The organism is Pandoraea aquatica, assembly GCF_902459565.1.
Classification (GTDB): Bacteria; Pseudomonadota; Gammaproteobacteria; order Burkholderiales; family Burkholderiaceae; genus Pandoraea; species Pandoraea aquatica.
Genome location: NZ_CABPSN010000004.1, coordinates 1 through 226550, shown reverse-complemented (window position 1 = coordinate 226550; position 226550 = coordinate 1). Strand labels below are relative to the sequence as shown.

The following is a 226550-nucleotide window of genomic DNA, read 5'->3' as shown; positions in this document are numbered from 1 at the left end:
ATCTCCCGGATCCGCGCCTTGATCAGATAGTCGAAATCCCCCGAAATCAGGTGACACTCCATGACCTCCGGAATACGCAGCACTTCCCTGCGGAACTGGTCGAACATGTTGCCGGATTTGTGGTCGAGCGTGATTTCGACAAACACCAGCAGTGCCGCCCCCAGCGCCGCCGGATTGACGCGCGCGAAGTAGCCCATGATCACGCCGTCCCGCTCCATGCGTTTCACGCGCTCGATGCACGGCGTGATGGACAAACCGACCTGCTCCGACAGGTCCTTCATCGACATCCGGCCGTCTTGTTGGAGCAACGTCAGGATGCGCCGATCAAGCCGGTCCAGTGTCCGGACCGATTGCTGCTGAACCCTCATGATTTTTTCCTGAATTCAGGCCATATACATTAACTAAACCTACCATTCCGAGAATAGCATGCGAATTATTACTGCATAACTATGGTTTTACAGGAGTCAACGCAATGAAGGTCATCGTTCTCGGCAGCGGCGTCATCGGCGTAACCAGCGCCTACTACCTGGCAAAGGCCGGGCATGACGTCACGGTGCTCGACCGTCAGGCAGGACCGGCGCTCGAAACCAGCTTCGGCAACGCTGGTCAGATTTCGCCTGGATACGCGTCCCCGTGGGCCGCTCCGGGGATTCCGGCAAAGGCCGTCAAGTGGCTGTTCCAGAAACACGCTCCGCTCGCCATTCGTCCCGACGGCACCCTCACGCAACTGAAGTGGCTCTATCAGATGCTGCGCAATTGCACACCCGAGCGCTATGCCGTCAATAAGGAACGCATGGTGCGGATCGCCGAATACAGCCGCGATTGCTTCCGCGAGCTGCGTGCGGAAACGGGCATTGCCTACGAAGGCCGTCAGGCAGGCACGCTCCAATTGTTCCGAACCGAAGATCAACTCGAGAACGCGGCGCGCGATATCGCCGTGCTCGAAGAGGCCAGCGTGCCGTTCGAACTCCTGGACAGCAAGGCGCTCGCGACGGCAGAACCGGCATTGGCGGCCGTGTCACACAAGCTGACCGGCGGCCTGCGACTGCCGAACGACGAGACGGGTGACTGCCAGATGTTCACAACGCGTCTGGCTGCCATGGCTGAAGCGCTGGGCGTGAAATTCCGCTACGACATGCCGATCGACGGCCTGAGCGTGGTCGGCGACAAGATCGAGGGTGTGGTTTGCGCCGGTTCACTGCAACGTGCGGACGCCTATGTCGTCGCCCTCGGTTCGTACTCCACGCCGTTCCTGCGCGGGATCGTCGATATTCCGGTGTATCCGCTCAAGGGCTACTCGATTACCGTACCGATCGTCGATGCATCGCGTGCACCGGTTTCCACCATCCTGGATGAAACCTACAAGATCGCCGTGACGCGGTTCGACGACCGTATCCGCGTCGGCGGCATGGCAGAAGTCGTGGGGTACAACAAGCGCCTTAACCCGGCGCGCCGCGCCACGTTGGAGATGGTCGTGAACGATCTGTACCCGGGTGCTGGCAACACGGCGGAAGCGTCCTTCTGGACGGGCCTGCGTCCGATGACGCCGGACGGCACGCCGATCGTCGGCGCTACGGCGCTGCGCAACCTGTTCCTGAACACTGGACACGGCACGCTCGGCTGGACGATGTCCTGCGGTTCGGGCCAACTGCTGGCCGACCTGATGTCGGGCCGCCGCCCGGCTATTCTGGCCGACGATCTATCGGTGGGGCGCTACAGTGGCGCATCCCATGCGCAGGCCGAACCGGCCTTCGCCTGATCTTCCAGACGGCACCTTCGGGTGCCGTTTTTGTTTGGGCATCACGTGTTGTCGAATTCGCTGTTCGTAGTCACATCACAACAAAGGAGACGCATCATGAAAATCGGTGTACCCAAGGAGATCAAGAACCACGAGTATCGCGTAGGCATGACGCCCGCAGCTGTACGCGAAGTGGTGGCACGCGGGCATGAGGTGTGGATCGAAACGCAAGCCGGTGAAGGCATCGGCATGGACGATACGGCCTATGCCGCCGCGGGTGCCCGCATCGCCGCCAACGCCGTAGACGTGTTCGATCGCGCCGAACTCATCGTCAAGGTCAAAGAGCCGCAGGCTGTCGAGCGCGCCAGACTGCGGCCCCATCACACGCTCTTCACGTATCTCCACCTCGCGCCCGATCCCGAACAGACCAACGATTTGATCAAGAGCGGTGCCACGTGTATCGCGTACGAAACCGTGACATCCGCGAATGGCGGCCTCCCGCTGCTCGCGCCCATGTCCGAAGTCGCGGGGCGTATGTCCATCCAGGCCGGCGCAACGGCGCTCGAAAAAACGCACGGCGGGCTCGGCCTGTTGCTTTCGGGTGTGCCCGGCGTCGAGGCGGGCAAGGTCGTCATTCTCGGCGGCGGTGTCGTGGGGACGAATGCGGCCACCGTAGCCGTCGGTATCGGGGCGCAGGTCACGGTCATCGACAAATCGGTCGACGCGTTGCGACGCCTGAGCGCCCAGTTCGGGGGACGTGTGCAGACGGTCTATTCGACGCAGCATGCGATTGAGGCGCACTTGCGCGATGCCGACCTGGTCATCGGCGGTGTTCTGATTCCGGGTGCCGCCGCACCCAAGCTCATCACGCGGGCGATGCTTGGCCTGATGCGCAAGGGTGCCGTGATCGTGGACGTTGCCATCGATCAGGGGGGATGCTGCGAGACGTCGCACGCGACCACACACGCTGACCCGGTCTACGTCGTCGAAGGCGTGGTGCACTACTGCGTCGCCAACATGCCGGGCGGTGTGCCGCGCACGTCGACCTTTGCACTGAACAACGTGACACTTCCGTTCATTTTGCAACTGGCCGATCACGGGGCCGTGGCCGCCATGCGCGCCGATCCGCATTTGCTGGCCGGACTGAACGTAGCGCGCGGCATGGTGACGAACCGTGGGGTGGCCGAGGCGCTCGGACTCGTCTACCACGATCCGCACGCCGTATTGGCGAACCTGCCGGCCGCCGCCTGAGCTTAAGCCTGCGCTTAAGCCTGCGCCTAGGCCCGCCCTTAGGCCTGCGTTTGGGCCTGATCGTGAGCTCCATCGGGGTGGCACGCGATGCTCGCCATCGGGCGTCACCCCGGCACGGCGCAGAACCACCGCTGCACCGCTGACCGACCGGCCCCGCCACGCCTTGCGCTTTGGACATGGGCGCACTCACTTCGTTATACTTCCTCCATCTCGACGGCGCCCGCCGACCAACCGGCATGGAGGGCACGCTCAGCCACTCGGCATTCCGCCTGCCCGAGCCGTCAACGTCTATGAGCAAGTGATGAACGCCGACCCGCAAGAACTCAATAAATTCAGTGAATTGGCCCACCGCTGGTGGGATCCGCACAGCGAATTCAAGCCGCTGCACGAGATCAACCCGCTGCGCCTCGACTGGATCGAACAGCACGTCCAGTTGCAAGGCAAGCGCGTGCTCGACATCGGCTGCGGTGGCGGCATTTTGTCGGAATCGATGGCGCGTCAGGGTGCACGCGTCAAAGGCATCGATCTGTCGAAAAAGGCGCTCGGCGTTGCCGATTTGCATAGCCTCGAAGCTGGTCTTTCCATCGAGTACGAAGAAATCGCTGCCGAAGCACTCGCTGCGCGTGATGCGGGTACGTATGACGTAGTGACCTGCATGGAAATGCTCGAACACGTGCCGTCGCCGGCGTCGATCGTCGCTGCGTGTGCAACGCTCGTGAAACCGGGCGGTCACGTGTTCTTTTCCACGCTCAACCGCAATCCGAAGGCATGGCTGCTGGCCGTGGTCGGCGCAGAGTACGTACTGCGGATGCTGCCGCGCGGCACGCACGATTACGCCAAGTTCATCCGCCCGTCGGAGCTGGCATCGTTCACCCGTGCGAGCGGCCTGACAATCCGCGACATGCGTGGCCTGACCTACAATCCGATCAGCAAACGCTACGCAATCAATCGCGATACCGACGTCAACTACATGGTCGCTTGTACCCGCGACGCCTGATATGTTCGAGCCCCCCGTCCGCGCCCCCTCCTCTCTCGACGCCACGTCAACGCTGTTGCACGGCGAGATTCGCGCTGTCCTGTTCGATCTGGACGGCACACTCGCCGACACGGCTCCGGATCTCGTCGCTGCGGTCAACAAGGTGCGTACCGATCGTGGTCTTCCGCCGGGCCCGTATGAGACGCTTCGACTGCAAGCCTCGCATGGTGCGCGTGGATTAATTGGCAGCGCGTTCGGCGTGACTCCCGACGATGCCGCATTCCCGGCACTCAGAGACGCATTCCTTGCTAACTACGAAGCCGCGTTGTGCGTGCAAAGCCGCTTGTTCGAAGGCGTTCCGGGCTTGCTCGCGGCCTTGAGCGAACGTGGCATGCCGTGGGGCATTGTGACGAACAAGGCCGCGCGCCTGACCAATCCGCTAGTCAAGCTGATCGGACTCGCGGACGGCGCAGCCTGCGTTGTCTCCGGCGACACGACGCCCCATAGCAAACCGCATCCTGCGCCCCTGCTCTACGCAGCCGAGTGCATTGGCATTGCGCCTGCTCACATCGTGTACGTTGGCGACGACCTTCGCGATGTACAGGCCGGCAAGGCTGCCGGTATGGCGACGATTGCCGCTGCCTACGGTTATTGCGGCGACTCGCTCGCGCCTGCTCAGTGGCAGGCGGATGCCGTCGTCGAAAGCGCGGGCGCGATCGCCCCGCTGGTGATGTCGCTGGCGTAAGCCACCGAATCATCGCCTGCCAGGACGTCGTCGCAACACTCGCGGCGCGTTTTGGGAATGTCCCGCCGCGCCCCGGTGGCGCGGCGTATGCTTCATAGGCTACTTACGGGAGACCGCATGGCCGAGCAAGCGAACGATCGCGAATCCTCAAAAACCTCCCCCGCAGGCGGCACCCGCCTGCAACAAGGCGTCGCCCGTGCGCAAGCGCTTGGACGTGACCCGGACGTGCGCCGCCGCGCGCGCAAAACCGGTCTGTGGGCCGCCGGGATCATCGCCGTGTTTGGCGTGGTCGGTTACTTCACGGTGCCGGCCGTGCTCAAGCATTACGCCGTCGACAAGCTCTCCGCTTATCTCGAGCGGCCCGTGAGCGTTGGCGACGTCAGTTTCAATCCGTACACGCTGCGGCTCGATCTGCATCAGGTGCATATTGGCGACAAAACGCCCGGCCAGCCGTTCGTCGACATCGGCGAGTTGCGGGTGAACGCCTCGTGGAGCTCGCTGTTCCGCTTTGCCCCGGTGATCGGCGAGTTGTACGTCGACACGCCCGTCGTGAACATCGTGCGCACCGCACCGCAGCGGTTCAATTTCTCGGACATCATCGATCGCGCGACGTCCGGCCCGCCCTCGTCCGAGCCATCGAAGCCTGCGCGCTTTGCACTGAACAATGTGCAGATCAAGAACGGCACGATTCGCGTCGACGATGCCTATCAGAACGAGAAGCACGTTGTCGACAATCTGCAGGTCGGCGTACCGTTCATTGCGAACCTGCCGGCCGACACCGATATCTTCGTACAGCCGCTGTTGCAGGCGTCCATCGACGGCTCGCCTCTGCATATCTCCGGACAGACCAAACCGTTTGCCGACTCACTGGAGTCGACTGTCGACATCAAACTCGACCGGCTCGACGTACCGAAGTACCTCGGTTACGCGCCCATGACCGTTCCCGCGCAAATCAAGAGCGGCGCGGTCAGTACCGATCTGAAACTGCGCTTTACGCGAGACAAGGACGGAAACCACGTAGTCCTTACGGGCACTGCGGGGTTGGCCGACGCCGTAATCAACGAGGCTGACGGCTCACCGCTCGTTGCGGTCAAGCAAATCGACGTCAAGCTGGGCAAGATCGAGCCGCTGAGCAACATCTATCACGTCGACAGCGTGCGGATCGACGGACTCGACCAGCATGTCACGATGGAAAAGGACGGGTCGATCAACGTCGTCAAAGCCCTGCTGCCGCAACGTCCGGTGCTCAAGGCTGTCGGCAAAGCGGTCGACGAAGCGGCAGCATCGCCTAAAGCCAGCGAAGCGGCCAAGTCTGCGCCGAAGGTCGCTGCCGAACAAACGGCGCGCCCCGCCACGCCCGCATCGGCTGCTGAAGCGGCGCAGGCGAAAGCGGCTGCCGCAGCGCAACCCTTGCCGCTCGACCTGCTCGTCGGCGAGGTATCGCTGGTGAACAGCAAGGTGCGCTTCAGCGACGAGCGCGGCGCAAAGCCTGCAAGCATTGCGCTGGAGAACGTCCAGCTCGGCGTGAAACAGTTCTCTACGCTGGGCAAAGACCCCGCAACGTACGATGCCTCACTGGGCATTCAAAGCGGTGGCTCCATCAAAGCCCACGGCCAGTTCAGCCTGCCTGCGTACAACGCCAGCGGCGAACTCGACGCGCAGTCGATCGCGCTCGCTCCGTTGCTGCCGTTTGCGCAAGGCGCGCTCGCAGGCGACCTGAAGAGCGGCACGGTTGGGGCGCAAGCAACGTTCAATGCCGCGTTTGCGCCCGACAAGCAACCAAACGTGCAAATCGCGCCGGCCACGGCAACACTGGAGAAGATCGAGTGGTTGACCGGCCAAAAGGGGGATGCCCCTCTGAAACTCGCGAAGGCGCAGGCGAAGCTCTCGCACTTCGATCTCGGTGCCCGTCAGGCAATCGTGGACGAAGTGACGGTCAGCGGCCTGGACGTGGCGGCGCGCCGCGACAAAGACGGCAAGATCAACCTGCTGGCACTGACCGGCGACGGCCAGCCGAAAGCGTCCGCAAACAGCGGCAACGGGATCAACACCCGTGTCGGCACGGAACGCGGTCGACGTACGTCCTCCAAAGCCCCCGCATCGAGCACGCAAGCCGCGGGCGGATGGCAGTGGAAGGTCGGCAAGGTGTCGGTCGAGAACGCAAGCATCGGGTTTGAGGATCGCGCAGTCAAAGGCCGTCCGATCAATGCAAAGTTCGCGCCGCTCAATATCAAGGTCCAGGGCGCATCACAAGACATGACTAAGCCGTTGCAGCTTGAGGTGAACGGCACGCTTAACAAGAAGGGCTCGCTCAACGCGACGGGTAACGTCACGCCGCAGCCGTTGTCCGGCGATCTTCAGGTCAAAACCCAGCAGCTCGATCTGGCAGCGTTCGATTCGTATATGAGCGACGAACTGAACGCGAGCATTGCGAGCGCCCTGCTCTCCAGCAACGGACGCGCCACATTCTCGATAAAGGGCGACACCCCGCAAGCGACGTATCGCGGTGACGCCACGCTCGGCAACGTACGCCTGCTCGACAAGGTGACGACAGACGACTTCGTGCGCTGGAACGCGCTGGCGGTGCAACAGATCAATCTGGCGGTGGGCAGCGGCAAACCCAACGTCCAACTGGGCAGCATTGCGCTGTCGCGCTTTTATGCGCGTCTGATCATCAATGCGAACGGCCGCCTGAATCTGGCTGACGTGGTGGGCAATAACCAGGCACCCCGCTCGCTCACGCGTGCCAATGAAGGCATTCCGCTGGATGCGGCGTCCGCAGCCAAGCCCCCGCTCGATGCGGCGGCTTCAGCCGTGGAGGCAGGACAGCCGACGGAGGTGGAGAAGAAGGAGCAATCGCCCGGCAAGACGACGGCCGAACGTGGTCCCGGCTACGGAACGGGTAAGGCGCTGCCTGCGGACGTCCACATCGGGCGTATCACGCTGCAAGGCGGCAACGTCAACTTCACGGACAACTTCGTCAAGCCGAACTACACGGCCAATCTGACGGATATCGGCGGCCGAATCGGCGCTTTTGGCACCGCGACCACCGAGCCGGCCGAAGTGGCGTTGCAGGGCAAGGTGAACCGCAACGCGCCGATCAACATCAACGGCAAGATCAACCCGCTGGCACCGATGGCGTTCGTGGATCTCGGCGCGAAAGCGGACGGGATCGAGCTGACCAATCTCACGCCGTATTCCACGAAGTACGCGGGTTATCCCATCGAAAAGGGCAAGCTCACGGTCGACGTGCACTATCTGCTCGATCAGGCGAAGCTCACGGCGAACAACCACATCTTCATCGACCAGTTGACGTTTGGCGACCGTGTGGAAAGCCCCACGGCGACTAACTTGCCGGTGCGTCTGGCAGTGTCGTTGCTGAAGAACTCGCGTGGCGAAATCGACGTCGACATCCCGATTTCCGGCTCGCTGGACGACCCGCAGTTCAGCCTTGGCGGCGTGATTTTCCGGGCGTTCGTGAACCTGATCGTCAAGGCAGCCACGGCACCGTTCAGCTTATTGGCGTCCGCATTCGGCGGTGGCGAGCAGGAACTGGGGTACGTTGAATTCGCCCCCGGGAGTGCGCGTCTGTCGCCTGCCGACGAAAAGCGTCTCGAAACGCTGGTCAAGGCGCTGAACGATCGCGAAGCGCTGAAGCTGGACATCGTAGGTCGCGTAGACCCCGCCAAGGACACCGACGGCCTGCGTAGCGTGGCGGTCGAGCGCGCCATCAAGGCGCAGAAGGTCAAGGCGATGGTCGGCAAGGGAGAAAGCATCGACGTCGACAGCGTGACGGTGACGCCGGAGGAACGTAGCAAGTACCTCACTGCGGCCTACAAGGCGGCCGACTTCGCGAAGCCGCGCAACATGATCGGACTCACCAAGTCGCTGCCGGATGACGAGATGGAGAAGCTCATGGAGACGAACGTCAAGGTGGGCGACGACGATCTGCGGGCGTTGGCCGAACGGCGCGCCCAGCGGGTGCGGTCGTGGCTGGATGGCAAGATCGCGTCCGACCGGCTGTTCGTGGTGGCACCGAAGCTGAACGCGGACGGCATCAAGGACAAGGGAGCGACAACGCGGGTGGACTTCGCACTGAAGTGAGGCATTTGTGTCATAATCGACCATTCCACTGGGGCCGACATGGTTTCGACGTGGGTATAAAGCGATGCAGGGCATACCGAGGACCCGTCACCTCGTTAATCAATGGGAAAAACGTAACTGCAAACGACGAAACGTTCGCACTGGCAGCCTAAGGGCCGCCGTCCTCTGCCTAGTTCACTGACGGACTAGTGTCGCAAGACCGGTAGCAATACCGCCAGAGGTCATATACGTCAGTTAAGCCTTGGTGGCGTCACGACGCCAAGGTCGAAAACTTAGTGAATCGCTGTTGCGTAGCGTGTTCGTCCGCGACAAAACAGTTAAATCAAATGACAGAACTAAGTATGTAGAACTGGTCGTAGAGTGCTTGCGGACGCGGGTTCGATCCCCGCCGGCTCCACCAATATTCTGACTGTCGACGACAACGAAAGACGGTCAATCCCAAATGAAAAACGGGCCTTCGGGCCCGTTTTTCATTTCTGCCATCGCCTAAGCGCATCTAAGCGGATCTCACCCCGCCTTCCCCGACTTCAACCCAAGGAACGGGAACGGCGGTGCGACCTTGAAGCTGGCGGAGACTTCGCCGCTGAACGTGTTGCGCTGGTCTTTCCCGAGATCGAGACGCTTGACTGGCGCACCGACCGACAAGTCGACCTTGTTGAGATCCACCCAGAACGTATTAGGCGTGAGCGCCGACTCGAAGAAATAGAGCATGCGCTTGTGATCGACGACCGTTCGCCAGCGCGTCGACGAGATATTCGGCTGCCCCGGCGTCGTAATGCCGAACGGCACCGACGCATTGCGAATCACGCCGAACATGCTCGCCAATGCCTCCACCGGATCTTCACTCTTCGGAATCGCGTTGACGTAAAACGACGCCCGCGCAAACCGGTCCGACGCGCGATTGGTCCCCGGCAGGAACGTCGTGCCACCGATCTGCGTCCAGTACGCATTGAGCGCAAGCTGCTCGTCGAACGTCGGCGAGTTCGTCATCACCTGATACTGCTTGCCGTGATGAATCACCTGCCGGCCATTGATGTACTCAACGATGGCGCTATCGCCCGTCTTGTCCGACATCGACAGATGCAACGTCGTGAGCCGGTCCTCGCCCGGCACGTTATCCGACACGACTGTGAAAGGCTCCTTCTCCAACGCCGCGACCGCCTCGGCGACCGTCGCGAAATTGTCCAGGACGTACTGCGCCCACGCAGCAATCGTCAAACCCGGTCTGGAATCCTTGTCGAACTTCGGATACTGCGACTCCACGAGCCACAGCAATTGCGCGGACAAGCCCTTCTCGTTGACGCCATCGGTCGTCGACACGTCATAACCGGTCGCCACCACACTGCCGTACTTCGCCGTCCACCGGATGGAATTCGGCCCGGCCTCGCCCGTGCGGGCGATGCCCCGGGGCAACACGTACAGATTGGTCGCGACGTCCTGCTTCCAGTCCATCGAACGGGCAGTAATGACGTCGTCGTTCGCACCGAGATACACCACACGCGTGCAGGCCAGCGACGACAAGGGAGACAATGCAAGCGTTGCCGCAGCGAAGATACACGGCAACGTCCTGACGAATTTACGGGGCATGGCGATACCTCACATTGGGGGAAGGGTACGCAAGAACCGTCAGTATAACGATGGAATTCCCCCGCCCTACGCCTTCTGGCCGGCTTTCTCAGTCCGCCGAGCTAGGCATCACTCCACCAGAATCGGATACAACGAGGCGACGAGCAGCGCCGCCGCCACGCCATTGAAGATGCGCACCGAACGCGCGTCGGTCAGCACGCGACGCATCGCCACGCCGAATCCCGCCCACAGCCCGATGCACGGCGCACCGAGCATGCCGTAAATTACGGCGAGCAAGGCGACGTCGGGCAAGTGCGACGCGTTGGGCAGGTACGTGCTGATCGCGCCCACGGCCATGACCCATGCCTTCGGATTCACCCATTGGAACGCCGCCGCGCCGATGAAGCCCATCGGACGCTCACGCCCGCGCCGCTCGTCATCCATCGGTCCCGAGCGTGCCAGATGCCACGCCAGCCACAGCAGATACGCCGCGCCAACGTACTTCAGCACCGTATGAATGACGGGGAATCGCACGAAGACCGTATGGAGACCGGTCCCGGTCAGGAACACCATCAGCGCGAAGCCGAAGGCGATACCTGCGAGATGCGGCAGCGTGCGCACAAAGCCGTAATTCAGCCCCGAAGCGAGCACCATCATGTTGTTGGGGCCGGGTGTCACCAGCGTGATGACAGCGAAGGCGCAGAAGGCCAGAAGTTGTTCGGTCGTCATAGTCGTCAATCTGAAACGCCGCGCCGGTGCCGTATTCTGCGAACACGCGAAAAAGACGCGGTGTGTCAGCATAGACATGCGTACCACCGCACACCCGGTACACTTCACCGAATCCGCACGGGCCTGTACCGGTCGCCCACCATGACAGTTGAGCCACGCTGCTCATTGCGGCACATCGCCAGACGTCACGCACCCAGCGTGAAATACCGGCGCACCACGCGCGCCAGCGTCGTGCGAAAATCGACGCCATCCGAACGACATCTCGAAGCCGTCGCCCTGCGTCCTACGCCACAAGCGCACCGGGGCGCCCATCGAACGCTCGACACTCATTCCATGCCGCCACGTCTGCCACCGTTGTCCGCCCTGCGCCTGTTCGAAGCGGCGGGACGCCATCAGAGCTTCAAACGTGCTGCCGCCGAACTGCATCTCACCCCGAGTGCCGTCAGCCACGGCATTGTCGGACTGGAGCAGACACTGGGCGTGGCGCTCTTCACGCGCTCGCCTCAAGGGCTGACGCTCACACCGGAAGGCGTGGACTACCTCGCGTACGTGACCGAGGCGTTCTCGCTGCTGCTCACTGGCACTCGACGCCTACCGACCCCGGACGCCTCCCGCGCCATCGCCATCACCTGCGCTCCCACCCTCGCCTCACGTTGGCTGCTGCCGCGTCTGGACATGTTCATGCGTCGCATGCCGGGCGTCGACATCACCGTCGACACCTCGCGCCGTCAGGTCGGCTTTCCCACCGATGGCTTCGACTTCGCTATCCGCCTCTCGCGCGCGCCCGTCGCCAGCGACACGTGGCACCGTCTGTTCGGTGAGCGGTTCGTCCCTGTGTGCAGTCCGGCCTATCTCGCGATGCACGCACGTGAGGATGGCACTATCGATCTGCGCGAGGCGATCCGCATTCATGTGAGCAGCGCCAGCGAAGACTGGCAAGTCTGGGCCGAAGGCGCAGGCATCGATGACTTCGATACCCGTGGCGGGCTGAGTTTCGACAGCATTCAACTGGCTTTCGAAGCCGCCATGGCGGGCCTCGGCATCGTGATCGGACGCCGTCCGCTGGTCGATGAATATCTCGCGAACGGCATCCTCGTTCCCGCGCACAACATCACCACACAATCGCAAGGCGCATACTGGCTGATCAGCGCCCCCGACATCGAGCCGCACCCCGAATGCGTGGCGTTCCGCGACTGGGTGATCGAACAGGCAGGCACCCATCAAGGTGAATAAAATTCACCCGCAAGCTCACACAACTCCTTTGCCAGACGGAGACTTCATTGCGACACTTCGGTGAGGAGGATTCACCATCATGTCGCAAACCACCCCACCCGCATCGGCGTCGCTACAAGGACGCGTCACCCTCATCATTCTCGCCGGCGCGCTCGTACTCAGTGCCGCGATGGGCACGCGCCAGACGTTCGGCCTCTTCATCAATCCGTTTTCCTACGACCGCGGCGTACCCGTCACACTGGTCGCATTCGCCATCGCCCTGCACAACCTCGTGTGGGGCTTCGCGCAGCCGTTTGCGGGCGCGATGGCAGACCGTCATGGCCCGGCCCCCGTCGTCGCGTTCGGCGCGTTTGCCTTCGCCGCCGGACTGGCGATGGCCGCGCTTGCGCCGTCCGGCGTCTGGCTCGTGATCGGACTGGGCGTGCTCGTCGGCCTCGGCATCAGTTGCACGACATTCGGTGTGGTGCTGCCTGCGGTGAGCCGTGCCGTCACCCCGGAGCGGCGCACGATGGCCATGGGGCTCGTCAGCGCGGGCGGCTCGCTCGGACAGGTCGCCCTCGTGCCCGTCGCACAGGGGCTGCGCGAAACGTACGGCGTCTCCACCTCGCTCTTCGTACTCGCGCTGGTGTTGTGCTGCGCCGCGCCGCTCGGCCTGTTCATGACGATGTCCCGTCGCAGCAAGCCCGCGCCCGGGAGCGCCGCCCCGACCTCACCGGCCAAGCCGGATGACAGCGAGCACGTGTCCCTTCGCGAAGTCTTGAAGCAAGCCCGTTCGCATCGCGGCTACCAACTGCTGACGCTCGGATTCTTCACCTGTGGCTTCCAGCTCGCGTTCATCGCAACGCACTTGCCCGGCTATCTGCTGATGTGCCACATGCCCGTCGGGCTGGGTGCGACGGCGCTCGCGCTGATCGGTCTGTTCAATATGCTGGGGAGTTGGGCGTGTGGGTGGCTCGGCGGACGTTACCGTCAACACCACGTGCTCGGCTGGCTCTACCTCGTACGCGGCGCGGCCATCGCCCTCTTTTTCGTTCTGCCGAAAACCGACACGAGCGTCGTGATCTTCGCGGCCGTCATGGGCCTGACGTGGCTGGGCACCGTGCCGCTCACCAGCGGTCTGGTGGCGAAGGTCTTCGGCACGCGCCATCTGGGCACGCTCTTCGGCGTGTGCTTCATGAGCCATCAGGTCGGCTCGTTCCTCGGCGCATGGCTGGGCGGGTTCGTGCTTGACGTCACCGGGTCGTACAACCTGATCTGGGCCGCCACGGCGATTCTCGGCGCGGTCGCTGCGGCGCTCCACTTCCCGATCAACGACGAAAGTGTCGTGCCGCCGCTGCGCCCGCCGATGCCCGCGAACGCATAAGCGTCCGGGCGCGAACTTACAACCGGTGCGCGTTCGCGAGACGGAAGATCTTCGTCCAGCGTTGCGCGAGCGCGCGGCCCGGCATCGGTACACGCCAGCTCGGCTGCGCGTTGTGCGCAAGTTCGAGCGTTAGCGACCAACGTCCGCCCTCGTTCACCGGATGGGCGGACGTGACATCCGAAAACACGAAGCGCGTCTCTTGACCATCCACACGTAGCGTCCCCATCTTGCGGTCTGCATCGAGCGTGAGTTCACCCCACTCGCCGGACACACCCACCAGACGCTTGCCGTCACGCCGCACGCCATGCACCGCGCGATAACGCCGCACCGCGTCGACCATCAGCCACACCACGATCAGTACGCAGACGACGATCGTCGCCACCGCCGCGAGCGTACCGAAGCGCACCGCGACGGCCGCATACAAGCGCACTGCACCGTAAACAATGCCCGCCAATACGACGAGCGCCAGAAGAATAAATGGCACCCCGGCCTCCTGCATCGAAAAAGAAAAGCCCCGCCGGCAGACCTGCCCGGCGGGGCTTCATTTCATCACAGGCGCGGTGTCTTTGCCGACGTGAATCGGCATGTCACCGCGCCCTTCACCACCTGAACCATCAACGCTGCGGTTGCGGCGCAGCGGCGACGTCCTTACGCACCTTGGCCACTTGCGCGGCCGTCACCGCCGGGGCCTTGTTGCCCCAGCTCGAACGCACGAACGTGAGCACATCGGCCACATCCTGATCGGTCAGACGGTCGTCGAAACCCGGCATCGCGTAGTGCGTCGGTGCCGACTTCGTCGAGGGCATCTCTGCCCCGCGCAGCACGATATGGATGAGCGAGGTCGGATCGACCGAGTTCACCGTCGAGCTGAGCGCCAGCGTCGGGAAGGTCTGCGTGTAGCCCTTGCCCGTGCTGCGGTGGCATGCCGCGCAGTTGTCGAGGAACGTGAGCGCACCGTTGCTCTTGTCCGACCCCACACGCAGCGCCTTGGCGGCGGTGTCGTCGTACGCGAGCGCCTTGGCGTTCGGATCGACCGGCTTGAGCGTCTTCAGATACTTCGCAATCGCTGCGAGATCGTCGTCGCTCATGTGCTGGGTGCTGTGTTGCACCACGTCCGTCATGCCGCCGAATACGGCGGAATGGTCGTTACGTCCCGACTTGAGGAACGCCGTGATGTCGCCTTCGCTCCAGTTGCCCAGACCGTCCGTCACATCGCCACGCAGATTCTTCGCGAGGAAGTTGTCGACCACACCACCCGACAGGAACGCCGTGCTGTCGTCGGTCAGCGCCTTCTCCTGCAACGCGAAGCCGCGCGGCGTGTGGCAGGCGCTGCAATGCGCGAGACCTTCGACGAGATAGCGCCCGCGCGAGATCGGATCGTTATCGGTCGATGCCGCGTCGGCCACGACAGCGGGAGCGAACATCTTGCGCCAGAGCGACAACGGCCAGCGCATCGACATCGGCCACGGGATATCCGTCGCCTTGTTCGCCTGCGCGACCGGCTGCACGCCATTCATGAAGTACGCATACAGCGCCTTCACGTCTGCCGGACGCACCTTCGCATACGACGTGTACGGCATGGCGGGATACAGCGTCGAACCATTCTTCGCGATCCCGTGACGCACCGCTTTGTCGAAGTCTTCGAGGCTGTAGTTGCCGATACCGGTGTCTTTGTCCGGCGTGATGTTCGTCGAATAGATCGTGCCGATCGGCGACGCAATCGGCAGACCGCCCGCGAACGGTTTGCCCTTGGGTGCCGTGTGACAGGCGGCGCAATCGGCAGCGCGCGCGAGGTACTCGCCCTGCTTGAGCAATTGCGCCCGCGGGTCGTTAGCAGCCGGTGTCTGCGGCGCGGAACCGCCTTCCACGGTCACAGCGGGCACAGCAGGCGTGGGCACCGGCGAGACGGCAGCGCCCGAGGGCGCGGCCGCGTTCTGCGCCCAGACGGCAACGGCAGCCAGCGCGAGCGCACCGACAGCGACTACGCCAGCGGAGCGTTTCATCATCGTTTTGCGGATCATGGTTGCGCTCCTCAGGCCTGGACCAGCGGGCCGGCGTTCTTGAGGTACTGCTCGCGAATTGCCTTCGCGGACCAGTACGCCAGCGCCGCCACCACGCCCGTGGGGTTGTAACCCATGTTCTGCGGGAACGCCGACGCCCCCATCACGAACACGTTGGAGACGTCCCAGCTCTGCAGATACTTATTGACCACACTGTTCGACGGATTCGTGCCCATGATGGCGCCGCCCGTCGTGTGCGTGCTCTGATAGATCCGCGTGTCGTAATGCGTGCCCTTCTTGCGAATGGCGCGGAACACCTTCTCGGGATTCATCGCGCGACCGACTTCTTCCATCCGGTCGCCCATGTAGCCGAGCATGTTGTATTCGTTGTCGTGCCAGTCGAACGTCATGCGCAACAGCGGCACGCCATAGGCATCCTTGTAGGTCGGGTCGAGGTCGAGGCATGCATCGCGATACGACATGACGGAACCGGAAATCCCGATCGTCATGTAACGCTGATACGCGTCGGCAATCCCCGCCTTCCACTTGCTGCCCCACGCGGGCGTGCCCGGCACGGTCGGCGTCATCTTGATCGGACGGCCGCCGTAGCGAATGTGACGAATGCTCGCCCCGCCGACGAAACCGAGCGGCCCGTGATCGAACTGGTCGCCGTTCAGGTCGTCCATCGACACGCCGCCGGCACCCGTGCCGACGAACGGGTTGAGCTGCGTGCCCTTGGGCAGCAGCACATTCACCGCGCCATTCATCTGGTACGCGTAGTTCTTGCCGACCACGCCCTCGCCCGTCTTCGGGTCGTACGGCTTGCCGATACCCGAGAGCAGCAGCAAACGCACGTTGTGCATCTGATAGGCCGCCATGATCACGAGATCGGCGGGCTGCTCGACTTCACGGCCCTGCGCGTCGATGTACGTCACACCCGTCGCCTTCTTGCCGTCGCTGTCGAGATTGACCTTGATGACATACGAATGCGTACGCAATTCGAAATTCGGCTTCTTGAGCAGCACCGGCAGAATGGTCGTCTGCGGCGACGCCTTCGAATACATATAGCAACCGTAGTTCTCGCAGAAGCCGCAGAAGTTACACGGTCCGAGGCGCACGCCGTACGGATTCGTATAGGGCTCAGACGTGTTCGCTGCCGGCGCGGGGTACGGATTGAAACCCACGTCGCGTGCAGCCTTCTCGAAGAGCTGCGCACCGTAGGTGTTTTGCAGCGGCGGCGTCGGGAACTCGCTGGAGCGCGCCCCTTCGCGCGGGTTGCCGCCCGGCACGATCTTGCCGTTCAGGTTGCCCGCCTTGCCCGACGTGCCGAACACTTTTTCGGCGAAGTCGAAGTGCGGCTCCAGTTCTTCGTAGCTCACGCCGAAGTCCTGAATGGTCATGCCTTCGGGGATGAACTTCTTGCCGTAGCGCTCTTCGTAATGACTGCGGAGCTTCAACTCTTCCGGCAGGATCCGGTAATGCATGCCGTTCCAGTGAAAGCCTGCACCGCCCACCCCGTTGCCCAGCAGGAACGAGCCGTTCTGACGATACGGCACGGCGAGGTCGTCCGGCGTGTGACGAATCGTGACGGTCTCGCGCGCAAGCTCCTGAAAGAGCTTGCCGCGCACGGAGTATTCGAGTTCGTCGATGACTTTGGGGTACTGCGCGTCGGTGGGCGTGTCGCGCATCGCGCCACGCTCGAGTGCAACGACATTGAGTCCGGCGTCGGTCAGTTCCTGGCCGAGAATCGCCCCGGTCCAGCCGAAGCCCACGATGACGGCGTCGACCTTATCTTTCTTGATTGCCATGAGTTAGCCCCGCTTTCCGGAAATCGACACGGGCCCGTACGGGTATTTGACGTTGGGCTGATCCGCCCAGTCCATGAAGTCGGCGCGTGCGCCCGGGAAACCCACGAGCTTCCAACCGACCATGTCCTTGTTGCCGCCGTGGATCGGGTCCGAGAGGAATCCTTCCTTCGTGTTGGCCAGCAAGTAGGAGAAGAACGTGCGCGCGGGCACGGCGTCGAATTCGATCTTCGCGTGCTCCAGATCGCCGAGTACGGCTTCCTGCGTTGCGTGGTCGAGATCGGCAAACGCCTTGTTGTACTGCTTCTTGCAGTGCGCGTCGCAGGCGGCAATGCCGTGGCGATAGATGTCGCGCGGCACGAGGCTCAGTTGGTAGCCCATCTCGGGCGGCTGATCGGTGTGGAACGGCCCCTGCATGTACCAGAGCTTGCCGTGACCGAACGGCGTTTCCATCTGGCCGTCGATGAACTTCGGCACGTCGGCCTGCAACGCGCCGGGGCCGAGATCGTCAGCAGGAATCAGACGGTCGACGGCGGCGTTGACGAAACGCCATTCGTCGGCAGTGAAGTATTTGGGTTCGTAAGCGTTGCCTGAGGCGGCGGGCGCAGCGGACTGACTGCTGCAGGCGGACTGCGTAAGCGTCGCACCGGTGGCGAGGGTCGTGGCAGGCACGATCGCCAGCACCTGGCGCAAAAAGCGCCGGCGCGGTTCCTTGTCCTGTGACATGGAGTTCTCCGTTTTGTGGGGGACGAATCACGCATGACAGTCAAGCGGGGGCGAGCCATGCGTGAAGAAAACCTGACAGGCTATTCACCTCGCGTAGCGCTATTAACAACGCGGCCATTCTACTGACAAGTTCCCTACATGGCAAAGAAAGAGATTGTTGCGTCAATCGCGCAACTTATTGATTGAAAAGGCTTGCAGATAATTAAAATATTTACTATTACGCGTGCGCGCAGGGTTTCGCCAAGCAAAATATGCGGCGAAATTCGCATGCGACCCGAGGGGATTTGCGAGGCCCGAAATTCGGTGAATGCGATGCGTGCGCGTAAAAAAAAGCCACCGGAATCCGGTGGCGGCAGGTTGTCCTTCGACGACCGGGAGGTGACTTATTCCTGATCGGGCGGCGGCGTCATGGGTAGCGGAGGCGGTCGCGTGTCCGACGGGTTCGCGATGGGTGGCAGCACACGCGATGTCTTCGGGCGCGCGCCCGTTCGCAATGCCATTTGCTCAGGTGTTTCGTTGACCCAGTCCACCGTCGGACCGGCTGGGTGATGGACCGACCGCGACATCGACGGCCCCCTCTCCCCCGATAGACGTCGCACCGGCGGATGTGCGCGCTGGACCTCACGATCCCGGACGTCCTGCAACTCGGCCAGCCGCTCGACCGACTGGGTTCGTTCGAAGATGACGCTCAGACGCCCCGCACGCCCCGGATGGGTGCCGATGAAATGCTCGGCAAACTGTTCGCGGCGTGAGGTTGGCTGGGCCTTCGGTCGGACGGATTTCGCGACGGAATCTGCCGGGGCCGTCTGCGTGTTCACTTCGTCTGGTGCGCCGTCTATGGCATCCGCCATCGAGCCAGCCAGCGCAGGCGAAGGTTCGTCAATCGATGCGCCGATCGGTGACGGGCGCGTATCGAGACGCTTCGGTGTCGTCGCAGCTACGGGTCCGTCGATGGGCGCTAGCCCCGACACGCCTCGAGTTCCATCGACCTCATCGAACTGCGCATCGTCATGCGCCGACTCGGACGGTGCGCCGATCATCCGGCCACCGTCCGTATGCTGGAGGTCGTCCCGAAGCTCGCGCGCGGCGCGCTTCCAGTGATCGATCTCCAGCGCACGCGCGCCAAGCCACGACGCCGTCGTCCCCTGTGGCGAGCCTTTCGCATCCGCGAGCACCGCCGAATACTCGTACAAGCCGAGGCCTTTCGCGCGGATGTCGTTCAACGTCACCGGCCGGTCGGCCGGATAGCCGAGCAGCAAGGCGAGCCGCGCCGCATCATTGCGGGCGCGAATGTGATTCTTCTGGAAGCGCGATTTCGACGTTGCAGGCTTGAGCACGACTTTGCCGCCACGAATCTTCAATCGAAGCGGAACGTCAGCGCCGCCCCTGGACATTTCACGTTGTGCTTCACGCGCCATGTCGTTGAGCGCGATCAGCAGATTGCGCTCAGCCGTCAGTTCGTTGAATTTCCGATCATGGATGTTGACAGTGAGCGCGAGCATGGTGTCGCGCATCCTCGCCATGTCAGCGAGGTGTTGCAATCCCATCGCCTTTGCCGGGCCCTTCGGCTGGCAAGCCGCGTCACGGCTCATCCGGTCAAGCTCATCGTTCACATGCGCGATCTCGACCAGTTGATCGACCACCGGCGTCGAATCGAAGGTACGCACGAATGCCCTGTTTTCCGGTGGAACGCCATAGCGAACCTGTTGCATGGCTTCGGTTCGTTTGTCTTCGAATAAGATATCGCGCTCGATGCAGCGCTGGAACATCGTGTGCCATTTCTCGATGCGCATTTTCATGGCTTCGGGAACGAGTGGCTGAACCATCAGATCGTCGGCCCTCACTCTCTCGATCTCGCGATACGCTTGCCAGCGGCCGATCGATACACCGCCGCTGTCTTCAACCGTTCTGTTGCGCTGCGGATAGGTTTGCCATGCGTTGCCGAGCGGCCCCGCCGCTGCCGGTGGCGCAGCGCCGAGCCGCGCGAAGTCCGAGCCGAAGCCGTGACCGCATTCACATGAAAGCGATCGGCCTGACAACAGCACAGGCGCAGACGATACCGACGCGCCTCGCTGCGAATAATCCCCGAAAGGTGTTCCCATCATTCATCTCCCGTTCCTAAGGTGATTAGGGTAAGCAAGGCCGGATGACCTTCGGGCACGGAGACTAGACGGGATGACGGCGAACGGATTTCGATTCTGTGGGATAACTTCGCTTTGTGGCACCCATTGAGAGTGCGCCGGTACGCGACTACCGTCGTTGACACTTCAGTTGCGTAGCTTGTGTGACCGGTGACCTAGCCGTCAGAATCGCGCGAGCAACTGGCCGAGCAATGCGGCCCCTTCCTTGCCCTTCGCGGAGTCGGCCCACAGACGGTCGATCATGGCGCGATACATGCCCACGCCATCGGGCGAAGTCGTGATGGTCGCAATGCCCGTTCGCAGATTCGGCAACTCGCCGAGACGGAACGGCGACACCGCAACGTACGCCTCGCCCTGCGCTTCGAAGATCTGGAAAGTCTCGTTGGGCATGTTGTCGCTGACGATGCCGATCTGCACGCCCGCCGTATCGGCTTCAAGGAATTCGACGATACGCAACACTTCGCGCCGCGCGGCCATCTTGCGCTCCAGCTGCACGCCCGGCGGCAGCCCCAGTCGCCCGACCAGCCCGTGATGCAGAAATTGCTCGATCTGGCGCAGGCCGATCAGACTCGTCACGGCCAGACGCTGACGCGAGAAGCTCGACTTGCGCTCCTGCAAAATGCCCAGCACGCGATCGATCGTGTTTTCCCAATGGCGGTCGACGAGCGTCGGCGGAATGCTCTCGTCGAGCATGTGACGCAGCCAGACGTCGTAGTCGTCGGACGTCAACAGAAAAGAAATCGGATCGAAGTGCGCCACGATGCGCTCGGAACGGCTTTCCAGCTGACGCATGCGCTCGAAGTAGCTCACGGCCGAGTCGTGATACTCGACTTCTACCCCAAGCAGGTTGGCGAGCGATACGCCCAGCAATGCGGCGAGCCGTTCCAGCGTGTCGATCTTGACGATCTCGCCGCGCTCCAGCTTATAGATGGCGGCGCGCGAGATATCGAGTTGCTCGGCGACATCCTCACTGCGTAATTCCGCTGCCAGCCGATAGGCGCGCAAACGTTCGCCAATGGCGCGGAAATTGAAGCGCGCGCCTCGCGGCGCCCGGGATGTCGTTGCAGCTCGAGTCAAATCGCCCCCTGTTGGATACCTCGTGGAACCGCCCTCGTGCGAGACATTGCGGCACATTGCGAAACACCGAAATGCCGCAGATCGCGTCGTGCCGCGTGGCAGTGCCGGGATTATACCGGTCGCCTCACCCGCCTGACGGACTGCGCATCGGCCGTCGATACGAAATCCTTCTTCGGGCAAATCCCCCTTCCCGTGCCGCCCACGCCACACATCGATCGGCAGAATATTTTTCCGATTGTCTAATTTTTTAGATTTACGCACGATTCGGGACACGGCACCCCCATGCCGTGAGAATGCCGTCACTCGCAGACGGCCTGACAGCTTTCCGGGGATGACCCAACGCGCTGGCGGTGATAGCCTGCGCGCCGTCCAGAAATTTATACAAACAAAGAGGGAATGATGAAGACCTGGCAAAAGGTGTTTGGGACGACTCGCGCGGCGCGCATGGCCCGCGCCGTGGCGTTGGGATCGGTCGCGTTGGGTGCCACAACACTCGCGAGCACGGCCCATGCGCAATCGAGCGTGAGCTTCTACGGCCTGGCCGATGCCTACGTCGGCTCGGTGAAGAACCCCGGCGGCAACGCGGCTGCCGTGCAGCAAGGCGGCGGCATGACCACGTCGTACTGGGGCTTGTCGGGCACGGAAGACCTGGGCGGTGGCAATAGCGCGCTGTTCGTGCTGGAGAGCTATTTCCAGCCGAACAACGGCACCTACGGCCGTTTCGCGGGCGACAGCTTCTTCTCGCGCAACGCGTACGTCGGGCTGTCCAACACGCGACTGGGCACTTTCCGTCTCGGGCGCATCACCACGCCGATGTACCTGGCAACGATCCAGTTCAACCCGTTCAACAACTCGTACACCTTCTCGCCGATGATCTTCCACACCTACAAGGGTCTGGGAACGCAGGGCGTGGTGGGTGACTCGGCCTGGAACAACGCGGTGGCGTACACCACGCCGTCCTACGCAGGACTGGCGGGCACGTTGCTCTACGCCACCGGCAACAGCGCCACGGACCACAGCGCGAAGAAGTGGGCCGCTGCGCTCACGTACGCCAACGGCCCGTTCGCCGCCGCCGTGAACTATCAGTACGTGAATTTCAGCGCCACGCCGGGTGACTTCGGCGCGCAACTGCCGGGCGTGACCGGGCTGACGAATCAGAACACGGTGCAGGTCGGCCTCTCGTACGACCTGGCTGTGGTGAAGTTCTTCGCGCAGTACATGCTCGTCGCGAGTCAGGCCGCCAGCGGCAACTTCCATGCGAACACGGGTCAGCTCGGCGCATCGGTGCCGCTCGGTCTGGGCAGCGTGCTGGCGTCGGTGGCCTACACCGGCTCCAACGGGTCGGGCGACAACCAGCGTCGCACCACGTGGGCGCTCGGCTACGACTACCCGCTGTCCAAGCGGACCGACGTCTACGTCGCATACAAGTACGACCACATGAGCGATATGTCGACGGGCCAAACGTACGGCGCAGGCATGCGCGTGCGCTTCTAAGGCGACGCGGCGAAACTGTCGGCACTGACGAGCCCCCGCTCGTCAGTGCCGCCCCTCCCCAGCGGGCGCACAACCGCCTCGCCCGCCGTCGCTGAACATCCCCGCACATCAGGGTTAGCCCCGATTATTTTCGTCTTGCCTGCCCTGTGATGTTCGATTAGTCTAAATATTTAGACAGATGGAGAGCACGATGGATCTGCAACTCGCATGCGCCTGGTTACAGCGCGACACGGTCGGTCTGTCCGACATCGAAGATTTCGCGGCACGCTGCCTGAATGCATCGCGCACCGCCACGCGCGAATCTGCCGCGTTGCTGTTGCTTGCACAGGCCGCCCAGGCTTTCGCAGAAAGACAGTCTGGAATTGCCACCAACGGTGAAACGTTCCACGCTTTTCTGACCCGCAGTAAAACGTACGCGACGATGTTGCGCGACGCTGCCGCCACTTCCGACGCCAGCTTTCTCGCTACGCTCAACCAGTTCGCGGCCCAGTTGACGACTGAGGTCTACGCGTGATCTCACGCGTTTTTTTCACCTGATCGTCTAAAAATATAGACAAATTGGCGAGTGCGACAACCCAATCAATCGCCACAGCATTTGCCTCCCACGGGAACCGATCATGGAAGCCAACCTGAATTCATCGCGTAGACAACACGCGAGCGCCTCACCCAACGCCGGTGACGACACCGTCACCCCCTACGCATGGAAGGCGCTTGCGGGCTCTGCCATCGGCTATGCAATGGACGGCTTCGATCTGCTGATTCTCGGCTTCATGCTGCCGGCGATCACGATCGGACTGCACCTCACGGCGGGGCAAGCCGGCGCACTCGTCACGTGGACACTGATCGGCGCGGTGGCCGGCGGCATTCTGTTCGGCGCGCTCTCGGACCGTTACGGCCGTGTGCGCATGCTGACGTGGACGATTCTGTTGTTCGCGGTCTTCACCGGCCTGTGTGCGCTGGCGCAGGGGTTCTGGGACTTGCTGGTCTATCGCACGATTGCAGGCATCGGCCTCGGTGGCGAGTTCGGTATCGGCATGGCACTCGCGGCAGAGGCGTGGCCCGCGTCCAAGCGTGCGCGCGTGTCGTCTTACGTCGCACTCGGCTGGCAGACGGGCGTGCTGGCAGCGGCGCTGCTCACGCCGCTGTTGCTGATGTACATCGGCTGGCGCGGCATGTTCCTCGTGGGCGTGCTGCCCGCGCTCGTCGCATGGGTGTTGCGCAACAAGCTGCATGAGCCGGAAGTGTTCGTGCGCCGCACGGACAAGACGCCAAAGCACGGCAGCTCGAATGCGTTTCGTCTGCTCGTGAAGGATGCCCGCACCACGCGCGTGAGCCTCGGCATCGTCATTCTGTGTTCGGTTCAGAACTTCGGCTACTACGGCATCATGATCTGGCTGCCGACGTTCCTCTCGCAAAAGCTCGGCTTCTCGCTGACGAAGTCGGGCCTTTGGACCGCGGCGACGGTGATCGGCATGATGTTCGGCGTGTGGGCCTTCGGGCAACTGGCCGACCGTATCGGACGCCGTCCCACGTTCCTGCTGTATCAGGCAGGTGCGGTGGTCATGGTGATCGTCTACTCGCAACTGACCGATCCGGGCGTGATGCTCTTCGCCGGCGCGTTCATGGGGATGTTCGTCAACGGGATGGTCGGTGGCTACGGCACGCTGATGTCCGAGGCGTATCCCACGGCAGCGCGCGCGACCGCACAGAACGTGCTGTGGAACATCGGACGCGCCATCGGCGGCCTCGGCCCGCTCGTGGTCGGTGCGCTTGCCGCACGCTACTCCTTCCAGATCGCTATCGCGCTGCTCGCGAGCCTGTACGTGCTCGACATGATCGCCACGCGCTTCCTGATTCCCGAACTCAAAGGCACCGAACTCGAATAACGCACGCCTCGTACTCGGCAAGCCTTCGTCCCCACTATCCGGAGCCCCCATCCATGTCCGTCGTCTCTCTGACGCCCAACAACGTCACCCGCCCATTGGCGCGGGTGCACTCGCCGACGTGCCCTTCGCACGATGCGCATGAAGCACACGAAGCGCAGCCAGACGCTGCGACGTGCGCATCATCCGCCGGACACATTGTCGCCACGCATCGTTGTCAGGTGCTCACGCATCACGCCGTCAACGCGCGCTATCGTTATCTGCGCTTGCAGGCGGATGCCCCCGTCGCGCTCACCACGCGCCCCGGGCAGTTCTATCAGTTGAAGTGTCCGGTGACGGAGAACGAAGCGCCGTTCCTGCTGCGTCCGATGAGCGTCTACGGCACCGGCCCCGAGCCGGACACCATCGAGTTTCTGTACAACGTGACCGGCGTCGGCACCCGCGCGCTCGCCACGCTCACCGGGGGCGCATCGCTCGACATCGTCGGCCCGCTCGGCAACACCTTTACGCTCGACACGAGTTGGCAACGCGTGATGGTCGTCGCGCGTGGCGTCGGTCTGGCGACGATGGCCCCGCTGGTGCAACGTGCCGCAGCTGCAGGTCTGCGACTGACGGTCGTCATGTCGGCGCGCAGTGAAGCCGATCTGATGCGCGACGAATTCCTGCGCTCGCCCGAAGCGCGCGCACTGGCCGACGTGCATTGCGTCTTCGACAGCGACGGCTCGTCGGCCGTCGAAGCGCTTGAGCCACGCATCCGCACCCTGCTCGCCGCAGCGCCGCACGACGCGGTGTACACCTGCGGCTCGCATCGTCTGCTGATGCTGCTTCAGCGGGTTTTGGCTGGGCATCCGGAGATCACGGGCGAAGTCGCGATGGAGCAACGCATGGCCTGCGGCATGGGCGTGTGCCTGTCGTGCGTGCGCCTGTTCGATTGCGACGGCGACAAGCAATTCCTGCGCGTGTGCCGCGAAGGCCCCGTGTTTGCCATTCGCGACGTGGTCGGGGAGGTGGATTTTGGCTGATCTTTCCGTTCGTATCGGTTCGCTCACGCTGCGCAATCCGGTGATGCCCGCGTCGGGCTGCTTCGCCATCGAGTATGCCGAAGCGCTCGATCTGAATCGTCTTGGTGCGCTGGTCGTCAAGAGCGTGTCGCCCGATGCGCGGGCAGGCAATCCGACGCCGCGCGTGGCCGAGACCGCCAGCGGCATGCTCAATTCCATCGGCATTCCGAGCAAGGGACTCGAAGCGTACCGACGCGACGTGTTGCCCGCCTACACCACCGATGCGCGCTTCGATACGCCGGTCGTGGTCTCGGTGTCGGCAGACACGGCCGAGTCGTTCGGCGAAGCCTGCGAGACGCTGTCACTGCCGGAAGTCGCGGCCATCGAAGCCAACATTTCCTGCCCGAATCTCGAAGCAGACGGCATGGCCTTCGCGATGCAGGCCGAGAGCACGTACAAAGCCGTGAGCGCGATCCGGCGTCGCACGTCGCACCCGCTGTGGGTGAAGCTCACACCGAACGCCGGTCAGATCGCGCTGATTGCGCGCGCCGCCGAAGACGCCGGCGCCGATGCCATCGTCATGGGCAACACAGTCCTTGGCATGGCTATCGACGTGCGCACACGCAAGCCGAAGCTCGGCAACGTGATGGGCGGCCTCTCCGGCCCGGCGATCAAACCGCTCGCTGTGCGACTCGTGCATCAGTGCCACCGCGCGGTACGCATCCCGATCATTGGCTGTGGCGGCATCGAGACGGCGGACGACGCCGTGGAATTCATGCTTGCCGGGGCCACGGCGGTGCAGGTCGGCACGGCGTCGTTCCGCGATCCGGCGGTCATGGTGCGCATCGTCGACGGGCTCGCCGCGTATTGCGACGCGAACGACGTCGAGCGCATCGCAACGCTCACCGGTGCTGTCGCGCTCGACGCACAACTATCCGACCGCTGGCTGCGCTTTGCACAGCAGTCCGGCTGATTCATCCCGCAACGCTTAGCCCCCTAGCCCCCTCGCATTGCATCAAGCGAAAAGAAGCACACTCATGGAACTGAACGCGCTGGCCCCGCTGGCCGAGCAACTTTTCACCGACCTGCGCCGTCTCGGTAACGACGGCGTCGGCATCACCCGCGACAGCTATGGCGACGGCGAGAACGCCGCTGCTTCGTATCTGACGGAATGGGCCGGCCATCAGGGCCTGACCGTCACACGCGACCGCGCCGCCAATCTCGTCTTCGCATTGCCGGAGGACGACGGCAACACCCCGGCCACGTGGATCGGCTCGCACCTCGACTCCGTCCCGCAAGGCGGCAACTACGACGGTCTGGCCGGTATCGTCGCCGGGCTGCTGTGCCTCGTCGAGCAACGGCGCAGCCAGCGTCACACCGCCACCCCGGTGCGCGTACTCGCCCTGCGCGGCGAAGAAAGCGCCTGGTTCGGCCGCGCCTACATGGGATCGAGCGCGTTGTTCGGCAAACTGACCGACGCCGATCTCGCCATGCCGCATCGCAGCCACGGCCGGTCGCTTGGCGAGTGCATGGCGCAGGCCGGTGCGGACGTCGATGCCATTCGCGAAGGCGAGATGCTCTTCGACGCGTCACGCGCGAAGGCATGGCTTGAGCTTCACATCGAACAAGGTCCGGTGATGATTGCGCGCAACATGCCGGTGGCGATCGTGCCGGGCATTCGCGGCAACGTGCGTCACAACCGCGTGACGTGTATCGGCGAAGCCGGACACTCAGGCGCGGTGCCGCGCTGGCTGCGTCACGACGCGATGTTTGCTGTGGCCGACCTCATCACGCGGCTCGACGAGCACTGGCGTGCGCTGCTCGAGCGCGGTATCGACATGGTGGTCACGACCGGGATCGTCGGCACCGATCCCGCCGAGCACGCGATCTCGCGCATCCCGGGCAAGGTCGATTTCAGTCTGGAAGTGCGCAGCCAGAGCCTCGATACGCTCGACGTCTTCTATGAGCTGATGCGCACCGAATGCCGCGCCATCGAACGCGACCGGGGCGTGAAGTTTGTCTTCGACCGGCGGCTGGCGTCGGCACCGGCCGTCATGGACAAGCACGTGTCCTCGCTGCTCGAAGACGCCTGCCGAACGTTCGATCTGCCGCAAGAGCGCGTGCCGAGCGGTGCCGGTCACGACGCCGCTATCTTCGCCAACGCGGGCATTCCGAGCGGCATGGTGTTCGTGCGCAACGCCAACGGTTCGCACAATCCGGCCGAGAGTATGGAACTCGATGACTTCATGCGCGGCGTGCAGGTGATGGAGGCAGCAACACACCGGATCTGACAACGCGTCACATCCATAAAAAACGGGTCGCTCGATGCGACCCGTTTTGCTTTGCAAGCGAACTACGTAGACGGCTTACGGCGCCAGCGCAATCACCTCGGCCACGGCAGCCGTCAGCTTCTTCGCGTACGGCACGTGCAGGAACTCGTTCGGCCCGTGCGCGTTGGACTTCGGCCCAAGTACGCCGCACACCATGAACTGCGCCGTCGGGAAACCCGCTTGCAGCGTGTTCATCAGCGGGATCGTGCCGCCCTGACCGATGTAGGCGACGTCCGCGCCGTAGTGGCGTTGCGACGCCGTGTTCAGCGCCGACGTGAGCCACGGTGCGACGTCGGGCGCGTTCCAGCCGGAGGCCGCACCCGCATCGGACTTGAACGTCACCTTCGCGTTGTACGGCGGGTCGACTTCGAGCAGCGCCTTGAGCTCTTGCACCGCCTGCGCGGCATCGATGAGGGGGGGCAGGCGCAGCGACAGCTTGAAGGCCGTGCGCGGACGCAGCACGTTACCGGCGTCGGCCAGCGCAGGCAGCCCGGCCGCGCCCGTCACCGACAACGACGGACGCCACGTCGAATTGAGCAGCGCTTCCTTGGGATCGGTCGTGGTCGGCAGCACGGAGAGGCCGTCCTGACCGCAGGCCCACGGCATCTTCTTCCAGACGTCATCGCCGAGAATGTGTGCGGTGGCCTCGGCTTCTTTCAGTCGTTGCAGCGGAATCGGGCTGTGAAAGCCCTTCGGCAGCACGTTGCCGCTACCCGCATCTTCAAGCCGTTCGAACAGCTGACGCATGATGCGGAAGCTCGACGGCGCAATGCCGCCGTAGCCGCCTGAGTGGATGCCCTCGTCGAGCACCTGCACTTCGAGACTGCCGGAGATCAGGCCGCGCAGCGACGTCGTGAGCCACAGCTGATCGTAATTGCCTGCGCCGGAATCCAGACAGACGACGAGACTCACGCGGCCGAGACGGTCGCGCAGCGCGTCGACATACGGCAGCAAATCGTAGCTGCCCGACTCTTCGCAGGTCTCGATGAGACCGACGCAGCGCGGACGCTCCACGCCCTGTGCGTCGAGCGCTGCGAGTGCCGTCACGCTGGAATAGATGGCATAGCCGTCGTCCGCACCGCCACGGCCGTAGAGCTTGCCGTCTTCGAACTTGGGTGTCCACGGCCCGAGGTCTTTGCGCCAGCCGTCGAACTCAGGCTGCTTATCAAGGTGGCCGTAAAGCACGATGGTGTCGGTACTGCCCGAACGCGTGGCGGGCACTTCGAAGAAGATCACCGGCGTGCGGCCTTCCAGACGAATCACTTCGAGCTTGAGGCCCTTGACCGGCTGACGTTCGGCCCACTGCGCGGCATCGCGCACCACGCGGTCGATGTAGCCGTTGCGCGCCCAGTCGGCGTCGAAGCCCGGGCTCTTGGCCGGGACTGCAATGTAGTCGGTGAGCGCATGCAGGATTTCGTCGTTCCACTTGCGCTCGACGAATTCACGCAATGCGGCCGTGTCGAGCGACGGCTGAGTCGGGGTGCCGATGTCGTTCATGGGGGAGTCCTTGGGGGATGTCGTGTGTCAGTGACGCGCCTCGCCAGGCGGGTGGCCCGTCAGTGCAGCCAGATCCTGCGCCGTGGATTCGAGACAATCGGAAATCAGTCGGGCGCGCGCTGGCCGTATGGCGTCATGATAGCCATTCCGCGCCGCTTCGGTGGCCGAAGTTCACGCCAATCAGTTACCCGCGCCCGGCGGCCCGAAGCGGAACACGATCTCGCCCGCCGCCCCGCTCGCTTTCACGCACGTGACCGTTTGCAGGCCTCGGCCCGGCACGTCGACCGAATGCTCGGTATCGGCCGCGCTGCAACGCCAGTAATAGGTCACCTGACGCTCGCAGCGATTCGTGACTTCATAGCGATAGTCGGTGACGTTGGCAGGCAGTGCGCGAATTGTGCCGCACGGCTGACCGCTGTTGTCGAGCGGCTCCGTGGGCATTGCAGGTGTTTGCGCGTGCAACGTGCCGCTCGCCGTAAAGGCGAGAAGCACCAGCAAGCCTGAAATCCCCGAGTGCCGCTTTCCGTGGGCCGACATCAGATCCAGCGCCATGCAATGGCGATGGCGCCGATGGCGACACCAATGGAGATGACCACGCCGAACCATGCCAGCTGCGCACGCCGCGCACGGCGACGGCTGGATTCCGACGTGTCGTAGAAACGACCCAATCCGCCCGAGTACAGCTTTTCCCAGCGAATTTCCATGGCGCACCTCACAAATCGATCAAACCGGCCCGCACTGCTTGTTCTTTTCTTCTTTATCGAAAGTTTTGAGGCGCAAGACAATTCGGATAAATCCGGGCACATTCCATAGCATGAAATACCGTGGAATCTTCCTGAAATTCCGACACCGCGCCGTCGCCTCAAGATCGCACTATTCTTTAGGAATTGCAATAGCGTGAACTCGCAGAATGCGACGCCAAAGCCATGAGAGACCACGTTATCGACGATGGTTATCAACGTCCAAAGCGATCTTGGGCGTGCTTTATCGTATCTCACCCAACCGTTTTAACGGTGAATTGCGAAGACTTTGGAGAATTGTGCCGGAACGGCTTTTACGCAGACACCGCACGCTTGTAACAAAACGTTTCAATGACGGGGCAAGCGGCCGTTCGAATCGGGCGATTGAAGGTGCGAGTCAAAACGTAGCGGCAAGCGCTAAAGCGCCGCGGCAATGGTGGAGAAACCCGGAAGCCCGTCAGTCAGGACGGTTAAAGGCAACGTAGCGCGGCGATCCGCCGGAGGCGGCGCCGCGCACGAAAAGGAAGGGGTATGTGACTTTAGCGTCCCAGGAAGGCCGCCCCTACTGACAACAGCACGAATCCGCCGACACTACAGGCGATCGCGATTGCCAACAGGCGTTGAAAGAGTTGCTCGCGCTCACTGGCGCTGCGATGGGAACGGGGTGCATCGTGATGAATCGTTCCCCACCCACTCGAATACACTTTTTTCCAACGGATGTGCATAAGTTACCTCGCGTTGTTTAGTGCTCGTAGCCTTGCCGGTCATCGATTCTCGCTATCGGAATCGACGAGACGCAGGGCTAGTATGCGCTTTGTCTGCGAACGGTAAACCCCTCATCCGTGCTGCGTCGCCGCAAGCCAAACGATTGATTCGTATGGTTTTCGAGACGGGAAAGTGCGACACCCAATACCGTCACCATGACGTGATTCGAGATTTTTGGCGGAACGTGTCAATGCGACAGAATGTCGCAGGTGCGACAAGTTGTCGCGCAACCCGCATGAACCGTGGAATGCACCGATTTTGTGGCTGCGACACACGTGAGCGTGTCGCAGGCTGCACTCGGGCAATCAGGGCCTTAGCGACACATGGCCCATTGGGGAAAAGGCGTCGCGTACCGCGTTTCGTGCGGCGCAACATCGATTTTTTAAATAAACGACAAATCTGGGGTAAATCCGGGGGAAGCGATCTGCGCTGCGTGCGACTTCCCCCTGCTTCCGTCACTATCACCGTCAAGATCGCCGTCAAGATTCAAACGGGTTTTTGACTTGTTTCGCGGTCGTCCCGGCCGGCGTTTCGGCCGCCGTTTCCACATGATCGGGCAAGTCCGCGTCGGAAAGCTCGTTCACCACAGCGTCCAGCACCGCTTTAAGCACCTTTGCGTGACGCAATCCTTCGGCGTCGCGGCGCAACTCCAGATTGCCGAAGATCACCACGTGATCCGTATGGTTTTCAACGTTCAGCTCGCCGAGCGAGAGGGCATCGGCATCGTTGGCGAACGGCGAGAAACGGTCATTGGCGGAAGACGATGACGTCATGAGGACTCCTGAATCGGGGGAAATCAGTCGCAAAACCGGTCAGCGGTCGACGATCAGCGTGCGGCAACATCCGGGGATATCCCAGATGTTGCCAGTGAGCTTAACGGATGATCGTACGCAAGAAGTCGAGCACCGTCTGCACTTCGCGGTACGTCGGCACGTCCTGCTCACGTTTTCGCTTGCTGCCGCCACCCGCCGCCTTGGGCTTGGGCAACGACATCGCCGTGCTTTTGATGCTTGCGGGCATGTCGGGGAAGAAGTCGATACCGGCGAGCTTTTCGAGTTCGGCCACGCTCACGACCGAATAGTCGCCCGTCGCCTCGTTCGCCACCAGATACGCGCCCGCCTGCTTGCGCTTCGGGTCGTAGACGACCTTGAAGAGCTGCGTGGGCACCATCACCCGGTCGCCCACCTGCGTGATCGTCTTGCCCTTGAAGAGCGGTCCGGTAATGACGAACAGCTCGCCCCGGTCCTGCGCGAGTTTGCGCACGCTCGACTCGATGCCCGCCCACAGGTAGCGATTGTTCTCGCTGTTCTGCGGCACCATGTTCGACAGCGAAAAACTTTCGGACTGGGCCTGCGGATCGGGCATGTCGGCCGAAGGTGCCATGTGCCCACGGTCGTAGCCGGAGCGCACGTAATCGCGCAACTCCGCACGTTCACCCGGTGGCAATTGCGACTCGGCGTGGAAGTTGTTCACGCGCGAGATCTGGCGCGCGTCGCTCAGCCCGGCGCGCGTGAGATGTTCGGCGGACCAGAGCGGCGTGCGCGTCACACCCGAGTGCATCACGCCGAACGCGCTGAAGCACACCTCGCGTGCGGCACGCGTCATGGCGCTATTGGTGATGTCGGGGGCTGTACCTGACCAGTAGTGATCGCCACAAGCCGAGGCCGCAGCATCAGCCGCGTTCGGAAACGCTACGACCGCCGCGACGGCGAGTACCGACGAAAGGGACGAAAGGGAAAGAGAGATTGCCAACTGCCCGGCCATCGCGCGCAAGCGGCTTGCGCGCACTGCGGTGACCGTCCATCGAGACTGCTTCATCGCACTGCTTTGGGGAAGACGTAAGGGGGTGCGATTGTAGCGGATGAACGGCTATTCGGGGACGACGCTCCCCGCGCCGTAAGCGGCGCATTGCAATGTCTGGGCGGGGCCGAGGTTGTCACACTCGTCCGCCTGCGCGCTCGGCATCCACGCCTGCTCGAGGAAAAGCAGGCAGAGCATCAACGCGAGCATGAGAAGCAGCGTCTTCATTGCGGCATCCGGGTTGGGTTGCCGCATTGTATGCGGGGATGTCTGCAGAAAACCTATCCCCGACGTGCTGAATTGTTTCGTTTCGTTACCGACGCGTTTTGGACGTAGGCAGCGCGGGCGCGCCGCCGGGTACACTCGATCAGGCGTCAGGCACGTCGCCGCGCTGTGCGACGAGCGCCGCCAACGCCTCGCTGTCCGGCCCCAGTTCACGCAGACCGTTCACCACGCCGACGCGATCGGGCATCGCGCGGTTTTGCGACATCTTGAATTTGCCTTCGATGCGACGAATCGGAATCTCCACACCGACGATGGCGCGCAGCATGCCGTCGATGAAGTCTTCCGGAGCATCCTCGACCGCCCACGGTGCGCGAAGCCGCAGCTCCTGCGAGTTCGTCAGGTCACCGACAAGACGCCGCAGCCACGCAGCGTCGTCGATCACGCGCGGCTTGCCCCACACGTGTACGGCCGCGTAGTTCCACGTGGGCACGACCTTGCCGTGCTCGGCCTTGGCGGCGTACCACGAGGGGGTGATGTAGCCCTGCGGCCCCGTGAACGCGACCAGGCAATCGTCCACGTCGCGCAATGCCGGTCCGTGCGGATTGGCGCGCGCAAGATGCCCGCGCAGTGTCCCGAACTCGCCCTCGTCGGCGTACATCAGAAACGGAATCGAATCGGCGATCAGCCCCTGCGCGCCAGCGCTCACGAGCAGCCCGAGCGGATGCGTGCGGATGAGATCGTGCAGGACGTCGGGGCGATCTTCGGTGAAGGCGGCGGGCTGATACATCGATGACTCCGGACTTGGCGGTGGGGTTGGAATAACGCTTAGCGTACGTCCGCGCGTGGCTCTGGGCCAAGACCCAATATCGATGATTTTTTTGATGCCACGAGACGGCCTGACGGGCGCACTCGCCGCCCGTCAGGCATTAATTCCGCGCGCTCAGCGGAACGGTCAAAGGAACGACTTGGCCTGATCGAGTACCTTGTCGCAGACCTTGCGGGTGAGTTGTTCCTTGAGGCCGCCGCCGTTCAGATCGACGGTCTTGCCGTCGGGTGACGACAGCAGCCCCTTCGCGCCGTCGAGATAGCCTGGGCTGGCGGCCGGCGAGCCGGACTGCGTGCCGATCTTGCCGAGCAGCTTGTCCTTCACGTCCGTCGCCGAATTGAGATTCGCGCCGCCGAGATAATTGTTCTTGATGCAGAACTGGAGGACACCGGTCGCGTTGCCGATGCTGCTCGATGTGAGCGACCCGGCCCCGCCCGACGCCAGGCCGCCGAGGCTGCCCGCCAGACCGCCGGTGTTGCCACCGCCCGAGTTCCCGCCGCCAACGGCGTCCATGAGATTGCCGATTTGCGCATGCGCCGCGAACGGCATGCCGGCTGCCATCACCAGTGCGGCGCTCGCGGCGGCGGCACCGGCCCATCGTTTCAGGCCCGCTGTCGTTACGGGGCTTGCCTTGCATTCCATGCGTCGGGACATACGATCCTCCGGGATGTGAATGACGTGGGGTCAGGTCGAGCCACCGAGCCACTATAGCAGGCCATCTCCCACGGTCTTTCGCACGCCCCGCACGCGCCTCAGAACAGCGCCGCAGTCGTATCCACGGTTTCCGGCACGACGACACTGGCGTCGACACCGGCATTTTCCTTGAGCAGGAAGACGAGATGATGTCCGGAGAGCAGTTCGATGCGGCGGTCGCGCGCGAACTCCTCGACGCCGTCGTCGAACTCGCCGGTCGTGATCAGCATGCCGCGAGCAGCACCGATCTGTTGCATCTCGGAGAGCATCGCGCGCGCCGCCGTCAGCTCCAGCCGCGCGGTGCGATCCATCTCGCGGAAGATGTGCACGACGACGTCGCCACCGAAGATCGGATGCGGATCCCATGCGCGGCACGTCAGCATGCCCTCCTGCTCGCCAGGCACCAGCGGCGGCCCCTCGAAACCATGCGAGCGCAGCAGATGGAACATCACCTGCGTGAAGTCCTTGTCGCTGAGCGTCATCAGATTGAAGCGGCGATCGACGGCCACGTCGGCATCGGTGACGACTTGGGTCATGTCGACACCGGCGACCGGCGCGACCGGTTCCAGTGCGTCGGGTCGCGCCGACACGCGCGCGCCCAGCGCCGCCAGATGCGTGGCGGCATCGCCTTCGGTCAGCACAAGCGCCGCGAAATCGGCACGCGCAACATGCACGCTCGCGAGACAGATGCGCGCGTCGCCGTCGTTGGCATACAGGTTGAAGACAACGGCCGCCACGTGTCGCAACGGGTCGGCGGCAAACAACTCATGCAGCGAGCGCAGCACGATCTGTCGCAGCGCACCGGCATACACCTGAGCGCGCATCGCATCACCGGCAGGTGTGCCTTGCACGGTGTCTTCCGCCGCGTTGTAGTGATAGTCGATTGCCGTCGGCACGGCAGCGTCGAGTGTCGGCACGTCGTAGCCGATGGCCAGCAGCTTGAGGTTCTCGACGTAGTGTGCGGCGAGTGTTTGCTGGAACGCTTCCGGATACGGGCTGCGGCTGAGCACGATGCGCGCGTACCCCGTCACGGCAGCGGCTTCGCCGCGCAGCAGCGCGCCTTCGAAATCGGCTACGGCCGCGTTGTGACGGGTGCTCTCGGCGCGCGCGGCTTCCGTCGCCTTTTGCTGCGCGATCTGAAGGATCATCGATCCTTGGGTCCGGCGAATCTTCGACGCTTCGTATTCACGCTCCGCGTGGACAAACTCGCTGCGCGCCTTGGCGACAGCCTGCTCATAGCGCCCGGACGCGCCGGGCATCGCCAGCGCCAGTCGACCCGGCTTTTCAGGCGCGAACGTCTCCCACTCGGGCTTCGCCAGAATCTTCGGCAAATGTCGCGTATCGAGCACGGGCGGCGTATTGCGCGCACGCAGGTCGGCCGGGGGAATGCGCAGGTCACGAGTGAGACCGTCTGCGAGCAGGCGCTCCAGTCGCGCCACGTCGAACTTTGCGCGTGCGCCCTGCGCGGCGGCTTCTGCCTGCCGCCATGCCAGACGCAAGCGTTCGCTCGCGACCGGGTCGGCCGCCGGTGCCTCTTCCCACGCGCGCTGCGCCTGATCCAGCGCACGGACTTCCGCCAGCGAGCGGGCCTGCGATTGTGCGTGCTGCTGCTCGCGTGTGTGTGCTGCGCGCCAGAACTCGCGCGCCAGCCGATCGATGATGCTCTCGAATCCCCGATTCACTACTGCCCCCGCATGCAATTTTGATTTTGTTTTGACGAGCGAATTGACTGCCATACCTCGACCGTGCTCAGACCGTGGCCGAACTGCGCCAGGACGGTCTGTCTTTCTCCCGCTATCGTCATGCGGCCAAGCCATCCGCCGCCGACAATATCCGACAATTACGTAGGGGACGATTGTAGGACGTTGCCCCGGTTCGCCGCAAAAAAATCTTTGATTCTCAAGAGATCGGAGCATGTCACGGCTGCAACGCGAGCGTACTGACCGTCATCAAACCGCCATCGCTTATGGGCAAGCTTCAGGGTCAGGCACTGCCATCGCGCCGCATACTTGTCGGTCGGCTAACGCCGTCGGTCTTCGTGGCCTTCGTGGCATTCAATGAGGCACGTTTGCGGGTTTGCTTGCCAAACCGCGCTCAACGCCGCATGAATACCCCTCTTTTGGGACGCGCCCGTCTCCGGGACACCAATGGCGACTACCATGGCGCGGTCTCGCCGAACGTCGCCAAGTGTCAATTGCTGCCGACGTGCGGCTGTTGCCCCCTCTCTCCGAAATCGCGTCATGAACGAACTCGCTCCGAACGCCGGCCCCGCCACCACACCGGCCCCTGCCCCCGCCGCCCCCTCGATTCCCTGTCTGCGCACTGCGTGGTTCAGCGCGCTGGCCTGCCTGCTGCTCGCCCTCGTCGCCATTGTCTGGATCGACCGCCCGGTCGTCGACTTCGCCCATGCGCACACGCAAGGCACCCGCTGGATTCAGCACATTGCCGAGTTGCCTTCGCCGCTGTTCGTGTTGGCATGGCCGACGTTTCTGATCGTCGGCGCAGTGTTGTTTTTCCGGCGCAAGCTCCCGGCGTGGGCGGTCACGTTGTGGCTCGCTGCGGGGGCTGTCGGCGTTGGCAGTCTGGCCAAGCAAGCGTTGAAATTCGTCTTCGGACGCACCTGGCCCGCGACGTGGATTCATGAGAATCCGTCGTACTTGCGCGACGGTGTTTTCGAATTCCGGTTCTTCGGCGGCGGCAGCGCGGCGTTTGCGTCGTTCCCCTCCGGCCACCTCACCGTGATTCTCGCTTTCACAACCGTGCTCGCTCTGCGTCACCGCGTGCTTCGCGTGCCGTGCGCCATTGCCATTGCGCTGACGGCCTTCGGGCAACTCGCTGCCGCCTACCACTGGACGAGCGACGCGCTTGCCGGGGCCGCGCTCGGTATCGCCGTCGGCTCGCTCTTCGTGATGGCCTGGCAGCATTGGCAGGCCGGCCATCGCGCCTGAACGACGCCGACGACACGCCGGACAGTCCAGACAGCACCGCCTCCCCCGACACCACGATCCCGTGCATCTGCGCACGGGATCCCCGCATAATGGCGGCGGAAAACTAAAAATATGACCGCCGATCCACTGCTTCCTCTTCTCCCGCTCATCGCCGGTGCCTGCATCGGCGGCTTTGTCCAGGGCTTGTCCGGCTTTGCGTTCAGTCTGGTAGCGCTGTCGTTCTGGGCGTGGTCGCTGCCGCCCACGCTGGCAGGTCCGCTTGCCGCCTTCTGCTCGCTCGTCGGCCAGATCCTCGCGTTGCGCACGGTGCGTCGAGCCGTGCCGCTCGCGCGTCTTGCACCGTTCGTGCTGTGCGGGCTGGTGGGCGTGCCGGTTGGCGTGTGGATTCTGCGCTACCTCGATCCGGTTTGGTTTCGGGCGGGCATCGGCGCGATCCTCGTCGTCTACTGTTCGATCCTGTTGCTTGCGGCGCACCTGCCGCGCATTGCGCACGGCGGGCGCGCAGCCGACGGCGTCGTCGGGTTCATCGGCGGTGTCATGGGCGGCATCGGCGGGCTCGTTGGCGTAGTGCCCACGCTGTGGTGCACGCTGCGCGGATGGGACAAGGACATGCAGCGCGCCGTCATGCAGATTTTCTTCATCGTCATGCACACGCTCACCATCACGCTGTACGCCGTGCATGGCGTGATCACCACGCAGACGTTGCACGTGTTCGCGATTGCCGTGCCGTCGATGATCCTGCCGACGCTCGCAGGCGCGTGGGCTTACAAGTTCCTCTCCGATCACATGTTCCGGCGCATGGTGCTGGCGCTGCTGGCATGCTCCGGCGTGACGTTGCTCGTCGGCACGGTGCCCGAACTGTTGGCGCGATAAGACATCAACGCGACATAAACGCGACATCATCGCGGCGTCGCCGCAAGGACAAGCGAATACGCGCGCGTCGGGAACGCGTCCGATCCAAACGAGCATCAGGCCCCGGCGTTACGATGGGATTGTTCCCGTCGCTTGCCGGGCTCGCGCCCGCGCCCTTGCCATGTCTGCCGTAGCCTCGTTTCTCGATCGTGCCGCCGCAGGCAATGCGCTGGCCGAAGTACTCGCCACGCACGAGTTGCTCTGTCGATGTGCCCCGCCGCTCGTGCTGGCCATCCCGCGCGGTGGCGTGCCAGTGGCTATGCCGATCGCGCGCCAGTTGAACGGCACGCTCGACGTGCTGCTCGCGCACAAGCTGCGCGCGCCCCATCAGGCTGAACTTGCGGTCGGCGCAGTCGACGAGTTCGGCGGTATCTTTCTCGCCGACCATGCGCTCTCGCTCGGCGCGACCGGCACGTATCTCTCGCACGAGAGCGCCCGTCAGCGTGCGCTGATTCAACAGCGGCGTCAGGCCTACACGCCGGGACGCGGTGCACCGCACGTGACGGGACGCCCAGTTGTCATCGTCGACGACGGCATTGCGACGGGTGCCACGATGACCGCCGCGCTGCGGGCGATGCGACGACTGGGCGCGACGCCGCTCGTGGCCTGCGCACCGGTCGGCGCACGCGACGCCGTCACCCGTCTGAGCGCACTGGCCGATGCGGTCGTCTGCCTGGAAACGCCGCAGCCGTTCTATGCGGTCAGCGTGGCGTACAGCGATTTCGCGCAGACGGACGACGCCACCGTCGTGGCGTTGCTGGCGATGGCGGCGGATCGTCCTTGAGTCGTCATCCGTATCCGTCAGCGCGTGTCTGCCAGCTTCCACAAGCCACCGTCACGCCAACCTCTGCAACGATGCCCTGGCATCCGGCATTGCCCGCCGTAGCGGCGCACCCCGCGATTGCACTACACTTGAGCCTGCTGCGCGTCGCGTATCGGTCGGCTCACCTTGAGTCACCACGACCGGTACGTCCCGAATCACGAGCGCGCGGCATGCGCCGCCTCTTGCCCCTCAGTGTCGATGGAGCCTGTGATGACGACGTCCCTGATTCTTAACGTGATCGGTCCGGATCGCCCGGGTCTGGTCAATGCGATCGCCGATCGCGCCACCGCTGCCGGTGCCAACTGGCTGGAAAGCCGTCTCGCCAATCTTGCCGGCCAGTTCGCGGGCATCATCCACCTTCAGGTTCCCGACGAGCACACCGAAGCGCTCACCCAAGCACTGCACGCGCTTCAGACGCACGGCCTGCAAATTTCCGTCACCCACGCGCAAAGCGCCGCCGCCGATCCGGGCGCGCGGGCCCTTCAGCTCGATCTGGTCGGACAGGACCATCCGGGCATCGTCAAGGAAATCTCGCACGTGCTGTTCACGCGCGGCATCTCCATCGACGAACTCGCTACCGAGTGCGTCGAGGGTTCGATGTCGGGCGGCACACTGTTTCGCGCGACGGCGCGCCTGCACGTGCCTGCGAGCGTGAGCACCGATGCACTGCGTGAGGTTCTGGAAAGCCTGGCCGACGACCTGATGGTCGATGTCGAACTCGATTCGCCGCCTGGTGCGTGAGCGCGCGCCGATGAAGCGAGTCTTCCTGTTCCTGCTCGGGGCGGTGGCCATCGTCGCCCTGTTGTCTTTGCTGCCCCTGCCGTTCGAGCGCCAGACGCATGTCGTCACCGTGGTCACGCTGCGCGCCCCGCCGCAAGCCGTCTACGACTATGTGACGACGCCCGCGAACTGGCCGAAATGGCATCCGGCATCGCTTGCGGTGCAAGGCATGACCGATCATCCGCTGACGGTCGGGGAGGAAGTGGCCGAAGAGTTTCGGCTCGCGGGGCGTCACGGCATCCTTCACTGGAAGGTCGTGGAGGCTAAGCCGCCGTTGGAGTGGCGCATCGAAGGCGAGGTCAACCGGCGTCCGTCGGGCGCGGTGCGCTACACCCTGACGCCGGACGGCACGGGCACGCGTTTCAAGCGCGACTTCATGTATCGCACCCCGAATCTGCTGTTCCTGATCCTCGATCCGGTCTTTATTGGCCCGCGCATGCGTGCCGAATCGGCGCAGGGGGCCAAGCAGCTTGAGCAGATGTTCGAGGCACTCGCGCCGGGCGTGCCGTCACCGGCCTCCGTGCCCGAAGCCGCCAGCAGCGCCGGGCAGTGAGCGCCGCCCTGCCCTTTTCTTCCTTCCCGGACGATTACTCGTTGAAGGTTGCCGCCATCGTCTCGGCGGCACTCTGAAGTTCGGGCAGGAACGTCATGAGCTTTTCGAGCGTGCAGTGCTGCGCGCTTGCCTGCACGGCGATGGCTGCACACGCGCGGTTGCGATCGAGCATTACCGGCACCGCGACGGCAATCATGCCCGGCACGTGCTCTTCGTTGTTGGTGCCGACCCGGCGCTTGCGCGTCTCGACGAGTTCCTCACGCAAATCTTCCAGATCGGTGATCGTGTTCTCCGCACGGGGACGCAGCGGCAGGTGCGCGATCAGCTTCTCGCGCCGCGCTCTCGGCAGGAACGCCAGCAACAGCTTGCCGCTGGCCGTGCAGTGCAGGGGCACGCGCGAGCCGGGCGAGAGCTTGAGCTGACGCGACCAGTCGGTCTCCACACGATCCAGATAGACGAGGTCGTCGCCCGACAGCATCGACAGATTGCAGGTCTCGCCCAGCTTGTCGACCAGTTGCTGAAGCACGGCATGGCGCGCCGCCGCCGGCCCCACGTGCATCAACGCATTGACGGCCATGGCGCGCACGCGCGAAGACGGCTCGTAGTGACGGCTGCCTGCCTCACGGGTCACGAGCCACGCGGCTTCGAGTTGTTTGAGGATGCGATGCACTGTCTGCTTGGGCAGACCGATTGCGGCGACGATCTCCGCAAGTGTCATCGGCGCGCCTGAGGCGCTGAGGATTTCGAGAATACGAAATGCGCGGACGGCCGCGGCGTTCGACTGATTGCTCATGCCGGTTGGGTCTCGGGTTCGAGTTGTGTTCTAGATCGTTATCGCTCGCGGCGGCTCCCTCCAGTCTCACATCGACACGCCACCGCATCAGCCCGCTCCCAAGCTTCTACGCCGCCGTGCCGTCGCGCCGCGACGTCCCGTTTTCCGCATTCTAGTGCCAATCGTCTATTCAGACGATTGGAGATAAACCCGGAGATTTGCCTGATATTTCATACCAGCAGGCAATGACGGCCGATCCACGGTGTTCGAGGACTGTCTGCGGTCGATGCCACAGCCCCGCCCCGAACCTCCGAACCCTGACGCCTGGGCGATTACGACTGCCCCGACAACACGCGCAGACGGTGGATCAGGCTGGACGTGTCCCAGCGCGATCCGCCCAGCGCCTGAACGTCGCCATAGAACTGATCGACGAGCGCCGTGACCGGCAACGACACGCCATTGCGCTGCGCTTCGGCCAGACACAAACCGAGGTCCTTGCGCATCCAGTCCACCGCGAAGCCGTAATCGAATTTGCCGTCGATCATCGTCTGGCCGCGATTGTCCATCTGCCAACTGGCGGCTGCGCCCTTATTAATGACGTCGAGCACGAGCGGCATGTCCAGCCCGGCGCGCTGGCCGAAGTTAATGGCTTCCGACAGCCCCTGCACCAGTCCGGCGATACAGATCTGGTTCACCATCTTGGCCAGTTGGCCCGCGCCCGCTTCACCGATGCGGGTGACGGCACGGCCATAGGCACCGAGCGTGGCGGACACGCGGTCGAACGCCGGAGCGTCGCCGCCGCACATGATCGTGAGCACACCGTTCTTGGCACCCGCTTCGCCGCCGGAGACCGGGGCGTCGACGAAATGCAGGCCCTTCTCACGCGCGACGGCGTACAGCTCGCGCGCCACATCTGCCGAGGCCGTGGTGTGGTCGACGAAGACGGCGTCCGCCTTCATGCCCGCGAATGCACCATGCTCGCCGAGCACGATGCTGCGCAGGTCATCGTCGTTGCCCACGCAGGCGGCCACGATGTCGGCGTCGCGCACGGCCTCGGCAGGCGTGGCCGCTGCATGGCCGCCGTACTCCTTGGCCCATTGCTGCGCCTTGGCCGCCGTACGGTTATAGACCGTTACCGAGTGACCGGCACGTTGCAGATGGCCAGCCATCGGGTATCCCATCACGCCCAGACCGAGGAAAGCGACGCGAAGGGAGGCAGAGGTGGAGGCGGCGGGAGATTGCGTTGTGGGGGAAGTCAATTCAAGGGCCTCGCAGGTTGGATCACTATGAGCGACCGGAGGGCACGCAGTGCAGGCGTGCGCACACGGCGGTCTTGTCTGAAATACAGGGGGCTTGCGAGCCGTCATTATAGAGACGGCCGCCACTCGTACGCCAGCGCCATCCCCCGTCGCACGGGGCATCGCGACGATTTCGCCCCAGTTTGGTGCCCGCAAGGACGGTCCGGACGGGTTGCAATAATCGCTCGTAACAATCGGGGGTTCCGGCCTGTTTGAAAAATTGTGTTTCCGTGACTGGCGTTACCGCTCCGTTCCGATACAATGCGCGGCATGGCTGATTTTGATACCCGTTGGTCAATTCGCGTTTACTACGAGGACACGGACGCCGGAGGCGTCGTCTTCTACGCCAACTATCTGAAATTCTTCGAACGGGCCCGAACCGAGTGGCTCCGTTCGCTCGGCATCGAGCAACTTGAACTGGCCCGCAATACCGGAATGATCTTTATTGTGCGCGCCACGGCACTCGATTACCTGAGCCCCGCCCGGCTCGACGATCTCGTCGTCATCAAGAGCCGTATCGAACGAATTGGCGGTGCTTCCGTCGACTTCCTTCAGGAAGCCTGGCGCGACGCGCCTGACGGCAGCAGCGAACTGTTGGCGCGCGGCAGCATCAAAATCGGCTGCGTGGCCGCAGACACGTTGCGCCCCGGCAAGATGCCCGCGCACGTGCGCGACGCCATGCAATCGGCAGCCAGGACGGCTCAAGCCTTAGCGGATGCGACTGCCCGATCGGCAGCCGCCTGAAGCCAGGAAAATAATTCCGGTCAGTCAATAACCACACCATGCCCGATCAAGACCTTTCCATCATTTCGCTGGTCATGCATGCCAGCGTGCTCGCCCAGGCAGTCATGGGCCTGCTGCTGCTGCTCTCGCTGCTCTCGTGGACGCACATCTTCCGCAAGATCTTCGCGATCCGTCGCGCGCGCGCCCAGACCGAGCGCTTCGAGCGCGACTTCTGGTCCGGCGGCGATCTTCAGGCGCTGTATCAAAGCGCGCTGAACAACCGTCATCAGACCGGTGCGCTGGAACGCATCTTCGAATCGGGCATGCGCGAATACATCAAGGCAAGCGAGAAAGGTCTGAACGATCCGCACGCCATTCTGGACGGTGCGCGCCGTGCGATGCGGGCTTGCTATCAACGTGAAATGGACTCGCTCGAAGCGAATCTGCCGTTCCTCGCGTCGGTCGGCTCGGTCAGCCCGTACATTGGTCTGTTCGGTACGGTGTGGGGTATCATGAACGCTTTCCGCGGCCTCTCGAACGTGCAACAGGCAACGCTCGCCAACGTGGCGCCGGGTATCGCGGAAGCGCTGGTGGCGACTGCCATCGGTCTGTTCGCCGCTATCCCTGCCGTGGTTGCCTACAACCGCTTCGCCACCGACATCGACCGGCTGTCGATCCGCTTCGAGAGTTTCGTCGAAGAGTTCTCCAACATCCTGCAACGGCAGATTCACTAAGCATTCCGGGAGCGCCGAGACATGGCAGGTTCTATGCGCAACGCTCGCCGCGGCCGTCGCGCCATGGCGGACATCAACGTCGTACCGTACATCGACGTGATGCTGGTGCTGCTCGTCATCTTCATGGTGGCTGCCCCGCTGGTCGCGCCGTCGATCGTCAATCTGCCGAGCGTCGCCAACGCGAGCCCGCAGCAGCAGACGCCGCCGGTGGTCGTCAATATCGAAGCGGACAATCGCATGCTGGTGCGTTACAAGGATGGTGAAAACACCATCGAGCAACGCATGAGCGCGGGCGATCTGACCGGTTTCCTGCAAGGCCGTCAGGCGGCGAATCCGGATCAGCCGGTCGTCATCGCCGCCGACAAGTCGGTGCGGTATGAAATCGTCATGAACGTGATGTCCGATCTCAAGGCTCAGGGCGTGAAACGCGTGGGCCTGCTCGTCAAGCAGAAATGAGTCGCACTGTAGCTCGCTCCGACCTTCCCATCGGTCCGCGCAAGGATGAGCGCGGCACGGGACGGGCATTCCTTCTCGCGCTGTTCATGCATGCGCTGCTGTTCGCGCTGCTCTTCTACGGCATGCGCTGGCAGAACAGCTCGCCCGCCGGTTCCGAAGCGGAACTGTGGACGCCGACCGAAGTGGCCGAACCCACGCCGCCCGTCGTGACGCCGCCGCCCACGCCGGCCCCGCCGGCCGTGGCCGCACCGACGCCGCCGGCCGAAGACGCCGACATCGCCCTCCAGCAGAAAAAGCGCAAGCAGGAACAGCAGGCCGCCGAACAGGCGCGTCTGCTCGAAGCGCAGCAGGAGAAGGCGCGTCAGGAAGCGCTCAAGCAGAAGCAACTTGCCGAACAGCAGGCGGCCGCCGAACTCGCCCGCAAAAAGGCGGCAGCAGACGAAGCGGCGCGTCAGCAGAAGCTGGCCGACCAGAAGAAGGCTGACGAACAGAAACGTCAGAAGGAAGAAGACGCCAAGAAGGCCGAACAATTGAAGCAGCAACAATTGGCAGACGCACAGAAGAAAGCGGATGCCGAGAAGAAGGCTGCGGAAGACAAGGCTGCCAAGGCCAAGGCCGCGAAGGAAGCGGCGGCGCAGAAGGCGGCAGACGCGGCACGTTCCGAGCGTCTGGCCTCGTTGCGCGGCATGGCGGGTGGCACTCCGGGCGCGACCGGCAACGGTCTGGGCTCGCAGGCAGGCGGTACCGGCTCGGGCGCCGGCGGCACGGCATCGGCGGGCTACGCCGACCGGGTGCGCGCCAAGGTCAAGCCGAATATCGCTTATGGTGGCGACACCGAGGGCAATCCCACGGCGGTCGTGACGGTACGTCTGGCGCCGGATGGCAGCGTACTGTCGATGCAGCTGGCCAAGTCGAGCGGCAACCCTGCGTGGGACGCCGCCGTACAGGCCGCCATCACCAAATCCGATCCGTTGCCGCGCGACACGAACGGCAAAGCCCCCCCGACCGTCAACCTGCGCTTCAGTCCAAAAAACTGAGTGTGTTGTCAAACGGGAACGAAAACCGAGCGATGCAAGTCCATTTTCATTCGAATGTGGTAAAAATGGCCCTTGCAACGCGTAACTGACCAATCGAACGCATGCGAATCTCCAGTCAATATGCATGGCGTGCGCTGGTGGCCACCTGGCTCACCGCGGCTTGCACGATCGCCCATGCGCAGACACCGCTGACCGTCGACATTACGGGCGTCGGCTCCAACCGATACCCGATCGCCGTGTCGACCTTCAAGGGCACGGCGCCGACGGATATCGTCGCCGTCGTCAAGGCCGACCTGAGCAATAGCGGTCGCTTCAATCAGATCGATACCGGTGGTGCCACCGTTGGCGTGGACGATTCGGTCGATCTCGGCACCTGGCGCGCCAAGGGCGCAAACGCTTTCGTCTCCGGCACCATCACGCCGGCAGGTAACGGCAACTTCCAGGTCAGCTTCCGTCTTTACGATGCCGTGAACGGCCAGCCGCTCGGCGGCCTGGCGCTCACCTCGTCGCAAGCCAACCTGCGTCTGACCGCGCACAAGATCGCCGACTATATCTACCAGAAGTTGCTGGGCGATCGCGGCGTGTTCGCCACGCGTCTGTCGTACGTGCTGCACAACGGCCCGAACTACCAGCTTCAGATTTCCGACTCCGACGGTCAGGACGCACGCGTCGCCCTGAACAGCCGCGAGCCGATCATCTCGCCGGCCTGGTCGCCGGACGGCACGAAGGTCGCTTACGTCTCCTTCGAGAAGCGCAAGCCGGTCGTGTACATCCACGATCTGCCGAGCGGCCGCCGTGCCGTGCTCGCCAACGAGCGTGGCAACAACTCGGCACCGTCGTGGTCGCCGGACGGCAGCAAGCTGGCCGTGGCCCTCTCGCGCGACGGCAACACGCAGATCTATCAGGTCAACGCCAATGGCGGTGGTCTCAAGCGTCTGTCGCGCAGCGGCGCAATCGACACCGAACCGCAGTATTCCCCGGACGGCAAATGGATTTACTTCACGAGCGATCGTGGAGGTGGTCCGCAAATCTACAAGATGCCGGCCGGTGGCGAGAGTGAAGGCGGCGCGCAGCGCGTGACCTTCAAGGGGAGTTACAACGTCAGCCCGCGAATCAGTCCCGACGGCAAGTTGCTCGCGTTCATCGCGCGTCAGGGTGGCGGATTCAAGCTGAGCGTGCAGGATATGAGCACTGGCGATGTTACGGCTCTGACCGACACCAGCCACGACGAGTCACCGAGTTTTGCCGCGAACGGCAAGTACATTCTTTATGCAACGCAGTCCGGGGGCCGGAAGGTTCTCGCGGCAGTCTCGGTGGACGGGCAAACCCGGCAGATTCTTCAGGTTCGAGGAGGGGAAGTTCGCGAACCCTCCTGGGGCCCTTTCATGCAATAACATCAACAGCAACATCAAACGGAGGCTCATATGAGTTCCCTGCTTCGTAATATCCTCGCCATCTCTTCGCTGGCCGCTCTGGCCGCTTGCTCGTCGGGCGTGAAGCTCGACGACCAGGCTAACGCCAACAAGGGTCAGACCACGACCGACGCACGTGCCGTCGCCCCCGTCGACGCATCGGCTGACGAATTGAACAACCCGAACGGCCCGCTCGCCAAGCGCAGCGTGTACTTCGGTTTCGATTCGTACAGCGTCGATTCGCAATACACCCCGCTGCTCCAGGCTCACTCGGCCTTCCTGTCGAAGTACTCGCAACGTCACGTGCTGCTGCAAGGCAACACCGACCCGCGCGGTACGAGCGAGTACAACCTGGCACTGGGCCAGAAGCGTGCTGAAGCCGTCCTGAAGACCATGACGGCACTGGGCGCCAACGCCAGCCAGATGGAAGCCGTGTCGCTGGGCAAGGAAAAGGCTACGGGTACCGACGAAGCCACCTGGGCCCAAGATCGTCGCGTCGACCTGGCTTATTGATTGAATCGTCATGACGTCTCGTTTGCTTAAAAACATGATCTGCGCGGTGACGCTCGGCACTTCGGTGCTGAGCCCGCTCGCGCATGCCGGATTGTTCGACGACGACGAGGCGCGCAAAGCGATCCTCGATATCCGCAGCCGTCTGGATTCGGACAAGCAGCGGATCGAGGGGCTCACGCGCAACGTGCTGGATTTGAACAACCAGATCCAGCAGTTGCAACGTGATCTGGCCGATCAACGCGGCCAGAATGAAGATCTGAAGAACCAGCTTGCGAACCTGCAACAGAGTCAAAAGGATTTCTACAACGACCTCGATGGCCGTCTGAAGAAATTCGAACCGCAGCAGATGACCGTCGGCGGCGTGACCGGCACCGTCCAACCGGGCGAGAAGGAAGTTTTCGACGCCGCGCTGACGAAATTCCGCAACGGTGACTACAAGGGTGCGCAAACGGATTTCCGGACCTTCACGGCGAAGTATCCTGCCAGCCCGTATCAACCCGAAGCCCAGTTCTGGCTTGGCAATGCGCAGTACGCCAACAAGGATCTGAAGGGTTCGACTGCGACGCTGCAAGGGATCGTGACGAAGTACCCGACGAGCCCGAAGGCTGCCGAGGCCATGCTGGCGATTGCCAGCAACCAGGCAGAATCCGGGCAGACTGCGGCAGCAAAGAAAACGTTGCAGGATCTGGTGGCCAAGTACCCGGACACCGAATCGGCAGCGGAGGCCAAGAAGCGCGCGGCCAAGCTGAAGTAAGACGCCCCCTGAGAGGTTGTGCGAACCAACCTTCCGTGTGAGGTCACTCGTCAAACGAACGACGCCGCCCCTGGGCGGCGTTGTCGTTTCCGGCGTGCACTTTCCGAGCTGGGCATGACCTCAAGTAGAATACGGACTTTCCAAACGTTCGAGGCTCGGCGTCTCAGGGGATGCGTGTGGACCGACAGTGTCCTGCACGTCATGGCGACCGTACCCGCGATGTGATCGTGCACGCGTTGCGCATCACGTCTGATAACAACACTGCCGGCCGCGCCCCGTGGCTCGCGTCAACGTATCGAACGGCCAGCCCGGCCGCTATCGTCTTCTCGCCTCATGACCGACGTCGATCTGAACGCCCTCTCCCACACTGTGGTGTGGCTCACCTTTGGCCTGGCCTTCGTGTTTGGCGCTGTGCTCCAACGCACGCATTTCTGCACGATGGGCGCACTCTCCGACATCGTGAACATCGGCGACTGGAACCGCATGCGCATGTGGTGGCTTGCCATCGGCGTTGCGACCATCGGCACGGGGGTGCTCGCCTCGCAGGGCATCGTCGATCCGGTCAAGGCGATTTACACGACGCCGCGCTTCACCTGGCTCTCGTATCTCGTCGGCGGCTGGTTCTTCGGTTTCGGCATGGTGCTCGCGTCGGGCTGCGGCAGCAAGACGCTCGTGCGCATCGGCGGCGGCAATCTGAAATCGTTGCTCGTCTTCGTGATGATCGGCGTGTCGGCGTACATGACGCTCAAGGGCTTGTTCGCCGTCTTCCGCGTAGCAGCACTCGATAGCGTGCAGACGACGTTTGCGACGTCACAGGATCTGCCCACGCTTCTTGGCGGCCTGTTCGGCGGCGACGTGCACCGTGCGCAGCTGGTGCTCGGCCTGATCGGCGGCGGCGTATTCGTGATCGCGGCCGTTGCCCGGCGCGAGTTCTGGACGTTCGACAATCTGCTCGGCGGGCTGGTGGTGGGTGCAATCATCGTGGCGCTCTGGTATGTCTCGGGCAAGATCGGTTACGTCGCCGAGAATCCGAACACGCTCGAAGAGAGTTTCGTCGCAACAAACTCCGGCAAGATGGAAGCACTGTCGTTCGTCTCGCCGCTGGCTTATACGCTGTATTGGCTGATGATGTGGAGCGACACGAGCAACGTGATCACGCTGGGGATTTCGAGCGTGCTGGGCGTGATTGCCGGTTCGTTCGTGTACGCCCTCGTGTCGCGCACCTTCCGTTGGGAAGGTTTCCACGGGACGGAAGACACGGCCAATCACATGGTCGGCGGCGCGTTGATGGGATTCGGTGGCGTGACGGCACTGGGATGCACGGTCGGACAAGGGCTCTCGGGCGTGTCGACGCTGGCGGTCGGCTCGTTTGTCGCCATCGCGGCGATTCTGGTGGGCGGCGTCTGCGCGTTCAAGTATCAGATGTGGCGCATTGAGCGCAGTGTTTGAACGTAATTCGCGCGCAACTGCGAGAAACGGCCCCGAAATGGACACATCCACGTCACAGAAGTCTTGACACTATAACGACCGCGACGCTATAATCTTTTTCTTCGTTGGGTCGTTAGCTCAGCTGGTAGAGCAGCGGACTTTTAATCCGTTGGTCGCAGGTTCGAATCCCGCACGGCCTACCAAACGAATACAAGGGGTTGCGAGAAATCGCAACCCCTTTTCTTTTTTGCTCGCGTGGACTTTTCTGATCTCGCCGCACTTTCCATCGCTTCGATGCAGGTGATGCCTCTATGCAATACCAGAGACATCACAATCGCGACGCCATCGATTATCGATGCTTGATCATCCCGAGTATTGCATTCGATAGCTCGTTCCCTTCGATGCCCACGCGATCCACTGCATCGAAGTGGTGGCCGTCACGCTGACGCACAATCTGAACATCCAGCCCATGATCGTCCAGAAGCGTCTGAAACTGCGCTTGTAGCCGATGAAACTCGTCTGACTCGTCTCCGCCCACGCTGAGAATGTAAGGCAACGGCACACGCGGAAGATGTCGGATCGGGCTGAAGTCGGCGACCTCGCGTTCATTGAGCTGCACCGCCTTGTTCAGATAGCACCGGCGAATCGGCTCGAGATCGTAGAGTCCGCTAATCGCACACGCCCCCTTGATCAAATCCACCGGCGCGTCGTAAGACGTCCAGTCGGTGCCGGCCAATGCCGCCGTCAGATGACCACCGGCCGAGCTACCGCATACAAAGATCGCGTCACCATCGACCCCAAGGTCCGCCGCATTTCTATACAGGTGCAATACAGCCTGTCGATTGTCCTCGACGATATCCCCCATACGAACGGCAGGCGCCAGACGGTAGTTCACAACCACGAAGTTGATGTCGTTGGCCTGATAGAGACCGGCGAGCGCGCTGAAATCCGACTTATCCAGCGATTGCCAGTAGCCGCCATGAATGAACACCAGGGTCGGTCTACCAGTACGTTGAGCAGGGAACAGGTCGTAGGTCTGCTTATCGTCGGGGCCATATGCCACATCCTCGCGGACCGTATTTGCTCTGCGAAATGCTTCACTTGTAACAGCCCATCGAGAGAAGATCTCGAGATGATCGGGAATGCCTGCGCGAACGTTGTATTGACGATCCAGCGCCTCTTGATCAAATGAACGGTAAACCGTCATGCTAGCCTCACTATTCGAAATTGAAGTTGATCTTCCGCCGCGTTACTCCGGCGCGAAAAGCGAATCTAAGACGGATGCGCTACAGCTGCGCGCGAGTAAGTGTCAATCTATGCCGAGGTCACGCCATGTTCGGGAAGAGTGAAAATCGAGAGGACTACCAGCTCATCAAACGCCCTGTGGGAGGCATGGCGCGCGACTTACCCGATCGGTACTTCATCGACCATCACGAGCACGTCCGAGGTCAATTGATCTATGCATGTTCGGGCTCCATCATCGTGACCACCGCAAAAGGCAACTGGGTTGTCCCCCCACTGCGCGCGGTTTGGGTTCCGCCGAAAGTGAGGCACTGCATGCAAGCTGTGGGCCCTATCGAGATGCGTACGCTGTATTTCGACGCCGATCACGTACCGCTTCGCGCCAGCGATTGTTGCGTGATATCGGTTTCGCCTCTGCTACGCGAGCTCATCGAAGCCGTCACAAGAATGCCAGTCGACTACGATATCGAGGGAAGAGACGCAGCCGTTGTGAACCTGCTGTATCACGAGATCAGACCGCTCCGCATTGAGCCTCTGTACCTTCCGATGCCATCGGACGAACGTATTGCCCGTATCTGCAGATGGATTCTGTCGAACCCTGCCGAAGAAACGTCCGTCGCCGCATGGAGTCAAGTCGTAGGCGCGAGCGAGCGCACGATCATCCGCTTGTTTCCGGAGCAAACCGGCATGACGTTCACAAGATGGCGGCAGCAAGCCCGACTGCTCGCGGCGGTTCAGATGCTCAGTGCGCAACGCTCTGTGACGGACATTGCATCGTCGCTCGGCTATGACAGTACGAGCGCGTTCAGCGCCATGTTCCGCAAAGCGCTCGGATGCACACCAACCGAGTTTTTCAAAACCGCCGGCTCCTGATGCGAATTGGCGTAATCGCGACACACGTCTGCACCACCGCCACATTTTCTCCTTTTTGAATCCTCCAGAATGAATGGGCAGCCGCACTTGCGGCGCCTTTCTGGAGATCAAATGAGCATCTACAAACGCATCGCCGAAGCAGAACTCGCCCTGCCGCAACTTTCGGTGACATCTGCGCCCTTCAAACCTTTCAAACTGCACGAGAACACACTGATCGTATCGGGGCAATTACCGGTGCGCGACGGCGCACCTGCCTGGACCGGTAAGGTGCCGGCTGACGTGTCCACCGACGACGCGCGCAACGCCGCGAGACTTTGCGTCATGAACATACTCGGATGGGTCCACGTTGCCACGGACGGGCAATTGGATCGCGTGAAGCATGTGCTGCGCGTTGGCGGCTTTGTTGCGACGTCGGAAGGATTTGCAGACGCGCCGTCAATCGTGAACGCAGCATCGGAGCTGCTGACACAACTCTTCGGCGAGGCAGGTGAACATGCACGAATCGCCATCGGCGTCGCAAGCCTTCCGTTCAACGCGCCCGTGGAAATCGAGGCCACGTTCGTGCTCGCCCCATGAACGCCGCCACTGGTTACGCCGACGTACTTGTCGGACTGCAATATGGTGACGAGGGAAAAGCAAAAATCGTCGACAGACTTGCTGGCGATTACGACATCCTCGCGCGTTTTAACGGCGGCGCAAACGCTGGTCATACAGTGGATTCACCCCAAGGCCGTGCCCGACTTGCCCAAGTGCCTTCCGGCGTGTTTCATCCGAAGACGTTGCTTTACATCGGATCGGGATGCGTGGTCAATCTGACGAAGCTGTCGGATGAGATCGATACGCTAGCCAACATCGGCATCGGGCTCCATGACCGTCTGTTTGTCAGCGAGGAATGCGCGTTGATTCAACCCGCTCATCTGGAATTCGATGCTGGGAACGGGGCGGACATCGGTACGACCGGCAATGGCGTCGGGCCGTGTTACGCAGGCCTGGCCCTCCGTTCGCATCGTGGTGTACGAACTGCGCTTCAGGTTCGCGATCTGATTGTGGATGAAGCCTGGACGTTCGCGCAAATGGCGCAGTATGCGTCCCTGAGCGGAAACGCCCCGGAAGACGAGACGTCCAGAGCGTTGACCATCGCCACCATGCGCGAAGCCTGGGAGCGCTTGCGAGACACGATCACTGTGGTGGATTCCCAGTGGATCACTCGCAAAGTCATGGACGGCGCGAGAGTACTTTTCGAAGGCGCGCAGTCTGTCATGCTCGATGTCACAGCAGGAGCGCAACCGTACGTCACGTCCAGTCACACGTCGCCGTCGTTCGCTTTTGTCGGGGGCGACCTTCCCTGCAAGTATCACCGTAAGACGATCGGCGTCGCGAAAGCGATCGTTTCTCGCGTCGGCTCGGGGCCGTTTCGCTCAGAGTTCGGGGGCGCACGGTCAGCGCGATACTGCGCCGACGCCGCGCTTCAGGGCATCGGCTGGCGAGAGGAAACGAATCGGTTCGACCCCGACGCCCTGCTCAGTTCAGACGACGATTTTTCCGTCGGCATTGCGCTTCGTATTTTGACGCGCGAGTACGGCACCGGTAGCGGACGCCCGCGTCGCCTCGGACGGCTGGATCTTGCCCAGTTGGCTGAGGTGGTGAAGCGACATGGCGTGGACGAGCTCTATCTGAACAAGTGTGACTGCCTATCCCTTTTCTCGAAGACGCGCGACGGCCAGATCCCCGTGCTCGTGAACGCTCCCGGTGCCGGCACATTGGCGCCCGAGCTCCGGCACTTTCCCGCTTTCGACGCATTGCCCACGACGCTGAACGCCTTCACGGAGCTTCCGCGCACGCTGCAGAAGCTGCTCCAGACGATTCAAAAGTTCAGCGAAAGCCGCCTCGTCGGAATCGGCTTTGGACCCGGCCGTGAGCAGCTACTTACCATCACCGAAGGAGACATCAGCCATGACACCTGACTACCTCGACAACGAGATGCGACGGACCGATCTCGCGTGGAGTGACTGGCCCGCCATCGAAGCATTCTTGCAAGACGAACTGATTTGTCGTGCGGCAGTCAACGACGACCCGTTTCCTTACGTGGTGCCACAAAGTTTCACCTTTACGGGTGACGCGTTTCTGATCCACTGCTCTCGATTCGGGACATTCTCCCGACTCATTCAACAAGATCCGCACGTTGTGATCGCCATCGATCGTCCTGTCGCTCTCTTGAAAGCGCCCAAAGGCCAAAACACGAGCCTTGAGTACTACAGCGTTATCGCACGGTGTCGGGCCATGACCAGTCTCGACACGCATCATGTGATTGCACACCAAAATGAAGCGCTGGCAAAGTTCCGCCCAGAAAACGACTACACCGCCATAGAGCCCGCCGCCGCGAATCAGATAATGGCCATCCGTTGCCGCATCGAGAGCCTCAGCGCAAAAAAGCGCATTCTGGCCGACGGCCAGTACTCGCCGCCCGGTCAACCTAGAGCCCCGTATCTTCGCTATGCGTTCGAGCGGGGTGCGTGCGCCTCCGGCTTACCCGAGGAAGCATTCGATCCTCATCGTTTCGGTCGCAGTCAATAGTCTTTCCACTCATGCTGAACGAGCGCCAGCCATGCCTGGCTGAAATTTGAAAGGAGTATCACGACTCACATTGGCGTAACTTCGATTGCTTACGACATTTTCCAGCGCGCCGCCCGAGTTTTGGCGCACGACATTGATACGGCCAGCACCGAAATTGGGTGCTGACGAATTCAACGAGACGCGCAAATGGAGAGAGTCGTATGCAAATGCAATCGATTGAAGTGAGCAGAGTTTCGGCAGCACAACGTTTGGAACGATTGCCGGTGTGTGGATATCACCGATGGCTATTTCTGGTGATATCGCTGGCATTTTTCTTCGACAACATTGATCTCGCAACCATGGCGTTCCTGCTGGGCTCGATCAAAGCCGACTTCGCGCTCACGAACGTGCAAGCGGGCATGATTGGTAGCGCGAGCTTTGTTGGCATGGCTATCGGCGCCATCTGCTCGGGTGTTGCCGCCGACCGATTCGGACGAAAGCCGGTGTTTCAGATCAGCATGCTGGTTTGGGGTGCCGGCAGTGCGTTGTGCGCGCTGGCACCGGGACCGGTAGCGCTCGGCGCTTGCCGGGTTCTGCTTGGCATTGGCATGGGGATGGAGTTGCCGCTTGCACAGACTCTGTTGTCCGAGTTCATTCCGACCCAAAAGCGCGGCAAATACCTCGCGCTGATGGATGGAAATTGGCCTCTCGCATTCATCTGCGCCGGCCTCCTTTCCTACGCCATACTGGCCCAACACAGCTGGCGTGTTCTGTTCGCCCTGGAAGCCGCACCGGCCCTATTTCTCTTCGCGGTTCGTCGATATGTGCCCGAGTCGGCCCGCTGGCTCGAATCTCAAGGGCGATACGCCGAAGCCGACGAAGTCGTAGCCAACATTGAGCGGTCTGTGATGCGCAGGCTCGGCTTGGACACTTTGCCGTCGATTTCACCTACGCCGGTAGAACCCATCGCAGGCGGGCGCGGCCTACGCGTCATCTGGTCGGCAAACTATCGGGTGCGCACCCTTGTCGTCGGGGGCTTATGGTTCTTCGCGCTACTGGGATTTTACGGGTTGAACACTTGGCTGGGCGCGCTGCAACAAGCCGCTGGAATCGCGGTAACGAAGTCCGTGTTGTTTACGGTTTACATATCACTGGGTGGCATTCCTGGGTTCCTCGCCGCGGCCTGGGCGGTAGAGCGGATCGGACGAAAGTTGACGTGCGTCACCACCCTCGCGGGTGGCGCAATCGCGACATACGTCTTCGGGCAACTGTTGCAGGTTGCCGCTGCCGAATGGGCAATTTATGCGGCTGGGGCATGCATGCAGTTTTTTGCTTTTGGCATGTGGGCCGTTTTGTATGCTTACACGCCGGAGCTGTTTCCCTCCAGAGCGCGCGCCACAGGTTGTGGATATGCATCGCTCTGCGGTCGAATCGGTGCTTTGCTTGGACCGACCCTCGTGGGCGCCATCGTTACCTGGTCGACGAGCGATGCAGTGTTTCTCTTTTCGGCGACCTGCTTCGGCATCGCTGCGGCGTGCGTTTGGTGCTTCGGCATAGAGACTAGGGGATCTCAACTCGAGACAGTGTCAACGTGATGTGAGCTTCGGTTGGGGGGCACTCATATCTCCCCAACCAAATAGCATTCAATTCATCGAGCATTCGGCGCAGTGCCCGCGATCGCCGGGCACGACGCTGGCAACGCGCGGTCGAACAATACGGCGAGACCGCAGGCAGATGTGAACATGCCGAGTCCGTCGTGTCCGACGCCGGGCACTTCTACGACCTTCTGCTTGAGGCCATCCGGATGTCGCTTCTTCAGATAGTCGAAATAAGCTAACCCTCGTGCGAGCCGGTACGGGCCCTGCGCCATTCCTGCGCATGAACGATCGATGAAGTGCGTGTACGGATTCGTGTCGGCCTGCCCGAGCAGGTACACGACATCGCGTGCAACGTAACGCGTTTCGAGGTCGCGCACGTCCTGCGACGCCACGTAGGGAGGTGCCGACTTCAAGCCGTACTTCCATTGCGTCGCACGCGGGCAGGCACCGTTCGCCATTACCTGACTATTCGGCCGCTCATCGTCGAAATACAGATAGCTCGACGGATTCGCCACCACATAGCGCAACGCAATGCCGACACGGGCGAGTGAATCCCCCTCGCGCCCTGTCACGGCATAGCGCTGCAACAACTGCGCGCCGGCAGAATGCCCCATCACGACGACGGTCGACAGCGACGGATACAAGCTGCGGTTGGCGAAATGCGCGAGCAGCGCATCGAGCGCCTCGAACGAGCTGATGGGTACCGGCTTACGCGCCGGCTCGCCCCCTTTCCATCCTTCCTGCGACCATGCGAGTGTCGATGCCGGCAATGAAAACGCCCGCGTGTCGGCGGGCGTCAGAAACTGGGGTGCGACGACCATCGTGCTGTTACGGGGCACGTCGGCCTTCCCGATTACCTGGAGTCCCGAGGCGTAATACGTGTCGGCATTGCGCAGCGTGCCGTGAATGACGATAAACACGCGCGTGACGTCGGGTGCTGCCTGATCGATCGGATGGTCCGCGTAGACGGGCAACAGGCCACTACCGTGCGACGTATCGACAGCGATGCGCTGATCGGCGACGGCCTTAACAGGTGCGTTGAGACGCGCTCGTTCGGCAGACGTCGCCGCGTGGGCTGGATGTGCGCCGCTGAGCACGCCTATGAGAACGCTGGCGCTCACAAACGGAACACCCCACTTCAGGACGTTGTCGACAAACCTCGTCAGCGACGGCCGCAAGGGTGCAAACGCAACAGAAACGAGTGGCATAGTGATGGCCCGGTTGAATTGGACGGAACACGAAAGATACGGTGCAAGCACCAGCGTAGCTTACCTCGCCGGCTGCCCCGTCACTCGCCCGCCCCGCCCTCAATCACTGCACCATCCGGCTATACCCCGCCAGCTTCGGCAACATCTGCGCATACACCGCCGGGTTTCCGGCGACGATCTCGCCGAGACGCAGGAAATCGCCTCCACCCGCGTAATCGCCCACTCGGCCACCCGCTTCCGTGATCAGAAGACTCCCGGCGGCCATGTCCCACGCGTTCACGCCCTGCTCGAAAAAGCCGTCGAGCCGACCGGCGGCGACGTTCGCGAGATCCAGTGCACATGCCCCCGGGCGTCGCAGCCCCGCACAGGCACCGCTCATCTCAATAAACAGGCGCGTGTACGTCTCGACATCGTCCGTCTCCCGGAACGGGAAGCCGGTGCCGATCAGTCCGTCGGCCAGTTCCGCCCGCTCGCCCACACGGATCGGACGCTCATTCAGAAACGCCCCGCCGCCGCGCGTCGCCGTGAACAGCTCGTTCGCGTTCGGGTCGTAGACCACCGCCTGAACCACCTCGCCCCGATACGCCAGCGCAATCGACACGCAGTAGTACGGAAAGCCGTGGATAAAGTTCGTCGTGCCGTCCAGCGGGTCGATGATCCACTCGAAGTCGGAACTGCTCGCCTCACGCCCCGACTCTTCCGCCAGAATCGCATGATCCGGATAGGCTCGCCGAAGCATGTCGATGATCGCCGCCTCGGACGCTTTGTCCACTTCCGTCACGAAATCGTTGTGCTGCTTCTTGCTGACGGTGAGCCGGTTGAGATCGCCCGAGGCGCGATGGATGATCTGTGCCGCGCCGAGCGCAGCATGGATCGCGACATTAAGCATGGGATGCATGGAACGAATTCCTGATGAAAAACGGCGGCGACAGCCGCCCGGGGGATAAAGCGAAACCCAAACGTGCGTAATGGGGCATCAATGCGGGGGCATCAATGCGGGAGCATCAAGACGGCGCATCACGCCTCCAGAGAACGCGGAGATTCGCCATCGTCGCCGTCGTCGACATCGCGGTCGTCGGCCAGACCGCCGCACCACCGCGCGTTTCGCGCCACCAGCTCGCGCACCAGCGCCCAATCCGCGTGTTCGCAGAAATCGAGCATCATCGTGCCGCACGGCCCATCAAACGTGGTCAGCCGCGCGCTCAGCATGTCGTTGATGCCGCGTTGATCGGGCCCGCCACCGCCCCATGCGACGCGGTACGGATTCGCGCCCATCCCGGTGCCGCTGCAAAAGTTGACTACCCAGCGCTGCGCCGCAAGCGCCCCTGTGCGAGCCAGCAGTGCATCGATCCTCTGCCATTTGAAATCGATGGACGCCTCCACCGGCACACGGTATTCATCCTGAATCGTGAACCCCGCACCGGCGCGCTCGATGTCAAACGTCGCGTTGTCCGGCCACGCCGTGAGATCGATGCCCATTGGCGCAATCGCCGTCGACGCATGGGCAAAGCGCCGCCACAACACAATCGCCCCACGCACGTCGCCCAGACGTGGAATCGTGTCGCCCAGATACCAACGGACATGCGCCGCGTACTGCTCGACGTACGACGCAAAGGTCTGCGCGAAACTGCGCGTACAGTGCCGATCGCCGCATTCGTCCTTCACCGACATCACGATGCATTCGCCCGGATGACGCACGAAAAACGCCGCACAGGTCGCGATGACGTCGTCGAACATCAGCCCCAACGCAATGCGTTGATGATTGATGTGAAACACATCGTCTTCGTGACGGCAGCGAATATCGAGCACCCGCACGCCGCGCGCCAGTTGGACCGCCAGACTCGCGCGCTGCGTCCGGGCGAGCGCGTCGTCCACGGTGTAGGCGCACGTGTCATGACTGCCGGGCAACGTGAGGCCGTTAAGCGGGATGTCGTCACGCAGATCCGTCATCCAGGCGGCCGGCGTGGCACGTGTTACCGTTGCATCTTGTTCGTTCGTCATCTTCTTGCCCTTTTCGTCGTGCACGCTGCGCGAAGCAAGCTTTGCGTCCCCCTACTCGTCACGCCATGCCGAAGAAACAAACGTCCTGGGTCACCGCCGCCGACGTCGCCCGCCGCGCGGGTGTGTCGCGCTCCGCCGTCTCGCGCGCGTTCTCGCCGACCGCCAGCATCGCCCCGGAGACCCGGGAGCGCGTTATGGAAGCCGCACGCTCGCTCGGCTATCAGGTCAACCTGATCGCCCGCGAGATGATCATGCAGCGCAGCAGCATGGTCGGCGTTGTCACCGCCGGCTTCGAAAACCCGTTCCGCGCGAAACTCCTCTCGCAGATCATTGCCGCTCTCGGTCGTCACAAACTCACCCCCATCGTGGTGAACGCGGAAGATCCCGTGCAAATCCAGCAGTCGCTCGACATGCTGCTGAGCTACCGGATCGGCGGCATCATCATGACGTCGGCCTCTCCACCGCTCGGACTCGCCCGCCAGTACCTCGAAGGCGAGATTCCCGTGGTGATGATCAACCGCGCGTCGAACCTGCCCGGTGCAGACGTGGCAGTGAGCGACAACGCCGCAGGCGCCACACTCGCCGCCCGGCTCCTGATCGACGCCGGTGCGACACGCCTCGCCTTCGTCGGCCCGACCAAACCCAGCTACAACGGCAAAGCTCGCTGCGCCGGCTTCCTTCGCGCGATACAACACATCGTCAAGGAAGGTGCGACGCTCACACACCCGGTCGAAACCCACAGCACCCCCGGTGACACTTACGAATGCGGCGTCGCTGCCGCGCACGCCCTGCTCGCCACGCACGACCGGCAAGCGCCGCGCCCCGATGGCGTGTTCTGCTCGTCCGATCTGCTCGCGCTCGGCTTCATCGACACGGCCCGCCAGCATTTCGGCATGCGCGTGCCAGAGGACCTCCGCGTCGTCGGCTTCGACGATATTCCCGCCGCGAATTACGATAACTACCAACTCACGACCATCGTGCAGGACACGCATGCGCTGGCAGATACCGCCATCGAACTGCTCATCGACCGCATGAACGCGTTCTCGGGTGTCTCGCGAACGCGCATCGTCCCGGTCACGAGCGTCGTGCGTAAAACCTGCGCCTGACGCCCCCAACCTCGCCGGTCACTTCAGCCCGCCGGAAAACCCGTGCAGCAAATACCGCTGCACGTATCCCGCGACGGCCAACGTCGGCAGCGACGCGATCATGCCCACGCTCATCAGATCGCCCCAATCGATGCCGTTCTCCGTGACGTAGCCCGCCACCGCGAGCGGCAACGTGAACTTGCTCGGCGACGAGACGAACAGCAGCGCAAGCAGAAACTCGTTCCACGCGGCAATCAGCACGAAGATCGCCGTCGCCACCAATCCCGGCGCACACAGCGGCAACATGATGTCGACCAGCCGACGAAACAGCCCTGCGCCATCGATGCACGCCGCTTCGTCGTAATCGACGGGAATCTCGCGCACGAACGACAGCAGCATCCAGATCGACAGCGGCAGCGTGTACACCTGATAGGCCAGCATCAGCCCAACTTCCGAGTCGAGCAGATGCAACGTCTTCGCCAGCGAAAACAACGGCACGGCGACGGTGATCGGCGGCATCAGCTTGACCGCCAGCACCAGCATCAGGAAAACCACATCCAATCGCGCCGGGAAACGCAGACGCACGAGCGCGTAAGCCGCCGGAAACGCCAACGTCAGCGACAGCAGCGTCGTGCCGCAACTCACCAGCAGGGAATTGAGCACCTGACGCCCGATACCGCTCTCCCATACGGTCTGGAAGTGCTGCAAGGTCGGCGTCTGCGGCCACAGCGCCAGCGGATGATCGAGACGCTCCAGTGTCGGCGTGAAGGCTACACCTAGCATCCACACGCACGGCAGCAGCAATAGCGCCAGCGCAGTGATACGCAACGTCCAGAGCAACGTTAGCTGCCCCGACCGATGGAACGCGAGAGACGATGTCGCGCTACTCATCGCGCCCCCGGCTTGCGAATCGACATCCAGACGTTGACCGAGACGAGCACGGACGCGACGAGCAACATCAGCACCGACGCCGCACTCGCGGGCCCCACACTGAAAAAGCGAAAGCCGGTGTCGTAGACGTACGTCGACAATGTCTGCGTCGCATTGCCCGGTCCGCCACCGGTGAGCGCGTAGACCTTGTCGAACAGCTTGAACGTGTCGATCGAGCGCAGCAGCATGGCCAGCACGAACTGCGGCACGAGCAGCGGCAGCGTGATGTCGCGCAGGCATTGCCACTCGCTGGCACCGTCCGTGCGTGCCGCCTCGAACAACTCCGGATCGATGGACTGGATGCCCGCGAGCACGATCAGGAACGCCATGGGCGTCCATTGCCAGACGTCCACCAAGATCAGCGACCAGATCGCCAGCCCCGGATCGGACAACCACTGCACGCCCGGCAGGCCGAACTTCGCGAGCAACGCATTCAGGAACCCGCTGAAATTCAACCAGTTGCGCCAGATCGCCGAGCACACCAGCGTGGAGAGCATCATCGGCAGAATCAACAGCGGCATGACGAAGCGCCGCCCGCGAAACGCACGGGAGAACAACAACGCCAGCGCAGCGCCAAGCACCACCTCACACACCGACGCCACGATCGTGAAGTGCACCGTGTTGAAGAAGCTAGCCGTGAAGTTGTCGTCGGCAAGCACCGTCCGATAGTTCTTCAGCCCGGCGAACGCCCGGTGCCCCGTCGCGTAGTCGACGTGGAAGAAGGAATCGAACAGCACCTGCAATACCGGATACAGCGCCAGCACCGCGATAACGAGGAATGCCGGCCCCACCAGCCAGATCAGGGGCCACCAGCGACGTGCAGCACGCATGGAATCGTCGGGACGTTAGTTGGCTGCGGTCGTCAGCACCGGCGCGATCTTCTGCGATGCCTGACGCAGCGCAGCTTCCGGCGTCAGTTGGCCCGTAATCACGAGTTGCAGGGCGTCGCCCAGCAAGCTCTCGATCTGCTCCCAGTTCTTTACACGCGGACGCGCACGCCCGGCCTCAAGCGCCTTCAACTGATCCGGATACCAGCGGAATTGCTTCACGAGCGCGGGATCTTCGAAGACGCTCTTGCGCGTGGGCGGAATGCCCATGACGGCCAGACGCGTCTGCGTATCGCGCGACGTTAGATACGCCAGGAATTCCTGTGCGAGCGCGGCGTGCTGCGCGTCCTTCGGAATGGCCATCTGCCAGATGCCGAGCATCGGTGCCGGCCCCTTGACCTGTCCCGGCGGTGCCTGCAACGCGACCTCGCCAACCACACGCGACTGCTTCGGATCGTCCAGCGCAGGCACCCACGCCGGCCACACTTCGATGGCTTGCGCCGCTGCGCCCTTCTGCAAGGCATCGCGCACTTCGGCCGCGCCGTAGACCGCGACGTCCTTCGGCGCATGCGCCTTGAGCGCGACGAACATCTTCAGTGCGGCGAGCGCTTGCGGCGAATCGATGGCGGCCTTTCCGTTCGCGTCGATCACGTCGCCGCCGTACGCCCACAGAATCGGCAGGAACCCCGTCACGACGGGATTGCCCTTCGTGCCGCGAAACACCACGCCGGACACGCTAGCGTCGGTGCCGGTCGTCTGAGCGATCTTCAGTACGTCGTCCCAGGTGCGCGGCGCTTGCAACTTGTGCTTGGCAAGCAGATCGCGACGGTACGCAAACATCTCGACGTTACCGACGACCGGCAGCGCGTACAGATTGCCGTTCGGCGCACGGCCTAGCGCCACGGTCGATGCGACCATGTCGGCGTCGACCAGCGTCGCAGGCAGCGGCTTGAGCCAGCCGTTGCCCATGAATTCGGGCGACCACGTGTCGTCCATCATCACCAGATCGTAGGCACCTGTGCCCTCGCGCATCGACAGCTTGAGCTTCTGATACAGGTTCGCGTTCGGCAGCTTCAGCAGTTCGATATCAGCGGACGGATGCGTCTTCTTGAAGCCCGCAACGGCCTCGGCGAGGCCCTTGCCGTAGATATCGTCACGCCCGGCGATCACGAGATCGGCCGCGCTCACGCTCGTCGCCACGACGAACAGGCCAACGGCGGCGGCAACAGCGGCCGACAAGGCACGCAGACGGATAGACAGTTTCATGCGATCTCTCACTGGGTTGACGATGGCATCGAGCTTCGCTTGCACACGTGTGCAAACTCATCACTGAAAAATGCCACTTGCATGGCATGACCGTCATTCTGGCGAGGGATCGTTAAAGAATTGTGGCAAGCCGAACGCCCTGACTCGCTAAAGTTTCCGACGCAGGTGCCGATGAAAGATTTCATGCCCCGAAAAATTGAGCATTGACGTCGCGCCTTCAACGATCGAAGACCAGATGCACGATCTCAGGGCACACACGGGGATAGGCAGCGGTACGCCTTGGAAGTCAGAAGTCGAGGAGAAAAATTATATGTTGGTGAAAGTAGTGCTGGGCATGCTTGCCGGCGTGGTGATGTTGCAGGCGGCACATGCTGAAGATGTGGGTGACTGGATCACGGTGGCGGAAACGTCGAAGTCCCTCTGGCAGGGAAAGCGCGGTAGCGGTTCGATGACCAATGTCGACGGCAAGAAAAACAACGGCTACAAGTACCTGTATCAGAAGAAGAATAAGACCAACAATACGTACGACTACGGTCAGGCCGTGGTGTTGCTCGAAGCGTGCCGCAAAGGCTATGGATTCGTGTACTACAACGGCATGGAAGGCCAGTACGTGAGCAAGGACCAGTTCGTGCGATTCGGCCCGACGGTGGCCGACAATATCGGCACGATGGCCTGCCTGAGCTGGGACAACGAGACGGGGCAGATCTCGCTGGCCGAGAAGAAGGACGCGTGGGAATTTATCGCGTCGGTCAAGGATTCCGGCAACAAGGTCTATCTGAAGAACGATACGGCACGCAAACGCGCGTTCAAGGGCAAGCCGTCGGTGTCGATGCTCTCGCGCTTCGACAATCTTCGCGATAACAATTTCGATTACAACGAAGTCGTCATTGCGTCGGCGGATTGCGAGCGAGGTTACGGCACGCTTTATCAACTGAATTTCGACGGCGGCGTGGCCGACAAATGGGATGTCGCGCTGAATGGCAAATCGGTCGCTTCAGCGGTCAGCGATGCGGTTTGCAGCAAACGGTGATTCGCCGTTTCATCCGCGGCAAATAAAAATGGGCGCATCACAGCGCCCATTTTTTTGAGTTACGACGGATTACGCATCCGGACGCGTGCCCTTCACCACCACATCCGCGTGTCCGGCAGCATCACCATGACGACGCCCTGCCATCTCGCTGCTGCCGGGATCGCCCGCAGGCAGACGGTGATTTTCGATGTCCTGCACGACCTGAATCGCTGTGGCATCGATGCCATCGGTCAGCGGCTTCGGATCGAGGCCGATGCCCAGTACCATCACGGCCATCGCGCCGAGCAGCGCGAATTCGCGACGGCTCACGTCCTTGAGCGATGCCACGCGGGCGTTGCCCACACGACCGAAGATCACGCGCTTGTACATCCATAGCGTGTAAGCCGCGCTCAGCACCAGCGTGAGCGATGCGAGCGCGCCGATCCAGAAGTTCGCCTTGATCGCGCCCATCAGCACGAGAAACTCGCCGACGAAGCCCGACGTGCCCGGCATACCCACGTTCGCCATCGAGAACAGCATTGCGAAGGTCGCAAAGCGCGGCATCGTGGCGGCCACACCACCATAGGCGTCGATGGACGAGCTACCGGTTCGGTCGTACAACATGCCCGTGCACAGCAGCATCGCACCCGAGACGATGCCGTACGAAATCATCTGCATGACCGCGCCGTCGGTACCCATCTCGGAGAAGAGGAACAGACCGAGCGTTACCAGCCCCATGTGGGCGACCGCCGAATACGCCAGCAGCTTGCGCAGATCGGTCTGCACCAGCGCCACCAGACTTGCGTAAATCACCGCGATCAGCGAGAGCACCACCATCAGCGGCGCGAGGAAATGGCTCGCGTCCGGCAGCAACGGCAGGTTAAATCGCAGCAGCCCGTAACCGCCGAGCTTCAGCATGCCGAGCATGACCGCCGCGCCGGTCGGGCCATCAAGGTGCACTTCGGGCAACCACGTGTGGACCGGCCACATCGGCACCTTGACGGAGAACGCCCCGAGAAAGCCGATGAACAACATGACCTGCACCGCGAGCGGCAGATGCAGCGTCTGCCAGCGTGAGATGTCGAAGCTCTGCGTCTGCATGTACAGATAGAGCATCGAGACCAGCATCATCAGCGAGCCGGTCAGCGAAAAGAAGAAGAACTTCACTGCCGCGCGTGTGCTGTTGGCTCTGCCATAGACGCCGATCAGCAAGTACAGCGGCAGCAGCGTGGCTTCGAAGAAGACGAAGAACAACATGCCGTCCTGCGCCGTGAACACGCCCTGCATCAGGCCGGAGAGCACGAGGAAGCTACCGAAATACGAACTCATGCGCGTGGTCACGGCGCGCCACGACGCCAGCACGACGATGATCGTCGTCACGCCGGTCAGCGCCACGAGCCACAAAGAGATGCCGTCGATGCCCACGTGCCACGAAGCGTCGAAGGACTCGATCCAGCGGAAGCGCTCGACGAATTGCAAACTGGAAACACTGGTCCGGAAACCACGCACGAGCGGCACGAGCGGCGCGGCCGAAATCACGGCGGCGACGAGCGACGCCCAGCGAACGGTATTGGGGAATCGATCCTGGCCGAGCAGCATGACGAGCGCGCCAGCCACGATGGGAAGCCAGATCAGAAGGGACAGGATGGGAAACATTGGGGGTCCTGGTGTGCCGCAACAAAAAACGAGCGCAAATGCGCTCCGTTGACGGCGCCAGGGACGAACCTACCCCGCGCGTATCGCGAGAGCGAAACGCACAAATCAAGGCTTTTCAATGCCTGCGGGAGGGGACGCCGGGCGCGGGGGCGTCAACGAAGGTGGCAAGCATACGCGTCCGAAATAAATTTTGCACCGCAGCAAATTTTACAAATGATTGCGAACACCTCGTCCGACCGTCCGGTCGGCGATTGTCGCGTCGACGAGAACACCGCGCGACAATGGGCCGCAGCCCGGATGCGCACGCGCATGACAAAGTCAATCGATGCGCGCGCCGATTTCGTCAATAACGCATTGTGGAATTTGAAGACAGTGCGGCGCGTGGCGATGGGGTTCGCCGTGTCGGCGCGTATTGCGAGATGCAACGCGAGATGGAGGATGAAGCGCACGCGCGGGGAGATATCGCGCGTGCGTTACTGCGGAGAAACGTCGCTCAGGCCTTCGGACGACGCAGGTCGAACATCGGACCGATCTCAGCGTAATCGCCGAGATAGCCCGCGCGCATCACCGGATGCGCTTTTGCCGTGTCGAAGAGGCCATCCTCACGCAAGAACTCGCGACGAATGTGCACGCCGACCACCTGCCCTAGCGCAAGCCAGTTGTTCATCGGCTTGCCGTCCAGATCATGCATGCGCACGATTTGCAGCAGCTTGCATTCGAGCGATGCGGGCGACTCCGCCACGTGTGGCACGTCCACATTCACGCCGGGCGCTTTGGTCAGGCCAGCCAGTTCGAATTCGTCGACTTCATGCGGTACGGGGGCCGACGTCCGGTTCATTTGCTCGACCAGCGACTTGCTCGTCAGATTCCAGACGAACTCGCGCGTGGCTTCGATGTTCGCGATGGAGTCTTTGTAGCCCTCGCTGCAAAACCCGATGATGGCCGGGAACGAAGCGAAGGCACCGAAGAAGCTGTACGGCGCGAGATTGACGCCACCTTGCGCATCGCGGCTCGAAATCCAGCCGATCACGCGCGGCGCGACAATCGCCTTGAACGGGTCGTGGGACAGGCCGTGGCCTTTGGCCGGGTCGTAGAAATGAACGTCGTCGGGATGGGACATGGTGGTGAAAGGGGGTAAGTCGTCAACAATGTTGCGGGATTGCGTCGATGCTATCGCACTCTGCGCACTTGCGTCGGGCGGCCGCCTCTACTCGCTTCCACCCTCCTCTCGCCCCCTTTATCCGCTTCTCTCCGGAGATCACTCGGACACACCGCGTCCCAGACGCGCAATCAGTTCGCCATGCGCAGGCCACTGCGCGGCGAGCGCCGCCGGGTCGGCCATCTCGAAATCCTCGAAGGCGAAGCCCGGCGCGACGGTGCATCCGACCAGAGAATAACTTGTCGACGGTGCGGGTTGCGCGGCGAACCAGTGGCCAGCGGGCACGACGTGCTGCAACTGTTCGCCGTTTGCGACATCGTGTCCGAGGCACGTCGTCGTGAGCTTGCCGGACGGATCGATTTCGTGAATCCACAGCGTGCCGCCCAGATGGAAGTGCCAGACCTCGTCGCTGCGAATGCGATGGAACGCGGAGAAGTCGTTCGCTTCGAGCAAATAGAGAATCGCGGTGGAAATGCTGCGTGGACCGGAGAAGCCACCGGGCAGTGCGTCGGCAGCCACCGTCCCGGCGGCGCGATACGTCTCGCGGTAATGCCCGCCCTCGGGATGCGGCAAGAGGCTCAGCGAGGCGACGAGATCGGCAGCAGACGGCATATCGGACTCCATTTAAGTCAGTCGGGGGGGTGAGTCAGCGCAGGCAAGCACGAGGGCGATTCATCAGGCGAAACAATTATTCCGCCCGTCAAAACACTCATCGGGACACGCGATTGCGTCACCTTAGCCCAAAACTCGCGTCGATAAAGGGTTCCGGACATGGCAGCGTGGGAATCGGCGAGATTTACCGATTTGTGCGACGATTGCCATGTTGCGTCGCGCAAGGCGACGCGTTTTTCATTGCACGCGCCGCTTTGGCGCCGTCAGATCATGCCTGCCACTCTCAAGATTGACTTTGTCTCCGACGTCGCCTGCCCGTGGTGCGCCATCGGCCTTGCCTCGTTGAAGACAGCACTCGCCCGTCTGGGCGACGAGGTCGACGCCGACCTGCACTTCAGCCCCTTCGAACTGAACCCCGACATGCCGGTCGAGGGCGTGCCGCTCGCCGACTATATGTCGCGCAAGTACGGGTTGTCGCCGGAGCAGATGGCACAGAATCGCGCGAACATCAGCGCACGGGCTGCCGCCGAAGGCTTCCCGATGCGCATGGATCTGCGCACGCACGCTTACAACACGTTCGACGCGCATCGTCTGCTGCACTGGGCGCAGACCGTGGGCAACGACAAGCAGCTCGCCCTCAAGGAAGCGCTGTTCCGCGCGTACTTCGTCGACGGCAAGCGCACGAGCGATCCCGAAGTGCTCGTCGACGCCGTGCAACAGGCCGGTCTCGATGCGGCACGCGCGCGTGAGATTTTGTCGACGGACGAGTACGCCGATCAGGTGCGCGCGCTGGAGCGTCACTATCAGAATCTCGGCATCAGCTCGGTGCCTGCGATCATCTTCAATAACCGACATCTCGTGAGTGGCGGTCAGCCGCCGGAAGTGTTCGAGCAAGCCATCCGTCAGATTCTGGCCGAGGGCTGATCCGTCATGTCGTCGCTGCCTCCGACCGCCGACACGTCGACGGTAAGCGCGCCGCCCGCCCCTGCCGCGGCGCAATTGCACGAGCCGCCCGCCACCGGACGCGGGCTCGCCATGACGGCGATTCTGCTCGCCGTCTCGCTCGCCAGTCTCGATACCGCCATCGCCAACACGGCCCTGCCGCAGATGGCGCTCGATCTGAACACGACGCCCTCCGCCTCGGTCTGGATCGTCAATGCCTACCAATTGGCGATGGTCGCCACGCTGTTGCCCTTCGCATCGCTGGGTGAGCGTGTCGGCCACAAGCGCGTGTTCATGTGGGGCGTCGCGGTGTTTCTCGCGGCGTCGCTGCTGTGCGCGCTTTCGCCGTCGCTCGGCTTTCTGGCGGGCGCACGCGTGCTACAAGGCGTGGGTGCAGCGGCGGTCATGAGCGTGAACATCGCGCTGATTCGCTTCCTGTACCCGGCGGCGCAGTTAGGGCGCGGCGTTGGGCTGAATGCATTGATCGTCGGCATCTCGTTTGCGATCGGGCCGACGGTGGCGTCACTGGTGCTGGCATTCGCAAGCTGGCCGTGGCTGTTCCTGATCAACGTGCCGACGGCGTTGCTGGCGCTGGCTTTCTCGCGTCGCAACCTGCCTGACACGCCGCGCAGCGAGCACAAGCCGGACATGATCGCGGCGCTGCTCAATGTGCTGACGTTCTCGCTGTTGATCTTTGCGCTGAGCCAGAGTGCGCAGCAGGCTGACTGGCATCTGACGCTGGCCTGCTTCGTTGGCGCGCTGGTCTTCGGATGGGCGTTGATCCGACGCGAGCGCGGCCATCGCGCGCCGATGTTGCCTGTGGATCTGATGCGTCTGCCTGCGTTTGCGTTGTCGACGCTCACTGCTATCTGTGCGTTCGCGACGCAAGGGTTGGGATTGGTATCGCTGCCCTTCTACTTCGAGAACGTGCTGCATCGCAGTCCCATCGAGACCGGTTTCCTGATGACACCGTGGCCGTTCTTCGTCGCGGCGATTGCGCCGGTGGCTGGGCGTCTGTCGGACAAGTATCCGCCGGGCGCACTGGGCGCGATCGGCCTGGCGATGCTGAGCGCCGGCATGGCGTTGCTGGCGATCATGCCGGAGCACGCGCAGTTGTGGGATATCGGCTGGCGCATGGCGTTGTGCGGGTTGGGCTTCGGCTTCTTCCAATCGCCGAACCTGAAGGCATTTATGCACAGCGCGCCGCCGGAGCGCAGTGGCGGTGCGAGCGGCATGGTCGGGACGTCGCGTCTGCTCGGTCAGGCGACGGGCGCTGCCCTTGTCGCGTTGGCGCTGGGCCTGTTCGGCACGCACGGTTCAACGTGGGCGCTGGCGTGGGGTGCGGCGTTCTCTGCGGCCGGATGTCTGGCGAGCGGCTTACGACTGGTAGGAAAGCGCGCGCACTGATTTCGTTTGCCCGCGTCGCAAAGCAAAGCCCCGCCAAGTGCGGGGCTTTGTCGTTTCTGGCGACCTGTCAGGGTTGACAGGTGTATTCGGTAAGTTCTCGTCCTAGAGTGAAAACGACATGCGAGAGCAACGGATGGTCGAGTAATGCGCACACGGCCCCTAAACCATCCTTCGCTCGCCAACTAGAACTTCAGCAAGGTGAAGTTATGCCCAACATGACCAATGTCGACGCAAGTCAGCTAAGTCGCGCAGGCGGCATGCCATTCACGATCACCGGCACCGGATTCTCAAAGACGGTGGAAGTCTTTTTTCTCGACGAAGCCGATCTGAAAATTCCAGCGAGTAGCTTCAAGGTCGAGAGTGATTCCAGGATTACGGGCATCTGTCCGGCGTTTCCCCGTGAAGGCCCCGTCACGATCAACGTCGCGGTCGGCGACGACGCCACGCCGGCGAAAGTGGCAAGCGGCACGGCTGCTGGTATTAACCAGCTTTCCCCGTACAAACTCGAATACGTCAATGAATTCTTCGTTGTAGCGGTGTCACCCAGCGGTTTGGTTTGAACTGACGGCGGCCTGTCCTTAAGCGAGGTACCTCATGGCAACTATTGCTAGTGTCACCGTCGGCCTGGTCGACCAGAATGGTGGTGGAGAATTCACGATCACCGGCGTGGGTCTCGCGAAAGCGGTGCGTGTCTACTTCGTCGACGCAGCGTCAAAAGCAATTCCGGCAACCCGTTACACCGTTGTGAGCGACACAAAGATCACCGGGATTTGCCCGGCATTTTCCGCCGTCGGACCCGCAAGGGTGAACGTCACGGTCGGCGAGTTCGCCACTGCTGCGCAAAGGGTGATGTCCGGTTTGGGCATGCAAAGTCAAAGCGGGGACGTGAATGAGCTTTACGTGGGCGATCAGAACTTCTCGATGAAGAAGTTCTAGCTTCTACCGCGACAAACGACCGAGAAAATCTGCTTGAACCGCCCGCGGCATATCACCCCGTCAAGCAAAGCCTCGCCAAACGCGGGACTCTCTCGTTACCTTGCCACCTGTCAACGTTTACAGGGGCGTCGATCCGCGCCACTGCCTAAATTGAAGACACCGGTCATGGCAGATGCGAATTTCCCTGCGGCATTTCAAAAATTTGCGAGGTGTGAGACGGCAACCATTTCAGATATGGGTTACTGCGGTCTGATCCGTGTCGGCGATGGCGGCGGAATTCCGTGCACGCGTCTTCGTAACATTCAGTGAAGATCCGGCACCAGGAAAAGGAACGGCAAAGGTTGAAACCAATGCGGTTCCAGCAAAGCGCGTTCCAAAGTTGTATGCACCGATCATTACCAACCGACTTATTGAAGGGGGTTACTCAAACGACGCGGACACCTTTGAATTCGTCCATGAGTTCGAGGTCGGCTCGTCCAAATTTGCGTATACAGACTCTCTACGTGAGGCGAATCATGGCAAGCGTTCTTCGTACCGACATCACGAAAGCGGTCACTCGCACATCCGAAGGTGAGCTTGAAATTTTTGGATCGGGTTTCAAGAACGCGACCAAGGTTCACTTTATCGATCCGGCAGGAAAGACATTCAGTGCCGTTAGCTTCAACGTCGTCAGCGACCAGATCGTCACCTGTGTTTGCCCTGTCTTCAGCGAAAGCGGACTGGCAAAGGTTTTCGTCACGGTGAACGGCGCCGACTCGACGTTCACCGCTGCCCCGCCTCCGTCGGCGTCAGCGACCGGGCGATCGGTAGATTCCAGCGATTCGTTTAGTGGATCCCGCTTCGTGAACAGCTTTCTGGAGAAAAATTACACCAACGAGTTTGAGGTGCTACCGCCCGGCTTTTTGCCCGGCGGCGGAAGCGTGTGCGTATCAAGCTGAACCGCATATGTTCTGTCGCCATTTGGCTTCCCACGCCACTTCAAGCGCAATTGGTAACGTCACAGGACGAGGTACATCATGGCAAGCATCAAATGGATTGGCGTTATCAAGGCCACCTGCAAAGACGGTGGGGAATTCGCGATTCTGGGGTCGGGATTTACTGGAGCATCGCAGGTGTACTTCGTCGATGCCGCATCGAAGAAAATTCCAGCGAGCCAGTTCACTGTCGTCAGCGACGAGACGATTGAATGTTCGTGCCCGCCCTTCTCTAAAGTTGGGCCTGCAAGAGGTTATGTTGTCGTCGGCAACCAAGAAGCCACCCCCGTCAAGAATTCGCCGCAAGCACAAAGCAGAGCAATACCACAGCAACAGTTGATCGGCGAAGCCGGATGCGTAAACGTCGGCCTGCAAACCGAGTATGGCAATGAGTTTAATGTCAGCGATGGGTACTGATCACGCAGTTCACGATGACGGAAGCGTTATTTCTGGTTGATGCGCATCCGGATTGGATGCGGTGCTTGGCGCACAGGCTCCTTCATATTCCGTTCAATCATTCATGGAGACACATCATGGCAAGCATTAGTCGGATCAGTGTTATCAAAGCCTCCTGCTACAAAGACGGAGAAATCAACATTTTTGGTTCGGGATTTACGGGAGCATCTCAGGTGTACTTCGTCGATGCCGCGTCAAAGAAAATCCCGGCGAGCAAGTTCACCGTTGTTAACGACGGACAGATCAATTGTTTGTGTCCGCCGTTCTCTCAAGAGGGGATAGCACGAGGTCACGTCGTCATCGGAAGCGAAGAAGCCGTACCTGTTATCACTCCACCGCCGGAATCAGTTCGTGCTACGGAAGAACTTGCGATGTCCCCCGAGATGACCTCTGGACTCACAAACTTTGGTCAATTTACCAAGTACGGTAATGAGTTTGAGGTCATGTGAAAGCGCCGATCAGTTCGGCGCAGCACACCGAGCGTCCAATACGGCGCCCCGAGTTGGGGTGCACCGATTTCAAGTACGAAGAATTGCCCCCTGAAGCGAAAAGCCCCGCCGAGCGCGGGGCTTTCACATTTCTGGTGACCTGTAGACGTTTACAGGTGCGCGCGAATCGTCGGCCGTATAGATTGAAGTGTCGCTAAGTCTTCCTTACATGCAGTTCGATCACTCATGGAGAAACATCATGGCATCCATTAAATGGATCGGCGTTATCAAGGCCAACTGCAAAGAAGGTGGGGAATTCGAGATTCAGGGATCGGGATTTACGGGGGCATCTGAGGTCTACTTTATCGATGCCGCTTCAAAGAAAATCCCTGCAAGCAACTTTACCGTAGTCAGCGACGAGCAAATCGATTGTTCGTGCCCTCCCTTCTCCCAAAGTGGGCCAGCACGAGGTTATGTAATTGTTGACAACGAAGAGGCTTCGCCTGTCAAGAATCCTCCGCGAGCAACAAGTAGTCCTGCAGGAGATAGGACGGCAAGACGCGTTTTGGATGTTCGATTCTTGAACGTCACCCAATACACCGAATACGGCAATGAGTTTTCTGTCGCTCAAGGGTACTAGGCATGCCCCAACACACGGCAGGTCGGCAGGCACCTTCTGTCGGCCATTCGTCCGGACAAAGCGCACGTCGCAATCGAATGGTGCTTCCCCCAATGAATCGACCGTAACTTCAGCGCCCGGCACGGCAATCCAAGCGAATCGATCCACGGAGAAAAGACATGGCAAAAATCTATCAAGCAGCATCCACCGATGCCAATGATCAGGGTAAATGCACGATCAGAATTGTGGGAGACGGATTAACAAACGTCTCGCAGGCCTACGTCATCGACGCTGCATCCAAGAAGATTCCGGCGAGCATCGTCACCTTGCACAGCGACAGTTGCCTCGATTGCCAATATCCGATGGCAGGTGCTACCCCCGGAACGGCTCAGATCCATTTGATCGCAGACGGGAAAGAGGCCACGTTTACCGCTACGCCTCAAGCCTCTGACCTGACTCAAAAGGCATCCCAATTCGGATCGACACGCTCCGCCGCCGGTGCGTCATTTTTCGTGAGCAGCACCGACAACACGAACGAGTTCCTTCTTCCCAATCCCGGCACTCCGGACTTCAAGATCGACTAAGACCTGACGGAAACTCTCTATTGAGGCGGCGTAGCTACCTGTCGGCACCTACGCCAGCGTCTGAGTGAGGGTCGTGATGCCGCTTTAACATCCAACCATACCCATAGACAGGTCAGCAGAAATTAGGCGCGGGGCGTGGGGTCGTCCGCCGCCAGAAGTGCCGCGGCCCGTGCCGCGCTGGACGTGACTTGCTTTTGAAGAAAGGCGAGGAGCGCTTCGACAGAGCCGTTGTTGGTCATATCGGCAGGCATAAGCACGCCCGTCGACAACATCTCGTCGCGGGTAACGCCACCGTCGCCGTTGTGATCCATCCGCGCGAAATAATCCTGCTCGCTGATCGTCGGATTACCGCCTTTGTCGACGGCAATGCCCGGCTTCAGGATTTCGTAGAAGGAGGAAAACTCGGAGGCATCCAGCTTCCCGTCCTTGTTCAGGTCGAATTTGGTAAAGGCGGTGCTGAGCAGCGTGGACAGAGGATTAGCGGCAGTCACGGATATTCCCTCGGATTTCGCATCTTCTAGATGCCAAGCTGGTTAGAGAGCACTGCGAAAAATATAGCACGCCGTCTGTGAGAAATTCCCGTGATTCTCTCAACGCACCATCTCAGGAAAGCGAACGACCGCTCTCGCACAACTAATTGCACCGCCCTGCTTTCGTACCTGTCAGGGTTAACAGGTGCGGACATCTTTCCAATTGCCTAGATTGAAGTAACTGTCTTTCACCGCAAAGCCCAGCGCCACTTCACATCACTCCAAACGGAGATACATATGGCAACCATTACGAAAGTCGCTGTTGTCAAGGCCACCTGCAGGGAAGGTGGGGAATTTGAGATCTGGGGGTCGGGATTTTCGGGAGCCTCCGAGGTGTACTTCGTTGATGCAGCATCTACGAAGATTCCTGTGACCAGTTTTACCGTTGTCGACGACGGAACGATTAGTTGTGCATGCTCGAAATTCACTCAAGCGGGGTTGGCACGGGCTTACGTCGTCATTGGCGACGAAGAGGCCTCGCCCGTCAAGAATCCGCCTCAGTCAACGAGCCGTTCCGCGGAGGACCAACCCGTGGATTACGGCCGCTCCGCTACATTGCGATTCGGAAACCTTAACGAATATACCGAGTATGGCAATGAGTTTTCGGTGCGTTCGAATTCGGCGCAAAGCAGTCGAGGATGAAGCGATCAGGCAACAGTTGACTAGACCAAGGCTACGCCTGCGTACTGCCCCTACTCCACCGTCACCGACTTCGCCAGATTTCTCGGCTTATCCACATCCGTCCCACGTGCGACAGCGGCGTGATATGCGAGCAATTGCATCGGCCTTCCACGAAACCTCGCAGAAGATTTGAAATACGAAGAACTGATTCACCTGAAGCGAAAAGCCCCGCCGAGCGCGGGGCTTTCACATTTCTGGTGACCTGTAAACGTTGACAGGTGCGCGCGAATCGTCGGCCGTATAGATTGAAGTGACGCTAAGCCTTCCTTACATGCCGTTCGATCATTCATGGAGACACATCATGGCAGAAATCTATCGAGCAGCATCCACCGACCCCGACGATCAGGGCAAATGCACGATCAGAATTATGGGAGACGGATTAGCAAGCGTCTCAGAGGTCTACGTCATCGACGCTGCATCCAAGAGGATTCCGGCGAGCATCGTCACCTTGCTCAGTGACAGTTGCCTCGATTGCCAATATTCGATAGCGGGCACCACGCCCGGTGTGGCACACGTCCATTTGATCGCCGACGGAAAAGAGGTCACTGCTAAGCCTACAGCCTTAGGTACGAGTCCAACGAGCTTCCATTCCGGATCGTCACGCTCCCTAGCCGGTGATACGTTTCTCGTGAGCGACACCGACAACTCGAACGAGTTCCTCCTTCCCAGAACTGGCCAATAAATGCTTCATGGGCGCTAAGAGTCAGGACATGGTGGAAACTCTCTCCATAGGTGTCGGCAAGCTGCCTGTCGGCGCCCTACTCCACCGTCACCGACTTCGCCAGATTTCTCGGTTTATCCACATCCGTCCCGCGTGCGACAGCGGCGTGATACGCCAGCAGTTGCATAGGGATGGTGTGGAGAATCGGGGACAGCAGACCGTAGTGTTCGGTCAGTCGAATCACTTCGATATCCGGTCCTGGCACTAACCCGCAATCGCTATCGGCAAAGACGTAGAGCTTGCCGTTGCGCGCGCTCACTTCGTGCATGTTCGACTTCAGCTTTTCCAGCAGACGATCGTTCGGTGCGACCGCTACCACCGGCATCTCGTCGCTCACCAGGGCCAGCGGTCCGTGCTTCAACTCCCCCGCCGGATACGCTTCCGCGTGGATGTACGAAATCTCCTTCATCTTCAGCGCCCCTTCCATCGCTACCGGGAAGTGCAAGCCGCGTCCGAGGAAAAGGATGTCCTGACGTCTCGTCAGTTGCTCCGCCCACGCGATGATTTGCGGCTCCAATGCAAGCACCTTGGCAATCGCATCGGGCAGGTGACGTAGCGCCTTCAAGTGCTGCTGTTCGTCCTCGTCCGATAACCGGTTGCGACTTTGCGCCAGCGTCAGCGCCAGAATGAACAGCGACACCAGTTGCGTCGTGAACGCCTTCGTCGATGCCACGCCGATCTCCACGCCGGCGCGCGTGAAGAACGTCAGCGCACACTCGCGTGCCAGCGCACTCGTCGCCACATTGCAAATCGCCAGCGTGTGCAACATTCCGCGCTGCTTGGCGACGTGGACCGCGCCCAGCACGTCCGCCGTCTCGCCGCTCTGCGACACCGCAACGACGAGCGTCTTCGGATTCGCCACGCTGTCGCGATAGCGGTACTCGCTCGCGATCTCCACATTCACCGGCACCTGCGCGAGACTCTCGATCCAGTACTTCGCCGTGAGCGCCGCGTGATAGCTGCCGCCGCAAGCGAGCAACAACACCGAGTCCACCGCGTTGAACACACGCCACGCGTTATCGCCGAACAACTCCGGCATGATCGACGTGACGTCCAGCAACGTATCGGCCACCGCACGCGGCTGCTCGAAGATCTCCTTCTGCATGTAATAGCGATACGGCCCAAGATCCGCCGCACCGCTGTGCGCCGCCACGCGGTTCACCGCACGCTCGACGCGCTGTCCTTGCGCATCCACCACCCAGTAACGATGCAGTTGCACGTCCGCCACATCGCCGTTTTCCAGATACACGATCTGATCGGTGACGTTGGCAAGCGCAATCGCATCCGAAGCAATGAAGTTCTCCCCCTCGCCCACCCCGAGAATCAGCGGCATGCCGTCGCGTGCACCGACGAGACGATGCGGCTCGTCGCGACAGATCACCGCAATCGCGTAGCTGCCACGCAACCGGCCAGCGGCTGCCTTCACCGCTTCGAACAGGTCGCCGTCGTACAGATGATCGATCAGATGCGCGATGACTTCGCTGTCGGTCTGGCTTGCGAAAACATAGCCTTGCGCCTCAAGCTCCGAGTGCAGTTCCTCGTGGTTCTCGATGATGCCGTTGTGCGAGAGCGCGATGCGCGGCGTCTCGGCATTCGGCGAGAAGTGCGGATGCGCGTTGTCCGTGACCGGCTTGCCATGCGTCGCCCAACGGGTGTGAGCAATACCCGTGTATCCCGCCAATCCGAGACGACTCACTTCCTCCTGAAGATTCGCCACGCGCTCGACACTGCGCGCACGGACCAGCGTCCGCTCGTGGTACAGCGCGACGCCGCACGAGTCATACCCGCGATACTCCAGCCGCTTCAGGCCGTCGACCAGATTGGGAACGATGTCCCGCTGCGCCACCGCGCCGATGATTCCACACATAACGCTTCTCCGAAATGATTCGTTGCCAGCCAGTGAAGCGATGGTAGAGTTGGCGCATTGAAATTAATTGTCAATTTTATTTATTTCGTGAAATTAAAATTCATAATCATGTATTAATGAAATTTAATTTCATACCACCCAAATCCCACAAGAATCCCATGACAAGCCTCACGCTCGACGATCTGGACTTGCGAATCCTCGGCGCACTGCAATTGGACGCCTCGATCTCGAACCTGGAACTGTCGCGACGGGTGCACGCTTCCGCCCCGACCTGCCTGCGACGCGTTCGCGCGCTGCGGGAGGCGGGTGTCATCGCGCGCCAGATCGCCGTCGTCGACGCCTCGAAGCTCGGCCCGACGCTGACCGCTGTCGTCGAAGTGAGCCTCGACCGGCAAGCCGCCGAGGATTACGACACCTTCGAGACCTACATCTGCAACGAGCCGTCAGTGACGCAGTGTTACCGCGTCTCGCCGGGGCCGGACTTCGTCGTCATCGCAGAAGTACAGGACATGGCCGCTTACGACGAACTCGCCCGACGGCTCTTCAAAAGCTCGGCAAACATTCGCAACGTACGCACCTTCTTTTCGACGCGCCGAGCGAAGTTCGAAGCGAATGCGCCCGTCGTCGTCGCTCATCCGAACACTTCCCGGTAGATGAAAATGTTCATTTGAACATTCAACACCGTCATTTGAATGTCACTGTCGGCTGTCAAAGTGGCGCCCATTCCAGAACGAATGTGCGCATCACGACCGCCTGATGGACCTTTCAGAACGCCAGACCCGCATCGTCGCCCTCTTCCGCCAGCATGGCGAAATGAGTGTCGATGCCCTCGCCGAGCATTTCAGCGTGGCGACGCAGACGATTCGTCGCGACGTGAACGCGCTGTGCGACGCGAATGTGCTGCGCCGCTATCACGGCGGCGCGCGTCTGATGACGCCCGGTGCCAACCAGCCGTACGAAGTGCGCCGCGTGCGCAATCTCGAAGGCAAGCTGCGCATCGGTCACGCGGCGGCTGAACGCATTCCCGACGGCGCGACCGTGCTGCTCGGCATCGGCACCACACCGGAACAAGTGGCCGTCGCGCTCGTGCATCGCAAGCGTCTGTGCGTCATCACGAACAACCTGCGCGCCGCGCTGGTGCTGGCGAGCAATCCGGAACATCGCGTGATCGTCCCCGGCGGCGAACTGCGCTCGCCCAATCCCGAGATCCTCGGCGACGAAGCCGACCGGCTGTTTCGCGCCTATCGCGCAGACGTCGGCGTGTATAGCGTGGGCGGCATCGACGACGACGGCACGCTGCTCGATTACGACCGACAAGAAGCGGCCTCGCGTGAAGCTCTGCGCGACGCCAGCCGGTATCGAATTCTCGTCGCGGACGCGTACAAATTCACCCGCAAGCCCAGCGTGCGCGGTGGGCAACTCGTCGAGCAGGACCTCGTCATTACCGACGCCCCGCTGCCCGACCCGCTGAGTCAACGCACCTCGGGAGATTCGCCCGAGATTCTCGTCGTCTGATCCGAACGCCTCGCCCCTATCCGACACCATCGCCTTAGCCTGAGACCGCACACCATGTCATCCGCCTCGCTTCGTGCCTCAACCGTCCGCCTCGCTGCCGTTAGCGTGGCTGCCTTCGCCTGCGTCTTCGGTACGCTCGCGTCGTCCGCCGCCAGCGCCGCCCCGTTGATCGTCGCGCATCGCGGCGGCACGGGCGATACGCCTGAGAACACCGTGCAAGCCTTTACCAACGCGCTGCAAAACGGTGCCGATGCACTCTGGATGACGGTGCAGGTCACGCGCGACGGCGTCCCCGTGATGTACCGTCCGGCCGATGTCTCGGCACTCACGGACGGTCGCGGCAAGCTTGCCGATCTCGATTACGCCGACGTGAAGAAGCTCAACGCTGGCTACGCCTTCTCGCGTAAGAACGCCAACGGCCAGACCGCCTACCCCTTCCGCGACCACCCGCTGCCGATCCCCACACTGCGCGAAGCGCTGGCCGCCGTGCCCGCCAACGTGCCGGTGCTGCTCGACATGAAGCAGACGCCCGCCGCGCCGCTGGTCGAAGCCGTCATCAAGGTGCTTGACGACACGAACGCCTGGTCGCGCGTGCGTCTGTACTCGACGGAAGCGGAGGCGACGGACCGCATGCGTGCGCGTCGTCCGCAAGCGCAGCTCTTTGAATCGCGCGACGCTACGCGTAACCGTCTGGTTGCCGCGGCACTTGCAGGCCAGTGCGCTACGCCGCCCGCCCCGGGCACGTGGGCCGGCATCGAATTCCATCGTCAGGTGGAAGTGGTAGAGCGTTTCACGCTCGGCGAAGGCGTGTCGAAGATCGTCGCCAACTGGTGGACGCCGGCCGCCGTGCAGTGCTTCAAGTCGCGCGGCGACGTGCATCTCGTCGCCTTCGGGGTTGAGACGCCGCAAGACTTCGAAGCCGCGTCGCAACTGGGTTTCGATGCCGTGATGACCGATTCCCCGGCGCGCTTGCGTTCGGCGCTGGCCAATCAGGGGAAAGACGCGGCCAAGTAGTACGCGCACCAACACCAAAGCAACGTATCACCCGGGACGCGCGTCGATGTAGGACGTGCGTCCCGACTTCCCGCTAAACCTAAGCTTCAAGTTTTCGGGGAGTTGTTTTTCATATCTTTAGGACTCCAAATTTCTCACGTGACGCGAAATCCCGGGAATTTACACCGGGACGCGCATCACCCATTAGCCACACCTCGCTCAGGAAACACGCCATGAAGGTTTTCGTCCACTCGCCCCTCGCCCGTGCGGTCGCACTGGTTATCGGCTGCGGTGCCGCGACACTCGCGCACGCGCAGTCCAACATCACGCTTTACGGTATTGTCGACGGCGGCGTCGGCTACGCCAGCAATGTCGCCAGCGTCACCCGCGCAGGTGCGGCGGGCCGCCCGGCCACCATGACCGGCGCGTCGAACTACGCGTTCCAGAGCGGCACGTGGCAAGGCAGCCGCTGGGGCATGCAAGGCTCGGAAGACCTCGGCGGTGGCCTGAAGGCGCTGTTCCGTCTCGAGAACGGCTTCAACCTCGGTAACGGCACCGCCAGTCAGGGCGGCGCAGAGTTCGGCCGTCATGCGTATGTCGGCTTGCAGGACAAGGCTTACGGCACCGTCACACTCGGCCGTCAGTACGATCCGCTGATCGATCTGGTTGGCTCCGTCGGCGGCACCGCGCTGCTCTCTGGCGTGGCCGCACACCCGGGCGACGTCGACAACCTCGACCACAGCTCGCGCGTGAACAACAGCGTGAAGTACCGCTCGCCGACGTGGGGTGGCTTCACGTTCGGCGCGATGTACGGCTTCGGCGGCCAACCCGGCACGATGGGACGTCAGAACACGTGGGGCCTCGCCGGACAGTACGCCAACGGGCCGCTCACGTGGGGCGTCGGCTTCTCGCACGCCAACAACGACAAAGCCAGCGCGATGGACACGACCATCGGCAGTTGGGCAGGCTCGTCCGAGTCGGCTTTTGCATCGTCGATCAATGCGGGCTATGCCAGCGCCAAGGCGCGCGACGTGATCGCCACGTCGATGACCTACCAGATCGGCGACGCCACGCTAGGCGCGAACTACAGCCACACGGAATACTCGGCAGGCACGTATTCGCGCTTCACGCGCACGGCGAAGTTCGACACGGTTGGCGTGCTGGGGATGTATCGCTTCACGAACGCGTTCCGCGCCGGTGGCGGCTACAGCTTCACGAAGGTGAACGCACCGGCGGCCAACGTTTCAGGCGCGAAATACCACCAGTTCAACCTGGCGGCCTTCTACAACCTGTCCAAACGTACGGAGTTGTATGCGCTCGCGGGCTACCAGAAGGCTTCGGGCAGCACGCTCGACGTCTTCGGCAACGTGATCGACGCGACGGCCTCGGTCGGCGATGCCGCGAACGGCATGTCGTCGGCGACCAACTCGCAGACGGTGGTGCGACTGGGTGTTAGCCACGTGTTCTAACGCGGGGAATGTTGGGAGTAACGGCCGGCGAGGATGTCGGCCGTTGTTACGAGATGGTTATACCTTCACCCTCTAGCATTTCCCGAACGCGCGAATGTTGTGACGGTGGAAAAAGATCCAACCCGATGAGGTCCCATTCCTGCTTGATAATGGTGGCTCCGGAAGTGGAGGTTCCTGTTCCGCCGACATCTTCGATGGTTTCGACGTTAAGCATCATCTCGAGCGCGTTCGCCCGCAAAATTTCCGGCATCTGATCAAAACGCCTAACCGCCTTGGATAGCGCATCCTCAGGAGATGCGCAAAGCGCTGTGCCCAACTCGACAAGCGCGAACTGCATCCATTGCGCAAAATCGTCACTATTGAGGACGGCGGTGCTTCCCCATTCCTCGACGAATGTTCGAATCGCCTGCTCGCAATCCGTCGACGTACTCGGGATATCGTTGGGTGCCGCGTCAGCACCAGGAGGCGGCTGTTCGGTCACAACAAGTACCCCAGCGATACGCCCCAAAAGCATGGACATCCGATGTTCATGTATACGATCGGCTTCAATACGGAGCGCCTCACGTTCGCGCGCGAGCTCGCTTCTGATCTCGGCGATCTGATCGGTCAAATACAGTGATGCGTCGGGCCCGGCCTGCGCGACGCCGACAAGTTCGTCTCGCAACTCCTGGTCCGCGCGCCCCGTCGCCCTCGCCACCGACTCCATCTGCGTCAGTCGGGTTAGAAGGAGTTCGCATCGCTGCGCAATTTCCGTAATCACCGCACACCTCAGGACAGGACATCAAGAAAATCGCATTCTGCGCTTCTTGATGTGCCCCGCCTTGTGCAAATGGCTCATCGCTCAGACACCATCGCGACGCCTTTTACTGCTGAGAGAGCGCCGGTACTACGCCGCCTGCGCCGGCAGTGCCGGCACGATCTCCACTCTCGGACGCGGCAACGTCGTGACCGCATGCATTTGCGCACGCAGCCAGTCGCGGGGACTGCTGCCCGTCTTGCGACGGAAGGCACGAGCGAGCGCCGACGCGCTGTCGTACCCGACCTCCTCCGCCACGCGCGCAATCGGCTGACCGTCACGCAGACGCTTTTGCGCCAGACCGATGCGCCAGTCCAGCAGATAGTCCGCAGGCGACTGACCGACGACTTCGCGGAACTGCGCTGCGAAATTCGCGCGCGACATGTTGGCGGTGCTCGCTAGCGATTCGACCGTCCACGGCTCGCCCGGCTGGTTGTGAATGACGTTCAAGGCTCGCGCGAGACGCGGATCGCCCAGCCCGGCCAGCATGCCGAAGCTCACAAGCCGGTGTTCCAGCACGTGACGCAGCAGTTGAATCACCAGCAGTTCGAACAACCGGTCCATCACGGCCAGACGTCCGCAATGTTGGCCGAACGCTTCGGCGAACAGCCAGTTCAGCGTGAGTTCCAGTGTCGAGAGGGATTTCGTCGGCAGGATGAGGAAGTCGGGCAGCGCCGAGACGAGCGGATTGTTGTGACCACCGTCGAACGACAGCGAGCCGCACACCAGTTCCGTGCGATCTGCCTCGCCCGAGAGCAACTGATGGTGATTGCGTCGGGGGAAAAAGATCAGGGACGGCTCGGCAATCTGCTGCCGCACACCGTCTTCCGTGACCAGCGCAACTTCGCCCGAACGCAGCAAGTGCAAATGACCGCCATCGTGGGCGTCGACACCATAGCTGGCGATACCGCACATGCCGCCGCTATGAAACACACCGGCGCGAACGCCGAAATTCGAAATCAGGGTGGAGAGCCGATCCATGGCGCACTCGTCTAGATAACCCGGTGCGCCGATTATGGAGGATTTGCGTAACCCTTGCTTGGAACGTCCCTCACCCTTGTCCTGCCGTGGCAGAAGCTCAACTATGGCGGGTGTTACACACGCCATCCTCTGCCCTCACGTGCGATCACGTGCAATTACGCGCGGTTATCGGCGGAGGCAACCGGTGCAGCTGTCCCGATTTCCGAGCGCACTTGCGCACGCGAGCGTCCGGCGGACACCCCTTGTTGCAGCAGCGACGGATAGGTTTGCAGCGATTGGTCGAGTTGGCCTGATGCACGCGCTACACGCAATTCTTCAAGCACTTGCGCACGGCTCACGCCTTGTGAAGCCACGGCTTGGCCAGCATCGGCCGTTTGGGTGTCCGCGAAAGCCGAAGCGGAAGCGAGCGATGCGGTGGCGATAACAGCGGCGGCGAAAATACGAGCATTCATGATGAAACTCCTTTCGGTCGGCAGCGTGTGCCGTAAGTCGTTTTCCCTTGGGCGTCCGTCCGAATCACCGGACGAACGCTAGCGGGCATGACTAGAGATTACGAAAGGACAGCGCGTCTTGCACGGCAGGACGTCTTCAAGATGCGACCATTCGTCCAGTTCTGACGAACGTGATTGGCGCGCGCTATGACGTTGATAGCCAACGCTGATCGGATGGCCGAAAAAGGGGAATTTGTGGCTGTCGCAGTGCGTCTCAGACGCTGGTGGTGCGCCGTTTGACTTTGATGTCTGCGACCGGGATAACAGCGGCTGCCGCATCCCCGAGAAGACGACGCAACACATTGGGCTGGTTGACGAGATCGGCGAGCGTGTAGCGGTCGAGCACCGCGAAATACGAACGCAGCGCCTCGCCGAGCACACCGCGCAGATGGCATGCCGATGTGATGACGCAAGCGTTATCGCCCTGATGGAAGCACTCCACCATCGCGAAATCGGGCTCCATCGCACGCACCACTTCGCCAAGTCCGATGCGCTCCGGCGCGCGGCCGAGACGAATGCCGCCCGAGCGTCCGCGCACGGTATGCAGAAAGCCCAATTGGCCGAGCTTCTGCACGATCTTGACGAGGTGATTCTTGGGAATGTCGAAGGCGTCCGCCACGGACTGCACGTGCACGAGCTCGTCGGGATGAACCGCGACGTAGATCAGGGTGCGCAGACTGTAATCGGTATGGTCGGTAAGTCGCATCGACGGCGGACGTAGGCGTAAATACGCAAAAAAAGCGGAACGGAAGCGGGAACGAATCAGGCGGCGCACAGTGCGCCGCCTCTGATGATTATGCGAGCCAGTTTAACATGGCCTGGATATGCATCTTATGTCCCGCACAAGCCGTACGTCACCCGGATTTTTACAGAATGTTCGGGTGTGTACGGCGCGCAAATTCCCCTGTCGCAAGAAGGACTTACCGCCAAGCGCTTACCAACGCACCGTCAGCCCGCCCATCCACGAATAGTCGTAGGTTTGCGGGTTCAGACCGCGTCGATAGCCGACATCGAGATCCATCCATGACGTCGGGCTGTAGATGGCCCCCAGAATCATGAAGGCCGGGTTCGTCTTCTGCGCAAAATCGGGGTTTTGCGACGTGCCGACGTCCAGAATCAGTTGCGTCGACGGCAATACGCGATACAACACCGCCGCAGACGCCTTCCATACCCCCTGCCGCTGCCCCTGACGGTTCGCCTGATAAGCGCCGCCAGCGTTGGCGAGGAAGGTCCAGTCGTCGATCTGATACTGGGCCAGCAGCGTGGCGCCGGCGTTCACGCGGCCGGTGCCCAGTCCGCGCTGATCGTTGCCTGACGGAAATGTCAGATACGGTTTGAGGCCGACGCTGAACGCCCCGTCGTCGTACATGCGCCACTTGGCACCGGTCTCCACGTCGCCAACGCCACTGCCGGCGCTCTCGGAGCGGTTCTGGATGTTGGTGTACGGCACGTTGACGTACAGATCGAGCGCTTCGCCGAAACCGCGTGTGAGCGTGCTGTTCCAGAGCGTCTGACGGCCAATGTCCTGCTGCTTCGACGTGACTTCGCCATTCGTCTCGAACTGCCAGTTGCCGTCGCCCTGCGTGCCGGTGTCGTCGGAGGTCAGCGGGTGCGCAGCGAACGCGCTGATCGGGCAGAACAGCGCGAGATACATCAGTTGCTTCTTCATGAGTCGTTCTCTTTTTACGTGTGCCGTCCCGAGCGGCATGCCAACGCATGCGCCAGAACGAAAGTGTGTGGGGGGCAACGCCCCCGCCCCATCGGGCGGGTGGCATTGCATCTGCAATGTGTGCGTTAGGCTTGCAGGCTTCGCTTAGGGCTCAGAACCAGCGACCGAAGCGACGGATGTAGATCGTCTTCACCGTTTGCGCCAGTGCGATGTACCCAAGCATCGTTGCCACGAGCCAGTAGAAGTACGAGAACGGCAGGCTAACGAAGCCGAATGCCTCGGCGAACGGCGAGTACGGCAGCCAGCAAGCGATCGCAATGGCAACGGACGTCGAGAGCATGATCGGCAGCGCCGGCGTGCTTTGCAGGAACGGAATCTTCTGCGTGCGCAGCAGGTGCACGACCAGCGTCTGAGAAACGAGCCCTTCGATGAACCAGCCCGAATTCATGATGACCTGACCGGCGTCGCCACCATGCGCGTGATACAGCGCACCTGCACCGAAGACCGTCCACATCAGCGCATAGGTCGTAATGTCGAATACCGAGGAAGTCGGCCCGATCCACAGCATGAAGCGGCGGATGTTGCTGGCGTCCCACTTGCGGGGCTTCTTCAGGAACTCCGGATCCATGCGGTCCCACGGCAGGAACATCTGCGAGATGTCATAGATCAGGTTCTGGATGAGCAACTGCATCGCCAGCATCGGTTCCCACGGCAGGAACGCGCTCGCCACCAGCACAGAGAACACGTTGCCGAAGTTCGAGCTGGCCGTCATGTTCAGGTACTTGAGGATGTTGCCGAACGTCTCGCGGCCCTTGATCACGCCCGCTTCGAGCACCATCAGGCTCTTTTCCAGCAAGATGATGTCGGCGGTTTCCTTGGCGATATCCGCACCGGTGTCCACCGAGATGCCCACGTCGGCATCGCGCAGCGCCGGGGCGTCGTTGATGCCGTCGCCGAGGAAGCCCACGGTGTGGCCGTTAGCTTGCAAGGCCTTGACCACGCGCGCCTTGTGCAACGGGGCGAGCTTGGCGAACACGGTCGTGCGTCCCACGACTTCGCGCAGCGTGGCGTCGTCCATCGGCTCGATGTCGGCACCGAGCAGCGGCGTGCCCGGCTCCAGTCCGACCTGACGGCACACCTTGATCGTGACGATCGGGTTGTCGCCCGTGAGCACCTTGACCGTCACGCCGTGCTCGCGCAGCGCGGCGATCGCCGGGGCGGCGGAATCCTTGGGTGGATCGAGGAAGGTGAGGAAACCGCACACCGTCAGCTCACGTTCGTCGGACGTCTTGTACTGCGTCTTCGTCTCACCCACCGGAATGTCGCGAGTGGCCACGACCAGCACGCGGAAACCGTCTTCGTTGTATGCCTCGGCGCGCGCAATCAGCATGGCGCGTGCCGTGTCGTCGAGCGCACGCACACCCTGCGGGGTTTTCACATGCGTGGCGACAGACAACATTTCTTCGACGGCACCCTTCGTGATCATCTGATGCTCGCCGCGATCGTTCGCGACGACAACAGACAGACGGCGGCGTACGAAGTCGAACGGCAGTTCGTCGATCTTGGCAAACGCGCGCGGCTGCACCGATTCGCCGATCTCGTTGGCGCGACGGATGATCGCCACGTCGATCAGATTGCGCTGACCGCTCTGGTGATAGCTGTTGAGCCAGCCCAGACGCAGCACGTCTTCCTGCTCGTCGCCCGCCACATCCAGATGCTGTTCGAGAATGATGCGGTCCTGCGTGAGCGTGCCGGTCTTGTCCGTGCACAGCACGTCCATCGCGCCGAAGTTCTGCACCGAGTTCAGACGCTTGACCACCACCTTGCGGCGCGACATCGCCAGCGCGCCGCGTGCAAGGTTGGCGCTCACGATCATGGGCAGCATCTCGGGCGTCAGGCCCACGGCCACTGCCAGCGCAAACGTCAAGGCGCTGACCCAGTCGCCTTTGGTGAGGCCGTTGATCATGAAGACGATCGGCACCATCACCAGCATGAAGCGAATCAGCAGCCAGCTCACGCTGTTCACGCCACGGTCGAAGCTCGTCTCCACACGCTTGTGGCTCACGACGTTCTTCGCCAGCGCACCGAAATACGTGTCACCGCCGGTGGCGACGACCACGCCCACGGCCGTGCCGCTCACAACGTTCGTCCCCATGAAGCAGACGTTGGACAGATCGAGCAGGTTGGCATTGCCCTCGCCTGCTGCGATGGACGCGGACTTCTGAGCCACAGCGCCCAGCGTGTCGTACTTCTCGACGGGCAACGCCTCGCCGGTGAGCACCGCCTGGCTGATGAACAGGTCGCGCGATTCGATCAGACGCAGATCGGCCGGGATCATGTCCCCTGCCTGAAGCGTCACGATGTCGCCCACGACCAACTCGCGCATGGCGACCTCGTGACGCTCAGACTTGCCCGACGCCGACAGACGGCGGCGCACGCTGGCCGTGGTGCGCACCATCGCCTTGAGCTTCTCGGCCGCCTGCAGCGACCGGAACTCGGAGAAGAAGCGCAGCAGGCCGCTGATCGTCACCATCGTCGACAGGATGATGATGCCCTTGTAATCCTGATCGCCCGGATCGGCGAAATAGACGTCGGTAAAGAAGCTGATCGTAACGAGCGCGAGTAGCACGAAGACAAACGGGTTGTTGAAGGCGCTGACAAGCTGGCGTGTCCAGTGCGGCGGCTTGTCGTGGGCAATTTCGTTGGGGCCGTAGCGCGTCTGGCGCTGACCGACGTCGGCGAGCGGCAAGCCGCTGACATCGGTGCCGAGCGTGTGCAGGACCTGGTGCAGCGGTTCGGTCGCAAGACGTGCGACGACTTCGGGGCCCGAGAGCGGCAGGTCGGACGCTGTTGCGTTGTCGACGAAGCCGCGCTGCTTATGGCGGGAGCGGTGGTTATTTGTCATGACGATTTCCTGGCGCGACTTACGCTTGCCCTGATGGGCGGGCGGCGGGCCGGTCTCGTCAGTCGCTACCGAAGATCACTCTCCGGAAAAAACGCGCGAACGCACCCAGCCGCGCCGCGCAGCACGCGGTCGGTGAAAGCAAAAATACTGAGGTCTGGCATCGGATCGCCCGCCGGGAAGCCATACGTCAAAGGTACGGTCCCGACGGGCCACATTCGGCTACTTCCGTCTTCCATTTCGGACTCCTTATGTTCGTTGATTCGGTACGCCGGCAAACGATCGTTGCGTTGTCCGGCAGTGATGGGGCGGCTCGATCAGCCGCGCGGCACTAAGCGTGCGCGGGCATGCCCGTGGTCGCGGCGCGACGCGAGGCGTCGTCGGACCAGAACACGCGGCGCACGCTGCGCTCGCCCGACAGTCGCATGACGAGCGACGTGAGCGAAGCGCGCGAACCCTGCGGGCAATCGAGCGTAACGGTGGCGGACGCCTCGTCGCGGTCGCTCCAGCGGGTGATGCTGACGTGCGTGGCGCGCAGACCGAGCGCGGTGAGATCGATGAACATCTGCTTGCGCAAGGCCCCGAGGGCCTCGGCCAGACAAACGATGGTCAGGTGCGACACCGGCGTGGTGCGTGTCGGTTGGCTCTGGAAAGCCTGGAAGGTTTGAAAAGCTCGCATGATTTCCTCGCATGGCTGCGAAGTGTCCGTACCGCATGTGAGCGCGCGGCATGGACGGCCGGCTCGCGAAAACGCATCGTCGCAACGCACGATGCAAAACACATGCGCAAGACGACAACGCCCATCACAGGCACGACAGTGGAAACTTTTGCGGGAATGACGCCGAAAACATACGCTCAGGGCGAGCGTTCAAGTGGCGCAAGACACCGCATCCTGCATGAGGACGCGGCACAGGGAAGGCTGTGGATCCTCAGGCAATCAATCGATCAAAGATCGAGGACTACTGGCATCGGAATTCACGGACTAACCCCTTAGATTGAAGACAGGGCGGATGGTAACTGAGGCCAAATTGGAGCGTCAAGCGATAAATGCTGCATCGCAAACATCTTCAGAATTCTCCTTAATACAACACCGCCCCCGACCGCTCAAGCCGATCCCACGGCCCTGAGCGACGACGTCCCGAATTCGGCACTCCGATGAATTGTCTATACGGAAAGCACTTCCGATTGACAGGGATATTTCCCATGAGTTATTAATAATGATTATCATTAACAAATTATTGGCATTTGTCTCACCTGCTGCATGACCGTTGCCAGCGTTCGCGCTGGTCCTGAGCGTCGTGAGTAGACCGAGCGTCAGGCTGGATCATGCAAACCCCGGGCACCCTCCCCTCTACCGTCGAGATGTTGTACAGCCATCACCATTCGTGGTTGAGGGGCTGGTTGCATCGACGTCTGGGCAGTGCGGAACAAGCGGCCGACATTGCGCACGACACTTTCGTGCGATTGCTCGGCAGCGAGCGGGTCCCCGCCTCGTTCGACGAACCGCGTGCGTATCTCACGACGGTTGCGCAGAATCTCGTCTCGAATCACTGGCGACGTCAGAAGCTCGAACGCGCGTATCTCGAAGCCCTCGCACAGGTGCCGCGCGACGTCGAATGGTCGCCCGAAACGCGCGCCATCATGCTTGAGACCCTGCTGGAACTGGATCGACTTCTGGACGGCCTGCCGACCATCGTGCGGCAGGCGTTTCTGCATTCGCAGCTGGACGGACAAACGCACGCCCAGATTGCGGCCACGCTCGGCATCTCGATTCCGACGGTCAAGCGCTACCTCGCGAAAGCCTTGCAGCGCTGCTATTTCGCCGACCTGTCGTTTCTCGACTGATGCCATCCCGTCAGCCCCGGCAGCCCAATAACGCCACCGCCATGCCCGCCATTCGCTCAAGCTGGTACGACGCCACCACCGACGCCGCCAATCTGCCGGCGGACGTGGCCGAGCGCGCGGTCGAGTGGCTCATCGAGTTGCAGGGTGACGACGTCTCGCCGCAAACCGTCGCCGACTGGCACGCGTGGCGCACCGCACATCCCGATCACGAACGTGCCTGGCAACGCATCGAGTCCGTCAAAGGCAAGCTCGCGCCGCTCGCTGCGCCCGTGGAAGCCGGTGTCGCGCAAGCCGCACTGGCTCCCCCCGCATCACCGCAGCGCCGCCGCGCAGTGAAGTCGCTGGCCGTGCTGCTCTTCGCCGGTGGCGGCACATGGGGCGTGCTGCATTCGTCGCCGTGGCGGCACTGGTCGGCCGACGTGCAAACCGCTGTGGGCGAGCGTCGTAAGTTGCAGTTGGATGACGGCACACAACTCGTGCTCAACACGGACAGTGCCATCGACATCGTCTTTCGCGACGACGAACGCCGCGTCAGGCTGATCGGCGGCGAAGTACTGATCACGACCGCGCCGGACAACCTTGTGCCGCCCCGCCCGTTCCTCATCGAAACCTCGCAGGGCACGGCACGCGCGCTCGGTACGCGTTACACCGTGCGCCAGTTCGACGACGGCACGCATGTGAGCGTGTTCAAGGGCGCTGTGGAGATTCGTCCGCGGGCCACGTCCGACAAGTCGCTGATCGTGCAGGCCGGACACCACGCGAGCTACACGACGAACAGCATCTCCGAAGTCACCAAGACGCCCACGGACGACGCGACATGGGCCGAAGGCTTCATCGTCGCGCGCAGCATGCGGCTTGGCGATTTCGTGGACGAGTTGGCGCGCTACAGCAACGCATCGCTCTCCTGCGATGCGAGCGTCGCCAATCTGCGCGTGTCGGGCACGTTTCCGCTCGACGACGTCGGCAAAGTCCTCGACACACTCGGCACCACGCTTGCGGTGCGTACGGAAGCGGTCACCCGCTTCTGGGGCACGAGAGAAATCCGGCTCGTTCCGGCCTGACGCAAAGGCACCGAACGACCGAATCCAGCCGCCCTCCAGCCGCATTCCGGCGGCTCAACGAATTTTTTTGAAAAAGGTGATCCGTTTCTGTTTTTCGCGGGTCATGGAAGTCGAGCACCACCGCTCTACTTCCACACGAAAGGTCAGATCATGGGTCACGTCCGTGGGCAGCAACAGCGCCCCAGCCAACCACATTGGGTCCATCGCCGCACGCGGATGGCCTGCGCATTGGGCCGCATCGCCCTTGGCGCAGCCGTTGCCGCACCCACGGGCGCGGTCCTCGCAGTCGCTCTCACGCCGCTCTCAGCGCAGGCCCAGAATGCGGGTGCACCTGGCGCGCGCGCCTTCGACATCCCCGCGGGTTCGCTCGAAGACGCGCTGAGCCGCTTCGGTCGCGACGCCGGCATCATGCTGTCGTTCAAGCCTGAAGTCACAGCGGGACGTCACAGCAACGGCCTGAAAGGCACCTACACGCCGCGTAACGGCCTCGACGCGCTCGTGGCAGGCACCGGCGTGGAAGTCGTCCCGCAATCGAACGGCAGCTTTCTGATTCAACCGGCAAGCAGCGCCGCGTCCCTGGACGGCGCCGTCGCCCTGCCGACGACCCACGTCACCGCCACGTACGACAACGGTCTGCAACCGGCCTACGCGGGCGGCCAGATCGCACGCGGCGGCAGCCTCGGCATGCTCGGCTCGGCCGACGCCATGGACGTGCCGTTCAGCACGATGAACTACACCGAGCAGATGGTGCGCGATCAGCAAGCGCGCACGCTCGCGGATGTCGTCATCAACGAATCGTCGGTGCGCATGCTGACCTCCAGCGGCGGCTTCGGCGAAGACTTCCAGATTCGCGGTTACACCGTCTCCAGTAGCGACGTGGGCCTGAACGGCCTGTACGGCATGGCGTCCGCCAGCCGGGTGCCAGCGGCCATTGTCGAGCGCATTGAAGTCCTCAAGGGACCGGGCACGCTGATGAACGGCATCGGCCCGAGCGGCAGCATCGGTGGCGCGATCAACGTGGTGACCAAGCGCGCCACGAGCGAGCCGATCACGCGGCTGACGACCACGTTCCAAAGCAAATCGCAACTCGGCGTCGAAGCCGACGTGGGCCGTCGCTTCGGCGAAAACCAGGAATGGGGCGTGCGTCTGAACGGTGTGTTCCGTGACGGCAACACCACGCTCGACAATGGAAAGCAGAACATCGGCTTCGGCTCGGTCGGCCTCGACTACACCACGCAACGTCTGCGCTGGACGCTCGACGCCTACACGCAACACGAAGGCGACGACAACTTCCGTCCGCAGATCGGCTTCCAGTCGTCTGTGAAGAAGATTCCGGACGCCCCCTCGGGCTATCGCAACTTCTACCCCGGCAGCGAACTGCATCTGCACGACTCGGCCGTGACCACGCGCCTCGAATACGACGTGCTGCGCAACGTGACGGTGTGGGGTGCCGTGGGCTATCACTACGCCACGGCCTATCAGACGTTCCCGAGCGGCCCCGCCGACGCGCTCGGCAACTTCACCGTCATGAATTCGTATTACGACTCGTACACGCGCTCGCGCACGGGCGAAGTGGGCGCGCGCGTGAACTTCAGGACGTTCGACGTCGGTCACACGGTGACGGTGCAGGCATCGCGTCTGGAGCAGGACTCGGGCAACGCCTATGTGCCGGGCTCGACGTCGGTGGCCTCGAACATCTACAACCCCTCGCCGCTGCCCGGCATCGGCGCGGCGCGCACCGAGGCCAAGAAGGCGTCTGAATCCGCGCTGACCAGTATCGCTGTGACCGACACACTGTCGTTCCTGAACGACCGCGTGTTGCTCACCGGCGGCCTGCGTCACCAGCGTGTTGCGCTCGACAACTTCAGCACCGCCACCGGCGCACTGACCGGAACGTACGACCAGAGCGCCGTTTCGCCGCTCGCAGGCATCGTCGTCAAGCCGCTCCAGAATGTGTCGGTGTACGCGAACTTCACCTCGGGTCTGTCGCGTGGCGGCACTGCGCCCGTCGGCACCGTCAACGCCGGGCAAGTGTTCCCGCCGTACAAGTCGAAGCAGTACGAAGCCGGTGTGAAGGCCGACTGGGGTCCTGTGACGACGACGGTGTCGGTGTTCCAGGTACAGCGCCCTAACGCCGTGACCGATCCGTCGACCAATCTCTACAGCTTCGACGGCGAGCAGCGCAATCGCGGCATCGAACTGTCGGCATACGGCGAAGTCGTGAAGGGTCTGCGCCTGATGGCCAGCGCCACGTTCTACGACGCGAAGCTCACCAAGACCGCCGGCGGCACCAACGACGGCAACGATGCGAACGGCGTGCCCAAGCGCGCGTTCAACCTCGGCGTCGACTGGGATACGCCGTGGGTGCCGGGCCTCTCGCTCAACGGCCGCATCATCAACACGTCGCGCATGTACTTCAACGCCGCCAACACGCTCGAACTGCCCGCATGGACACGCTACGACATCGGCGCGCGTTATCGCACGCGTGTCGCGGGCAAGTCGGTCGTGTTCCGCGCCAACATCGAGAACCTTTTCAATTCGAACTACTGGCTCATGAGCGGCACCTACGCCACCGTGGCCGCACCGCGCACGTTCCTGCTCTCGGCGCAAATCGACTTCTGAAGACGAACGACATGCCGATGAGCCTCCACCGATTCACCGATTCCTTCCGTTTCGCCACCTCTCCAAGGAGACCGCAATGAAGACGACTGCCACCCACCGAATGACGCGACTGCCCCAGTTGGTCAAGCTCACCGCCGGTGCCCTCATCGCCTTCGCCGGTGCTGCGCAGGCACACCAGATCTGGATCGAGCAGCCTGCCGGTCAGAACGCCGTGATCCGCTTCGGCGAATTCGGCGAAAACCTGCGTGAAGCGTCGCCGGGCCTGCTCGACAAGTTCGTCGCGCCCACCGGCACGCTCAGCTCGGCACAGGGCGAGAAGACGGCCGCCGCCACCAAGACGGCCAACGGCTTTGCGCTCCCGTTCAAGGCGAGCGCCGGTGAATCGCTGATCGCCGAAGAAGCGAAATACCCGCTCTTCACGTCCAAGCGCGACGGCCAGGAAGTCACGAACTGGTACCGCCCTGCGGCGCGTCTGGCGACCGACTTCTCGAAGCAGAAGCCGCAACTGACGCTCGATCTCGTGCCCGCCGGCAAGCAGGGCGAGTTCCAGCTGTTCTTCCAGGGCAAGCCGCTGCCCAAGGCGAAGGTCTCGCTCGTCACGCAATCGGGCTGGGCCAAGGAAGCGCATACGAACGAACAGGGGCTCGTGACGTTCGACATGCCGTGGAAGGGTGTGTATGTTGCCGAAGTCAGTCACAAGGACATGACGCCGGGTGAGCGCCCGGGTGCCAAGGGTGCCGAGCGCTATCAAGGCGTGAGCTACGTGACGACCACGACCGTTATGCAAGCCGACGGCATCGAACCTCTGCCGGCTGGCCCCGCTGCCACGCCCAACAAGTAAGCGACACGCATCATGGCTCAGGCTCGCCGCGCCCCGTCCGGCAAGGTCGGCAACGCTGGACTTTCCGAACGCATCGTCAACATCGGGGCGCTTATCTCACGCATCGTGGCGGCCATTGGCGGCGGTTACGCCGTGGCCGCCCTCGCGAGCGTTGCCGTACTCGCACTGCCGATGAACAAGGCGCAGGCGGTCATCACCGGCGAGTTGGCGAGCTTCGCCCTCTATGCCGGTGCGGTCGTCTGGGTGTTCGCCGTGCGCAGTGCATGGCGTGCCTGGGCCGGTCTGCTTATTGTGGCTGCACCGCTTGCGCTGGCTGCGTGGGCGGTGGCTTCCGGCCACCTGACGGGAGGTGCGGCATGACGTCTACGCCTACGCCGAAAGCGAAGCCACAGGCACGTGGCATCCGTCAGACGATGTCGGACCTGCATACGTGGTCCGGCCTACTCGTCGGCTGGCTGCTGTACGCCATGTTCCTCACGGGCACGGTGAGCTACTTCAAGGACGAACTGTCTCAATGGATGCGCCCTGAAGTGCCGCATCAGCAATCGTTGCCCGATCCGGCGGTGGTCGCACAGAACGTCGGCAATCAACTCGTGACGCTCGCTGCGGGCAGCCCGCAGTGGAGCATCTACCTGCCCACCGAGCGCAATCCGGTCGCGGGCGTCTTCTGGCGCAATCCGCCTGCGCCGAAAGGCACAATCAAAGGCGAAGGAAAAAGTGCTGACAGCGCCCCGCGCCGCACCTTCGAAGAAGCGACGTTCGATCCCTCGACCGGTCAGACGCTCAAGGCACGCGAAACCCTTGGCGGCGACTTCTTCTATCGGTTCCACTTCCAGTTTCACCCGCTGCCGGTCCTGTGGGGACGCTGGCTCGCGGGCTTCTGCGCGATGTTCATGCTGGTGGCGATCGTCAGCGGTGTGATCACGCACAAGAAAATCTTCATCGACTTCTTCACCTTCCGATGGGGCAAGGGACAACGCTCATGGCTCGATGCGCACAACGCGCTGTCGGTCTTCGGCCTGCCCTTCCATCTGATGATCACCTACACCGGCCTCGTGACCCTCATGGCGATGTACATGCCGTGGGGCGCGCAAACGGCGATCAAGACACCGATGGACCGCGCGCAACTCAGCGCCCAGCTCAGCGCCTTCCCACCGCCGGGTAAGCCGACGGGTGAAAAAGCGCCGTTGGCACCGATTGCGCCGATGGTGCGTGAAGCGCAGGCCCGTTGGGGTGCGAACGATGTCGGACGCGTGACCGTCACCAATGCCGGTGACGCGGCGGCGCGCGTGGCCGTCACACGCGGCGAAAGCACCCGCGTCTCGATGAGCCCGCAGTACCTGCTGTTCGAGGGGACGACCGGCAAGCTGCTCGATGTTCACGACGGTGTCGGCCCGGCGGCCGAAACGCGTGGCGTGATGTACGCCCTGCACCTCGGACGCTTCAGCGATCTGCATCTGCGCTGGCTGTACTTCCTCGTCAGTCTCGGCGGCACGGCGATGGTCGGCTCGGGGCTGGTGATGTGGACAGTCAAGCGTCGCAGCAAGCTACCTGACCCGACGCGTCCCCATTTCGGCTTTCACGTGGTCGAGCGTCTGAACATCGCAGCGATTGCGGGCCTCTCGATTGCGATGACGGCGTTCCTCTGGGGCAACCGCTTGATTCCGGCGGATGCACTCAAGCGCAGCGTCACCGAAGTCGACGTGTTCTATTGGGTATGGGCAGCAACGTTGCTATACGCGCTGGTGCGCCCCGCCAAACGTGCGTGGGTGGAATTGCTGTGGTTCGGCGCTGCCGTGCTCGCGCTGCTACCGGTACTGAACGCTGTCACGACGTCGCGCGGCCTCTGGCATAGCCTGACGACCGGCGACTGGGTCTACGCAGGCGTGGATCTGATGCTCTTGGCCTTCGCGGCGCTGCATGCGTGGCTCGCGATTCGCACCGCGCGTCACAAGCCCAAGACGAAGCCCGCGCGCGCCACGGCACCGTCCCGCACGACGGCCAGTGCGTCGATCAATGCCCCGTTGAACGAGGACCGCGCATGAGTCATTTCGTTACTTTTGCGCTCTGCCTCGCGGGCTTTGCGGCGCTGGCGATGTCGACGGAGCGTCAGCAGGAGGCGTTCTTCGGACGCGTTTCACCGGCGCGCACGCGCAATGGCCGGATCGCCGGATGGACGGCATTGGCTGCGGCGCTCGGCGCAACGGTCATGGATCAGGGATGGGGATTCGGGCTGGTGAGCTACAGCGGACAGACCAGCATGGCCGCCGGTCTGGTGTATCTGACGCTCATTCTGGCGGAGCGCCGCCGCCAGTCTCGCTGAGAGACTGGCCGACGATCACTCGTTCTCTTCGAAGTAGTGGCCGAACTTGGCCTGCTTGGTGCGGATATAGCGCTCGTTCTCTTCGCGCATCGGAATGTCGAGCGTGACACGCTCGCTCACTGGGATGCCGTGCTTGATGAGCGTGTCGAACTTCTTCGGGTTGTTGCTCATGAGGCGCACCGAACCCACCCCGAGAATGCGCAGGATGGCAGCCGCAGAGTCGTATTCGCGCGCGTCGTCGGGCAGGCCGAGATCGAGGTTGGCTTCGACCGTGTCGCGCCCCTGCTCTTGCAGCAGATAAGCACGAATCTTATTGCTCAGACCGATGCCGCGCCCTTCATGACCGCGCAGATACAGCATCACACCGCGCCCCTCTTCGGCGATCTTGCGCATGCTCACGTCCAGTTGCTCGCCGCAATCGCAGCGATAGGAACCGAAGACATCCCCCGTCAGACATTCCGAGTGCAGGCGTACCAACGGCGGCAGTTCGCCACCCGCGCCCGACACGTCGCCCATCACCAGCGCGAGATGCTCGTTGGCGCTGTCTTTGACGCGAAATGCGTGGGAAGTAAAGGTGCCGTAGCGAGTGGGCAGCGTTGCCGTAGCGACAAGCTCGACGCATTCGCCAGCGTCGCAATTGAGCGTGGCAGGGGCAGTACCAGGGGACTTCATGTTGACGTTCAAACGGGCTGGAATTGGAAGTCGCTCACCACCAGACGGTGGTAGCGCGTGTTCGGAGTGTACCGCCATTTCCGAATTTCAGCCGACAGCGCCATGCAACAGACTGTTGCACGACGCTGTCCAATCGGCCGAACGCCGCGCCGACGGGGGCTGACGATACCCCCCCGTCAGCCCTGACCGGCCGCTTCCTGCCGCGATCAGTAGTCGGCACGCAGCGTGAGCATCACATTGCGACGCTCGCCATAAATGCCATAGAAGGTCGACGGCACCCGTGCGTAATAGTCACGATTGAACACGTTGTTCACGTTCAACTGTGCTTCCAGATGGCGGTTCACGCGGTACGCAAGCATTGCGTCCCACACCGCGTACCCCCCTTGTGCCGCGCCCACGGTCCGGTACGTCGAGCTTTGGATACGAACGCCCCCGCCGATCCGCAGACCATCAAGCACACCGCCGAACGGACCGTCCGAGAAGCGATAGGTTGTGTACAGCTTGAACAGATGTTGCGGCTCCTCGCCGTCGAGCGCCTGACCGATCTGGCTCGGATCGCTGTTGTATCGCGTGTTGAGCAGCGTGTAACCGGCATAGACGTTCCAGTTGCGCGTGACCTGCCCGGTCACTTCGGCCTCCCAGCCCTGACTTTGCGCCGAGCCTGCCGCCACCGAACCGATCGCGTGGAACGGGTCTGCGACTGCGCGGTTGGTGTCCGTCATCCGGAATGCCGCCACCGTCGCGCTCAGGCGACCGTCGAGGAACGAACCTTTCACGCCGACTTCGTACTGCTGCCCCTCACGCGGTGGCAATCCCTGCCCGTCGAACGTCGTTGCTGTCTGCGGCGCGAATATCTTCGAATAGTTGAAGTACGCGTTGATCTGCGGCGTAAGCGCCAGTACGACGCCGCCATACGGAATGAACTTGTGATTCGCCCGCGCAGTGGTGTTCCACGGCCCCTCGGTCGGCAACAGGCTTTGGCTTTGCTGCTGGAACCACGCCTCGCGTCCTCCCAACACGACGGTCAGCGGATCGAGCACGCGCACACGCGCCTGCCCGTAGACGCCGAATTGCTGCGCCTGCAGGTTGTTACCCGACGTGAACGGAATCGTCGGCTCGTTCGACGGCGGCGAAAAGATGCTGAACGTGCCGAGATTCTGACCACCGGACAGGCTGCGCTGCTGCGTCATTTGGTAGTTCATGCCGACAAGCCACTCGTGCTTGCGGCCAAACGCCTGCACCGGTCCGGACAGATGCGAGTCGATCCCCAACAGATTGTTCTCGCCTCGCTGCGACTGGCCGAAATACCGGGCAGTAAGCGTCGTCGGATTGATCCCCGGGCCGAGATAGGCGTACTTGCTGTTGGAAAGCACATGACGATAATTGACGGTCGTCGTCGACACGATGTCGTTATCGAAGCGATGCTCCAGTTTGCCGTTAACTTCCTGCATCGACGCCCAACTGTAGTTCCAGTCCGGCGAGAAGTTCGAGTTATTTGGTGCGTCGAGGAACGAACGGTTGGTCAGCAGTGACTGACCGTAGTCGAACCCATGCAGCGGATTGACCTGGTAAGAGCCCGACAGCGACAGCAGTGTGCGCGGTGTGAGGTCGAATTCGAGCGCGCCGTAAGCCAGGAAATTGCTCTCGCTGGTACGCGTGATCGATTTGTTACCGGTGTCGCCCGTCAATACCGCTCGCCCGCGAATCGTGCCCGACTGATTGAGGGGGCCGGTCACGTCGATCATCTGACGATAGTTCGCCCACGAACCGATCGTCGTTTCGCTACGCACGGCGAATGTGTCGCCCGGACGCTTGCGCACAAGATTAACTGTGCCTCCCGGCTCGCCTGTGCCGTCAAGCAGGCCCGCCGGGCCGCGGAAAACTTCCACCCGATCGTACATCGACAGATCGAACTGCGGCTGGTATTGAATACCGCTCAGGATCGAAACACCGTCGAACTCCACGCCCACGTTGTAGCCGCGCGAGTTGAAGTAGTACGTGCCGTCGCCATAGTTGATCGCGGTGATGCCGGTGGTGAACTGCAATGCATCGGCGACCGAGGTCATGGCCTGATCGTCCATGCGCGCACGCGTGACGACCGATACCGAGTTAGGAATGTCCTTCAGCGCCTGCGGCGTTTTCCCGATTGTCGTAGTCTGCGTGCCGTAGGAGGTCGAGCCTTCGGTTTGCGCGTCGCGCTGTGCCGTCACGTTGGCCGCCGGTAGTGCGGCGGACGCGGCACCGCCGCCCGAAGACGAAGCCGCAGGCGACGGCGTCTGCGCATGCGCCGTCGCAGCGCACAGCACCAGCATGGCGACGGCGACAGGCGTGAGCGCATGGCGCGCATTCGACGACTGCCCTGCGCGTATTGCATCGAACATATGACCCCGTGCGGCCTGCGTCCGGCGAGAATTCTGATTCGTTTGCATCGTTGACAACACTTCCCCTTGTTGCCGGGTTCTACCGGCGATCCAAAATTAACGTTCGTGTGCTTTGTGTGGCCACCGTCCAATTCCCGCTACACTGGCGGAAATATCGCAAATGAGACTCATTACTAAATTTGCGTGTGATCCGGCTCAACACATTGATAGCTATGGAGAATATCGGGTTCGAAAAAGGTAAGGACGACAATAAGTGTCGATTTTTTGACAATCGTTATCCAATTGGCGACATCCTGACGCGAGACCCGCAATCCCCCCATGAGTGACTTCCTGCGCAAACGATTTCCCAATGCCGTGCGGCCGTTACCGCGCGATGTCTTTGCACAGGTCACGCCCTTCCGTCACGGCGAACGGCTGATCTGGCATCGCCATCGTCACGGCCAGTTGGTGTTCCCGGTGCGCGGGATTGTGCGCGTACTGACACCGTCCGCCATCTGGACGCTGCCGCCCTCGCGAGCGCTCTGGCTGCCGTCGGACATCGAACATGAACTGCACGCGGTGGGCGACGGACAGATGGGCAACATCTACATGGAGCCGCGCGCGTTCCCGTGGGACTGGACCATTCCGACGGTGATTCTCGTCACCCCGCTGATTCGCGAACTGGCCGTGACCGTCAGCCGTGATGGCGACAGCTACGGTCCCACGAGCCGTGCAGCGCTCTCGGTACCGCCGTTGATGGGTGTGTTGCACGACGCAGCACCAGTGCCCGAACGCGGCGTGCCGGTGCCGAAGGACGAGCGGTTACAAGCGATCTGTGAGCACCTGATGAACGAGCCGGCCAGCAAACTGACGCTCGACTTCTGGGGGGAACAGTTCGGGGTGAGCGGACGCACGCTCGCGCGTCAGTTCCAGACGGAGACGGGCATGACGTTCGTGACGTGGCGTCAACACTTGCGCGTGTCCGAAGCGATTTCGACGCTGGCACAGGGGGTGTCGGTCGCGGCGACGGCAGACGCGTTCGGCTATGCCAGCCCCAGCGCCTTCATCGCCATGTTCAAACAGGTCACGGGACGCTCCCCGCAACGCTATCTCGCAGACGCCTGAGCCTGACTCGGGCATCTGCCAACACAACACTCAGCGCGTGACGTCAGCGCGCATAGCTCACAGGCATTCCACCATCGGGATTCGGCAGGACGCCCATCGGCACGCCGTAGATAGTCTGCAATGTGTCGGGCGACATCAGTTCTGCCGGGGTGCCGCGCGCAATCGGTTTGCCGTGTTTGAGCGCGAGCAGCGTGTCGCAAAAGCGCGCAGCCATGTTGACGTCGTGCAGCACGATCACCACGCCGAGACCATGCGCGTCGGCCAGTTCGCGCACGAGTTTGAGCACGTCCAGTTGATGGGCTACATCGAGCGCCGAGGTCGGTTCATCCAGCAATAGACACTGCGCCTGCTGCGCAACGAGCATCGCCAGCCATACGCGCTGACGCTCCCCGCCCGAAAGCGACTCCACGAGACGGTCGGCAAAGCCGAGTACGTCCGTCTGCACCATCGCGTTCTGCACGGCCTCATGGTCATGGGCGTCGAAGCGTCCGAGCGCGCCGTGCCACGGGTAACGACCGAGCGCGACGAGTTCCGACACCGTCATCCCGGCCGCGGCGGGCGGCTGCTGCGGCAAATACGCCACACGCCGCGCAAACTCGCGTGCGCCCCACGACGCCAGCGCCCGTCCCTCGAACTGGATGTTGCCGCTCACGGGCGAGAGCTGGCGCGCGAGCAACTTGATCAGGCTCGACTTGCCCGAGCCGTTGTGGCCGATCAGTCCGTGCACCTGTCCGGCCGCGAGTTCCAGCGTCAGTGGCGCGAGCAGCGTGCGCCCCTCTACCGCGAACGAAACGTCTTGCAAAGCGAACATCGGGATATCAGTCATGAGTATTCGGTGAAGCAGGTTCGTTGGGTGTGCCGACGTCGGCTTGCGGCTCGTGTGATTGACGCAACTGACCGTAGTCGAGACGAATCAGACGATCCGCCAGATCGAAGTAGCGGTCGTCGTGGGTAATGACCAGCACGCTCTTGCCGCGCGCTTTGAGCGCGGGCAGCATCTGGCGGTAAAAAACATCCTTGAACAGCGGGTCCTGATCCGCCGCCCATTCGTCGAAGACGTAGAACGGCCGGTCTTCCAGATAGGCCACTAGCAATGCGAGGCGCTTGCGCTGTCCCTGCGACAGATCGAGCGTGGAAAAGCGGCCGTCCGAGATCGTGACCTTGTGATCGAGTTGCAGCGACTTGAGCAGCGCCTGTGCCTGCGCGTCGAGCCCTTCCGGGGGCAAGCCGAGCAGATGTTCGAACAGAAAGAAGTCGCTGAACACCACGGAGAACAGTTGACGGTAGTGGTCACGCTCGGCGTCGCCCACGGGCACGCCATCGACCACGATACGACCCTGCTCGGGGGCATACAGGCCGACGATCAGCTTGGCCAGTGTGGTCTTGCCGCTCCCGTTACCGCCGACCAGATAGACGAGTTCTCCCGGACGGAACGTGAGCGTCACCGGCCCCAACGTGAACACTTCGTTTTCCTGCTCACGGAAGTAGCGATGCGTGACGCCCTCAAGCACGATCTCGTGGAACGCCGGTGTTTCGCGCTTACCCGGGGCGGGCAGCAGTTCGCGCGGCAGTTCGTTCTCCACCTGTGCGATGCGCTCCAGCGCGACGCGCGCACTGCCCAGCGACGGCATCGCCGAGAGCACGCCTTCGATCGGCATGATCATGTACAGGAACACGAGCGCGTAGCCGGACACCACCTGCGGCGGTAAGTCGACGTGACGCAGCACCACGAACAGCGTCAGGCCGATGAAGGCGAACAGAATGAAGCTGCCCCAACTCGCTGCCGCCGCATACAGCACGTAACCGCGCGTGCGCTGCACGCGCACCGCTTCGACATTGCTGGCGAGACGGTCTTCGATGAAGGCGTCGCGACGGGCGCGATGCAGCTTCAGCTCCTTCGCCCCGTCGAACAACGCGCGGAAGTCCTTCACCAGCGATTCCTCCCGCTTGCGCGAGCTGCGCAGATGCAGCAGCGCGCGCTGGTTGGCGAAGCGAAATCCCGCCGCGCCGATGAAGATCGTCACCACGGCGAACAGCAGAATCTCCCACGACAGATAGCCGAGATACACGAGGCATCCCGCGATCACCGCGCCCTGCATCGCGAGCACCGGCAGGTTCACGAACAGCACGACGATGGTGTCGAGATCCTGCGTGAGGACGGCAATCGCTCGAGCAATGCCGTGCCTCTCAAGGCTCGCGTACGGTGCGGCACCGATACGGCGCACAACCTGCATGCGCAACGTCGCCTTCGCGCGCTGACCGAGCGACATGAAGAGCGTCTGCGACAGCGCCCGCGTGACCAGCACGATCACGCCGAGGCCGAGGAATTGCATGCCGAGCATGCCCAGATGCTCGCGTGGGGCCGTCAACGCACGGTTGATCAGCGCGACGAGACCTGCATTGCCGAAACCGCTGATGAGACTGCCGGCGAACGCGATGGCCAAGGGCCATCGAGACGCACGTACCAATTGCCAGAACAAGGACATAAGAGATCTCTGTTTTTATGGGGATGTCGGGAACTTCATGCCACCTGCCGACGCAGGTGCCACAGCAGATACGGCGCGGCGATCAGCATGGCGAGCACGCCTGCCGGGAGTTGTTGTGGGAAGAGCAGATTGCGTCCGAGCCAGTCGGCGGCGATCATCAGCAACGCACCGGACACGGCCGATGCGACGGCCTGCGCGCGTCCCTTGCCGAACCCGGCCATGCGCGCCAGATGCGGTGCGAGCAGACCGACGAACGACAGCGGGCCGACGACGAGCGTCGCCACGGCGCTGAGTGTCGCGGCCAGACACCACATCCACAGGCGTGCACGCCGCACGTTCACGCCAACGGCGGTCGCCGTTGCGTCGCCCATCGGCAACAGATCGAGCCAGCGCGATGCGAGGCACGTCAGCACCAGCCCCACCAACGAGGCGACGACGGTGCCCACGGCGATCCCGGGACCAACGATGTACGTGAGGCCAAGCATGAGCGAACGCAGCAGGAACGCATTGGCCGTGCCGCTCGCGCTCCCGATCGCCACCAACGACTGCGCCATGCCGGAGATCGCCACGCCCGCGAGCAGCATCCGCGTGGGTGAGAAACCGCCCTTGCGCGAGAGCGTGAGCATGACCGCGAGACTGAGCGCAGCGCCTGCGAAGGCCGCGACAAACAGGGTCGACGCCGACGGGCCGACCATCGCAAACGTCACGATCAGCACACCCAGCATTGCGCCGCCGCTCACGCCCAACAGTTCAGGGCTGGCCATCGGGTTGCCGCTGATCCGTTGCAGCAGCGTGCCCGCCAGTGCCAGCGCAACACCCGCCGCAGCCGACGCCAGCATGCGCGGCAGCCGCCATGGCGAAAGCACTGCCCATGACGCGTCCGTCGCCCATTCCCAGCCGTCGAACGAACGCCCGAGATGCTGCGTCACCCACACGAGCGCGACGCCAAACACGAGCGCCAGCGCGAGCCATCGGAACGGATGACGCGCGCGTGCGGGCGGCGCAGCATCGGCAGTCGCCACCTCGCCGGCCCGCGTGCGCCGCAGGAGCCACAGCAACAGCGGTCCGCCGAACAGCGCAGCGGCGGCACCCGTCGGCAACGACGCGCCGTCGAACAGCGGCAGCCACTGCACCAACTGATCGGTCAGCATCAGCATGAGTGCACCGATGAACGGTGCCCAGATCAGTTGATCGCGCAGACGTCGCGCACCGGCGAGACGCACCAGTTGCGGACCGGCCAGCCCTACGAAACCGATGATGCCGACAATGCTGACGATGCATGCCGAGAGCGCCACCGCGACCACCAGTCCGGCGGTGCGAATCCACGCGACGCGCGCGCCGAGTTGGGTGATGCTGCGGTCGTCGAGCGTGAACAGCGTCAGCGGTCTGAGCAGCAACGCTGCGGCAACGACGGCCACGATCACGCGGGGCAACAGCCATCCGAAGTCGTGCCAGCCGTTTTGCACCAGCGACCCGGCCCCCCATGCGAAGACACCGACGAGCGCGCGTTCGTGCGTCATCGACACCATGATCGAGAGACCGCTGCAATACAGGTTGACGATCATGCCCGCGAGAATCACCGGGATGGGGGCGAAGCGGCTACGCCACGTCAGCCCCATCACCACGGCAATGGCCGCCACCGAGCCGAACAGCGCGACGCCTGAGCGCCACGCGAAGGCCACCGCCGGCAACCAGATCGTCGCCGCCGACAGCGCGAGCGACGCCCCCGACGCCACGCCCAGCGTCAGCGGTTCGGCCAGCGGATTGCGCAGCACCTGCTGAAACATCACACCCGCGAGCGCAAGCCCGGCACCGGCCAGCACCGACATCGCCAGTCGCGGCAGCCACGCGTAGTTCACGAGCAGACCCGACATCGCGGCGGCCGAAGCCGGCGCACCAGGGTCCAGCGCCGGACGGGTGACGGCGTGCCAGACGGCAGCCAGAAACGTGCCGCTGTCGACACCCGCCGGGCGTAGCGACAGCAACGTGACGACGGTCAGCACCAGTGCAGGCACGCCGACAATCGTTGCGAGACGCCAGAGATGACGCCCCTCGACGGACGTCGCGGCCCCGTGCGGCTTGCCTGCCATCATCGGTTGAAGCGGATTTCCCGTGCTCATGCCGCCGCTCCCGTCAGCGCGACGCTCAACGCGTCGGCCAGCTTCATCGCCGTGGGCGTTCCGCCCGTGGGCAACATGATCGGCAACTGGCCGACGCGTGCCCCGCGCACGAATGGCAGCGCCTGCCACAACGGGCTCTGACCGAGCATGCCCAACAACCCGGGACGCGCACCGATCAGCATCGCGCGTGCCGAGGCATCTGCCCCGAGCTGCGTGTAGTCGATCTGCGCCATGCCTTCCGTATCGCTCGGACGCCGCCACGCGTTCGTCAGCCCCACAGCGGCCAGCGTTCCGCCAAACACGCTCTCTCGGCCGAAGACGTTCGTCAGACGCGTGTCGATGGGGCTCATCAGATACACCGGGCGTTGCGTGACGTCGTGCTTCGTCAAGCGCTCGCGTACCTCGCTCAGGTGAGCGTCCGTCGCCGCGAGCAACTGCGATGTCTGCGCCGGACGCCCCAGCGCGTCGCCCAATGCCCGCGCGCGACGCAATGCCAGTTGATAGCCGTCTTCATGCGGATGGGGGGGCGGCGCGACGAACAGTGGCGCGATGCGCGCGAGCGAATCGGCGAGCGCGCCGTGCGCTGGCGTGATGACGATCAGATCCGGGCGCAGCGCCTGCACCACTTCGAAATTCGGTTGGAAAAGGAGGCCGACGTCGACGACGTCATCGGGCATGGCAGGCGTGCCCGAGAGCAGCCGATACCAGAACGGACGCGCCGCGCCCACGGGCGTCACGCCCAGCGCCAGCACCTGCGCGGCAAGCCCCCAGTCGAGTACCACCACGCGCGGCATACGACCCGAGGGCGCGGATGAAGGCATGGACGAAGCCACAACGGGGGACGCGAGCACGCCCCCTGCCCCTATGAACGGTGCCAGCGCACCAACGCCAAACGCCGCCAGAAGGCGGCGTCGTGCGGCAAACGATTGTCGTTGCATCACCATTGATATCGGGCTGTCCCCAGAACGGTTCGCGTCGCGCCCCAGTAGCACAGCGACGACGATGTGCAGTACGAGAGGTATTCGCGGTTAAAGAGGTTGCTGACGTTCACGGCGAAGCGCCATTGCTGCCAGTCGTAGTGCACGGCGGCGTCGACCAGCGTGCGGCTCGGTACTTCGAACGTGTTGGCGGCGTCGCCGGCCGACGAACTCATATAGCGCACGCCGGCACCGAACCCGAGATTGCGCAACGCGCCCTCGTGCATCGTGTAATCGGCCCAGAGCGCGACGCTGTTACGCGGCGTGATCTGCGGACGCTTGCCCTGCGCCGTCGTGCTTTGCAGGTTGACCTGGTTGACGTACGTGTACGACGCGATCACCTTCAGGTCGCGGGTGAGGTTGGCGCGCGCCTCGGCTTCGACGCCGCGCGAACGGATTTCGCCCGTCTGCGTCGGGAAGGTCGGGTGCGCCGGATCGACCACGCTCACATTTTCCTGACGCAGATCGAAGGCCGACAGGCGCAGCGACGCGTCGTAGTTTTTCGGCTGATAGCGCACGCCGACTTCGTACTGCTTGCCTTGCGTGGGCGTTAGCGCATCCCCCGCGAAGTTCGTGCCCAGCACCGGGGCGAACGACTTCGCATAGCTCACGTAGGGGGCGACGCCGTTGTCGAACGCATACGACAGCCCGGTCCGCCACGTGAACGCGCTGTTGTCCGCCGTGCGTTGCACGCCGTTGGTGGCTGAGCGCGTCGTCGCCCAATCCTCGCGCAGGCCGAGCGTGAGCACCCAACGGTTGAATCGCAGTTCGTCCTGTGCGTACAGCCCGGCCTGACTCAGCGAGTAGTCCAGCCGCGTGTTCGGACTCACGCTCGCCAGCGCGCTGTAGTTCGGATTGAACAGGTCCAACTGACCGACAACCGCACCGCCGTAGTTATCGCCCTCAAGCACGCGGCGATAGTCGAAGCCGAAAAGCATCGTGTGTTCGACCGGTCCGGTCGCGAACTTTGCCTGTGCGTTCGTATCGATCTGCCACTGGCTCACGTGCTCGAAGTCGGTGTTGCCCCACATCGCCACCGTGCGCTGATCCGCCGCGAACGGGCTGGTGACGGACGTCTGGTAGTAGTTCTGGTCGACGTGCAGATAACGCGCGTTCTGCGAAATGCGCCACGTGTCGTTCAACTGCTTCGCGAACTGATAGCCGAACCAGTATTGCGTGCGCTGCATGCCGTCGCGATTCGGGTCACCGAAATACTGATCCGGGCCGAGACGGCCATTCGGATTCACAAACAGCGTGCCGCTGGCGGGCACCGGATTGAACAGTCCGCCCGCCGGGTCGCGTTGATAGCCCGCGAGCAAGGTCAGCGACGTGTCGCGATCCGGCTTGAACGTGATCGAAGGCGCAATCGCCAGCCGCTGATCCTTGATGGCGCTGACCTGCGTCTTGGCGTCGCGCGCCAGCCCCACGACGCGATAGAGGATCGTGCCGTCGGGTGTCAGCGATCCACCGAGATCGAAACCGGTCTGATACGTGTCGTGATTGCCGATCTGGAGCATCACTTCGCGCACGGGCTGGTCCGACGGCAACTTGCTGCTGTAGTTGACGATGCCACCGGGGTTGCCCTGCCCGTACAGCACGGAGGACGGGCCGAACATCACGTCGATGCGCTCCAGCAGATACGGGTCGACACGGGCGGTCGCGAAGCGCGGCGACGGGAAGATGCCGAGACCGTCGAGGTAGGCGTCGATGTCGAAGCCACGGGCGCGAAGCTGGTCGAAGCGCACGTCGGTGCCGTCCTGCGTATTGACGCCGGTCGTGTAGCGCAATGCCTGGTCGATCGTGATCGCGCCCTGATCGTCCATTTGTGCACGTGTGACTGTCGAAGTCGCTTGCGGCGCGGTCAGTGTCGACGCGTCGGTCTTGGTGACGGTCGTCATGCGCTTGGCGACGTAGCCCCGGCCCGGACCGTTCGGGTTCTCGGTCAGCGCGCTATCGCGCACTTGCGTTGCGGGCAGCGTCACTGCGCCCGCCGCACCGGCAGCACCTGTGGCACCCGCGACACCCGATGCATTCGCTGCCCCCGCCGACGACGTCTCGTTCGCGTCTGCCGCCATCGCGGCGTGCTGCCCGAACACCGCTACGGTGAGCACTGCCGCCATGACCGTCATTCGTCGCCCACTGTTCGAGTGGGTCGCCTTCCCCGTGTGATTTCGTTTCACTTTACGTCCGCTTCCCGCGCCAGAGCCATTCCAATGGAATGAATTAAAATAAATGAGACGCATTACTATTATCACTTGTATCTGCCACCTGAACCCCGATGGCAGTTGGTAGAATACCGGGGATGCTTTTGCTGTGAATCGCAAAAAATGTTGAGAAAAGGACAATTTTTGTCCTTTTCTCTATGCTTTGGCGTGTCGGGTCCGCCTCATGAGGGGTTACAGGACAAACGGCACGTCATCTGACCGAATAAATCGGTCCGGTTGGGAAGTCGTCATGAAGGAATTGCTGCTGCGCCGCTATCCGGAAACGCGCCGTCATTTGCCGCGCGACGTCACGCTTGGGGGCATGGAATGTGAGGATGGTGAGCGCCAACCGTGGCATCAGCATCAGCACGGTCACGTGGTGATGGCGCTGCGCGGCGTGGTGCGCGTGCTCACGCCGGCGCACACGTGGACCCTGCCCGCGTCGCGCGCGCTCTGGTTGCCGCCGAATACGCCGCACGAACTGCACGCCGTCGGACGCATGCAGTTCTGCACGATCAGCGTCGAGCCGGGCACGGTGTCGTGGTTGTGGCCGAACGCACTCGTGCTGACCGTCGGCCCGCTGCTGCGCGAGCTGGCCGTCGACATGTTGTCCGACGGCTTCCACTACGCGCCCGACAGCCGCACCGCCCTCTCCATCCCTTTGCTCCTGCGCTTGCTGCGTGAGGCGGCCGCTCCCGGCGAGCACGGCTTGCCGTTGCCCAGTTCCGCGAAGCTGCTGGCGATTTGCGAACACATGATGATGGCGCCTGCGACCGATTACTCGCTGGAGCGTTGGGGAGAAGAGCTGGGGGCCAGTGGCAAGACACTGGCGCGCCGCTTCAAGGATGAGACGGGGATGACGTTCGGACGCTGGTGCCAGCATATGCGGGCGTCCGAGGCGATCACGCGGCTGGCGCTCGGGGCGTCGGTCGGCGACGTCGCGCTCGCGCTCGGCTATCAAAGCCCGAGCGCTTTCATCGTAATGTTCAAGCGGCTGTTCGGCCGCGCACCGCAACAGTATCTGGCCGTGGCCGAGCGCTGAGCCGCTTTAAGCCGCTCTAACCCGATTCAACGCCCTCGCAACGCCCGATCAGGCTACGCCGAGCGGCGTCGCGCGCGACGCAAACGTATCGCGAATCGACGCGATGGCCGCGATGGTTTCGTCGATATCCTCGTCGCCGATATGGCGATGCGTCACGAGCCGCAGCATCGACGTACCGCTCGCGCGCGCCAAGATGCCGTACTCCGCCAGCGCCGCCTCCCATGCACGCGGGTTCGCCTCGCGTTGTTCGCCGACACGCAGACGCACGATGTTGCTCGTGGACGGCACCGCGTCGACCAGTTGCGGATCGATCTGCGCGAGGCCGTCCCACAGACGTTGCGCACGCACGTTGTCGTCGGCCAGTCGCGCGACCATCGTCTCCATCGCCACCTTCCCCGCTGCGGCCATGATGCCCGCCTGACGCAACCCGCCCCCCGTCATGCGACGGAACGTGCGCGCCTGTTCGATCATGACGTGCGAACCGACAAGCATTGCGCCCATCGGTGCCGACAGCCCCTTCGAGAGGCAGAACGTCAGGCTGTCGCAATGCGCGGTGATCTGGCCGACGTCGACACCCAGCGCCGCCGCCGCGTTGAACACGCGCGCACCGTCCATGTGGACCGGCACGCCCGCACGTGACGCGAGCGCGCGCACATCCGCCAGATACGACAGCGACGGCACGTAGCCGCCGGAGTGGTTATGGGTAGACTCGACCGCCACCATCGCCGTCGGCTGTCCATAACGCGAAAAGCCGGGACGCAACGCCCCGGCCAATTGATCGAGATCCATCTCGCCGCGCACCGATGGAATGAGCACCGGGTACAGATGCGCGAGGCGCGACATGCCGCCCGCCTCCGACTTCGCCATGTGCGCCTGCGCGTCGAGCACCGCTTCGCCGCCACGCGTGGCGTGGCACAGCGAAGCGATCAGATTGCCCATCGTGCCGGAGACGACGAACATCGCCTCCTCTTTGCCGGTGACGACCGCCGCGAGATGTTCCAGCGCGCGCACGGTCGGATCGCCTTCGAGGGTGTCGTCACCCAGCGATGCGGTTTGCATCGCCTCCCACATCAGGGCCGTGGGCCGGGTGACGGTATCGCTTCGCAGATCGACGAAGCGTTCGGTATTACCTGAGGTCATGCGAACTCCTGGCCGTGGGCATGGCTGCCATCGCTCGCGGATCGCGCGGATTGCACGGACTCCGACTCGGCGGCGAGCGCCGCTTGCACGGCTTCGGGCGATTCGTACGGAATACCGGCGAGCTTCATGACGAGCTTGATGGCCACGGTGTTGCTGAAAACGTTGATGGCGGTGCGGCCCATGTCGAGGAAGGCATCGACACCGGCGATGATGGCGAGCGCCTCGATGGGCACGCCGATGGTCGTGAGCACCATCGCAATCGCCACGAGACCGCCCGAAGGCACGTTCGCGCTGCCCTTGCTGGCGAGCGTGGTGACGAGCACGATCGAGAGCAGCGTCGGCATGTCGAGCGGCACGTGGTAGGCATCGGCCAGGAAGCCGACGGCCAGCGCGAAGTACATGATCGAGCCGTCGCGATTGAACGCGTAGCCCAGCGGCAGCACGACCGATGCGATGGCCTTCGGCACGCCCATCGCGATGAGCTTTTCCATGTGCAGCGGCAGCGTGGCCTCCGACGAGCGCGTGGCGAACGCGAGAATCACCGGCTCACCGATGGCGCGCGTCGTCGCCCACGGCTTTTCGCCGATGGCCTTGAGCAGAATCCAGAACAGCACCAGCAGCACACCAAGGCCGAGGTACATCGTGCCGACGAGCTTCACGAGCGCCAGAATCGTGCCGATGCCCTGCGTGGCGAACAGCCACGAGATGATCGCGAAGATCGCCAGCGGCGAGAGCGAAATGATCCAGTCGGTCAGCTTGAACACGGCCCCCATGAGCGCGTCGAGCACGCCGACGAGCGGCTTCGCGCGCGCACCGATGGACGACAGCGCCAGTCCGAGCAGCACGGCAAAGACCAGCACCGGCAGCAGATTGCTGCCGCTCATCGCTGCGAAGATGTTCGACGGAATCATTTCCAGGAAGAACTTGGTCCAGTCCACCGACGCCGCAATCGGCTTGGCCGACGCGTGTGCCGCCGCGAGATTCGCGCCGAGGCCCGGATGGAAGATCGCGTTCAGGCCGAGTCCGATCACGATCGAGACGAGCGTCGCGATGAAGAAGTAGATCAGGCTGATGGCGGAGACGCGGCCGAGCGCGCGCGCGTTGTGTCCCATCTGGTAGATGCCGAGCGTGATCGCCGTGAAGACGAGGGGCACGACGATCATCTTCACGGCCTGCACGAAGGCGGTGCCTACAGGCATGAGCTTCGTGGCGAGCGCCGGGGCGACCATACCGCAGCCGATACCCAGCGCCAGGCCGATCAACATCTGAATGGGTAACGGAAGGAGGCGCTTCTTCTTGCTGGCAGTGCTTGACGACATGACGACTATCTCCGGAAATTACGTGGCATTGCGGCTCACCTGACTGGCACGGTCTCGCGTGCTGCCGGGCGATCAGCGCTTGCGGCTTTTGCTTGCGGGTGTCGCGGTGGGTGCCCCCGCTGACAGCCCGACGGCCACCGCCGACGGCGCCGCAGGAGGAACGAGCGCCTGCAGGCGAGCCTGCATGGCGTGCGTGAGGTGGTCCCAGACATGACGCTGAGCCTCCTCGGGACGCCCGGCGGCGATGGCATCGAAGATCGCGAGGTGTTCGCGAACGGCGGTGCGGGTGCGCTCGGCGTCGTAATGCGGAATGCGTTGCAGCGCCAGACCGTTCTGGGTGCGCAACGCGTGATAGGTCTCGGTGAGTCGCACGTTGTCGGCCGCCGCGAACATCGCTTCGTGGAACTGCCAGCCCACGCGCTGGGTGATGTCGACGTCGAGTTCGATGCCGTCGATCCCCTGTGCGTCGAGCGCGCGCAGGCGCACGGCGACCTCTTCCAGCGCCGGCGTCACGCCTTTTTGCGCCGCCAGCCATGCCGCCATGCCTTCGAGGGCCAGCCGCACTTCGTGAATTTCGCTCAGATCCCGCACCGACAACTGACGCACGAAGGTGCCGCGCATGGGCACGATCTCCAGCAGGCCGTCGTTGGCGAGCGCGCGAATCGCTTCGCGCACGGGCGTACGGCTGATGCCGAAACGCTCCGAGAGCGCGCGCTCGGACAGCGCCTCGCCCGCGCGGATTTCGCCGGAAACGATCAGATTGCGAATGGCGCTGTAAGCCGATTCGCTCAGGGCCGGGGTGCGTTGGGTCTGGTTCATAACTGGTATACCAGCAAAAAACAATTTGCCGGTCAACGACAAAAGCTGTGGGATGGGGGAGTTTGCGGGTAAACGATGAGGCGGAGCCGAGCGCTCCGCCTCCTGCTAGACCATTGCCTCAGTGATCGAGGAAATGCGTGATCGCGAAGTTGAACATCTTCGGATCCTGGATGAAGGCGAAGTGGCTCACGCCCGGCAGGATCATCAGTTGCGCGCCCGGGATCGTGTGCGCCATGTAGATGTTGTGTTCGAGCTTGATACCTTCGTCATGCTCGCCGTCGAGGATCAGCACCTTCGATTTGATCGTCTTCAACTGGGTGTCGGTCCAGTTGGGCTGCCCTTCCCACATCTTGCCGATCTGGTTCAGGAACGCGTCGTACTCCTTCGGCGTGGACGAGAGCTTTGCGTAGTCATTGGCCGCGCGCTTGATGAACTCGGCGAACACCGGGTTCTTGTCGAAGTCGGGCTTGAGACCGTCGGTGTTGGTGTTCACACCGAACGCCACGATCTTGCCCACACGGTCCGGATAGCGGATCGCGAGGTCGATGCCCTGAATAGCGCCATCGCTCCAGCCCACGACATCGGCCTTCTTGATGTGCAGTTGATCGAGCAGCGCGATGACGTCGTCGGCCATCAGGTCATAACCGTACGGACGGTCGTCGCGCGTGCTGCGCCCGTGCCCGCGCGTATCGACGGCGATCACGAGGTGATGCGCCTTGAGCGCTTCGACCTGTTTGGCGAGATAGTCCGAGTTCGCCAGACCGCCGTGCAGCAGCAGCACCGGGCTACCCTTGCCGACCTCGGCGTTATACAGACGAATGCCGTTCACGTTGGCGAAGCCTGTGCGATCGAACTTGGCCGGAGCCGGGGTCGGCGGCAACGTCTGCCATAGCTCGGCGGCCATGGATGGCGCAGCTTGCAGGGCGGCCGCGGCGGCGACTACGCCCACCATGGCCAGTAACGGTTTGAGCGACGATTCGATGATTTTCATGGCGATGAAGTTGGGGGGTGAGATGCCCGGCCACTGTATCCCGATTCCTGCCGCCGGAGGTGCGAGGAACGGGCGTACACGGCCCCCTGACATTCAACGTTGCGTTGCGATGGCACTTGAGAGTTGAGCATTCGTCCGAAAACGCTCACGCATGTCTGATCCGACGCCGTGCCCGGTGTTACGATGCCCTCCTATCCGTCTTGTGTGTTCCGGCATGATCGACCTTCACGTACTGCCCTTCTTTCTCGCCACCGTGCTCATCATGGTGGCGATTCCCGGTCCGACGACCATTTACATTTCGACGACGAGCGCCAGTCAGGGCTTTCGCTTCGGTCTCGCGTCCTGCTTCGGTGTGATGCTCGCCACGCTCGTGCACGTGAGCTTCGCCGCCGCCGGTCTCACGGCACTGCTGATGGCGTCGCCGTGGCTGTTCAATGCCATCAAGTTGCTGGGTGCCGGCTACCTCGTGTATCTGGGCATCAAGGTCATTCGCAGCAAGCCGTCGGCCTCGGGGACGACTGCCGCGCCGCAATCGCAATCCCGCGCACTCGGCGAGACGATCAAAAAGGGCTTCCTGGTCAATCTGCTCAACCCCAAGACAGGCCTCTTCATCGCGGCGTTTCTGCCGCAGTTCGTCACGCCGTCGCTCGGTCATGTGCCGCTGCAAATCGTCACGCTGGGCCTGTTGCTGGTCCTCGTGGGCGGGATGAGCGACACGACCTACGCCGCCCTCGCGCGTACCATCGGCCGCGCGCTCGCCAACCGCAGCAAGAAGCCGGGGATCGGCAAGTACATCGCGGGCCTGCTGTACATGGGGCTGGGCATCGCGGCGCTGGCAACGTCCAACGGCACGTCGAAGTAACCGCCCCCTCCTCGCTCGCCCCCCCCCAAACCCGCTTCGGCGGGTTTTTTCATATTCGTCGCCGCTTGCCCCATGTCTTCGTCAGCTGAGACGGGGCACTCGGAACGTCAGGGTTTTCACGCATCAAAAAATAAACACATGTGCTATACGCTTTCAAAAATTGAACAATTGTTCAATTCAATGTTCAGTTTTCCGTTCAGCTGTTTTTCCGCCCTACCGTCTTACCGCCCCCGAGCCCCCCGACATCATGAGTCAAGCTTCTTCCAGTCACGTCTTCCATCGTCACCTGCGCAACCAGCCCCCCATCGCGGTCGGCGGTCAGGGCGTCTATCTCAAGGACGCCGAAGGTCGCGAGTACATCGACGCCTCCGGTGGTGCCGCCGTCTCCTGCCTCGGCCATGGCCATCCCGACGTCATCGCCGCCATGCACGCGCAAATCGACAAGCTCGCCTACGCGCACACCGGCTTCTTCAGCTCGGAAGTCGCCGAGGCGCTTGCCGATAACCTGATCCGCAATACCCCCGTCGACTCAGGCCTGAGCCACGTGTATTACGTGAGCGGTGGCTCGGAGGCCGTGGAAGCCGCGCTCAAGATGGCGCGTCAGTACTTCGTCGAAATCGGTCAGCCGCAGCGCCGCCGCTTCATTGCGCGCCGTCAGAGCTATCACGGCAACACGCTCGGCGCACTGGCCATCGGCGGCAACCGCTGGCGACGCGCGCAGTTCGAGCCGCTGCTGATCGACGTCACGCACGTCTCGCCGTGCTACGCCTACCGCGACCAACGCGATCAGGAAACCGAGGTGGAATACGGTCAGCGTCTGGCCCGCGAACTGGAAGCCACGATTCTCGAACAGGGTGCCGATTCGATCATCGCCTTCGTCGCCGAGACGATTGGCGGGGCCACCGCCGGCGTGATCACACCGGTGGCCGGGTATTTCAAGGCGATACGTGAAGTGTGCGACCGCTACGGCATTCTGCTGATTCTCGACGAAGTGATGTGCGGCATGGGCCGCAGCGGCACGCTGCACGCCTGGGAACAGGAAGGCGTTGCGCCGGACATCCAGACCATCGCGAAGGGCCTCGGTGGCGGCTATCAGCCGATCGGTGCGGTACTCGCGAGCAAGCGCATCGTCGAGACGATGAGCGCCGGCAGTGGCTTCTTCCACCATGGCCACACCTACCTCGCTCACCCGACCGCGTGTGCTGCCGCACTGGCCGTGCAACAGGTCATCGAGCGCGACGGTCTGCTCGCACAGGTACGGGCACGCGGTCAGTACCTCATGGATCAGTTGAACGATCGCTTCGCTCAGAACCCGTACATCGGCGACGTGCGGGGCCGTGGCCTGTTCGCCGGTATCGAGCTGGTGGCCGATCGTGCCTCGAAGACGCCGTTCGACCCGCGCTTCTCGGTCCACACGGCGGTGAAGCGTGAAGCGATGGCACGCGGGCTCGCCTGCTATCCGGCGGGCGGCACCATCGACGGCAAGCAAGGCGATCACATCATGCTCGCGCCGCCTTTCGTCATCAGTGAGGCGGAGATCGATCAGGTCGTCGACCGTCTCGACGGTGCCATCCAGGCGGCCATCGCCCCCGCGCTGCGCTGACATCCCCCCGCGCGACATAAGTGACACGAGGCACCTACGGAGACATCGGTGCCCCGGTCATGTCGTTGCCAGCGCTGTCATCCCATAAACCTTACACAACAGGGAATTCGACCATGCAGCAGAACTCGCTGAGTCAAAGCCTCAAACAGCGACACATCACCATGATTGCCTTGGGTGGTGTGATCGGTGCCGGCCTGTTCGTCGGCTCGGGCGCCATCATCGCCACCGCCGGCCCGGCGGCCATCCTCTCCTATCTTGTCGGCGGCCTGATCGTCACGTTCGTGATGTTCATGCTCGGCGAGATGGCCTCGCGTAACCCTGATGCAGGCTCGTTCTCGACTTACGCCAGCACGTATCTTGGCGAGTGGGCGGGCTTCGCCGTCGGCTGGCTGTACTGGTTCAAGTCGCTCATGACGATCACCATCGAGGCGATCCTGCTCGGCGCGATTCTCAACGAGTTTCTGCCCTGGCTGCCGGTCTGGGGCGGCGCGGTCATCATGCTCATGACGCTGATCGTGAGCAACGCCTACTCGGTGCGCTCGTTCGGCGAAGCAGAGTACTGGCTTTCGTTCGCCAAGGTCGCCACCATCGTGATCTTCATGCTGTTCGGCCTGTCGATCCTGTTCGGTTTCCAGGCGAAGATTCCCGCGCCGGGCTTCGTCAACCTCACGGGCAACGGCGGCTTCATGCCGAACGGCATCTCGCCAGTTATCGCGGGCATCATGGTCGTGATCTTCTCGCTGGGTGGCAGCGAGATCGCTGCTGTGGCGGCCGGAGAGTCGGAGAATCCGCGCCAAAACGTGGTGCGCGCGATTCGCAGTGTGATCTTCCGCGTGCTGGTGTTCTATATCGGCTCGGTGTCGATCATCATCCTGTGCCTGCCGTGGACGGACAAGGCCAACCTCGCGTCACCGTACGTCTCGCTCTTCAGCATGGCCGGGTTCCCGAACGCTGCGCTGGCGATGAAGGCCGTGCTGTTCGTCTCCTTCATGTCGGTGATGAACTCCTTCCTGTTCTCCAACTCGCGCATGCTGTACTCGCTGAGCCAGCGCGGTTATGCGCCGCCGATGTTCGCCCGCACCAACGCGCGCGGCGTGCCGATCAACGCGCTGGCTTTCAGCTTCGCGATCTGTCTGGGCATTCTGGCGGTGCACTTCGTGAGCGGCGGTGATCTGTTCCTCATGCTCGCGAAGAGCAGCGGCGCGTTCGTCATGACCGTGTGGATCTTCATCATCGTGGCCCACTTCGTCATGCGTCGCAAAATGGCACGTCAGCCGACACAGCAGCAGGAAGCATCGAGCTTCAAGGCGTGGTTCTACCCGTACTCGAACGCGATTGCCTTCCTCACGCTGGTGGCCGTGTTGCTCTCTCAGGCGTTCAATCCGGATTCGCGCTTCCAGTTCTGGTTTATGGTCGCGACGGCGGTGATGATCGTGGGGCTGTACTTCGTGCTGCGCCGACGCCCGAACTTCGGGCTGATCAAGAACGCTCAGAGCGCTCAGTCGTCGGCCGTGTAGATGTTGAATTCGTGCAGTTGCGCGGCGCTGTTTGCCACTTCGGCCAGCGTCTCTTCGCCGCCGTGGGCGATGAGCAACTGCGCGAGGGTCTGCGCCACGGCGAGCGCAGGCAGAATCGACGGGAACAGCGACAGGCTCGTATTCGGTGCCACGATGCACGTTTGCGCCTGTGTTGCGACGGGCGACAGCGCACTGTCGCTCACCGCGATAACCGTCGCCCCGCGTTGGCGTGCGAACCGGGTGGTCTCCACGCTTGCCACGGTGTACGGACGCGCTGTGAAGCACAGCAGAACATCGGTCTTGCCGATGCGTCGCATGTCGTCGATCAGCGCCCCGCCCTCGCCTGAGATCAGCGTGACGTTGTCCTGAAAGGTTGACAGCACGTAGTGCAGGTAGAACGCGGGCGGGTAAAGACTGCGCAGACCCAGCACGTAGATGCGGCTGGCACCCCGCAGCAGATTGACCGCCTCGTGGAAGGCCTTCTCGTTGCGCTTTGACAGCGTCGCTTCGAGATTCCCGTATTCATTGGCCAGCGACTCGGCCAGCATCCGGTCGTCGCCCGAAGCACGCGAATGCTCGCGCACCTGTTCCGCACGCTCCAGCAGCCCCGACGGGCTGGACGGGCCGGCCGAGAGCCAGTCGATATAGACGGAACGAAAATCCTCGTAATTCGAAAACCCCAGCTCCCGCGCGAGACGCAGCATCGACGCCGGTTGCAGTTGCGCGCGCGCCGCGACGGTACGCATGGACTGCAACGCGACTTCCTTCGGGGAATCGAGCACATACCGGGCCGCCTGACGAAGCTTCGGCGGCATCTCCTGGAAACGCATCGAGATGGCCTTTTCCAGTTCGTCTTTGGTCATCGTTGTGACTCGGCGTGGGAAACAAAAAAGAGTACGCGAGGAACGCCGTGTCGCTCCACGGCGCGCTGCCGTCTGGCCGAAGCGCAGAAGGAATGTCCGATTTTATCGCTATCTACAGCATTCCTGCGTACTCTTTCCAGCCCTCAGAACTGGAACGTCTTCCCGAACACCGAAATCGTGATCGGCTGCGTCAGATCGACGTTACCGGAGTGGTACAGCGTGATCATGGCGTCCGCGCGACCGACCGATTTCTGCCATTCGGCGGCCGAAGCGGTATTGGCGGGATTGAGCAGATCGGCGCGACGCATCTGCAAGAAGGTGAGCAACCAGGTTCGCTCGTCCACGCCCGCGGCCGGTGCGCCGCCCGCCTGCGCCGATGCGCGCTCGGCAATCTTCTTCACCGAGTCCGGGTCGTTGCCGTAGCCGTGCTGAATACCCGCTTCGTACAAGGCCGCGCGCGAGAGCGGCAGCACGAGCCCCAGCTTGTTTGCGAGTTTGTGTGCAGGCGCGCGATAGAGTTGATCGTTGACGGCGTCCTGCGCGGCGATCATCTGCGGATCGGTGGCACTGGCGCGCCACGCTTCGGGAAAGCCGCCGAGTCCGGCCGTCGAGTCGCTGCCGTTTACTGCGCGAAGTGCGGGCAGGTACGGCGCCAGGGCATTGTCCGGCTTGCGCACCGTGTACTCCTGAACCACCTGAAGCAGGTCGTCCGTGCCGGACGTGAAGCCTGCACGGCCCGCCGTGAATCCCCGGCTATCGTTCAGATTCTCGATGTAGTCGTAACGGATTCGCAGCGTCAGATTCTCGAAGATGCTGACCAGCGCGTCTTCGACCTGGGTCTGGCGGTCCACAGCGACTGCGGGGATACTTTCCGCCGCGTTGGCAGCCTGCGCCAGGCCGACGCTGGCATATCCACCGAACAATGCCGCAGCCATCAGACACGATATTGTGAGTTTTTTCATCAAGGTCCTTCCTTACGAGCGATTCGAGTGAGGTTCGCCGGAAAGTATTGGTAAGCATTCCTTATCAAATGCCTGTCGAATACCCAGCAAAAAAATTCTGATCGAACCGCATGGTTTCTCGCAATCGCGCGAGTTGAGTAAGTTGAGGATCCTGCGTGAAACTTATCGTGTCCCGAACGTCTTCCCTATCGGGGGACGCCGCGCCAGGAAAGGCACGCAGCGATGTTGGCGCACTCGCGTTTCATCAATCGAAATCATCAGATCGTTGAAAACGGCGTCGACTCGCTGTGGCCGTCATGCGGTCTCTTTCAGCAATCCCAGACGAACGAGACTCTCAGCCGCCGCAACGATGGCCTCTTCACGCGGTCGTGGCGTCCAGCCAAGCAAGCGTCGCGCCTTTTCCCCGGTGGCATTCATATCCAGCCCCAACAACGGCACGACGCCGCGCATGGTCGGATCTTTCAACGCGCCGAGACGAATCAGCCAGTTCGGCAGCACGCGCGTCGGCACCTTGCTAGCGGCCGCCCCCATGCGCTCGCGTAACACCCGGGCGACGTCGGCCATCCACAGGCTATCGCCCGAAATCGCGAGAAAGCGCTCGCCCTTCGCGGCGGGATGCGTCATGGCCAGCACGTGGAGATCGGCGACATCGCGCACGTCGACGAACCCGCAATTGACCTTCGGACTCCCCGGTTGACCATCCATCAAATTCTTGATCAAACGAATGGAATGCGAGTAATCCTTGCCAAGCGCCGGGCCGACCACCGCGACCGGGTTGATCGCCGACAACTCCAGATCGCCACCTTCTCGATCGATAAAATTCCAGGCCGCGCGCTCGGAGAGCGTTTTCGACTTCTGATAAAGCCACACGTCGCCCGTCAGGTCGCTCCAGTCCGTCTCGTCGAACGGACGATGTTCCGGCTTTCTGTGCCCGGCGCAGATCGCGCCGAAAGCGGACGTCAGCACCACACGCCGGACACCTGCGGCGCGCGCAGCGCGCAGCACACGCAAGTTTCCCTCGACGGCCGGCCTGACCCAATCGTCCTCCCCTGCCTTGTCGCCAGTAGGGGTAGGCGACGCGCCATGCAACACGTAAGTGCAACCGGCGGCGGCTTCATGCCAGCCATCGTCCGCCGCCAGATCGGCGACGACGAACGAAAGGCGCTCTCCGGCCTCGACGCCCCCTGTCTTCAGTTGCTGTCGCACTTCGGCCTCACGGCTCAGTGAGCGGACCGTTGTCCGCACCTGATAGCCGTCTCGCAACAACGCGATGATGCAGTGTTGTGCAATAAATCCGGTGCCGCCGGTGACCAATACCCGTTCGTCTCTCATCGTTAATCTCGGTTGTCCTGGCCTCGCAGATACTTCGCGGTGCAAGGAAGGGGTGCCCCAATGTCTGAACATGACGGCAGATTAAAGGCCGACACCCGGACTGTGAATGCTCTATAGTTCGATTTACTTGCGCAAGAGTCCGAACATGAGTACCGACCCCTTCTCCGACATCCTGAAGTTCACCAACGCCGAATCGCTGGTCACCGGCGGATTCAACGCGGGCGGCGCATGGGCGCTGCGTTTTCCCGCGCCGGAGAAGATCAAGTTCTTCGCCGTACTCAAGGGCGAGTGCTGGGTGATCATCGACGGCGAAGCCGAGCCGACGCACTTCCGTACCGGCGACGTCGGTCTGATGACCGCAAAGCGCGCCTTCGTGCTGGCCAGCGACCTGGACACGAAGCCGATGGACGCGATGTCCGTATTCACCGGCGCACGCAGCGGTATCACGACGCTGGGCGACGGCAGCGACTTCTCTCAGTTGGGCGGCCACGTGCTGCTCGATCCGACAAGCGGACGGCTGCTGGCGGATGTTCTGCCACCCTGGATCCATGTGCCGGCGGCGTCGCCGCAGGCGACCAGCTTCCGGTGGCTGCTGGAGCAGTTGGTGGCTGAACGTGCGAACGATCTGCCCGGCGCATCGCTCGTGGCCGGGCAGCTTGCACAAATGCTTTTCATCCAGATTCTGAGGGCGCACTTACAGACATCCAGCCCGATGCCTGCGGGATGGTTGCGGGCATTGGCCAACCCTCGTCTCGCACCGGCTTTACGCCTGATGCATGGCGAGCCGGCACGGGATTGGCATCTCGAAGATCTGGCGCAGGCGTGTGCCATGTCGCGCACGACGTTCGCATTCCATTTCAAGAAGACTGCGGGTGTCGCGCCGCTCACTTATCTGACCGAATGGCGAATGCGTCTGGCGGAAAAGACGCTTCGCGAGGAAAGGACTTCGGTCGCAACGCTCGCGCAATCGCTCGGTTACGCTTCGGAGAGCGCGTTCAGCAACGCGTTCAAGCGCGTCACGGGGCGCTCGCCGAAAGCCTTTCGCAACGCAGGCGAAATCCTTGGGGAAGTCGTCTGACGCAACCACGCCGACGTCGCGCTACGCTTTGAGTGCGATGCGCGCGAGCGCCTCGAAGACGTCTCGTCCGGCACCGTAGGCCGGGTCGAATTGCAGCGCATCGCGCGCGCACTTCGTCGTGATCTCGGGCGCGATGGCCAGCGACGGTCCCATCATGCTCGTCGCCAGTTGAATCTCGCAAGCGCGGTTCAGCGTCCAGAGATAGGTGAATGCTTCCGGAATGCTGCCGCCCCACGAGAGCAGTCCGTGGTTTCTCAGAATCACCGCTTTCCTGTCGCCGATGCTGCGAAGTAATCGCGGCCCTTCGTCGGCATGCACCGTCACGCCTTCGAAATCGTGATAGGCCACGCGTTCCTGCAATTGCGCGCTGTAGAAGTTGTCGCTGCGCAGACCCGCAGCGGAACAGGCGACGGCAACGCCCGCCGTGGTGTGCGTGTGCATCACGCAGTGCGCGCCCGGCAAGCCCTGATGCAACGCCGCGTGCACGGTGAATCCGGCCGGATTGATGGGGTAATCGCTGCCGCCGAGAATGTTGCCTTGCCCGTCCACTTTGACGAGATTCAGGGGCGTTACTTCCGAGTAATGCAGACCGAACGGGTTGATCAGGAAGGCGGGAGGACTGGCGTCCGCAAGACGAAGCGTTATGTGGTTGTAGATCAACTCGGTCCAGCCGAGATAGTCGAAAACGCGGTAGCAGGCGGCCAGTTCGCATCGTGCCGCCCATTCGACGTCGCTCATGCTGTCCGGTCGCGTCAGCGATGCAAAAGCGGAATGTGGGGAATGTTCGTTTTTCATGGTTTTGCGTGTCTCCTTATTACCCGGAGGAGTCTACGCGGACCCACTACCCGCTTCGCGATTTCTGCTTAGGGATTCGTTAAAAGCGCTTACGAATGCGCACCCCTTGGCGCATCACCGTGTCAGCGCCCGATACCAGTCGTCGACCCAGCGAATGAGGAAGGCGTGGAACCCCGCCGCCGCTGGCGATAGCGCGCGCTCCCTGGCGTGATAGAGACAGATCTGCCGGATCGTTTCCGGTTTGCCGGTGCGCCGCATGACCAGTTCCTGACTGCGGGCAAAGCCCTGCACATAGTCCGGCGCCAGCGTTACCGACAGTCCGGCACGCGCCATGCCGAATGCCGTGGTGACGTTCTCGACGATCTCGACGGGAAACACGCGGTTGTCCTCAGGCTGATCGCTGAGCATGCGCGTGACGCTGTACTCGTGATCGCGTCCGGTGGCGACGATCGCCGTTTCACGCAACACCTCCCACGGCACGACGTCGTATCGCGCGAGCGCGTGTCGAGGCGAACACCAGACGACCCACGGGCTATCGAACAACGGCGTGGCGCTCACATGATCGCCCAGCGGCTGATTGGGCCCGAGCGCGATATCGATCGTCCCGTCGGCAACCGAAGACACGAGGTGCTCGACTTCGACATCCGTCGGTCGAATCGTCACCTTCGGATGAAGTTCGCGATAAGCCGCGATGGCGTCGGGCAAAACGGCAGCACAAAGCACGAGCGGCGCGCCGACACGGATAACGCCGGACGCACGGTCTCGGATGTTTTTCGCAGACCGCTCTGCCGCGTAAAGCTGTGCCATGGCGGTAGTGGCAGCAGGCAAAAAGTCAGCACCCGCGACAGTCAGCGTGACACGTCGCGTCGTCCGGTCGAAGAGTCGAAAACCGACTTCGCGCTCCAGCTCGCCGAGCAACTGACTCACCGCAGACGGTGTCAGACACACCCGATCCGCTGCGCGCGCGATGCTCCCGCAATCCACAATCGCGAGAAACGTTTCCAATTGACGCGCATTGAGTCGGCTTAGTGGCATACGAGAAATAGACACCCAAGAATCCATACTGCGAGGCATAGATTGTCAGACGCCGGCAGCCAGACGGCAAGGCACAAAGAAAAATGGCGGAAAGCAGCCGGAGTCGAACCGACCTGGGAGCGTCTGACGCCCCCAACCGGGTTTGAAGCCCGGCCGCATCACCGGATACGGATGCCTTCCTTCAGACGAGGCAATTTCACTTGCTCGATGATGAGGTGAATGTCCACGCACCGCGCGAAACCCTCACCTTTGATGCCGCGACCGGCCAACTTCGCGAATCGCTTATCGTTACGCCGCGCCCCACTCCACCCCGGGACGCCGCACATGCCGGTCACCAACGCGGCGAGTATATCCCGCACGATCGAAGAACTCCAGAATCTGAATCGCGCGCTTGCGCCCCAGACCCGTCGCATCCCGAAACGCCCCGGCCTCGACCCGCCCGTCGCCCTCCGCAACGATGCCCGCAAGCGTCTGCACGCACGCATCGTCGTAGAACAGGTCCTTCACGATCTGATGCACACGCCCCTGCCGCGCAAGCTTGCGCAACACGGCGCGCACACGCTCCTCAGGCACGTTCAGATCGCGTCCCATGTCTCGCACCCACGGCGGATCGAAACGACCCTGCGCCACCTTCGGCAACAACGCCTCGGCTAACGCCGTCTCCTCGGCCGTCATTTCGACGCGATGGGTCGGCAGATGCCACCACGCGCCCGTGCGAGCCACTGCGCCATCGTTCAGCAGTGCCTGCACGACGATGCGCCAGCGTGCGGCGTCCAGCGACGGCCACGTCATGCGCCCAAGCCGCGCCGCGTCGAGCCCCGGCTCATCGGGCACGCGCGCGTGATAGTCGCCAAGCGACGCCACCACACGGGCACGCATCGCCTCCCACGCGTGCGGTGAGAAGGCCAGCGATTCCCCCTCTCCGCCGGGCAGCACCACCGCGTCCGACGGCCACGTCCACTGCGACACAGGCAAACCGGTGATCGCTACAACCTGCTGACTCGTCAGACCGAACGGTGCCTGCGCCAGCAGTGCACCGAAACCGTCGCCATCGAGATACTGCGCGACGGCATCCAGCCACGCCAGACGTGCCGCAGAACGACGCTTACGCTCCGGTGCCGCCGGATCGAGCACGCGCCCACCGCCGACGGTAGCCGTCGCTTGCGGATTGCGCACGATGAAGCGATCGCCCGGCATCGTGCACACCGGCGTGTCGAAGACCAGTTGCACACGCATCGATGCGCCGGGGGCAAGCGTGTCGCCACCTAGCAGCACGGTGCGTGCCTGCACGTGTGTCGTGCCTAGATGCACATGCAGCGGAAACCATTGCGTGAGCGGCGCGCTACCGTCCAGCCAATGCAAGTCGACGTCCACGTGCGTGGATGGCGAAGACAGGCCCGGCGCGACGATCCAGTCGCCTCGACTGAGCTGATCGCGCTCGATACCCGCCAGATTCAGCGCACATCGCTCGCCCGCGCGGCCCGCCTCTACCGGCCGGTTCTGTGCATGGATGCTGCGCACGCGCACCGGCAAGCCCTGCGGCATGACCGTGAGGGTGTCGCCCACGCGCACCGTGCCGGCGAACGCCGTGCCCGTCACCACCGTGCCATGCCCTGCCAGCGTAAAGACGCGGTCGACAGCCAGACGGAACAACGCATCGTCGCGACGCGTCGCATTGCCCGACTCGCGCAATGCATGGGCCGCCTGCGTCAGACGCTCACGCAACGTCGCCACGCCAGCGTCGCCGGGCGTGGTCGCAGATACGGGCACCACGTCGGCCTGCGCGAGCGGCGTGTTCGCGAGCCATTGCGAGATTTCTTGCGTCACGGCGTCCAGACGCGCCGCGTCCACACGATCGGCCTTCGACAAAGCCACCACACCGCGCTTCACACCGAGCATCGTCAGAATGGCCAGATGCTCGCGCGTTTGCGGCATGATGCCGTCGTCGGCGGCAATCACCAGCAGCGCGAAGTCGATGCCGACCGCGCCCGCCGCCATCGTATGAATCAGTTTCTCGTGCCCGGGAACGTCGATGAAGCCCAGCACCTCGCCATCCGGCAACGGTGTATAGGCATAGCCCAGTTCGATGGAAATGCCGCGCGCTTTCTCTTCCTTGAGACGATCGGTATCGACACCGGTCAGTGCGCGAACGAGGCTCGTCTTGCCGTGGTCGATGTGACCCGCGGTGCCGACGATCATGCGCGCAACTCCGCGAACTGACGCGAAAGACGCATTTCGTCATGCGCTTCGAGACATCGCAGGTCGAGCCAAAGGGTCTGATCGGCGATGCGTCCGATCACGGGGTACGGCAGACCTCGCAGTGCCGCTTCGAGCTTTGCGAGTGCACGGCCGCTGCCGCGCTTACCGCCACCGGCCGGGGCAATCGCCAGCCCATAACTCGGCAACTGTTCGACCGGCAACGCGCCGCTGCCGATCTGGCTGACCATCGGTGCGGCGGTGACGGTGTAGGCGTCGCCCAGCGATTTCGCCAGCACCGGTACCAGCCGTTCTGCCTGCTCGGCCATCTCGGCGCGCGTGCGCGTCAGCAGTCGTAACGTGGTCAATCGTTCCGGCAGATGGTCCGGATCGCGATACAGACGCAGCACCGGCTCCAGCGCCGCAAGCGTCAACTTGCCGACGCGAAGCGCGCGTTTCAACGGGTGCTTCTTGATCTTCGCGATGAGATCGCGGCGACCGACGATCATGCCCGCCTGCGGCCCGCCGAGCAGCTTGTCGCCGGAAAACGTGACGAGATCGGCACCGGCCGCAATCGTCTCCTGCACGGTCGTCTCGTGCGGCAGTCCCCAGCGCTCCATGGGCGTGAGCGTGCCGCTGCCGAGATCGACGGCCACCGGCACGCCATGCGGCTTCGCGATTTCCACGACTTCCGACACGTCGACGCTCTTGGTAAAGCCCGTCACCTCGTAATTACTGCAATGCACCTTCATCAGCAGCGCCGTCTTCTCGCTGATGGCGTTGCGATAGTCAGCGGCGTGTGTGCGGTTCGTTGTGCCGATCTCGACGAGCTTCGCCCCCGCGTGCGTCATGATGTCGGGGATGCGAAACGCCCCGCCGATTTCCACCAGTTCGCCGCGCGAGACCACTACTTCACGACGCTTTGCCAGCGTCGCCAGCATCAGCAGTACGGCCGCCGCGTTGTTGTTCACGACCGTGGCCGCTTCGCCGCCGGTCAGCTCGCAGAGCAACGGGGAGATGAGGTCATCGCGGTCGCCGCGCCCGCCCGTCGCCAGATCGAATTCGAGATTGGCCGGTGTCGTGAGCGCCTGTACGACCGATTCGATAGCCGCCTCGGGCAGCAACGCGCGCCCGAGATTGGTGTGCAATACCGTGCCCGTGAGATTGAAGACGGGGCGCAGCGTCGCGCGATTGCGCTCGGTCAGCCCCGTTTTGATGCGCTCACCGAATGCCGCCGGGCTCAGTGCGTCGTACGAAAGCGTGCCCGCAAGCGCGGCCGCGCGGCATTCATCGAGATCGCGACGCAACGCCGCCGTCACCTGAGTGCGTCCGAAGTCGGCCACGGCCGCGTGCAACTCGGGCATCCCCAACAGGCGGTCGAGCGACGGCAGATCCGCCGCGCCCGCGCGCGGGCTACCCTGGTCGATCACCGGCATGACCCCGCTTGCGTCGTTCATCAGGCTTCCTCGGCGTTTTGCCAGAGCAACGGATTGCCGTTGGCGCGCGCGTATCCGGCTTCGCCCATCAGCACGTCGAGCGCAAGGCTCGCGAGATCGTCGGCGACCGGCTCCACGAACGGGTCTTTGTCCTGATAGAAGATCTTGCGGTAGCTATGGCAGTCGTCGCACGACTCGGCGCGGATGGGCGATGCGGCAACACGCTTGCCCGCCTCGTCGAGCTTCGGCCGGCCGTCCTTCCCCTTGAGAAGCCCGCCGTCCGCCGCCGCCACGTCTTCGCCCGAGGCCGCAGCATCGCCCGCCGTGTCGACGACGTGATACGCCACATGCTCGCTCGCCTCGCAGTGCGTGCACTTCACCCGCACCATGTGCCACTCTGTCGAACACAGCCCGCAGGCCAGATAGCGATAGCCTTCGTGAGCGCCGCCAATGCGAACCACGCTCGCCACCGGCAGCGTGCCGCACACCGGGCACACGTTGGGCACATCGAGCATCGGCACTTCGCCCGCGTCGAACGTGCTGGCCACGCCCGTCCAGAGGACTTGCAGCGCCGCCATCAGGAACGGCGCGCTCGCTGCATCCACACCCTTGCCGTGCCCCGCGAGCAGCGCTTGCGCGCCCGCTTCGAGCGACGCCGGGTCGGTCGCGCGCACGCGATCGATCACCGCTTTCACCGCCGGGGACACCCCCGGTTGCGACGCCACCGCATCGAGCAGCGGCGTGAGCAGCGGCTGCCAGCGACCGGCATCGTAGCCACCGCTTGCGGGCACGAGCGGCATGCAATGCTGCTGCGCCTGTTCAATCGATTCGGGGGACGGACGCTCGGCCTGAAAGTTGTCGAGCACGCGTTGCTGCGCGTCGACCAGTGCGGCCATCAGTCGCAGGTAATCGCCCAGCGGATGGCCGTCGGCCAGTTGACGCAGACGTGCCGCACGAGCCGAAAAGACTTCGGCGCGTTGCGGCATGCGCAGACGGGGGATGGAGGTGCGATCGAGGGACTCGATCTGTCCGGGTTCGAGAATGCGTTGCAAGGTGGCCGGCCTCGTAAGAGCGTCCGGCCACCAGCAGGGCCGGACTTATTTGTTGAGCTGCTTGTACCAGGCGCGATGGTGTTTCCACGCCCAGCCGCGGGTGACGGTACCGCGCGTCATGGCTTGCACGGAACCCTTGATCCAGATCGCCGCGTAGATGTGCGTAATGATGCCGCAAATCAACACGAATGCACACACCGCGTGCACGTCGGAGGCGAGACGGATCACCCAGATCGGGAAGTAGAACGCAAAGTACGCGCGCCAGATCACGATCCCCGAGAGCAACAACCCGATCATGCACAACACCATCACGTAGAACAGCAGCTTCTGCCCGGCGTTGTAACGCCCGACTTCCGGCAGATTTTCTTCGCGATTGTTGAGCACGTCGCCGATGTTCTTCATCCACTCGGTATCGCGCTGTTCGAACTTGTTGTAGCGTGCCAGCCGCATGGCGAGCCAAACAAAAGCCACGAACATCACCAGGCCGACGAACGGATGCAGAATCCGCGTCCACGGCCCGCCGCCGAACAGATTGGTGAGCCAGAACATCGACGGGTGGAACAGCGCCAGCCCGGACAGCGCGAGCAGAATGAACGTGCCCGCAACGATCCAGTGGTTGATGCGCTCCGCCGCGTTGTAACGCTCGATCAGTTCGTCCTTACCGTGCTTGTGATCGATCGAATCGTTCGCCATGGTCAGACCTCCTCGTGCGTGACAACGCCCTTCGAGCCGTCGGGACCGTCTCCCTTGCGGGATGCATCGTACCGGCGCGCTTCCTCTTCATCTTCCTCGGTCGTCTCGTTCGGACCGGTCTTGATGTAGTGGAAGAAGCCGGCAATCGCCGTGAGCGCCATCGCCGCCACGCCCAGCGGTTTGGCGATGCCCTTCCAGAACGTCACCATCGGACTGATGCGCGGATTGTCCGGCAGGCCGTGATACAGCGACGGCTTGTCGGCATGATGCAGCACATACATCACGTGCGTGCCGCCCACACCCGCCGGATCGTACAGCCCGGCGTTATCGAAGCCCCGCGACTTCAGGTCTTCGATACGCTCGGCCGCCTGATCCTTCATGGCGTCCTTGGTGCCGAACATGATCGCGCCCGTCGGGCACGTCTTCACGCAGGCCGGCTCCAGCCCCACCGACACGCGGTCGGAACAAAGCGTGCACTTGTACGCCTTGTGATCCTTCTGCGAGATCCGCGGGATGTTGAACGGGCACCCGGTAATGCAGTACCCGCAGCCGATACAGGCCTCTTCGTGGAAGTCGACGATGCCGTTCGCGTACTGCACGATGGCACCCGGCGACGGGCACGCTTTCAGGCAGCCCGGGTCCTCGCAATGCATACAGCCGTCCTTGCGGATCAGCCATTCGAGGTCGCCCTTCGGGTTCTCGTACTCGGTGAAACGCATGAGCGTCCACGAGTCCGCCGTCAGGTCGGCCGGGTTGTCGTACACGCCGACGTTGGTCCCGACTTCGTCGCGCAGGTCGTTCCACTCCATGCACGCCGTCTGGCAGGCCTTGCAGCCGATGCACTTCGAGACGTCGATGAGTTTGGCGACGTCGCCCGTGTGCGCTTCACGCACCGAGGGCGACGGCAAGGTCGTTGCCGAGCGCCGTTTGATATCCAGTGATTGCAATGCCATGGCGCCTCCTTATGCCTTCTCGACCTTCACGAGGAACGACTTCACCTCGGGTGTCTGCGAATTCGCGTCGCCCACAATCGGCGTGAGCGTATTCGCGAGGAACCCGGGCTTGGTCAACCCCTTGAAGCCCCAGTGAATCGGAATCCCCACATGGTGAACCGTCTTGCCGTCGATCTTCAGTGCGCGCAGACGCTTCGTCACGACCGCCTTGGCCTTGATGTAGCCCCGGTTGGACGACACCTTGACCATGTCGCCCGCAACGACCCCGACTTCCTTCGCAAGCGCTTCGCCGATTTCGACGAACTGCTCGGGCTGGATGATCGAGTTCAGCAACGCGTGCTTGGTCCAGTAGTGGAAATGCTCGGTCAGGCGATAAGTCGTTGCCACATGCGGGAAGTGCTCGGCCGTGCCCATCGTCGCCAGATCGTCCGGGAACACGCGTGCACCCGGGTTTCTCGTGGCCTTGGGTTGCTTCGGATGGAACGGGTTGTAGCCCAGCGGCGTCTCGAACGGCTCGTAATGCTCTGGGAACGGCCCTTCCGCCATGGCCCCCTTGGCGAAGAAACGCGCCACGCCTTCAGGGTTCATGATGAACGGACTCATGCCACCGGCCGGATCCTCGTCGACCTTGAAGTCGGGCACGTCGGCACCGGTCCACGCCTTACCGTTCCAATAGACCAGTTTGCGCTTCGGGTTGAACGGCTTGCCCGCGAGGTCGGACGACGCACGGTTGTACAAAATGCGACGGTTCGCCGGCCACGCCCACGCCCAGTTCAGCGTCTGACCGATGCCGGTCGGGTCGCTGTTGTCGCGGCGCGCCATCTGATTGCCTGCCTGCGTCCACGCACCAGCGAAGATCCAGCAGCCGGACGACGTACTGCCATCGTCCTTGAGTTCCGCAAACCCGGACAACTGCTCGCCTGCCTTACGCGTGACCTTGGTCGGATCCTTCGGATCGACGATGTCCTTGAGCGCACGGCCGTTGTACTCCTTGGCGAGTTCTTCGGGCGACGGACTCTCGGCTTGCGCATACGGCCACGAGAGATTGACGATCGGGTCGGGATACTTGCCGCCCTCCGTCTTGTACATCTCGCGAAGGCGCAGGAACAGCCCCGACATAATTTCGATGTCGGTGCGCGCCTCACCCGGCGGCTCGCCGCCCTTCCAGTGCCATTGCAGCCAGCGTCCCGAGTTGACGAGCGCGCCGTCTTCTTCGGCGAAACAAGTCGTCGGCAGACGGAACACTTCCGTCTGAATCTTGCTGGAGTCGACGTTGTTGTGCTCGCCGAAATTGCGCCAGAACTCCGACGTCTCCGTCGCGAGCGGGTCCATGATGACGAGGAACTTGAGCTGAGCGAGCGCCTTGTCCCACTTGACCTTGGCCGGCGTCGCCGCGATGGGATTGAACCCCTGCGCGATGTAGCCGGTCATCTTGCCCTTGCTCATCAGTTCCTGCACCTGGAGCATGTCGTACGGCTTGTCGAGCTTGGGCAGATAGTCGTAGCCCCAGTTGTTCTCAGCCGTGGCCGCGTCGCCCCACCAGGCCTTCATCAGGCTCACGTAGAACTTCGGATAGTTCTGCCAGTAGCTCAACTGGTTCAGACGCAGCGGCTTTTGCGTGCGCGCCGTCAGATATTGCTCGACGGTCTGCTCCGCCTGCTTGGGCAACGACATATAGCCCGGCAGCAGATCGGTCATCAGCCCCAGATCGGTCAGCCCCTGAATGTTGGAGTGACCGCGCAGCGCGTTCATGCCACCACCCACCGCACCGATATTGCCCAGCAGCAACTGCACCATGGCGCCGGTACGAATGATCTGCGAGCCGATCGAGTGCTGCGTCCAGCCGAGCGCATACAGGATCGTCATGGTGCGCGTCGGAGTGGAGCACTCGGCGATCTGCTTGTAGATGTACTCGACCTTGTCCGCAGGTGTGCCGCACGTGCGCTCCACCATATCGATGGTGTAACGCGAGTAGTGCTGCTTCATCAGCTGGAACACCGTACGCGGGTGCTGAAGCGTCGGGTCGGTGAGGACGTAACCGTCCGCGCCCTTCTGGTAATCCCAGGAGGACTTGTCGTAGGTATGTTTCTCTTCGTTGTAGCCCGAATAGATACCGTCTTCGAACGAGAACTCGTCTTTCACCAGGAAGGTGAAGTCGGTGTAGTTCTTGACGTACTCGTGCTGGATCTTGTCGTTCGTGAGCAGGTAGTTGATCAACCCGCCGAGGAACGCAATGTCCGTGCCGGTGCGGATCGGGGCGTAATAGTCCGCGACCGATGCCGAACGGTTAAAGCGCGGGTCGACGACGATCAGGCGCGCCTTGTTGTGCGCCTTCGCCTCGGTCACCCATTTGAAACCGCACGGGTGTGCCTCGGCTGCGTTGCCGCCCATGATGAGTACCAGATCCGCGTTCTTGATGTCGACCCAATGGTTCGTCATCGCGCCACGGCCAAACGTCGGGGCAAGACCTGCCACCGTCGGGCCGTGTCAGACACGTGCCTGGTTATCGAATCCCAGCATCCCGGTACTGCGGATGACTTTGTGCGTGATGTACCCGACTTCGTTGCTCGACGCCGACGCCGCCAGCATGCCGGTGGTGAGCCAACGGTTGACCGTGAGGCCGTCGTCCGTCTTTTCGACGAAGTTGGCGTCGCGGTCGGCCTTCATCAGCTTGGCGATGCGATCGAGCGCGTCGTCCCACGAAATGCGTTCCCACTTGTCGGACCCCGGCTTGCGGTACTCCGGATGCGTGAGACGGTTCGGGCTGTGGATGAAGTCGATGAGGCTGGCACCCTTCGGGCACAACGTGCCGCGGTTGACCGGGTGGTCGGGGTCGCCTTCGATGTGAAAGATGCTCTTCTTCGCATTCTTCGCACCGTCGCCGTAGCTGTACATGAGCAGCCCGCAGGCCACAGAACAGTACGGACAGGTATTACGGGTCTCGGTCGCTCGCGCGAGCTTGAACTGACGGACTTCCGCCAGCGCCGCGTCGGGCGCGAACCCGAGCATTGCCAGGCTGGACCCTGCCAGCGTTGCGCCACTCACTTTGAGGAACTGGCGCCTGGACATATTAAGCATGGGGGAATTCTCCTCAAATTTTGGGTAACTTTGCGGGAGTGTGTTGAGTATAGAGCAAACAAGTAATGATTTCCGTGACTTAGCACAAACCATGCCGCATATTGCGTTGAGCGCCATTGCGGCTGATTCCATGGGAACTTCCTTGACATTTTGGTATTCTGAGCGTCACTCTGGTCACCGTCCCCGGTAATGGACACATTGCCCCCTGAAGATGACGTGACGAACCTGATCGCATGTCCGAACTGCGACACGCTCCACCGTCGCATGGACCTGCCGCCGCACGAGACCGCTCGCTGCGTGCGTTGCCACTCGGTTCTTTACCGCTCCCCCGACCTGCGCCTGTCGCGCGTGCTCGCGCTCACCTTGACGTGCCTGATCGTGTTCGCCATCGCCAACGCGTTCCCCATCGTCGAGATCGAGGTGCAGGGCATCTATACCGAGACGACGCTCGTGGGTGCCGCGTGGGCGCTGTATCGCGAGGGCATGTGGCTCGTCGCGCTCCTCGTGTTCGCCACGACCGTGCTGTTTCCCCTGTCGCAACTGCTTGCGCTGATCCATTTGGTAACGCCACTCTCGCTCGGCCGGCGGCCCTATGCGGTCTTTCAAGTGATGCGCGCCATCGAGTTCTGCCGCCCCTGGGGCATGATCGAAGTGTTCATGCTCGGAGTACTGGTTTCGCTGGTCAAACTCTCGGCCATGGCAAGCGTGCTGCCCGGCATTGCGCTGTGGGCTTTCGGCGCGTTGACGATGTTGCTCGCACTGGTGCTGTCGTACGATCTGCGCAATCTGTGGATCGTGATCGACCGCACGCCGGACCCGGCGGTAGAGGCGCTGAAGGCGCAGAAGGCCACCGAATCCCGGACGGTGACGCGATGAAATATCTCTCGGCCAAAGCGGCGGGACTGGTCGCGTGCCACGTTTGCGGACGTCTGTCTCGCGAAGTGAAGACCGTCGAAAAGGAGCGTTGTCCCCGATGCGGTGCAGTGCTGCATCAGCGCAAGGTCGACAGCCTCACGCGCACCTGGGCCTTGCTGATCGCGGCGGCGATCCTGTACATTCCCGCCAATGTCCTGCCCATGATGCAGACGCGCTCGCTGTTAGGTAACTCCAGCGACACGATCATGAGCGGCGTGATCTATTTCTGGACGAGCGGCGAGTACGATCTGGCCATCGTCGTCTTCACAGCGAGCATTCTCGTCCCGATGCTCAAGCTCATTGCCTTATCGCTGCTGTGCTTTACCGCGCAGCGCGGCACCCGCTGGAAACCGCACCAACGCACCAAGCTGTATCACATGGTCGAGTTCATTGGACGCTGGTCCATGCTCGACGTCTTCGTCGTCGCGCTGATGGTGGCGCTCGTGAACATTCAGTCGCTGGCCGTGATTCAGGCCGGTCCGGGCATCGTGGCTTTCGGCTCCGTGGTCGTGCTCACGATGGTGGCCTCCATGCAGTTCGACCCTCGCCTGATCTGGGATCAGATCCGCGACGACGATACCGAACAGGACGATCATGACTGACCCGAAAGACGCGCAAGACCCGAAAGCCGTGCCACCGCCCGGGGCCGGCGATCTGCCGACACCGGCCATCGAACCGCGCAAGCGCTGGGCGCCCTCGCTCGTCTGGCTGATTCCGCTGGTCGCCGCCGTGATCGGGCTGTCGCTGGTGGCCAAGGTGCTCATCGAGCGCGGGCCGAGCGTGACTATCGACTTCAAGACCGCCGAAGGACTCGAAGCGGGCAAGACCAAGGTCAAGTACAAGGAAGTCGATATCGGCACGGTCAAAAGCATCGAACTGTCCGAAGACCTCTCGCATGTGCGTGTCACCGTCGATCTCACCAAGAACGCGAAGAACTTCGCCGTCAAGGATTCTCGTTGGTGGGTCGTGCGCCCGCGCGTGGCCGGCGGCAGCGTCTCCGGGTTGTCGACGCTCCTCTCCGGGGCCTACATCGGCGCGGACGCCGGCAAGGCGAAGGACTCCGCGAGCCACTTTGTCGGTCTGGAAGTGCCGCCGGTCGTCTCGAGCGGCCAGCCGGGCAAGCAGTTCGTGCTGCACGCGAGCGATATCGGCTCGCTCGACATCGGCTCGCCTATCTACTACCGCCGCATTCAGGTCGGTCAGGTCGAAGCGTACTCGCTCGACTCGGACGGCAAGGGCGTGACGCTGCGCGTGTTCGTGCAGGCACCGTATGACCAGTACGTCGGCTCCAATACGCGCTTCTGGCACGCCAGCGGCATCGACCTGCGACTCGATTCGAGCGGCTTCCAGGTCAATACGCAGTCGCTCGCGTCGGTGGTCATCGGCGGCATCGCCTTCCAGGCGCCGAGCGACTCGGGGGCCGGCGTGATGGCCAAGGCCGGGCAGGAGTTCCGTCTGGCCCCCGACGAATCTACGGCCATGAAGGCCCCCGACACGCACCCGGTACGGGTCGTGTTCCGCTTCCAACAGTCGCTGCGCGGGCTGGTCGTCGGTGCACCGATCGACTTCCGGGGTATCACCTTGGGTGAAGTGACGTCCATCGGCGTGGAGTTCGATCAGGCCACCAAGCAGATCAACATGCCGGTGACGGTCGACGTCTATCCGGATCGTCTGCGCCGTCGCGATCCGAAGAACAGTGTGCCGCCGACGGAACTGAACAGTCATAAGATTCTCGACGCACTCGTTCAGCGTGGCCTACGCGGTCAGTTGCGCACTGGCAACCTGCTGACCGGTCAGTTGTACGTGGCGCTCGACTTCTTCCCGAACGCCAAGCCCGCCAAGGCCGAGATGGTCGACGACGTGCTGGTTATGCCGACCGTGCCCAACACGCTCGACCAGTTGCAGCTTCAGATCGCCGACATTGCGAGCAAGCTCGACAAGATTCCGTTCGACAGCATCGGACAGAATCTGGACTCGACGCTGCGCAAGCTCGACAAGACGATGGATAGCGCACAAGGGCTGTTCCGTCAGCTCGACGGCGAGATCGCGCCGGAAGCGAAGGCCACGCTGGGCGAAGCGAAGAAGAGCTTCGGTGCGGCCGAGCGCACGCTGTCCGAAGATGCGCCTGTGCAGCAGGACGTCCGTCAGGCCATGCAGGAACTGACGAAGACGCTGCGCTCCCTCAACACCCTCGCCGACTATTTGCAGCAGCATCCCGAAGCGCTGCTGCGCGGCAAACCGAAGGACCCGCAACCATGACGAGGCCGACCGACATGACCCGTAGCCCGCGCCTGCGTGCAACGCCGGTGGACGGCGACATCGCTGCCCTGCCCGCGATAGCCCGGAAAGCAGGACTCGCCACTGCGGCGACCCTCGTACTGGCGCTTGCCGGCTGTGCCTCGCCGTCGTCCACGTTCTATACGCTGACGGATGCGGGTGCCGGCGCGGGCAGCGCCGCCGCCAACGCCACCACCGGCGCAGCGGCTCCGGCAACGCCGTATGCCCTGGAAGTGTCGCCCGTGGCTGTGCCCGAGCAGGTCGACCGACCACAGATCGTCGTCACCCGTGGCGGCGGACGCGTCGATATTCTCGAGGAATCCCGTTGGGCCGCCCCGCTCAAGACCGAGCTGACGTCGACGATCTCTCGCGACCTGACGCAACGTCTCGGGGCGATGGACGTCTATGGCTTGCCGCGCGCCGACGGTCTTGCCGTGTATCGCGTGTCGACGTCCGTCCAGCGATTCGAATCGACGCCGGGCGAACATGCGGCGCTCACGGCCGTCTGGAGTGTGCGAAAGGTGCCGGGCGATATCGTGCTGACGTGCCGCTTCTCAGGGACGGAGCCCGCCGCGTCGGGCATCGCAGACGTTGTCGCGGCGCAACGCAAGCTCGTCGACCGTCTGGCGGATGGCATCGGCAACGCCATCGCCACCAGCGCACAGGGTGCTACGCCCCGCTGTCAGAACTAAGAAGCCGCCCCACGGTCGCGGCTCATCCGAAACCTTGTTCAATCCCCGCCTTCCGGCCCTCAGAAGCCGATCGTGCGCCTGAAGTTGCGCGTCGCGGCGCTCGCCTCCACGCCCGCGCCCGGTACATCGGGGAGCGCCGCGCAGTAGGCTTCGATGGCCTCATCGGCCATAGGTACCCATTTGTCCAACCACCCGGCAATGACGGCGCGGTTTGTCTCCTGCTCCAACGCCATTGCCACTAGCTTCACCGCCCAGCGATGCTGACGCTGGGCATCGGCCAGTTGAGCGTCGGTCAACAGACCCAACAGGGTATCCCCGTTGTTTCTACCGGCTTGCCCAAGGCCGCGCAACACCGCTTCTTCTACCGCAGGCCGAACGACCAGGTTCAGCGCCACGAAGCTTTCGCCCCAATCCCAGGCGACGAGCGCCTGCTCGATAAGCCGACGCCAGCCCTGCCACGCGGGATCCTGCTCCCAATGCTGGCGCTCGTCGCGACCGAAACCGAGATCCTTGAACGTGTACGACAACTCCTTAGTCCGATAGGCGGTGTGCGTCACCCAACGAAAAGAGTCGGCCATCTGGAAAACCGCACAGTTCACGATGGTCGACGCGGGGGAGATATGGGCCAAGTAGCCTGCCCCCATCTGCAGCGCGTGAAATAGGAAGCGCGCCGGAGTATAGAGTCGCGCCAGCGACTCGGTCCACGGATGCGCCAGCAAGGCATCGTGACCTCGGGCTGAGAACTGATCCATCAGCCCATATACGTAGGTCTCCTGCCCATCCTGCAACAGGTTGTAGGTGCGATAGATGGTCTCGTCCGGATCTCGAAATGCGCCCCAGTCCGGATGCGTCAATGCACTCGCGTTGCGATACCGCTTGAACCACTGCGCCGTGTCGATGTTTGAGTCCAGCTCAAACGGCGCCTCGGGGTTGGCAAGGTTGAAGATGAGGTTGGTCGAAACGACCTCGTATTCGCTCGGTTTGCGTCGCCGTCCCGCCAAATGGCTCCAGGTCTTCAAAGGCTTCAGGACTTCGGAATGTTCCATTCTTGCTTCTCCTTAAAGCGCTTTTTTGTAATAGAAGCGAACATGATCGTCGTTTGTCTCGATGTTGCCCGCGAACGAGCCGAGATTGACTTCCAGTTCTGCCATTCTGAATGGACGGCCAAGGGCCGCCTCCACGGTGCTGCGGCGCAGGATCAACTCCACCTCGGCGTCGATCCGTACGTAAGCGCCTCTGTCATTGACGCGAATCGTTTTGCCTGGATTGTCTTCACGCGCAGCTTCGATGATTCCGGCCGTGATGTCGCTGGCCCGAAGTACCGGCCCGACCCAATTGTTGTGCTTTGGGCTACTTGCTTTGTCGATAGTCATGACGGGGTCCTATCCAGGTTCAGGAATGAGAAAATCGGGGCTCAACACCATCGACAGCCACCAGAACGTCATCGCCGTCCAGCTTGAGCGTGTATTCGGCAAGCTGGCAATCGCCGGGATTGATGCCTTTGCCGGTCTTAGCGTCAAAAGTCCATTGATGGGCCGGACATTTCAAAGTGCGACCGTCGAATTGCCCCCCTGCGAGTCGGAAACTCTGGTGAGGGCAGATTCCCTGGAAAGCCCGCGGCGTCGACCCTTCCGGCCAGACCAGAATAATCACGTGGCCTTGCACCGTGACATCGATCAGATCGCCCTCCCAGAAGTCATCGAGGGAGCACACCTTCTCAAATTTCATGTTCGACTCACTGGTCGCAAAAAATAAACTCGAGCGCGTCCATCGGCTTGATATCCGTTTCGCTCAGCTTTGCCTGACGTGGATAGAGCGCGTCGCTGCCTTGGCGTCTCACTCTGATGACCTTGCTCGGTTGCGGCGCAACCCGTCGACCCACAGAATGATGGCCCGCCGCCGCCGCCACTTCATCCATGGTGTGTTCTATATCCACGAGGACGAGCTGCAATACGACATCGCCTTGAAAGTTGGAAATGATGGGAAAAGTCGCCATGTGTACGCTCCGTTTGCGTTCGACCTCAAACAGCCTGCTTGACGTAGGGGTTATCGCGGTAGGCTTCGGCCCAGGCGTAGTTGTGCGCGTCATCCCCCATTTCGCCGGGCGCTATGTTCATGTACTTGAGAGTACCGTTCAGATCGGGAGGCTGGATCTGGCCGGCGAGCAGCCGGTCCACCAACGAAAGATGATCTCGATAGCGCGTCGGGTCTTGTTGAAAAACCCACCGATCGATTTCCGACCCAAAATGGTAGACACGGCCGTTGTAATCAAGCGGATGGTCCTTTAAATTCCATCCGTTGCCCGGCATCGCGCATATCGGCAGTTGGCTCATGTTGCAGACGACCGGCATCACCTCAGGCAACGTCAATTCGCGTTTACCGGCGAGCAGGTTGTCGATAATGACGTCCCAGGCTTTTCCGAACGTGTCGTTCCAGCCCGGGTACTTTTGCTCGAGCCAGTCACGGCACTCATGCGATACGCCCGCCGCCGGGTTCCACCAAACGATCGGACGCCAAAACCAAGTACAAAGCTGGTATGCATGGTGCTGGTATTCGCATTCAGCGATCATTCGATCCCAATACCATGGCAAGGACAGGCCGGACTCGAGGAGTGAACGTTCAAATTGCCCAAGGATCCATTCCTGAACAAACTCCTTGAATGATTGTTTCCGGTGTTCCAACGGCGTCCAATAGTCCATCGAGTTGCCGGATAGATAGCAGAACTGGCGCCACATGCGCGCGAAGGCAACGTCCACGAGTTTCTGTGCGTGAGCCTTATGCCCATTGGCAATCAGTATCCGCACCACCGGCTGGCCGATCTGCGCGTGGCGAGCCTCGTCGGTCTGAATGCTCGAGATCAAGTTCGCAAAGGTGAAATCGCCGACCTCAGTTGCATCGGCGGCCAGGCCGAGGAACTGCAGATTGGAAAAAGCCGTCTCGAATGCCAACGTCAGCGTCACTGCGGCCTCTGTTGCGCTGCGTGCGAGCGATATATCGTCACCGCCATGACGCACTGCGATGGCAATCGCCTGATTGGTGTGGCAAGCCTTGTGCGCCCAATCGAACTGCCGGTCCTTCGGGCAATAATCGTGCGAAAAATATAATTGCAACTGCGTGTGCCGCAGCTCATCGAGCACACCGAAGGTTGCCATGTTGCGCATGCCGGGCGCACGCCCGAATCGGACGATTCTCCCATTCGTGCACAAACCGGTGTACTCCAGAAAAATAGCGCAACCGTAGTGCGCTTTCACAAGCGATAACCAGCCAGGTTCCGCTTCGTCCAGCATGCGGCTACGCTCCAACGCCGCCCTCACTGAGTAGACACCGGCATCCTTTTCTCGTTGGAGGCGCACGTACTCCGGGTATGAAATCTTGTACGGTTCATCATAAATTTCCCAACTTTCCATCGGAATACCTTGATCACCGGTCATGACTTCCGGAAAAAGCTCGGACTCAGGGACATATGTTGGCGTCCAGTTCGTCGATCGGGCAATGTCGTACCATTCCGCGCGTTCTAGCAGTGCCATGGCTCAATATGGGCATTTCCCGATCGAGAGGGTTTCGCGAGCAAAATCCAGAGAAATTTGATCTTCATCACTATTGCATTTCGCCGATCCCCAACACAATCTTTCTATACCCGATCCTTTTAAATGGTTATCCAATATAAATTGGACTATTAAAATCCTATTTATTCACGTTATCTCACGTTATTCAAAACCCCCATTAATTTCTAAATTGCCATGAGAATGAATGCTAGTACAGCGAACGCCACCACCTCGTACGTAAAACGCCTTTTTGGGACATTCGTGAGATTCGATTAGTGCGCACTGATCAAGGCGTTATGAAACGAGGTCGATTTCGATATTTTTTTCGCAACCTGTTCTAAAGCGCCACAGTCCCAAATCCGAAACCCAATGTCGGTCCATATGGAAGCGACGACTATGCTGCTATTCGGGCCATCGAGTAGTAGCGATGATCCTTCCGAAACCAACTGTGAGGATCTTTCCAATGAGCAAAGATGAGCAGAACAAGGGTGTCGTCCGTCGCTGGATGAAGGACTTCTGGGGCGAGAATGTCGATATTTCGGTGGTCGAGCAACTCGCCGCGCCGAACATGCGAATCAAGTATTCGTTGCTCAAACAGGGTGCCTGCGGTCGAGAGGGGGTCAAGAACTTCCTCGCCGGCTGGCGCACCCTATTCCCTGACTCGAAATTCGTGTTGGACGACTTGATCGCCCAAGGCGACTACGTCATCACGAAATGGAATGGTGGTGGCACCCACACGGGGCCGGCATTCGATGGCTTTGAAATGGAGTGCTGTTTGCCCGCTGCAACTGGCCGCAAGCTCCACTTCACTGGCGAATCCGTGTACAGGGTGATCGACGGCCAGATCGAGGAAGAGCTCGGCTTCGACGATGCGGTGAGCGCGATGACCCAACTCGGGCTGTTCAAGGCGACCGCCAGTAAACACGACCGTTGAGGCCACACGAAACGACGTGCCCGTAGCGAGCTAAGTCCTATTACGACTTGCAGCGGGCACTTGGTTAACGCAATGCCTGCCGGACGCCCAGCGCGATCATGAGCCCGCCACAGGTCAGGTCGATCCACGCCTTGGCGCGGCGATACGCCGCCGCAATCGACGCGTGCGACAGCACGAGCGCGACGACCCCGTACCAGCACGTCGCCGATGCACCGACGGTCGCCAGCATGGCGAAGAACGTCGGCGTGGACACGTGGGTGGGCACCGCCGAAGAAAACACGGCCGCATAGAAGGCGATGGACTTCGGGTTGGCGATATTGGTCGCGACACCTTGCAGGAACGCACCGCGAAACAGAGGCACCTTCGGTGAACGACTTTCGGCCGAAGGGGTCGCCCGTGCCGACACGACGAGCCACACCCCGAACCAGATCAGATAGGCCGCGCCGACCAGCCTGAGGCCGACAGCGAGCCACGGGAAAACCGCGAACACCGCGCTGAGACCCAGCATGGCGCACGTCGCCCAGAACAGATTGACCGTCACGATGCCAGCGACGAGCGCGAGCGCATCGACACGTCGGCCGGTGACCGCTTTGTGGGTGATGGCGATGAAGTTTGGCCCGGGGATGACCACTGCGGCCACATAGATACCAAAGACCGTCACAACAGCAGACCAATCAACCATTTGTCGCCCCAGTGGGTTGTAGTTGTACAACACGTGCAGCCGCTTCCTTAGCCAGCATTCTGCGGCAATTCGCGGTTGACCGCGCCTCGCGGAAAAAATTACGCATAGATTCCGATCATTACGGATTGCGCAATCGATTACGCAATGCTTAAGATATTCGAGACTCGCCGCATACGTCCTCCGGCAGAGATGGGCCACGGCGGGTCGTCATAACTCGAACATTGGAGACAAGCCATGTCCAGCATTACCGGCCTGAGCGGCCATTTGCGCCGTACGATTGCCGTCGCCGCGTCGTTTGCCGTTGCATCCCTCATTGCCCTTCCCTCACAGACACAGGCCGCCGCGATCTCCGACGGCGTCGTCAAGATCGGCGTGCTCACCGACCTCTCGGGCGTGTCGAGCGACAACGCGGGCCGCGGCAGCGTACTCGCCGCCACCATGGCCATCGACGACTTCTCGCACGATCACAAAGTCCTCGGAGCGCCCATTGAACTGGTGTCCGCCGACTCACAGGGCAAGACCGACACGGGTGCGACCATCGCTCGCGAGTGGTACGACCGGGGCAAAGTCGACATGATCACCGACCTCACGTTCTCGAACGTAGCACTCGCCGTCGACCGGATTGCCGACGAAAAGAAGAAGATCGCGCTCGTGACGGGCGCGGGGTCGTCCGCCATCAGCAACGAACAATGCACGGCACATAGCGTGCAATGGATGTACGACACGTACGCGCTGGCGAACTCGACCTCGCAGGCGTTGCTGCGTCGCGGTCTGAAGTCGTGGTACTTCATCACCGCCGACTACGCGTTCGGGCAGGCGCTGGAGAAAGACGCGAGCGAGATTCTGACGCGTCAGGGCGGCAAGGTCGTCGGCTCGGTGAAGCACCCGGTGAACTCGCCGGACCTGTCGTCCTATCTGCTGCGCGCTCAGACGTCCGGCGCGCAAGTGATCGCGCTGGCCAACTCCGGCACCGACACGCTCAACACCGTCAAGCAAGCCTCGCAGTTCAACATCATTCAGGGCGGCAAGCAGGTGTTCACGCCGCTGCTCTCGCTCATCACCGAAATCCACGGCATGGGCCTGAAGAACGCGCAGGGCATGATCCTCACAAACGGGTTCTATTGGGATCAGGACGACCGCTCCCGTGCCTTCGCGCAACGTTTCTACGCCCAGCACAAGAAGATGCCGACGATGATGCAGGCCGCCGTGTACTCGGCCGTGCTCAACTATCTGAAGGCCATTCAGGCAGCAGGCACCGACGAAGCGGACGCCGTGATGGCCAAGCTCAAGTCGATGAAGATCGACGACCCGGTGATTCGCAACGGTCAGATTCGTGCCGACGGCAAGCTGGTGCACGACATGCTGCTGGTGCAGGTCAAGACGCCGGCCGAATCGAAGTCGGAATGGGATCTGTACAAGATTCTGGAGACGATTCCGGCCGACAAGGCATTCGCCCCGCTGGCCGATTCGAAGTGCGCGCTGGTGAAGAAGTAAATGGCAGTAAGGGACGAATGAGCGTCAGCCAGTCAGCCAACGTGATGTGACGGATTGACGCTCAGCGCTTGAGATCGGTGGCAGACGCGGCCTGCGTCTGACCACCGTCGTGCGACGGCCCGGCCGCCGGATCTTCCACGCGACGGAACACGAGCGCCGACGCCAGCGTAATCAGCCCGACGCACACGAACGTCATGCGAAAGCCTGCCACGGTACCGCCCACGCCAAGCTCACCCGCTTGCCCGGCCAGATGACCGAATAGCGCCAGCAACTGGCCGCCAATGGTCACGCCCAGTCCGAGGGCGAGCATCTGTGCCATCGAAAACAGCCCGTTGCCCGCACTCGCGCGACGCGTGCCGAGATCCTTCAGCGTCACACTGTTCATGGCCGCGAACTGCATCGAGTTCGCCCCGCCGAACACCGCCAGTTGCACGAGTCCCAGCCAGATCGGCCAGCCCGGCCCGAAAAGCGCGAAGCTCGCAATCGAGCCGCCCACGACCGCCGTATTCACCATCAGGAAGCGCGTGTAGCCGAAGCGCACCACCAGCGGCGTGACCATGCGCTTGACGACGATCCCCGCGAGGGCCACCGGCAGCATCATCAAGCCGGACGCGAGCGGGCTGTAACCCATCGCCACCTGAAGCAGCAGCGGCAAGAGGAACGGCACCGCGCTGCTGCCGATTCGCGCGACGAGATTGCCCAGCAAGCCGAGACTGAAGCTGCGCGTCTCGAATAACTCCAGCGGAAACAACGGCGCTGCGCGACGGCGGGCGTACGGCCAGTAACCGAGCGTCGTCGCAACGCAAAGCAGCGCAAGCACGGCCGACGGCACCCATCCGGCCTCCGAGAAAGGATGATCCAACGCGAGCGTGAACGACACCATCGCGACCGACAACAACGCGAACCCACCCCAGTCGAAACCGGTGTCGATGACTTCGTCCTTCGCGGGACGCGGCAGATAATGGCGCACGGCGAGGCTACCGATCAGGCCAATGGGGACATTGATGAGGAAGATCCAGTGCCAAGACGCCACCTGCACCAGCCAGCCACCCAGCACCGGGCCGATCATCGGGCCGACCTGCCCCGCAATCGAGACGAAGGCGAGCGCCGCCAGATATTCACCGGCCGGGAACGTCCGCAGCACGGCAAGACGTCCGATAGGCAGCAGCATCGAGCCGCCTGCGCCCTGGAGCACGCGCGCGACCACGAGTTGCGGCAGCGTGTGCGCCATCGCACAGGCGATCGAGCCAAGCACGAACAGCAGGATCGCCACGAAGTACACGCGTCGCGTGCCGAAGCGGTCGGCCAGCCAGCCCGACGCGGGCGTCAGCATGGCCATGGTGAGCGAGTAGGAGACGACCACCGGCTGCATGCGCAGCGGATTCTCGCCAAGGCTCGCGGCCATGGCGGGCAGCGCCGTATTGACGATGGTCGTATCGAGCGCCTGCATGAAAAAGCCCGCCGCGACAATCCATAGCAGGGCGGTAAGCGTCTTATCTTGCTTCATGCGGCACGGGGACGAGGCGCGACCGTCAGCCGGGCCTCGGAGAAGAATTAAGCGAAAGCCGAATTTTAGCGCGCTTCCCGGGCACGCATCGTTGCATGTTTTGCAGTAATCGATCCGTCCGGCGCATCACTGCGATGAGAGAGATGGCGCAGGATGCTCCGGACAGGTAAGGCACCGCGAACGTCAGGCCGTCGTGTTGACGTTGTTGCCCGTCGCCTTCGTCGGGGCCATGAGCGCGAGAATCTGCGCTTGAATCGACATGGCCTCGGCAGACAGTGCATTCACCTGCTGAAGCTTGTCTTCGGGCGGGAGACGGTCGTTGGTGCGCACCGCGTCCAATTGCTTCATCACCTTGGCGAGCATTTCCTTGAGCTTGCGGATCGTCTGCGACTTGATGTCGTCGCCAGCGCCGGCACCGTCAGTCGCGGACAGCGCCTGCCCCTGCTGCTTGGCGCTTTCGTTCATCGAGCGCAGATCCACCAGCGTCTTGTCGCCCAGGCGGCTCACGCCATTGCTTTCGGTGGCATCGGTCGCGTTATCGGTATTGGCCAGGGCGGGCTTTGCGTTGTCATCTGCATTGTCGGTACCGGTCGACTTCGACGCGGCGGCGGGATTGGCGGTGGTGGTAGCCGCCGTCTTGGCCGCCGCCTGCGCCTTGTCCGCCTGCTGTTGCTGGATATGCGACTGCCAGATCTCGAGCATGCTGGACGTCGCGTTGCCCTTGGTCGGAATAATGATGGTCATGGAGCGAGGGGGTCTCCGTGGAATGAGGAAATGAGAGAAAGTAAGGATTCGAAAGTATTACGGCATATTTCACGAAATCCTTTAATTCCCTACATCCACCGTACGTAGACCCTCCGCGACATGCCCCGCTGTCAGGCTCTGACCGCCTTGTCCGCGCGATACCCCACATGTTCGTAGCGCGCTTCGTCGTCGGTCTCTGGCGCATCGGCGTCGTCGGCACGGTCATCGTCGGCGAGCGCATCCAGACGAATCGCCGCATGTACGAGCGCGATATGCGAGAACGCCTGCGGGAAGTTGCCGACCTGACGCGCATGCGTCGTGTCGTATTCCTCGGCGAGCAAGCCGACGTCGTTGCGCAACGACAGCAACCGCTCGAACAACGCCCGGGCATCGCGATGACGACCGATCATCACGAGGCAATCGACCATCCAGAAGCTGCACGCGAGGAATGCGCCCTCGCCTGCCGGCAACCCGTCGTCGACGCGACTCGTGCGGTAGCGCTGCACCAGCCCATCGCGCATAAGCTCGCGCTCGACCGCTTCGATGGTGCCGATCACGCGCGGATCGTCCGCAGGCAAGAACCCCACAAGCGGAATCATCAGCACGCTCGCATCCATCTCCGACGAACCGTACGCCTGCATGAACGCATTGCGCTGCTTGTCGAAGCCGTTGGCGCAAACATCCGCGTGAATCTCTTTGCACAGCCGACGCCAGTGATCCACCGGCCCCGGCAAACCGAAACGCTCGGCCGACTTGATCGCGCGATCGAACGCGACCCACGCCATCACCTTCGAATACGTGAAATGCTGACGGCCGCCACGCACTTCCCAGATGCCCTCATCCGGCTCGCGCCATACGGTTTCGAGATGCGCGACGAGCTTCGTCTGCACCTCCCAGGTGGCGTCGACCGGCGGCAATCCGCCAAGACGGGACTGATGCAGCGCGTCCATCACTTCGCCGTAGACGTCCAGCTGCAACTGGCCCACCGCGCCGTTGCCGACCCGTACCGGCTTCGCGCCTTCGTAGCCCGGCAACCAGTCGACCTCCCATTCCGGCAGCCGCCGCTCGCCGGACAGGCCATACATGATCTGCACTTGCGACGGCGCACCCGCCACCGCACGCACGAGCCAGTGACTCCAGTCGTTCGCCTCGGTGTAATAGCCGCCGAGCATGAGCGCCTGCAATGTGAGCGTGGCGTCGCGCAGCCAGCAATAGCGATAGTCCCAGTTACGCTCGCCGCCCAGTTGCTCCGGCAGCGATGTCGTGGGTGCTGCGACCACGCCGCCCGTCGGCACGAACGTGAGCGCCTTGAGCACGATGAGGGAGCGACGAATCGCCGACGACCAGCGACCGTCGAGCTGACAACGATTGGCCCACGTGCGCCAGTAGCGTTCGGTATCGGTGAGCGCTGCGAGCGGATCGATCTCGCGCGGATCGGCGTGATGCGATGGCACACGCGAGAGTACGAATGGCACCGTCTCACCCGCCTTCACGTCGAAGCGCGCGCGCAGGCTGCCCGGCACATCCTGAATCTCGACGGGCGTGCGCATCACCACCTTGTCCGGCCCCGCGATGAGGCGCATGCCGGGTCCGGTCGGGTCGTCGGCATCGAGCGGACGCGACCACGGCACCGATGCGCCGTAATCGAAGCGCAGGATCAGTTCCATCGACATCGTCACGGTGCCGTGCACGCCTTTCACCAGACGCACAAGGTCGGCCGCACCATCGCGCAACGGCATGAAGTCAATCACGGCGACGCAACCTTCCACCGTCTCGAAGCGCGTCTCGAGAATCAGCGTGTCGTCGTGGTAGCGGCGAGTGGAAGTGGCGTGCGGATCTTCGGGGGCGATTCGCCAGCGGCCATGCTCGGGGCCGCCGAGCAACGCGGCGAAGCACGCCGGAGAATCGAAGTACGGCCAGCAGAGCCAGTCGATGGAGCCGTCGCGCGCGACCAGCGCGGCGCTTCGGCAGTCGCCAATCATTGCGTAATCTTCAATACGTGCCGGCATGCTCACCTCGCGAACAGGAGAGGACCAACGCCCCCGATGCCGTCACCACGCGCGACGTCGTCGCCAGTGACCGGGGGAGCGCAAGCGTATGAGGCTCAATGGTACGCGTCTCGCGGACGCAGGACCACCGTGCGGGCGATGCAATAGGCGAATTGCCGGGGATTCTGCCAAGGGCCATGCCTTCCCTCCTTACGACGTTGCGTCGGATCGGATTGATCGGGGCTGGCGACCACTTTCACTTCGCGCGCGTCGTCGAGAAGTGAAGACATCGCCGGCCAGTTCAAAAACCGACCGGCGACCGGAAGGGAAGTTCGCTGAAATTGCCGCTAAGTGACGTTTCGCACGTCAACTCGCGGAGAATCCGCACCGCGGCAGCGACACATACATCATGCCGTCGCCGTAGCGCCCTCTTCCAGCGCATGCACCGCTCCTTGCGCGATCAGGTCGCGAACGTGCGCGGCATCGAAGCCATATTCGGCCAACACCTCGGAAGTGTGCTCGCCCAGACGCGGTGCAGGCCCGCCGGTACATTTCGGCGTCTCGGAGAATCGAATCGGCAGGCCGATGCTGCGTGTGGGTCCGTCGAGCGGATGCTGCGTCTCCACCACCATCTCGCGCGCCACGATCTGCGGATGCGACACGGCCTCGGAAATCGGCAGCACCGGCCCGACCGGCAGACCGACCGCGTCAAGTCGTTCCACCCAGCGTTGCGTCGTGTCGCGCATCAAATAGGCCGTAAGGCGCTCGACGAGTTCGTCGCGATGGGCGGTGCGTCCCGCGTTGGTCGCGAAACGCGGATCGTCTGCAATTTCCGGTGCGTCGAGCACTTGCAGCAGACGTTCGTAATTGGCCTGATTTGCGGCACCGATATTGATCCAGCCGTCCTGTGTGCGAAACGCCTGATACGGCGTGCTCGTCGGATTGGCGGAACCGAACTTCGGCGGATTCTCGCCGCTGGCGAAGAAGTTCGCGGCGGCCCAGTACATCTGCTGAAAACCCGCTTCGAGCAGCGATGTATCCACGATCTGCCCCTGCCCGGTGCGCAACCGGTGCGCGTAGGCGGCCGAAATGCCGAGCGCCGCCAAAATGCCCGCATTGATATCCGCAATCGGCGACCCGGCCTTGATGGGCGCTTGCCCCGGCTCACCGGTCACGCTCATCAACCCCGACAGCCCCTGCGCGATCAGATCGAATCCACCTTTGTCCGCGTAGGGTCCCGTGCGTCCGTAGCCCGAGATGGAACAGTAGATCAGCCCCGGGTTGGCTTCGCGCAACGTCTCATAGCCGAGCCCCAGCTTTTCCATCGTGCCTTTGCGATAGTTCTCGGTGACGACGTCGGCACTCGCGAGCATCTTGCGCAACACGGCCTTGCCGCCTTCGGTTTTGAGATTGAGCGCGATGCCGCGCTTGTTGCGGTTGAGCATCATGAACGATGCCGACTCACCGTGCGAGAGGATCGGCGCGAACCGGCGCGCGTCGTCGCCTTCCATCTTCTCGACCTTGATGACATCGGCCCCCATGTCCGCGAGCATCATCCCGCACACCGGGCCGGACATGATGTGCGACAGCTCGATCACCTTCACACCCTGCAACGGGCCGCCCTTTTTATCCATATCTGCGTGCTTGTCGGTCATCTCAGCGGCCCTCGAATACCGGCGTCGTCTTCGCGAGGAACGCGCGATAGCCCGCCTGGAAATCGGCCGTGCCGAAGCACGCGAACCCTTCATCGATCTGCGCGGGTGTGAGCGGCTTGCCGCTCACCAGTTCACGCACGAAGCGCTTGTGCCAACGCGCGACGAGCGGCGCACCCGCGGCGATCCGATCGGCCGTTGCGAGCGCTTCGCGGGTGACGTCGCCATCGGCCACCACACGCGTGACGGCGCCGATGCGCAACGCTTCCTGCGCGTCGAAGATGCGTCCTTCGAGCAGGATCTCCAGCGCCTTGGTCGGGCCGAGCAAGCTGACGAGACCGGATAGCTCCGCATGCGCCATCACCAGACCGAGCTTGTTGATCGGTGCACCGAAGCGGCTCGACTCGCCACAAATGCGGATGTCGCACGACGCCGCAATCTCCATGCCGCCCCCCACGCAGATGCCGTGAATCATGGCGACGAGCGGCACCGGGCAGTTCGTCAGCGCATCGAGTGTGCGATGCATGAGCGCGCCGTACGCCCGCGCCTGCTCCACGTTGGCGCGATCGGTCTCGAACTCGGCGATGTCGTTGCCCGGCGCGAAGGCCTTTTCGCCCGCACCGCGCAACACGATGCACCGCACGTCGGGCGACTCGGACAACGTCAGAACCGTGTCGCCCAACGCCTGCCACATCGGCTTGGTCAACGCATTGAGCTTTTCGGGACGGTTGAGCGTGACCAGCGCAATTGCGCCGTGTCGCTCGGTCAGAACGGTCGAAGTCACATTGCCTCCTGAAGTCGCCGACATGCGTGCGATGTCGGCGGGTAACGATTTTTGGTATACCAATTTTTCGTTAACGATAGAAGCAGACGTATCTAATTGACAAGCATCAATCGAAAAAATCAGGGTTAACGTTGAAAAAAGAGCGATTGCCGATTGACGCATTCGGTCACGCCCATCAAAATTGGCATTCCAATTTCGACATCCCGCACATGAGCAACCCTGCTTCGCTGAACGCCGCCGCTTATGACGCCCTCAAGGCGCGCATCGTGCGTGGCGACCTGCGCCCCGGCGCGCCGCTGTCGGAGCGCGCGCTGTGCGACGAACTCGCCGTGTCGCGCACGCCGCTACGCGAGGCGCTCAAACGGCTGGCCAACGAAGGGCTGGTGGAAATCTCGGAGACACGTCGGGCGCGCGTGGCGCGGGTGAGCGTCGATGAAGTCGTGAATCTGCTGGCGGTGATGGCGGTGCTGGAGGGACTCTCGGGAGAGCAGGCGTGCGAGAAAGCTTCGGAGGCTGACCTCGACGAACTCGCCCGGCTACAGAACGAGATGGAGTCGGCATACGCACGCACCGATCACGCAGCCTACTTTGCGCTCAACCAGCAGATCCACCTCAGCATTCTGCGCATGGCGGACAACGGACCGCTGGCCGAGTACTTCCACAATCTCAATGCGCGCTTGCGCCATGTGCGGGAACGTCTGACGCCGACACCCGAGCGGTGGCGTCAGGCCGTGGACGAACATGCGGAGATGCTGGCGTTGCTGCGCCGGCGCGATGGCAAGCGGCTGCGCACTTTGATGGAAGCGCACTTGCGCAGCAAGACGGATGCTTACGTCGCCGCCATGCTCAACGAAGGGCTCGTGAGCATGAGTCGCGCCGCTTGAGCCGTTTGATGGCGACGTGATCGCCCGCAGGCAGCGCGTGCCGGACCTTCGTCAGGCCGCCACGCGCTTATTGGCAAGCACCGCCGCGCACTTCGCCATCAGATGCGCACGCAGCAATCGGCCGAGCGTGGCACCGTCGCGCTGACGCAAGGCGTGCAGCATCTCAACGTGCTCCTCGATGGCGCGATCCCATTTCCCTGCGTGCAGGTTGGAGCGAAAACGCAGCGCCTGAAGTCGGTGATTGACCGACTGATACATCTGCGTCAGGGCCGGATTGCGCGCCGCGGCGTTGATGCGGTCGTGAATGCGTCGATTGCAGTCGAAGTAACCCGACAGATCGCCGTTGGCGTGGCAGGCGTCCATCGCACTGTGCAACTCCTGAATCTCGTCGATCTCGGCTTGCGTGATGCGCTGGCACGCCAGCTCACCGGCCAGCGCTTCGAGACCGCTCAGGAGTTCGAAGGCATCGGAAATATCGCTCGCGGACAACGTCACTACACGTGCCCCGCGATTCGGCAGCAGATCGATCAGACGCTCGACCGCGAGCATCTTCAGCGCCTCGCGCAGCGGCGTACGCGACACCCCCAGTTGCTCGCACAGTGCACGTTCGTTCAGATGCGAGCCAGGCGGCAACATGCCCTCGGTAATCATTCTGCGCAGCCGGTCCATGACCGCCAGATGCAGCGCCTGACGGCTGATCGGCTGACTCCCGCCGGCATCTGGCGGATGGACGGTGTGGTCGCGTACGGCGTTCAAGGTCACGGAGTGCATAAGCTTGCCCTGGTCATTCGTTTTAGGAAGAAAGACAGCGACTGCCTGCAAAGCACCTTCGCGGACGACGGCAAACCCGACCGAAGCCTCGCCACACGAAATATTTCGGTTTGCGATGAAATATTACGAAATATTACGAAGTCCGATTCTCGCAGATCGATGCAGTTTTGACTACGTTATGTGGTGTTTTCACTGAGTACGCGACATGTTTGCGCCGCACCGCAACATCGCCTGGATTTTGGATACGATGTGGATAACTGCCGTCGGCAAGCAGCTGACGCAGCGCCCTTCCCTCAGGAGATTTGCAAGATGTTCGAGACCCAACCCGCCATCGAGTCGCTGGCTCGCCTGCTCGCCGACACGCGTCGTGGCGACACGCCCATCCACTCGCCGGCCCCGGCGCTGATGCCGGTCGACGCCAACACCGCTTATGCGGTGCAACTGCGTACGCTCGATCTGCTCGGCGACACGATTGCGGCATGGAAAGTGGGCGCCAAAACCCCGACGGACCTGCCGAACTGCGCGCCGATTCCCGCATCGGTCGTCAGCAACGCCGGCGGTGCACTGGCACTGAACGACTTTTTCCGCCCGGGTCTCGAACTGGAAATCGCCTTCCGTCTGTCGCGCGACATCAAGCCGGGACGCTATGAAGAACGCGAAGCCATGATGTTTGTGGACGACATGCTCGCCACCATCGAAATCACCGACAGCCGTTTCGCGGAGAAAGGGCTCGACAGCCGCTTTGCGCTGGCCGATCTGCAGAACAACGGCGCGCTCGTGATCGGCAGCGGTCGCGGTTACGACGCGCGTTTCGATTACTCGCGCCCGAAGGCGGTGTTCTCGCTCGACGGTCGCGACATCACGCCCGCCAAGGTCTTCAACACCGGCGGCGACCCGCGCACGCTCCTCACGTGGCTCGTCAATCACAACGGCAAGCGCGGCATCACCATGCGCGCGGGCGCGATCGTGACCTGCGGCTCGTACGTCGGCATGATCCCCGCTACCGGTCCGGGTGAGCTGCGCGGCGTGATCGACGGCGTCGGCGAAGTCGCCGTGACGTTGAAGTAAGGCAGACGGCGCGTCCGAGGCGTGACCCTTCGCGACGCGCCTGCCCCGCCTGAATAAGCGATGCGGGGCGCTTAACTCAGTGCCGCGCGGTGCGTCCGTCCACACCGTCGAGCATCTTCGGTGCGAGCAATGCGATGGGCACAATGCACAGCAGCCCGGCCCCCAGCGCGAACGGCAGGCTGATGCCATGCGCGATGGCACCGATCAGCACCGGGCCGATCAGCAGCCCCAGATAAGCGAGCTTCGCCATGACGGCAATCGCTTCAGCGCTCGCCATCCCGGCACCACGCGCCACTTCGCCCGACGCCGCAAACATCACCGGCATCACGTTCGACAAACCGAGACCTGCGAGCGCAAAGCCCGCCACCACGGCCGCCGGTTCACGCCAGAACAACGCAAGCAACACGCCGCCGACACATAGCAAACTGCTCACGCGCAGCAAACGCGCGCCGCCCATGCGGGCACGCACGGGATCGCCACCGAAGCGACCCGCCGCCATGCCGACGGAAAACGCTGCATAGCCTGCGCCGATCCACGCGCCTTGCGCCAAGACCACTTCACGCATGTACACGGCGGTCCAGTCGTACATCGCCCCCTCTACCACCAGACCGAGGAACGCGAGGATGCCGAAGCCCGTCAGTTTGCGATGCAGCTTGCGACGCGACACGTCGTCCAGCGCGGGCGGCGGCGTGTGCTTGTGCGCCACCTCCCCCGCCCCCGCATCCGCCTGCGTCACCGGGGCTTCGCCCGGCAGCATGTCCCGCTGCATGAAGCGCGCGCCGACGACGATCACCACCGCGCAGCCGAGCGCCGCCAGTCCTATATGCCACTGCGGCGAGCCATGATGCGCGAGCCATGCCCCGCCCACGAGCGCACCGGACATGCCACCGAGGCTGAAGCAACCGTGCAGCGACGCCATGATCGGCTTGCGATAACGCGCTTCGAGCGTTGCGGCCTGCGCATTGACGGCGACGTCGTAGGTCGCATTCGCCGCGCCGTAAAGCGCCAGCCAGCCCACGAGGCCCCAGTAGCTGGGCATCGACAGGATGAACGCGCTCGTGAGCGCCAGCGCAATACCCGAATGCAGGCTTGCGCGCTGGCTACCGGCGCGCCCGACCCAGCGGGCCATGCGGGACATCGTGACGATGGCACCGCCCGCCACGGCGAACATCGCCACCGACAGGCTCGCGTCGTTCAGGTCGAACATCGCCTTGACGGTGGGCACATGCACGCCCCACGTCGCATACAGGAATCCGCTGCAAAACAGCAATGCCATCGTTGCCGCGCGCGCAGGCCAAAAGCCCGTGCGCGGCTTCGCGATTTCAGAAGTCATGGGAATTGAAGAAGTGCGGAAGTGACTGGGCAGAGAACACTGCCGGGTCGTAATGAACGTTTTGATGCGGTGGACGAGCGTCCGGAGCATCCAGTGTTGCGGATCTCGCAATCGATGTTGAGAATTCTAACGCACTCTGTGTGACATCACAGTGCACTTTCGGCAACGTCGTCTGGAATCCCGCTCAATGGGTGCTTGTGCACGCCGTCAATGCAACGGCGAAAAAAGCTGGCCGCCGCGCCACACCGGTCAAGTATGCGGGCGGCAGCCAGCAGGGGAAATCAACGCCCGGATGCTTCGTTCACCGATCCAGTGAATGCCTCGTGGTCAGTGGAACACGCGTCGATGGCATTGCGGTGACGTTCGGGCAGGCGACTCCGCTACTGTCGGCGGACGAGGCTGCGCTGACAAGGCGACCTCCCACGTCGTGAGAAGACTACGGCTTGCATGCGTTGGGCAACGCGCGCCACGGGTCGGCGCGTGCACGACCGCGCACAACTTATCCACCGTTTTTGTTCACAAGGCTGTGGACAACGAACGGAGACAATGTGCCAAGCACTTGATCGGTATGGAGATTTCGACGCAGACGATCAGGCGGCGGCACCCGCAGGCAAAAGACGGGCAGGCACCGCCGATTTATCCACAGATTTTGTGTTCAAGTCTGTGGACAAGTCCTTGATGAGAGGACGCAAGTGGTTGATTCAGATCAGAGAATCATTGCGCAGCAAGCGTCGAAGCAGCACTGATCTGCTCCGGCGTGAGCGCAAATCCTTTGTTACGCTCGCGCACCACGCGATGAATCAACTCCCACACCGTATGCGCGACGGGCGAGAGCGAGCGGTTCTTGCGACGCACGAGCACGATGTTGCGCTCGAAGGCCGGCAGCAGCGGACGCACGGCAAGCGTGGAATTCTCTGGCAGCGGCAGCGCCAGCGGCGGCAGCACGCTCACGCCCAGCCCTTCCTGCACCATGCGGAAGATCGTGCTGACATGCCCCAGCTCCTGCGTGATGGTCCCCTGCACTTTCTGCGTGGTGAGTGCACGGTCGATCAGCGGACGGCTGCCCGAACTTTGATTGAGCAGCACGAGGTTTTCGCCCGACAGCTCCGACCAGTGCACAGCGCCTTGCGACGCCAACGGGTGATCGTTGCGGCACACGAGACAGAACGGCTCGCTCATCAGATGCTCGGTCGTCAGATCGTCGGCACCTTGCGGGGCCACCACGATGCCGAAGTCCACATCGCCCGCGCGCACGCTGTCGAGCACTGCGCGCTGCATCTGGTCGACGAGTGCGAGCGCGATATCCGGATAGGTCGCCTGCGAAGCGAGCAACACCCGTGGCATGAGCGTCGCGGAGATGGTCGGTGCTGCGCCAATGCGTACGCGGCCCGTGGTGCGTGCCTCCGCGCCGTGGGTCTGGAGCAACGCAATTTCAAGTTCGTCCAGCACGCGATCGAGGTTGCCGGCGAGCGTGACGCCCGCGTCGGTCAACGCGACCTCTCGCGTCGTGCGGTCGACGAGGCGCAGGCCGAGTTGTCCTTCGAGTTCGTTGATGCAGCGGCTGATGGCCGGTTGTGTCAGGCCGATCTCGGCGCCCGCGCGGCTGAAGTTCTTGCTGCGCGCCACGACCATGAAGACCTTGAGTTGTCTCAGCGATACGTTCATGTGCTTGTGCCCTGCCAGTAAGTGTTCGAACGAGCCACAAATGACTCAGGCGCGCCGCCCACGGCGGCGCGCCCCCGTACGTGCTTCGATCAGGCCGCTGCCTTGACCATTTCCTCGATCACCTTCTTCGCGTCGCCGAAGACCATCATGGTCTTGTCGAGATAGAAGAGATCGTTATCCAGCCCGGCGTAGCCTGCCGCCATCGAACGCTTGTTGACGATGATCGTCTTGGCCTTGTAAGCCTCGATGATCGGCATGCCGGCAATCGGCGATTGCGGATCGTTCTTCGCGGCCGGGTTCACCACGTCGTTCGCACCCAGCACCAGCACCACGTCCGTCTGACCGAATTCGCCGTTGATTTCGTCCATCTCCAGCACCTGGTCGTACGGCACTTCGGCTTCGGCGAGCAACACGTTCATGTGACCGGGCATACGGCCTGCGACCGGGTGAATCGCGTAGCGCACGCTCACGCCCTTCTCGATCAGCTTGTCCGTCAATTCCTTGAGGGCATGCTGTGCACGTGCCACGGCCAGACCGTAACCCGGCACGATCACCAGCGATTCGGCGTTGCTCATGAGGAACGCTGCGTCGTCGGGCGAGCCGGACTTCACCGGGCGCTGTTGCTGTTCGCCCGCTGCGGCACCTGCTGCCGGGGTTGCACCGAAACCGCCGAGAATCACGTTGAAGAACGAGCGATTCATCGCCTTGCACATGATGTACGACAGAATCGCGCCGGACGAGCCGACCAGCGAACCGGCGATGATCAGCATCGGGTTGTTCAGCGAGAAGCCGATGCCCGCTGCCGCCCAGCCCGAGTACGAGTTCAGCATCGAGACCACGACCGGCATGTCTGCGCCGCCAATCGGGATGATGATGAGCACGCCGAGCACGAAGGCGATGGCGGTCATGATGACGAACGGCGTCCAGCTCAGCGTGGTGAAGAACGCAATGCCGAAGCCGAGCATCGCAATCGCGAGCGCCAGGTTCACGAAGTGCTGGCCCTTGAACACGACCGGCGCGCCCTGGAACAGACGGAACTTGTACTTGCCGGAAAGCTTGCCGAAAGCGATGACCGAACCCGAGAACGTGATCGCGCCAACGAACGTGCCGATGAACAGTTCGATGCGGTTGCCCGGCGGCAGTGCCTCGCCCGCCGCGACGATACCGAAGGCGGCCGGTTCAGCCACAGCGGCGACAGCGATACATACGGCTGCGAGACCGATCAGCGAGTGCATCGCGGCCACGAGTTCCGGCATCTTCGTCATCTCGACCTTACGAGCGACATAGGCACCGATACCGCCACCGACGACGAGACCCGCGAGGATCAGCCCCAGACCGGAGAAGTTGCCACCCGAGAGCTTGCGCAACTCGAAGATCAGCGCCACGGTCGTCACAGCCGCAATCGTCATGCCGATCATGCCGAAGGCATTGCCGCGACGCGCCATGCGCGGGTTCGACAAGCCCTTGAGCGCCTGAATGAAACAGATCGACGCAACCAGATACAACAGCGTCACAAGATTCATGCTCATGTCAGTGCGCTCCCTTTGCTGCCGATTCGTCATTGGCCGCTTTAGCAGGGGCCTTATCCTTTTTCTTGAACATCTCCAGCATGCGCTGCGTGACGAGGAAGCCCCCGAACACGTTCACCGCTGCGAGCGCCACCGCCACGACACCCATCGTCTTGCCGAGGTTGCCTTCGGTGAGACCGGCGGCGAGCATCGCGCCCACGATCACGATGGCCGAGATCGCGTTGGTCACCGCCATGAGCGGCGTGTGCAGTGCCGGTGTGACGTTCCACACCACGTGATAGCCGACGTACACCGCCAGCACGAAGATGATCAGGTTGATCACCGTGTGATTAATCAATTCCATGGCAGAGCCTCCCCTTATGCCGCACGCAGGACTTGACCGTCGCGGCACATGAGGCACGCGGCAACGATGTCGTCGTTGGTATCGATGACGAACTGACCTTCCTTGTCGATCACGAGCTTCAGGAAGTCGAGCACGTTACGGGCATAAAGCGCGGAAGCGTCCGCGGCCACCATACCGGCGAGGTTGGTGTAGCCAGCGATGGTCACGCCGTGGACTTTGACCACTTCGTCAGCCACCGACAGCGGGCAGTTGCCGCCACCGTTGGCACCGCGTCCGGCGGCCAGATCGATGATCACCGAGCCCGGTTTCATGGCCTTGACGGTGTCTTCGCTGATCAGCGTCGGCGCAGCACGGCCCGGGATCAGAGCGGTGGAGATGACGATGTCGGCTTGGGTCAGGCGCGTGTGCACCAGCTGTGCCTGACGGGCGAGCCATGCAGCAGGCATCGGACGTGCGTAACCGCCCACGCCCTTGGCGATCTCGCGTTCTTCGTCGGTCTCGAACGGCACGTCGATGAACTTTGCGCCGAGCGATTCGATCTGCTCACGCACGGCCGGACGCACGTCCGACGCCTCGATCACCGCGCCCAGACGCTTGGCCGTCGCAATGGCTTGCAAGCCCGCAACGCCAGCACCGAGCACGACCAGACGCGCGGCTTTCACCGTACCGGCAGCCGTCATCAGCATCGGCATGAAGCGTTGATAGAGGTTCGCGGCGAGCATCACGGCCTTGTAACCGGCGATGTTCGCTTGCGAGGACAGTACATCCATGCTTTGCGCACGCGTGGTGCGCGGCGCAGCTTCGAGCGCGAAGCCGATGATGCCGGCTGCCGCCATACGCGCATTGTTCTCGGCATCGAACGGATTGAGCATGCCGACGACCACTGCACCGCGACGCATCTGCGCGATCTCGGCCACCGACGGCGCACGGACCTTCAGCACCATCTCGGCACCGAACGCCTCGGCAGCGCTCACGGTCGATGCGCCCGCTGCGACATACGCCGCATCCGGTACGCTCGCCGCCTCGCCTGCGCTCTGCTCCACGGTGACGCGATGTCCTGCGCTCACCAGCTTCTTCACCGTTTCCGGTGTGGCCGCGACGCGGGATTCGCCGTCGACCGTCTCCTTTGGAATGCCAATATGCATAGTTATTGTCTCGGGGTCTGAGCCCCTGTCGTGTTGTGAAACTCAGGCCGCAACGGCTCTCGGCGCTTGCATCGAACGACCTTCGTTGGCCGCTTCGAAGCAACGCACCTTGGTGCAATGAATCAGATCGCACAGGAATTCCGGCTCGTAAGCGCGCAGCAGGTGCGGCTGATGTCCGTCGAGGTAGGCCCCGATCATCACCAGCTCGGCCATGCGCAACGCTTGCGCCGAAACGCCCTCGAGATACGCCAGCGGCAAATCCTGATTGCCGGTGGTGTGCAGCAAACGGGTGTAGGTGTGGTTATCCCAATACCAGTCCAGACCCAGTTCGACGAATGCGTTGTTGAACGCATGCAGATGAGCGTTGGCAACCGGTGCCAGAGCGGCGGGTTTGATATGCGATTCGATGACCGACATGATGGCGTCTCCCAAAATAGTGATCGTCCAAACCCGCGTGCTTCTCTGGCGTGACGCGTCCTCCAACGCTTTGCTGTCACACCGCCTTCATGCGGGCTGCCATTGCAGATTACGCAGCCCGACATATAAAATACAGTTAAAGTTAATTATGCAAACCATCAACGATTACTTATACTTCCCGGAGCGCATCATGCACATCGATAAAACATGAAACACGCCACACTCCGTCAGCTGAAAGTCTTCGAAGCCGTAGCGCGCCATCTGAGCTTTTCGCGCGCCGCCGAAGAACTTCACCTCACACAACCGGCCGTCTCGACCCAGGTCAAGCAACTTGAGACACACGCCGGACTGCCGCTCTTCGAGCAACTGGGCAAGAAGATTTTCCTGACGCCCGCGGGCGCGGAGATGCTGCATTACAGCCGCGCGATCATCGCCCTCTTTCGCGAAACCGAAGAGGCGATGGACCACCTCAAGGGCATTACCGGCGGCAAGCTCAACGTGGCCGTCATCAGCGCGGGCGACTACTTCTTCCCACGGCTGCTGGCCGCGTTCACCGTGCGCTATCCCGGCGTCACGCTCAACCTCACGGTGCATAACCGCGAGGAACTGCTGCATCAGTTGACCGAAAACCTGACCGATCTGGCGGTGATGGTGCGTCCGCCTCACGAGATCGACACGATCAACGAAGCCTTCGCACCGCACCCTTACATCATCGTGGCCCCGCCCGGTCATGCGCTGGCCGGTCAGAAACAGATTCCGTTTTCACGACTGACGCAAGAACCGTTCATCAGTCGCGAGCGCGGCTCCGATACCTGGAATTCCCTACAGGACGCTTTCGGTCATCGCACGCAGCAACTGAAAATTGCGATGGAAATTTCCAGCACGGAAACCATCAAGCAGGCGGTGATTGCGGGCATGGGGATCAGCTTCCTGTCCGCGCACACCGTCGGCATGGAGTTACAGACGGGACAGTTGACGGTGCTCGACGTACAGGGCTTTCCGGCATGGCAAAGCTGGTACGTCGTGCATCGCCGCAGCAAACGGCTACCGCCCGTCGCACTCGCCTTCCGCCAGTTCCTGCTCTCGGAAGGCGCTGCGCTCATCGACGGCATGATGGCCTACAAAAGCACGGTGCCGCCGCCATCCGGCAGCGGCACGAAATAAGCCACCCACGCCTTCACTGCTCTCCTGCCCTGGCAGATCGCGAAGATCTGCCGAATGAAAAAGGGCGATCGGCTCAGGCCATTGCCACCCCGGCCGACCACCGTGAAATCGCTTGCGTCTTGCCGATCAGCCGCCCATGCGGTTGGCCAGCGTGCCCAGTCCGTCGATGCTCACTTCCACCAGCGCGCCCTCTTTCATCGAGCCGACGCCAATCGAAGTGCCCACCGCGATCACATCCCCCGGCAGCAGCGTCATGTCCTGCGACAGACGTGCGACGAGTTGCCACGGATTGAAGATCATGTCGGCGAGCGGGTAGCGCTGGCGCTCCGTGCCGTCGAGCGTCGTGATCAGCTCTGCCTCGCGCCAGTCGAACTCCTCGGCGATGAACGGACCGAGGCAGCCGAAGGTGTCGAAGCCCTTGGCGCGTGTCCACTGCGCGAAGTTGCCGTCCTGCTCGATGATTTCAGCGGCCGTCACGTCGTTGACCAGCGTGTAGCCGAGGATGTAGTCGCGCGCGGCTTCCTCGCTGACGTTGCTCGCCGCCTTGCCGATGACGATGCCCAGCTCGCCCTCGAACACGATCTTCCCGGCATACGAGGCCGGACGACGAATCACCGCGTCGGGACCGTTGAGCGTGGTCGCAGGCTTGATGAGGAAGAGCGGATGCGAGGGCGCGGCCTTGCCGAGCTTCGCGCCGAGCGCGTGATAGTTGTTCCAGAGCGCCACGATTTTCGAGGGCTCGCACGGGCACAGCAGATCGACCGCGTCGCGCGCAATCGTCGCGCCCGTGGCGACCGGCTGATCGTAGAGATCGCCGCGATGTTCGAGAATCTGATCGCCCTGCAGCAGGCCGAAGCCGATGCGGCCATGTGAGGTCTTGAAACGGGTCCAGAGCTTCATGCGTTTGCCATTCCTGTAGCGGCCCGGCGGCACGGCAACGTTCGCCATGTGCACGCCGGACTCGATGTCTTGAAGTCATTCACATCTGCCTCTTGCAGACACTGGGGCGCGCTCTACATGGAGTGCGCCCGTTCACATTCGTCAGACCGCGCCGACTTCGCGCAGCGCCGCGATCTGTTGCAGGCTGTAGCCGAATTCGCCGAGCACGTCGTCCGTGTGCTCGCCCAGCAGCGGCGAACGCTCCACGTGCGTGGGGCTGTCGGAGAGCTTGATCGGGTTGCCGACGGTGAGGTACTTGCCGCGCTTCGGGTGGTCGACTTCGACGATGGTGCCGGTCTCGCGCAGCGACATGTCTTCGGCGATTTCCTTCATCGACAGGATCGGTCCGCACGGAATGTCGTACTCGTTAAGAATGCCCATGACCTCGAACTTGGTCTTCGTCATCGTCCATTGCTCGACGGTGTCGAAGATCTCGCGCAGACGCGGCAGACGCGCACGCGGCGTTGCGTACTCCGGATGCTCGACCCACTCGGGCTTGCCGATCACCTTGCAGATCGAGCCCCACACGGGTGCCTGCGTGATGAAGTAGATGTACGCGTTCGGATCCGTCTCCCAGCCCTGGCATTTGAGAATCCAGCCCGGCTGACCGCCGCCCGAGGCATTGCCGGCGCGCGGCACCGCATCGCCGAACTGACCGTTCGGGAACTGCGGATACTCTTCCATGACACGCGCGCGCTCAAGGCGCTGCTGGTCGCGCAGCTTCACGCGGCAGAGGTTCAGCACGCCGTCCTGCATGGCGGCCAGCACGCGCTGGCCCTGTCCGGTCATGGTGCGCTGATACAGCGCCGTCACAATGCCCAGCGCCAGATGCAGGCCCGTGCCGGAGTCGCCGATCTGCGCGCCCGTCACCATGGGCGGGCCGTCGTCGAAACCGGTGGTGGAGGCTGCGCCGCCCACGCACTGCGCCACGTTCTCGTAGACCTTGCAGTCCTGATACGGACCGGGGCCGAAGCCCTTCACAGAGGCCACGATCATGCGCGGGTTCAGCGAGTGAATGTGCTCCCAGGTGAAGCCCATGCGATCGAGCGCACCGGGTGCGAAGTTCTCCACGAGCACGTCGCAGTCGCGAATCATGCGCTCAAGCACCGCCTTGCCTTCCGGATGCTTCGTATCGAGCGTGATCGAACGCTTGTTGCTGTTGAGCATCGTGAAGTAGAGGCTGTCCGCGTCAGGAATGTCGCGCAGCTGATCGCGCGTCACATCACCGTGCCCCGCGCGCTCGATCTTGATGACGTCTGCGCCGAACCAGGCCAGCAATTGCGTACACGTTGGCCCGGACTGCACATGCGTGAAGTCGAGAATGCGCACACCTTCGAGTGCCTTTCCCATGGTTTGTCTCCTCCTGATGCGACGGCGTTTATGTAATGGGTGCGCGAGAGTCCCCCGATAGCCGTTCTGAAAGCAGCCTCACACGTGGGTCTCACCGGATCTGACGACGGCTGTCGCCTCTTCGGGCGCCATTCCATTCGTCGATCGAATCTTGTGATATACGGTATTTCATACACGATATTTTATCAACGGCTTTTTGTTGCCGATGCGATTTGCTGTGTCGCGGCATTTCGTCGTCAAAATCGCTCAGATCCCTATCAATAAAGGGACTCCGCATCGCAACATTGCCCGATATCTCGCGGCGTAATACGGGTTTACAGGCATGTGTCATGACGATGAATTGGGGCGACGAACGGGTTGGATTTGCATCGCCTCACTTTAAATATATTGAATACAAAATACTTATCGAAGGATGCCCTGACCTTTTTCCTTCGCTGAAAACAAAAAAGCACCGGTGCGCATGGCGCATCGGTGCTTCTTTTGCCGCTTCGGGAAGTCAGGCGGCGACGTAACTCGGGCGCCCTGTCCCCGACGGTTGTCAGTCCGTCAACTTGCCGTGGCGGCGAGCTTGGCTTCGAGTTCGGTTACGCGCTTGCGCAACTGACGGTCTTCCTGAAAGCGTGCGGTCTCGTCGCGAATCACGGCAACGATCCCGGTCACTTCGCCGGCGTCGCCGTGCAGCAGCGCGACGGTGAAGGCAATCGACATGGCACGGCCGTCCTTATGCGCGGCGGGCACCTTGAGCAGATCGCTGCCATATTTGGTCTGGCCGGTCTCCATCGTCTTGGCATAGCCTTCGTTGTGCCGTGCCCGCAGCCGGTCCGGAATGATGATGTCCAGCGGCTGGCCGACCGCCTCTTCGGCCGAGAAACCGAACATCTTCTGCGCACCGGAATTCCAGAGCGTGATGATGTTTTGCGGGTCGGCCACGACGATGGCGTCGCCCACCACTTCTACCAACTGCCTGACGTCGACGGATACGCTCATGATGTCTCCAATAATCTTGTGGGGGAATGCGATTGGCATCGTTGATTGACGAAGTTGCCAAACATGCCAATAAAGTACATCAATTAGAGGACAACACGGTCCCGAAAATAAAAATGGGTGCCGACTCCGCAGGGAGCCGCACCCATGAACACCTTGCCTGCTTGCGAGATGCCCGCACCACCGCCGCCCAAAGGCAGCGACGGCACGTGCGACATCGCGATGTTGCGTAACGGTCTTAGACCGAGCGCGACGTGTGCAGGTTAGCGATCTGGTCCTTGCTGTAACCCAGCTCGGCCAGAATCTCGTCGGTGTGCTCACCCAGCAGCGGCGAACCCGTGATTTCCGGCTTCAGACCGGAGAACTTGATCGGGCTGCCGACGGTCAGGTACGAACCACGTTCCTTGTGCGGCACTTCCACGATCGTGCCCGATGCGCGCAGCGACGGATCGTTGGCGATTTCCTTCATCGAGAGCACCGGTGCGCACGGGATGTCGAACTTGCGCAGGATGTCGACCGCTTCGTACTTCGTCTTGTCGGCCAGCCAGGCTTCGATGGTCGCGAAGATGTCGAAGATGTGCGGTTGACGGGCTTGCGGCGTTGCGTAGTTCGGATCGCTGATCCACTCCGGCTTGCCCAGTGCGCGGCAGATCGGTTCCCAGGCGTGGCCCTGAATCGTGAAGTAGATGTAAGCGTTCGGGTCCGTTTCCCAGCCCTTGCACTTGAGCACCCAGCCCGGCTGACCGCCACCGCCAGCGTTACCGCCGCGCGGCACGACATCGCTGAACTCGCCGTGCGGGTACTGCGGATACTCTTCGAGGTAGCCGATACGGTCCAGACGCTGTTGGTCGCGCAGCTTCACGCGGCACAGGTTGATGACCGAATCCTGCATCGAGACAGCGACCTTCTGGCCACGGCCCGTCTGACCGCGGCCGATGATGGCCGTCAGAATACCGATCGCGAGGTGCATACCCGTGTTGCTGTCGCCCAGTGCTGCGGCCGACACCGTGGGGGGACCGTCCCAGAAACCCGTCGTCGAGGCGGCACCGCCTGCGCACTGCGCCACGTTCTCATACACCTTCAGGTCGTCGTAGTGGTGACCGTCCGAGAAGCCCTTCACCGAGGCCATGATCAGCTTCGGGTTGAGTTCGTTCAGACGCTCCCACGAGAAGCCCATGCGGTCCAGAGCGCCCGGGCCGAAGTTCTCCACCAGCACGTCGGATTCGCGCACGAGCTTTTCTAGCACTTCCTTGCCTTCTTGCGTCTTCGTGTCCAGCGTCAACGAGCGCTTGTTGCTGTTGAGCATCGTGAAGTACAAGGCATCGGCGTCGGGGATGTCGCGCAGTTGGTTACGCGTGACGTCGCCCGAACCCGGGCGTTCCACCTTGATCACGTCAGCGCCGAACCAGGCCAGCAGCTGGGTACAAGCCGGGCCGGCCTGCACGTGCGTGAAGTCGATGATCTTGATTCCTTCGAGGGGTTTGCTCATGTCATGTCTCCTTGATTGACTCGGCTCTTACTTTTTCATCGCCGCGCTTTGCGGATTCAGGTTCGTCAGACGACCGCTTTCGGTGCCTGCGGATTCATCGATCACGGCGTTGATCAGGACCGGCTTGCCCGAGGCAATGGATTCTTCGAGGGCCTTGGTCAGCTCGGCCGGCGTGGTCACGTTGTAACCAATGCCACCGAACGCTTCGATCATCTTGTCGTAGCGCGCGCCCTTGACGAACACCGTCGGGGCCACGTCCTTGCCGCCCGTCGGGTTGACGTCGGTGCCGCGATACACACCGTTGTTGTTGAAGATGATGGTGGTGATCGGCAGCTCGTAACGGCAGATGGTTTCGAGTTCCATGCCGCTGAAGCCGAAGGCGCTGTCGCCTTCGATCGCCACGACCGGCAGGCCGCTCGTGACTGCCGCGCCGATGGCGAAGCCCATGCCGATACCCATCACGCCCCACGTACCCGAGTCGAAGCGCTTGCGCGGCTGGTACTGGTCGATGATGCTGCGCGCGTAGTCCAGCGTGTTCGCGCCTTCGTTGACGAGGTTGATGTCCGGGTGCTTCTTGAGCACGTCGCGGATCGCGCCGAGTGCGCTGTGGAAGTTCATCGGCGACGGATTCTGCGCAAGCGTGGCCGCCATCTTCGTCAGGTTCTTGTTCTTGCGCTCGGCGATGGCGCCGGTCCACTCGGCCGACGGCTTGCCGAAGTTGGCATCCACACCGGCGAGCAGTGCCTTCACGCACGAACCGATGTCACCGATCACCGGTGCGGCAATCGCGACGTTGCTGTCGATTTCCGTCGGCGAGATGTCGATCTGCACGAACTTCTTCGGTGCGGCACCCCAGGTCTTGCCCTTGCCGTGAGCGAGCAGCCAGTTCAGGCGCGCGCCGATCAGCACGACGACGTCGGCTTCTTGCAGCACGAACGAACGTGCAGCAGCCGCCGATTGCTCGTGCGTGTCGGGCAGCAGGCCCTTGGCCATCGACATCGGCAGATACGGAATGCCGGTCTTCTCGACGAGTGCGCGGATGTCTTCGTCGGCCTGAGCGTACGAAGCGCCCTTGCCCAACAGAATCAGCGGACGCTTGGCGCCCTTGATCACGTCGAGGGCGCGCTGAACAGCGTCCTGCGCCGGGATCTGACGCGGTGCGGCGTCGATCACGCGGATCAGCGAATCCTTGGCCTTCTGTGCGTCGATGGTCTGCGACAGCAGCTTGGCCGGCAGATCCAGATAGACGCCGCCGGGGCGACCCGACACGGCTGCGCGGATCGCGCGGGCAAGGCCCACGCCGATGTCTTCGGCGTGCAGCACGCGATAAGCCGCCTTGCAATACGGCTTGGCCGCATTGAGCTGATCCATTTCTTCGTAGTCGCCCTGTTGCAGGTCGACGATTTCACGCTCGCTCGAACCGCTGATGAGAATCATCGGGAAGCAGTTCGTGGTGGCGTTGGCGAGTGCCGTCAGGCCGTTCAGGAAGCCCGGTGCGGACACCGTCAGGCAAATGCCCGGCTTTTGCGTCATGTAGCCAGCGATCGCGGCGGCGTGGCCGGCGTGCTGCTCATGGCGGAAGCCGATGAAGCGCAGGCCCTCGGCTTGCGCCAGGCGAGCCAGGTCGGTGATGGGAATCCCCACCAGACCGAAGATGGTGTCGATGTCGTTCGCTTTCAGGGCATCGATGACCAGATGGAAGCCATCGGTCGTTGCTGCCTCGGACACGATGTTCGCGTGTCGGCTGTTGTCTTCGAGCGTCTCGTTTTCCGCCTTGCCGACTGGCACGGTCATCGCAATGGACATAATTCTCTCCTCCAATTTTTCCGGTTTCAGTGTTGCGTCGTCTTGTCTGACGATTAGTGGGTATTCCTGTACTGCTTCTCTACTTGCTCACCCGGCCGTGCAACCGAACCCGCAAGGGCCCGGATTGCACGCCGGTTAAACATGTTGCTAATCAAGCCAGCCAATCTGCCTCTAATTAGTACTGCTTATTACTTATTTAGGTCTGAGTGACCTATCGAACTCGCTTTACGTGGTGCTGCGGCTCAGGTCCGCGGCCTTCACGACCGGCTCGCTCGACTCCGCCTTGTAGTCGCTGGCGTAACGCTGTGCCAGACGGGCACGCATCGGCTTCAAGACAAACAAGGCAAGGAAGGCGGCGAAGGCATTCATGGCACAAGCGACCATGAAGACAGCCTGCCAACTACCGGTCATCGAGGTGATGATGCTCGAGAACGGCACCAGCAAGGCAGCGGTCCCCTTCGCGGTGTACAACATCCCCGCATTGGTCGCCGCATACTTCGAGCCATACGTATCGGCGCAGGTTGCCGGGAACAAGCTGTAGATCTCACCCCAGGCGAAGAACACCAGGCCGGTCAGCAGCACGAAGGCCACCGGATGCTGGCCGTACTTTGCCAGTGCGTAGATCCCCACGGCTTCCATCGCGAAGGCGATGAACATCGTGTTCTCACGACCGATCTTGTCCGAAATCCAGCCGAACACCGGACGCGTCACCCCGTTGAGCACACGGTCGATGGCCAGTGCGAAGGTGAGTGCGGGCAGCGTGAGACCGAGAAGCGAGACAGGTGCCTGATCCAGACCGTAGTCCTTGGCGATCGGGCCGAGCTGTGCCGTTGCCATCAGACCGCCAGCGGCCATCAGCACGAACATCAGATACATCAGCCAGAACACCGGGGAGCGCATGACTTCCGTCGGCTTGGCGTTGTAGCGCATTGCGCCCGGTGCCAGCTTCTTGAGCGCTTCGATCGATGCGGGCGGACTGGCGAGCGCCAGACCCAGCACCAGCACGATGATCCCCTGTCCCAGCCCGAAGGTCAGGAAGGTGTTCTCATAGCCGCTGGACTTGATCATGTTGGCGATCGGTACCACGGTCAGTGCCGAACCGGCGCCGAAACCGGCGGCGGTAATACCTGCGGCAAGACCACGGCGGTCCGGGAACCACTTCAGAGCGTTACCCACGCAGGTGCCATACACCGCACCGGCACCGACACCGCCCACGGCCGCTGCGAAATACAGCATCGGCAGCGAGGACGCATAGGCATTGAGCACCCAGGCGATACCGCACAACAGACCACCACCGACCACGACCGGGCGCGGACCGAACTTGTCGACCAGATACCCTTCGATCGGCACCAGCCAGGTTTCCGTCACGACGAAAATCGTGAACGCCACCTGAATGGCCGTACGGCCCCAGTGATACTTTTCATCGATCGGGTTGACGAACAGCGTCCACCCATATTGCAAGTTGGCGATCATCGCCATGCAAATCACGCCGAACACGAGCTGGACCCACGGGCTCGCGAACACGGATTGCTTACCGTGTTGATTTGTCGTCTCCACTTGTACCTCCTCCATCGGTTTTCAGTTGTTTGGCAGCTTCACAACAACAACACCTTCCGGATGGGGTCTGTGCCCCCTGGGTATGCTTTACGAGGTCTATGCCTCGTCGACTTGTCTCTGATGCTTACGGGAGTCCATTGCGTTTCCCGTAAATATACCGAACGAAATATACGATATATCAGATATAAGTCAACACTAATTTATCGCTGTCCTCGTTTTCCACCTCGCGTGCCGAAGTCGTTTTCGTCCATTGCATCGAAAACAACTACGGCACGCGAGGCACTGTCCTAAGTGGCGGCTAGATACAGTAACGCAACTGTAGGACGGAGCGGCGCAACAACGCAATGCGAAAACACTAAGGAGTTAACCTGATCCAAGAACCTTGCCCGACAAGGCGTTCAGCCCTTTTATATCGGGCTCCTTGGGATTTTTTAAAACGAGCACAAGTCGATATTTTTGCTAATTTCGCTCACAAGACAACATCCCCCAGCTCCCTCCCGACTCTCTGTAACACACCGTAATAATTCACTCCTGGGTGGTCCCCCGACATTTCACAAGTGCAGTTCATGACCGCAAAGCTCACACATGCGGATGCCCATTTTTCAGGCCTGTGCGGGGAAACCATGAGGGCAAAAGGGCTAGGAAAGCTTGGCGCTATTCTTCTTGTGATATACGATATACAACATTTGGTATTAGAAGAATCAGAAGAATAAAGCGGCCAGTACCAGGCCCGGGTTTCGATTGACCTTTGGAGGGAGAGACTTCATGAAGATTTGCATCTATGGCGCCGGTGCCATCGGTGGCTATCTCGGCGTGCAACTCGCGCGCGCCGGAGCCGATGTCAGTCTGGTGGCACGTGGACCGCACCTCGCGGCCATGCGCGAGCACGGACTCAAGCTGCTCATCGATGGCGAAGAGCGCGTCGCCCACTTGCGTTGCACCGACGATGCGCGCGAACTCGGGCATCAGGATTACGTGATCATCGCCCTGAAAGCGCACTCGGTACCGTCGGTACTCGACGCGATGCAGCCGCTGATCGGCCCGAACACGGCGGTCGTCACGGCCGTGAACGGCATCCCCTACTGGTATTTCTATAAGCACGGCGGCGCGCTCGAGGGCACGACGCTGGAGAGCATCGACCCGGGTGGCCGTCAGTGGCGCGAACTCGGCCCGGAGCGTGCGATCGGCTGTGTGGTGTATCCCGCCACGGAAGTGGTCGCGCCGGGTGTGATTCAACACGTCTACGGCAACAAGTTTCCGCTGGGCGAAGCCAGCGGCGAGCGCACGGAGCGCGTCGAGAAGCTCTCGCAGATGATGATCGCCGGCGGGCTCGACGCCCCGATCCGCGAAAACATTCGCGACGAGATCTGGCTCAAGCTCTGGGGCAATCTCTGCTTCAACCCGATTTCGGCCCTCACGCACGGCACGCTGGACATCATCGCCAGCGATCCGGGCACGCGTGCCATTGCGCGCGCCATGATGCTCGAAGCCAAAGCCATCGGCGACAAGTTCGGTGTGCACTTCCGCGTGGACGTCGAACGCCGCATTAATGGTGCCGGCGCGGTGGGCGCACACAAGACGTCGATGCTTCAGGATCTGGAGCGCGACCGCGCAATGGAGATCGACCCGCTCGTCTCCGTCGTGCAGGAGATGGGACGCCTGGCCAATATGCCGACGCCCACGCTCGACGTTGTGCTCGCGCTGATCAAGCAACGTGAGTTCATGACGAAGCCGGATGCCGTGGCGGCCGCGCAGGAACGTCTGGCCAAAGCGGCATAACCGGGCGGCATAACCCAGCGACGTAACGCGTAAGCGTTGTTTGTTTGAAACACCCGATCGCAGGGCACCGTGGCGTGCCCTGCCCGAATCGGCACTGACTATATATAGAGAGGGCGATGCGACGGGACTGAAAATCTCGTCGCCAGCCCCACCCCGCAAGCGCTCATCCGTGCCGCCACCGGACCTCCGGTCGCGGCCGATTTTTTGCCGGAAACCTCGGCGCTGTATGGCCGATGCAGGGAATAACGGCTGTGGTTTCGCGGCAACGCAATAACGTCCGTTTGGCCCACCCCGAAAGCAGCACCCGAATCACTGAAAACTGCGTGCGCCACTGGCGTCCCGAAATCCGCACCCTTGCAAGCCAGACGGACATCCGAGGAGGTTCATCGCCATCATCGATCCCACAAGCACTATCGGAAAAAGAGACAAATCCGAGACGTGTAAGCGCAGCGAGACGTAAAGAACGTCCCGAAAAACGATAAATTTTGATATTCGGTATGTGGTATATCTTGAGACTTGTTGCGGCGCGACATACAATGCAAAGCAAGTTCTCCCCCACATTACGACCCGTCAACCTTTATCTGGAGTCTCACCATGTTAGTCGCTGCCCTTACGCTTATCGCCCTGGCTTCTGCCCTCGCCGCCGGTGTTGCAATGGTTCATCTGTTCGTCGCCCTGCCCGCCAAAATGCTCGAAAAGGCTGAATCCAACGGCCGTTTCGCCTATCTGGCAGAAACCACGCGAGCAAACGAATCGGGTAAACTCGTTACGAAGCCGGCAACCATCGTGGGGCAGCAAGCATTGCGCCTCTGAAGGGGCCGTAATACCTAGGAGACTATTGCATGTCCCTGATCACCCCAACTCCGGTGCGCGTGACGCCACTCGCACTGGAGCCGATCGACACCACCACGAGTTTTCGTAATCAGGCGTATGCGCTGCTGAAAAAAGCCATCGCCGATGCCGACATTTATAACCAGAAGGACGAAATTCGCCTGGACGAGCGTCAGCTCATCCAGGTGCTTGGCGTTTCGCGCACACCGATTCGCGAAGCCATGACCTTGCTGGAACAGGAAGGTTTTCTGCGCACGGTGCCGCGCCGGGGCATCTTCATCATCCGCAAGACCAAGCGTGAAATCGTGGAAATGATTCAGATGTGGGCCGCCCTGGAAGGGATGTCCGCGCGTCTGGCCACGTTGAATGCGAGCGACGAAGAGATCGCCAAGCTGCGTCATTTGTTCGACGAGTTCGTGAATGCGCCGCCAACCGATCATATCGAAGAGTATTCGGACGCGAACATCGACTTCCACCAGGCCCTGATCAATCTTGGCGGCTCGCAAGCCATCGCCAACACGATCAAGAACCTGTTCATTCACGTGCGCGCCATCCGCAAGGTGACGATTGCTCAGAACGACCGCGCAGCACGCTCGATTGTCGATCACCTGAAGATCATCACCGCGCTCGAAAAACGCGATACGGAACTCGCCGAGAAGCTCGCGCGCGACCACACCCTCGGTCTGGCCGCGTTCGTCGAAGAGCACTGCGACTTCCTCGAGTAAGTGCTTGATCCGGGCTTGATCCGGATTTGACCCGCGTTTGATGTCTCCACGACGTGCTCACCGCGCGTCTGCGAAAAAGCCAGTGATATGGAAGTGTCACTGGCTTTTTTTCTCCCCCTCCTCCCGCCTGTCACGCCCACCGGCATTGCGTTTCCGGATTCGGGTAAACGATCCCGCGAAACCGCTTGCCTCGGTATTGCACGTATACCGTATATGATATATCGTGTTTCACATACTGACCGAAGGTTGACGAAGTAAGCAACGGGCGAGAGGCCGAGCCCGTGCGGCATATGGTGGGGGCTATGTGTCGCACGCTCATCCGGCATCACGCTGATCGACTAGACCCGAGAAGCATCGTCGTATGTGACCAATGGGTCTCTCGCCCCGGGGCAGGACAAGAACATATAACCACCCTCAGGCGCGCCGTTCCCCACAGTGCGCCAAACAGGAGACATCAGCCATGCGCGAGGCTTATTCCATCGCGACGGTGCAAGCAATTCTGGACAATCATGCTGCTCAGGAAGGCCCCCTTCTGCCGATCCTCCATGATGTTCAGGAAGCTTTCGGCTACGTTCCCCCGGATGCCGTGTCCGTCATTGCCAACGCCCTCAATCTGTCACGCGCCGAAGTGCATGGCGTGATCACGTTCTATCACCATTTCCGCACCACGCCGCCGCCGCGACACGTCATTCAGATCTGTCGCGCGGAGGCGTGTCAGAGCATGGGTGCCGACGCGCTCGTAGCGCACGCAGAACGCGCGCTGGGATGCGCGATGCACAGCCACAGTGGCGACGTCGCACTCGAACCGGTGTTCTGTCTGGGCCAGTGCGCCACGTCGCCCGCGATCACGATCGACGACAAGCTGCACGCGCGCGTCACTCCCGAGAAATTCGACCGTCTGGTCGCCCGCGCCAAGGAAGCCGTATGAGCCAGTCCACTACTTCCGCCAAGGCGGCTGTGCGCCTCTATCTTCCACGTGACTCCGCCGCGCTCGCCCTCGGCGCCGACGAAGTCGCTGACGCCATCGCCACTGAAGCCGCAAAACGCGGCATCGAGATCGAGCTGGTCCGCAACGGCACGCGCGGCATGCTCTGGCTCGAACCGTTGCTCGAAGTCGTGACCCCGGCGGGTCGCGTCGCCTATGGTCCTGTCGACGTCGACGACGTCGCCAGCCTGTTCGATGCGAACGTCACCGCAGGCGGCGACCACCCGCTCGCGCTCGGCCTGACCGAAGAGATTCCGTACTTCAAGAAGCAGGAACGTCTGACGTTCGCCCGCGTGGGCATCACCGACCCGGTCTCGGTCGACGACTACGTTGCGCACGACGGCTATCGCGGCCTGCGCAACGCACTCGCGCTGGACGCCGCCACCATCGTCGCGCAAGTGACCGAATCCGGTTTGCGCGGACGCGGCGGCGCAGCGTTCCCGACCGGCATCAAGTGGAAGACGGTGCTGAACACGCCCGCCGCGCAGAAGTACATCGTCTGCAACGCCGACGAAGGCGACTCGGGCACGTTCGCCGACCGCATGCTGATGGAAGGCGACCCGCTCGTGCTCGTCGAAGGCATGACGATTGCAGGCATCGCCGTGGGTGCCACGCGCGGCTACATCTACGTGCGCAGCGAGTACCCGCACTCGATCGATGTGCTTAACGAGGCCATCGTCAACGCGAACAAGGCGGGCTATCTCGGCGAGAACATTCTCGGCTCGGGTCACGCGTTCCACCTCGAAGTGCGCAAGGCCGCCGGGGCTTACGTCTGCGGCGAAGAAACGGCGTTGCTCGAAAGCCTCGAAGGCAAACGCGGTGTAGTGCGCGCGAAACCGCCGCTGCCCGCCATCGAAGGTCTCTTCGGCTTGCCGACGGTCATCAACAACGTGATCTCGCTCGCTTCCGTGCCGATCATCATGGACCGTGGCGCAGAGTTCTATAAGAACTTCGGCATGGGACGCTCGCGCGGCACCCTGCCCATCCAGCTCGCGGGCAACATCAAGTACGGCGGCCTCATCGAGAAGGCCTTCGGCGTGACGTTGCGCGAGATTCTGTACGACTACGGCGGTGGTGCCATCACCGGTCGCCCGCTGCGTGCGGTGCAGGTCGGCGGCCCGCTCGGCTCGTACCTGCCGGAATCGCAGTGGGACACCCCGCTCGACTACGAAGCGTTCGCCGCGCACTGGGCCGTGCTGGGTCACGGCGGCATCGTGGCACACGACGACACCGTCGATCTCGCCAAGCTCGCCCGTTACGCGATGGAGTTCTGCACCATCGAATCGTGCGGCAAGTGCACGCCGTGCCGCATCGGCTCGACGCGTGGCGTCGAAGTGATGGACAAGATCATCGACGGTCGCGACCGTCCCAAGCAGATCAAGCTGCTGCGCGACCTGTGCGACACGATGCTTAACGGCTCGCTGTGCGCCATGGGCGGCATGACGCCCTACCCCGTGCTGTCTGCACTGAATCATTTCCCAGAAGACTTCGGCGCGGCCGAATCGTCGAACTTGCCGACCAAGGCCGCCTAGGAGACCCCCGATCATGATGGATCCGATGTTTGAAAAGGATTACGGCACCCCGCGCCGCGAATCGACGAAGGAAGTCACGCTGGAGATCGACGGCGAACAGGTCACCGTGCCTGCGGGCACCTCGATCATGCGCGCGGCGTCCGAGGGCGGCGTGAACGTGCCCAAGCTGTGCGCGACCGACTCGCTGGAGCCGTTCGGCTCGTGCCGTCTGTGTCTGGTGGAAATCGAAGGCCGTCGCGGCTTCCCGGCGTCGTGCACCACGCCGGTCGAACCCGGCATGAAGGTCCGCACGCAATCGCCGAAGCTCCAGGAGCTGCGCAAGGGCGTGATGGAGTTGTACATCTCCGATCACCCGCTGGACTGCCTGACGTGCGCCGCCAACGGCGACTGCGAGTTGCAGGACATGGCCGGGGTGACGGGCCTGCGCGAAGTGCGTTACGGCTTCGACGGCGCGAACCACTTCGACAGCGAGAAGGACGAGTCGAACCCCTACTTCACGTACGACGCCTCGAAGTGCATCGTCTGCAACCGCTGCGTGCGCGCCTGTGAAGAAACGCAAGGCACGTTCGCACTGACGATCTCGGGCCGAGGCTTCGAAGCCCGCGTATCGGCGGGGCAGGACCAGGCGTTCATGGATTCGGAGTGCGTGTCGTGCGGTGCCTGTGTGGCCGCCTGCCCGACCGCAACGCTGCAAGAGAAATCCGTCATCCATCTCGGTCAGGCCGAGCACGCCAAGATCACGACCTGCGCCTATTGCGGCGTGGGCTGCTCGTTCAAGGCGGAGATGAAGGGCAACGAAGTCGTGCGCATGGTGCCGCACAAGGACGGTCAGGCCAACGAAGGCCACGCCTGCGTGAAAGGCCGCTTCGCCTGGGGCTACGCCACGCACAAGGACCGTATCCTCACGCCGAAGATCCGCAAGAAAATCACCGATCCGTGGCAGGAAGTGTCGTGGGACGAAGCCCTCGATTACGCTGCGTCGGAATTCAAGCGCATTCAGGCCAAGTACGGCCGTGACTCCATCGGCGGTCTGGTGTCCTCGCGCTGCACGAACGAAGAAGACTATCTCGTGCAAAAGCTGGTGCGCGCGGCGTTCGGCAATAACAACGTCGACACCTGCGCCCGTGTGTGCCACTCGCCGACCGGCTATGGCCTGAAGGCGACGCTCGGCGAATCGGCCGGCACGCAAACGTTCAAGTCGGTCGAGCATTCGGACGTGATTCTCGTGATGGGTGCGAACCCGACCGACGGTCACCCGGTGTTCGGCTCGCGGATGAAGAAGCGTCTGCGTCAGGGAGCGAAGCTGATCGTGATCGATCCGCGTCGTATCGATCTGGTCAAGAGCCCGCACATCAACGCCGACTATCACCTGCAACTGCGTCCGGGCACGAACGTCGCCATGGTCAACGCACTGGCGCACGTGATCGTCACCGAAGGTCTGATGGCCGACGAATTCATCGCCGAGCGTTGCGAAGATCGCGCTTTCCAACAATGGCGTGACTTCATCTCCCGTGCCGAGAATTCGCCGGAAGCGACCGAAGCCCACACCGGCGTGCCTGCGCATCTCGTGCGCGGCGCGGCCCGTCTTTACGCGACCGGCGGCAACGCTGCGATCTACTACGGTCTGGGCGTGACGGAACACGCACAAGGCTCCACGACGGTCATCGGCATCGCCAACCTCTCGATGCTCACCGGCAACATCGGCCGCGAAGGTGTGGGCGTGAATCCGCTGCGCGGTCAGAACAACGTGCAGGGCTCCTGCGACATGGGCGCGTTCCCGCACGAACTGCCGGGCTATCGTCACGTGTCGGATTCGAGCGCCCGTGCGCTGTTCGAAGCCGAATGGGGCGTCGAGCTGCAAGCCGAGCCGGGCCTGCGTATTCCGAACATGTTCGACGCAGCGCTCGCGGGCACCTTCATGGGCCTGTACTGCCAGGGCGAGGACATCGTCCAGTCGGACCCGAACACGCAACACGTCACGCACGCGCTCGAGCAGATGGAGTGCATCGTCGTGCAGGACATCTTCCTGAACGAAACCGCGAAGTACGCGCACGTGCTGCTGCCGGGTTCGTCGTTCCTGGAGAAGGACGGCACGTTCACCAACGCCGAGCGTCGTATCTCGCGCGTGCGTCAGGTCATGCCGCCGCGCGCCGGTTACGCCGACTGGGAAGTGACGATCCAGCTGGCGAAGCGTCTGGGCTACGAGATGAACTACTCGCACCCGTCGGAAATCATGGACGAAATCGCGCGTCTCACGCCGACGTTCACGGGCGTGAGCTACGAGAAGCTCGACCGCATGGGCAGCGTGCAGTGGCCGTGTAACGAAGATGCGCCGGACGGCACGCCTGTCATGCACATCGACGAATTCGTGCGCGGCAAGGGCAAGTTCCTGATCACGCAATACGTGCCGACGGACGAAAAGGTCACGCGCCGCTTCCCGCTCATTCTCACGACCGGGCGGATTCTGTCGCAGTACAACGTCGGCGCGCAGACGCGTCGTACGGACAACAACAACTGGCACAGCGAAGATCGTCTGGAGCTTCACCCGCACGACGCTGAAGAGCGCGGCATCAAGGACGGCGACTGGGTCGGCATTCAGAGCCGGGCAGGTGAGACGGTGCTGCGCGCGATCGTCAGCGACCGCATGCAGCCGGGCGTGGTGTACACGACGTTCCACTTCCCGGAGTCGGGCGCGAACGTGATCACCACAGACAACTCGGACTGGGCGACGAACTGCCCCGAGTACAAGGTGACGGCGGTGCAGGTCACGCCGGTGGCGCAGCCGTCGGAATGGCAGCGTCAGTACTCGGACTTCAACCGTCAGCAGGAAGCGTTCCTCGGACACGACCAGACGACGGCGGCCAGCGCAAGCTGAGTCGGCAATCAGGTACGCGACGGTGCAGGTCGAACGACCGCACCGCCGTGTGCCGCAACGGACAATCCGCGTCCGTCGCCGGAAAGGCTGTCAATCGGCAGCCGAGTGCCGGCGAGCTTCGCCGTCTATTGCCAACAGACGGCGCGGCGGACGCGAGATTGGCCAAGCGAACCGGTGCAACGCATCGACAGAGAACGATCACAGGGGACAAGACAGATCATGGACACCGACAATCTGGTCAAGATGGCCAATCAGATCGGGGATTTCTTCGAGACGATGCCCGATCGCGGCGAAGCGCTCGAGAACATCGCCGGCCATCTGCGTCGCTTCTGGGCGCCGCGCATGCGCATGACGATTCTGGAGCATCTGGAAACGACGGACGGTCACGGCATGCGCGAGATCGTCGTGGCGGCCATCACCGCGCATCGCGCCGAACTCTGGCCACGCAGCTGACGAACATCAAGGTTTATCGGTGGGACGCGAGTCCGGCCGTGACATCAGGCGCAGTCGTGGAAGCGATTGCGCCTGATGTCGTTGACGGACGCCAACGCTGCGTCGGCCCCCATTCAGGCACCCAGCTTGATCAGCACCGCACCGCCGACGACGAGGCCGCATGCAACGAGACGTCGCGCGTTGAGCTTTTCCCGCATGAACAGCCAGCCCAGCAGCACCGCAAAAATGGCGCTCGACTCGCGCAATGCCGACACCACACCCATCGGCAGAAATTGCAGCGCGAAGACCACCATGCCGTAGGCGCATTGCGCGACCACACCGGCACCCAGCGCTTCCGCTACCCGACGGCGCGGCGCGAGGAACATGCCGCGCCATCCGCCCCGCCACTTCCACACCGCGCCGACCAGCGGCACGCTCGCAAACAGGTATGCCCACGCGATGTAAGCGAAGCCGTTGCCGCCACTGCTGTTCGTCAGGCGAATACCGAAGCCATCCACAATCGTATAAGCCGCAATGAACACGCCGGTGAGCAAGGCCGCAGGCACGCTGTCGCCAGACAGACGTCGCCCACGCAATGCGAGCGTCAGAATGCCGATGCAGATGCAAGCAATACCGACCACCGCAATCCAGCGCGGCAGTTCGCCCGCGAGCAGCAGCGCCGCCCCCGAGATCAGTAGCGGCGAGATGCCGCGTGCAATCGGATAGATCTGTCCGAACTCGCCCACGCGATAGGCCCGGATCAGCGCCGCCGTGTACGCCACCTGCGCACAGGCCGAAAGCAGAATGAGCGGCCAGACCTCGACCGGCGGTATGGGCAGCACCGCAATGCCAACGATGGCCGTGAGCAACTGCGGCACGGCCATCATGCCGACTTGCCAAAGCCGATCGGGACTCGCGTGAAGGAAAGCGTTCCAGGTGGCGTGCATCAGTGCCGAGAGCAGCACGAGGAGCACGATGGGGGTGGTGGTCATGTCAATCGGACGCAGCAGCGGTGTGTCGGAAATGGGATGACAAGGGTGCACCGACGATATAGGGGTCAGCGACAGAAAAGTTGTCCACACCCTTTGTGGATAACCCACTGGATAACCTGACGTCGACTTCCGAGTCGCCCCGTGAACAGGGGCTGTCAAGAGCCTTGCTCAAAAAACAATCAGAGAAGGAACAAATATTCGGCTTGACGGTCTGCCCCCTCCCTGCTCAACGGCCCGCTTCCTCGTTTGCCGACACATCGGACAACATCTCGGCATCCTGCTCAGTTTCGAATCGCAAACTTGAGGGCGGGCTCGCCGCGCTTTCAGGCGTCAGGGGCGGGAGATTGCGGCGTAGCACGCAACGCGGCCATCACCTGGCTCTGTCCCATGCCCGCTTCCGGCGACTTCTGTAGCGCCAGCAGATAGCGCTGGCCGAACTCGTCTTCTTCGCCGCCGGTACGACGGAACAACCTCGCGGCCTCGTCGGCCAGCGCAATGCCTGCCTCAGCCAGCGGCGGCTCCTGCTCCTGCCACTCGTCGAGCGCAACAATCAGGCGCGAGACGGGATCGAGCCAGCGGAACCAGGGGTCTTCGGTGAACAACTGGACGAAGCGGCCGGTCGGCACCGCGCCGAAAACCGCTTCGTATTGCTGACGGTCGTAGTCGATCAGCACCTTGTGCTGGGCAAGCAGTGCGGCGCGCAACGCCTTCAGCGCAGCGATCTGGGCGGCACTGGCCGGTGTGGTTTCGGTCGGTTCGGTCATCTCTGGCACCGGGTTACGTCAGAAAGGATAGGAAACAGAATTGGAAAGCGTCTGACATGCACTTTAGGACTTAGCCCATAGCCAACAGACGTCTGGATCACGATACTACACGGGTCTCGCAAACACCTCGCGAGACCAGGCTTTCACTTCCCCGTGGGAGGCCTGCTTCCTCACCCGCCAACCCGGCGGGTTTTTTTTGCCCGAACGCTTCGCCGGCACACTTCGTTTATCATCGGCAGCGCCCTGACCTCCCCCACCGTGCCGTAGCGCACGTTCCGACATGACCCTTCCCCTGCGTCCCAAAACCATCGGCGTCATGGGTTCCGGCAAACAGCCGTGGCCTGAACTTGCCGTGCCGCTCGGCCGTGCGCTTGCGCTGGCTGGCTTTCACTTGCTTACCGGCGGTGGACAGGGCGTGATGACGAGCGTGAGCGAGGCGTTCTGCGCCGTGCCGCAGCGCATCGGCCGCAGCATCGGTATCGTGCCGACGGAGGCCGTGGGTGGCACGGATGACGCCGACGATGTGCAGACGGGCGTGCCCGGCACCTTCCGCGCAGTGCCCGGCTATCCGAACCCGTTCGTCGAAGTGCCGATCCTCAGCCCGTTGCCGCGTCATCTGCCCGACGCACCGCCGGGGACCCTTTCGCGCAATCACATCAACGTGTTGTCCAGCGACGCCATCGTCGCCCTTCCCGGCAATCACGGCACGCGTAACGAAGTCGGGCTCGCCGTGCATTACGGCAAGCCCGTGATTCTGTTCGGGGAGAGCGAGCACTTCGCGGACATGCCCGCGTCGCTCGTGAGAACGGTATCGCTCGATACCGTGATGGATTTCGTCAGAACGGTACGGTGAGCTTCGCGTCGATGGACTGGAAGCGGTAGGACCAGCCCGGCGGGCCGCTCGCTGCGGGCATCCACGGCGCATTCAGTCGCTGCATCACCGACAAGTCGAGCTTCGACGTCCCCAAATAATGCGTGTGACTCAGCCCCACCTCGGCGTAGCTGTCGTAGGTGTGGATCGCATTCGGGTCCTCTGTACGGCTGCGGTTGTAGCGCAGCTCGACGCCGGTCGTCCCGTTGGACGTCACATCGAACGCGCGGCGCACACGCCACTGGAGCGTCTGCGTCTGTGTCGTGCCCGTCGCAATCTGATCCGTGGCGGCATTGGTGGAGCCGGTGATCCCGACCGTCCAGTCGGCGTCGATGGGCAACGAATAGTTAGCTGTCAGATCGCGATTGGTCGCGTCACGCCGTGCGTTCTGCAAGTCCTGACTGAGCTTCGTATCGAGCTTGCCGTACATGCCCAGCGGGTTGTTCATCAGCAGATTGGCGGTGCCCTGCATCTTGCCGGTGGTCGTCATGCCGCTGTTGTTCATGCCGACGTTGAACTGGTACGGACGGTCGTTGAGCACCTGAAGCCCGATAGCGCCCTCACCCGGTGTGCGGCTGCGGGTGGCGACGAACGGCAACTGGTCGTCGCGCACCACGAGTCCGCGACGCATCAGCATGCGGATGTTGCGGTTCGCCAGACTCTCGTGACGCGGCATGCCACGCAGGCACGAGGCGCGCGCGAGGAACGCGTTGGGCGGTGCAACGTCGGGCAAGGGCTGCGGCTCGGCGGCGGCCGTTGCGCCCGAGGCCACAGCATCGATATCGACGGCATGGATCGCGGTGCCGTCCGCGCTCAACTCCGGTGCGACGGCAAACTCGCCGGCAGGCAGTGGCGGAGAAGGCGGTGTCGGGGAGACGACCGGCGTCGCGTCCGCAGTCTCGGCAGACGCGGCGCTCGCGCCGTCTGCTGCGATGGTTTGCGACGGATCGGATGACGCGGAGGGGTCGCCAGTCGCTGCGGTTGCGCTCGAAGCCACAGTTGCAGCCGCAGCCGCCGCCGCATCGGCCGCACGCTTTGCGGCTTCACGATCGACGGCCTCAGCGACCGCATTCGGATCGTCGCCTGCGAACAGTGCAATGGGATCGGTGGCCGCGCCCGGGTCCTGCACCACCGGGGGTGCTGGCGGTGGTGGGGGCGGCACAAAATACTGAGGTGCCAGTCCGCGGTCCCACAGTCCGTAGGACACAGCATTCTGCTCAGTGAAACATGGCGGATTAGGATCCGAGAAGAGAGATTGTGCGTGCGCGCCCACCGGTATTCCGGCACTCAGACACGCGGCCAGCAGGAGGCGACTCCGCACGACCGGCTTTACCGACATTCGACACCTGAAAATCCCACCCCGCACCGTGGCCGTCCGCAAGCGTCGTGCGCCGCTTCCGACATGTGGGGGGTGATATAGCGACAAGGCGCTATTTTACGTCGATCGGGTGACGCTCTGCCAGTCACCCGAGGCCTAAAATCCCCGGGAACTCTTTCATGGGATTGCCACTCATACCGCGTGACTTCCCCTGTAGTGATTTTTGCCCGCCTCGTGCGGGCGTTTTATTTTGCGATTCCACATCGCAAAAAAAGCCCGGGAAGTGGGTTCCCGGGCAATGGTCGATCGCCATGGAGGGGCGATCGAGGGGGGGCCAGCCGATGCCGCGTCCCGCTCAGGACGCAGCACCGTCGTCATCACGTCAATTACTTCTTCTTTCCACCTTTTCCGCCAGCGAGGAAGCGCTCGTTGTACTCGTCCATGAGCTTGCGCACCGTCGCACCGATCTGGATGTAGTCCGGTTCGTTCAGGTTGGCGAGCGACACGCGGCCCGACGGATGCAACGTACCGAAACCACGCCCCGGCAGCAGCACGACGCCGCTTTCCTTGGCCAGACGGAACAGCACCTCCGACGGATCGATGTTCTTCATGAACCAGTCGACGAACGCCTTGCCGTAGATCTTCGTCCCCAACACCTCCAGATCGAGGATGTTGTAGTAGTCGACGGTGTTCGGCCCGCTTTCTTCCGAGATCCCCGCCGCGCGATACATCACGGCCTTGCGGCGGCGGATGATGCGCTTCACGGCGTGCTTGTACGCATCCGGCTCGTCCATCAGGCAGAACAGCGAGAAGAGCGCCATCTGCACCTGCTGCGGCGTCGACAGACCCGCCGTGTGGTTGAGTGCCACAGCGCGGCTGTCAGCCACGAGACGGTCGATGAACTTGAGCTTTTCCGGCTCCGTCGTGATCGACGAATAGCGTGCATTGAGCCCTTCACGCTGCGCCTTGGGCAGTTTGGCGATCTTGTCGTCGAAGACATTCTTCTCGTGTGTGGCAATCGCGCCGAGACGCCAGCCCGTCGCCCCGAAATACTTCGAGTACGAATACACGAGGATGGTGTTGTACGGCGCAATCGCGAACAGCGAGCGGAAGTCGTCGGCAAACGTGCCGTAGACGTCGTCGGTCAGGATGATCAGGTCCGGGCGCTTCTTGACGATAGCGGCGAGATGTTCGAGCGAAGCGTCGTCCATCTTCACCGACGGCGGGTTGCTCGGGTTCACGAGGAAGAACGCCTTGATCTTCGGATCGAGCAGCTTGTCGAGTTCCTTCTTCGAGTACTGCCAGCCCAGATCCGGATCGGCATTCAGATTTACTTCGTGAAGCTGATAGTCGGCCAGTTCCGGGATCTCGATATACGGCGTGAAAATCGGCATGCCCAGCGCAATCGAATCGCCCGCTTGCAGCAGATGGTTCGTCTTGAGCGTGTTGAACAGATACGTCATGGCCGCGGTGCCGCCTTCGACCGCGAACAGGTCGAAGTTGCCAACGAACGGGTGACGTCCGACCATCTCGCGACGCAGATACTTCGCCGAGATCTTCTCGGTATTGCGCAGCATGCGGTCCGGCACCGGATAGTTACAACCGAGAATGCCGTGCACCATCTCCGTGAGGAAATCCTCGACGACGAGGCCCATCTGATCGCGCACGTACGAGATCGATTTTTCGAGGAACTTCACGCCCGGTGCGTGCTGATTCTCACGGGCGAAGTCTTGCCAGCGCGCTTCCACGCCCTTGCCCGGCGGAATGCCGCCCACGCCCTCGGGCATATACGTGAACTGGCGTTCGGCTTCGGACAGCGCGAACAGGCCCAGCTGGAAGAAGCCATGACGCGGTTCGAGCGCCAGGAAGTTCGGGTTGCCGCGACCGGCGTTGAGCATCGAGCGCTGCGCGCCATTTTCCTGCGCGAGTTCGATCAGCGTGTCCTTGAATTCGAACGGGCTGAGTTTGGCGAGTGCGTCGAGTTCCTTCGATTTCATAGCAATTTCTCCATGAACAACCACTTACAACCCATAGCGATGCCGTCTTGCGGGGGCAGCGACGGACGATCGGGACGAATGCATCAATCAGATAAACGCAATAAGGGACGGACGGGGCCTCAGGTCAGCGACACCACCAGCGGTCCGAGCAGCGTGAGCAGCACGTTGGCGATGGCGTAGGTGATGGCGAACGGCACGGTCGGCACGTTGCTCTCGGCCTTGTCCAGAATTTCGCCGAAGGCCGGGTTCGCACTGCGCGAGCCGGACAGCGCGCCGGCCAGAATGGCGACGTTGTCGTAGCGCAGCACGTAGCGTCCGAACAGATACGTGAGCAACAACGGCACGATGGTGACGATCACCCCGGCAAGGAAGATCGAGATACCGCTTTGCTGCAACGTCTGCCAGGCCTGCGCACCGGCGGAGAGCCCCACGCAGGTCACGAACGTCGCGAGCCCCAGCTCCTTGAGCAGCGAACTCGCGGCGAGCGGCATCGCGCCGAACGTCGGATGCTTGCCGCGCAGCCAGCCGAACACCAGACCCGCGAGCAGCGCACCGCCGCCGCTGCCCAGCGTGAGCGGAATGCCGCCGACCTTGACCACGATGTAGCCAATCAGCAAGCCGACGACGATGCCGATGCCCATGTACACGTAGTCGGTCTTCACCGAGTACGCGACCGGATAACCGGCTTCCTTCGCGGCACGCTGCACGTCGCTGTCGGCACCGTACAGCGTGACCACGTCGCCGTGATAGATGATGGTGTCGTCGAGAATCGGCACGGGCTGGCCCATCCGCATGATCTTGGCGATGTACACGCCATGCTTGACGTCGCGCTCCACACCGGCTTTGAGTTCGCCGAGCGTCTTGCCGTTGCCGCCCTTGCGTGCGAACACGACTTCCTGCATGCGCAGCGCGATATCGAGATCGGCCGACGGACGTTGTTCGTCGCCGAGCAGACGCCAGGCTTCGGTGGCCGCTTCACGTCGACCGATGAGCATGACGTCGTCGCCCGCCTCGAGCACGAGGTCGTCGGTCGCGATGATGATCTTGCCTTTGCGACGCAGCCGTTCGATGGTCACGCCGTCGGTCAGCTGCTTCTCGATCTCGATCACGCGCTTGCCTGCGCCGGTCGTCACGCGATAGACGCGGCCCACGAGCGCCGGCAGCGAGTCGACCTGATCGGCGGCGAGCACCGCGCGGCCACCGGCCATTTCGAGTTCGGCCTTCTTGGAGTCTTCCTTGAGCGTGCGACCCATGAGCTTCGGCACGAGCGACGCACACACGATGATCGCGCCCAGACTGCCGAAGATGTAGGTCACCGCATAGCCGATGGCGACTTCGGATTGCAGGCGCTTCACTTCATCCGCCGGGAGGCCCAGGCGTGAGATGGCGTCACCTGCCGTGCCGATGATGGCGGACTGCGTGAGACCACCGCCCGCCACACCGGCCGCGAGGCCCTTGTCGAAGCCGAAGATCTTCGCGCAGATCAGCACCGTGACCAGACCGGACGCCGCGAGAAACACGGCCATGCCGATCTCACGCAGCGTCTTGCGCGAGAGCGAGCTGAAGAACTGCGGACCGCTTTCGTAACCCACAGCGTAGATGAACAGCGCGAACATGATGCTCTTCACGCCGGCGTCGACCGAAATGCCGATTTGGGAGACGACCACGGCCACCAGCAGCGAGCCACCTACGCCCCCTAGCTGGAACGAACCGAACTTGATCGCCCCGATGGCGTACCCGAGGGCGAGCGATAGGAAGATCGCGACCTCCGGGACATGATTCAGAATCGTATGCACCAGTTCCACGGCAGAACCTCCGTCAAAAAGATGAATCCGGCCGCTGGCGGGGGAGCCAGCGCCGACTCGCTAACGCGAAAACTGATGGGCGACGAAAACCACCGCCGGCCCCATGAGCGGCAGCAACACGTTCGACAGGGCGTACGTCACCGTGTACCCCACGACCGGCAATGCGCTGTTCGCGGTTTGCACCACTGCGCTGATGGCAGGCGTGCTGGCCTGCTGCCCCGCGATGGCACCGATCAGAATCGGGCCATCGATGCGCAGCAACTTGTGGCCCACCCACAGCGACACGAGCGCCGGAATGAGCGAAACGCAGATCCCCACGACCGGCAACGCCATGCCGTGCTCGCGCAGCAGCACGGCCGCCTGCGGCCCGGCCGACAACCCGACGCACACCACGAACACCGCCAGCCCGAGGTCTTTGAGCAATTCGTAAGCGGCCGGCGGGAACGTGCCCCACGTCGGCCGGCGCGACAGCAGCCAGCCACTCGCCAACCCTGAGACCAGCGCGCCACCGCCCGAGCCGAGCGTCATCGGCGCGCCGCCGATGTGCACCGACAAGTGCCCGATGCAAAGTCCGACGATCAGCGCAAGGCCCACGAAGACAAGGCTCGTCTTGTTGCCGTACGGCACGGCTTTGCCCATCACGGCACCCGCGCGCTCGACGTCCTCTTGCAGGCCTTGCAGCGTCACCACGTCGCCGCGTTGCAGCGGAATCTTGTTGAGCGACGGCAACTGCATGCCCATGCGTTTGACGGATTTGACGAACACGCCGTGACGCAGCTCGACCGGCGCTTCGCGTCGCAGATCGGCCACGGTGCGCCCTTCGGCTTCCTTGTTCGTCATGATGAAATCGCGCTCCACGAGCACGATGTCGCTCGTTTCGGTCCCCGCGACTTCCGGGCCGATGAGCGCGTGCGCTTCGAGCATGGCGTCGCGACGGCCGACGAGCAGCAGTTCGTCGTTCACTTCAAGCGTGAGGTTTTGTGCGACGGCGACTTGCGTCGCAGCGCGGCGAACCCGTTCGATGGCGACGCGGCCATCCAGCGCCGCTTCGAGCGCGGCGACGTTGAATCCGGGATGTGCCACACGATAGCTGCGTCCTACGAGATCAGGCGCGGCTGGCGCGCCGAGTTCTTCACCGTTCTCGTCCTCCATCTCTTTGGCGAGACGCGCGCTGTCGGCCTTCAGGTCGATGCCGAGCAAGCGCGGGGCGAGCAGATTCGTGAACAGCACGATGGTGATGAGACCGAACACGTAAGTAAGCGTGTACGCCGTGACAACGTTGGCCTGCAACGCCTTGAAGGCTTCCGGATCGAGTCCGAGACGTCCCAGTGCTTCGATGGCCGTGCCGACCATCGCCGACTCCGTTGCCGCACCGGCCGCCAGACCGCCCGCCGTGCCCGGATCGAGGCTGAGGAAATTCACGGCCAGCATCACGATGCCGAACACGAACACCACTTCGATGATGGAGAGCACACCGAAGCGCAGCCCGCGCAGGTTCAGGTTCTCAACGAACTGCGGACCGGCGGAGAAGCCCATCGCGAAGATGAACAGCGCAAAGGCGAAATCCTTGAGCGAGCCTTCGACCATGCAGCCGGTCTGTCCCACAAGCAAGGCAACGAGCAGCGCGCCACACACGCCACCGAGCTGAATCGGGCCGAACTTGATGCGCCCCAGGAGTTGGCCCAGGACGACGCAAACGAACACGGTGATCAACGGCACGGCATCGAACAGCGGAACTGAACACTGCATACAGGCTCCTGCCACATGTCGCACTTCGGCGACGGGCTACCGCACTTGGCGGCATACGTCCGGCATACGAGACTTCAGAAAACGACAGATCGTCGTGGCATCGGCCACGCCAATCGGGAGACAGCAGACCGTGTATCGGTCGTACGTTTTGCACCTGTGCGGGAACCGCCAGGCGTTTATGTAGGGAGGGCGCACACGGCGCACTTATTACCCGCGCAAATTACGCGATCGTCGCGCAATCAGGTAGCACAAGTAATTAAAATTACGCTATCTGCGACTGTTCCGCATTTCGAGGCGACGCGGTGTGGGCATAGTGTTGTTCAACGTTCCGGACGTGTCAACAGGTTTCGCGTAAGGTCTGCGCCTTGTGCGCGTCAAGCCCACAATTCCACCAACTATGTCGGAATCCTGATTAATAGTCGAAGAACGTCGACCATACGGGCGGCACGTCGATGCCACCGGCGAATTCGCTTAATGGCGCCGTCGCGACTGAGGAAAACCTCAGAGAGGATAGATGAAAATTTTTCAAGTTCCGCGACAGGATGTCGCGGGAGTATGTCGGCCGAAACGCGCGAAGGCAGTCGCCATCGCACGTCGGCCGGCGCATGAAGTCGTAGGACGATGGACGAGGGCGTTACTTCGGTGCGCGGATTTCGTGGATGGTGCCGGGGCCCCAGCCGGTGGCGTCCCACTTGCCGTCGCGCAGCGTCCATTCATGGACACCGGTCTCTTCCCAGTGCGGCGGGGTGTAGCGCATACCGGGGCGCTTCGCTTCCATGTGTCCGTCCACCCAGTCGTAGCGGCCGTCTCTCCATTGCCAGTACCCCGGCACCCAGAACTCGCCCTTGGGCGCGGCGTGCGGATCTTCGAAGCGCGGCGGCGGCGGGCCGCGTTGCAGCGTCACGTCGGCCAGCGCAGGCAGGCTTGCCAGACACAGTGCGGCCACCATGGCATAACGTCTATGAGGGCGATGTGCGACGAGGAAGGTCATGACGGACGCGATAGGCGTGACGATTGAAAGCGACGAAGACGACATTGCGCAGACTTTCAGTGAAGACAGAGAAGTGACACATTGTACCGTCCGCTTCCCCGCATCATCAGTGCACATCGCGCGCGATGCGAAGCGAAACGTCACGAAACCTTATAATCGGCGCACTCACAACCTGCCGCCCCGTGCGGATTCCGACGGTGCCGCCATGAACGGCTGCCGCGACGCTCACACATGAACCCTGCCCCTGCGGCCGCCGGTCACCGGCAATTGCTTCGTCTGGCGGTGCCGATCGTGCTCGCCAATCTCACCCAGCCCCTGCTCTCGGCCGTGGACACGGCCGTGGCCGGTCATTTGCCGGGCCCGGCCTATCTGGGCGGTGTCGCGCTCGGCGGTCTACTGCTCAACCTGATCTTCTGGGGCTTTTCGTTCCTGCGCATGGGCACGACCGGTCTCGCGGCGCAGGCCTTCGGCGCGCGAGACGCACAACGCCTTCGCGACACGCTCGCCCGTGCGCTCGCGCTGGCCTTCGCCATCGGCGCAGTGCTGCTCGTGTTGCGCGTGCCGCTAGTGTCGCTGGGCGTCTCGTGGCTCGGCGGCAGCGCGCAGGTGCAAGCGCTTGGCCGCGAGTACGCCAGCATCCGTATCCTCGCCGCGCCCTTCGCGCTCGGCAATTACGTGGTGCTGGGCTATCTGCTGGCGTGTCAGCGCGTGCGTCAGGGGCTCGCGGTGCAAGTGTTCATCAATGTGGTGAACATCGTCGCCGTGCTCGCTTTCGTCAGCGGCTTCGGCTGGGGCGTGGCGGGCATTGCATGGGCGACGGCGCTGGCCGATCTGCTCGGATTCGTGCTGGGCGCCTGGCTGCTGTGGCTCGCGCGCACGCCCGGCCTGCCGCCGCTGCGCGTCGCTACGCTCGTCGAGCGTGCAGCGCTCTGGCGTCTGCTGCGCCTGAACCTCGACATCTTCCTGCGCACGCTGTTTTTGCAGCTCGCATTCGCGTGGTTTGCACGCGTGGGGGCGCGTCTCGGCGACACCACGCTCGCCGCCAACGCCCTGCTACTCAACTTCCAGACGTTCATGGCTTACGGTCTCGACGGCTTCGCACATGCTGCCGAAGCCCTCGTTGGCGCGTACATCGGGGCGCGGCAACGCCAGGCGCTGTTGCATGCGATCCGGCTCTCTCTGGGATGGGCGCTGGGGTGTGCGGTGGCGTTCGCGCTTGTCTACGCGATGGCAGGCGGCCTCATCATCGACGCACTCACCGATCAGGCGGCGTTGCGTGAGACCGCACGCGAGTTCCTGCCTTGGGCGGTACTCTCGCCTATCGTCGCCGTCTGGTGTTTTCAGCTCGATGGGGTCTTTATCGGCGCGACGCGTACCCGTGAATTGCTCACGTCGTCGCTGATCGGTCTGCTCGTGTTTGGCACCGTGATGCCCTTTACGCTGGCGGCGTGGGGCAACCACGGCTTATGGATCGCCCTGATGACGTTCCTCGCCACGCGCGGCATCGTGCTCGGCGTACTGCTGCCACGCATCTGGCGCGGCATGCCCCGTCAGGCGGCTTGATTCGGGTGATCTATCTGAAGGGGACGGGCGCGCTTGGCCCGTCCATTCACCGCATCGCGTGCTGCGATCTCAGCCGCAAATACAAGCCAGCGCCGCCGCATGCAGCTCGGCATTGGCGGCCGCCAGGACCTGCCCCTGCGACGTGAGCGTCAGCGGCTTGCCTTCCCAATCGGTAATCACACCGCCGGCCGCTTCGACCACAGGTGCGACAGCGAGATAGTCGTACGTCTGCAAGCCCGCTTCCATCACCAGTTCGATGTGCCCGCTCGCGAGCAGCCCGTAGGCGTAGCAATCGCCACCGAAACGACGACGGCTGACCGCCTTCGTCAGGCGTTCGAACCGGGCATATTCCGCCGCATCGAAAATGTCGGGCGACGTGGCGTACACCGTCGCGTCGGCCAGCGTCGTGACGGGACTTGTCGCGCACAGCTCGCCACCGAAGCGCGCTTCGCGCACGCCCGCTGCGACGTCGTTCACGCCCACCCAGCGCTCGCCCGTGGCGGGCATATCGATCACGCCGACGACCGGATTACCGTTTTGCAGCAACGCGAGCAAGGTGCCCCACAGCGGATGCCCCGTGATGAAGCTGCGCGTGCCGTCGATCGGATCGACCGACCAGACGAACTCGGCGTCCACACCGGTTTTGCCGAACTCCTCGCCCCAGATGCCGTGCGACGGATAGCGTTCAGTGATCTTCGCGCGCAATGCGGTCTCGACTTCGCGATCCGCAATCGTGACGGGGCTTTCGTCGGCCTTGTCGTCGACCGCAAGACGGCGGCGAAACCAGCCCATCGACAACGGGCGGACGGCGTCGGCGAGCGAGGCGGCGAACGCCGCATATTCGGCAACAGCGGGGACGGACGACATGCACGAATCTCCTGCAAAGGTGCCGCACGGTGCGGCAAATGGGGAAAACACTCGATGAATCGCGATGATACGCGTTCGCTAGTGACGCGGCGACGACATTCCGCGCGCAAATATACCTCGCAGGCCGCGCGCCGGGAACGCCCAATACTGGTGCAAATTTGCTATGCTCGCGGCCTGATTTGCCCCCTCTCACAGGACTCCCATGCTTTCCGGTCGCGGCGTGATGCTTTCCGTATCGGCGTCGGTCATGTTTTCCGTCATGCCCGCACTCGTGGCGCAACTGTCGCCCCTCTCGGGACTGGACGTCTTCGCATGGCGCATCCTGCTCACCCTGCCCGGCACGCTGGTCATCGTCACGGCGTTGCGCCGCTGGGAAGTCGTCGGCAGCACGTTCTCGCACGTCTTTCACCGCCCTGCGCTGCTCGGCGCGGTGTTGTTGTGCGCTGCGATGCTGGGCGTCCAGCTCTGGCTCTTCGTCTGGGCACCGCTGCAACAGCGCATGCTCGACGCCTCGCTCGGTTACTTCCTGCTGCCGCTCACGATGGTGCTCGCAGGCCGCACCGTCTATAAGGAACGCCTGAGCCCGTTGCAGACGGCCGCCGTCATCTTCGCCGCTTTGGGCGTCGCGCATGAACTGTGGGCGACGCGAGCGCTGTCCTGGGTGACGGCCGTCATCATGTTCGGCTATCCGCCCTACTTCCTGTTGCGCCGCCGCCTGCATCTGGACGCCCTGAGCGGGTTCATGCTGGAGATGCTCGCGATGGCGCCGGTCGCCGTCTTCCTCGTCTGGCACGCGTGGGCGCAAAACGCGCCGGTGCTCGCCGAGCCGCGTTTCTGGTTCTGGCTGCCCGCGCTGGGTCTGCTCAGTGCGAGCGCGCTCGCCAGCACATTTGCCGCCGCACGCGTGTTGCCTATCGGGCTTTACGGCATTCTTGGCTACGTGGAGCCGGTGCTGTTGTTCGCCGTCTCGATCACGCTGCTGGGTGAGCCCTTCACCGAACGTGGGCTGTGGACGTACGTGCCGATCTGGATCGGCGTGGCGCTGATCGTGTTCGACAGCGTGCGCACGCTGCGCCGCCAGCGCTCGCGCCGCCCCTCGGACGAAACGGCACCGCTGTAAGGCTCGCGGTCGGATTCGCTGTCGGGTTCGCTGTGGCCGATGAGGTACGACGTTCTGCATGGCAACATCGGCGCGTTATACTCGCGCAAGCTTGTACGACAACGACTATGAAAAATCTCGCCAGAACCACCATTCTGCTTTCCTCGGGGCTTCTCACGGTGACGCTGTCCGCCTGCGGCACGTCTGCACCGCTGTTCACTTCCGACGGACGCGCCACGCAGCAAATCCAGTGCTCCGCCACCAATTCGGGCGACTGCGACCAGCGCGCCCGCACGCAGTGCGCACAAAAGGGATACGACATCCTCACGCGCGACGTGAACGGTGGCGTCGCCAATCTCGTGATCGCCTGTCACCCGAACTAAACGGAACTACGGCACTTCCAACGACGTTTCGACTGCCGGCACCGCGCCCCACACAGGCGCGCGCCGGCCGTTGGCATTCCGATGAGTTCTTGCGCGCCGTCAAAGTCCCTCCCCGCGTCTGGGATGACATTCGCGGCACGCGGTGCGAGAATGGCCTGAGTATTCCCGATTGCCGCACGCTTTTTCAGCCCCAAGAGGACACCATCATGTACGAACGCATTCTGGTTTCGATCGACGGCAGCACGCCTTCGAACCGCGCCATCGACGAAGCGGTCAAGCTCGTTGCACTCAGCCAGGGCAAGATTCGCCTGGTCTCGGTCGTGCCGTCCCTCGCCAACGCCTACGCCGCCGGTGCCTACAGCGGCTTCGTGCCCCTGGAGAGCCAGGAGTCTTTCGAGAAGGAAACGGACGAGATTCTGGCCAACGCCCGCGCAGAGCTGCAAAAGCGCGGCGTCGATGCCGAGACGAAGATGATCACGCTCGAAGCCGGCACCGACGAGATCGCCGACGCCGTGCTGCGTGAAGCGCAAGAATGGAACGCCGATGTGATCGTGCTCGGCACGCACGGACGTCGCGGCATCAACCGTCTGCTGCTGGGTAGCGTGGCCGAAACGCTGTTGCGTATCACCACGGTGCCGGTGCTGCTGGTCAAGGCCGCCGACAAATAACTTCGAAAGCGCTTCGCCCCTCGTGCTGACGTCCGCCCTTCCGGCTCGCAGAACTTAGTCAGGAAAGGCCGCTACGTCAGGCGACGGTAATCAGGCGACAATGAGACGGCACGCTCCCCCGCGTGCCGTTTTGCTTTTCAGCTCAGGTTTTAGCGCGAGTTTCAGCGCGGTTTTAGCGAATCCCCGCGCGCATAAACGACTGCACGAACTGACGCTGAAACAGCAGGAAGGCGATGAACAGCGGTGCCGCAGTCATGAGCGTGGCGGCCGTGATCAACGACCAGTCGATCCCCTGATCCGTCGCCGCGAAGACCTGCAAGCCGACCGTCAGCGGACGCGTCTCCACCGAGTTCGTCACAATCAGCGGCCACAGGAAGTTGTTCCAGTGGTGACTGATCGACACGAGCGCATACGCCACGTAGACCGGTCGCGCCAGCGGCACGTACACGCGCCACAGCACCTGCCACGCGTTAGCGCCCTCCACGCGCGCTGCATCGTCCAGCTCGCGCGGCACCGTCTTGAACGCCTGCCGCAACAGGAAGATGCCGAACGCCGACGCGAAGTACGGCAGCGCAATGCCCAGAATCGTGTCGCGCAGCCCCATCCACGCGATGGTGCGGTAGTTCTCGACGATCAGCACGTCCGGCATGACCATCAGTTGCAGCAGCACGATCATGAACGCCACTTCGCTGCCCCGGAACGTGAAGCGCGCGAACGCGTAAGCGGCCAGCGTGGCGAGCACGATTTGCGCCACGAGGATCACCGTCACCAGCACGAACGTATTGATGAGATAGCGTCCGAACGGCGCAGCCTGCCATGCGTGGACGAAGTTCTCCAGCGTGAGCGGCGCATCGAGCACGAAGCGTGTGGCGTAGGCCGACGGATGGATCGCGCTCCAGATGCCATAGAGCAGCGGCAGCAGCCACAACAGGCCGAGCAGCCATGCGCCGGTCACGTCGAGCAGGTTCGCGTGTCCCGTCGCGGAGAATGCTCGCAGGGTCGGAAGCCGCGCAGACGTCTGCGTCGCGGAAGTCGCTGAAGATGGGTTGGCAGAGGTCGTCATTGGTAATGCGTACGTGAGTCGAGCAGACGGAATTTCACGAAAGCGACGATGGCGAGCAGCGCAAGCAACACCACCGTGAGCGCCGCCGCGTACGACGTATCCCAGAAACTGAAAGCCACCTGATAGATGTAGTACAGCAGCAATTGCGTGGCGTTGTCGGGGCCACCCCGCGTCATCACCACCACGTGATCGACCAGACGGAACGCGTTGATGACCGCATTGATCACCACGAACACGGTCGTGGGCATCAGCAGCGGCCACTGCACGCGACGGAAGAACTGCCAGCGCGACGCCCCTTCGAGCGCCGCCGCTTCGGCGAGCGTCGGCGAGATCTGCTGCAAGGCAGCCAGATAGAAGATCATGAAGAAGCCAGCCTCTTTCCAGATCGTCACGATCATGAGCGCGGGCAGCGCGGTGCCCGGCTGTCCGAGCCAGTTATGGTCGCCCCAGCCGAACACCTGCGAGATCTGCGCGATGAGACCGTATTGCGGTGTGTAGAAGAAGAGCCAGATGTTCGCCACAGCGATCATCGGCAAAATCGCGGGTGTGAAGTACGCCAGACGCAGCAGCGCGCGACCCGGCACCTGACGATGCACCCACAGCGCCATGACGATCGACAGCACGATCGCGACAGGCACCGTGATCAGTGCGAACAGCAGGTTGTTGCGCAGCGCCTGCCAGAAGACAGGATCGTCGACGAGCGCCTGATAGTTCTCGGCACCGACATACACGGACGATGCACCGGCGCGCGCCGTCGAGAACACGCTATGCCATAGCGTCGCAACGGCAGGATAGTGGGTGAAGGCGACCAGCAGCACCAGCGCCGGTAATAACAGCAGCCAGGGCACCCATGAGGGGGAAGAACGGTTCATCGTCGGTCCATCGGTTCAGCCCCCGGGGCCGTTGCGTGCCTGTCATGCATGACGTCGGCCCCGGGCTTCTACAGACTAATTCGCTTCCAGCATCAACGCAGCATCAGCGCGCGTACGGACGCAGGATGCGATCCGCTTCGCGTTGTGCATCGTCCAGCGCCTGCTTGGGCGACTTGGTGCCGGTGAGCGCGGCTTGCAGGCCGTCGCTCAGCGCCTTCGTCACGCGCTGATTGTCGTGCGTCGAGAACTCGGCAACGCTCACGCCGAGCTGATCGCGCGCCACGGCCGCGGCGGGCACCTTCTGCACGTAGGCCTTCATGGCCGGGGTTTCCCACGCGGCCGGCGTCACGGCGACGTAACCCGTGTCGATACCGAACTGCGCGGCACGCTCAGGCGTGGTGGCCCACTTGATGAACGTCATGGCTGCCTGCTTTTCTTCCGGCGTCGATTTCTTGAAGACGTAGAAGTTGCCGCCGCCCGTCGGGCTGCCGCCGCGCACCTTCGTCGGCATCTTGCCCACGCCGAACGGGAACGACGCATTGGTACGGATATTGGTCAGGTTGCCCGTCGTCGTGTAGATGATCGCGGTCTTCTTCTCGAGGAAGTCCTTCGGCGTGGTGCCCCACTCGATCGCGCCCGTCGGCATCACCTTGTACTTGGTCGTGAGGTCGACCCAGTATTGCAGCGACTGCACGGCTTGCGGCGCGTTGAGGAACGTCTTCGTACCGGCCGGGTTCATCAACTCGATACCCGCCGGCGTGGTGAACGCCTGGAACAGCCAGTAGGCAAAGCCGACGGACGGCACCTTGATGCCCCACTGTGTGACGTTGCCCGAGGCGTCGCGCTTGGTCAGCTTCTGCGCGTAGCTCACGAGTTCGTCCCAGTTCGCCGGGGCGCGGTCCGGATCGAGACCGGCTTCCTTGAAGGCGTCCTTGTTCCAGTACATGACGATGGTCGAGCGCTGGAACGGCACGCCCCAGGTGTGACCGTTGATGCGCGAGTTCAACATCAGCGCCGGGTAGAAACCGTCGAGCCACTGCTTGTCGGCGGCCGTGTTGGCAATGCTGTCGATGGGCACGACAGCGTCTTCGTCGATCAGCGTGAAGACATCGGCGGCGGCGAGCACGGCCAGTTGCGGCGGCGTGCCGGCCTTCGCGGCGGTCAGCGCCTTGACGACCGAATCCTGATAGGAACCGGCGTACACGGGCTTGATCTTGATGGTCGGATGATCCTTCTCGAAGTCCGCCACCAGATCGTTGATGATCTTCGTGACCGGGCCGCCCACGGCGACCGGGTAATAGAACTGGAGCTCAACCGGCTTCTGTTGCGCGAAGGCGTGGCTCGTCAGACCGCTAAGTGCCAGCGTGGCCAGACTGGCCGCAAACGTTTTCAGAATCGTGCGTCGCATGTTCCTGGGTTCCCCATGAAGCGTTGTGGTGATGTGACTGGTAGTGAGTGCTGGCCGCCCGGCCGTGTCGTCGACCGGTGCTGGCCCCCGCCCTGATTCAGGCGTGTTGTTCCGGCGTCAGTGCCATGGCTTGCATGTTTTGCGTGGCTTGTGGCGAAGTCGCGTCCGGCGTTTGTCCCGCGATGGGCGATGCAGACGATGCCGTCGACGGGGCGATCTGTGGGCTCACATTCAGCGTTGCATCGGCCACACGTTCGCCCGAGGTCGCGTCGAAAAGATGCTGGTCGACGCCGTCCCACTGCAAGCCGATGGCGTCGCCCGGCAGGAACGGTCGATGGCCCGGCACGCGCGTGGCGATCTCGCCCGCGTCGCCGAGGGCACACGCGACAAGCGTGTCGGCGCCCAGATACTCGACGGCGCTCACCGTGGCGAGTACCGCGCCCACGGCGGTCGGCGCGACAGCGCGAACGTGTTCCGGACGCAGCCCGAGCAGCGCGGCGTCACGCGACCCGGCGGGCTCGAGCGCAGGGCCGGTTTGTCCGGCGGGCACGAGGGCGTCGCCGTGACGTACCAGCTTGAGCAGTTGCATCGGCGGCGTGCCGATGAAGCTCGCGGCGAACCGCGTCGACGGCGTGGCGTACAGCGTGTGCGGCGCGCCGTGCTGTTCGATCCGGCCGTGACGCAACAGCACGACCTGATCGGCCATGCTCATCGCTTCGGTCTGATCGTGGGTGACGTAGATGAGCGTCATGCCGAGCTGCTGTTGCAGTGCGCGAATTTCACGACGCATTTCCTGGCGCAGTTGCGCGTCGAGATTCGAGAGCGGTTCGTCCATCAGGCATACGGACGTCTCCGCGATGACCGCGCGCCCCAGCGCCACACGCTGCTGCTGGCCGCCCGAGAGCTGCGATGGCTTACGGTCCAGATACGGTTCCAGCCCGAGCAGCGATGCGACGCGAGCGAGGCGTTGCGGATAGTCGCGCGTCGGCTCACGGCGCACACGCAAACCGAACAGCAAGTTTTCGCGCACAGAAAGATGCGGGAACAGCGCGTACGACTGGAACACCATCGAGAGCTTGCGACGTGCAGGCGGCAGCGCTGTGACGTCATCGCCACCGAGCAGGATGCGTCCGCTCGTCGGCGTATCGAGACCGGCGATCATGCGCAGCAGCGTCGACTTGCCGCAGCCCGACGGGCCGAGCAGGACGACCAGCGAGCCCGCGTCGGCCGCGAAACTCACATCCTGGAGCGCGTATGTGTCGACCCACTGCTTGCTGACGGATTCGATAACGAGCGATGACATGAGCAGATATGCGCTGGCCACACGAAGGCGGCTGGATCGGAAAAACCAGACCTTAACCGGCTATCGATGGCAGTTTGATGACATCGTGTGCACCAGTCCTGGCGCGGCTCTCGCGGGACAGGAATGTCAGGCATCCGATCAGTTGACGACATCAGTTGACGACGGGCGAACGTCGAATCCGGGTCTCGTCGCGTGGGAACTATGGAAGCCGAACGATGGCCGCACACGCTTGTGAAAGCGTGTGCGACTTCATGAACTCTGGAGGACTGCGGGGATGGCCGGCGTCAGGAAATGACGCCGTCGATGACACGGAAAGCGACGACGATCAGGCCGCCGCCTCACGACGCTTGGCGCGCAGCAGCGCCTTGGAGATGATGCGCGTCTCGGTGGTGGCCGCGCCGGTACGACGCGCCACGGCGTCGCGGAAGAATCGACGCGTCTCGTCGGCGACGGTCTCGCGCTCGTTGTCCATCGTGAGGATGTGATAGCTCTCGCCGAGCAGGCACTTCTGCTTCACTTCCGACGACACGCCGTTGTACACGATGCGCGCGTTATGCGGGCTGGCCGTATCGTCGTCCACCGCATGGACGATGAGGCAGTCCGCCGTCACGCGATCGAGACGATTACGCACGTGTGAGGCGAGCCGACGCGCGTTATACAGATGCTCGATGGGCAGCGACGCCGAGCCGATTTCCGAGGCGTCGTGCATCGACATGGATTTCTCGACACGCGCACGCAGCCGTTCGTTCTTCAGCCCGAACGGCGCCTTTTCGTAATAGCGATAGCGATTGCCGAACGGCAGGTGATACAGCAGATCGAGCAGCGGATACGCGAGCGGAATGGTCCAGCCGTCGTACACGAGCGTGACGGCCAGTACCGAGATCGCGGTCACGTCCGGCTCCTCTTCTGCCACAGCGAGACTGAGCGTCGCGCCCATGCTCAGCCCACACAGCGAGACGGTTTCGTGCGTATCGCGCAATTCGCGATACTTCGCGCGCGCCGCAGCGATCCACTCGCGCCAGTGCGTGCACGGCGAGCCGAGGCCGTAGCCTTCGATATGGGGCACCGACACGGTGTACCCGTCACGATGCAGCGCCTTGGCGACCGGACGCATTTCGAGCGGCGTGCTCGAGAGGCCCGGCAACATCAGCACGGCGTGTTCGCCGCCCTTGTAGAAAATGTCTTCTTGAAACATCGTTACACCCCGCCGGAGACGACAGGCGTCTCCGAAACTTCGGTCACTTCGCGCCGTTCAGGCGTACTGGTCTTCGCGTTACTCGTAAGTCCTGACGTGCCGTCGGGCCGATTGGCACCGGACGCCTGCGACACCGTGTGCAGCGACGTCACCGGGCGCACGGTCGGCCCCGAGTGCTGCCGCAAAATCACATAAGTCCCCACGTGCGCGCGGAAATGCTGAAGCTCGCAGTGGATCAGTTCGTAGCCGCCGTCGCGCGTACGCACGCGCAGGTTGTAAGCGCCGTGCTGCGGCGGTTCGCCCTCGAGCGAGAAGAGTCCCGCCATGCGCTTCGCGTCGTCCGGATGCAGCAGTGCGCGCAGACCGTCCCGCTTGGCGACTTCCGGCGTCACGCCCGTCTCGCGACGGAAATGCTCATCGATGAAGACGTAATGCGTGGCCGGGTTCGCCAGGTAGAAAATCGAGTCGAGGTGCTTCGTCAGGTACGTCATCAGGGCGTTGCCCAGTTGTACCGAATCGGTGAGCACCATGCGCTCGTTCTCGGCGCGCAGCAGCATCTCGTAACGCGTCTGCGCCACTTCCGCGATCAGCTCGGCGCGATATTGCGCGCGACGCAGTCGCTCGATCAGCGCCACGGCCAGCGGCGTGATCATCAGGAAGCCGGTGACGATAAGCACGTCGCGACGATCCAGTTGGGCGACGTCGCGAAACGGCGGCACGAAGAAGAAATCGAAGATCGGGATGCTGATGACCATCGCCATGATCGCGGGTCCCAGACCCCAGACGAATTCGACGATGATGGCCGCACAAACGAAAAAGAGACCCGGCATCGAGTGATCGAGCACCGGATGCAGGAGGCTGCGAACAAGAAACGCAGCAAGTACCACCATTAACGCTCCGACATACCGCTTGGCGCCGGGCTCCGCCCAACGTCGGGCGTTTCTGATTTCCATGATTCACCGCCGACGTTTGCCGACGCTCAATAATCCGAGGTTGTGCACTAAAAGGCGGCACACCTGTTACAAAATATTACGGATTATCGCACGTCCGCTCTAGACGTTCGGGGCCATCAAACCCTAATTCAGTCGCGCCTTAACAACATGAAAATGGCGGATCCAGCACTGGCGCGGCTGCGCGGCCAGTGCTGGTTCGGTTGACAGGGAAAAACCGGTGACAAAACTCGACAAAACCCTGCAAATCAAAAGGATACGGGGCCTTTTGGGGGACGATTCTGGCCGGTTTCGATGTCGTCAGCGCAGCATGGAAGACATGGCCGAGAGGCAATTGAGCATGCGAACGGCCGCCTCCACGGTAGGCGCTTCAAACTGCAACGTCACACCGTCGACACGTTCCAGCGTCGGCCATTGGCAGAAGAGATCGGCAAGCGCCGTGGTCTGCGTTTGCAGACGCACCTCGACAGGCGTTTCCACCTTGAAGGTGTGCCACTTGCGCGAGTCGGCCAGCGACACTTTGGCGGCCTCGCGAATCAGCTCGCACGACTGCGCCGGGTTGAGCGTCATGCCGCTGCCCTGCCCCCACGCCGACTTCGTCTGCACGAAGTGAGCGGACGGGAAAATCGGTTGCGTCTCCTCGCAGAACACGTCGTCGCCGCTCGCCATGACCACCGGCACGCCGCGCTCGCCGGCAAGCGCACCGTAAATCATCGCTTCGCCCGCCTCCACGCCGCCCAGCCACACGCGAGCGAAGGCGAAGCTGTTGATGGTGTGGGCCAGAATCCCGGCGCTTTGCGCCTTGCCGTGAAAACCGATCATGAACATCGCGTCGCATCCGGCTTCCACGCCGGCCGCCATGCTCAGGTAGCGCGGCTTGCCCAAAATGAGGCGTGCGCGCGGATCGAGTTCGTCCGGCAGCAGATTGCGAAAGCCCCCGTGCGAGTCGTTGACCATCACTTCGGTTGCACCGCCCGCGAATGCGCCTTCGACGGCGGCATTGGCCTCGCGGGTCATCCAGCGGCGGGCAAGTTCGTATTCACCGTTACCGGCGCGCGTCTGTTCGGCGTGGAAGACGCCGGCGACGCCTTCGATGTCGGTGGAAATCAGTATTCGCATAGTGTCAGCAATGTCTCAGCAATGTCCCGGCAGTGTCATCGATGGGGTTTCCCGGGGCTCGCCGGACTGCACCGGGCGGTATTCAAAGCGTCGCCCAGTCGGGCAGGACGTCGGCCAGCGCGCGACGCACGTGGCCATCACGTCCAAGGACCGACTCGGCGGCGAACAACGCGTGCAGGATGGCCTGCTCGGTGGCGTCGGCCGTCGCCTGAAAAATCGGATCGAGTAGCGCATCGGGCACCAGCGCGGCGGGCGCGACACGCCCCAGCGCGTCGTGCGGCACCGTATAAGCGGTGGTAAAAGCGAGTGCGACGTCGCCGCTGCCATGACCGTAGACGGAGCCGGTGCGCGCCAGCCCTGCCCCGGTGCGCGTCGCCACGCGGCGCAACTGGCGCGCATCGAGCGGCGCGTCGGTGGCGACCAGCATGATGATCGAGCCGCGCTCGGGCGCTGCGCTCTGTTCAGGCTGGGCAAGGCGTTCGTCGAGCACCGGGCCCACGTGGCGTCCGTCGATCGTCAACTGCGAGGGACGTCCGAAGTTAGACAGCACCAACACGCCGACCGTAAACGTTGCGCCAGCCGTCTCCACCACGCGCGACGCCGAACCGATCCCGCCCTTGAGGCCGAAGCTGGACATGCCTCGCCCGGCCCCCACCGCGCCCTGCGCGAATACCGGCGACGCATTCGCCAGTGCCTGCGCGTAGTGCGCGTCGGAGACGGCGAACGCCTGCATATCGTTGAGGTAGCCGTCGTTGCATTCGAACACGGTCGGGTTCAGCGACGGACCGCCGCGTCCGATGTCGGGATTCGCAGCAATCGCGGCGCGCAGTTGCCCCAGCACGACCTGACTGACGGAAAAGGTGTTGGTGAGCGCCAGCGGCGCTTCGATGACGCCGAGCTCTTCGATCTGCATGAGACCGACGCTCTTGCCGAAGCCGTTGATCACGGCGGCTGCTGCGGGAATCTTGGTGCGGAATGGGTCCCACTGTGCGTGGGGGGCAGAGGCGTCGGGTGCGCCACCCGCGTCAGCAGTGGAGGCCGGTGTCGGGCACACGACCGTGACGCCGGTCTGCACCGGACCGTCCTCAAGCGTGACGTGCCCGACGAACACGCCGGGCACATCGGTAATCGCGTCACGCGCCCCGGCGGGCAGTTGCCCCACGTGAGGCGCGCCGAACAAGGCTTCGCGAAATTCTGACGGGGGCATGGCTTCGCGCTCCTGCGGGAATATCAGTGCCGGTCGAGCTTCGGATCGAGCGCGTCGCGCAGACCGTCGCCCAGCAAGTTGAAGGCGAGCACGGTCAGGAAGATGGCCAGGCTCGGGAAGATGGCAATGTGCGGGGCATTGACCATATCGGCCCGCGCTTCGTTGAGCATCGCGCCCCACTCCGGTGTCGGCGGCTGTGCACCCAGACCGAGGAACGACAGGCTCGCAGCCGTGATGATCGACGTACCGATACGCATCGAAAAGTACACGACGATGGACGACACTGTCCCCGGCAGAATGTGCCGCATGATGATCGTCCAGTCGGACGCCCCGATGGAGCGCGCCGCTTCGATGTACGTCAGATGCTTGAGCACCAGCGTGTTGCCGCGCACGAGGCGGGCGAACGCCGGAATCGAGAAGATGGCCACGGCCACGATCACGTTGATCATGCCGTTACCCAGCACGGCCACGACGCCGATGGCCAGCAGAATGCCCGGGAAGGCGAACAGCACGTCGGAAATACGCATGACGATGCGATCCCACCAGCCTTCGTAGTAACCGGCCAGCAGGCCGAGCACCGTACCGATGATCGCGCCGAGCGCGACCGAGCCGAAGCCGGCGGCCAGCGAGATGCGCGAGCCGGCGAGCACGCGGCTGAAGATGTCGCGTCCGAGCGAGTCGACACCGAACCAGTGCTTCGCGGACGGCCCGGCGTTCAGGGCGTCGTAGTCGAAGAAGTTCTCTGGGTCGAACGGCACGAGGCGCGGCGCGAGAATCGCGACGACGACCAGTGCCAGCACGAAGGCCCCGGCGACCATCGCGATATGTTGCTTCTTGAACTTGCGCCAGAATTCGCGCCACGGCGTACGCACGCGGCTGTTGCTGGCGGCGGCCGTGTTCGCGGCCGTTGTCGGTTGGCTTGCGCTCATTGTGCTTGCCTCACTTGTAGCGAATGGTCGGGTTGATGACGGCGTACAGCACGTCGACCACGAGGTTGATCAGAATGAACTCAAGCGAGAACAGCAGCACCAGCGCCTGAATCACCGGGTAGTCGCGCATCTCGACCGAGTCGATCAGCAGGCGTCCGAGTCCGGGCCAGTTGAACACCACCTCGACGACGATCGAGCCGCCGAGCAGAAAACCGAACTGCAACCCCATCATCGTGACGACAGGGATCATGGCGTTACGCAGCGCGTGCTTGAAGACCACGCGCATTTCGTTGAGCCCCTTCGCACGCGCGGTGCGCACGAAGTCTTCATGCAGCACCTCGACGAAGGCCGAGCGCGTGAAGCGCGCCATCACGGCGGCCACGGCCGCGCCCAACGTGATCGAGGGCAGGATGTAGCTCTTCCACGAGTCGGCGCCGATGGTCGGCAACCAGCCGAGCTGCACCGAGAAAATCTGCATCAGCAGCATGCCCAGCGCGAACGCCGGGAACGAGATGCCGGAAACGGCAAAGGTCATGCCCAGCCGGTCAGGCCAGCGATTGCGCCACACCGCCGAGGCGACACCCAGCCCCATGCCGATCGCCACCGACCACACCATGCTCACCAGCGTGAGCCACAGCGTCGGCAGGAAGCGGCTGGAGATCTCTTGCGAGACCGGTTGCTTGCTGCGCATCGACAGACCGAAATCGCCACGCACCGCATTCGAGATGAAGGACGTGAATTGCGTGAGCAGCGGCTTGTCGAGGCCGAGATCCTGACGCACCAGCGCCACGGTCGCTTCGTCCGCCTGCGGACCCGCCGCCAGACGCGCCGGATCGCCGGGCAGCATGTGCACGAAGGCGAACACCAGCACCGCCACGATCAGCAGCGTGGGGATCAGGCCGAGCAGGCGTTTGAGAAAGTAATTGAGCATCGCAGTCTTGCCGAACGTCTTGCCGAAACCATGTCTTGCGGTAGACCGCGCCGCCAGCATCGGAGCCTCTTAGCTGGACCGGGCGGCGCGGGGAACATCACACTCGCATCGCACGCGCACGGCCCCGGGATGCCGGGACGCACGCACGCTATGCGATTACTTCATCGAAATATCGGTGAAGTTGAACGAACCGTCAGGCATCGTGTACACGCCGGTCAGGTTCTTGTTACGTGCGTACAGCAGCTTTTCCGTCACGAGGAACGCCCACGGCGCATCGTTCCAGATCTTCTGTTGTGCGTCCGTGTACAGCTTCGTCTTCTCGGCACGGTCCGTCGTGAGCAGCGCCTTGTTGAAGTCCGCGTCAACCGCGTCGTTCTTGTAGTACGCCGTGTTGAACAGCTTCGGCGGGAACGATTCCGAGCTCAGCAGCGGGCGCAGCGCCCAGTCGGCTTCACCCGTCGACGACGACCAGCCCACGTAGTACATGCGCACCGGTGCCTTGTCGGGGTCCGGTGCGGACTCGACCAGCTCGACACGTTGACCGGCTTCAAGTGCGCGCACCTGTGCCTTGATGCCGACCTGCGCCAGTTGCTGCTGCACGAACTGGATCACCTTCTGCGCCGTCGTGTACGTGTAGGCGGACCAGAGCACCGTCTCGAAACCGTTCGGGTAACCGGCTTCCTTGAGCAGTTCGCGGGCCTTGGCCGGGTTGTACGGCCACGGGCCGGTCTTGACTGCGTAGTCGACGCCCTTCGGCACCACACCGTCAGCCGGCGTGGCGTAGCCTGCGAAGGCCACCTTCACCAGCGCTTCCTTGTTGATCGCGTAGTTGATGGCCTGACGCACGCGCACGTCGTCGAACGGCTTCTGCTTCGTGTTGAAGCTCACGTAGCGCTGGATGATCGACGGACCGGCGATCACGTCCACCTTGCCGCCCGACTTCAGGCCTTCGGCCTGCTCATACGGCACCGGGAAGGCAAAACCGGCTTCGCCCGTCTGCATGACGGCCGCGCGCGTGTTGTTGTCCACCACCGGCTTGAAGGTGATCGTGTCGACCTTCGGATAGCCCTTCTTCCAGTAGCCGTCGAACTTCTTCACCTTCACGTAATCGGTGCGGTTCCATTCGACAAACTCGAACGGGCCGGTGCCGACCGGGTGCGAGGCGATGTCCTTGCCGTACTTCTTGAGCGCTTCGGGCGAGATGATCACCGCCGACGGGTGGGCCAGCGTGTTGATGAACGGCGAGAACGGCTCCTTGAGCGTGAACTTGACCGTGTGCGCGTCGACGGCTTCCGTCTTCGCGATTTCCTTGTACAGGTTGTAGCGCTTGAGCTTGTTGTCCGGGTTCGTCACGCGGTCGAAGTTCGCCTTCACGGCGGCGGCGTCGAAGTTGGTGCCGTCCTGGAACTTCACACCCGACTTGAGCTTGATCGTGTAGACGAGGCCGTCCGGCGAGACCGTGTAGCTATCGGCCAGCACGTTGATGAGCTTCATGTCCTTGTCGAAACCGAACATGCCCTCGTAGAACGACTTGGCGATGGCTTGCGACAGCGTATCGTTCGCGTCGTACGGATCCATCGTCGTGAAGGTCGACTGCACGGCCATCACGACATCCTTGGCGGCGAACGCCGGGGCTGCACCGAATACGGCGGACGCCACAGCGACGGACGCGAGCGCGGTTTTCCAGCGAGCGCCCAACAAAACGTTTTTCGACATCTGTCTTTCTCCTTCTGGTCTGACGGGGTCGCCCCGGGCGAGTCGTTCGACTGCGCCACTTGGCGGTCATTATGGTGACAACATGAACAGCAAGGGTACTGCCTGAAACTGCTTGAAACTACCGGGAGCGAAGCCATCGCTCCCGGGGAAAACGGGTTTGGCTCAGGACATCCGAGTCTTGCGAATCAATAAGCACCGGCCACGCGATGACGCGCAACAAAGTGCCCCGCGCCGACTTCGACCAGCGGCTGCACCTGCGGCTCGTCGCCCAGTGCGCGAATCGGGCTCGGAATTTCTTCCGTCAGCAGTTCGCGTTTGGCATGACGGCGCGCCGGATCGGCAATCGGTACTGCCGACATCAGCTTCTTCGTGTACGGGTGCTGCGGGTTCTCGAAGATCGCGCGACGCGGGCCGATCTCGACGATCTGGCCGAGGAACATCACCGCCACACGGTGGCTGATGCGCTCCACGACCGCCATGTCGTGCGAGATGAACAGGAACGCGATGCCGAACTCCTTTTGCAGGTCGAGCATCAGGTTGATGATCTGGGCCTGCACGGAGACGTCGAGCGCCGAGACGGATTCGTCGGCGATCACGACCTTGGGTTTGAGCGCCAGTGCGCGCGCAATGGCGATACGTTGACGCTGACCACCCGAGAATTCATGCGGATAACGCTGGGCGTACTCGGCGGGCAATCCCACGCGCTCCAGCAATTCCGCCACGCGCTTCTCGGCTTCTGCACCGCTTGCCACGCCGTGCACCAGCAGCGGTTCCATGATCGAGAAGCCCACCGTCAGACGCGGATCGAGCGACGCGAACGGGTCCTGGAAGATGAACTGGATATCGCGGCGCAGCGTCTGCAACGCGCGGCCTGCGAGATCGTGAATCGGCTTGCCGCCGAACTCGATCGAGCCGCCCTGACTGGCGACCAGACGCAGCAAGGCACGGCCGGTCGTCGACTTGCCGCAACCCGATTCACCCACGAGGCCCAGCGTCTCGCCGGGGTACAGATCGAAGCTCACCCGCTCGACGGCGTGCACACGTTGCTTCACGCGACCGAAGAGGCCCGACGGCACGTCGAAGCGCGCCACGAGGTCCTTCACACGCAGAATCGGACCGGCATCCGTCTTTACCGTGGGCTGCGGCGTTTCGGCAACAGGCTTCGCATCGGGCGGCGCGTCGTAGCGCAGCAGCGGGAAGCGTGCCGGCAGATCGGTGCCTTGCATCGAGCCGAGACGCGGCACGGCCGAGAGCAATGCCTGCGTATAGCGCTCACGCGGCGCGGCGAAGATTTCCGCCGACTTGCCTTCCTCGACCTTATCGCCACGATGCATCACGAGCACGCGGTCGGCCACCTCGGCGACCACGCCCATGTCGTGCGTGATGAACACCACGCCCATCTGCATCTCGTCTTGTAACGCGCGAATCAGTTGCAGGATCTGCGCCTGAATGGTCACGTCGAGGGCAGTCGTCGGTTCATCTGCGATCAGCAAGCCCGGCTTGCACGAGAGCGCCATCGCGATCATGACGCGTTGACGCATGCCGCCCGAGAGCTGGTGCGGGAAGCGGCCGAGCACGCGGCGCGCTTCGGGAATGCGCACGAGTTCGAGCATGCGCAGGGCTTCGGCGCGTGCGGCTGCGGCGTCCTTCCCCTGGTGCAGACGAATCGATTCGGCGATCTGCTCGCCGACCGGGAACACCGGGTTGAGCGACGTCATCGGCTCCTGGAAGATCATCGCCATGTCGGCACCACGGATGCTGCGCATGGTGTGGCCGCTAGCGCGCGTCAGATCGACCAGCTTGCCGTTGCGACGGCGCATGATCATCGTGCCCTGCGTGATGCGTCCGCCCCCGTTTTCCACGAGACGCATGGCGGCCAGCGACGTCACCGACTTGCCCGAGCCGGATTCGCCGACGATGGCGAGCGTCTCGCCCCGGTCGACGTGGAAGGACAGGTCGCGCACGGCCGTGACCACGCGCTCGGAGGTCGCGAACTGCACGGAAATGCCGCTCACGTCGAGCACGCGCTCGTCGGGCAACGAAATGGTGGGGGTTGTCTTACGCTCAGCCACGCCTGTCCTCGCTAATCTTCACTTGCCGAATCTGCTGCCAAGGGCGTCACCGTCTCCGATGCCACCCTGTCCTGCCTGTCGTGTTCAGACGTCAGGCCTTATTCATTGACGTTATTCATGAATGGCCGTCACCGGCGTCTCGCCGACACGGGCCACGCCGCGATACATCCCTTCCGTATTGAACGGCAGCGCCACGTTGCCCTGTGCATCCACCGCGATCAGACCGCCGCGGCCGTCCACGCGCGGCAGACGCTCGCGAATGACGCGCTCGGCGGCATCGGCCAGCGACAGGCCTGCGTAGGCCATCAGCGCGCCCACTTCGTAGCATGCGACAGCGCGGATGAACGCCTCGCCCGTGCCCGTCGCCGAGACGGCGGCCGTCGCGTCGTTCGCGTAGCAGCCCGCACCGATCAGCGGCGAATCGCCCACACGGCCGATGGCCTTGTTCGTCATGCCGCCCGTGGAGGTCGCCGCCGCCACGTGACCGTGGATGTCGCAGGCGACCGCGCCGACCGTGCCGAACTTCGTGTCCGGATCGATGGGCTCTTTCTTGAGCGGCATGTCGTGATCGAGCGAGACGGCAGCACTCTCCAGCGCGCGCTGCAACTGGGCGTAGCGCGCTTCGGTGAAGAAGTACTCGGGATCGACCAGTTCGGCCCCGTTCGCTGCGGCGAAGGCTTCCGCCCCCTCGCCCACGAGCAGCACGTGCGGGCTGTGCTCCAGCACCGAACGAGCCGCCAGGATCGGGTTACGCACACGGTGAACGCAGGCGATGGCACCGGCGTCGAGCGTCGTGCCGTTCATGATCGCGGCGTCGAGTTCGTGCGTGCCTTCGTGGGTGAAGACCGCGCCACGCCCGGCATTGAAGCGCGGGCAATCTTCGAGGTGCTGCACGGCAACGGTCACGGCGTCGAGCGCCGAGCCACCGGCCGCCAGCACGGCCTGACCGGCGCGAAGCACGTCGGCCAGGGCCTCGTGATACGCCTTGAGTTCTTCGGGCGACGTGTCGCGGCTGATCGTTCCGGCACCGCCGTGAATGGCGATGACCGCACGTTGGGCGTGGCTCATGATGCGTTGTCCTTTCTGTCCAGACTGACGGGCGTCGCGCTGGACGCCGTGCTGGCATGACTCGAATGTCGGGATGCGGTCTGATGGACCGGATTCGGTGCGCCCTGCGTACTCGCGGTCGCCGCAGCGGCGGCGTTCGACAGCGACTTCACGGCGGCGGCGGTGTCGCTGGCGGCGCGTTGGGGGGCTGAAGCGGTGCCAGTGGTGGCGGCAGTGGTCGCGGCGCGTCCCACGACGGGCGACGGCGCTCGGGCCACGGCTCTGGCCACATTGGCCGGCGCGTTCGACGGATTCTGCGACGCCGAGTCGATCCACGGCAGCAGGAAATCGGTCAGTTCGGTGGCGCGATCCACGGCGTGTTTCGCGCGTTGCGCGACGGCGTCGCAGATGGCATCGATCATCGCCAGCACACTCGCTTCGGAGTTGCTCGACAGACGCGGCTTGCTGCGCACGAAGATGACGATATCGCCCAGCGGTGCCAGCGGCGACGTCGGACTGTCCGTGAGCACCATCACCGACACACCACGCCCGCGCAGGCGACGGCACAGCGTCACGGTATCGGAGACGTAGCGCGGGAAGCCGAGCGCGATCACCAGATCGCCCTCACGCAATTTGAAAAGCTGCCGTGCAGCGTGCGTCGATCCGCCGGCGCCGACGACCGACTGCACGTTTTCACAATAGGGATCGAGACCGTGATGCAGCAGACCGGCGAGATAGCCGCTCGCCCCCAGTCCCAGCACGTAAATACGATGCGCTTGCAGAATCGACTCGATGGCGCGCTCGCACGTCCCGGCGTCGAGCGCGCGACGGGTCCAGTCGAGATTCTCGATGGCTTGCGCAAGGGACGCGGCCATCACGTCCGCACTGTCGCTCGCCTGCGCCTTGCTCGTGCGCAGGCTTTCAATCGGGGCCAGCGTCGCCTCGTAACCGCGGACCATGGCCGCACGGCACTGCGGGTAGCCGTCGAAGCCGAGCGCGCGCGCGAAGCGGTTGACGGTCGCGAGCGACACGCCGACCGCGTCGGCAAATTCGTCGATGCGCATGGTCGCGGCACGAAACGTATTGTCGAGCACGAACGCCGCCATGCGCTGCTGCGCGGGCGTCAGTTCGGGCATGGCTCGCACGATGCGCTCAGTGAGCGGCAAGTCGGCGGGCAACGAATCGGCGTCGATCATGAAATTGAAATGCGTCCTTCCTTCGGAGTGAAGGAAAGTATATTTTCATCGGCACCCCGTCAAAAGAAAAAAAATAGTTCAAATGCTGCCAATCGAGCTTCCAACACGCGTGCATTTCCCCTTCACGGCCCGCAAACCCTGTCAAAACAAGGGGGCATGACCTCCGTCATACGTAAAAAACGGGCATACTAGTGGAAACCCGAATGCACGAACTTGCCGCCGGCTTTTCGATCCGACGCTGAAGTACGGTTTCACTGCGCGTCGGTTCAAAAGCGTCGCGCTGCGTCACTCAGATATCGCTTCGATATCACTCAATCGTCAGGTAACAGATTCACAGGAAGTCACTGGACCGCCTGGGGAGGCTTGGTCGGAGGCGAGTCGTAACGTGCAGTAAACATGGCGTAGTCGCGGGCTTACATTCGTCCGCTACTGTGATCGAACGAATCGTGCCGACGTGAACGCCATAGCCTCAAGGAGCAAGACCATGCTGAGCCCGCATGAAATCGCCACGCTGTTGCTGGCGGCCGCATCCCTGGGCCCCATCGATGCCGACGCGCTCGAACCGCCCGACCTCGCCGCGCTGGAGCAAGCGCGTCTGGTGCATGTGGCGGTGGACGAAGGACAAACGAAAGTGAGCGTGACCGAAGACGGTCACCGAGTGCTGCGCCGTCTTGGATTGGAACGTTCGGGCGGAGAGCGCATGGAAGCGCCGCGTCTGGCGACGACTGCCGCGCAACGCGCGGAGCCCGACATGAAAGAGGTTGCGAGTGAGGGAGCGGGGACGCCTGAGGCATCCTAAGTGCCGCAGGCAGCAACGCTGCCCGCGAACACGAACGTCAATGCATCAGAGCATCGCGAAGAACAGGCTTAGGCGCGCAAGGACGATCAGCAGAATCTGCATCAGCAGGAACAGCGCCAGCGGCGAGAGATCGAAGCCGCCGACCATCGGAATCACGCGGCGAAGCGGGCGCAGCAGCGGGTCAAGCAAGTGCTGGAGAATCGGCATCGCCGTGGCACGCGGATTGACCCACGACAGCACGGCCATCAGCAGCGTGAGCCACATCACCAGATTGGCACCCCACTTGGCGACCAGCACCAGCGCCACCAGCAAGCCACGCGGGAACACCGTGACCGGTGAGACGCCCACCACGGCAGTGATCAGCACCAGATAGAGGATTGCCGCGATCCACGCGCCGATCACACACGCCCAATCGATTCCCCCAACGCCCGGCACAACACGCCGCAGCGGCAACACGATCCAGTTAGTGAACTGGAACACCCCTTGAGAGAGCGGATTACGCGGGGGCAGCCGTGTTGCCTGCATCCACACACGCAAAAGCAATAAAGCGCCGAATAGCGAGAAAACAAGGTCTAGCAGCAGACGGGCGATTTCGACGAGCATCTGGACTCCAACGGATTGTGCGGTCCCCCGCAAAACCGGCATTGTCGCATGCGTTTGCCCGAGTTCAATCCCTGCCTAGCGCATTCAGTGGATGCTGCCCTTCCGGCCACGGTGAAACGAAGAAGGCATCCACCGCCGCCGTCGGCACGTCGTCCAGCGTGGCGTAGCGCCAACGCGGTTGCTTGTCCTTGTCTATTAGCAGCGCGCGGACGCCCTCGACGAAATCCCCGGACGCGAATGCGTGATAGCCCAGCACCAGCTCCATGCGGAAAGCGTCGGCCAGATCGAGGCGTCGCCCCTTCTGTAATTGCCGGTCGGTAACGCAGAGACTGAGCGGGGAGCGTTGGCGAAGCAGTTCCAGTGTCCCGGCCGCCCAGGCGCTATCGGTGTCGGCATTGAGCGACGCCACGATGCCCGGCACGTCAAGGGCACTGAAATGCCTGTCGAGCGAAGTTCTCACGCCAGCGAGCGGCGCGGCGTCCGACGACGTGCGCCCCAATGGCAGGATGGCGGCACGCAGACGCGTGAGCAACGCGTCATTACCGCCGCTAGTGGCACTCGCCCCCTCTCCGGACCATTCGAACTGCAACAGCACCTCGCGCAATCGCCCCAGTGCATCGCCCTCAAGCCAGACATCGGCCAGTCCACAGTAGAGCGTATCGGCCGCCGCAATGGTGGCCCCGGTCAGGCCGAGATAGCGCGCCAGCGTCGGCGCGAGATGCCCGAGGAACCAGCTTGCGCCAACGTCCGGGAACAAGCCGATGGCCGTTTCCGGCATCGCGAGCTTCGTTCTGTCGGTCACGATGCGCAGCGCAGCGCCCTGTGCGACACCCATGCCACCGCCCATGACGATGCCGTCGAGCAATGCGATATAGGGCTTCGGATACCGGTGAATCAGGTAATCGAGCCGGTACTCGTCGACGAAGAACGCCTGATGCGCGTTAGCGTTATTCACCCGGCTATCGTATAGCGCGCGGACATCACCTCCGGCGCAGAACGCCTTCTCGCCCGCCCCTTCGATCACGACCGCGCGCACGGTCGCGTCGTCCTTCCACGCGACGAGTTGTCGCCACATGGCGCGCACCATACCGTGGGTGATCGCATTCAGCGCCTTCGGCCGGTTAAGCGTGATCACGCCGAACCCGTTGATCACGTCGAACAACACTTCGTCTTGCGCTTCGACAGCGCCATCGTGCAGATTCACGTGTCCTCCCCCTCAATCCAGTGCGCGGGCGATCACTTGCCGCTGGACTTCGCTGGTGCCTTCGTAGATTTGCGTGATGCGCGCGTCGCGATAGAACCGCTCGACCGGATAGTCCTCCAGATACCCGTAACCACCGTGAATCTGAATGGCATGCGTGCACACCCACTCTGCCAGTTCCGACGCGAAGAGCTTTGCCTGCGACGCCTCCGTCAGGCAGGGCAACCCCTGAGTGCGCAGGGCTGCCGCGTGCAGAATCAGGAAGCGCGCCGCGTTGATACGCGTCGTCATGTCTGCCAGCATGTTGGCGATACTCTGATGCTCGCGAATCGGCTTGCCGAATTGCTGGCGTTCGTTCGCGTATTGCAGCGCCGCCTCGAACGCTGCGCGCGCCACGCCCAGCGCCAGTGCAGCGATCCCTATGCGCCCGCCCTCAAGGTTCGATAGCGCGATCTTCAGCCCCTGCCCCGGTTCGCCCAACATGGCGTCGTCGCCGACCTCGCAGTCGACCAATGTGATCGGACAGGTGTCCGACGCGCGAATGCCAAGCTTGTGCTCGGGACGCCCGACCTCGAATCCCTTGGTATCGGTCGGCACGATGAAAGCCGAGATGCCCCGCTTGCCGGCCGCCGGATCGGTCACCGCAAACACGATGGCCACTGCCGCGCGCTTGCCGTTCGTCACGAACTGCTTGTTGCCGTTGAGCACCCATTTATCGCCGCGACGTTCGGCGCGCGTCTTCAGATTGCTCGCGTCCGACCCGGCTTGCGGCTCGGTCAGACAGAACGCCCCGATCTTGCGGCCTGCCGCCAGATCCGGCAGCCAGCGTTCCCGTTGGGCGTCGTTGCCGAACTTCAGAATCGGCGCACAGCCGACCGAGTTGTGCACGGACATCATCGTGGCCGTGGAAGCGCAACCCGCCGCGATCTCCTCCATCGCCAGCGCGTACGCCGTGTAATCGGTGTAAGACCCGCCGTACTGTTCCGGCACCATCATGCCGAGCAGGCCGAGCTCGCCCATCTGCGCGACCATCGCGTCCGGCAACGCGCACTCGCGGTCCCACTGCGCCGCATGCGGTGCAAGTTGCTCACTGGAAAACGCACGCGCCATATCGCGAATCATGCGTTGGTCTTCGGTATAGAAATCCATGTTCTGTCTCCTGCGCCGTGACGTAGTCGCAACGTAATCGGTAAGAATCGCCGTCAAATTCGTCGACGTCTTTCGCCTGTCGATAGGTCCAGTGTAGGGATCGTGCCCCGTTGGCACCATAGCCAAAAACGGCAAATTGGATGAGCGGAATTGCCATCGGAATCGTCTGTATTCGGCTCCGGACAAACCCTCATGGCGGCACGGAATCGCCACGGGCCTTGCCGGACAACGCCCAAGACACGCCTGACGTGAGGTGAGATCCCCTGTTTGCGGAGTGGATAAATCCCTCACGAACTCTGACCCGATTGGACATTGCCTCCCGCTGACCCCACCCATTACGATGAATTTCCCCTTGCCCACGAGCGTCGCCCCCGAGAACAGACGACGCCGCGGGCGGTCGGCAAAGCGCACAGAGGTCACTGCATCACAGGCGCGCTTGACGACCGGCATCCGACTACAGGAGACAACCCATGACTGCGGATTACGCCCAAGCCTATGAGGCGTTCGACCTCGACGCCACCGTGCGCGCCACGCTGGCGGGCAACCTCGACGCGATGAATGCCTGTGTCGAATGTTGCGACCGTCACGCCCTTCCCGGGCGCATCGCCCTTTTCTGGGAAGGCAAGGACGGCACCAGTCAGACCTGGACGTTCAAACTGCTGCAAACGCTGTCGGCGCGTTTCGCCAACTTCCTGCGCGAACAAGGCGTGCAACCCGGCGACCGCGTCAGTGGCCTGCTGCCACGCACGCCGGAATTACTCATCACGATTCTCGGCACGTGGCGTGCTGGCGCAGTCTATCAGCCGCTCTTCACGGCGTTCGGGCCGAAGGCGATCGAACACCGTTTGCAGAGCGCGCAAAGCAAACTCGTCATTACCGACGCGACCAACCGGGCGAAACTCGACGAAGTCGCCAACTGCCCGCCGGTGGCCACGGTCGGCGGCGCGCGCGGTCAGGGTGTGCGACGCGGCGACTTCAGTTTCTGGCACGAGGTCGAGAATCACGACGAGGTGTTCGAGCCGGTGATGCGCCGGGGCGACGATCCCTTCATGATGATGTTCACCTCGGGCACGACAGGTGCGGCCAAGCCGGTGATGGTGCCACTGCGCGCGATCATGGCGTTCATGGGCTATATGCGCGACGCCGTCGACCTGCGTCCGACCGACACGTTCTGGAACATTGCCGACCCGGGTTGGGCGTACGGGCTGTACTACGCCGTCACGGGGCCTCTCGCGATGGGGATTCCCACGACGTTCTACGACGGGCCGTTCACCGTGGAGAGCACGTACCGGATCGTCAACAAACTGGGTATCACCAACCTGGCCGGATCGCCCACGGCGTTCCGTCTGCTCATCGCGGGTGGCGAAAAGGCGGCGGCACCGGTCAAAGGCAAGCTGCGCGCCGTATCGAGTGCTGGTGAGCCGTTGAATCCGGAGGTCATTCGCTGGTTCGCCGAGCATCTCGGTGTGACCATTCACGACCATTACGGTCAGACAGAACTGGGCATGGTGGTCTGCAACCATCACGCGCTCTCGCATCCGGTGCAGGCGGGGACGGCGGGCTTCGCATCGCCGGGGCATCGCGTCGTCGTGCTCGACGACGACGGGCGGGAGTGCCCTGTCGGGCAGCCGGGCGTACTCGCATTGGACCGCAAGCAATCGCCCCTGATGTGGTTCGGCGGCTACTGGGAGCGGGAGACGCCTGCGTTTGTGGGCGACTACTACCTGTCTGGCGACACGGTCGAGCGCAATACCGACGGCAGCATCAGCTTCGTCGGACGTAACGACGACGTCATCACTTCGGCGGGCTACCGCATCGGCCCGTTCGATGTGGAGAGCGCGCTGATCGAACATCCGGCCGTGATTGAGACGGCCGTGGTCGGAAAGCCGGACCCCGAGCGCACGGAGCTGGTCAAGGCATTCGTCGTGCTGCACGCCCAGTTCACCCCATCGGACGCCCTCGCCCGCGAATTGCAGGAACACGTTCGCCATCGACTGTCGACGCACGCTTATCCGCGCGAAGTCGAATTCGTTGCCGAACTGCCCAAGACGCCGAGCGGCAAGCTTCAGCGCTTCATTTTGCGCAATCAGGAAATCGCCAAGGCCGCGCAAGCGTCGGCCAACGCGGCCTGAGCGCAACCTCTTACTTATTCAGGATTCGCAATGCAAATCAAGGATCGTGTCTTTCTCGTCACCGGCGCATCGTCGGGCCTCGGCGCTGCAACCGCTCGCATGTTCGTCGACGCGGGTGCCAAGGTCGTGCTCGGCGACATCAACGCCGAAGCCGGTGCCCAACAGGCCGACGCGCTGGGAGAGGCCGCACGCTTCGTCACGACCGACATCACGCGTGAAGATGATGTGCAGCGTCTTGTCGATACGGCGAAAAGCGCCTTCGGCAGCCTGAACGGCGTGGTCAACTGCGCGGGCATGGTCATTGGCGAACGCATTCTCGGCAAGCAGGGGCCGCACCGGCTCGAGAGCTTCGCACGCGTCATCAACGTGAACCTGATCGGCACGTTCAACGTGTTGCGCATTGCCGCAGCGGCGATGGCCGACGGCGAAGCGGATGCCGAAGGCGAACGCGGTGTCGTCGTGAACACGGCATCGGTCGCGGCGTTCGACGGGCAGATCGGTCAGGCGGCGTATGCAGCGTCGAAGGGCGGCGTTGCAGCGCTGACCCTGCCGGCCGCACGTGAGCTGGCGCGACTGGGCGTGCGCGTCGTGACCGTCGCGCCGGGGATTTTCGAAACACCCATGATGGCCGGCATGACGCCCGAGGTGCAGGCTGCGCTGGGCGCGTCGGTGCCGTTCCCGCCGCGTCTGGGACGCCCGTCCGAGTATGCGGCGCTCGTGCGCCATATCGTCGAGAACACCATGATCAACGGCGAGGTTATTCGTCTTGACGGCGCATTGCGCATGGCACCGAAGTAAGTCGAAGAAAGCCGAGGGAAGTCTCGACGTCGTACGCTGCACAAGAATCGCCCATCCTGCCAAATCCGCAAATTCGGAAACCTCCGATCAGCGTTTCGGACGGCGACGGAAGCGCCGACAGGGGTCGCACTGCTAGAATTCCTGCGTCCCCCTGCTACGGCATTCCGCCGGCTCCGACTCGCGACGCATGGAAAAAGGCAGCATTTCGATTCATTTTGTGATCAACGCATTGGCGCACGTCGAGCGACTCGGCGGCGACCCGACGGCATTGCTGCGCGCGGCCGACATCGCCCCGTCGTTGCTCGCTCACCCTCAGGGGCGCGTCTCGGCGGATCGATATGCCCATCTGTGGCGACTGATCAGTCTCGCACTGGACGACGAGTTTTTCGGACAGGATTCGCGACGCATGAAGGTCGGCAGTTTCGCGATGCTGTGCCACAGCGTCGTCACTTGCCACACGCTGGAGCAGGCGTTGCAGCGTGCTTGTCGCTTCATGGGGCTGTTGCTCGACGATTTGGAAATGCATCTGGTGCGCGACGGCGCACTGGCCCGGCTTGAAGTCCATGAGCGGCCGGACGTGAAAGCGCCGCGCATCTTCGGGCACGAGACACTGCTGATCCTCTTCTACGCCCTCACCTGCTGGCTGATCGCACGGCGCGTGACCTTGGGAACGGCGTACTTCGCGTTCGACGAACCGGTGTACAGCGACGAGTACCGAACCATGTATTCCGCGCGGTTGGTCTTCGGTGCCTCACATACCGCCATCGAGTTCGACGCCGCGTGTCTGGACTTACCGGTGGTGCAAAACGAAGTGACGGTGAAGGATTTCCTGAGAGCTGCGCCGGGCAACATCATCCTCAAGTACAAGAACACCAAGGGGATGGTGGCGAGGGTGCGGCGCAGACTGAAGGCGATGCCGACCGATAGCTGGCCCGCGTTCGAAGCGTTGGCGGGCGAGTTTCACACGACGCCGTCGACGTTGCGCCGCCGGTTGGAGGACGAGGGGCAGTCGTACCAGTCGATCAAGGATCAACTGCGACGCGATCTTGCGATTCACGCGCTGTGCCACACGTCCAAACCGATGCTGGAAATTGCGCTGTCGTTGGGATTCGCCGATCCCAGCGCATTCTTCCGGGCGTTCCGGAAATGGACGGGGGCGCGTCCGGGAGATTACCGGCGTCAGGCTGTCGAGGCCTGACGCGCCCTGATCTTCCCTAAACTGCCCGGTCCAGCCCCGCCCTGCCCGCCCTGATCCGCGCCGAAACGCCGATGGCCCGGTTCAATGGCAGCCCCGTCGGGGCCGCCAACATCTGAAAAGCGAACGACTCACGTCTCAGGCCGTGCGGGCCTTCCCCGTCACGGCAGCACTTTCCTTGCCATCGTCACCGTCGTCGTCCAATTCGATGCGCTTCACTTCGCCGAGCAACAGCAGATAGCACAGCACACCGGCGATAGCGAAGATGCTGATGAGGCCGAGTGCCCAGCCGAACGAGCCCGTCGCTTTGACGATGAAACCGATGGCGATGGGCGTGATGATGCCGGAGAGATTACCGGCAAAGTTCACCGCACCGCCCGTGATGCCGACCATACCCTTGGGGGCGATGTCTGCTACGAGCGACCACGACGCCGATGCCACGCCTTGCGCGAAGAACGCGAACGACATGATGGCGATGACAAGCCAGTTGGCATCCGTGAGGACCGTGAGCGACATCGTCGGCACCAGCAGCAGACCGGTGACGATGGGCGTCTTGCGCGCCGTACCGACCGCCACACCGCGACGCAGCAACCAGTCCGAGAGCAGACCGCCGCACACCACACCGATGGACGCCGCCACGAACGGCACCGACGTCATGCCGCCAGCCTTGAGCACCGTCATGTGACGTTCGGTGATCAGGTACGTCGGGAACCACGTCAGGAAGAAGTACAGCGACGAGAGCGACGCAAACTTACCCACGCAGATCGCGATGATCTGGCGATTGCGAAACAGTGCCAGCAGCTTGCGCCACGGAAATTTCTGCGCCGTCGCAGGTTCCGTCGACTTCACTTCGACGAGTGCCCCGCCGCTGCGAATATGCTCGAGTTCTGCGGCGTTGACCCACGAGCACTTGTCCGGATCGCGATAGCCGACGAACCAGACACCGGCCCATACGATGCCCAGCAGACCCGTCGCATAGAAAATCTCGCGCCAGCCCCACGTGTGGGCAATCCAGAACAGCACCGGCGTGAGGGCTGCCATGCCGATGTACTGGCCGACGAGGTAGACGCTCGTGGCCACACCCCGCTCACGTTGAGCGAACCAGATCGAGACTACGCGATTGTTCACCGGGAACGTCGGGGCTTCGGCCACGCCTACGCCCAGGCGCATACCGAAAAGCGTAGCGAAGCGCGAAGTGAAGCCTTGCATGAACGTCAGCACCGACCAACTGAGGATGGCCACACCGTAGATCGCGCGCGTGCCGAAGCGGTCGATGACCCAACCGCCGGGAATGTTGGCGATCACATACGTCCAGGCGTACGCCGAGAAGATGAAGCCGAGCTCGACCGGTCCGAGACCGAACTCCTGCTTGAGCATCGGGGCGGCGACCGAGAGATTGGCGCGGTCGACGTAATTGATGACCGTGCCGACGAAGACCAGAAAGAGCATCCAGTAGCGCACACGCGAGGGGCGCTGGGAGGATGCAGGGGGCAGAGACACTGACATATTGAATCTCGTGAATCTCGAAATGGGCGGCGGCGTAACAACGCTGCCGAAAAACGTGCCATCACCCGCATCGCCGATGTCACCGGCACCGAATAAACCCGGCCCCGGCGACACCGCGATACAAGCGACATCAGCGACATTGCGACACAAGCACCGCGTTAAACACGGTTAAACGCGGCCTTACTGACTGCGTCAGAAGCTGTGATACATCCCGACGCGCAGCAGCATCTGATCGTGATTGCTCGATGCGCCGATCGGATACGACGCGGCGTGGTTATTCCCTGTCGCGCCGATGTACGTCACTTGCGCTTGCAACTGGGTGCGCTTCGAGAACGAATACAGGTCACCCGCTTCGATCTGGTTGTAGTGCGTGTGATTGAACGACGAATACGAATAGCCCAGTGTCAGCGCGTTCGCTTCCGTGACGCGGTATTCCGTGCCCACGTCGTAGTTGAACATGTTGCCCGAGCCGCCCGGCGCGCGGACTTCACTACGCGTATAGAGCGCGTGCACGTTCCAGCGCGACGAAATACGGTACGAAGCACCGATGCCCGTATTGTTCACGGCATCCGACTGGAACAGCTTCGCGGCGGAGAGGGCCGACTGACCGAAGATCGACGAAATGCCGAGACGCGACGAAAAATCGAACGTTCGCTTATTGATGCTCACGTAAGTGGCCGCCATCGACAATGCGCCGTTGTCGTACTTCACGTAAGCACCGGCCGTGCGTCCCTGGGCGTTGCCGCCGGCGAAGCCGTACATCAGGCCGCCCGTCAGTCCATGGAAGCTTGTGCTGTTCCACTTCACGGCGTTATCGATCTGCGACGAATTCGCCAGATTGTCGAGGTTACCGGGGTGATAGGCGTACAGATTGTGCTGCCAGAAGCCGTTCGAGAAGCGGATCGAGACGTCTTGCATGAAGTCCGTCTGGTGCCCGATCGAGACCGTGCCGAAGCGATCGCTGGCGAGCCCGACCCAGGCCTGACGATTCCACTCGACGCCGCTGTTGATCAGCGCACCGGTGCTCGTATTGAAGCCTTGTTCGAGTTGGAAGACAGCGGCGAGACCGCCGCCGAGATCTTCGCGTCCCTTAATGCCGAAACGGTCGGGTTGACCGATACCGGCATCCATTTTGAACAAACGTCCGCCGCCTTGATTACTCACATAAGTGAGGCCGTCGTCGACCGTCCCGTAAATCTGCAACGAATTGCCAGCGGCATGTGCCGCGCCAACGCATGCCAATAGGCAGGCTGCGCCGATACTGCGTCTCTTCACCATCTACTCCTGTTTGCCTCTGATGCCCGGGGCTGTTGACGCCCTTTGCCGGCACGCTCGACGTCATTCCCAACGTCCCGGCTGCCGCATCGTTATTGTCTTACCTATGAAACACTGATTAATAGGTGAGACAATTATGTCGAAGTGGCTACAGTGAGACAAGCAGAAAATAAGTAAGCATTTATTGATGTTGTGCAAATGCTAATGACAAAGGTGACGCGCGTCTGCGGGAAAAAATAGAGGAATGGCACGGTCGCGGGGGTTCAACCGAGGCCAATCGGCGGAAAGCGAGCCACGTGCGACAAAGCGCACAACGAAGCGGAGGCGGAAAAAAAGGGGCGTAAGAGTGGCGTCAATCCCCGGCCCCCTGACGCAGTGACTTAAAGGTAGTGGAACGGAGTCAGGGGGCCGGGGATTGGCGCTGCCCGGAGGGTATTTAGGGTGACGGGGGTATGGACCAGAGGGTTTTGGTCAAGGACCGCGAACGCCCCCACACGGCATCAAACGCATTCGGAAGGCGGTGAAAAATGGGGCACAGGAGTGGCGCCAATCGCCGGCCCCCTGACGCAGTGACTTAAAGGTAGTGGAACGGAGTCAGGGGGCCGGGGATTGGCGCTGCCCGGAGGGCAAATAGGATGGCGAGGCTATGGGACCGACGGGGTTGGGGACCGTCGGAGTTAAATCACTGATGCCCGCCAAGCGGCACCACACCAGCGCGCTCAGCGCGGTAGTTCAGCTTATGAGAAAGCTCATCGGCAGCAGATACCACCTTCTCGACGATGCCATTCTCGAGCAAATCGGCTTCGACGCGTGCCTGCGGGATCGTCACGCTAATGACCGCAGCAATTTGCCCACGATGATTGCGCACCGGCGCGGCGATTGTCGAAATGTTCTGTTCGAAGAAGGCTTGGCTCATGCTGTAGCCACGGGCAATGTCTTCTTGTACTACGCGATACAGCGCGTCGACCGTGGTAGGCGTATGCGCCGTATACGCTTCGAGCTTGCGCTCAGGATAAAGCTGCTTGAGCGACGGCAACGAGTAATCGCCAAGCAAAATGTGCCCGACGGCCGTCGCGTGAGCCGGCAGCCGCGTGCCAACGCGTACCGTACCGAACACCAGTTCGCGGCTGGCCGCCTTCGCGACGAACACCGCGTCGCGTTGATCGAGAATCAGAATGTGACTGGAGAACCCTGTCGCATCGCGCAGCTTCTCGATGACGGGCATTCCCAGATCCGTCAGTTCGAGCGAGTTCAGATACTCGAAACCGAGGCGCAGCACCGCCACACCGAGCCGGTAATGACGATCGTCGCCTGCTTTCTCGATAAAGCCTTCGGCTTCCAGTGTCTGCAACAGACGGAAAACCGTCGAGCGAGGAATATCCAGCCGCCGGGCAAGATCCGCCCCCGCCAGCACAGGCTCGCGCGCCGAAAAAGTCATGAGGATCCGCAGACCGCGCTCCAGGCCCGGGACCGAATATTTGTTATCGCTGTCGTTGCTCATGCCGTTTGCGCACAATGGCGCCGACCGGTGTGCGGCGGTTCCGCGCAGCCGATAGACGATATTCATGGAAGGCGCACATTATAGGCTACGGTTTCGGCACACGACCATGACGGAAGACCATGAGTCGACCGGGCCACTTTCTCACCACGCGAGACCGAGTTGCGCCGATGGCATCGTCGAGGTTGCGCTTGGTTGCGCCCGTTCTCGAAACACCATGCCCTATGCAAGCGCAGGTCAGCACCCATCCAGGGCAGGCGGGGCGGGGTTTCGGGCGATTTCGGGGTCCCATACCCTCGTCCGGCGGCATGCACCGCAATGGGGGTAATTCCGAAGCGCGTCGACTCGCGGTTTTTGTCATGATTGCGGCTGCAAGCTTGACAAGCTGGCGCATGTGGAGCGAGACACCGTGGCCCGAGCCGAGAACAATAAACGATCCGGACTGGCCAAAAGGCACGTATTCCTTTTCTCCTGACGCTTTTGCGATTGCCTATCCCAATAGCCACTCAGGAGCTGCGCCCACCTGCCAAGTGGGCGTTTTTTTGCTGGTCAAACGCTCCCTTCGCAGTGTGGTTCGACCCGCCCGCGGTGTTCTTCAAAAGAGAACCCGATGTCCTGGCATGCTTGTTGCTTGTATTTCCAGCATCGGGGATCGACGCCGCCTTGGCCGAGTTTTGACGATAAGTACGCACCAGATTGCAACGGCCCGTACTGAATCGCGAAGCCCGGACTCGCCCCCTGCGGCGCCTCCGTTTGTTTTGGGTCGAGGTGTTATGTTTAATGAACTGAGCGACGTTGAATGGCACGCCCTGCGTGATCTGATTTGCGACCGACCGGTCCGTACGGAACGACGCGGCCGCCCTCAAGTCGAGCAGCGCACGCTGACCAATGCTGTCTTGTGGGTGCTGTTCACTGGCGAGAGCTGGTCCAAGCTGCCCATGCAGTACCCCTCCGTGCCGACCTGCCGTCGCAAACTGAACGAATGGCGCGAATCGGGCATGCTCGATACGATTCTGAAACGCCTGCAACAATCGGGTCGCGATATCAGCGCCTGTGCAGGTCAAATCAGCAAACCGGCACGCAGCACGCCGTGCGGCGACACCGATCGCCTGCGTGGTGTGTTCTGGACGAACCCCGCTTCGTGGAAGCCGCCGGTCGCCGTGCGGTAATAGATATTGGGTGGCGCTGATGGGTCGCCGCTGTGCCGACCCGCACACCCGATCGAATCCATCGGTGTCACGATGTCTCGATGTCTCGATGTCTCGATGTCTCGATGTCCCCAGACAGGATTGCCGCGCAACGCTCGCGGCACCGTCGGGAAGGCATCACGGGGTTAGCCAGATAGCAGACATGTGCGAGATGTGGCCGGGCGGCCCATCTCGCGGTTTGCCGCCTGACGTCTTTCATCAGGCCAATGCAGTGCGCACTGCCTCCGCAATCGCCAGCGATGCCGTCAAACCCGGCGATTCGATGCCGAACAGATTGACGAGCCCCGCCACACCATGCACCGCAGGTCCATCGATCCGGAAGTCTGCTGCCGGTTCGCCCGGTCCGCTGATCTTCGGTCGAATTCCCGCATAGCCCGGTTGTAACGCGCCGTCCGCCAGCGTCGGCCAATAGCGTCGTACCGCTGCGTAAAAGCCATCGCCATCCGACGGGTTCACCGTGTAGTCGATCTCGTCCACCCACTGCACGTTCGGTCCGAAACGCGCCTGACCGCCGAGGTCGAGCGTCAGGTGAACGCCCAGCCCGCCGGGCTCCGGCACCGGATAGATCAGATGCGTGAAAGGCGCGCGCTGCGCACAGGTGAAGTAGCTGCCCTTCGCGTAGTACCGCTGAGGAATGTGTTCCGACGCCAGACCATCGAACCAGCGAGCGATATCGACCGCGTGAAGCCCTGCGCTGTTGATGACCGTGTTGGCAAGCAGTGTCGACGTGACGCCTTCGGTCTCGACATCGAGTTCGATGCCATCGGCACCGCCCACGCGAGCGCCGGTCACACGCGCCTCGAACGCCAGCATCGCCCCCGCGTTCTCCGCGTCCCCCTGCAAAGCAAGCATCAGCCCATGACTGTCGACGATGCCCGTCGACGGGGAGAGCAATGCACCAAATGTGTGCAGCGCAGGCTCTCGTTGTGCCACTTCCGCCGCCGTCAGCCATTGAAGATCGTCGACCCCGCTCGCCCGCGCGTTAGCGGCAATGGCTTCGAGTTCGGCAACCTGATGGTCGGTCGTCGCGACAATCAGCTTGCCGCAGCGACGATGCTCCACGCCGTGCGAAGCGCAGAATTCGTACAGGCGGTGTTTGCCTTCGACACACAGCGTCGCCTTGCGCGACCCGGGCGGATAGTAGATGCCACCGTGGATGACTTCACTGTTGCGCGAACTCGTGCCGGTGCCGATGGCGCGCTCGGACTCCAGCACGACGACTTCGCGTCCGGCCATGGCCATCGTTCGCGCGACGGCCAGTCCCACCACGCCCGCGCCGATCACGACGCAATCGACTTTGTCCATCGCTGTTCCCTGTTTGCCGTTCGAGATATCCGATTCGGATGAAGATGCGTGTAAGTGCGTCTTCATCCGAATCGGCTGCGGGATCGATGCCCGCAGCCGAACGCCTTACAGCGCGCCCGTCAGTTCCGGCACGACGGTGAACAGATCGCCCACCAGACCGTAGTCCGCCACCGAGAAGATCGGTGCTTCCGGATCCTTGTTGATCGCCACGATCACCTTCGAATCCTTCATCCCTGCCAGGTGCTGGATCGCACCCGAGATACCCACAGCCACATACAGTTGCGGCGCGACGATCTTGCCCGTCTGACCGACCTGATAGTCGTTCGGCACGTAACCGGCATCGACCGCTGCGCGCGATGCGCCCAGCGCCGCACCCAGTTTGTCCGCCAGCGGCTCCAGCACCTTCGTGTAGTTCTCGCCGCTCCCCAGACCGCGACCACCCGAGACGATGATCTTCGCCGAGGTCAGCTCCGGGCGGTCCAGCTTCGTCACTTCGCGGCCCACGAACTGCGACACACCGGCGTCCGGCGTCGCGGCGACCGATTCCACCGCAGCGCTGCCACCCGTGGCCGCCGCCGGGTCGAAGCCCGTCGAGCGCACCGTGATGACCTTCACCTTGTCGGCGCTTTGCACCGTCGCAATCGCGTTGCCTGCGTAGATCGGACGCTCGAACGTGTCAGCGCTGTCGACCTTCGTGATATCCGAGATCTGCGCGACGTCGAGCAACGCTGCGACGCGCGGGGCGATGTTCTTGCC

At 62.6% G+C, this 226550-nt stretch carries 206 protein-coding genes, 2 tRNA genes and 1 other RNA gene (1 of these 209 running past the window's edge); 92 read left to right on the top strand and 117 right to left on the bottom strand.

The genetic code is table 11. The annotated features are described in order from the left end of the window. Window positions 1-368, bottom strand: the 5' portion of a protein-coding gene (locus PAQ31011_RS15330; protein ID WP_039399452.1) for an Lrp/AsnC ligand binding domain-containing protein. Its footprint begins 121 nt before the window's first position; only the first 368 of its 489 coding nucleotides appear in the window; the start codon lies at window positions 366-368; its stop codon lies off the left edge, out of view. A gap of 104 nt (window positions 369-472) precedes the next feature. Between PAQ31011_RS15330 and PAQ31011_RS15325 the strand changes: the two genes are divergently transcribed. The 6 genes from PAQ31011_RS15325 (at window position 473) to ssrA (ending at window position 9214) form a co-directional block, all read left to right on the top strand. Further along, window positions 473-1759, top strand: coding sequence for a D-amino acid dehydrogenase (locus tag PAQ31011_RS15325; RefSeq protein ID WP_150576655.1), 1287 nt, complete (start codon window positions 473-475; stop codon window positions 1757-1759). A 96-nt stretch (window positions 1760-1855) separates the two neighbouring features. Then, entirely contained in the window at window positions 1856-2989 is a 1134-nt protein-coding gene (gene ald / locus PAQ31011_RS15320) for an alanine dehydrogenase (protein WP_150576654.1), read from the top strand. 301 nt (window positions 2990-3290) lie between these two features. Further along, window positions 3291-3986, top strand: coding sequence for a bifunctional 2-polyprenyl-6-hydroxyphenol methylase/3-demethylubiquinol 3-O-methyltransferase UbiG (gene ubiG, locus PAQ31011_RS15315; protein WP_039399458.1), 696 nt, complete (start codon window positions 3291-3293; stop codon window positions 3984-3986). 1 nt (window position 3987) lies between these two features. Further along, on the top strand, window positions 3988-4710 hold the full coding sequence (locus PAQ31011_RS15310; protein ID WP_150576653.1) for an HAD-IA family hydrolase: 723 nt from the start codon (window positions 3988-3990) through the stop codon (window positions 4708-4710). Between the two features lie 117 nt (window positions 4711-4827). Next, window positions 4828-8814: a DUF748 domain-containing protein gene (locus tag PAQ31011_RS15305; protein WP_174990140.1), complete on the top strand. Its 3987-nt coding sequence runs from the start codon at window positions 4828-4830 to the stop codon at window positions 8812-8814. Window positions 8815-8844: 30 nt separating this feature from the next. Further along, window positions 8845-9214, top strand: a transfer-messenger RNA (tmRNA) gene (ssrA, locus tag PAQ31011_RS15300). Window positions 9215-9321: 107 nt separating this feature from the next. On the opposite strand, the gene PAQ31011_RS15295 is transcribed toward ssrA, so the two are convergent. Both PAQ31011_RS15295 and PAQ31011_RS15290 read right to left on the bottom strand, forming a co-directional pair. Then, window positions 9322-10401, bottom strand: coding sequence for a linear amide C-N hydrolase (locus tag PAQ31011_RS15295; RefSeq protein WP_150576651.1), 1080 nt, complete (start codon window positions 10399-10401; stop codon window positions 9322-9324). 108 nt (window positions 10402-10509) lie between these two features. Further along, entirely contained in the window at window positions 10510-11109 is a 600-nt protein-coding gene (locus PAQ31011_RS15290) for a LysE family translocator (protein WP_150576650.1), read from the bottom strand. A 333-nt stretch (window positions 11110-11442) separates the two neighbouring features. On the opposite strand from PAQ31011_RS15290, the gene PAQ31011_RS15285 reads away from it, so the two are divergent. Continuing rightward, the gene (locus tag PAQ31011_RS15285; RefSeq protein WP_150576649.1) at window positions 11443-12342 is read left to right on the top strand and encodes a LysR substrate-binding domain-containing protein; all 900 of its coding nucleotides are present in this window, start codon (window positions 11443-11445) and stop codon (window positions 12340-12342) included. A gap of 79 nt (window positions 12343-12421) precedes the next feature. After that, window positions 12422-13705: an MFS transporter gene (locus PAQ31011_RS15280; RefSeq protein WP_150576648.1), complete on the top strand. Its 1284-nt coding sequence runs from the start codon at window positions 12422-12424 to the stop codon at window positions 13703-13705. A gap of 16 nt (window positions 13706-13721) precedes the next feature. On the opposite strand, the gene PAQ31011_RS15275 is transcribed toward PAQ31011_RS15280, so the two are convergent. From PAQ31011_RS15275 to PAQ31011_RS15250, 6 genes are all read right to left on the bottom strand, one after another. Continuing rightward, entirely contained in the window at window positions 13722-14189 is a 468-nt protein-coding gene (locus tag PAQ31011_RS15275) for a hypothetical protein (RefSeq protein WP_174990139.1), read from the bottom strand. 130 nt (window positions 14190-14319) lie between these two features. Beyond that, window positions 14320-15723 (bottom strand): c-type cytochrome, encoded by a 1404-nt coding sequence (locus PAQ31011_RS15270; RefSeq protein WP_425495114.1) that lies wholly within the window; start codon window positions 15721-15723, stop codon window positions 14320-14322. A gap of 14 nt (window positions 15724-15737) precedes the next feature. After that, window positions 15738-17513 carry a GMC family oxidoreductase gene (locus PAQ31011_RS15265; protein WP_150576646.1) on the bottom strand — a complete coding sequence of 592 codons (1776 nt, stop codon included), beginning with the start codon at window positions 17511-17513 and terminating at the stop codon, window positions 15738-15740. Between the two features lie 3 nt (window positions 17514-17516). After that, entirely contained in the window at window positions 17517-18236 is a 720-nt protein-coding gene (locus PAQ31011_RS15260; protein ID WP_150576645.1) for a gluconate 2-dehydrogenase subunit 3 family protein, read from the bottom strand. A gap of 383 nt (window positions 18237-18619) precedes the next feature. Then, entirely contained in the window at window positions 18620-20341 is a 1722-nt protein-coding gene (locus PAQ31011_RS15255; RefSeq protein ID WP_150576644.1) for a hypothetical protein, read from the bottom strand. A 198-nt stretch (window positions 20342-20539) separates the two neighbouring features. Further along, a complete protein-coding gene (locus PAQ31011_RS15250) occupies window positions 20540-21454 on the bottom strand; it encodes a helix-turn-helix domain-containing protein (protein WP_150576643.1) in 915 nt (304 codons plus the stop codon). Window positions 21455-21850: 396 nt separating this feature from the next. Between PAQ31011_RS15250 and PAQ31011_RS15245 the strand changes: the two genes are divergently transcribed. The 6 genes from PAQ31011_RS15245 to PAQ31011_RS15220 all read left to right on the top strand — a co-directional run bounded on the left by PAQ31011_RS15245 (window position 21851) and on the right by PAQ31011_RS15220 (window position 28123). After that, the gene (locus PAQ31011_RS15245) at window positions 21851-22948 is read left to right on the top strand and encodes a porin (RefSeq protein ID WP_425495109.1); all 1098 of its coding nucleotides are present in this window, start codon (window positions 21851-21853) and stop codon (window positions 22946-22948) included. Window positions 22949-23138: 190 nt separating this feature from the next. Further along, window positions 23139-23462, top strand: coding sequence for a hypothetical protein (locus PAQ31011_RS15240; protein ID WP_150576642.1), 324 nt, complete (start codon window positions 23139-23141; stop codon window positions 23460-23462). Window positions 23463-23565: 103 nt separating this feature from the next. After that, entirely contained in the window at window positions 23566-24834 is a 1269-nt protein-coding gene (locus PAQ31011_RS15235) for an MFS transporter (protein ID WP_150576641.1), read from the top strand. 53 nt (window positions 24835-24887) lie between these two features. Beyond that, window positions 24888-25853 carry a dihydroorotate dehydrogenase electron transfer subunit gene (locus PAQ31011_RS15230; protein WP_150576640.1) on the top strand — a complete coding sequence of 322 codons (966 nt, stop codon included), beginning with the start codon at window positions 24888-24890 and terminating at the stop codon, window positions 25851-25853. Further along, window positions 25846-26805 carry a dihydroorotate dehydrogenase gene (locus PAQ31011_RS15225; protein WP_150576639.1) on the top strand — a complete coding sequence of 320 codons (960 nt, stop codon included), beginning with the start codon at window positions 25846-25848 and terminating at the stop codon, window positions 26803-26805. The genes PAQ31011_RS15230 and PAQ31011_RS15225 overlap by 8 nt, the downstream gene beginning before the upstream one ends. A 64-nt stretch (window positions 26806-26869) precedes the next feature. Continuing rightward, the gene (locus tag PAQ31011_RS15220; protein ID WP_150576638.1) at window positions 26870-28123 is read left to right on the top strand and encodes an allantoate amidohydrolase; all 1254 of its coding nucleotides are present in this window, start codon (window positions 26870-26872) and stop codon (window positions 28121-28123) included. A gap of 75 nt (window positions 28124-28198) precedes the next feature. Here the strand turns inward: PAQ31011_RS15220 and PAQ31011_RS15215 are convergent, their stop codons facing one another. The 9 genes from PAQ31011_RS15215 to PAQ31011_RS15190 form a co-directional block, all read right to left on the bottom strand. After that, window positions 28199-29659, bottom strand: coding sequence for a M20 family metallopeptidase (locus PAQ31011_RS15215; protein ID WP_150576637.1), 1461 nt, complete (start codon window positions 29657-29659; stop codon window positions 28199-28201). 180 nt (window positions 29660-29839) lie between these two features. After that, a complete protein-coding gene (locus PAQ31011_RS26430; protein ID WP_174990138.1) occupies window positions 29840-30157 on the bottom strand; it encodes a hypothetical protein in 318 nt (105 codons plus the stop codon). A 38-nt stretch (window positions 30158-30195) separates the two neighbouring features. Next, entirely contained in the window at window positions 30196-30363 is a 168-nt protein-coding gene (locus tag PAQ31011_RS26425; protein WP_157112269.1) for a hypothetical protein, read from the bottom strand. Window positions 30364-31643: 1280 nt separating this feature from the next. Beyond that, on the bottom strand, window positions 31644-31937 hold the full coding sequence (locus PAQ31011_RS15210) for a hypothetical protein (protein ID WP_150576636.1): 294 nt from the start codon (window positions 31935-31937) through the stop codon (window positions 31644-31646). Window positions 31938-32037: 100 nt separating this feature from the next. Next, complete coding sequence (locus PAQ31011_RS15205) at window positions 32038-32982, bottom strand: DNA/RNA non-specific endonuclease (protein WP_246179598.1); 945 nt, start codon at window positions 32980-32982, stop codon at window positions 32038-32040. A gap of 51 nt (window positions 32983-33033) precedes the next feature. Beyond that, window positions 33034-33192: a hypothetical protein gene (locus tag PAQ31011_RS26420; RefSeq protein WP_157122662.1), complete on the bottom strand. Its 159-nt coding sequence runs from the start codon at window positions 33190-33192 to the stop codon at window positions 33034-33036. Between the two features lie 139 nt (window positions 33193-33331). Next, the gene (locus PAQ31011_RS15200) at window positions 33332-33976 is read right to left on the bottom strand and encodes an FMN-binding negative transcriptional regulator (protein ID WP_150576635.1); all 645 of its coding nucleotides are present in this window, start codon (window positions 33974-33976) and stop codon (window positions 33332-33334) included. 165 nt (window positions 33977-34141) lie between these two features. Then, on the bottom strand, window positions 34142-34657 hold the full coding sequence (locus tag PAQ31011_RS15195) for a YjjA family protein (protein ID WP_425495113.1): 516 nt from the start codon (window positions 34655-34657) through the stop codon (window positions 34142-34144). Between the two features lie 110 nt (window positions 34658-34767). Next, window positions 34768-36390, bottom strand: a complete 1623-nt coding sequence (locus tag PAQ31011_RS15190) for a restriction endonuclease (RefSeq protein WP_174990137.1) — start codon at window positions 36388-36390, stop codon at window positions 34768-34770. 558 nt (window positions 36391-36948) lie between these two features. Between PAQ31011_RS15190 and PAQ31011_RS15185 the strand changes: the two genes are divergently transcribed. The 5 genes from PAQ31011_RS15185 (at window position 36949) to PAQ31011_RS15165 (ending at window position 40724) form a co-directional block, all read left to right on the top strand. After that, a complete protein-coding gene (locus PAQ31011_RS15185) occupies window positions 36949-37656 on the top strand; it encodes a phosphatase PAP2 family protein (RefSeq protein WP_174990136.1) in 708 nt (235 codons plus the stop codon). Between the two features lie 111 nt (window positions 37657-37767). Beyond that, window positions 37768-38529, top strand: coding sequence for a sulfite exporter TauE/SafE family protein (locus PAQ31011_RS15180; RefSeq protein ID WP_150576632.1), 762 nt, complete (start codon window positions 37768-37770; stop codon window positions 38527-38529). Window positions 38530-38689: 160 nt separating this feature from the next. After that, complete coding sequence (locus tag PAQ31011_RS15175; protein ID WP_150576631.1) at window positions 38690-39352, top strand: phosphoribosyltransferase; 663 nt, start codon at window positions 38690-38692, stop codon at window positions 39350-39352. 249 nt (window positions 39353-39601) lie between these two features. After that, entirely contained in the window at window positions 39602-40132 is a 531-nt protein-coding gene (locus PAQ31011_RS15170; RefSeq protein WP_150576630.1) for a glycine cleavage system transcriptional repressor, read from the top strand. Further along, window positions 40101-40724 (top strand): SRPBCC family protein, encoded by a 624-nt coding sequence (locus PAQ31011_RS15165; RefSeq protein WP_150576629.1) that lies wholly within the window; start codon window positions 40101-40103, stop codon window positions 40722-40724. The genes PAQ31011_RS15170 and PAQ31011_RS15165 overlap by 32 nt, the downstream gene beginning before the upstream one ends. Before the next feature lie 34 nt (window positions 40725-40758). Here the strand turns inward: PAQ31011_RS15165 and PAQ31011_RS15160 are convergent, their stop codons facing one another. Together PAQ31011_RS15160 and PAQ31011_RS15155 are read right to left on the bottom strand one after the other, a co-directional pair. Further along, on the bottom strand, window positions 40759-41517 hold the full coding sequence (locus tag PAQ31011_RS15160) for an IclR family transcriptional regulator (protein WP_150576628.1): 759 nt from the start codon (window positions 41515-41517) through the stop codon (window positions 40759-40761). Window positions 41518-41828: 311 nt separating this feature from the next. After that, window positions 41829-42755, bottom strand: a complete 927-nt coding sequence (locus tag PAQ31011_RS15155) for an NAD(P)-dependent oxidoreductase (protein WP_281350007.1) — start codon at window positions 42753-42755, stop codon at window positions 41829-41831. 300 nt (window positions 42756-43055) lie between these two features. Between PAQ31011_RS15155 and ybgC the strand changes: the two genes are divergently transcribed. The 9 genes from ybgC to PAQ31011_RS15110 all read left to right on the top strand — a co-directional run bounded on the left by ybgC (window position 43056) and on the right by PAQ31011_RS15110 (window position 50054). After that, the gene (ybgC, locus tag PAQ31011_RS15150) at window positions 43056-43538 is read left to right on the top strand and encodes a tol-pal system-associated acyl-CoA thioesterase (protein WP_150576626.1); all 483 of its coding nucleotides are present in this window, start codon (window positions 43056-43058) and stop codon (window positions 43536-43538) included. A 38-nt stretch (window positions 43539-43576) separates the two neighbouring features. Then, a complete protein-coding gene (tolQ, locus tag PAQ31011_RS15145) occupies window positions 43577-44251 on the top strand; it encodes a protein TolQ (RefSeq protein ID WP_039399508.1) in 675 nt (224 codons plus the stop codon). Window positions 44252-44272: 21 nt separating this feature from the next. Next, the gene (gene tolR / locus PAQ31011_RS15140; protein WP_046291400.1) at window positions 44273-44707 is read left to right on the top strand and encodes a protein TolR; all 435 of its coding nucleotides are present in this window, start codon (window positions 44273-44275) and stop codon (window positions 44705-44707) included. Beyond that, on the top strand, window positions 44704-45744 hold the full coding sequence (tolA, locus tag PAQ31011_RS15135) for a cell envelope integrity protein TolA (protein WP_150576625.1): 1041 nt from the start codon (window positions 44704-44706) through the stop codon (window positions 45742-45744). The genes tolR and tolA overlap by 4 nt, the downstream gene beginning before the upstream one ends. 101 nt (window positions 45745-45845) lie before the next feature. Beyond that, the gene (gene tolB, locus PAQ31011_RS15130; protein ID WP_039399511.1) at window positions 45846-47138 is read left to right on the top strand and encodes a Tol-Pal system beta propeller repeat protein TolB; all 1293 of its coding nucleotides are present in this window, start codon (window positions 45846-45848) and stop codon (window positions 47136-47138) included. A gap of 30 nt (window positions 47139-47168) precedes the next feature. After that, the gene (locus PAQ31011_RS15125; RefSeq protein WP_039399513.1) at window positions 47169-47669 is read left to right on the top strand and encodes an OmpA family protein; all 501 of its coding nucleotides are present in this window, start codon (window positions 47169-47171) and stop codon (window positions 47667-47669) included. Window positions 47670-47679: 10 nt separating this feature from the next. After that, the gene (ybgF, locus tag PAQ31011_RS15120; protein WP_246179597.1) at window positions 47680-48423 is read left to right on the top strand and encodes a tol-pal system protein YbgF; all 744 of its coding nucleotides are present in this window, start codon (window positions 47680-47682) and stop codon (window positions 48421-48423) included. Between the two features lie 333 nt (window positions 48424-48756). After that, window positions 48757-49872 (top strand): YeeE/YedE family protein, encoded by a 1116-nt coding sequence (locus PAQ31011_RS15115; RefSeq protein ID WP_150576624.1) that lies wholly within the window; start codon window positions 48757-48759, stop codon window positions 49870-49872. Between the two features lie 106 nt (window positions 49873-49978). Further along, window positions 49979-50054 (top strand) — tRNA-Lys (locus PAQ31011_RS15110). Window positions 50055-50200: 146 nt separating this feature from the next. Here PAQ31011_RS15110 and PAQ31011_RS15105 read toward each other — a convergent pair. Continuing rightward, the gene (locus PAQ31011_RS15105) at window positions 50201-51058 is read right to left on the bottom strand and encodes an alpha/beta hydrolase (RefSeq protein WP_150576623.1); all 858 of its coding nucleotides are present in this window, start codon (window positions 51056-51058) and stop codon (window positions 50201-50203) included. 125 nt (window positions 51059-51183) lie between these two features. On the opposite strand from PAQ31011_RS15105, the gene PAQ31011_RS15100 reads away from it, so the two are divergent. From PAQ31011_RS15100 to PAQ31011_RS15080, 5 genes are all read left to right on the top strand, one after another. After that, window positions 51184-51966, top strand: a complete 783-nt coding sequence (locus tag PAQ31011_RS15100; RefSeq protein ID WP_150576622.1) for an AraC family transcriptional regulator — start codon at window positions 51184-51186, stop codon at window positions 51964-51966. A gap of 111 nt (window positions 51967-52077) precedes the next feature. Then, on the top strand, window positions 52078-52542 hold the full coding sequence (locus PAQ31011_RS15095; RefSeq protein ID WP_150576621.1) for a RidA family protein: 465 nt from the start codon (window positions 52078-52080) through the stop codon (window positions 52540-52542). After that, window positions 52539-53930, top strand: a complete 1392-nt coding sequence (locus tag PAQ31011_RS15090; RefSeq protein ID WP_150576620.1) for an adenylosuccinate synthetase — start codon at window positions 52539-52541, stop codon at window positions 53928-53930. Before PAQ31011_RS15095 ends, PAQ31011_RS15090 begins: the two co-directional genes overlap by 4 nt. Further along, window positions 53920-54540, top strand: a complete 621-nt coding sequence (locus PAQ31011_RS15085) for a pyridoxamine 5'-phosphate oxidase family protein (RefSeq protein WP_174990135.1) — start codon at window positions 53920-53922, stop codon at window positions 54538-54540. Before PAQ31011_RS15090 ends, PAQ31011_RS15085 begins: the two co-directional genes overlap by 11 nt. 200 nt (window positions 54541-54740) lie before the next feature. Beyond that, window positions 54741-56114 (top strand): MFS transporter, encoded by a 1374-nt coding sequence (locus tag PAQ31011_RS15080; RefSeq protein ID WP_150576619.1) that lies wholly within the window; start codon window positions 54741-54743, stop codon window positions 56112-56114. A gap of 53 nt (window positions 56115-56167) precedes the next feature. Here PAQ31011_RS15080 and PAQ31011_RS15075 read toward each other — a convergent pair whose 3' ends face one another. The 3 genes from PAQ31011_RS15075 to PAQ31011_RS15065 form a co-directional block, all read right to left on the bottom strand. Continuing rightward, complete coding sequence (locus PAQ31011_RS15075) at window positions 56168-57325, bottom strand: alpha/beta fold hydrolase (RefSeq protein WP_150576618.1); 1158 nt, start codon at window positions 57323-57325, stop codon at window positions 56168-56170. A gap of 103 nt (window positions 57326-57428) precedes the next feature. Next, a complete protein-coding gene (locus tag PAQ31011_RS15070; protein WP_150576617.1) occupies window positions 57429-58223 on the bottom strand; it encodes an inositol monophosphatase family protein in 795 nt (264 codons plus the stop codon). A gap of 119 nt (window positions 58224-58342) precedes the next feature. Beyond that, complete coding sequence (locus PAQ31011_RS15065) at window positions 58343-59326, bottom strand: phosphatidylinositol-specific phospholipase C (protein WP_174990134.1); 984 nt, start codon at window positions 59324-59326, stop codon at window positions 58343-58345. A gap of 65 nt (window positions 59327-59391) precedes the next feature. Here PAQ31011_RS15065 and PAQ31011_RS15060 point away from each other — a divergent pair, with 65 nt between their 5' ends. After that, entirely contained in the window at window positions 59392-60432 is a 1041-nt protein-coding gene (locus PAQ31011_RS15060) for a LacI family DNA-binding transcriptional regulator (RefSeq protein WP_150576616.1), read from the top strand. A gap of 18 nt (window positions 60433-60450) precedes the next feature. Here the strand turns inward: PAQ31011_RS15060 and PAQ31011_RS15055 are convergent, their stop codons facing one another. The 3 genes from PAQ31011_RS15055 to PAQ31011_RS15045 are packed head-to-tail and all read right to left on the bottom strand — an operon-like array spanning window position 60451 to window position 63434. After that, window positions 60451-61302: a carbohydrate ABC transporter permease gene (locus PAQ31011_RS15055; RefSeq protein WP_150576615.1), complete on the bottom strand. Its 852-nt coding sequence runs from the start codon at window positions 61300-61302 to the stop codon at window positions 60451-60453. Continuing rightward, window positions 61299-62171: a carbohydrate ABC transporter permease gene (locus tag PAQ31011_RS15050; RefSeq protein WP_150576614.1), complete on the bottom strand. Its 873-nt coding sequence runs from the start codon at window positions 62169-62171 to the stop codon at window positions 61299-61301. The genes PAQ31011_RS15055 and PAQ31011_RS15050 overlap by 4 nt, the downstream gene beginning before the upstream one ends. 15 nt (window positions 62172-62186) lie before the next feature. Continuing rightward, window positions 62187-63434: an ABC transporter substrate-binding protein gene (locus PAQ31011_RS15045; protein WP_150576613.1), complete on the bottom strand. Its 1248-nt coding sequence runs from the start codon at window positions 63432-63434 to the stop codon at window positions 62187-62189. Between the two features lie 310 nt (window positions 63435-63744). Between PAQ31011_RS15045 and PAQ31011_RS15040 the strand changes: the two genes are divergently transcribed. After that, the gene (locus PAQ31011_RS15040) at window positions 63745-64464 is read left to right on the top strand and encodes a hypothetical protein (RefSeq protein ID WP_150576612.1); all 720 of its coding nucleotides are present in this window, start codon (window positions 63745-63747) and stop codon (window positions 64462-64464) included. Window positions 64465-64533: 69 nt separating this feature from the next. On the opposite strand, the gene PAQ31011_RS15035 is transcribed toward PAQ31011_RS15040, so the two are convergent. The 4 genes from PAQ31011_RS15035 to PAQ31011_RS15020 form a co-directional block, all read right to left on the bottom strand. After that, complete coding sequence (locus PAQ31011_RS15035; RefSeq protein WP_150576611.1) at window positions 64534-66099, bottom strand: complex I subunit 4 family protein; 1566 nt, start codon at window positions 66097-66099, stop codon at window positions 64534-64536. A gap of 152 nt (window positions 66100-66251) precedes the next feature. Then, a complete protein-coding gene (locus PAQ31011_RS15030) occupies window positions 66252-66548 on the bottom strand; it encodes a hypothetical protein (protein ID WP_150576610.1) in 297 nt (98 codons plus the stop codon). Window positions 66549-66592: 44 nt separating this feature from the next. After that, window positions 66593-67219 carry a flavin reductase family protein gene (locus PAQ31011_RS15025; RefSeq protein WP_150576609.1) on the bottom strand — a complete coding sequence of 209 codons (627 nt, stop codon included), beginning with the start codon at window positions 67217-67219 and terminating at the stop codon, window positions 66593-66595. Window positions 67220-67357: 138 nt separating this feature from the next. Beyond that, window positions 67358-67870, bottom strand: coding sequence for a cupin domain-containing protein (locus PAQ31011_RS15020; protein ID WP_150576608.1), 513 nt, complete (start codon window positions 67868-67870; stop codon window positions 67358-67360). Window positions 67871-68140: 270 nt separating this feature from the next. On the opposite strand from PAQ31011_RS15020, the gene PAQ31011_RS15015 reads away from it, so the two are divergent. The 9 genes from PAQ31011_RS15015 (at window position 68141) to PAQ31011_RS14975 (ending at window position 74216) form a co-directional block, all read left to right on the top strand. Next, on the top strand, window positions 68141-68794 hold the full coding sequence (locus PAQ31011_RS15015; protein ID WP_150576607.1) for a DsbA family oxidoreductase: 654 nt from the start codon (window positions 68141-68143) through the stop codon (window positions 68792-68794). Window positions 68795-68800: 6 nt separating this feature from the next. Then, the gene (locus tag PAQ31011_RS15010) at window positions 68801-70219 is read left to right on the top strand and encodes an MFS transporter (RefSeq protein ID WP_150576606.1); all 1419 of its coding nucleotides are present in this window, start codon (window positions 68801-68803) and stop codon (window positions 70217-70219) included. 206 nt (window positions 70220-70425) lie between these two features. After that, window positions 70426-70779, top strand: a complete 354-nt coding sequence (locus PAQ31011_RS15005) for an IPT/TIG domain-containing protein (protein ID WP_150576605.1) — start codon at window positions 70426-70428, stop codon at window positions 70777-70779. A gap of 34 nt (window positions 70780-70813) precedes the next feature. Continuing rightward, the gene (locus tag PAQ31011_RS15000; protein WP_150576604.1) at window positions 70814-71155 is read left to right on the top strand and encodes an IPT/TIG domain-containing protein; all 342 of its coding nucleotides are present in this window, start codon (window positions 70814-70816) and stop codon (window positions 71153-71155) included. Between the two features lie 515 nt (window positions 71156-71670). After that, window positions 71671-72093, top strand: a complete 423-nt coding sequence (locus tag PAQ31011_RS14995; protein WP_150576603.1) for a hypothetical protein — start codon at window positions 71671-71673, stop codon at window positions 72091-72093. 78 nt (window positions 72094-72171) lie between these two features. Further along, window positions 72172-72546 (top strand): IPT/TIG domain-containing protein, encoded by a 375-nt coding sequence (locus PAQ31011_RS14990; protein WP_150576602.1) that lies wholly within the window; start codon window positions 72172-72174, stop codon window positions 72544-72546. 116 nt (window positions 72547-72662) lie between these two features. Further along, entirely contained in the window at window positions 72663-73034 is a 372-nt protein-coding gene (locus tag PAQ31011_RS14985; protein WP_174990133.1) for an IPT/TIG domain-containing protein, read from the top strand. A gap of 238 nt (window positions 73035-73272) precedes the next feature. Next, window positions 73273-73653 carry a hypothetical protein gene (locus PAQ31011_RS14980; protein WP_150576600.1) on the top strand — a complete coding sequence of 127 codons (381 nt, stop codon included), beginning with the start codon at window positions 73273-73275 and terminating at the stop codon, window positions 73651-73653. Window positions 73654-73811: 158 nt separating this feature from the next. Then, window positions 73812-74216: a hypothetical protein gene (locus PAQ31011_RS14975; RefSeq protein WP_150576599.1), complete on the top strand. Its 405-nt coding sequence runs from the start codon at window positions 73812-73814 to the stop codon at window positions 74214-74216. 122 nt (window positions 74217-74338) lie between these two features. On the opposite strand, the gene PAQ31011_RS14970 is transcribed toward PAQ31011_RS14975, so the two are convergent. Next, complete coding sequence (locus tag PAQ31011_RS14970; protein ID WP_174990132.1) at window positions 74339-74707, bottom strand: EF-hand domain-containing protein; 369 nt, start codon at window positions 74705-74707, stop codon at window positions 74339-74341. A 276-nt stretch (window positions 74708-74983) separates the two neighbouring features. On the opposite strand from PAQ31011_RS14970, the gene PAQ31011_RS14965 reads away from it, so the two are divergent. Together PAQ31011_RS14965 and PAQ31011_RS14960 are read left to right on the top strand one after the other, a co-directional pair. After that, complete coding sequence (locus PAQ31011_RS14965; protein ID WP_150576597.1) at window positions 74984-75388, top strand: hypothetical protein; 405 nt, start codon at window positions 74984-74986, stop codon at window positions 75386-75388. 340 nt (window positions 75389-75728) lie between these two features. Further along, window positions 75729-76109 (top strand): hypothetical protein, encoded by a 381-nt coding sequence (locus PAQ31011_RS14960; RefSeq protein WP_150576596.1) that lies wholly within the window; start codon window positions 75729-75731, stop codon window positions 76107-76109. Between the two features lie 76 nt (window positions 76110-76185). On the opposite strand, the gene glmS is transcribed toward PAQ31011_RS14960, so the two are convergent. Beyond that, on the bottom strand, window positions 76186-78015 hold the full coding sequence (gene glmS, locus PAQ31011_RS14955; protein WP_150576595.1) for a glutamine--fructose-6-phosphate transaminase (isomerizing): 1830 nt from the start codon (window positions 78013-78015) through the stop codon (window positions 76186-76188). Window positions 78016-78173: 158 nt separating this feature from the next. Here glmS and PAQ31011_RS14950 point away from each other — a divergent pair, with 158 nt between their 5' ends. From PAQ31011_RS14950 to PAQ31011_RS14935, 4 genes are all read left to right on the top strand, one after another. After that, entirely contained in the window at window positions 78174-78668 is a 495-nt protein-coding gene (locus tag PAQ31011_RS14950) for an Lrp/AsnC family transcriptional regulator (protein WP_150576594.1), read from the top strand. Between the two features lie 103 nt (window positions 78669-78771). After that, on the top strand, window positions 78772-79530 hold the full coding sequence (locus PAQ31011_RS14945; RefSeq protein WP_150576593.1) for a DeoR/GlpR family DNA-binding transcription regulator: 759 nt from the start codon (window positions 78772-78774) through the stop codon (window positions 79528-79530). A 54-nt stretch (window positions 79531-79584) separates the two neighbouring features. After that, window positions 79585-80544, top strand: a complete 960-nt coding sequence (locus tag PAQ31011_RS14940) for a glycerophosphodiester phosphodiesterase family protein (RefSeq protein WP_150576592.1) — start codon at window positions 79585-79587, stop codon at window positions 80542-80544. 212 nt (window positions 80545-80756) lie between these two features. Then, window positions 80757-81992 carry a porin gene (locus PAQ31011_RS14935; protein WP_150576591.1) on the top strand — a complete coding sequence of 412 codons (1236 nt, stop codon included), beginning with the start codon at window positions 80757-80759 and terminating at the stop codon, window positions 81990-81992. 46 nt (window positions 81993-82038) lie between these two features. Here PAQ31011_RS14935 and PAQ31011_RS14930 read toward each other — a convergent pair whose 3' ends face one another. The 7 genes from PAQ31011_RS14930 to PAQ31011_RS14900 form a co-directional block, all read right to left on the bottom strand. Beyond that, window positions 82039-82752: a hypothetical protein gene (locus PAQ31011_RS14930; protein WP_150576590.1), complete on the bottom strand. Its 714-nt coding sequence runs from the start codon at window positions 82750-82752 to the stop codon at window positions 82039-82041. A 126-nt stretch (window positions 82753-82878) separates the two neighbouring features. Beyond that, on the bottom strand, window positions 82879-83769 hold the full coding sequence (locus PAQ31011_RS14925; RefSeq protein WP_150576589.1) for an AraC family transcriptional regulator: 891 nt from the start codon (window positions 83767-83769) through the stop codon (window positions 82879-82881). A 155-nt stretch (window positions 83770-83924) separates the two neighbouring features. After that, complete coding sequence (locus PAQ31011_RS14920; RefSeq protein ID WP_150576588.1) at window positions 83925-84221, bottom strand: DUF4148 domain-containing protein; 297 nt, start codon at window positions 84219-84221, stop codon at window positions 83925-83927. Window positions 84222-84474: 253 nt separating this feature from the next. Then, complete coding sequence (locus PAQ31011_RS14915) at window positions 84475-84966, bottom strand: Rrf2 family transcriptional regulator (protein WP_150576587.1); 492 nt, start codon at window positions 84964-84966, stop codon at window positions 84475-84477. Between the two features lie 228 nt (window positions 84967-85194). After that, window positions 85195-85929, bottom strand: coding sequence for a transporter (locus PAQ31011_RS14910; RefSeq protein WP_150576586.1), 735 nt, complete (start codon window positions 85927-85929; stop codon window positions 85195-85197). Window positions 85930-86080: 151 nt separating this feature from the next. Next, window positions 86081-88834: a magnesium-translocating P-type ATPase gene (gene mgtA, locus PAQ31011_RS14905; RefSeq protein ID WP_150576585.1), complete on the bottom strand. Its 2754-nt coding sequence runs from the start codon at window positions 88832-88834 to the stop codon at window positions 86081-86083. 328 nt (window positions 88835-89162) lie between these two features. Next, window positions 89163-89510 (bottom strand): hypothetical protein, encoded by a 348-nt coding sequence (locus PAQ31011_RS14900; RefSeq protein ID WP_150576584.1) that lies wholly within the window; start codon window positions 89508-89510, stop codon window positions 89163-89165. 647 nt (window positions 89511-90157) lie between these two features. Between PAQ31011_RS14900 and PAQ31011_RS14895 the strand changes: the two genes are divergently transcribed. The 7 genes from PAQ31011_RS14895 to PAQ31011_RS14865 all read left to right on the top strand — a co-directional run bounded on the left by PAQ31011_RS14895 (window position 90158) and on the right by PAQ31011_RS14865 (window position 97523). Then, window positions 90158-90676, top strand: a complete 519-nt coding sequence (locus PAQ31011_RS14895; RefSeq protein WP_150576583.1) for a sigma-70 family RNA polymerase sigma factor — start codon at window positions 90158-90160, stop codon at window positions 90674-90676. After that, window positions 90676-91737: a FecR domain-containing protein gene (locus tag PAQ31011_RS14890; RefSeq protein WP_246179594.1), complete on the top strand. Its 1062-nt coding sequence runs from the start codon at window positions 90676-90678 to the stop codon at window positions 91735-91737. The genes PAQ31011_RS14895 and PAQ31011_RS14890 overlap by 1 nt, the downstream gene beginning before the upstream one ends. Window positions 91738-91887: 150 nt before the next feature. Further along, the gene (locus PAQ31011_RS14885) at window positions 91888-94359 is read left to right on the top strand and encodes a TonB-dependent receptor (protein WP_150576582.1); all 2472 of its coding nucleotides are present in this window, start codon (window positions 91888-91890) and stop codon (window positions 94357-94359) included. 100 nt (window positions 94360-94459) lie between these two features. Continuing rightward, entirely contained in the window at window positions 94460-95200 is a 741-nt protein-coding gene (locus PAQ31011_RS14880; protein WP_150576930.1) for a DUF4198 domain-containing protein, read from the top strand. Between the two features lie 12 nt (window positions 95201-95212). Beyond that, on the top strand, window positions 95213-95560 hold the full coding sequence (locus tag PAQ31011_RS14875; protein WP_150576581.1) for a DUF3649 domain-containing protein: 348 nt from the start codon (window positions 95213-95215) through the stop codon (window positions 95558-95560). Then, window positions 95557-97245 (top strand): PepSY-associated TM helix domain-containing protein, encoded by a 1689-nt coding sequence (locus PAQ31011_RS14870; RefSeq protein ID WP_150576580.1) that lies wholly within the window; start codon window positions 95557-95559, stop codon window positions 97243-97245. Before PAQ31011_RS14875 ends, PAQ31011_RS14870 begins: the two co-directional genes overlap by 4 nt. After that, window positions 97242-97523, top strand: coding sequence for a DUF3325 domain-containing protein (locus PAQ31011_RS14865; RefSeq protein WP_150576579.1), 282 nt, complete (start codon window positions 97242-97244; stop codon window positions 97521-97523). Before PAQ31011_RS14870 ends, PAQ31011_RS14865 begins: the two co-directional genes overlap by 4 nt. 15 nt (window positions 97524-97538) lie before the next feature. On the opposite strand, the gene ribA is transcribed toward PAQ31011_RS14865, so the two are convergent. Together ribA and PAQ31011_RS14855 are read right to left on the bottom strand one after the other, a co-directional pair. Continuing rightward, entirely contained in the window at window positions 97539-98195 is a 657-nt protein-coding gene (gene ribA / locus PAQ31011_RS14860; protein ID WP_150576578.1) for a GTP cyclohydrolase II, read from the bottom strand. Between the two features lie 206 nt (window positions 98196-98401). Continuing rightward, window positions 98402-100576: a TonB-dependent siderophore receptor gene (locus PAQ31011_RS14855; RefSeq protein WP_150576577.1), complete on the bottom strand. Its 2175-nt coding sequence runs from the start codon at window positions 100574-100576 to the stop codon at window positions 98402-98404. A 318-nt stretch (window positions 100577-100894) separates the two neighbouring features. On the opposite strand from PAQ31011_RS14855, the gene PAQ31011_RS14850 reads away from it, so the two are divergent. After that, on the top strand, window positions 100895-101680 hold the full coding sequence (locus tag PAQ31011_RS14850) for an AraC family transcriptional regulator (protein WP_150576576.1): 786 nt from the start codon (window positions 100895-100897) through the stop codon (window positions 101678-101680). Window positions 101681-101723: 43 nt separating this feature from the next. Here PAQ31011_RS14850 and PAQ31011_RS14845 read toward each other — a convergent pair whose 3' ends face one another. From PAQ31011_RS14845 to PAQ31011_RS14825, 5 genes are read right to left on the bottom strand one after another with little or no spacing between them, the layout of a single operon-like run. Further along, window positions 101724-102506, bottom strand: coding sequence for an ATP-binding cassette domain-containing protein (locus tag PAQ31011_RS14845; RefSeq protein ID WP_150576575.1), 783 nt, complete (start codon window positions 102504-102506; stop codon window positions 101724-101726). Then, window positions 102499-104166, bottom strand: a complete 1668-nt coding sequence (locus PAQ31011_RS14840; protein ID WP_150576574.1) for a cyclic peptide export ABC transporter — start codon at window positions 104164-104166, stop codon at window positions 102499-102501. Before PAQ31011_RS14840 ends, PAQ31011_RS14845 begins: the two co-directional genes overlap by 8 nt. Before the next feature lie 35 nt (window positions 104167-104201). Next, the gene (gene fhuB, locus PAQ31011_RS14835) at window positions 104202-106286 is read right to left on the bottom strand and encodes a Fe(3+)-hydroxamate ABC transporter permease FhuB (protein ID WP_150576573.1); all 2085 of its coding nucleotides are present in this window, start codon (window positions 106284-106286) and stop codon (window positions 104202-104204) included. Beyond that, the gene (locus PAQ31011_RS14830; protein WP_174990131.1) at window positions 106283-107224 is read right to left on the bottom strand and encodes an ABC transporter substrate-binding protein; all 942 of its coding nucleotides are present in this window, start codon (window positions 107222-107224) and stop codon (window positions 106283-106285) included. Before PAQ31011_RS14830 ends, fhuB begins: the two co-directional genes overlap by 4 nt. After that, window positions 107224-109383, bottom strand: coding sequence for a TonB-dependent siderophore receptor (locus PAQ31011_RS14825; protein WP_246179593.1), 2160 nt, complete (start codon window positions 109381-109383; stop codon window positions 107224-107226). The genes PAQ31011_RS14830 and PAQ31011_RS14825 overlap by 1 nt, the downstream gene beginning before the upstream one ends. A 334-nt stretch (window positions 109384-109717) precedes the next feature. On the opposite strand from PAQ31011_RS14825, the gene PAQ31011_RS14820 reads away from it, so the two are divergent. After that, on the top strand, window positions 109718-110509 hold the full coding sequence (locus tag PAQ31011_RS14820; RefSeq protein WP_150576571.1) for an AraC family transcriptional regulator: 792 nt from the start codon (window positions 109718-109720) through the stop codon (window positions 110507-110509). 48 nt (window positions 110510-110557) lie between these two features. On the opposite strand, the gene PAQ31011_RS14815 is transcribed toward PAQ31011_RS14820, so the two are convergent. The 4 genes from PAQ31011_RS14815 to PAQ31011_RS14800 form a co-directional block, all read right to left on the bottom strand. Then, window positions 110558-111649, bottom strand: coding sequence for a threonine aldolase family protein (locus tag PAQ31011_RS14815; protein ID WP_150576570.1), 1092 nt, complete (start codon window positions 111647-111649; stop codon window positions 110558-110560). Beyond that, window positions 111646-112968 (bottom strand): dicarboxylate/amino acid:cation symporter, encoded by a 1323-nt coding sequence (locus PAQ31011_RS14810; RefSeq protein ID WP_217424870.1) that lies wholly within the window; start codon window positions 112966-112968, stop codon window positions 111646-111648. The genes PAQ31011_RS14815 and PAQ31011_RS14810 overlap by 4 nt, the downstream gene beginning before the upstream one ends. Window positions 112969-113040: 72 nt before the next feature. After that, complete coding sequence (locus tag PAQ31011_RS14805) at window positions 113041-113787, bottom strand: GntR family transcriptional regulator (RefSeq protein WP_150576569.1); 747 nt, start codon at window positions 113785-113787, stop codon at window positions 113041-113043. A gap of 118 nt (window positions 113788-113905) precedes the next feature. Continuing rightward, window positions 113906-114778 (bottom strand): alpha/beta fold hydrolase, encoded by an 873-nt coding sequence (locus tag PAQ31011_RS14800; protein ID WP_217424869.1) that lies wholly within the window; start codon window positions 114776-114778, stop codon window positions 113906-113908. Between the two features lie 214 nt (window positions 114779-114992). Here PAQ31011_RS14800 and PAQ31011_RS14795 point away from each other — a divergent pair, with 214 nt between their 5' ends. The 3 genes from PAQ31011_RS14795 (at window position 114993) to PAQ31011_RS14785 (ending at window position 118760) form a co-directional block, all read left to right on the top strand. Beyond that, window positions 114993-115640 (top strand): LysE family translocator, encoded by a 648-nt coding sequence (locus PAQ31011_RS14795; RefSeq protein ID WP_174990130.1) that lies wholly within the window; start codon window positions 114993-114995, stop codon window positions 115638-115640. Window positions 115641-115887: 247 nt separating this feature from the next. After that, on the top strand, window positions 115888-117243 hold the full coding sequence (locus PAQ31011_RS14790; RefSeq protein ID WP_150576567.1) for an aspartate aminotransferase family protein: 1356 nt from the start codon (window positions 115888-115890) through the stop codon (window positions 117241-117243). A gap of 113 nt (window positions 117244-117356) precedes the next feature. Further along, complete coding sequence (locus tag PAQ31011_RS14785) at window positions 117357-118760, top strand: amino acid permease (protein ID WP_150576566.1); 1404 nt, start codon at window positions 117357-117359, stop codon at window positions 118758-118760. Here the strand turns inward: PAQ31011_RS14785 and PAQ31011_RS14780 are convergent. From PAQ31011_RS14780 to PAQ31011_RS14770, 3 genes are all read right to left on the bottom strand, one after another. Continuing rightward, window positions 118742-119623, bottom strand: a complete 882-nt coding sequence (locus tag PAQ31011_RS14780; RefSeq protein ID WP_150576565.1) for a MurR/RpiR family transcriptional regulator — start codon at window positions 119621-119623, stop codon at window positions 118742-118744. The two genes, PAQ31011_RS14785 and PAQ31011_RS14780, sit on opposite strands and share 19 nt — an antisense overlap. Window positions 119624-119766: 143 nt before the next feature. Then, entirely contained in the window at window positions 119767-120585 is an 819-nt protein-coding gene (locus PAQ31011_RS14775) for a chitosanase (protein WP_150576564.1), read from the bottom strand. 294 nt (window positions 120586-120879) lie between these two features. Beyond that, entirely contained in the window at window positions 120880-121917 is a 1038-nt protein-coding gene (locus PAQ31011_RS14770) for an SDR family oxidoreductase (protein WP_150576563.1), read from the bottom strand. Window positions 121918-122023: 106 nt separating this feature from the next. On the opposite strand from PAQ31011_RS14770, the gene PAQ31011_RS14765 reads away from it, so the two are divergent. Next, window positions 122024-122995: an AraC family transcriptional regulator gene (locus tag PAQ31011_RS14765; protein ID WP_150576562.1), complete on the top strand. Its 972-nt coding sequence runs from the start codon at window positions 122024-122026 to the stop codon at window positions 122993-122995. Window positions 122996-123016: 21 nt separating this feature from the next. On the opposite strand, the gene PAQ31011_RS14760 is transcribed toward PAQ31011_RS14765, so the two are convergent. The 9 genes from PAQ31011_RS14760 to fdnG form a co-directional block, all read right to left on the bottom strand. Then, on the bottom strand, window positions 123017-123790 hold the full coding sequence (locus PAQ31011_RS14760) for a class II aldolase/adducin family protein (protein WP_150576561.1): 774 nt from the start codon (window positions 123788-123790) through the stop codon (window positions 123017-123019). A gap of 114 nt (window positions 123791-123904) precedes the next feature. Next, entirely contained in the window at window positions 123905-124795 is an 891-nt protein-coding gene (locus PAQ31011_RS14755; RefSeq protein ID WP_343031678.1) for a LysR family transcriptional regulator, read from the bottom strand. A 114-nt stretch (window positions 124796-124909) separates the two neighbouring features. Next, window positions 124910-125005, bottom strand: a tRNA-Sec gene (locus tag PAQ31011_RS14750). A 108-nt stretch (window positions 125006-125113) separates the two neighbouring features. Beyond that, window positions 125114-127024: a selenocysteine-specific translation elongation factor gene (gene selB / locus PAQ31011_RS14745; protein ID WP_150576559.1), complete on the bottom strand. Its 1911-nt coding sequence runs from the start codon at window positions 127022-127024 to the stop codon at window positions 125114-125116. Beyond that, window positions 127021-128478 (bottom strand): L-seryl-tRNA(Sec) selenium transferase, encoded by a 1458-nt coding sequence (gene selA / locus PAQ31011_RS14740; RefSeq protein WP_246179591.1) that lies wholly within the window; start codon window positions 128476-128478, stop codon window positions 127021-127023. The genes selB and selA overlap by 4 nt, the downstream gene beginning before the upstream one ends. Continuing rightward, window positions 128478-129500, bottom strand: coding sequence for a formate dehydrogenase accessory protein FdhE (gene fdhE, locus PAQ31011_RS14735; protein WP_281350011.1), 1023 nt, complete (start codon window positions 129498-129500; stop codon window positions 128478-128480). Before fdhE ends, selA begins: the two co-directional genes overlap by 1 nt. Window positions 129501-129554: 54 nt before the next feature. Continuing rightward, window positions 129555-130202: a formate dehydrogenase subunit gamma gene (locus tag PAQ31011_RS14730; RefSeq protein WP_150576557.1), complete on the bottom strand. Its 648-nt coding sequence runs from the start codon at window positions 130200-130202 to the stop codon at window positions 129555-129557. A gap of 2 nt (window positions 130203-130204) precedes the next feature. Beyond that, a complete protein-coding gene (fdxH, locus tag PAQ31011_RS14725; protein ID WP_150576556.1) occupies window positions 130205-131155 on the bottom strand; it encodes a formate dehydrogenase subunit beta in 951 nt (316 codons plus the stop codon). 9 nt (window positions 131156-131164) lie between these two features. After that, window positions 131165-134233, bottom strand: a complete 3069-nt coding sequence (gene fdnG / locus PAQ31011_RS14720) for a formate dehydrogenase-N subunit alpha (RefSeq protein WP_150576555.1) — start codon at window positions 134231-134233, stop codon at window positions 131165-131167. A 216-nt stretch (window positions 134234-134449) separates the two neighbouring features. Here fdnG and PAQ31011_RS14715 point away from each other — a divergent pair, with 216 nt between their 5' ends. From PAQ31011_RS14715 to PAQ31011_RS14700, 4 genes are read left to right on the top strand one after another with little or no spacing between them, the layout of a single operon-like run. Then, window positions 134450-135109 (top strand): paraquat-inducible protein A, encoded by a 660-nt coding sequence (locus PAQ31011_RS14715; RefSeq protein ID WP_343031677.1) that lies wholly within the window; start codon window positions 134450-134452, stop codon window positions 135107-135109. Beyond that, window positions 135106-135750, top strand: a complete 645-nt coding sequence (locus PAQ31011_RS14710) for a paraquat-inducible protein A (protein WP_150576554.1) — start codon at window positions 135106-135108, stop codon at window positions 135748-135750. Before PAQ31011_RS14715 ends, PAQ31011_RS14710 begins: the two co-directional genes overlap by 4 nt. Then, window positions 135743-137407: a PqiB family protein gene (locus PAQ31011_RS14705; RefSeq protein ID WP_150576553.1), complete on the top strand. Its 1665-nt coding sequence runs from the start codon at window positions 135743-135745 to the stop codon at window positions 137405-137407. Before PAQ31011_RS14710 ends, PAQ31011_RS14705 begins: the two co-directional genes overlap by 8 nt. Window positions 137408-137421: 14 nt before the next feature. Beyond that, a complete protein-coding gene (locus tag PAQ31011_RS14700) occupies window positions 137422-138117 on the top strand; it encodes a PqiC family protein (RefSeq protein WP_174990129.1) in 696 nt (231 codons plus the stop codon). A 59-nt stretch (window positions 138118-138176) separates the two neighbouring features. On the opposite strand, the gene PAQ31011_RS14695 is transcribed toward PAQ31011_RS14700, so the two are convergent. The 5 genes from PAQ31011_RS14695 to PAQ31011_RS14675 are packed head-to-tail and all read right to left on the bottom strand — an operon-like array spanning window position 138177 to window position 141644. Continuing rightward, window positions 138177-139163 (bottom strand): aromatic/alkene monooxygenase hydroxylase subunit beta, encoded by a 987-nt coding sequence (locus PAQ31011_RS14695; protein ID WP_150576551.1) that lies wholly within the window; start codon window positions 139161-139163, stop codon window positions 138177-138179. 12 nt (window positions 139164-139175) lie between these two features. Further along, on the bottom strand, window positions 139176-139490 hold the full coding sequence (locus tag PAQ31011_RS14690) for an MmoB/DmpM family protein (RefSeq protein WP_150576550.1): 315 nt from the start codon (window positions 139488-139490) through the stop codon (window positions 139176-139178). 19 nt (window positions 139491-139509) lie between these two features. Further along, window positions 139510-139845 carry a monooxygenase system ferredoxin subunit gene (locus PAQ31011_RS14685; protein ID WP_150576549.1) on the bottom strand — a complete coding sequence of 112 codons (336 nt, stop codon included), beginning with the start codon at window positions 139843-139845 and terminating at the stop codon, window positions 139510-139512. A gap of 7 nt (window positions 139846-139852) precedes the next feature. Next, a complete protein-coding gene (locus PAQ31011_RS14680) occupies window positions 139853-140113 on the bottom strand; it encodes a toluene-4-monooxygenase system B family protein (protein ID WP_150576548.1) in 261 nt (86 codons plus the stop codon). A gap of 25 nt (window positions 140114-140138) precedes the next feature. After that, a complete protein-coding gene (locus PAQ31011_RS14675; RefSeq protein ID WP_150576547.1) occupies window positions 140139-141644 on the bottom strand; it encodes a ferritin family protein in 1506 nt (501 codons plus the stop codon). Window positions 141645-142125: 481 nt separating this feature from the next. Here PAQ31011_RS14675 and PAQ31011_RS14670 point away from each other — a divergent pair, with 481 nt between their 5' ends. Continuing rightward, a complete protein-coding gene (locus tag PAQ31011_RS14670; protein WP_150576546.1) occupies window positions 142126-142596 on the top strand; it encodes an ester cyclase in 471 nt (156 codons plus the stop codon). 64 nt (window positions 142597-142660) lie between these two features. Here the strand turns inward: PAQ31011_RS14670 and PAQ31011_RS14665 are convergent, their stop codons facing one another. Next, window positions 142661-143278 carry a LysE family translocator gene (locus PAQ31011_RS14665; RefSeq protein WP_150576545.1) on the bottom strand — a complete coding sequence of 206 codons (618 nt, stop codon included), beginning with the start codon at window positions 143276-143278 and terminating at the stop codon, window positions 142661-142663. Window positions 143279-143512: 234 nt separating this feature from the next. Between PAQ31011_RS14665 and PAQ31011_RS14660 the strand changes: the two genes are divergently transcribed. Further along, window positions 143513-144772, top strand: coding sequence for an ABC transporter substrate-binding protein (locus tag PAQ31011_RS14660; RefSeq protein ID WP_343031676.1), 1260 nt, complete (start codon window positions 143513-143515; stop codon window positions 144770-144772). Between the two features lie 61 nt (window positions 144773-144833). Here the strand turns inward: PAQ31011_RS14660 and mdtD are convergent, their stop codons facing one another. The 5 genes from mdtD to PAQ31011_RS14635 all read right to left on the bottom strand — a co-directional run bounded on the left by mdtD (window position 144834) and on the right by PAQ31011_RS14635 (window position 151471). Further along, window positions 144834-146327 (bottom strand): multidrug transporter subunit MdtD, encoded by a 1494-nt coding sequence (mdtD, locus tag PAQ31011_RS14655; protein WP_281350010.1) that lies wholly within the window; start codon window positions 146325-146327, stop codon window positions 144834-144836. Window positions 146328-146462: 135 nt separating this feature from the next. Next, window positions 146463-147023, bottom strand: coding sequence for a hypothetical protein (locus PAQ31011_RS14650; protein ID WP_150576543.1), 561 nt, complete (start codon window positions 147021-147023; stop codon window positions 146463-146465). Between the two features lie 131 nt (window positions 147024-147154). Beyond that, complete coding sequence (locus tag PAQ31011_RS14645) at window positions 147155-149032, bottom strand: glycoside hydrolase family 15 protein (protein ID WP_150576542.1); 1878 nt, start codon at window positions 149030-149032, stop codon at window positions 147155-147157. A gap of 386 nt (window positions 149033-149418) precedes the next feature. Next, complete coding sequence (locus tag PAQ31011_RS14640; RefSeq protein WP_246179590.1) at window positions 149419-150666, bottom strand: CaiB/BaiF CoA transferase family protein; 1248 nt, start codon at window positions 150664-150666, stop codon at window positions 149419-149421. A gap of 1 nt (window position 150667) precedes the next feature. Continuing rightward, the gene (locus PAQ31011_RS14635) at window positions 150668-151471 is read right to left on the bottom strand and encodes an enoyl-CoA hydratase-related protein (RefSeq protein WP_174990128.1); all 804 of its coding nucleotides are present in this window, start codon (window positions 151469-151471) and stop codon (window positions 150668-150670) included. Between the two features lie 185 nt (window positions 151472-151656). Here PAQ31011_RS14635 and PAQ31011_RS14630 point away from each other — a divergent pair, with 185 nt between their 5' ends. Next, a complete protein-coding gene (locus tag PAQ31011_RS14630; protein ID WP_150576540.1) occupies window positions 151657-152331 on the top strand; it encodes a GntR family transcriptional regulator in 675 nt (224 codons plus the stop codon). A 51-nt stretch (window positions 152332-152382) separates the two neighbouring features. Here PAQ31011_RS14630 and PAQ31011_RS14625 read toward each other — a convergent pair whose 3' ends face one another. Continuing rightward, complete coding sequence (locus tag PAQ31011_RS14625; RefSeq protein WP_150576539.1) at window positions 152383-153102, bottom strand: GntR family transcriptional regulator; 720 nt, start codon at window positions 153100-153102, stop codon at window positions 152383-152385. A gap of 309 nt (window positions 153103-153411) precedes the next feature. Here PAQ31011_RS14625 and PAQ31011_RS14620 point away from each other — a divergent pair, with 309 nt between their 5' ends. After that, window positions 153412-154170: a 2-keto-4-pentenoate hydratase gene (locus PAQ31011_RS14620; protein ID WP_150576538.1), complete on the top strand. Its 759-nt coding sequence runs from the start codon at window positions 153412-153414 to the stop codon at window positions 154168-154170. 76 nt (window positions 154171-154246) lie between these two features. Here PAQ31011_RS14620 and PAQ31011_RS14615 read toward each other — a convergent pair whose 3' ends face one another. From PAQ31011_RS14615 to PAQ31011_RS14590, 6 genes are all read right to left on the bottom strand, one after another. Continuing rightward, on the bottom strand, window positions 154247-155503 hold the full coding sequence (locus PAQ31011_RS14615; protein WP_150576537.1) for an MFS transporter: 1257 nt from the start codon (window positions 155501-155503) through the stop codon (window positions 154247-154249). 714 nt (window positions 155504-156217) lie between these two features. Then, a complete protein-coding gene (locus PAQ31011_RS14610; RefSeq protein ID WP_150576536.1) occupies window positions 156218-157168 on the bottom strand; it encodes a LysR family transcriptional regulator in 951 nt (316 codons plus the stop codon). A gap of 89 nt (window positions 157169-157257) precedes the next feature. After that, on the bottom strand, window positions 157258-158697 hold the full coding sequence (locus PAQ31011_RS14605) for an NAD(P)(+) transhydrogenase (Re/Si-specific) subunit beta (protein WP_150576535.1): 1440 nt from the start codon (window positions 158695-158697) through the stop codon (window positions 157258-157260). A 1-nt stretch (window position 158698) separates the two neighbouring features. Next, entirely contained in the window at window positions 158699-159040 is a 342-nt protein-coding gene (locus PAQ31011_RS14600; RefSeq protein ID WP_039399633.1) for an NAD(P) transhydrogenase subunit alpha part 2, read from the bottom strand. A gap of 14 nt (window positions 159041-159054) precedes the next feature. Then, entirely contained in the window at window positions 159055-160185 is a 1131-nt protein-coding gene (locus PAQ31011_RS14595) for a Re/Si-specific NAD(P)(+) transhydrogenase subunit alpha (protein WP_150576534.1), read from the bottom strand. A 42-nt stretch (window positions 160186-160227) separates the two neighbouring features. Beyond that, a complete protein-coding gene (locus PAQ31011_RS14590; protein WP_150576533.1) occupies window positions 160228-160602 on the bottom strand; it encodes an HAD family hydrolase in 375 nt (124 codons plus the stop codon). 207 nt (window positions 160603-160809) lie between these two features. Here PAQ31011_RS14590 and PAQ31011_RS14585 point away from each other — a divergent pair, with 207 nt between their 5' ends. Then, window positions 160810-161766 carry a LysR family transcriptional regulator gene (locus PAQ31011_RS14585; RefSeq protein WP_150576532.1) on the top strand — a complete coding sequence of 319 codons (957 nt, stop codon included), beginning with the start codon at window positions 160810-160812 and terminating at the stop codon, window positions 161764-161766. Window positions 161767-161892: 126 nt separating this feature from the next. On the opposite strand, the gene PAQ31011_RS14580 is transcribed toward PAQ31011_RS14585, so the two are convergent. After that, on the bottom strand, window positions 161893-162666 hold the full coding sequence (locus PAQ31011_RS14580; RefSeq protein ID WP_150576531.1) for a fumarylacetoacetate hydrolase family protein: 774 nt from the start codon (window positions 162664-162666) through the stop codon (window positions 161893-161895). 141 nt (window positions 162667-162807) lie between these two features. Continuing rightward, entirely contained in the window at window positions 162808-164055 is a 1248-nt protein-coding gene (gene frc, locus PAQ31011_RS14575) for a formyl-CoA transferase (protein ID WP_150576530.1), read from the bottom strand. A 329-nt stretch (window positions 164056-164384) separates the two neighbouring features. Here frc (PAQ31011_RS14575) and PAQ31011_RS14570 point away from each other — a divergent pair, with 329 nt between their 5' ends. Beyond that, window positions 164385-164567, top strand: a complete 183-nt coding sequence (locus PAQ31011_RS14570) for a hypothetical protein (RefSeq protein WP_150576529.1) — start codon at window positions 164385-164387, stop codon at window positions 164565-164567. Window positions 164568-164601: 34 nt separating this feature from the next. Here PAQ31011_RS14570 and PAQ31011_RS14565 read toward each other — a convergent pair whose 3' ends face one another. The 4 genes from PAQ31011_RS14565 to oxlT form a co-directional block, all read right to left on the bottom strand. Continuing rightward, the gene (locus PAQ31011_RS14565; protein WP_150576528.1) at window positions 164602-165042 is read right to left on the bottom strand and encodes a PAS domain-containing protein; all 441 of its coding nucleotides are present in this window, start codon (window positions 165040-165042) and stop codon (window positions 164602-164604) included. Between the two features lie 235 nt (window positions 165043-165277). Beyond that, entirely contained in the window at window positions 165278-166528 is a 1251-nt protein-coding gene (gene frc, locus PAQ31011_RS14560) for a formyl-CoA transferase (RefSeq protein WP_150576527.1), read from the bottom strand. 27 nt (window positions 166529-166555) lie between these two features. Continuing rightward, on the bottom strand, window positions 166556-168334 hold the full coding sequence (oxc, locus tag PAQ31011_RS14555) for an oxalyl-CoA decarboxylase (protein WP_246179589.1): 1779 nt from the start codon (window positions 168332-168334) through the stop codon (window positions 166556-166558). Between the two features lie 225 nt (window positions 168335-168559). Continuing rightward, a complete protein-coding gene (gene oxlT, locus PAQ31011_RS14550) occupies window positions 168560-169906 on the bottom strand; it encodes an oxalate/formate MFS antiporter (protein ID WP_150576526.1) in 1347 nt (448 codons plus the stop codon). Window positions 169907-170457: 551 nt separating this feature from the next. On the opposite strand from oxlT, the gene PAQ31011_RS26415 reads away from it, so the two are divergent. The 8 genes from PAQ31011_RS26415 to PAQ31011_RS14515 all read left to right on the top strand — a co-directional run bounded on the left by PAQ31011_RS26415 (window position 170458) and on the right by PAQ31011_RS14515 (window position 179071). After that, window positions 170458-170604, top strand: a complete 147-nt coding sequence (locus PAQ31011_RS26415) for a hypothetical protein (protein ID WP_174990127.1) — start codon at window positions 170458-170460, stop codon at window positions 170602-170604. Between the two features lie 52 nt (window positions 170605-170656). Further along, window positions 170657-171670 carry a 2-dehydropantoate 2-reductase gene (locus PAQ31011_RS14545; RefSeq protein ID WP_150576525.1) on the top strand — a complete coding sequence of 338 codons (1014 nt, stop codon included), beginning with the start codon at window positions 170657-170659 and terminating at the stop codon, window positions 171668-171670. Window positions 171671-172264: 594 nt separating this feature from the next. Further along, window positions 172265-172483 (top strand): hypothetical protein, encoded by a 219-nt coding sequence (locus tag PAQ31011_RS14540; RefSeq protein ID WP_150576524.1) that lies wholly within the window; start codon window positions 172265-172267, stop codon window positions 172481-172483. A gap of 29 nt (window positions 172484-172512) precedes the next feature. After that, entirely contained in the window at window positions 172513-173226 is a 714-nt protein-coding gene (locus tag PAQ31011_RS14535; protein ID WP_039399646.1) for a GntR family transcriptional regulator, read from the top strand. A 460-nt stretch (window positions 173227-173686) separates the two neighbouring features. Continuing rightward, entirely contained in the window at window positions 173687-174154 is a 468-nt protein-coding gene (locus PAQ31011_RS14530; protein WP_150576523.1) for a formate dehydrogenase subunit gamma, read from the top strand. Beyond that, window positions 174151-175743: a formate dehydrogenase beta subunit gene (locus tag PAQ31011_RS14525; protein WP_150576522.1), complete on the top strand. Its 1593-nt coding sequence runs from the start codon at window positions 174151-174153 to the stop codon at window positions 175741-175743. The genes PAQ31011_RS14530 and PAQ31011_RS14525 overlap by 4 nt, the downstream gene beginning before the upstream one ends. A gap of 13 nt (window positions 175744-175756) precedes the next feature. Next, the gene (gene fdhF / locus PAQ31011_RS14520) at window positions 175757-178618 is read left to right on the top strand and encodes a formate dehydrogenase subunit alpha (RefSeq protein WP_150576521.1); all 2862 of its coding nucleotides are present in this window, start codon (window positions 175757-175759) and stop codon (window positions 178616-178618) included. 219 nt (window positions 178619-178837) lie between these two features. After that, window positions 178838-179071 (top strand): formate dehydrogenase subunit delta, encoded by a 234-nt coding sequence (locus tag PAQ31011_RS14515; protein ID WP_150576520.1) that lies wholly within the window; start codon window positions 178838-178840, stop codon window positions 179069-179071. A gap of 113 nt (window positions 179072-179184) precedes the next feature. Here the strand turns inward: PAQ31011_RS14515 and PAQ31011_RS14510 are convergent, their stop codons facing one another. Then, entirely contained in the window at window positions 179185-180042 is an 858-nt protein-coding gene (locus PAQ31011_RS14510; protein ID WP_150576519.1) for an EamA family transporter, read from the bottom strand. Window positions 180043-180365: 323 nt separating this feature from the next. Continuing rightward, the gene (locus PAQ31011_RS14505; RefSeq protein ID WP_150576518.1) at window positions 180366-180806 is read right to left on the bottom strand and encodes a hypothetical protein; all 441 of its coding nucleotides are present in this window, start codon (window positions 180804-180806) and stop codon (window positions 180366-180368) included. Between the two features lie 280 nt (window positions 180807-181086). Between PAQ31011_RS14505 and PAQ31011_RS14500 the strand changes: the two genes are divergently transcribed. Beyond that, window positions 181087-181659 carry an SLOG cluster 4 domain-containing protein gene (locus tag PAQ31011_RS14500; protein WP_246179588.1) on the top strand — a complete coding sequence of 191 codons (573 nt, stop codon included), beginning with the start codon at window positions 181087-181089 and terminating at the stop codon, window positions 181657-181659. On the opposite strand, the gene PAQ31011_RS14495 is transcribed toward PAQ31011_RS14500, so the two are convergent. The 5 genes from PAQ31011_RS14495 to PAQ31011_RS26410 form a co-directional block, all read right to left on the bottom strand. After that, window positions 181643-182884, bottom strand: coding sequence for a ShlB/FhaC/HecB family hemolysin secretion/activation protein (locus PAQ31011_RS14495; protein WP_150576517.1), 1242 nt, complete (start codon window positions 182882-182884; stop codon window positions 181643-181645). The two genes, PAQ31011_RS14500 and PAQ31011_RS14495, sit on opposite strands and share 17 nt — an antisense overlap. 497 nt (window positions 182885-183381) lie before the next feature. Next, window positions 183382-184992, bottom strand: a complete 1611-nt coding sequence (locus PAQ31011_RS14490; protein ID WP_150576516.1) for a bifunctional aspartate transaminase/aspartate 4-decarboxylase — start codon at window positions 184990-184992, stop codon at window positions 183382-183384. Between the two features lie 119 nt (window positions 184993-185111). Continuing rightward, window positions 185112-186797, bottom strand: coding sequence for an aspartate-alanine antiporter (gene aspT, locus PAQ31011_RS14485; RefSeq protein WP_150576515.1), 1686 nt, complete (start codon window positions 186795-186797; stop codon window positions 185112-185114). 60 nt (window positions 186798-186857) lie between these two features. Then, on the bottom strand, window positions 186858-188546 hold the full coding sequence (gene aspT / locus PAQ31011_RS14480; protein WP_150576514.1) for an aspartate-alanine antiporter: 1689 nt from the start codon (window positions 188544-188546) through the stop codon (window positions 186858-186860). Window positions 188547-189180: 634 nt separating this feature from the next. Then, entirely contained in the window at window positions 189181-189495 is a 315-nt protein-coding gene (locus tag PAQ31011_RS26410; protein WP_174990126.1) for a YXWGXW repeat-containing protein, read from the bottom strand. Window positions 189496-189535: 40 nt separating this feature from the next. Between PAQ31011_RS26410 and PAQ31011_RS26405 the strand changes: the two genes are divergently transcribed. After that, complete coding sequence (locus tag PAQ31011_RS26405; RefSeq protein WP_174990125.1) at window positions 189536-189772, top strand: hypothetical protein; 237 nt, start codon at window positions 189536-189538, stop codon at window positions 189770-189772. Further along, window positions 189769-191100, top strand: coding sequence for an MATE family efflux transporter (locus PAQ31011_RS14470; RefSeq protein WP_150576512.1), 1332 nt, complete (start codon window positions 189769-189771; stop codon window positions 191098-191100). The genes PAQ31011_RS26405 and PAQ31011_RS14470 overlap by 4 nt, the downstream gene beginning before the upstream one ends. 69 nt (window positions 191101-191169) lie before the next feature. Here PAQ31011_RS14470 and hisN read toward each other — a convergent pair whose 3' ends face one another. Continuing rightward, the gene (hisN, locus tag PAQ31011_RS14465) at window positions 191170-191967 is read right to left on the bottom strand and encodes a histidinol-phosphatase (RefSeq protein WP_150576511.1); all 798 of its coding nucleotides are present in this window, start codon (window positions 191965-191967) and stop codon (window positions 191170-191172) included. Window positions 191968-192169: 202 nt separating this feature from the next. Here hisN and rarD point away from each other — a divergent pair, with 202 nt between their 5' ends. The 3 genes from rarD to PAQ31011_RS14450 all read left to right on the top strand — a co-directional run bounded on the left by rarD (window position 192170) and on the right by PAQ31011_RS14450 (window position 194117). Then, entirely contained in the window at window positions 192170-193087 is a 918-nt protein-coding gene (rarD, locus tag PAQ31011_RS14460; protein ID WP_150576510.1) for an EamA family transporter RarD, read from the top strand. 107 nt (window positions 193088-193194) lie between these two features. Next, window positions 193195-193449: a hypothetical protein gene (locus tag PAQ31011_RS14455; protein ID WP_150576509.1), complete on the top strand. Its 255-nt coding sequence runs from the start codon at window positions 193195-193197 to the stop codon at window positions 193447-193449. Window positions 193450-193655: 206 nt separating this feature from the next. After that, complete coding sequence (locus PAQ31011_RS14450; protein ID WP_150576508.1) at window positions 193656-194117, top strand: universal stress protein; 462 nt, start codon at window positions 193656-193658, stop codon at window positions 194115-194117. A gap of 172 nt (window positions 194118-194289) precedes the next feature. Here PAQ31011_RS14450 and PAQ31011_RS14445 read toward each other — a convergent pair whose 3' ends face one another. From PAQ31011_RS14445 to PAQ31011_RS14380, 14 genes are all read right to left on the bottom strand, one after another. Continuing rightward, window positions 194290-195180, bottom strand: a complete 891-nt coding sequence (locus tag PAQ31011_RS14445) for a carbohydrate ABC transporter permease (protein WP_246179587.1) — start codon at window positions 195178-195180, stop codon at window positions 194290-194292. Further along, window positions 195177-196052: a carbohydrate ABC transporter permease gene (locus PAQ31011_RS14440; RefSeq protein ID WP_150576507.1), complete on the bottom strand. Its 876-nt coding sequence runs from the start codon at window positions 196050-196052 to the stop codon at window positions 195177-195179. Before PAQ31011_RS14440 ends, PAQ31011_RS14445 begins: the two co-directional genes overlap by 4 nt. 103 nt (window positions 196053-196155) lie before the next feature. Then, a complete protein-coding gene (locus PAQ31011_RS14435) occupies window positions 196156-197460 on the bottom strand; it encodes an ABC transporter substrate-binding protein (RefSeq protein ID WP_150576506.1) in 1305 nt (434 codons plus the stop codon). 97 nt (window positions 197461-197557) lie between these two features. Further along, the gene (locus PAQ31011_RS14430; protein WP_150576505.1) at window positions 197558-198763 is read right to left on the bottom strand and encodes an ABC transporter ATP-binding protein; all 1206 of its coding nucleotides are present in this window, start codon (window positions 198761-198763) and stop codon (window positions 197558-197560) included. A gap of 325 nt (window positions 198764-199088) precedes the next feature. Further along, on the bottom strand, window positions 199089-199958 hold the full coding sequence (locus PAQ31011_RS14425; RefSeq protein ID WP_150576504.1) for an alpha/beta hydrolase: 870 nt from the start codon (window positions 199956-199958) through the stop codon (window positions 199089-199091). 2 nt (window positions 199959-199960) lie between these two features. Next, window positions 199961-200911, bottom strand: a complete 951-nt coding sequence (locus PAQ31011_RS14420) for a DUF4118 domain-containing protein (protein WP_150576503.1) — start codon at window positions 200909-200911, stop codon at window positions 199961-199963. Between the two features lie 297 nt (window positions 200912-201208). Then, window positions 201209-202027 (bottom strand): M55 family metallopeptidase, encoded by an 819-nt coding sequence (locus PAQ31011_RS14415; protein ID WP_150576502.1) that lies wholly within the window; start codon window positions 202025-202027, stop codon window positions 201209-201211. 82 nt (window positions 202028-202109) lie between these two features. Then, a complete protein-coding gene (locus PAQ31011_RS14410) occupies window positions 202110-203234 on the bottom strand; it encodes a DmpA family aminopeptidase (protein WP_150576501.1) in 1125 nt (374 codons plus the stop codon). Between the two features lie 23 nt (window positions 203235-203257). Further along, complete coding sequence (gene gsiD, locus PAQ31011_RS14405; protein WP_150576500.1) at window positions 203258-204163, bottom strand: glutathione ABC transporter permease GsiD; 906 nt, start codon at window positions 204161-204163, stop codon at window positions 203258-203260. A gap of 10 nt (window positions 204164-204173) precedes the next feature. After that, window positions 204174-205094, bottom strand: a complete 921-nt coding sequence (gsiC, locus tag PAQ31011_RS14400) for a glutathione ABC transporter permease GsiC (RefSeq protein WP_150576499.1) — start codon at window positions 205092-205094, stop codon at window positions 204174-204176. Between the two features lie 156 nt (window positions 205095-205250). Further along, window positions 205251-206810, bottom strand: a complete 1560-nt coding sequence (gene gsiB, locus PAQ31011_RS14395) for a glutathione ABC transporter substrate-binding protein GsiB (RefSeq protein WP_150576498.1) — start codon at window positions 206808-206810, stop codon at window positions 205251-205253. Window positions 206811-206995: 185 nt separating this feature from the next. After that, window positions 206996-208882, bottom strand: a complete 1887-nt coding sequence (locus tag PAQ31011_RS14390) for a dipeptide ABC transporter ATP-binding protein (protein ID WP_150576497.1) — start codon at window positions 208880-208882, stop codon at window positions 206996-206998. Between the two features lie 111 nt (window positions 208883-208993). Continuing rightward, complete coding sequence (locus tag PAQ31011_RS14385) at window positions 208994-209950, bottom strand: isoaspartyl peptidase/L-asparaginase family protein (protein ID WP_150576496.1); 957 nt, start codon at window positions 209948-209950, stop codon at window positions 208994-208996. Next, entirely contained in the window at window positions 209947-211125 is a 1179-nt protein-coding gene (locus PAQ31011_RS14380) for a MurR/RpiR family transcriptional regulator (RefSeq protein ID WP_150576495.1), read from the bottom strand. Before PAQ31011_RS14380 ends, PAQ31011_RS14385 begins: the two co-directional genes overlap by 4 nt. A gap of 484 nt (window positions 211126-211609) precedes the next feature. On the opposite strand from PAQ31011_RS14380, the gene PAQ31011_RS26400 reads away from it, so the two are divergent. Then, window positions 211610-211924 carry a hypothetical protein gene (locus tag PAQ31011_RS26400; protein ID WP_174990123.1) on the top strand — a complete coding sequence of 105 codons (315 nt, stop codon included), beginning with the start codon at window positions 211610-211612 and terminating at the stop codon, window positions 211922-211924. Between the two features lie 45 nt (window positions 211925-211969). Here PAQ31011_RS26400 and PAQ31011_RS14370 read toward each other — a convergent pair whose 3' ends face one another. The 3 genes from PAQ31011_RS14370 to PAQ31011_RS14360 form a co-directional block, all read right to left on the bottom strand. Further along, window positions 211970-212527, bottom strand: a complete 558-nt coding sequence (locus PAQ31011_RS14370) for a YggT family protein (protein ID WP_039399685.1) — start codon at window positions 212525-212527, stop codon at window positions 211970-211972. A 64-nt stretch (window positions 212528-212591) separates the two neighbouring features. Further along, the gene (locus PAQ31011_RS14365; RefSeq protein WP_150576494.1) at window positions 212592-213731 is read right to left on the bottom strand and encodes an enoyl-CoA hydratase/isomerase family protein; all 1140 of its coding nucleotides are present in this window, start codon (window positions 213729-213731) and stop codon (window positions 212592-212594) included. A 12-nt stretch (window positions 213732-213743) separates the two neighbouring features. Continuing rightward, complete coding sequence (locus tag PAQ31011_RS14360) at window positions 213744-214877, bottom strand: acyl-CoA dehydrogenase (RefSeq protein ID WP_150576493.1); 1134 nt, start codon at window positions 214875-214877, stop codon at window positions 213744-213746. 470 nt (window positions 214878-215347) lie between these two features. Here PAQ31011_RS14360 and PAQ31011_RS14355 point away from each other — a divergent pair, with 470 nt between their 5' ends. From PAQ31011_RS14355 to PAQ31011_RS14345, 3 genes are all read left to right on the top strand, one after another. After that, entirely contained in the window at window positions 215348-217009 is a 1662-nt protein-coding gene (locus PAQ31011_RS14355) for an acyl-CoA synthetase (protein ID WP_150576492.1), read from the top strand. 30 nt (window positions 217010-217039) lie between these two features. Further along, entirely contained in the window at window positions 217040-217807 is a 768-nt protein-coding gene (locus PAQ31011_RS14350) for an SDR family NAD(P)-dependent oxidoreductase (RefSeq protein ID WP_150576491.1), read from the top strand. A gap of 187 nt (window positions 217808-217994) precedes the next feature. Continuing rightward, the gene (locus PAQ31011_RS14345; protein WP_150576490.1) at window positions 217995-219005 is read left to right on the top strand and encodes an AraC family transcriptional regulator; all 1011 of its coding nucleotides are present in this window, start codon (window positions 217995-217997) and stop codon (window positions 219003-219005) included. Between the two features lie 135 nt (window positions 219006-219140). Here the strand turns inward: PAQ31011_RS14345 and PAQ31011_RS14340 are convergent, their stop codons facing one another. The 3 genes from PAQ31011_RS14340 to PAQ31011_RS14330 all read right to left on the bottom strand — a co-directional run bounded on the left by PAQ31011_RS14340 (window position 219141) and on the right by PAQ31011_RS14330 (window position 223284). Then, the gene (locus PAQ31011_RS14340; RefSeq protein WP_150576489.1) at window positions 219141-220508 is read right to left on the bottom strand and encodes an MFS transporter; all 1368 of its coding nucleotides are present in this window, start codon (window positions 220506-220508) and stop codon (window positions 219141-219143) included. 192 nt (window positions 220509-220700) lie between these two features. Continuing rightward, the gene (locus PAQ31011_RS14335) at window positions 220701-221786 is read right to left on the bottom strand and encodes a porin (RefSeq protein ID WP_150576488.1); all 1086 of its coding nucleotides are present in this window, start codon (window positions 221784-221786) and stop codon (window positions 220701-220703) included. 679 nt (window positions 221787-222465) lie between these two features. After that, window positions 222466-223284 carry an IclR family transcriptional regulator gene (locus tag PAQ31011_RS14330; RefSeq protein WP_150576487.1) on the bottom strand — a complete coding sequence of 273 codons (819 nt, stop codon included), beginning with the start codon at window positions 223282-223284 and terminating at the stop codon, window positions 222466-222468. A gap of 770 nt (window positions 223285-224054) precedes the next feature. On the opposite strand from PAQ31011_RS14330, the gene PAQ31011_RS26395 reads away from it, so the two are divergent. Further along, window positions 224055-224450 (top strand): transposase, encoded by a 396-nt coding sequence (locus tag PAQ31011_RS26395; RefSeq protein WP_039399697.1) that lies wholly within the window; start codon window positions 224055-224057, stop codon window positions 224448-224450. Between the two features lie 237 nt (window positions 224451-224687). On the opposite strand, the gene PAQ31011_RS14320 is transcribed toward PAQ31011_RS26395, so the two are convergent. Together PAQ31011_RS14320 and PAQ31011_RS14315 are read right to left on the bottom strand one after the other, a co-directional pair. Further along, window positions 224688-225794, bottom strand: coding sequence for an NAD(P)/FAD-dependent oxidoreductase (locus tag PAQ31011_RS14320; RefSeq protein WP_150576485.1), 1107 nt, complete (start codon window positions 225792-225794; stop codon window positions 224688-224690). 105 nt (window positions 225795-225899) lie between these two features. Beyond that, a partial coding sequence (locus PAQ31011_RS14315) for an electron transfer flavoprotein subunit alpha/FixB family protein (RefSeq protein WP_150576484.1) occupies window positions 225900-226550 on the bottom strand: 651 nt, incomplete at its 5' end.

What these genes read in the sequence shown, in the direction of transcription:
- PAQ31011_RS15185 (WP_174990136.1), top strand. Translation starts at nt 36,949, where the DNA reads ATGAACGAACTCGCTCCGAACGCCGGCCCCGCCACCACACCGGCCCCT.
- PAQ31011_RS14915 (WP_150576587.1), bottom strand. Translation starts at nt 84,966, where the DNA reads ATGCGACTTACCGACCATACCGATTACAGTCTGCGCACCCTGATCTAC.
- PAQ31011_RS15045 (WP_150576613.1), bottom strand. Translation starts at nt 63,434, where the DNA reads ATGAAACTGTCTATCCGTCTGCGTGCCTTGTCGGCCGCTGTTGCCGCC.
- PAQ31011_RS14910 (WP_150576586.1), bottom strand. Translation starts at nt 85,929, where the DNA reads ATGAAGAAGCAACTGATGTATCTCGCGCTGTTCTGCCCGATCAGCGCG.
- PAQ31011_RS15265 (WP_150576646.1), bottom strand. Translation starts at nt 17,513, where the DNA reads ATGGCAATCAAGAAAGATAAGGTCGACGCCGTCATCGTGGGCTTCGGC.
- ribA (WP_150576578.1), bottom strand. Translation starts at nt 98,195, where the DNA reads ATGAAGTCCCCTGGTACTGCCCCTGCCACGCTCAATTGCGACGCTGGC.
- PAQ31011_RS15160 (WP_150576628.1), bottom strand. Translation starts at nt 41,517, where the DNA reads ATGAGCAATCAGTCGAACGCCGCGGCCGTCCGCGCATTTCGTATTCTC.
- PAQ31011_RS14815 (WP_150576570.1), bottom strand. Translation starts at nt 111,649, where the DNA reads ATGACCTCAGGTAATACCGAACGCTTCGTCGATCTGCGAAGCGATACC.
- PAQ31011_RS15180 (WP_150576632.1), top strand. Translation starts at nt 37,768, where the DNA reads ATGACCGCCGATCCACTGCTTCCTCTTCTCCCGCTCATCGCCGGTGCC.
- PAQ31011_RS26415 (WP_174990127.1), top strand. Translation starts at nt 170,458, where the DNA reads ATGACCGCAAAGCTCACACATGCGGATGCCCATTTTTCAGGCCTGTGC.
- tolB (WP_039399511.1), top strand. Translation starts at nt 45,846, where the DNA reads ATGCGAATCTCCAGTCAATATGCATGGCGTGCGCTGGTGGCCACCTGG.
- PAQ31011_RS15040 (WP_150576612.1), top strand. Translation starts at nt 63,745, where the DNA reads ATGTTGGTGAAAGTAGTGCTGGGCATGCTTGCCGGCGTGGTGATGTTG.
- selB (WP_150576559.1), bottom strand. Translation starts at nt 127,024, where the DNA reads ATGATCGTCGGCACCGCGGGTCACATCGACCACGGCAAGACGAGCCTC.
- PAQ31011_RS15260 (WP_150576645.1), bottom strand. Translation starts at nt 18,236, where the DNA reads ATGTCACAGGACAAGGAACCGCGCCGGCGCTTTTTGCGCCAGGTGCTG.
- PAQ31011_RS15285 (WP_150576649.1), top strand. Translation starts at nt 11,443, where the DNA reads ATGCCGCCACGTCTGCCACCGTTGTCCGCCCTGCGCCTGTTCGAAGCG.
- fdxH (WP_150576556.1), bottom strand. Translation starts at nt 131,155, where the DNA reads ATGGCATTGCAATCACTGGATATCAAACGGCGCTCGGCAACGACCTTG.
- PAQ31011_RS14865 (WP_150576579.1), top strand. Translation starts at nt 97,242, where the DNA reads ATGAGTCATTTCGTTACTTTTGCGCTCTGCCTCGCGGGCTTTGCGGCG.
- PAQ31011_RS15325 (WP_150576655.1), top strand. Translation starts at nt 473, where the DNA reads ATGAAGGTCATCGTTCTCGGCAGCGGCGTCATCGGCGTAACCAGCGCC.
- PAQ31011_RS15105 (WP_150576623.1), bottom strand. Translation starts at nt 51,058, where the DNA reads ATGACGGTTTACCGTTCATTTGATCAAGAGGCGCTGGATCGTCAATAC.
- PAQ31011_RS15075 (WP_150576618.1), bottom strand. Translation starts at nt 57,325, where the DNA reads ATGCCACTCGTTTCTGTTGCGTTTGCACCCTTGCGGCCGTCGCTGACG.
- PAQ31011_RS14600 (WP_039399633.1), bottom strand. Translation starts at nt 159,040, where the DNA reads ATGGAATTGATTAATCACACGGTGATCAACCTGATCATCTTCGTGCTG.
- PAQ31011_RS26410 (WP_174990126.1), bottom strand. Translation starts at nt 189,495, where the DNA reads ATGGTGGCCGCACTGTGTCTGGCAAGCCTGCCTGCGCTGGCCGACGTG.
- PAQ31011_RS14415 (WP_150576502.1), bottom strand. Translation starts at nt 202,027, where the DNA reads ATGCGAATACTGATTTCCACCGACATCGAAGGCGTCGCCGGCGTCTTC.
- PAQ31011_RS14515 (WP_150576520.1), top strand. Translation starts at nt 178,838, where the DNA reads ATGGACACCGACAATCTGGTCAAGATGGCCAATCAGATCGGGGATTTC.
- PAQ31011_RS14975 (WP_150576599.1), top strand. Translation starts at nt 73,812, where the DNA reads ATGGCAAAAATCTATCAAGCAGCATCCACCGATGCCAATGATCAGGGT.
- PAQ31011_RS14420 (WP_150576503.1), bottom strand. Translation starts at nt 200,911, where the DNA reads ATGGAAATCAGAAACGCCCGACGTTGGGCGGAGCCCGGCGCCAAGCGG.
- PAQ31011_RS15085 (WP_174990135.1), top strand. Translation starts at nt 53,920, where the DNA reads ATGACACCTGACTACCTCGACAACGAGATGCGACGGACCGATCTCGCG.
- PAQ31011_RS14960 (WP_150576596.1), top strand. Translation starts at nt 75,729, where the DNA reads ATGGCAGAAATCTATCGAGCAGCATCCACCGACCCCGACGATCAGGGC.
- PAQ31011_RS14770 (WP_150576563.1), bottom strand. Translation starts at nt 121,917, where the DNA reads ATGAGAGACGAACGGGTATTGGTCACCGGCGGCACCGGATTTATTGCA.
- PAQ31011_RS15310 (WP_150576653.1), top strand. Translation starts at nt 3,988, where the DNA reads ATGTTCGAGCCCCCCGTCCGCGCCCCCTCCTCTCTCGACGCCACGTCA.
- PAQ31011_RS15090 (WP_150576620.1), top strand. Translation starts at nt 52,539, where the DNA reads ATGAACGCCGCCACTGGTTACGCCGACGTACTTGTCGGACTGCAATAT.
- ybgC (WP_150576626.1), top strand. Translation starts at nt 43,056, where the DNA reads ATGCGCGGCATGGCTGATTTTGATACCCGTTGGTCAATTCGCGTTTAC.
- PAQ31011_RS15195 (WP_425495113.1), bottom strand. Translation starts at nt 34,657, where the DNA reads ATGGAATGCAAGGCAAGCCCCGTAACGACAGCGGGCCTGAAACGATGG.
- selA (WP_246179591.1), bottom strand. Translation starts at nt 128,478, where the DNA reads ATGAACGACGCAAGCGGGGTCATGCCGGTGATCGACCAGGGTAGCCCG.
- PAQ31011_RS15235 (WP_150576641.1), top strand. Translation starts at nt 23,566, where the DNA reads ATGGAAGCCAACCTGAATTCATCGCGTAGACAACACGCGAGCGCCTCA.
- PAQ31011_RS15200 (WP_150576635.1), bottom strand. Translation starts at nt 33,976, where the DNA reads ATGTATCAGCCCGCCGCCTTCACCGAAGATCGCCCCGACGTCCTGCAC.
- PAQ31011_RS15125 (WP_039399513.1), top strand. Translation starts at nt 47,169, where the DNA reads ATGAGTTCCCTGCTTCGTAATATCCTCGCCATCTCTTCGCTGGCCGCT.
- PAQ31011_RS14665 (WP_150576545.1), bottom strand. Translation starts at nt 143,278, where the DNA reads ATGGTTGATTGGTCTGCTGTTGTGACGGTCTTTGGTATCTATGTGGCC.
- PAQ31011_RS14410 (WP_150576501.1), bottom strand. Translation starts at nt 203,234, where the DNA reads ATGCCCCCGTCAGAATTTCGCGAAGCCTTGTTCGGCGCGCCTCACGTG.
- PAQ31011_RS14785 (WP_150576566.1), top strand. Translation starts at nt 117,357, where the DNA reads ATGCAGCAGAACTCGCTGAGTCAAAGCCTCAAACAGCGACACATCACC.
- rarD (WP_150576510.1), top strand. Translation starts at nt 192,170, where the DNA reads ATGCTTTCCGGTCGCGGCGTGATGCTTTCCGTATCGGCGTCGGTCATG.
- PAQ31011_RS14385 (WP_150576496.1), bottom strand. Translation starts at nt 209,950, where the DNA reads ATGAGCCACGCCCAACGTGCGGTCATCGCCATTCACGGCGGTGCCGGA.
- gsiB (WP_150576498.1), bottom strand. Translation starts at nt 206,810, where the DNA reads ATGTCGAAAAACGTTTTGTTGGGCGCTCGCTGGAAAACCGCGCTCGCG.
- PAQ31011_RS15205 (WP_246179598.1), bottom strand. Translation starts at nt 32,982, where the DNA reads ATGAAGCAGTCTCGATGGACGGTCACCGCAGTGCGCGCAAGCCGCTTG.
- PAQ31011_RS26405 (WP_174990125.1), top strand. Translation starts at nt 189,536, where the DNA reads ATGACGGACGCGATAGGCGTGACGATTGAAAGCGACGAAGACGACATT.
- PAQ31011_RS14840 (WP_150576574.1), bottom strand. Translation starts at nt 104,166, where the DNA reads ATGTCCTTGTTCTGGCAATTGGTACGTGCGTCTCGATGGCCCTTGGCC.
- PAQ31011_RS26420 (WP_157122662.1), bottom strand. Translation starts at nt 33,192, where the DNA reads ATGAAGACGCTGCTTCTCATGCTCGCGTTGATGCTCTGCCTGCTTTTC.
- PAQ31011_RS14425 (WP_150576504.1), bottom strand. Translation starts at nt 199,958, where the DNA reads ATGTTTCAAGAAGACATTTTCTACAAGGGCGGCGAACACGCCGTGCTG.
- PAQ31011_RS14645 (WP_150576542.1), bottom strand. Translation starts at nt 149,032, where the DNA reads ATGCCGGCACGTATTGAAGATTACGCAATGATTGGCGACTGCCGAAGC.
- PAQ31011_RS15070 (WP_150576617.1), bottom strand. Translation starts at nt 58,223, where the DNA reads ATGCATCCCATGCTTAATGTCGCGATCCATGCTGCGCTCGGCGCGGCA.
- PAQ31011_RS15100 (WP_150576622.1), top strand. Translation starts at nt 51,184, where the DNA reads ATGTTCGGGAAGAGTGAAAATCGAGAGGACTACCAGCTCATCAAACGC.
- PAQ31011_RS14985 (WP_174990133.1), top strand. Translation starts at nt 72,663, where the DNA reads ATGGCAAGCATTAGTCGGATCAGTGTTATCAAAGCCTCCTGCTACAAA.
- PAQ31011_RS14705 (WP_150576553.1), top strand. Translation starts at nt 135,743, where the DNA reads ATGACTGACCCGAAAGACGCGCAAGACCCGAAAGCCGTGCCACCGCCC.
- PAQ31011_RS14430 (WP_150576505.1), bottom strand. Translation starts at nt 198,763, where the DNA reads ATGTCATCGCTCGTTATCGAATCCGTCAGCAAGCAGTGGGTCGACACA.
- PAQ31011_RS15025 (WP_150576609.1), bottom strand. Translation starts at nt 67,219, where the DNA reads ATGTCCCATCCCGACGACGTTCATTTCTACGACCCGGCCAAAGGCCAC.
- PAQ31011_RS15015 (WP_150576607.1), top strand. Translation starts at nt 68,141, where the DNA reads ATGCCTGCCACTCTCAAGATTGACTTTGTCTCCGACGTCGCCTGCCCG.
- PAQ31011_RS14340 (WP_150576489.1), bottom strand. Translation starts at nt 220,508, where the DNA reads ATGTCAGTGTCTCTGCCCCCTGCATCCTCCCAGCGCCCCTCGCGTGTG.
- PAQ31011_RS14330 (WP_150576487.1), bottom strand. Translation starts at nt 223,284, where the DNA reads ATGAGCAACGACAGCGATAACAAATATTCGGTCCCGGGCCTGGAGCGC.
- PAQ31011_RS14355 (WP_150576492.1), top strand. Translation starts at nt 215,348, where the DNA reads ATGACTGCGGATTACGCCCAAGCCTATGAGGCGTTCGACCTCGACGCC.
- PAQ31011_RS26425 (WP_157112269.1), bottom strand. Translation starts at nt 30,363, where the DNA reads ATGGAAATTCGCTGGGAAAAGCTGTACTCGGGCGGATTGGGTCGTTTC.
- mgtA (WP_150576585.1), bottom strand. Translation starts at nt 88,834, where the DNA reads ATGACAAATAACCACCGCTCCCGCCATAAGCAGCGCGGCTTCGTCGAC.
- PAQ31011_RS14675 (WP_150576547.1), bottom strand. Translation starts at nt 141,644, where the DNA reads ATGGCACTGCTAGAACGCGCGGAATGGTACGACATTGCCCGATCGACG.
- PAQ31011_RS14760 (WP_150576561.1), bottom strand. Translation starts at nt 123,790, where the DNA reads ATGAAAAACGAACATTCCCCACATTCCGCTTTTGCATCGCTGACGCGA.
- PAQ31011_RS14500 (WP_246179588.1), top strand. Translation starts at nt 181,087, where the DNA reads ATGACCCTTCCCCTGCGTCCCAAAACCATCGGCGTCATGGGTTCCGGC.
- PAQ31011_RS14590 (WP_150576533.1), bottom strand. Translation starts at nt 160,602, where the DNA reads ATGTCGGTCATCGAATCGCATATCAAACCCGCCGCTCTGGCACCGGTT.
- PAQ31011_RS14445 (WP_246179587.1), bottom strand. Translation starts at nt 195,180, where the DNA reads ATGACGACCTCTGCCAACCCATCTTCAGCGACTTCCGCGACGCAGACG.
- tolR (WP_046291400.1), top strand. Translation starts at nt 44,273, where the DNA reads ATGGCAGGTTCTATGCGCAACGCTCGCCGCGGCCGTCGCGCCATGGCG.
- PAQ31011_RS14825 (WP_246179593.1), bottom strand. Translation starts at nt 109,383, where the DNA reads ATGGCGGCAGTGCTCACCGTAGCGGTGTTCGGGCAGCACGCCGCGATG.
- PAQ31011_RS14530 (WP_150576523.1), top strand. Translation starts at nt 173,687, where the DNA reads ATGCGCGAGGCTTATTCCATCGCGACGGTGCAAGCAATTCTGGACAAT.
- frc (WP_150576527.1), bottom strand. Translation starts at nt 166,528, where the DNA reads ATGAGCAAACCCCTCGAAGGAATCAAGATCATCGACTTCACGCACGTG.
- PAQ31011_RS14635 (WP_174990128.1), bottom strand. Translation starts at nt 151,471, where the DNA reads ATGTCGGCGACTTCAGGAGGCAATGTGACTTCGACCGTTCTGACCGAG.
- PAQ31011_RS15055 (WP_150576615.1), bottom strand. Translation starts at nt 61,302, where the DNA reads ATGAGTAGCGCGACATCGTCTCTCGCGTTCCATCGGTCGGGGCAGCTA.
- PAQ31011_RS15065 (WP_174990134.1), bottom strand. Translation starts at nt 59,326, where the DNA reads ATGACGAACGAACAAGATGCAACGGTAACACGTGCCACGCCGGCCGCC.
- PAQ31011_RS14780 (WP_150576565.1), bottom strand. Translation starts at nt 119,623, where the DNA reads ATGACCAAAGACGAACTGGAAAAGGCCATCTCGATGCGTTTCCAGGAG.
- PAQ31011_RS14605 (WP_150576535.1), bottom strand. Translation starts at nt 158,697, where the DNA reads ATGAGCATGAATCTTGTGACGCTGTTGTATCTGGTTGCGTCGATCTGT.
- PAQ31011_RS14880 (WP_150576930.1), top strand. Translation starts at nt 94,460, where the DNA reads ATGACGCGACTGCCCCAGTTGGTCAAGCTCACCGCCGGTGCCCTCATC.
- PAQ31011_RS14510 (WP_150576519.1), bottom strand. Translation starts at nt 180,042, where the DNA reads ATGACCACCACCCCCATCGTGCTCCTCGTGCTGCTCTCGGCACTGATG.
- PAQ31011_RS15245 (WP_425495109.1), top strand. Translation starts at nt 21,851, where the DNA reads ATGATGAAGACCTGGCAAAAGGTGTTTGGGACGACTCGCGCGGCGCGC.
- PAQ31011_RS14615 (WP_150576537.1), bottom strand. Translation starts at nt 155,503, where the DNA reads ATGACTTCTGAAATCGCGAAGCCGCGCACGGGCTTTTGGCCTGCGCGC.
- ybgF (WP_246179597.1), top strand. Translation starts at nt 47,680, where the DNA reads ATGACGTCTCGTTTGCTTAAAAACATGATCTGCGCGGTGACGCTCGGC.
- PAQ31011_RS15035 (WP_150576611.1), bottom strand. Translation starts at nt 66,099, where the DNA reads ATGTTTCCCATCCTGTCCCTTCTGATCTGGCTTCCCATCGTGGCTGGC.
- PAQ31011_RS14545 (WP_150576525.1), top strand. Translation starts at nt 170,657, where the DNA reads ATGAAGATTTGCATCTATGGCGCCGGTGCCATCGGTGGCTATCTCGGC.
- PAQ31011_RS14370 (WP_039399685.1), bottom strand. Translation starts at nt 212,527, where the DNA reads ATGCTCGTCGAAATCGCCCGTCTGCTGCTAGACCTTGTTTTCTCGCTA.
- hisN (WP_150576511.1), bottom strand. Translation starts at nt 191,967, where the DNA reads ATGTCGTCCGTCCCCGCTGTTGCCGAATATGCGGCGTTCGCCGCCTCG.
- PAQ31011_RS15280 (WP_150576648.1), top strand. Translation starts at nt 12,422, where the DNA reads ATGTCGCAAACCACCCCACCCGCATCGGCGTCGCTACAAGGACGCGTC.
- PAQ31011_RS14965 (WP_150576597.1), top strand. Translation starts at nt 74,984, where the DNA reads ATGGCAACCATTACGAAAGTCGCTGTTGTCAAGGCCACCTGCAGGGAA.
- PAQ31011_RS15175 (WP_150576631.1), top strand. Translation starts at nt 38,690, where the DNA reads ATGTCTGCCGTAGCCTCGTTTCTCGATCGTGCCGCCGCAGGCAATGCG.
- PAQ31011_RS14335 (WP_150576488.1), bottom strand. Translation starts at nt 221,786, where the DNA reads ATGGTGAAGAGACGCAGTATCGGCGCAGCCTGCCTATTGGCATGCGTT.
- PAQ31011_RS14820 (WP_150576571.1), top strand. Translation starts at nt 109,718, where the DNA reads ATGAAGGAATTGCTGCTGCGCCGCTATCCGGAAACGCGCCGTCATTTG.
- PAQ31011_RS14380 (WP_150576495.1), bottom strand. Translation starts at nt 211,125, where the DNA reads ATGATCGACGCCGATTCGTTGCCCGCCGACTTGCCGCTCACTGAGCGC.
- PAQ31011_RS14435 (WP_150576506.1), bottom strand. Translation starts at nt 197,460, where the DNA reads ATGCGACGCACGATTCTGAAAACGTTTGCGGCCAGTCTGGCCACGCTG.
- PAQ31011_RS26400 (WP_174990123.1), top strand. Translation starts at nt 211,610, where the DNA reads ATGCTGAGCCCGCATGAAATCGCCACGCTGTTGCTGGCGGCCGCATCC.
- PAQ31011_RS14680 (WP_150576548.1), bottom strand. Translation starts at nt 140,113, where the DNA reads ATGGCGACTTTTCCCATCATTTCCAACTTTCAAGGCGATGTCGTATTG.
- PAQ31011_RS14920 (WP_150576588.1), bottom strand. Translation starts at nt 84,221, where the DNA reads ATGAATGCTCGTATTTTCGCCGCCGCTGTTATCGCCACCGCATCGCTC.
- PAQ31011_RS14630 (WP_150576540.1), top strand. Translation starts at nt 151,657, where the DNA reads ATGAGCAACCCTGCTTCGCTGAACGCCGCCGCTTATGACGCCCTCAAG.
- PAQ31011_RS14875 (WP_150576581.1), top strand. Translation starts at nt 95,213, where the DNA reads ATGGCTCAGGCTCGCCGCGCCCCGTCCGGCAAGGTCGGCAACGCTGGA.
- PAQ31011_RS14685 (WP_150576549.1), bottom strand. Translation starts at nt 139,845, where the DNA reads ATGAAATTTGAGAAGGTGTGCTCCCTCGATGACTTCTGGGAGGGCGAT.
- PAQ31011_RS15210 (WP_150576636.1), bottom strand. Translation starts at nt 31,937, where the DNA reads ATGACGTCATCGTCTTCCGCCAATGACCGTTTCTCGCCGTTCGCCAAC.
- PAQ31011_RS14895 (WP_150576583.1), top strand. Translation starts at nt 90,158, where the DNA reads ATGCAAACCCCGGGCACCCTCCCCTCTACCGTCGAGATGTTGTACAGC.
- frc (WP_150576530.1), bottom strand. Translation starts at nt 164,055, where the DNA reads ATGGGAAAGGCACTCGAAGGTGTGCGCATTCTCGACTTCACGCATGTG.
- PAQ31011_RS14450 (WP_150576508.1), top strand. Translation starts at nt 193,656, where the DNA reads ATGTACGAACGCATTCTGGTTTCGATCGACGGCAGCACGCCTTCGAAC.
- oxlT (WP_150576526.1), bottom strand. Translation starts at nt 169,906, where the DNA reads ATGGAGGAGGTACAAGTGGAGACGACAAATCAACACGGTAAGCAATCC.
- tolA (WP_150576625.1), top strand. Translation starts at nt 44,704, where the DNA reads ATGAGTCGCACTGTAGCTCGCTCCGACCTTCCCATCGGTCCGCGCAAG.
- PAQ31011_RS15010 (WP_150576606.1), top strand. Translation starts at nt 68,801, where the DNA reads ATGTCGTCGCTGCCTCCGACCGCCGACACGTCGACGGTAAGCGCGCCG.
- PAQ31011_RS14940 (WP_150576592.1), top strand. Translation starts at nt 79,585, where the DNA reads ATGTCATCCGCCTCGCTTCGTGCCTCAACCGTCCGCCTCGCTGCCGTT.
- PAQ31011_RS14885 (WP_150576582.1), top strand. Translation starts at nt 91,888, where the DNA reads ATGGGTCACGTCCGTGGGCAGCAACAGCGCCCCAGCCAACCACATTGG.
- PAQ31011_RS15020 (WP_150576608.1), bottom strand. Translation starts at nt 67,870, where the DNA reads ATGCCGTCTGCTGCCGATCTCGTCGCCTCGCTGAGCCTCTTGCCGCAT.
- PAQ31011_RS15215 (WP_150576637.1), bottom strand. Translation starts at nt 29,659, where the DNA reads ATGAACGACATCGGCACCCCGACTCAGCCGTCGCTCGACACGGCCGCA.
- PAQ31011_RS14540 (WP_150576524.1), top strand. Translation starts at nt 172,265, where the DNA reads ATGTTAGTCGCTGCCCTTACGCTTATCGCCCTGGCTTCTGCCCTCGCC.
- PAQ31011_RS26395 (WP_039399697.1), top strand. Translation starts at nt 224,055, where the DNA reads ATGTTTAATGAACTGAGCGACGTTGAATGGCACGCCCTGCGTGATCTG.
- PAQ31011_RS14595 (WP_150576534.1), bottom strand. Translation starts at nt 160,185, where the DNA reads ATGCATATTGGCATTCCAAAGGAGACGGTCGACGGCGAATCCCGCGTC.
- PAQ31011_RS15290 (WP_150576650.1), bottom strand. Translation starts at nt 11,109, where the DNA reads ATGACGACCGAACAACTTCTGGCCTTCTGCGCCTTCGCTGTCATCACG.
- PAQ31011_RS15115 (WP_150576624.1), top strand. Translation starts at nt 48,757, where the DNA reads ATGACCGACGTCGATCTGAACGCCCTCTCCCACACTGTGGTGTGGCTC.
- oxc (WP_246179589.1), bottom strand. Translation starts at nt 168,334, where the DNA reads ATGTCCATTGCGATGACCGTGCCAGTCGGCAAGGCGGAAAACGAGACG.
- PAQ31011_RS14625 (WP_150576539.1), bottom strand. Translation starts at nt 153,102, where the DNA reads ATGCACTCCGTGACCTTGAACGCCGTACGCGACCACACCGTCCATCCG.
- PAQ31011_RS14765 (WP_150576562.1), top strand. Translation starts at nt 122,024, where the DNA reads ATGCTCTATAGTTCGATTTACTTGCGCAAGAGTCCGAACATGAGTACC.
- PAQ31011_RS14950 (WP_150576594.1), top strand. Translation starts at nt 78,174, where the DNA reads ATGACAAGCCTCACGCTCGACGATCTGGACTTGCGAATCCTCGGCGCA.
- PAQ31011_RS14830 (WP_174990131.1), bottom strand. Translation starts at nt 107,224, where the DNA reads ATGCAACGACAATCGTTTGCCGCACGACGCCGCCTTCTGGCGGCGTTT.
- ald (WP_150576654.1), top strand. Translation starts at nt 1,856, where the DNA reads ATGAAAATCGGTGTACCCAAGGAGATCAAGAACCACGAGTATCGCGTA.
- PAQ31011_RS14810 (WP_217424870.1), bottom strand. Translation starts at nt 112,968, where the DNA reads ATGTCGTCAAGCACTGCCAGCAAGAAGAAGCGCCTCCTTCCGTTACCC.
- PAQ31011_RS14945 (WP_150576593.1), top strand. Translation starts at nt 78,772, where the DNA reads ATGGACCTTTCAGAACGCCAGACCCGCATCGTCGCCCTCTTCCGCCAG.
- PAQ31011_RS15095 (WP_150576621.1), top strand. Translation starts at nt 52,078, where the DNA reads ATGAGCATCTACAAACGCATCGCCGAAGCAGAACTCGCCCTGCCGCAA.
- aspT (WP_150576514.1), bottom strand. Translation starts at nt 188,546, where the DNA reads ATGCAGTGTTCAGTTCCGCTGTTCGATGCCGTGCCGTTGATCACCGTG.
- PAQ31011_RS14660 (WP_343031676.1), top strand. Translation starts at nt 143,513, where the DNA reads ATGTCCAGCATTACCGGCCTGAGCGGCCATTTGCGCCGTACGATTGCC.
- PAQ31011_RS14700 (WP_174990129.1), top strand. Translation starts at nt 137,422, where the DNA reads ATGACCCGTAGCCCGCGCCTGCGTGCAACGCCGGTGGACGGCGACATC.
- PAQ31011_RS15050 (WP_150576614.1), bottom strand. Translation starts at nt 62,171, where the DNA reads ATGCGTGCTGCACGTCGCTGGTGGCCCCTGATCTGGCTGGTGGGGCCG.
- PAQ31011_RS14925 (WP_150576589.1), bottom strand. Translation starts at nt 83,769, where the DNA reads ATGGATCGGCTCTCCACCCTGATTTCGAATTTCGGCGTTCGCGCCGGT.
- PAQ31011_RS15170 (WP_150576630.1), top strand. Translation starts at nt 39,602, where the DNA reads ATGACGACGTCCCTGATTCTTAACGTGATCGGTCCGGATCGCCCGGGT.
- PAQ31011_RS15240 (WP_150576642.1), top strand. Translation starts at nt 23,139, where the DNA reads ATGGATCTGCAACTCGCATGCGCCTGGTTACAGCGCGACACGGTCGGT.
- fdhF (WP_150576521.1), top strand. Translation starts at nt 175,757, where the DNA reads ATGATGGATCCGATGTTTGAAAAGGATTACGGCACCCCGCGCCGCGAA.
- ubiG (WP_039399458.1), top strand. Translation starts at nt 3,291, where the DNA reads ATGAACGCCGACCCGCAAGAACTCAATAAATTCAGTGAATTGGCCCAC.
- PAQ31011_RS14640 (WP_246179590.1), bottom strand. Translation starts at nt 150,666, where the DNA reads ATGACCGACAAGCACGCAGATATGGATAAAAAGGGCGGCCCGTTGCAG.
- PAQ31011_RS15230 (WP_150576640.1), top strand. Translation starts at nt 24,888, where the DNA reads ATGTCCGTCGTCTCTCTGACGCCCAACAACGTCACCCGCCCATTGGCG.
- PAQ31011_RS15255 (WP_150576644.1), bottom strand. Translation starts at nt 20,341, where the DNA reads ATGATGGGAACACCTTTCGGGGATTATTCGCAGCGAGGCGCGTCGGTA.
- PAQ31011_RS14980 (WP_150576600.1), top strand. Translation starts at nt 73,273, where the DNA reads ATGGCATCCATTAAATGGATCGGCGTTATCAAGGCCAACTGCAAAGAA.
- PAQ31011_RS14570 (WP_150576529.1), top strand. Translation starts at nt 164,385, where the DNA reads ATGACGATGAATTGGGGCGACGAACGGGTTGGATTTGCATCGCCTCAC.
- PAQ31011_RS14350 (WP_150576491.1), top strand. Translation starts at nt 217,040, where the DNA reads ATGCAAATCAAGGATCGTGTCTTTCTCGTCACCGGCGCATCGTCGGGC.
- glmS (WP_150576595.1), bottom strand. Translation starts at nt 78,015, where the DNA reads ATGTGTGGAATCATCGGCGCGGTGGCGCAGCGGGACATCGTTCCCAAT.
- PAQ31011_RS14620 (WP_150576538.1), top strand. Translation starts at nt 153,412, where the DNA reads ATGTTCGAGACCCAACCCGCCATCGAGTCGCTGGCTCGCCTGCTCGCC.
- PAQ31011_RS14845 (WP_150576575.1), bottom strand. Translation starts at nt 102,506, where the DNA reads ATGACTGATATCCCGATGTTCGCTTTGCAAGACGTTTCGTTCGCGGTA.
- PAQ31011_RS14730 (WP_150576557.1), bottom strand. Translation starts at nt 130,202, where the DNA reads ATGGCGAACGATTCGATCGATCACAAGCACGGTAAGGACGAACTGATC.
- PAQ31011_RS14710 (WP_150576554.1), top strand. Translation starts at nt 135,106, where the DNA reads ATGAAATATCTCTCGGCCAAAGCGGCGGGACTGGTCGCGTGCCACGTT.
- PAQ31011_RS14795 (WP_174990130.1), top strand. Translation starts at nt 114,993, where the DNA reads ATGATCGACCTTCACGTACTGCCCTTCTTTCTCGCCACCGTGCTCATC.
- PAQ31011_RS14610 (WP_150576536.1), bottom strand. Translation starts at nt 157,168, where the DNA reads ATGAACGTATCGCTGAGACAACTCAAGGTCTTCATGGTCGTGGCGCGC.
- gsiD (WP_150576500.1), bottom strand. Translation starts at nt 204,163, where the DNA reads ATGAGCGCAAGCCAACCGACAACGGCCGCGAACACGGCCGCCGCCAGC.
- PAQ31011_RS14935 (WP_150576591.1), top strand. Translation starts at nt 80,757, where the DNA reads ATGAAGGTTTTCGTCCACTCGCCCCTCGCCCGTGCGGTCGCACTGGTT.
- PAQ31011_RS14695 (WP_150576551.1), bottom strand. Translation starts at nt 139,163, where the DNA reads ATGGAACATTCCGAAGTCCTGAAGCCTTTGAAGACCTGGAGCCATTTG.
- PAQ31011_RS14470 (WP_150576512.1), top strand. Translation starts at nt 189,769, where the DNA reads ATGAACCCTGCCCCTGCGGCCGCCGGTCACCGGCAATTGCTTCGTCTG.
- PAQ31011_RS14850 (WP_150576576.1), top strand. Translation starts at nt 100,895, where the DNA reads ATGAGTGACTTCCTGCGCAAACGATTTCCCAATGCCGTGCGGCCGTTA.
- PAQ31011_RS15005 (WP_150576605.1), top strand. Translation starts at nt 70,426, where the DNA reads ATGCCCAACATGACCAATGTCGACGCAAGTCAGCTAAGTCGCGCAGGC.
- PAQ31011_RS14890 (WP_246179594.1), top strand. Translation starts at nt 90,676, where the DNA reads ATGCCATCCCGTCAGCCCCGGCAGCCCAATAACGCCACCGCCATGCCC.
- PAQ31011_RS14525 (WP_150576522.1), top strand. Translation starts at nt 174,151, where the DNA reads ATGAGCCAGTCCACTACTTCCGCCAAGGCGGCTGTGCGCCTCTATCTT.
- PAQ31011_RS15305 (WP_174990140.1), top strand. Translation starts at nt 4,828, where the DNA reads ATGGCCGAGCAAGCGAACGATCGCGAATCCTCAAAAACCTCCCCCGCA.
- PAQ31011_RS14690 (WP_150576550.1), bottom strand. Translation starts at nt 139,490, where the DNA reads ATGACTATCGACAAAGCAAGTAGCCCAAAGCACAACAATTGGGTCGGG.
- PAQ31011_RS14790 (WP_150576567.1), top strand. Translation starts at nt 115,888, where the DNA reads ATGAGTCAAGCTTCTTCCAGTCACGTCTTCCATCGTCACCTGCGCAAC.
- PAQ31011_RS14535 (WP_039399646.1), top strand. Translation starts at nt 172,513, where the DNA reads ATGTCCCTGATCACCCCAACTCCGGTGCGCGTGACGCCACTCGCACTG.
- PAQ31011_RS15080 (WP_150576619.1), top strand. Translation starts at nt 54,741, where the DNA reads ATGCAAATGCAATCGATTGAAGTGAGCAGAGTTTCGGCAGCACAACGT.
- PAQ31011_RS14440 (WP_150576507.1), bottom strand. Translation starts at nt 196,052, where the DNA reads ATGAACCGTTCTTCCCCCTCATGGGTGCCCTGGCTGCTGTTATTACCG.
- PAQ31011_RS15295 (WP_150576651.1), bottom strand. Translation starts at nt 10,401, where the DNA reads ATGCCCCGTAAATTCGTCAGGACGTTGCCGTGTATCTTCGCTGCGGCA.
- PAQ31011_RS14565 (WP_150576528.1), bottom strand. Translation starts at nt 165,042, where the DNA reads ATGAGCGTATCCGTCGACGTCAGGCAGTTGGTAGAAGTGGTGGGCGAC.
- PAQ31011_RS14670 (WP_150576546.1), top strand. Translation starts at nt 142,126, where the DNA reads ATGAGCAAAGATGAGCAGAACAAGGGTGTCGTCCGTCGCTGGATGAAG.
- PAQ31011_RS15165 (WP_150576629.1), top strand. Translation starts at nt 40,101, where the DNA reads ATGTCGAACTCGATTCGCCGCCTGGTGCGTGAGCGCGCGCCGATGAAG.
- PAQ31011_RS14990 (WP_150576602.1), top strand. Translation starts at nt 72,172, where the DNA reads ATGGCAAGCATCAAATGGATTGGCGTTATCAAGGCCACCTGCAAAGAC.
- PAQ31011_RS14345 (WP_150576490.1), top strand. Translation starts at nt 217,995, where the DNA reads ATGGAAAAAGGCAGCATTTCGATTCATTTTGTGATCAACGCATTGGCG.
- PAQ31011_RS14455 (WP_150576509.1), top strand. Translation starts at nt 193,195, where the DNA reads ATGAAAAATCTCGCCAGAACCACCATTCTGCTTTCCTCGGGGCTTCTC.
- fhuB (WP_150576573.1), bottom strand. Translation starts at nt 106,286, where the DNA reads ATGAGCACGGGAAATCCGCTTCAACCGATGATGGCAGGCAAGCCGCAC.
- PAQ31011_RS14870 (WP_150576580.1), top strand. Translation starts at nt 95,557, where the DNA reads ATGACGTCTACGCCTACGCCGAAAGCGAAGCCACAGGCACGTGGCATC.
- PAQ31011_RS14900 (WP_150576584.1), bottom strand. Translation starts at nt 89,510, where the DNA reads ATGCGAGCTTTTCAAACCTTCCAGGCTTTCCAGAGCCAACCGACACGC.
- PAQ31011_RS14320 (WP_150576485.1), bottom strand. Translation starts at nt 225,794, where the DNA reads ATGGACAAAGTCGATTGCGTCGTGATCGGCGCGGGCGTGGTGGGACTG.
- PAQ31011_RS14580 (WP_150576531.1), bottom strand. Translation starts at nt 162,666, where the DNA reads ATGAAGCTCTGGACCCGTTTCAAGACCTCACATGGCCGCATCGGCTTC.
- PAQ31011_RS14775 (WP_150576564.1), bottom strand. Translation starts at nt 120,585, where the DNA reads ATGAAAAAACTCACAATATCGTGTCTGATGGCTGCGGCATTGTTCGGT.
- PAQ31011_RS14805 (WP_150576569.1), bottom strand. Translation starts at nt 113,787, where the DNA reads ATGAACCAGACCCAACGCACCCCGGCCCTGAGCGAATCGGCTTACAGC.
- PAQ31011_RS14800 (WP_217424869.1), bottom strand. Translation starts at nt 114,778, where the DNA reads ATGAAAATCATCGAATCGTCGCTCAAACCGTTACTGGCCATGGTGGGC.
- PAQ31011_RS14855 (WP_150576577.1), bottom strand. Translation starts at nt 100,576, where the DNA reads ATGTTCGATGCAATACGCGCAGGGCAGTCGTCGAATGCGCGCCATGCG.
- PAQ31011_RS14505 (WP_150576518.1), bottom strand. Translation starts at nt 180,806, where the DNA reads ATGACCGAACCGACCGAAACCACACCGGCCAGTGCCGCCCAGATCGCT.
- PAQ31011_RS14490 (WP_150576516.1), bottom strand. Translation starts at nt 184,992, where the DNA reads ATGAAATCGAAGGAACTCGACGCACTCGCCAAACTCAGCCCGTTCGAA.
- tolQ (WP_039399508.1), top strand. Translation starts at nt 43,577, where the DNA reads ATGCCCGATCAAGACCTTTCCATCATTTCGCTGGTCATGCATGCCAGC.
- PAQ31011_RS14360 (WP_150576493.1), bottom strand. Translation starts at nt 214,877, where the DNA reads ATGGATTTCTATACCGAAGACCAACGCATGATTCGCGATATGGCGCGT.
- PAQ31011_RS14995 (WP_150576603.1), top strand. Translation starts at nt 71,671, where the DNA reads ATGGCAAGCGTTCTTCGTACCGACATCACGAAAGCGGTCACTCGCACA.
- gsiC (WP_150576499.1), bottom strand. Translation starts at nt 205,094, where the DNA reads ATGCTCAATTACTTTCTCAAACGCCTGCTCGGCCTGATCCCCACGCTG.
- PAQ31011_RS15000 (WP_150576604.1), top strand. Translation starts at nt 70,814, where the DNA reads ATGGCAACTATTGCTAGTGTCACCGTCGGCCTGGTCGACCAGAATGGT.
- PAQ31011_RS14585 (WP_150576532.1), top strand. Translation starts at nt 160,810, where the DNA reads ATGAAACACGCCACACTCCGTCAGCTGAAAGTCTTCGAAGCCGTAGCG.
- PAQ31011_RS14650 (WP_150576543.1), bottom strand. Translation starts at nt 147,023, where the DNA reads ATGACCATCATTATTCCGACCAAGGGCAACGCGACGTCCAGCATGCTC.
- PAQ31011_RS15220 (WP_150576638.1), top strand. Translation starts at nt 26,870, where the DNA reads ATGGAACTGAACGCGCTGGCCCCGCTGGCCGAGCAACTTTTCACCGAC.
- PAQ31011_RS15060 (WP_150576616.1), top strand. Translation starts at nt 59,392, where the DNA reads ATGCCGAAGAAACAAACGTCCTGGGTCACCGCCGCCGACGTCGCCCGC.